The sequence below is a fragment of the Alteromonas salexigens genome (assembly GCF_025628895.1).
Lineage (GTDB): Bacteria > Pseudomonadota > Gammaproteobacteria > Enterobacterales > Alteromonadaceae > Alteromonas > Alteromonas salexigens.
On sequence record NZ_JAOTJC010000008.1, the window covers coordinates 115,343 to 346,028 of the forward strand.

At 51.2% G+C, this 230,686-nt stretch carries 200 protein-coding genes, 6 tRNA genes, 1 other RNA gene, 1 pseudogene and 1 riboswitch (2 of these 209 cut by a window edge); of the genes and pseudogenes, 160 read left to right on the forward strand and 48 right to left on the reverse strand.

The window, feature by feature from the left end:
- The 5 genes in view from lpxB to tilS are tightly spaced (at most 42 nt apart) and all read left to right on the forward strand, a layout consistent with a single transcriptional unit that may run on beyond the window.
- Nucleotides 1–80 carry the final stretch of a lipid-A-disaccharide synthase gene (lpxB, locus tag OCL06_RS10045; RefSeq protein WP_262994110.1) on the forward strand. Its footprint begins 1,075 nt before the window's first position, so the window shows 80 of its 1,155 coding nt (coding positions 1,076–1,155); its start codon lies off the left edge, out of view; the stop codon is at nucleotides 78–80.
- Nucleotides 73–645 (forward strand): ribonuclease HII, encoded by a 573-nt coding sequence (gene rnhB, locus OCL06_RS10050; protein ID WP_262994112.1) that lies wholly within the window; start codon nucleotides 73–75, stop codon nucleotides 643–645. Before lpxB ends, rnhB begins: the two co-directional genes overlap by 8 nt.
- A 25-nt stretch (nucleotides 646–670) precedes the next feature.
- Complete coding sequence (dnaE, locus tag OCL06_RS10055; protein WP_262994114.1) at nucleotides 671–4,135, forward strand: DNA polymerase III subunit alpha; 3,465 nt, start codon at nucleotides 671–673, stop codon at nucleotides 4,133–4,135.
- Between the two features lie 42 nt (nucleotides 4,136–4,177).
- Nucleotides 4,178–5,134, forward strand: a complete 957-nt coding sequence (accA, locus tag OCL06_RS10060; RefSeq protein WP_262994116.1) for an acetyl-CoA carboxylase carboxyl transferase subunit alpha — start codon at nucleotides 4,178–4,180, stop codon at nucleotides 5,132–5,134.
- Nucleotides 5,135–5,161: 27 nt separating this feature from the next.
- A complete protein-coding gene (gene tilS / locus OCL06_RS10065; RefSeq protein WP_262994118.1) occupies nucleotides 5,162–6,472 on the forward strand; it encodes a tRNA lysidine(34) synthetase TilS in 1,311 nt (436 codons plus the stop codon).
- Nucleotides 6,473–6,505: 33 nt separating this feature from the next.
- Here the strand turns inward: tilS and OCL06_RS10070 are convergent, their stop codons facing one another.
- On the reverse strand, nucleotides 6,506–7,411 hold the full coding sequence (locus OCL06_RS10070; protein ID WP_262994120.1) for a GGDEF domain-containing protein: 906 nt from the start codon (nucleotides 7,409–7,411) through the stop codon (nucleotides 6,506–6,508).
- Between the two features lie 168 nt (nucleotides 7,412–7,579).
- Between OCL06_RS10070 and OCL06_RS10075 the strand changes: the two genes are divergently transcribed.
- Entirely contained in the window at nucleotides 7,580–9,517 is a 1,938-nt protein-coding gene (locus tag OCL06_RS10075; RefSeq protein WP_373318481.1) for a monovalent cation:proton antiporter family protein, read from the forward strand.
- A 35-nt stretch (nucleotides 9,518–9,552) separates the two neighbouring features.
- Here the strand turns inward: OCL06_RS10075 and OCL06_RS10080 are convergent, their stop codons facing one another.
- Nucleotides 9,553–9,789, reverse strand: coding sequence for a hypothetical protein (locus OCL06_RS10080; RefSeq protein WP_308446010.1), 237 nt, complete (start codon nucleotides 9,787–9,789; stop codon nucleotides 9,553–9,555).
- A gap of 262 nt (nucleotides 9,790–10,051) precedes the next feature.
- On the opposite strand from OCL06_RS10080, the gene tadA reads away from it, so the two are divergent.
- A complete protein-coding gene (gene tadA, locus OCL06_RS10085) occupies nucleotides 10,052–10,579 on the forward strand; it encodes a tRNA adenosine(34) deaminase TadA (RefSeq protein ID WP_262994122.1) in 528 nt (175 codons plus the stop codon).
- A gap of 380 nt (nucleotides 10,580–10,959) precedes the next feature.
- Here tadA and mltF read toward each other — a convergent pair whose 3' ends face one another.
- Complete coding sequence (mltF, locus tag OCL06_RS10090; RefSeq protein WP_262994124.1) at nucleotides 10,960–12,315, reverse strand: membrane-bound lytic murein transglycosylase MltF; 1,356 nt, start codon at nucleotides 12,313–12,315, stop codon at nucleotides 10,960–10,962.
- A 188-nt stretch (nucleotides 12,316–12,503) separates the two neighbouring features.
- On the opposite strand from mltF, the gene purL reads away from it, so the two are divergent.
- Together purL and OCL06_RS10100 are read left to right on the forward strand one after the other, a co-directional pair.
- Nucleotides 12,504–16,400 carry a phosphoribosylformylglycinamidine synthase gene (gene purL / locus OCL06_RS10095; protein ID WP_262994126.1) on the forward strand — a complete coding sequence of 1,299 codons (3,897 nt, stop codon included), beginning with the start codon at nucleotides 12,504–12,506 and terminating at the stop codon, nucleotides 16,398–16,400.
- A gap of 177 nt (nucleotides 16,401–16,577) precedes the next feature.
- Nucleotides 16,578–16,718 carry a hypothetical protein gene (locus OCL06_RS10100; RefSeq protein ID WP_262994129.1) on the forward strand — a complete coding sequence of 47 codons (141 nt, stop codon included), beginning with the start codon at nucleotides 16,578–16,580 and terminating at the stop codon, nucleotides 16,716–16,718.
- Between the two features lie 82 nt (nucleotides 16,719–16,800).
- On the opposite strand, the gene smrA is transcribed toward OCL06_RS10100, so the two are convergent.
- Nucleotides 16,801–17,391, reverse strand: coding sequence for a DNA endonuclease SmrA (smrA, locus tag OCL06_RS10105; protein ID WP_262994131.1), 591 nt, complete (start codon nucleotides 17,389–17,391; stop codon nucleotides 16,801–16,803).
- Between the two features lie 178 nt (nucleotides 17,392–17,569).
- Here smrA and OCL06_RS10110 point away from each other — a divergent pair, with 178 nt between their 5' ends.
- Nucleotides 17,570–18,649, forward strand: coding sequence for a transporter substrate-binding domain-containing protein (locus OCL06_RS10110; protein ID WP_262994133.1), 1,080 nt, complete (start codon nucleotides 17,570–17,572; stop codon nucleotides 18,647–18,649).
- Nucleotide 18,650: 1 nt separating this feature from the next.
- On the opposite strand, the gene OCL06_RS10115 is transcribed toward OCL06_RS10110, so the two are convergent.
- The gene (locus OCL06_RS10115; RefSeq protein WP_262994135.1) at nucleotides 18,651–19,511 is read right to left on the reverse strand and encodes a polyphosphate kinase 2 family protein; all 861 of its coding nucleotides are present in this window, start codon (nucleotides 19,509–19,511) and stop codon (nucleotides 18,651–18,653) included.
- Nucleotides 19,512–19,736: 225 nt separating this feature from the next.
- Between OCL06_RS10115 and OCL06_RS10120 the strand changes: the two genes are divergently transcribed.
- Nucleotides 19,737–20,354 (forward strand): trimeric intracellular cation channel family protein, encoded by a 618-nt coding sequence (locus OCL06_RS10120; RefSeq protein WP_262994137.1) that lies wholly within the window; start codon nucleotides 19,737–19,739, stop codon nucleotides 20,352–20,354.
- Between the two features lie 33 nt (nucleotides 20,355–20,387).
- On the opposite strand, the gene OCL06_RS10125 is transcribed toward OCL06_RS10120, so the two are convergent.
- Nucleotides 20,388–20,463, reverse strand: a tRNA-Arg gene (locus OCL06_RS10125).
- Between the two features lie 40 nt (nucleotides 20,464–20,503).
- Nucleotides 20,504–21,682 carry a flagella assembly protein FlgT gene (locus tag OCL06_RS10130; RefSeq protein WP_262994139.1) on the reverse strand — a complete coding sequence of 393 codons (1,179 nt, stop codon included), beginning with the start codon at nucleotides 21,680–21,682 and terminating at the stop codon, nucleotides 20,504–20,506.
- A gap of 170 nt (nucleotides 21,683–21,852) precedes the next feature.
- Between OCL06_RS10130 and OCL06_RS10135 the strand changes: the two genes are divergently transcribed.
- Nucleotides 21,853–22,344: an LPP20 family lipoprotein gene (locus OCL06_RS10135; RefSeq protein WP_373318472.1), complete on the forward strand. Its 492-nt coding sequence runs from the start codon at nucleotides 21,853–21,855 to the stop codon at nucleotides 22,342–22,344.
- 73 nt (nucleotides 22,345–22,417) lie between these two features.
- Here OCL06_RS10135 and flgN read toward each other — a convergent pair whose 3' ends face one another.
- From flgN to flgA, 3 genes are all read right to left on the reverse strand, one after another.
- Nucleotides 22,418–22,849, reverse strand: a complete 432-nt coding sequence (gene flgN, locus OCL06_RS10140; protein ID WP_262994141.1) for a flagellar export chaperone FlgN — start codon at nucleotides 22,847–22,849, stop codon at nucleotides 22,418–22,420.
- Nucleotides 22,850–22,857: 8 nt separating this feature from the next.
- Nucleotides 22,858–23,190: a flagellar biosynthesis anti-sigma factor FlgM gene (gene flgM / locus OCL06_RS10145; protein WP_262994143.1), complete on the reverse strand. Its 333-nt coding sequence runs from the start codon at nucleotides 23,188–23,190 to the stop codon at nucleotides 22,858–22,860.
- A 114-nt stretch (nucleotides 23,191–23,304) separates the two neighbouring features.
- Nucleotides 23,305–24,018 (reverse strand): flagellar basal body P-ring formation chaperone FlgA, encoded by a 714-nt coding sequence (gene flgA / locus OCL06_RS10150; RefSeq protein WP_262994146.1) that lies wholly within the window; start codon nucleotides 24,016–24,018, stop codon nucleotides 23,305–23,307.
- Between the two features lie 217 nt (nucleotides 24,019–24,235).
- Between flgA and OCL06_RS10155 the strand changes: the two genes are divergently transcribed.
- The 13 genes from OCL06_RS10155 to flgL all read left to right on the forward strand — a co-directional run bounded on the left by OCL06_RS10155 (nucleotide 24,236) and on the right by flgL (nucleotide 36,945).
- A complete protein-coding gene (locus tag OCL06_RS10155; protein WP_262994148.1) occupies nucleotides 24,236–25,165 on the forward strand; it encodes a chemotaxis protein CheV in 930 nt (309 codons plus the stop codon).
- Nucleotides 25,166–25,180: 15 nt separating this feature from the next.
- Nucleotides 25,181–26,014 carry a CheR family methyltransferase gene (locus tag OCL06_RS10160; protein WP_262994150.1) on the forward strand — a complete coding sequence of 278 codons (834 nt, stop codon included), beginning with the start codon at nucleotides 25,181–25,183 and terminating at the stop codon, nucleotides 26,012–26,014.
- Nucleotides 26,015–26,095: 81 nt separating this feature from the next.
- Nucleotides 26,096–26,500 carry a flagellar basal body rod protein FlgB gene (gene flgB, locus OCL06_RS10165; protein WP_262994152.1) on the forward strand — a complete coding sequence of 135 codons (405 nt, stop codon included), beginning with the start codon at nucleotides 26,096–26,098 and terminating at the stop codon, nucleotides 26,498–26,500.
- Between the two features lie 2 nt (nucleotides 26,501–26,502).
- Nucleotides 26,503–26,925, forward strand: a complete 423-nt coding sequence (gene flgC / locus OCL06_RS10170) for a flagellar basal body rod protein FlgC (protein WP_262994154.1) — start codon at nucleotides 26,503–26,505, stop codon at nucleotides 26,923–26,925.
- Between the two features lie 31 nt (nucleotides 26,926–26,956).
- On the forward strand, nucleotides 26,957–27,640 hold the full coding sequence (flgD, locus tag OCL06_RS10175; RefSeq protein ID WP_262994156.1) for a flagellar hook assembly protein FlgD: 684 nt from the start codon (nucleotides 26,957–26,959) through the stop codon (nucleotides 27,638–27,640).
- 14 nt (nucleotides 27,641–27,654) lie between these two features.
- Nucleotides 27,655–29,040 (forward strand): flagellar hook protein FlgE, encoded by a 1,386-nt coding sequence (gene flgE, locus OCL06_RS10180; RefSeq protein WP_262994158.1) that lies wholly within the window; start codon nucleotides 27,655–27,657, stop codon nucleotides 29,038–29,040.
- Between the two features lie 201 nt (nucleotides 29,041–29,241).
- Nucleotides 29,242–29,985, forward strand: a complete 744-nt coding sequence (flgF, locus tag OCL06_RS10185; RefSeq protein ID WP_262994160.1) for a flagellar basal-body rod protein FlgF — start codon at nucleotides 29,242–29,244, stop codon at nucleotides 29,983–29,985.
- Between the two features lie 46 nt (nucleotides 29,986–30,031).
- Complete coding sequence (gene flgG, locus OCL06_RS10190) at nucleotides 30,032–30,820, forward strand: flagellar basal-body rod protein FlgG (RefSeq protein WP_262994163.1); 789 nt, start codon at nucleotides 30,032–30,034, stop codon at nucleotides 30,818–30,820.
- Between the two features lie 11 nt (nucleotides 30,821–30,831).
- Nucleotides 30,832–31,512, forward strand: a complete 681-nt coding sequence (flgH, locus tag OCL06_RS10195; RefSeq protein WP_262994165.1) for a flagellar basal body L-ring protein FlgH — start codon at nucleotides 30,832–30,834, stop codon at nucleotides 31,510–31,512.
- Between the two features lie 9 nt (nucleotides 31,513–31,521).
- On the forward strand, nucleotides 31,522–32,634 hold the full coding sequence (locus tag OCL06_RS10200) for a flagellar basal body P-ring protein FlgI (protein ID WP_262994167.1): 1,113 nt from the start codon (nucleotides 31,522–31,524) through the stop codon (nucleotides 32,632–32,634).
- Complete coding sequence (gene flgJ / locus OCL06_RS10205; protein WP_262994169.1) at nucleotides 32,634–33,584, forward strand: flagellar assembly peptidoglycan hydrolase FlgJ; 951 nt, start codon at nucleotides 32,634–32,636, stop codon at nucleotides 33,582–33,584. Before OCL06_RS10200 ends, flgJ begins: the two co-directional genes overlap by 1 nt.
- Complete coding sequence (gene flgK / locus OCL06_RS10210) at nucleotides 33,584–35,716, forward strand: flagellar hook-associated protein FlgK (protein WP_262994861.1); 2,133 nt, start codon at nucleotides 33,584–33,586, stop codon at nucleotides 35,714–35,716. The genes flgJ and flgK overlap by 1 nt, the downstream gene beginning before the upstream one ends.
- 5 nt (nucleotides 35,717–35,721) lie before the next feature.
- Complete coding sequence (gene flgL, locus OCL06_RS10215) at nucleotides 35,722–36,945, forward strand: flagellar hook-associated protein FlgL (protein WP_262994171.1); 1,224 nt, start codon at nucleotides 35,722–35,724, stop codon at nucleotides 36,943–36,945.
- Here the strand turns inward: flgL and OCL06_RS10220 are convergent.
- Nucleotides 36,919–37,899: a hypothetical protein gene (locus OCL06_RS10220; RefSeq protein ID WP_262994173.1), complete on the reverse strand. Its 981-nt coding sequence runs from the start codon at nucleotides 37,897–37,899 to the stop codon at nucleotides 36,919–36,921. The two genes, flgL and OCL06_RS10220, sit on opposite strands and share 27 nt — an antisense overlap.
- 226 nt (nucleotides 37,900–38,125) lie before the next feature.
- Here OCL06_RS10220 and OCL06_RS10225 point away from each other — a divergent pair, with 226 nt between their 5' ends.
- The 3 genes from OCL06_RS10225 to OCL06_RS10235 all read left to right on the forward strand — a co-directional run bounded on the left by OCL06_RS10225 (nucleotide 38,126) and on the right by OCL06_RS10235 (nucleotide 41,481).
- Complete coding sequence (locus tag OCL06_RS10225) at nucleotides 38,126–38,956, forward strand: flagellin N-terminal helical domain-containing protein (RefSeq protein WP_262994175.1); 831 nt, start codon at nucleotides 38,126–38,128, stop codon at nucleotides 38,954–38,956.
- Nucleotides 38,957–39,348: 392 nt separating this feature from the next.
- On the forward strand, nucleotides 39,349–40,179 hold the full coding sequence (locus tag OCL06_RS10230) for a flagellin N-terminal helical domain-containing protein (protein WP_262994177.1): 831 nt from the start codon (nucleotides 39,349–39,351) through the stop codon (nucleotides 40,177–40,179).
- Between the two features lie 468 nt (nucleotides 40,180–40,647).
- The gene (locus OCL06_RS10235; RefSeq protein ID WP_262994179.1) at nucleotides 40,648–41,481 is read left to right on the forward strand and encodes a flagellin domain-containing protein; all 834 of its coding nucleotides are present in this window, start codon (nucleotides 40,648–40,650) and stop codon (nucleotides 41,479–41,481) included.
- Nucleotides 41,482–41,712: 231 nt separating this feature from the next.
- Here OCL06_RS10235 and OCL06_RS10240 read toward each other — a convergent pair whose 3' ends face one another.
- Complete coding sequence (locus OCL06_RS10240; protein WP_262994181.1) at nucleotides 41,713–41,838, reverse strand: hypothetical protein; 126 nt, start codon at nucleotides 41,836–41,838, stop codon at nucleotides 41,713–41,715.
- A 337-nt stretch (nucleotides 41,839–42,175) separates the two neighbouring features.
- Here OCL06_RS10240 and OCL06_RS10245 point away from each other — a divergent pair, with 337 nt between their 5' ends.
- From OCL06_RS10245 to OCL06_RS10395, 31 genes are all read left to right on the forward strand, one after another.
- Nucleotides 42,176–43,006, forward strand: coding sequence for a flagellin N-terminal helical domain-containing protein (locus OCL06_RS10245; RefSeq protein ID WP_262994183.1), 831 nt, complete (start codon nucleotides 42,176–42,178; stop codon nucleotides 43,004–43,006).
- A gap of 62 nt (nucleotides 43,007–43,068) precedes the next feature.
- Entirely contained in the window at nucleotides 43,069–43,533 is a 465-nt protein-coding gene (locus tag OCL06_RS10250) for a flagellar protein FlaG (protein WP_262994185.1), read from the forward strand.
- A 12-nt stretch (nucleotides 43,534–43,545) separates the two neighbouring features.
- Complete coding sequence (gene fliD / locus OCL06_RS10255) at nucleotides 43,546–44,979, forward strand: flagellar filament capping protein FliD (RefSeq protein ID WP_262994188.1); 1,434 nt, start codon at nucleotides 43,546–43,548, stop codon at nucleotides 44,977–44,979.
- 19 nt (nucleotides 44,980–44,998) lie between these two features.
- The gene (gene fliS / locus OCL06_RS10260) at nucleotides 44,999–45,427 is read left to right on the forward strand and encodes a flagellar export chaperone FliS (RefSeq protein ID WP_262994190.1); all 429 of its coding nucleotides are present in this window, start codon (nucleotides 44,999–45,001) and stop codon (nucleotides 45,425–45,427) included.
- Complete coding sequence (locus OCL06_RS10265; protein ID WP_262994192.1) at nucleotides 45,424–45,735, forward strand: hypothetical protein; 312 nt, start codon at nucleotides 45,424–45,426, stop codon at nucleotides 45,733–45,735. Before fliS ends, OCL06_RS10265 begins: the two co-directional genes overlap by 4 nt.
- A gap of 123 nt (nucleotides 45,736–45,858) precedes the next feature.
- Entirely contained in the window at nucleotides 45,859–46,863 is a 1,005-nt protein-coding gene (gene pseB / locus OCL06_RS10270) for a UDP-N-acetylglucosamine 4,6-dehydratase (inverting) (protein WP_262994195.1), read from the forward strand.
- Complete coding sequence (gene pseC / locus OCL06_RS10275) at nucleotides 46,860–48,005, forward strand: UDP-4-amino-4,6-dideoxy-N-acetyl-beta-L-altrosamine transaminase (RefSeq protein ID WP_262994198.1); 1,146 nt, start codon at nucleotides 46,860–46,862, stop codon at nucleotides 48,003–48,005. The genes pseB and pseC overlap by 4 nt, the downstream gene beginning before the upstream one ends.
- Nucleotides 48,002–48,706 (forward strand): pseudaminic acid cytidylyltransferase, encoded by a 705-nt coding sequence (gene pseF, locus OCL06_RS10280; protein ID WP_262994200.1) that lies wholly within the window; start codon nucleotides 48,002–48,004, stop codon nucleotides 48,704–48,706. The genes pseC and pseF overlap by 4 nt, the downstream gene beginning before the upstream one ends.
- A complete protein-coding gene (locus tag OCL06_RS10285; protein WP_262994202.1) occupies nucleotides 48,696–49,637 on the forward strand; it encodes a glycosyltransferase family 9 protein in 942 nt (313 codons plus the stop codon). The genes pseF and OCL06_RS10285 overlap by 11 nt, the downstream gene beginning before the upstream one ends.
- Entirely contained in the window at nucleotides 49,634–50,692 is a 1,059-nt protein-coding gene (pseI, locus tag OCL06_RS10290) for a pseudaminic acid synthase (RefSeq protein ID WP_262994204.1), read from the forward strand. The genes OCL06_RS10285 and pseI overlap by 4 nt, the downstream gene beginning before the upstream one ends.
- Nucleotides 50,671–51,702, forward strand: coding sequence for a UDP-2,4-diacetamido-2,4,6-trideoxy-beta-L-altropyranose hydrolase (pseG, locus tag OCL06_RS10295; RefSeq protein ID WP_262994206.1), 1,032 nt, complete (start codon nucleotides 50,671–50,673; stop codon nucleotides 51,700–51,702). Before pseI ends, pseG begins: the two co-directional genes overlap by 22 nt.
- A complete protein-coding gene (locus tag OCL06_RS10300; RefSeq protein WP_262994208.1) occupies nucleotides 51,689–52,285 on the forward strand; it encodes a GNAT family N-acetyltransferase in 597 nt (198 codons plus the stop codon). The genes pseG and OCL06_RS10300 overlap by 14 nt, the downstream gene beginning before the upstream one ends.
- Nucleotides 52,282–52,527 carry an acyl carrier protein gene (locus OCL06_RS10305; RefSeq protein WP_262994211.1) on the forward strand — a complete coding sequence of 82 codons (246 nt, stop codon included), beginning with the start codon at nucleotides 52,282–52,284 and terminating at the stop codon, nucleotides 52,525–52,527. The genes OCL06_RS10300 and OCL06_RS10305 overlap by 4 nt, the downstream gene beginning before the upstream one ends.
- Entirely contained in the window at nucleotides 52,505–53,272 is a 768-nt protein-coding gene (locus OCL06_RS10310) for an SDR family NAD(P)-dependent oxidoreductase (RefSeq protein ID WP_262994213.1), read from the forward strand. Before OCL06_RS10305 ends, OCL06_RS10310 begins: the two co-directional genes overlap by 23 nt.
- A gap of 152 nt (nucleotides 53,273–53,424) precedes the next feature.
- Nucleotides 53,425–54,627: an AMP-binding protein gene (locus OCL06_RS10315; RefSeq protein ID WP_262994216.1), complete on the forward strand. Its 1,203-nt coding sequence runs from the start codon at nucleotides 53,425–53,427 to the stop codon at nucleotides 54,625–54,627.
- Nucleotides 54,628–54,757: 130 nt separating this feature from the next.
- Entirely contained in the window at nucleotides 54,758–58,282 is a 3,525-nt protein-coding gene (locus tag OCL06_RS10320; RefSeq protein ID WP_262994218.1) for a motility associated factor glycosyltransferase family protein, read from the forward strand.
- Between the two features lie 37 nt (nucleotides 58,283–58,319).
- The gene (locus OCL06_RS10325) at nucleotides 58,320–59,420 is read left to right on the forward strand and encodes a LuxE/PaaK family acyltransferase (RefSeq protein WP_262994863.1); all 1,101 of its coding nucleotides are present in this window, start codon (nucleotides 58,320–58,322) and stop codon (nucleotides 59,418–59,420) included.
- A complete protein-coding gene (locus tag OCL06_RS10330) occupies nucleotides 59,383–60,642 on the forward strand; it encodes an acyl-CoA reductase (RefSeq protein ID WP_262994220.1) in 1,260 nt (419 codons plus the stop codon). Before OCL06_RS10325 ends, OCL06_RS10330 begins: the two co-directional genes overlap by 38 nt.
- 5 nt (nucleotides 60,643–60,647) lie before the next feature.
- Nucleotides 60,648–62,546 (forward strand): sulfatase-like hydrolase/transferase, encoded by a 1,899-nt coding sequence (locus OCL06_RS10335; protein ID WP_262994222.1) that lies wholly within the window; start codon nucleotides 60,648–60,650, stop codon nucleotides 62,544–62,546.
- Nucleotides 62,543–64,867 (forward strand): HAD family hydrolase, encoded by a 2,325-nt coding sequence (locus tag OCL06_RS10340; protein WP_262994224.1) that lies wholly within the window; start codon nucleotides 62,543–62,545, stop codon nucleotides 64,865–64,867. The genes OCL06_RS10335 and OCL06_RS10340 overlap by 4 nt, the downstream gene beginning before the upstream one ends.
- 34 nt (nucleotides 64,868–64,901) lie before the next feature.
- Nucleotides 64,902–67,148: a class I SAM-dependent methyltransferase gene (locus OCL06_RS10345; protein WP_262994226.1), complete on the forward strand. Its 2,247-nt coding sequence runs from the start codon at nucleotides 64,902–64,904 to the stop codon at nucleotides 67,146–67,148.
- Nucleotides 67,149–67,165: 17 nt separating this feature from the next.
- Nucleotides 67,166–68,437 (forward strand): hypothetical protein, encoded by a 1,272-nt coding sequence (locus OCL06_RS10350; RefSeq protein ID WP_262994228.1) that lies wholly within the window; start codon nucleotides 67,166–67,168, stop codon nucleotides 68,435–68,437.
- Entirely contained in the window at nucleotides 68,434–69,372 is a 939-nt protein-coding gene (locus tag OCL06_RS10355; RefSeq protein WP_262994230.1) for an NAD-dependent epimerase/dehydratase family protein, read from the forward strand. Before OCL06_RS10350 ends, OCL06_RS10355 begins: the two co-directional genes overlap by 4 nt.
- Nucleotides 69,369–69,932 carry an SIS domain-containing protein gene (locus OCL06_RS10360; protein WP_262994232.1) on the forward strand — a complete coding sequence of 188 codons (564 nt, stop codon included), beginning with the start codon at nucleotides 69,369–69,371 and terminating at the stop codon, nucleotides 69,930–69,932. Before OCL06_RS10355 ends, OCL06_RS10360 begins: the two co-directional genes overlap by 4 nt.
- Nucleotides 69,929–70,918 carry a GDP-mannose 4,6-dehydratase gene (locus OCL06_RS10365; protein ID WP_262994234.1) on the forward strand — a complete coding sequence of 330 codons (990 nt, stop codon included), beginning with the start codon at nucleotides 69,929–69,931 and terminating at the stop codon, nucleotides 70,916–70,918. The genes OCL06_RS10360 and OCL06_RS10365 overlap by 4 nt, the downstream gene beginning before the upstream one ends.
- A 15-nt stretch (nucleotides 70,919–70,933) precedes the next feature.
- Nucleotides 70,934–71,587: a class I SAM-dependent methyltransferase gene (locus OCL06_RS10370; protein WP_262994236.1), complete on the forward strand. Its 654-nt coding sequence runs from the start codon at nucleotides 70,934–70,936 to the stop codon at nucleotides 71,585–71,587.
- A complete protein-coding gene (locus OCL06_RS10375; RefSeq protein WP_262994238.1) occupies nucleotides 71,584–72,540 on the forward strand; it encodes a thiamine pyrophosphate-dependent dehydrogenase E1 component subunit alpha in 957 nt (318 codons plus the stop codon). The genes OCL06_RS10370 and OCL06_RS10375 overlap by 4 nt, the downstream gene beginning before the upstream one ends.
- Entirely contained in the window at nucleotides 72,518–73,600 is a 1,083-nt protein-coding gene (locus OCL06_RS10380; RefSeq protein WP_262994240.1) for an alpha-ketoacid dehydrogenase subunit beta, read from the forward strand. Before OCL06_RS10375 ends, OCL06_RS10380 begins: the two co-directional genes overlap by 23 nt.
- 2 nt (nucleotides 73,601–73,602) lie before the next feature.
- A complete protein-coding gene (locus tag OCL06_RS10385) occupies nucleotides 73,603–74,376 on the forward strand; it encodes a hypothetical protein (RefSeq protein WP_262994242.1) in 774 nt (257 codons plus the stop codon).
- Nucleotides 74,339–75,601, forward strand: coding sequence for a DegT/DnrJ/EryC1/StrS family aminotransferase (locus OCL06_RS10390; RefSeq protein ID WP_262994243.1), 1,263 nt, complete (start codon nucleotides 74,339–74,341; stop codon nucleotides 75,599–75,601). The genes OCL06_RS10385 and OCL06_RS10390 overlap by 38 nt, the downstream gene beginning before the upstream one ends.
- A 49-nt stretch (nucleotides 75,602–75,650) precedes the next feature.
- Complete coding sequence (locus OCL06_RS10395; protein WP_262994245.1) at nucleotides 75,651–76,334, forward strand: class I SAM-dependent methyltransferase; 684 nt, start codon at nucleotides 75,651–75,653, stop codon at nucleotides 76,332–76,334.
- Nucleotides 76,335–76,511: 177 nt separating this feature from the next.
- Here the strand turns inward: OCL06_RS10395 and OCL06_RS10400 are convergent, their stop codons facing one another.
- The 3 genes from OCL06_RS10400 to OCL06_RS10410 are packed head-to-tail and all read right to left on the reverse strand — an operon-like array spanning nucleotide 76,512 to nucleotide 79,742.
- Nucleotides 76,512–77,213, reverse strand: coding sequence for a nucleotidyltransferase family protein (locus OCL06_RS10400; protein WP_262994248.1), 702 nt, complete (start codon nucleotides 77,211–77,213; stop codon nucleotides 76,512–76,514).
- Nucleotides 77,213–78,697: a PfkB family carbohydrate kinase gene (locus OCL06_RS10405; protein WP_262994250.1), complete on the reverse strand. Its 1,485-nt coding sequence runs from the start codon at nucleotides 78,695–78,697 to the stop codon at nucleotides 77,213–77,215. The genes OCL06_RS10400 and OCL06_RS10405 overlap by 1 nt, the downstream gene beginning before the upstream one ends.
- 1 nt (nucleotide 78,698) lies before the next feature.
- Nucleotides 78,699–79,742, reverse strand: a complete 1,044-nt coding sequence (locus tag OCL06_RS10410) for a zinc-binding dehydrogenase (RefSeq protein WP_262994252.1) — start codon at nucleotides 79,740–79,742, stop codon at nucleotides 78,699–78,701.
- A 298-nt stretch (nucleotides 79,743–80,040) separates the two neighbouring features.
- On the opposite strand from OCL06_RS10410, the gene OCL06_RS10415 reads away from it, so the two are divergent.
- The 36 genes from OCL06_RS10415 (at nucleotide 80,041) to OCL06_RS10590 (ending at nucleotide 118,986) form a co-directional block, all read left to right on the forward strand.
- Nucleotides 80,041–80,841 (forward strand): flagellin N-terminal helical domain-containing protein, encoded by an 801-nt coding sequence (locus OCL06_RS10415; RefSeq protein ID WP_262994254.1) that lies wholly within the window; start codon nucleotides 80,041–80,043, stop codon nucleotides 80,839–80,841.
- A gap of 145 nt (nucleotides 80,842–80,986) precedes the next feature.
- Nucleotides 80,987–82,450 carry a sigma-54 dependent transcriptional regulator gene (locus OCL06_RS10420; protein ID WP_262994256.1) on the forward strand — a complete coding sequence of 488 codons (1,464 nt, stop codon included), beginning with the start codon at nucleotides 80,987–80,989 and terminating at the stop codon, nucleotides 82,448–82,450.
- Nucleotides 82,451–82,589: 139 nt separating this feature from the next.
- A complete protein-coding gene (locus OCL06_RS10425; protein ID WP_262994258.1) occupies nucleotides 82,590–83,729 on the forward strand; it encodes a sensor histidine kinase in 1,140 nt (379 codons plus the stop codon).
- Nucleotides 83,726–85,069 carry a sigma-54-dependent transcriptional regulator gene (locus tag OCL06_RS10430; protein ID WP_262994260.1) on the forward strand — a complete coding sequence of 448 codons (1,344 nt, stop codon included), beginning with the start codon at nucleotides 83,726–83,728 and terminating at the stop codon, nucleotides 85,067–85,069. Before OCL06_RS10425 ends, OCL06_RS10430 begins: the two co-directional genes overlap by 4 nt.
- A 351-nt stretch (nucleotides 85,070–85,420) precedes the next feature.
- Nucleotides 85,421–85,750, forward strand: a complete 330-nt coding sequence (fliE, locus tag OCL06_RS10435; protein WP_262994262.1) for a flagellar hook-basal body complex protein FliE — start codon at nucleotides 85,421–85,423, stop codon at nucleotides 85,748–85,750.
- 12 nt (nucleotides 85,751–85,762) lie between these two features.
- A complete protein-coding gene (gene fliF, locus OCL06_RS10440; RefSeq protein WP_262994263.1) occupies nucleotides 85,763–87,460 on the forward strand; it encodes a flagellar basal-body MS-ring/collar protein FliF in 1,698 nt (565 codons plus the stop codon).
- An 11-nt stretch (nucleotides 87,461–87,471) separates the two neighbouring features.
- Nucleotides 87,472–88,515 (forward strand): flagellar motor switch protein FliG, encoded by a 1,044-nt coding sequence (gene fliG / locus OCL06_RS10445; protein ID WP_262994265.1) that lies wholly within the window; start codon nucleotides 87,472–87,474, stop codon nucleotides 88,513–88,515.
- 14 nt (nucleotides 88,516–88,529) lie between these two features.
- Entirely contained in the window at nucleotides 88,530–89,312 is a 783-nt protein-coding gene (fliH, locus tag OCL06_RS10450) for a flagellar assembly protein FliH (RefSeq protein WP_262994267.1), read from the forward strand.
- Nucleotides 89,305–90,639: a flagellar protein export ATPase FliI gene (gene fliI, locus OCL06_RS10455; RefSeq protein ID WP_262994269.1), complete on the forward strand. Its 1,335-nt coding sequence runs from the start codon at nucleotides 89,305–89,307 to the stop codon at nucleotides 90,637–90,639. The genes fliH and fliI overlap by 8 nt, the downstream gene beginning before the upstream one ends.
- Before the next feature lie 5 nt (nucleotides 90,640–90,644).
- A complete protein-coding gene (fliJ, locus tag OCL06_RS10460; protein WP_262994270.1) occupies nucleotides 90,645–91,088 on the forward strand; it encodes a flagellar export protein FliJ in 444 nt (147 codons plus the stop codon).
- A 136-nt stretch (nucleotides 91,089–91,224) separates the two neighbouring features.
- A complete protein-coding gene (locus OCL06_RS10465) occupies nucleotides 91,225–93,186 on the forward strand; it encodes a flagellar hook-length control protein FliK (protein WP_262994271.1) in 1,962 nt (653 codons plus the stop codon).
- An 85-nt stretch (nucleotides 93,187–93,271) separates the two neighbouring features.
- Nucleotides 93,272–93,796 carry a flagellar basal body-associated protein FliL gene (fliL, locus tag OCL06_RS10470; RefSeq protein WP_262994273.1) on the forward strand — a complete coding sequence of 175 codons (525 nt, stop codon included), beginning with the start codon at nucleotides 93,272–93,274 and terminating at the stop codon, nucleotides 93,794–93,796.
- A 12-nt stretch (nucleotides 93,797–93,808) separates the two neighbouring features.
- Nucleotides 93,809–94,867 (forward strand): flagellar motor switch protein FliM, encoded by a 1,059-nt coding sequence (gene fliM, locus OCL06_RS10475; RefSeq protein ID WP_262994274.1) that lies wholly within the window; start codon nucleotides 93,809–93,811, stop codon nucleotides 94,865–94,867.
- 27 nt (nucleotides 94,868–94,894) lie between these two features.
- A complete protein-coding gene (gene fliN, locus OCL06_RS10480) occupies nucleotides 94,895–95,314 on the forward strand; it encodes a flagellar motor switch protein FliN (protein ID WP_262994277.1) in 420 nt (139 codons plus the stop codon).
- 28 nt (nucleotides 95,315–95,342) lie between these two features.
- The gene (gene fliO, locus OCL06_RS10485) at nucleotides 95,343–95,759 is read left to right on the forward strand and encodes a flagellar biosynthetic protein FliO (RefSeq protein WP_262994865.1); all 417 of its coding nucleotides are present in this window, start codon (nucleotides 95,343–95,345) and stop codon (nucleotides 95,757–95,759) included.
- A gap of 61 nt (nucleotides 95,760–95,820) precedes the next feature.
- Nucleotides 95,821–96,516 (forward strand): flagellar type III secretion system pore protein FliP, encoded by a 696-nt coding sequence (fliP, locus tag OCL06_RS10490; protein WP_262994867.1) that lies wholly within the window; start codon nucleotides 95,821–95,823, stop codon nucleotides 96,514–96,516.
- 9 nt (nucleotides 96,517–96,525) lie between these two features.
- On the forward strand, nucleotides 96,526–96,795 hold the full coding sequence (fliQ, locus tag OCL06_RS10495; RefSeq protein ID WP_262994279.1) for a flagellar biosynthesis protein FliQ: 270 nt from the start codon (nucleotides 96,526–96,528) through the stop codon (nucleotides 96,793–96,795).
- Nucleotides 96,796–96,797: 2 nt separating this feature from the next.
- Nucleotides 96,798–97,580, forward strand: coding sequence for a flagellar biosynthetic protein FliR (gene fliR / locus OCL06_RS10500; protein WP_262994282.1), 783 nt, complete (start codon nucleotides 96,798–96,800; stop codon nucleotides 97,578–97,580).
- 11 nt (nucleotides 97,581–97,591) lie between these two features.
- A complete protein-coding gene (gene flhB, locus OCL06_RS10505) occupies nucleotides 97,592–98,716 on the forward strand; it encodes a flagellar biosynthesis protein FlhB (RefSeq protein ID WP_262994284.1) in 1,125 nt (374 codons plus the stop codon).
- Between the two features lie 156 nt (nucleotides 98,717–98,872).
- Complete coding sequence (flhA, locus tag OCL06_RS10510) at nucleotides 98,873–100,972, forward strand: flagellar biosynthesis protein FlhA (RefSeq protein WP_262994286.1); 2,100 nt, start codon at nucleotides 98,873–98,875, stop codon at nucleotides 100,970–100,972.
- 30 nt (nucleotides 100,973–101,002) lie between these two features.
- Entirely contained in the window at nucleotides 101,003–102,409 is a 1,407-nt protein-coding gene (gene flhF, locus OCL06_RS10515; protein WP_262994288.1) for a flagellar biosynthesis GTPase FlhF, read from the forward strand.
- Nucleotides 102,406–103,272, forward strand: coding sequence for a MinD/ParA family protein (locus OCL06_RS10520; RefSeq protein WP_262994290.1), 867 nt, complete (start codon nucleotides 102,406–102,408; stop codon nucleotides 103,270–103,272). The genes flhF and OCL06_RS10520 overlap by 4 nt, the downstream gene beginning before the upstream one ends.
- Nucleotides 103,269–103,997: an RNA polymerase sigma factor FliA gene (locus OCL06_RS10525; protein WP_262994293.1), complete on the forward strand. Its 729-nt coding sequence runs from the start codon at nucleotides 103,269–103,271 to the stop codon at nucleotides 103,995–103,997. The genes OCL06_RS10520 and OCL06_RS10525 overlap by 4 nt, the downstream gene beginning before the upstream one ends.
- Before the next feature lie 39 nt (nucleotides 103,998–104,036).
- The gene (gene cheY / locus OCL06_RS10530; RefSeq protein ID WP_262994295.1) at nucleotides 104,037–104,420 is read left to right on the forward strand and encodes a chemotaxis response regulator CheY; all 384 of its coding nucleotides are present in this window, start codon (nucleotides 104,037–104,039) and stop codon (nucleotides 104,418–104,420) included.
- 33 nt (nucleotides 104,421–104,453) lie between these two features.
- A complete protein-coding gene (locus OCL06_RS10535; protein WP_262994297.1) occupies nucleotides 104,454–105,200 on the forward strand; it encodes a protein phosphatase CheZ in 747 nt (248 codons plus the stop codon).
- Between the two features lie 12 nt (nucleotides 105,201–105,212).
- Nucleotides 105,213–107,498, forward strand: coding sequence for a chemotaxis protein CheA (locus OCL06_RS10540; protein WP_262994299.1), 2,286 nt, complete (start codon nucleotides 105,213–105,215; stop codon nucleotides 107,496–107,498).
- A 27-nt stretch (nucleotides 107,499–107,525) separates the two neighbouring features.
- The gene (locus OCL06_RS10545) at nucleotides 107,526–108,659 is read left to right on the forward strand and encodes a protein-glutamate methylesterase/protein-glutamine glutaminase (protein ID WP_262994301.1); all 1,134 of its coding nucleotides are present in this window, start codon (nucleotides 107,526–107,528) and stop codon (nucleotides 108,657–108,659) included.
- 39 nt (nucleotides 108,660–108,698) lie between these two features.
- On the forward strand, nucleotides 108,699–109,463 hold the full coding sequence (locus OCL06_RS10550; RefSeq protein ID WP_262994303.1) for a ParA family protein: 765 nt from the start codon (nucleotides 108,699–108,701) through the stop codon (nucleotides 109,461–109,463).
- A 7-nt stretch (nucleotides 109,464–109,470) separates the two neighbouring features.
- Entirely contained in the window at nucleotides 109,471–110,229 is a 759-nt protein-coding gene (locus OCL06_RS10555) for a chemotaxis protein CheW (protein WP_262994306.1), read from the forward strand.
- Between the two features lie 16 nt (nucleotides 110,230–110,245).
- The gene (locus OCL06_RS10560; RefSeq protein ID WP_262994308.1) at nucleotides 110,246–110,737 is read left to right on the forward strand and encodes a chemotaxis protein CheW; all 492 of its coding nucleotides are present in this window, start codon (nucleotides 110,246–110,248) and stop codon (nucleotides 110,735–110,737) included.
- Nucleotides 110,738–110,963: 226 nt separating this feature from the next.
- A complete protein-coding gene (locus OCL06_RS10565) occupies nucleotides 110,964–111,386 on the forward strand; it encodes a DUF2802 domain-containing protein (RefSeq protein ID WP_262994310.1) in 423 nt (140 codons plus the stop codon).
- Between the two features lie 194 nt (nucleotides 111,387–111,580).
- Nucleotides 111,581–112,519 carry a homoserine O-acetyltransferase MetA gene (gene metA, locus OCL06_RS10570; RefSeq protein WP_262994313.1) on the forward strand — a complete coding sequence of 313 codons (939 nt, stop codon included), beginning with the start codon at nucleotides 111,581–111,583 and terminating at the stop codon, nucleotides 112,517–112,519.
- Between the two features lie 3 nt (nucleotides 112,520–112,522).
- Nucleotides 112,523–113,572 carry a homocysteine S-methyltransferase family protein gene (locus OCL06_RS10575; protein ID WP_262994315.1) on the forward strand — a complete coding sequence of 350 codons (1,050 nt, stop codon included), beginning with the start codon at nucleotides 112,523–112,525 and terminating at the stop codon, nucleotides 113,570–113,572.
- 9 nt (nucleotides 113,573–113,581) lie between these two features.
- On the forward strand, nucleotides 113,582–116,206 hold the full coding sequence (metH, locus tag OCL06_RS10580; RefSeq protein WP_262994317.1) for a methionine synthase: 2,625 nt from the start codon (nucleotides 113,582–113,584) through the stop codon (nucleotides 116,204–116,206).
- Complete coding sequence (locus OCL06_RS10585; RefSeq protein WP_262994319.1) at nucleotides 116,199–116,789, forward strand: DUF938 domain-containing protein; 591 nt, start codon at nucleotides 116,199–116,201, stop codon at nucleotides 116,787–116,789. Before metH ends, OCL06_RS10585 begins: the two co-directional genes overlap by 8 nt.
- A 175-nt stretch (nucleotides 116,790–116,964) precedes the next feature.
- On the forward strand, nucleotides 116,965–118,986 hold the full coding sequence (locus OCL06_RS10590) for a methyl-accepting chemotaxis protein (RefSeq protein WP_262994321.1): 2,022 nt from the start codon (nucleotides 116,965–116,967) through the stop codon (nucleotides 118,984–118,986).
- Between the two features lie 44 nt (nucleotides 118,987–119,030).
- On the opposite strand, the gene OCL06_RS10595 is transcribed toward OCL06_RS10590, so the two are convergent.
- Nucleotides 119,031–119,984: a hydrogen peroxide-inducible genes activator gene (locus OCL06_RS10595; protein ID WP_262994323.1), complete on the reverse strand. Its 954-nt coding sequence runs from the start codon at nucleotides 119,982–119,984 to the stop codon at nucleotides 119,031–119,033.
- A 138-nt stretch (nucleotides 119,985–120,122) separates the two neighbouring features.
- On the opposite strand from OCL06_RS10595, the gene OCL06_RS10600 reads away from it, so the two are divergent.
- Both OCL06_RS10600 and OCL06_RS10605 read left to right on the forward strand, forming a co-directional pair.
- Nucleotides 120,123–120,752 carry a carbonic anhydrase gene (locus OCL06_RS10600; protein ID WP_262994326.1) on the forward strand — a complete coding sequence of 210 codons (630 nt, stop codon included), beginning with the start codon at nucleotides 120,123–120,125 and terminating at the stop codon, nucleotides 120,750–120,752.
- 37 nt (nucleotides 120,753–120,789) lie between these two features.
- On the forward strand, nucleotides 120,790–122,424 hold the full coding sequence (locus OCL06_RS10605) for a SulP family inorganic anion transporter (protein ID WP_262994329.1): 1,635 nt from the start codon (nucleotides 120,790–120,792) through the stop codon (nucleotides 122,422–122,424).
- Nucleotides 122,425–122,512: 88 nt separating this feature from the next.
- On the opposite strand, the gene OCL06_RS10610 is transcribed toward OCL06_RS10605, so the two are convergent.
- Nucleotides 122,513–124,603, reverse strand: a complete 2,091-nt coding sequence (locus tag OCL06_RS10610; protein ID WP_262994331.1) for a M13 family metallopeptidase — start codon at nucleotides 124,601–124,603, stop codon at nucleotides 122,513–122,515.
- 6 nt (nucleotides 124,604–124,609) lie between these two features.
- Nucleotides 124,610–125,815 (reverse strand): GNAT family N-acetyltransferase, encoded by a 1,206-nt coding sequence (locus tag OCL06_RS10615; protein WP_262994333.1) that lies wholly within the window; start codon nucleotides 125,813–125,815, stop codon nucleotides 124,610–124,612.
- Between the two features lie 103 nt (nucleotides 125,816–125,918).
- Here OCL06_RS10615 and OCL06_RS10620 point away from each other — a divergent pair, with 103 nt between their 5' ends.
- The 10 genes from OCL06_RS10620 to OCL06_RS10665 all read left to right on the forward strand — a co-directional run bounded on the left by OCL06_RS10620 (nucleotide 125,919) and on the right by OCL06_RS10665 (nucleotide 134,114).
- Nucleotides 125,919–126,404, forward strand: coding sequence for a regulatory protein RecX (locus OCL06_RS10620; protein ID WP_262994336.1), 486 nt, complete (start codon nucleotides 125,919–125,921; stop codon nucleotides 126,402–126,404).
- A 136-nt stretch (nucleotides 126,405–126,540) separates the two neighbouring features.
- Complete coding sequence (gene alaS, locus OCL06_RS10625) at nucleotides 126,541–129,138, forward strand: alanine--tRNA ligase (RefSeq protein ID WP_262994339.1); 2,598 nt, start codon at nucleotides 126,541–126,543, stop codon at nucleotides 129,136–129,138.
- A 135-nt stretch (nucleotides 129,139–129,273) separates the two neighbouring features.
- The gene (gene csrA / locus OCL06_RS10630) at nucleotides 129,274–129,471 is read left to right on the forward strand and encodes a carbon storage regulator CsrA (protein ID WP_262994342.1); all 198 of its coding nucleotides are present in this window, start codon (nucleotides 129,274–129,276) and stop codon (nucleotides 129,469–129,471) included.
- Between the two features lie 160 nt (nucleotides 129,472–129,631).
- Nucleotides 129,632–129,722 (forward strand) — tRNA-Ser (locus OCL06_RS10635).
- A gap of 37 nt (nucleotides 129,723–129,759) precedes the next feature.
- Nucleotides 129,760–129,836 (forward strand) — tRNA-Arg (locus OCL06_RS10640).
- Between the two features lie 53 nt (nucleotides 129,837–129,889).
- Nucleotides 129,890–129,966 (forward strand) — tRNA-Arg (locus OCL06_RS10645).
- A 10-nt stretch (nucleotides 129,967–129,976) separates the two neighbouring features.
- Nucleotides 129,977–130,053 (forward strand) — tRNA-Arg (locus tag OCL06_RS10650).
- Between the two features lie 821 nt (nucleotides 130,054–130,874).
- A complete protein-coding gene (locus OCL06_RS10655; RefSeq protein WP_262994344.1) occupies nucleotides 130,875–131,156 on the forward strand; it encodes an OadG family protein in 282 nt (93 codons plus the stop codon).
- 14 nt (nucleotides 131,157–131,170) lie between these two features.
- The gene (gene oadA / locus OCL06_RS10660; protein WP_262994347.1) at nucleotides 131,171–132,979 is read left to right on the forward strand and encodes a sodium-extruding oxaloacetate decarboxylase subunit alpha; all 1,809 of its coding nucleotides are present in this window, start codon (nucleotides 131,171–131,173) and stop codon (nucleotides 132,977–132,979) included.
- 4 nt (nucleotides 132,980–132,983) lie between these two features.
- A complete protein-coding gene (locus OCL06_RS10665; protein ID WP_262994350.1) occupies nucleotides 132,984–134,114 on the forward strand; it encodes a sodium ion-translocating decarboxylase subunit beta in 1,131 nt (376 codons plus the stop codon).
- Here OCL06_RS10665 and OCL06_RS10670 read toward each other — a convergent pair.
- The 6 genes from OCL06_RS10670 to pspF all read right to left on the reverse strand — a co-directional run bounded on the left by OCL06_RS10670 (nucleotide 134,111) and on the right by pspF (nucleotide 140,708).
- Nucleotides 134,111–134,917 (reverse strand): ATP-binding cassette domain-containing protein, encoded by an 807-nt coding sequence (locus OCL06_RS10670; protein WP_262994352.1) that lies wholly within the window; start codon nucleotides 134,915–134,917, stop codon nucleotides 134,111–134,113. The genes OCL06_RS10665 and OCL06_RS10670 overlap by 4 nt on opposite strands.
- On the reverse strand, nucleotides 134,914–135,909 hold the full coding sequence (locus tag OCL06_RS10675; RefSeq protein ID WP_262994355.1) for a peptide ABC transporter ATP-binding protein: 996 nt from the start codon (nucleotides 135,907–135,909) through the stop codon (nucleotides 134,914–134,916). The genes OCL06_RS10670 and OCL06_RS10675 overlap by 4 nt, the downstream gene beginning before the upstream one ends.
- 171 nt (nucleotides 135,910–136,080) lie before the next feature.
- Entirely contained in the window at nucleotides 136,081–136,974 is an 894-nt protein-coding gene (locus OCL06_RS10680; protein ID WP_262994357.1) for an ABC transporter permease subunit, read from the reverse strand.
- Nucleotides 136,961–137,992 (reverse strand): ABC transporter permease, encoded by a 1,032-nt coding sequence (locus tag OCL06_RS10685; RefSeq protein WP_262994359.1) that lies wholly within the window; start codon nucleotides 137,990–137,992, stop codon nucleotides 136,961–136,963. Before OCL06_RS10685 ends, OCL06_RS10680 begins: the two co-directional genes overlap by 14 nt.
- Entirely contained in the window at nucleotides 137,989–139,611 is a 1,623-nt protein-coding gene (locus OCL06_RS10690) for an ABC transporter substrate-binding protein (RefSeq protein WP_262994361.1), read from the reverse strand. Before OCL06_RS10690 ends, OCL06_RS10685 begins: the two co-directional genes overlap by 4 nt.
- 2 nt (nucleotides 139,612–139,613) lie before the next feature.
- A complete protein-coding gene (pspF, locus tag OCL06_RS10695) occupies nucleotides 139,614–140,708 on the reverse strand; it encodes a phage shock protein operon transcriptional activator (RefSeq protein ID WP_262994364.1) in 1,095 nt (364 codons plus the stop codon).
- Nucleotides 140,709–140,904: 196 nt separating this feature from the next.
- Between pspF and pspA the strand changes: the two genes are divergently transcribed.
- The 9 genes from pspA to maiA all read left to right on the forward strand — a co-directional run bounded on the left by pspA (nucleotide 140,905) and on the right by maiA (nucleotide 149,188).
- On the forward strand, nucleotides 140,905–141,597 hold the full coding sequence (pspA, locus tag OCL06_RS10700; protein WP_262994367.1) for a phage shock protein PspA: 693 nt from the start codon (nucleotides 140,905–140,907) through the stop codon (nucleotides 141,595–141,597).
- A gap of 64 nt (nucleotides 141,598–141,661) precedes the next feature.
- Entirely contained in the window at nucleotides 141,662–141,901 is a 240-nt protein-coding gene (gene pspB, locus OCL06_RS10705; RefSeq protein WP_262994369.1) for an envelope stress response membrane protein PspB, read from the forward strand.
- Nucleotides 141,898–142,353 (forward strand): envelope stress response membrane protein PspC, encoded by a 456-nt coding sequence (pspC, locus tag OCL06_RS10710; RefSeq protein WP_262994371.1) that lies wholly within the window; start codon nucleotides 141,898–141,900, stop codon nucleotides 142,351–142,353. The genes pspB and pspC overlap by 4 nt, the downstream gene beginning before the upstream one ends.
- 165 nt (nucleotides 142,354–142,518) lie before the next feature.
- Nucleotides 142,519–143,343 (forward strand): phenylalanine 4-monooxygenase, encoded by an 825-nt coding sequence (gene phhA, locus OCL06_RS10715; protein WP_262994869.1) that lies wholly within the window; start codon nucleotides 142,519–142,521, stop codon nucleotides 143,341–143,343.
- Between the two features lie 139 nt (nucleotides 143,344–143,482).
- Nucleotides 143,483–145,039, forward strand: coding sequence for a transcriptional regulator TyrR (gene tyrR, locus OCL06_RS10720; protein WP_262994373.1), 1,557 nt, complete (start codon nucleotides 143,483–143,485; stop codon nucleotides 145,037–145,039).
- 203 nt (nucleotides 145,040–145,242) lie between these two features.
- Nucleotides 145,243–146,334, forward strand: a complete 1,092-nt coding sequence (hppD, locus tag OCL06_RS10725; RefSeq protein WP_262994375.1) for a 4-hydroxyphenylpyruvate dioxygenase — start codon at nucleotides 145,243–145,245, stop codon at nucleotides 146,332–146,334.
- A complete protein-coding gene (locus tag OCL06_RS10730; RefSeq protein ID WP_262994376.1) occupies nucleotides 146,327–147,484 on the forward strand; it encodes a homogentisate 1,2-dioxygenase in 1,158 nt (385 codons plus the stop codon). The genes hppD and OCL06_RS10730 overlap by 8 nt, the downstream gene beginning before the upstream one ends.
- A 3-nt stretch (nucleotides 147,485–147,487) precedes the next feature.
- Entirely contained in the window at nucleotides 147,488–148,498 is a 1,011-nt protein-coding gene (locus tag OCL06_RS10735) for a fumarylacetoacetate hydrolase family protein (protein WP_262994377.1), read from the forward strand.
- Nucleotides 148,499–148,534: 36 nt separating this feature from the next.
- Entirely contained in the window at nucleotides 148,535–149,188 is a 654-nt protein-coding gene (gene maiA / locus OCL06_RS10740) for a maleylacetoacetate isomerase (protein ID WP_262994378.1), read from the forward strand.
- Between the two features lie 59 nt (nucleotides 149,189–149,247).
- Here the strand turns inward: maiA and OCL06_RS10745 are convergent, their stop codons facing one another.
- Nucleotides 149,248–149,715, reverse strand: a complete 468-nt coding sequence (locus OCL06_RS10745) for an Lrp/AsnC family transcriptional regulator (protein WP_262994381.1) — start codon at nucleotides 149,713–149,715, stop codon at nucleotides 149,248–149,250.
- Nucleotides 149,716–149,903: 188 nt separating this feature from the next.
- Between OCL06_RS10745 and OCL06_RS10750 the strand changes: the two genes are divergently transcribed.
- Complete coding sequence (locus OCL06_RS10750; RefSeq protein WP_262994382.1) at nucleotides 149,904–150,962, forward strand: Glu/Leu/Phe/Val dehydrogenase dimerization domain-containing protein; 1,059 nt, start codon at nucleotides 149,904–149,906, stop codon at nucleotides 150,960–150,962.
- Nucleotides 150,963–151,046: 84 nt separating this feature from the next.
- Nucleotides 151,047–151,143, forward strand: an RNA gene (gene ffs, locus OCL06_RS10755) — signal recognition particle sRNA small type.
- 25 nt (nucleotides 151,144–151,168) lie between these two features.
- Here ffs and OCL06_RS10760 read toward each other — a convergent pair.
- Nucleotides 151,169–151,450, reverse strand: a complete 282-nt coding sequence (locus OCL06_RS10760) for a late competence development ComFB family protein (protein ID WP_262994384.1) — start codon at nucleotides 151,448–151,450, stop codon at nucleotides 151,169–151,171.
- 185 nt (nucleotides 151,451–151,635) lie between these two features.
- On the opposite strand from OCL06_RS10760, the gene OCL06_RS10765 reads away from it, so the two are divergent.
- From OCL06_RS10765 to OCL06_RS10775, 3 genes are all read left to right on the forward strand, one after another.
- Nucleotides 151,636–152,739, forward strand: a complete 1,104-nt coding sequence (locus tag OCL06_RS10765; RefSeq protein ID WP_262994386.1) for a tryptophan 2,3-dioxygenase family protein — start codon at nucleotides 151,636–151,638, stop codon at nucleotides 152,737–152,739.
- A 471-nt stretch (nucleotides 152,740–153,210) separates the two neighbouring features.
- Entirely contained in the window at nucleotides 153,211–156,147 is a 2,937-nt protein-coding gene (locus tag OCL06_RS10770; RefSeq protein WP_262994388.1) for a TonB-dependent receptor, read from the forward strand.
- Between the two features lie 336 nt (nucleotides 156,148–156,483).
- On the forward strand, nucleotides 156,484–159,207 hold the full coding sequence (locus OCL06_RS10775) for a TonB-dependent receptor domain-containing protein (protein ID WP_262994390.1): 2,724 nt from the start codon (nucleotides 156,484–156,486) through the stop codon (nucleotides 159,205–159,207).
- Between the two features lie 434 nt (nucleotides 159,208–159,641).
- On the opposite strand, the gene OCL06_RS10780 is transcribed toward OCL06_RS10775, so the two are convergent.
- Complete coding sequence (locus OCL06_RS10780; protein WP_262994392.1) at nucleotides 159,642–161,285, reverse strand: tetratricopeptide repeat-containing sulfotransferase family protein; 1,644 nt, start codon at nucleotides 161,283–161,285, stop codon at nucleotides 159,642–159,644.
- 254 nt (nucleotides 161,286–161,539) lie between these two features.
- On the opposite strand from OCL06_RS10780, the gene OCL06_RS10785 reads away from it, so the two are divergent.
- Nucleotides 161,540–161,800, forward strand: coding sequence for a hypothetical protein (locus tag OCL06_RS10785; RefSeq protein WP_262994394.1), 261 nt, complete (start codon nucleotides 161,540–161,542; stop codon nucleotides 161,798–161,800).
- A 69-nt stretch (nucleotides 161,801–161,869) separates the two neighbouring features.
- On the opposite strand, the gene OCL06_RS10790 is transcribed toward OCL06_RS10785, so the two are convergent.
- The 3 genes from OCL06_RS10790 to OCL06_RS10800 are packed head-to-tail and all read right to left on the reverse strand — an operon-like array spanning nucleotide 161,870 to nucleotide 165,442.
- Nucleotides 161,870–162,628, reverse strand: coding sequence for an O-methyltransferase (locus tag OCL06_RS10790; RefSeq protein ID WP_262994395.1), 759 nt, complete (start codon nucleotides 162,626–162,628; stop codon nucleotides 161,870–161,872).
- A gap of 27 nt (nucleotides 162,629–162,655) precedes the next feature.
- Entirely contained in the window at nucleotides 162,656–164,464 is a 1,809-nt protein-coding gene (locus OCL06_RS10795) for a tetratricopeptide repeat protein (RefSeq protein ID WP_262994397.1), read from the reverse strand.
- Nucleotides 164,465–164,476: 12 nt separating this feature from the next.
- On the reverse strand, nucleotides 164,477–165,442 hold the full coding sequence (locus tag OCL06_RS10800; protein ID WP_262994399.1) for a class I SAM-dependent methyltransferase: 966 nt from the start codon (nucleotides 165,440–165,442) through the stop codon (nucleotides 164,477–164,479).
- A gap of 884 nt (nucleotides 165,443–166,326) precedes the next feature.
- On the opposite strand from OCL06_RS10800, the gene OCL06_RS10805 reads away from it, so the two are divergent.
- The 6 genes from OCL06_RS10805 to OCL06_RS10830 are packed head-to-tail and all read left to right on the forward strand — an operon-like array spanning nucleotide 166,327 to nucleotide 171,273.
- Entirely contained in the window at nucleotides 166,327–167,088 is a 762-nt protein-coding gene (locus tag OCL06_RS10805; protein WP_262994401.1) for a DUF3450 domain-containing protein, read from the forward strand.
- Nucleotides 167,089–167,094: 6 nt separating this feature from the next.
- A complete protein-coding gene (locus OCL06_RS10810) occupies nucleotides 167,095–168,453 on the forward strand; it encodes a MotA/TolQ/ExbB proton channel family protein (RefSeq protein WP_262994403.1) in 1,359 nt (452 codons plus the stop codon).
- A 1-nt stretch (nucleotide 168,454) separates the two neighbouring features.
- Nucleotides 168,455–168,979 carry a MotA/TolQ/ExbB proton channel family protein gene (locus OCL06_RS10815; RefSeq protein WP_262994405.1) on the forward strand — a complete coding sequence of 175 codons (525 nt, stop codon included), beginning with the start codon at nucleotides 168,455–168,457 and terminating at the stop codon, nucleotides 168,977–168,979.
- Between the two features lie 11 nt (nucleotides 168,980–168,990).
- Nucleotides 168,991–169,389 (forward strand): ExbD/TolR family protein, encoded by a 399-nt coding sequence (locus OCL06_RS10820; protein WP_163085941.1) that lies wholly within the window; start codon nucleotides 168,991–168,993, stop codon nucleotides 169,387–169,389.
- Between the two features lies 1 nt (nucleotide 169,390).
- Nucleotides 169,391–170,002 carry an energy transducer TonB gene (locus tag OCL06_RS10825; RefSeq protein WP_262994409.1) on the forward strand — a complete coding sequence of 204 codons (612 nt, stop codon included), beginning with the start codon at nucleotides 169,391–169,393 and terminating at the stop codon, nucleotides 170,000–170,002.
- Nucleotides 170,003–170,004: 2 nt separating this feature from the next.
- Nucleotides 170,005–171,273: a tetratricopeptide repeat protein gene (locus OCL06_RS10830; RefSeq protein ID WP_262994411.1), complete on the forward strand. Its 1,269-nt coding sequence runs from the start codon at nucleotides 170,005–170,007 to the stop codon at nucleotides 171,271–171,273.
- Nucleotides 171,274–171,505: 232 nt separating this feature from the next.
- Here the strand turns inward: OCL06_RS10830 and OCL06_RS10835 are convergent, their stop codons facing one another.
- Nucleotides 171,506–173,590 (reverse strand): tRNA(Met) cytidine acetyltransferase TmcA domain-containing protein, encoded by a 2,085-nt coding sequence (locus OCL06_RS10835; RefSeq protein WP_505606709.1) that lies wholly within the window; start codon nucleotides 173,588–173,590, stop codon nucleotides 171,506–171,508.
- Nucleotides 173,591–173,650: 60 nt separating this feature from the next.
- On the opposite strand from OCL06_RS10835, the gene OCL06_RS10840 reads away from it, so the two are divergent.
- Entirely contained in the window at nucleotides 173,651–174,082 is a 432-nt protein-coding gene (locus OCL06_RS10840; protein WP_262994415.1) for an acyl-CoA thioesterase, read from the forward strand.
- 21 nt (nucleotides 174,083–174,103) lie between these two features.
- On the opposite strand, the gene OCL06_RS10845 is transcribed toward OCL06_RS10840, so the two are convergent.
- Nucleotides 174,104–175,867, reverse strand: a complete 1,764-nt coding sequence (locus OCL06_RS10845; protein ID WP_262994417.1) for a helix-turn-helix domain-containing protein — start codon at nucleotides 175,865–175,867, stop codon at nucleotides 174,104–174,106.
- A 360-nt stretch (nucleotides 175,868–176,227) separates the two neighbouring features.
- A riboswitch (TPP riboswitch) is annotated at nucleotides 176,228–176,331 on the forward strand.
- A 55-nt stretch (nucleotides 176,332–176,386) separates the two neighbouring features.
- Between OCL06_RS10845 and OCL06_RS10850 the strand changes: the two genes are divergently transcribed.
- The 7 genes from OCL06_RS10850 (at nucleotide 176,387) to rimI (ending at nucleotide 181,282) form a co-directional block, all read left to right on the forward strand.
- On the forward strand, nucleotides 176,387–178,444 hold the full coding sequence (locus tag OCL06_RS10850) for a TonB-dependent receptor (protein ID WP_262994419.1): 2,058 nt from the start codon (nucleotides 176,387–176,389) through the stop codon (nucleotides 178,442–178,444).
- A 10-nt stretch (nucleotides 178,445–178,454) separates the two neighbouring features.
- The gene (locus OCL06_RS10855) at nucleotides 178,455–178,718 is read left to right on the forward strand and encodes a hypothetical protein (protein WP_262994421.1); all 264 of its coding nucleotides are present in this window, start codon (nucleotides 178,455–178,457) and stop codon (nucleotides 178,716–178,718) included.
- Entirely contained in the window at nucleotides 178,718–179,335 is a 618-nt protein-coding gene (locus OCL06_RS10860; protein ID WP_262994423.1) for a nicotinamide mononucleotide transporter family protein, read from the forward strand. The genes OCL06_RS10855 and OCL06_RS10860 overlap by 1 nt, the downstream gene beginning before the upstream one ends.
- Nucleotides 179,313–180,116, forward strand: a complete 804-nt coding sequence (locus OCL06_RS10865; RefSeq protein ID WP_262994425.1) for a choline/ethanolamine kinase family protein — start codon at nucleotides 179,313–179,315, stop codon at nucleotides 180,114–180,116. Before OCL06_RS10860 ends, OCL06_RS10865 begins: the two co-directional genes overlap by 23 nt.
- Nucleotides 180,117–180,222: 106 nt before the next feature.
- Nucleotides 180,223–180,299: transfer RNA gene (locus OCL06_RS10870), tRNA-Trp, on the forward strand.
- 62 nt (nucleotides 180,300–180,361) lie between these two features.
- Nucleotides 180,362–180,835, forward strand: coding sequence for a hypothetical protein (locus tag OCL06_RS10875; RefSeq protein WP_262994427.1), 474 nt, complete (start codon nucleotides 180,362–180,364; stop codon nucleotides 180,833–180,835).
- 3 nt (nucleotides 180,836–180,838) lie between these two features.
- Nucleotides 180,839–181,282: a ribosomal protein S18-alanine N-acetyltransferase gene (rimI, locus tag OCL06_RS10880; protein WP_262994429.1), complete on the forward strand. Its 444-nt coding sequence runs from the start codon at nucleotides 180,839–180,841 to the stop codon at nucleotides 181,280–181,282.
- Between the two features lie 114 nt (nucleotides 181,283–181,396).
- Here the strand turns inward: rimI and OCL06_RS10885 are convergent, their stop codons facing one another.
- Entirely contained in the window at nucleotides 181,397–182,503 is a 1,107-nt protein-coding gene (locus OCL06_RS10885; protein WP_262994431.1) for a Gfo/Idh/MocA family protein, read from the reverse strand.
- Nucleotides 182,504–182,766: 263 nt separating this feature from the next.
- On the opposite strand from OCL06_RS10885, the gene OCL06_RS10890 reads away from it, so the two are divergent.
- The 6 genes from OCL06_RS10890 (at nucleotide 182,767) to lysS (ending at nucleotide 190,169) form a co-directional block, all read left to right on the forward strand.
- Nucleotides 182,767–183,069, forward strand: a complete 303-nt coding sequence (locus tag OCL06_RS10890; RefSeq protein ID WP_262994432.1) for a 2OG-Fe(II) oxygenase — start codon at nucleotides 182,767–182,769, stop codon at nucleotides 183,067–183,069.
- Nucleotides 183,070–183,242: 173 nt separating this feature from the next.
- The gene (prfC, locus tag OCL06_RS10895; protein ID WP_262994434.1) at nucleotides 183,243–184,823 is read left to right on the forward strand and encodes a peptide chain release factor 3; all 1,581 of its coding nucleotides are present in this window, start codon (nucleotides 183,243–183,245) and stop codon (nucleotides 184,821–184,823) included.
- Between the two features lie 13 nt (nucleotides 184,824–184,836).
- The gene (argS, locus tag OCL06_RS10900; protein ID WP_262994436.1) at nucleotides 184,837–186,567 is read left to right on the forward strand and encodes an arginine--tRNA ligase; all 1,731 of its coding nucleotides are present in this window, start codon (nucleotides 184,837–184,839) and stop codon (nucleotides 186,565–186,567) included.
- A gap of 168 nt (nucleotides 186,568–186,735) precedes the next feature.
- The gene (locus OCL06_RS10905) at nucleotides 186,736–187,314 is read left to right on the forward strand and encodes an NADPH-dependent FMN reductase (RefSeq protein WP_262994438.1); all 579 of its coding nucleotides are present in this window, start codon (nucleotides 186,736–186,738) and stop codon (nucleotides 187,312–187,314) included.
- 180 nt (nucleotides 187,315–187,494) lie between these two features.
- A protein-coding gene (gene prfB / locus OCL06_RS10910; RefSeq protein WP_262994440.1) for a peptide chain release factor 2 occupies nucleotides 187,495–188,593 on the forward strand; the annotation gives its coding sequence in 2 pieces (ribosomal slippage) (nucleotides 187,495–187,569 and nucleotides 187,571–188,593; 1,098 coding nt in all).
- A 25-nt stretch (nucleotides 188,594–188,618) separates the two neighbouring features.
- On the forward strand, nucleotides 188,619–190,169 hold the full coding sequence (lysS, locus tag OCL06_RS10915; protein ID WP_262994442.1) for a lysine--tRNA ligase: 1,551 nt from the start codon (nucleotides 188,619–188,621) through the stop codon (nucleotides 190,167–190,169).
- Here the strand turns inward: lysS and OCL06_RS10920 are convergent.
- The 3 genes from OCL06_RS10920 to OCL06_RS10930 are packed head-to-tail and all read right to left on the reverse strand — an operon-like array spanning nucleotide 190,156 to nucleotide 192,310.
- Nucleotides 190,156–191,049, reverse strand: coding sequence for a ketopantoate reductase family protein (locus OCL06_RS10920; protein ID WP_262994444.1), 894 nt, complete (start codon nucleotides 191,047–191,049; stop codon nucleotides 190,156–190,158). The two genes, lysS and OCL06_RS10920, sit on opposite strands and share 14 nt — an antisense overlap.
- The gene (locus OCL06_RS10925) at nucleotides 191,039–191,755 is read right to left on the reverse strand and encodes a TIGR01621 family pseudouridine synthase (RefSeq protein ID WP_262994446.1); all 717 of its coding nucleotides are present in this window, start codon (nucleotides 191,753–191,755) and stop codon (nucleotides 191,039–191,041) included. Before OCL06_RS10925 ends, OCL06_RS10920 begins: the two co-directional genes overlap by 11 nt.
- Nucleotides 191,756–191,758: 3 nt before the next feature.
- A complete protein-coding gene (locus tag OCL06_RS10930; protein WP_262994448.1) occupies nucleotides 191,759–192,310 on the reverse strand; it encodes an Hpt domain-containing protein in 552 nt (183 codons plus the stop codon).
- Between the two features lie 207 nt (nucleotides 192,311–192,517).
- Between OCL06_RS10930 and OCL06_RS10935 the strand changes: the two genes are divergently transcribed.
- From OCL06_RS10935 to OCL06_RS10945, 3 genes are all read left to right on the forward strand, one after another.
- A complete protein-coding gene (locus OCL06_RS10935; RefSeq protein ID WP_262994450.1) occupies nucleotides 192,518–195,370 on the forward strand; it encodes a M16 family metallopeptidase in 2,853 nt (950 codons plus the stop codon).
- A 113-nt stretch (nucleotides 195,371–195,483) separates the two neighbouring features.
- The gene (gene gshA, locus OCL06_RS10940; RefSeq protein ID WP_262994452.1) at nucleotides 195,484–197,082 is read left to right on the forward strand and encodes a glutamate--cysteine ligase; all 1,599 of its coding nucleotides are present in this window, start codon (nucleotides 195,484–195,486) and stop codon (nucleotides 197,080–197,082) included.
- 67 nt (nucleotides 197,083–197,149) lie between these two features.
- Nucleotides 197,150–197,788, forward strand: coding sequence for a transglycosylase SLT domain-containing protein (locus OCL06_RS10945; RefSeq protein ID WP_262994454.1), 639 nt, complete (start codon nucleotides 197,150–197,152; stop codon nucleotides 197,786–197,788).
- Nucleotides 197,789–198,090: 302 nt separating this feature from the next.
- Here the strand turns inward: OCL06_RS10945 and smrB are convergent, their stop codons facing one another.
- Nucleotides 198,091–198,696, reverse strand: coding sequence for an endonuclease SmrB (gene smrB / locus OCL06_RS10950; protein ID WP_262994456.1), 606 nt, complete (start codon nucleotides 198,694–198,696; stop codon nucleotides 198,091–198,093).
- 90 nt (nucleotides 198,697–198,786) lie between these two features.
- On the opposite strand from smrB, the gene prmB reads away from it, so the two are divergent.
- The 5 genes from prmB to OCL06_RS10975 all read left to right on the forward strand — a co-directional run bounded on the left by prmB (nucleotide 198,787) and on the right by OCL06_RS10975 (nucleotide 203,655).
- Nucleotides 198,787–199,722, forward strand: a complete 936-nt coding sequence (prmB, locus tag OCL06_RS10955; RefSeq protein WP_262994458.1) for a 50S ribosomal protein L3 N(5)-glutamine methyltransferase — start codon at nucleotides 198,787–198,789, stop codon at nucleotides 199,720–199,722.
- Nucleotides 199,723–199,731: 9 nt separating this feature from the next.
- Nucleotides 199,732–200,832 (forward strand): chorismate synthase, encoded by a 1,101-nt coding sequence (gene aroC / locus OCL06_RS10960; RefSeq protein WP_262994461.1) that lies wholly within the window; start codon nucleotides 199,732–199,734, stop codon nucleotides 200,830–200,832.
- 38 nt (nucleotides 200,833–200,870) lie between these two features.
- A complete protein-coding gene (locus OCL06_RS10965; protein ID WP_262994462.1) occupies nucleotides 200,871–202,034 on the forward strand; it encodes an MFS transporter in 1,164 nt (387 codons plus the stop codon).
- Nucleotides 202,035–202,104: 70 nt separating this feature from the next.
- Complete coding sequence (locus OCL06_RS10970) at nucleotides 202,105–202,572, forward strand: hypothetical protein (RefSeq protein ID WP_262994464.1); 468 nt, start codon at nucleotides 202,105–202,107, stop codon at nucleotides 202,570–202,572.
- Between the two features lie 126 nt (nucleotides 202,573–202,698).
- Nucleotides 202,699–203,655, forward strand: a complete 957-nt coding sequence (locus tag OCL06_RS10975) for a TolB-like translocation protein (protein WP_262994466.1) — start codon at nucleotides 202,699–202,701, stop codon at nucleotides 203,653–203,655.
- On the opposite strand, the gene OCL06_RS10980 is transcribed toward OCL06_RS10975, so the two are convergent.
- The 4 genes from OCL06_RS10980 to sodB all read right to left on the reverse strand — a co-directional run bounded on the left by OCL06_RS10980 (nucleotide 203,656) and on the right by sodB (nucleotide 209,329).
- Complete coding sequence (locus OCL06_RS10980; protein ID WP_373318475.1) at nucleotides 203,656–205,179, reverse strand: SpoVR family protein; 1,524 nt, start codon at nucleotides 205,177–205,179, stop codon at nucleotides 203,656–203,658. It lies immediately after the preceding gene.
- The gene (locus OCL06_RS10985; protein WP_262994470.1) at nucleotides 205,169–206,467 is read right to left on the reverse strand and encodes a YeaH/YhbH family protein; all 1,299 of its coding nucleotides are present in this window, start codon (nucleotides 206,465–206,467) and stop codon (nucleotides 205,169–205,171) included. The genes OCL06_RS10980 and OCL06_RS10985 overlap by 11 nt, the downstream gene beginning before the upstream one ends.
- Before the next feature lie 28 nt (nucleotides 206,468–206,495).
- Complete coding sequence (locus OCL06_RS10990; RefSeq protein ID WP_262994472.1) at nucleotides 206,496–208,418, reverse strand: PrkA family serine protein kinase; 1,923 nt, start codon at nucleotides 208,416–208,418, stop codon at nucleotides 206,496–206,498.
- Nucleotides 208,419–208,744: 326 nt separating this feature from the next.
- Entirely contained in the window at nucleotides 208,745–209,329 is a 585-nt protein-coding gene (sodB, locus tag OCL06_RS10995) for a superoxide dismutase [Fe] (RefSeq protein ID WP_262994474.1), read from the reverse strand.
- Between the two features lie 373 nt (nucleotides 209,330–209,702).
- Here sodB and OCL06_RS11000 point away from each other — a divergent pair, with 373 nt between their 5' ends.
- From OCL06_RS11000 to OCL06_RS11020, 5 genes are all read left to right on the forward strand, one after another.
- Nucleotides 209,703–210,053, forward strand: a complete 351-nt coding sequence (locus OCL06_RS11000) for a Grx4 family monothiol glutaredoxin (RefSeq protein WP_262994476.1) — start codon at nucleotides 209,703–209,705, stop codon at nucleotides 210,051–210,053.
- A 343-nt stretch (nucleotides 210,054–210,396) separates the two neighbouring features.
- Nucleotides 210,397–212,985, forward strand: a complete 2,589-nt coding sequence (locus OCL06_RS11005; RefSeq protein WP_262994478.1) for a TonB-dependent receptor plug domain-containing protein — start codon at nucleotides 210,397–210,399, stop codon at nucleotides 212,983–212,985.
- 143 nt (nucleotides 212,986–213,128) lie between these two features.
- The gene (locus OCL06_RS11010; protein ID WP_262994480.1) at nucleotides 213,129–213,698 is read left to right on the forward strand and encodes an RNA polymerase sigma factor; all 570 of its coding nucleotides are present in this window, start codon (nucleotides 213,129–213,131) and stop codon (nucleotides 213,696–213,698) included.
- Nucleotides 213,691–214,749 carry a FecR family protein gene (locus tag OCL06_RS11015; protein WP_262994482.1) on the forward strand — a complete coding sequence of 353 codons (1,059 nt, stop codon included), beginning with the start codon at nucleotides 213,691–213,693 and terminating at the stop codon, nucleotides 214,747–214,749. Before OCL06_RS11010 ends, OCL06_RS11015 begins: the two co-directional genes overlap by 8 nt.
- 186 nt (nucleotides 214,750–214,935) lie before the next feature.
- The gene (locus OCL06_RS11020) at nucleotides 214,936–217,794 is read left to right on the forward strand and encodes a TonB-dependent receptor domain-containing protein (RefSeq protein WP_373318482.1); all 2,859 of its coding nucleotides are present in this window, start codon (nucleotides 214,936–214,938) and stop codon (nucleotides 217,792–217,794) included.
- Nucleotides 217,795–217,845: 51 nt separating this feature from the next.
- Here OCL06_RS11020 and OCL06_RS11025 read toward each other — a convergent pair whose 3' ends face one another.
- Complete coding sequence (locus OCL06_RS11025; RefSeq protein ID WP_262994486.1) at nucleotides 217,846–218,040, reverse strand: bacterioferritin-associated ferredoxin; 195 nt, start codon at nucleotides 218,038–218,040, stop codon at nucleotides 217,846–217,848.
- Nucleotides 218,041–218,762: 722 nt separating this feature from the next.
- On the opposite strand from OCL06_RS11025, the gene OCL06_RS11030 reads away from it, so the two are divergent.
- A complete protein-coding gene (locus tag OCL06_RS11030; protein WP_262994488.1) occupies nucleotides 218,763–219,368 on the forward strand; it encodes a peroxiredoxin in 606 nt (201 codons plus the stop codon).
- 65 nt (nucleotides 219,369–219,433) lie between these two features.
- On the opposite strand, the gene rnt is transcribed toward OCL06_RS11030, so the two are convergent.
- Nucleotides 219,434–220,129 (reverse strand): ribonuclease T, encoded by a 696-nt coding sequence (gene rnt / locus OCL06_RS11035; RefSeq protein ID WP_262994490.1) that lies wholly within the window; start codon nucleotides 220,127–220,129, stop codon nucleotides 219,434–219,436.
- A 275-nt stretch (nucleotides 220,130–220,404) separates the two neighbouring features.
- Between rnt and OCL06_RS11040 the strand changes: the two genes are divergently transcribed.
- Nucleotides 220,405–221,268 (forward strand): flagellar protein MotY, encoded by an 864-nt coding sequence (locus OCL06_RS11040; RefSeq protein ID WP_262994492.1) that lies wholly within the window; start codon nucleotides 220,405–220,407, stop codon nucleotides 221,266–221,268.
- Nucleotides 221,269–221,339: 71 nt separating this feature from the next.
- Here the strand turns inward: OCL06_RS11040 and glpQ are convergent, their stop codons facing one another.
- Both glpQ and gloA read right to left on the reverse strand, forming a co-directional pair.
- Nucleotides 221,340–222,341, reverse strand: a complete 1,002-nt coding sequence (gene glpQ / locus OCL06_RS11045) for a glycerophosphodiester phosphodiesterase (protein ID WP_262994494.1) — start codon at nucleotides 222,339–222,341, stop codon at nucleotides 221,340–221,342.
- A 3-nt stretch (nucleotides 222,342–222,344) separates the two neighbouring features.
- Nucleotides 222,345–222,731, reverse strand: coding sequence for a lactoylglutathione lyase (gene gloA, locus OCL06_RS11050; protein ID WP_262994496.1), 387 nt, complete (start codon nucleotides 222,729–222,731; stop codon nucleotides 222,345–222,347).
- Nucleotides 222,732–222,972: 241 nt separating this feature from the next.
- Here gloA and OCL06_RS11055 point away from each other — a divergent pair, with 241 nt between their 5' ends.
- A complete protein-coding gene (locus tag OCL06_RS11055; RefSeq protein WP_262994498.1) occupies nucleotides 222,973–224,229 on the forward strand; it encodes an aspartyl protease family protein in 1,257 nt (418 codons plus the stop codon).
- Here OCL06_RS11055 and OCL06_RS16215 read toward each other — a convergent pair whose 3' ends face one another.
- Nucleotides 224,230–224,400: an iron-sulfur binding domain-containing protein gene (locus OCL06_RS16215; protein WP_373318483.1), complete on the reverse strand. Its 171-nt coding sequence runs from the start codon at nucleotides 224,398–224,400 to the stop codon at nucleotides 224,230–224,232.
- Between the two features lie 765 nt (nucleotides 224,401–225,165).
- Between OCL06_RS16215 and OCL06_RS11060 the strand changes: the two genes are divergently transcribed.
- Nucleotides 225,166–228,309, forward strand: coding sequence for a PAS domain S-box protein (locus OCL06_RS11060; protein ID WP_262994500.1), 3,144 nt, complete (start codon nucleotides 225,166–225,168; stop codon nucleotides 228,307–228,309).
- A gap of 52 nt (nucleotides 228,310–228,361) precedes the next feature.
- Here the strand turns inward: OCL06_RS11060 and OCL06_RS11065 are convergent.
- Nucleotides 228,362–228,622 (reverse strand): annotated as a pseudogene (locus OCL06_RS11065) (iron-sulfur binding domain-containing protein); the annotation flags it as partial.
- Between the two features lie 109 nt (nucleotides 228,623–228,731).
- Here OCL06_RS11065 and OCL06_RS11070 point away from each other — a divergent pair.
- Nucleotides 228,732–230,105 carry a serine hydrolase domain-containing protein gene (locus tag OCL06_RS11070; protein WP_262994502.1) on the forward strand — a complete coding sequence of 458 codons (1,374 nt, stop codon included), beginning with the start codon at nucleotides 228,732–228,734 and terminating at the stop codon, nucleotides 230,103–230,105.
- Nucleotides 230,106–230,176: 71 nt separating this feature from the next.
- On the opposite strand, the gene nth is transcribed toward OCL06_RS11070, so the two are convergent.
- Nucleotides 230,177–230,686, reverse strand: the 3' portion of a protein-coding gene (nth, locus tag OCL06_RS11075; protein ID WP_262994504.1) for an endonuclease III. 126 nt of this gene lie beyond the right edge of the window; only the last 510 of its 636 coding nucleotides appear in the window; the start codon falls outside the window, past its right edge — the gene reads right to left on this strand; the stop codon is at nucleotides 230,177–230,179.

Below are 230,686 nucleotides of genomic sequence, written 5' to 3' on the forward strand. Positions count from 1 at the left end.
TTACCGAAATACACAGCACATTAAAGTGTGATGCTGACAAAATGTCTGCCCAGGCAGTATTGGGAGAAATTCATGACTAATCATATCGCCGGTGTGGATGAAGTCGGCAGAGGACCGCTGGTAGGTGATGTGGTCACTGCGGCCGTGATCCTCGACCCGGCCCGGCCCATCGAAGGGTTGACCGATTCAAAAAAGTTGTCGGAAAAAAAGCGTCAGCAATTTGCCGAAATTATTAAACGTGATGCGCTGTGCTGGGCGATTGGGCGAGCCACGCCGCAGGAAATAGACCAGCTGAATATCTTGCATGCCACCATGTTGGCCATGACCCGCGCGGTCGCGGGACTGGCTATCCAGCCTGACTTTGTCAGAGTTGATGGGAACCGGCTCCCGGACTGGCCGTATGCGGCAGAGGCTGTTGTGAAAGGGGATAACCTGCACGCGGAAATTTCAGCGGCGTCAATCCTGGCAAAAGTCGAACGTGACACCGATATGCTGGAGTTGCATACCCAATACCCGGATTACGGCTTTGCGGCCCACAAAGGCTATCCGACAAAAGCACATTTCGCTGCGTTGGAAACCTATGGTGTGTTACCGTGTTATCGACAAAGTTTCAAACCCGTACAGGCTGCACTGGCAGCGAAATAACCTGATTAAAAGAGTGCTATAAGACATGACGTCGCCGTTTATTCACTTACGTGTGCACAGTGACTACTCCATGATGGACGGGCTGAATAAAACCAAGCCCATTCTGTCAAAAGTGGAAGAGCTGGGTATGCCCGCCGTGGCTATTACCGACCAGATGAATATGTGCGGGTTGGTGAAGTTCTACTCCGAAGCACAGGCGCGGGGTATCAAACCCATTATCGGTACTGACTTCTGGGTAATTAACGAAGCCTTTGCCGACGAGCCGTTCCGGCTGACTCTGCTGGCCATGAATAATGATGGCTATAAGAACATCACACTGCTGATCTCTAAAGCGTATTTACGCGGGCACGTTTGCCACCGTCCGGCCATCGATCAGGCCTGGCTGGCAGAACACGCGGAAGGCGTGATTGTGATATCAGGCGGTATGCATGGTGATGTAGGCGTTGCGCTGGTTAAAAACAATGCCCGTTTGCTGGAAGACTCGCTGGCCTTTTATCAGGCACACTTTCCTGAACGTTTTTACCTTGAATTGCAGCGCACTGGGCGGCCTGGCGAAGAAGACTATTTACACCATGCTGTTGAGCTGGCCGAGCAACGTGAATTGCCGGTAGTGGCTACCAACGAAGTGTGCTTCCTGGAGCCGGAAGGATACGATGCCCACGAAATTCGGGTATGTATTCACGATGGCTATACCATGGACGATCCCCGCCGTCCGAAACGTTACAGCGATCAGCAGTACTTGCGTAGCGCTGACGAGATGCTGGAGCTGTTTAGTGACATTCCGGAAGCCATCGAGAACACCGTCGAAATTGCCAAGCGCTGCAACGTGACGGTCAGACTGGGCGAGTATTTTCTACCTCAGTTTCCCACCGGCGGCATGACCACTGAAGACTTTCTGGTGAAGGTCTCAGAAGAAGGTTTGGAAGAGCGTCTGGCCTTCTTATTCCCCGATGAGCAGGAACGCGCAGCTAAACGGCCGGGTTATGATGAGCGGCTTAAAATTGAACTGGAAGTGATTAACCAGATGGGGTTCCCCGGTTACTTCCTGATCGTCATGGAATTTATTCAGTGGAGTAAAGACAACGGGATCCCCGTAGGACCGGGACGGGGCTCCGGTGCGGGTTCACTGGTGGCCTATGCACTCAAAATTACCGATCTGGATCCCCTTGAATTTGATCTGCTTTTCGAACGTTTCCTGAATCCGGAGCGGGTATCTATGCCCGACTTCGACGTAGACTTCTGTATGGATCGCCGGGACGAGGTGATTGATCACGTCGCCGAGTTATACGGACGGCAAGCGGTCTCGCAAATAATTACCTTTGGCACCATGGCGGCGAAAGCCGTGGTGCGTGACGTGGGACGGGTGCTGGGTCACCCCTACGGCTTTGTGGATCGTATTTCCAAACTGATCCCGCCGGATCCGGGTATGACGCTGGGCAAAGCTTTTGAAGCCGAGCCCCGTCTGCCAGAACTGTATAACGACGATGAGGAAGTCAAAGATCTCATCGACATGGCGCGCATTCTTGAAGGCGTTACCCGCAACGCCGGTAAGCACGCCGGGGGCGTGGTCATTGCGCCTACTACCATTACCGATTTCGCCCCGTTGTATTGTGACGACGAAGGTAATAACCCGGTTACCCAGTTTGATAAAAACGATGTGGAAACGGCCGGGCTGGTTAAATTCGACTTTCTTGGCTTGCGTACCCTGACCATCATTCAGTGGGCACTGGATATGGTCAAGGAAGGGCAGGGCAAAGAAATTGATATCACCGCTATTCCGTTAGAAGATAAGCGCAGTTTCCGCTCCTTACAGGCAGCAGAAACCACCGCCGTATTCCAGCTGGAATCACGGGGTATGAAAGAGCTGATCAAACGCCTTAAACCAGACTGTTTCGAAGATATCATCGCACTGGTGGCTTTGTTCCGTCCGGGGCCGTTGCAATCGGGCATGGTGGATAACTTCATCGATCGTAAGCACGGCCGCGAGGAAATCTCGTATCCCGACGCCAATTATCAGCACGAATGCCTGAAAGAAATCCTGGAACCTACCTACGGTATTATTTTGTACCAGGAACAGGTCATGCAGATTGCTCAGGAAATGGCCGGGTACTCGCTGGGTGGCGCTGACTTGCTGCGCCGCGCAATGGGTAAGAAGAAACCCGAAGAGATGGAAAAGCAGCGGGCGGTGTTCGCTGAAGGGTCGAAAGAAAATAACATTGACCCTGATTTGGCGATGAAAATCTTTGATCTGGTAGAAAAATTTGCCGGCTACGGGTTTAACAAATCGCACTCGGCCGCGTACGCGTTGGTGTCTTACCAGACCTTGTGGCTGAAGGTGCATTATCCGGCAGAATTCATGGCGGCGGTTATGTCCGCTGATATGGATAACACCGATAAAATTGTTACGCTGGTGGATGAAGTCGGGCGCATGGGCCTGGAAATACTGCCACCGGACCTGAACACCGGTAAGCATAAGTTTACCGTGGATGAACAGGGACGAATCGTCTATGGGATCGGTGCGATTAAAGGCGTGGGTGAAGGTCCGATAGAAGCCATTATTGAGGCCAGAGAGACCCATGGAACCTTTTCGGACTTGTTTGATTTTTGTGCTAAAGTGGATGTCAAACGGGTAAATAAACGGGTTCTGGAAAAGCTGGTGCTGGCCGGGGCGATGGATAACCTGGGACCCCATCGGGCAGCGCTAATGGCAACCTTGCCAGAAGCGATTGCCGCCGCCGGACAACATGCCAAAGCAGAGTCATTTGGTCAGTCGGATATGTTCGGCTTATTGACCACCGAGCCGGAAGAAGTACAGCAAGCCTTTGCCGACGTGCCGCCATGGCCGGAAAAAGTATGGCTGGAAGGGGAGAAAGATACCCTGGGGCTCTATCTGACCGGCCACCCGATTAATCAGTACGCAGACGAAATACGCCATTACTCTGATGGCCGTCTGGTCGATCTGAAGCCGACGGGTCGCGAGCAGACAGCTACGGCAGTCGGTCTGGTACTGGGCGTTCGCGTAATGACGAATAAACGGGGCCGACGTTGGGCAATCGTGACATTAGACGATAAAAGCGCCAGAATGGATGTACGCTTTTTCCCGGATATGTATGAACAATTCGAGAGTATTCTCGAATCTGACCGAATTTTGCTCATTAGAGGACAGGTCAGCTTTGATGAATTCTCAGGGGGCAATACAATCACCGCCCGAGATGTCATGGATATTATTCAGGCGCGGGAGAAAAACGCGAAAGCGCTGTCATTACAGGTTAACACCGCGCAATGGAATGAAAAGTCGATGACATCACTACAGTCTATACTGCAGTCATTCAATGGCGGAAGTTGCCCGGTACAAATTGAAGTCACTCACCCGGATGCTGAGGTGACACTGGCGTGCGGCGCACAGTGGTATGTAACACCGGAAGATCAGCTATTGCACGATCTTAAGCAGTGTTTGGGCGAGGATGCAGTCAGAATTCACTATCACTAGGTCGCAATTCTGCCGACGAGGGTAGGTATAATAGGACACAGAATGAGTATACAGTTTTTGGATTTCGAACAGCCGATTGCCGAATTAGAAGCAAAAATTGAAGAGCTACGGCTGGTAAACCAGGGCGGTGAATTTGATGTAGGGATTGAAGAAGAAATCAATCGCCTGCGCAGCAAAAGCGGGGATCTGACCCGTAAGATTTTCTCCGACCTGGGCGCCTGGCAGGTTTCACAACTGGCCCGCCATCCTATGCGGCCCTATACACTGGATTATGTAGGCCGGATCTTTACGGATTTTGATGAGCTGGCCGGTGATCGTGCCTATGCCGATGACAAAGCTATTGTCGGCGGCCTGGCCATGCTGGACGATCAGCCTATTATGCTGATTGGCCACCAGAAAGGCCGGGATACTCACGAAAAAATCAAACGTAATTTCGGCATGCCTAAGCCTGAGGGCTACCGCAAAGCATTACGCCTGATGAAGATGGCGGAACGCTTTAACCTGCCTATCGTCACCCTGATTGACACGCCGGGAGCTTATCCGGGTGTAGGTGCGGAAGAACGTGGTCAGAGTGAAGCCATTGCCCGCAACTTATTCGAAATGGCTGAAATCCGCGTCCCTATCGTGTGCACGGTAATAGGTGAAGGCGGCTCAGGCGGCGCGCTGGCCATTGGTGTGGGTGATCGGGTGAACATGCTGCAATACTCCACCTATTCGGTTATTTCACCGGAAGGCTGTGCGTCAATTCTGTGGAAGAGCGCCGAAAAGGCACCACAGGCAGCCGAAGCGATGGGTGTAAGTGCGCCTAAAATCAAAGAGCTGGGGCTGATTAATGCCATTGTTGAAGAGCCTCTCGGCGGCGCGCATCGCGATCACGATGGTATGGCGGCAAATCTGAAAGCCACTATTAAACAACAGTTAAGCCAGCTGCAAAGCCTCGATATCGACACCCTGATGGAAGAACGATACGAGCGCATTATGTCGTTCGGTTACTGCTGATTGTGCACTTCCAGGTAACGACGCATCATGACCCACGCTGTTGTTAATACAGTTGGTGCGTCGTTAGCCGAGCTGCTTGCTGAAGCCAACATAAACGCCTCCCAGACCCTGGTCGTTGGCTTCTCGGGCGGGATAGACTCTACTGTCCTGCTTTATGCGGCACACCAGTTTGCTCAGCAAACCGGCTACCCGCTCACAGCCTGCTATGTGAACCACGGACTCAGCCCCAACGCCGGCCAGTGGCAACAGCATTGTCTTAAGCTTTGCCAACAATTAGCCATACCTTTCACACCCCTCACCGTACAAGTTGCCACCGGCAAGCAAGTAAGCACCGAAGCTGCTGCCAGAGAGGCCCGTTATGCGGCGCTTACCGCTTTCTGCCGTGACCACGATGGCGTGTTGCTGTTGGGTCAGCATCAGGATGATCAACTGGAAACCGTATTACTGCAGCTTAAGCGCGGGGCTGGGCCGCAGGGGTTATCGGGAATGCCTGCCTGTTATGTGCGGGGCACAACTACTATTCTCAGGCCCATGCTGAGCGTCAGTCGGCGTGAGGTGGAACAGTGTGCCAGTGATTTGTCACTGCCATATATACACGATGAATCGAATTTTGATGAGCAGTATGATCGCAACTTCTTGCGTCACCGTGTTTTACCGCTGCTCACTGCCCGCTGGCCTGCGCTGGCAAGTACCGTTTCCCGCAGCGCATCGCTGTGTGCAGAACAAACGGCACTGTTAGAGAAAGAAGCCAGTCAGCGTCTGAATGCCGTCATGCTGGACACCCACCGCTTATCAGTGACTAAGCTCAGCGAATTCAGTGCGCCCTGGCAGCGCGCTATTGTGCGGCAATGGTTTATGCTGCATAGCCACAATATGCCGTCTCAGCGCCAGCTGCAGGAAATTCTCGATATGCTAAATGCGCAGCAGGATGCAGCGCCTAAGGTGACATTGGGTAACGTTTCCCTGCGTCGCTTCCGTGAGGCCTTGTACTGGGTGCCGGGTGAGGAGCGTGTGGCCACATTAGAAGAACAAACACTTCCAATTAATCAGCCGGTTTGGTTAGCCGCACTGGACCTCACTATCACGGTGACCGATAACTTTGCTAAACCCGGCAACTGGACGTTGCAGCCGGTGACGTTAAGCTACCGTATAACGCCAGCCCATACCGGGCATAGTAAGCCGCTCAAACAGTGGTTTAAACAATGGGGCGTGCCGCCGTGGGGGCGTAATCCTGTGGCAATAGTGTATCGGGAGGAGCAGGCCATGGCCTGTGTTTATCCGAATAATTTGCTTGTACTTGCGGGAATTCCAGATGAAGTCGTAATAAAGCGGGTATAACTGGCAACGTCTTGCCGCCCCGGCAAGCAGATATTAAGCAGCCTGGTAAGCGTTTTTGCCGCCGGCTTTGGCTTTATAAAGTGCTTTATCGGCGCGATCAAACAACGCATTCATATCATCGTTATCACGGTAATTCGCCCCACCCACACTTACCGTCACATTGTGACGACTTAGTAAGGCTGATGTGCGGATCCGCTCCCGCAGACGAATGGCCGCCGCTTTTAAGTGCTCGCCGCTCTGGCAATCCAGTAAACAGCAAAATTCATCGCCACCGAAGCGGAATGCTTCATCTTCGCCCCGCAGCGACTGTGAGATCTGGCTGGCCACGTCAATCAGCACACTGTCTCCTTCACGATGACCCCGGGAGTCGTTAATGGCTTTAAAGTTATCCAAATCAATGACCAGCAAACCAAATGATTGCATGTGACGCTGAGCGCGGCATATAAGACGGGAATAAGCATCGTTAAAGCCATTACGGTTACCGAGCCCGGTCAGTGAGTCCTTGGTGGCCAGTGTTCTCAGCCTGGCATACTCCACTGCGTGGCGCAGCTGGGGGGTAAACAACTGATGCAGCTGTGCCAGCCTGGCTCTGACAGAGGAGCCAGGCTCTTTATTAAAGGTGTAATACACACTTTTTGGCTGGTCTGGCAGTCCGGAGAGTCTGCCCACCAAAGGCAATTCTATGCCGACGCTGCGACTATGGGTATGTTCACCAAACACCAGTTGTCTTGCATAATCGGTTATACACAAGCTGGCCACGCCGGTAATCTGACTGAGCTGCCGGAAATACACGGCGCCAAGGGTATCGAGGTCGATGGTAGACAATAACTGGTTGATAAATGCGTTGAGCTGAGTAGCCGGTATGGGGGAGCCGGCATCGGCTGGCGCATAATAATTGTCATGGACTGTGCTATCGTAGATAGTAGTAGTGAAATCCATGGTCGTACCCTTAGTGTTAGCTCAAAATCAACATGGTGGTCGGTGTTGGCGCGAGGCGGTAAATAATTGACACATCGCGCGTAAACAACTGACTTAAAGCAATATGTATGCCTGTAATGGAAAGGAGAGCGTGTGATAGGCAGTGGTTTCGTTCAAATAGTCGTACTCATGCTGCTGGCAGTGATTTGTGTGGGGCTGTTCAAGCGCTTTCATCTACCACCTATTCTGGCTTATCTGTTCGCTGGTGTACTGGCTGGGCCGCAATTACTCTCATTGTTTACGCACCCGGAAGAAATGCATCTGCTGGCGGAAATCGGCATTGTGTTTCTGTTGTTCTCACTAGGCCTGGAGTTCTCGTTACCCAAACTTATGGCGATGCGCAGCCTGGTATTCGGGGTGGGGCTGGGGCAAATGGTGCTGACCACGCTGGTCTTTTCACTGTTGCCCTATTGGCTGTTAGATTTATCAATGGCAGCCTCCATCGTGATAGGAGGCGCAATTGCGCTGAGTTCCACCGCCATCGTGATCAAACAGGTCACGGAAAGCGGCATTATTAACAACCGTCGAACACAACTGGCTATCAGTATTCTGCTATTTCAGGATCTGGCCGTGGTGCCGTTTTTGATCGCAATTCCTTTGTTGTCCGGTTCTGAAGACGTCAGTGTGGTCAGTCTGCTGGCAGGCGCGTTACTAAAGGGTGTGCTGGTTATTGCGTTATTGCTGTCCATTGGTAAGTGGATACTGCCATGGGTATTCCGCGAAGTGGCCCGGACCCGCACCGACGAACTGTTTGTGCTTACCACCATATTAGTGTCGCTGTTGGCCGCCGGGCTGACCTATGTGTCTGGCCTGTCTATGGCACTGGGGGCATTTCTGGCCGGGATGATGCTTGGGGAAAGTCAGTATCGCTATCAGCTTGAAGCCGATATCCGGCCTTTCCGGGATATTCTCATGGGCTTGTTCTTTGTTACTGTGGGGATGCAGCTCGACTTACAGGTGCTGTGGCAAAGCGGCCACTGGATCATCGGTGGTGTACTGTTGTTAATGGCGGCAAAAGTGGTGTTGGTGCGTCTGGCTGCCATGTTCTTCAAGTGCGACCCGGTAGATGCCTGGTCTGCGGGGTTTAAACTCTGTCAGATTGGCGAGTTCAGCTTTGTTATTGCGTCGCTGGCCACTACCCATGGTGTGATCACCTCTCAGCAGTCGTCAGTGCTGGTCAGTATGGGGGTCATTAGTATGGCGCTCACTCCCTGGCTGATAGATAAAAGTCTGACGGCTGCCCAGTTGTTGGTTCGCCAACCCCACATTGAGGAGGACGAGCCGGGCAGTTATTCAAAAGAGCTGCTGTCTGACCATGTGGTGATTGCCGGGTTTGGACGGGTAGGGCAGTCGGTAGCAAAAATGCTGAAAATGGAGGGGATCCCGTTTATCGCCATTGATGGCGACCCGGTGCGGGTTTTTGAAAGCCGCAATGCCGGCGAGCCCATTTTGTTCGGCGATGCCAGTCAAAAAGACATTCTGCTCAATGCCGGTCTGAGTCGCGCGAAACTGATGCTGGTGACGTTTGATCAACCCTACAAAGCCGAGCAGGTCATCGACGCCTCCCGGCAGATACGTGACAACATTGAAGTGATGGTGCGCACCAAGCGGGATTATCAACTGGAAGCCTTATACAAGGCCGGGGCCTCTCAGGTGGTGCCGGAATTGCAGGAGGGAAGCCTGATGCTGATTTCCCAGGTACTGCACTATGCCGGTGTACCTATGTCGCGAATTCTTAAGCGGGTACGGGCAGAGCGAAAAGGACGGTATGATCATCTGCACGGCTTTTATCCAGGTGAGACCACACAAATAAGCTATGGTACCGAAGATAAACTGGAATTCATTCACGCGGTGGTGCTTAACAACCGGGCTTACTGCCTGGGTAAAACTCTGGAAGAACTGGATTTGCAAAGCATGCGGGTGAAAATAAAAGGGCTGCGCCGAGCCGGTACCGAAGTGGCGGAACCTGACGGTAGCGCCAGCCTGCAAAGTGGCGACGTGCTGGTGATTGCAGGAAAACCCCGGCGGGTGGAGCGGGCCGAACGCTTTTTACTGGAAGGTGGCTGAATCCGGCAACTAGGCGACTGCCTTATGCAGATAAATTAAGCCACGCGGTCTTTTTCTAAATCTTTAAATTTCTTTTTCAGCTCGTAACTGTCATCAGTGACAATTTTTTCGAGTGTTGCTACCCGTTCTTTCAGCTGTTCAATTTGCTGCTCCAGTTCTGCTTTTTCGGCTTTGCCCATTCCGCTTGGCTTGCTTTTGGCCGCCTGGATAATCTGGACGATGACCCAGCCACAAATCGCGATAATAGCAACGGCAGTCAGGTTGATAGGCATAACGAATTCCTTCTTGGCAATGAATAACAATAAGTGTAATGGTTAAATGCAGGGTTAGCCTTATTTTTTACATGGCTAACACCACACTGGCCATTCGGGTATACTTACGCTTGTGTACGACAGTAACGCCGCATTGCACTATACTAAGCAAATCCATAGCCAATAATAAATTGTTTTGTATTTCAAAATGTTGCAGATATCACCGCGAGACACTGTCAGTGCATTTAGTTAAACTGACCACCTTAGTAGCCGTTTTCGCCATATGAATTTAGCCCCCTCTGATACTGACCTCCGCTGGATGCAGCATGCGCTTACCCTGGCAGACAATGCCGAAGCCCTGAACGAGGTGCCGGTTGGTGCCGTGGTCGTTAGCGGTGACACTGTGATCGGCGAAGGCTGGAACACGCCAATCACTGAACACGATCCGTCTGCCCATGCCGAAATGAATGCACTGCGCGCGGCGGCGCGTCACGTTCAGAACTACCGGGTAGTGGATGCAACGTTATATGTGACCCTTGAGCCGTGCCCAATGTGTGCCGGTTTACTGGTTCATGCCAGAATAAAGCGGGTGGTATTCGGGGCGTACGATGAAAAGACCGGGGCAGCTGGCTCAGTCATGAACCTTACGCAGCATCCCTCGTTAAATCATCAGGTGGAAGTGCAGGGTGGCGTGCTGGCGCAGCCGTGCGGAGAGAAATTATCGCGTTTTTTTCAGCGTCGTCGGGCGGAAATTAAAGCAGCCAAAAAGGCCAGGCGGGCGCAGACTATGACACCCGGGCCAGATCAGTAAACATCTCATAATTGCTGTACATCTTGCGACGTTTCAGTACTTTTTGGTGTGCCCGTTTAAGCATCAGGCGTCTGCGATTATTGTTTTTCAAGGTTCTTCCTTTTCTCAAAAATCGGTTCTTTTTCATTGTTACCCTCCTGTCTTAGTAAAGAAAAAGAAAGTCAGGGAGCAGGGTAGGGATGATCCAGGCTACCTTCGTAAGACAACGCCTGATTGCGTTTGTTCTACGCGGCCATCCATCCCATACGGTATGTTGCTAAGATGACGCTAATATGACAGTTTTCAAGTGTGCAGGCGACAAAACAGACAAAAAAATCCGCCAGGTGGTCAGGTTTCTAAACTGATTGTTTCTGACCACGCTGATTAGGCGGTCATGGCCATTAGAGCGGGGTTGGCTGTCGTTCATCTAGCCATACCAGAGTATCGTAGTACCGCCGGATATTTTCTACATATTGCAGGGCCTCATCGCCACGGGCGTAACCATATTTGGTGGTGCGATAATACTTCTTCTGGCGTAATAACGGCAGGCGTTGCTTCACGTCCACCCACAGGTCCGGATCGCCGCCTTGACGCTCGGTGAGTACCCGGGCATCTTCCAGATGACCCATACCGATGTTGTAGGCTGCCAGCGCCATCCAGGTTTTGTCCGGATTCGGGATCCGGGCCGGAATGCGACTGAGTAAACTGGCGAAGTAACGGGCACCGCCGCGAATACTGGCTTCGGCATCCACCCGTGACATAACATCCATATCTTTGGCAGTATCCAGCGTCAGCATCATCAGGCCGCGCACGCCGGTAGGCGATACCGCCTCCGGTTTCCAGTGACTTTCCTGGTAGCTCATTGCCGCCAGTAAACGCCAGTCATGCTCACCGGCATACTCCTGAAACCAGCTTTTGTACTCGGGTAGTTTGGCTTTGGCGGCCTCAATAAAGGCCCGGGTGTCCACGTAATCGAACTGACGGACGTGGCCAAAATATTTATCTTCCAGCACTTTAAAGGTGCCGTTCTGATGGATACTGCCAAAATATTCAATCAGGGCCGCCCGCAGTGAGTCATCCAGTGCTCCCTGAACTGCCCAGGCGATTGGCTGCAGGGTTTCCACGGTGAAGCCCACACTTAACTGGGGAAAACGCCGGCGCTGCATAGCCAGCCGGTTGGTATCTGCCAGCGTATAGGGCAGCTCCCCCTCGGCCACCATTTGCAGCAGTTCTTCGGCATCACGGTCGGCAGTTTCCTGCCAGCTGAGCTGCGGATGCGCGTCAGCTGCTGAGGAGAGCAGCCGTGCATGACTGCTGCCTTCCACTACCAGTAACGGATCGACAATATCTTCAAGTCCTCTCGGACGTTCATTGCCCTGACGGAAAACCAGTTTCTGACTTACCTGCTGGTAGGCTGGACCGAATGCAAAATTATCTTCAAGCGACGAGGTCACCGCGTCCCCGCTGGCCACGATATCCAACGTTCCGTCCTGCAATTGCGTAAGCATGGTGTCGTACGAGTAAAAGGGATAGACCTGTAACTCCACACCCAGGTAGTCGGCAAACCCTTTCGCCAACTCATACTCAAACCCTTTGGGACCATCGGGTCCATGATAATAGGTGGTGCGGCCATACAGCGTACCTACCCGTAAGACTTGCCGGTCGATGAGTTGTGAGAGGGCATTGGGGACGGGCGCCGGGCTACAGCTTAACAACAACAAGCACAGAAAAAGGGTCAGACTACGGCGAAAATACACGATGATGTTGGTTCCTGGAACGTTTATGGGTTGGCGACACTCTGTCTGAAAGAAAAACTGTTACAACAGGGTGATACCGGTTATCAATTCAACGGATTTCCTCTATAATCCGCGCCGAAATACTCGTCAATCTCCGAGGCGGTGCAATCTGATGCATTCACTGCTTCAAAACAACCAGGTAAAGCACTATGTTGGTCTTACGAGGCGCTCCCGCACTGTCAGAGTTTAATCAAACTAAACTGATCTCCAAGCTGGGTCAATCCGGCATCCCCGTTAAACAAATATACGCAGAATACGTTCATTTGGTCGAGACCCGCAAAAACCTTTCTGAACACCATCAGTCAGTATTAGACCAGCTGCTTACTTACGGACCCAGCCGCACGCCCCAGCCGGCACAAGGCCACCTGTACTTTATCACGCCCCGCCCCGGTACAATTTCACCCTGGTCATCCAAAGCCACCGACATTGCACACAATTGCGGACTGGATGACATTATACGCATTGAGCGCGGTTGTGCTTACTATGTGGAAACCGACGGCGAGCTTAATGAGGCACAAACTGAGCAGGTGCGTGAAGCGTTGCATGATCGTATGACCGAACGCGTGTTTACGGACATTGACCAAGCGGCAGTGTTGTTTGAGCATGCTGAGCCCAAAACATTTACGTCGGTAAACATCCTTGATGAGGGCCGCGAGGCGCTGGTGAAAGCCAATATCAGCCTGGGGCTGGCCCTGGCAGAGGACGAGATTGACTACCTGTTCGACAGTTTCACTAAGTTGGGGCGTAACCCTAACGATGTTGAACTGTATATGTTTGCGCAAGCCAATTCTGAGCACTGCCGGCATAAAATTTTCAATGCCAGCTGGACCATTGATGGGGTAGAGCAGGACAAGTCACTGTTCAAAATGATCAAAAACACCTATGAGCTTTGCCCGGATCATGTGCATTCTGCCTATAAAGACAATGCCGCGGTCATGGAAGGGTGGGCTGCTGGCCGTTTTTTCCCTGATCCACAAACCCACCGTTACGAATACCATCACGAAGACATTGCCATTCTGATGAAGGTGGAAACCCATAACCACCCGACAGCTATTTCGCCGTTCGCAGGCGCGGCCACCGGTTCGGGTGGTGAAATACGCGATGAAGGGGCGACCGGGCGTGGCTCTAAGCCGAAAGCCGGACTGGTAGGGTTCAGCGTGTCTAACCTGCAGTTACCCGACGGTCTCCAGCCCTGGGAAACACCCTATGGCAAACCTGAGCGTATCGTCAGTGCGCTGGATATTATGCTGGACGGTCCGCTGGGTGGCGCTGCGTTCAATAATGAATTCGGCCGGCCAAACTTGCTGGGCTACTTCCGTACCTACGAACAGGAAGTCAGTAGCTTCAACGGCGTGGAAGTGCGTGGATACCATAAACCCATCATGCTGGCGGGTGGCCTGGGGAATATTCGTCAGTCTCACGTGGAAAAAGGCGAGATCACCGAAAACGCCAATCTTATCGTATTGGGTGGCCCGGCTATGAACATTGGCCTGGGCGGTGGCGCGGCATCCTCGATGACCACGGGGCAGTCAAATGAAGATCTGGATTTCGCGTCGGTTCAGCGGGATAACCCGGAGATGGAGCGTCGCTGTCAGGAAGTGATAGATGCGTGCTGGCAACTGGGTGACGACAACCCCATTCAGTTTATTCACGATGTGGGCGCGGGTGGCCTGTCTAACGCCTTGCCTGAGCTGGTGAATGACGGCGGCCGGGGCGGACGTTTTGAATTGCGTAAGGTACTTTCTGATGAGCCGGGTATGACACCGCTTGAGCTATGGTGTAACGAGTCGCAGGAGCGTTACGTCATGTCGGTAGCAGATAAAGATTTGCCGGTATTTGAAGCCATTTGCCACCGTGAACGGGCACCATTCGCTGTAGTGGGTAAAGCCACCATTGAGCAGGATCTGGTACTTAACGATGAAAACTTCGATAACCAGCCCATTGATATGCCGCTGGACGTCCTGCTAGGTAAGCCACCGAAAATGCACCGGAATATTACTTCGGGTGAGGTTACACCGGTGGAGCTGGACCGGGATGGAGTATCCCTCCAGGAAGCGGCAAAGCGCATCCTGGCGTTGCCTACCGTGGCAGAGAAAACCTTTTTAATTACCATTGGCGATCGCTCGGTCACCGGTCTGGTTGCCCGCGACCAAATGGTTGGCCCGTGGCAGGTGCCGGTGGCTGATGTGGCAGTGACCGCCAGTGCCTTCGATACGTATCATGGTGAAGCAATGGCCATGGGCGAACGCACACCGGTCGCCTTGCTTTCACATGCGGCCTCTGCACGGCTTGCGGTAGGCGAAGCTCTGACCAACATTGCCGCCGCCCCCATCGGCGATCTGAAACGCATCAAGTTATCAGCAAACTGGATGGCGGCTGCCGGTCACCCCGGTGAAGACGCAGGCTTGTATGAAGCTGTTAAAGCGGTCGGGGAAGAGCTGTGCCCGGCACTGGGTCTGACGATCCCGGTGGGTAAAGACTCCATGTCTATGAAAACCGCCTGGCAGGATGAAAACAACACCAACAAATCCGTAACCGCTCCGCTGTCACTGGTAATCTCAGCGTTTGGTGCAGTGACTGATATTCGCAAAACCGTCACCCCACAGTTGCGCACCGACCGCGGTGACACCCGGCTATTGCTTATTGATTTAGGCCAGGGCAAAAATCGCTTAGGCGGGAGTTGTGTGGCACAGGTCTTTAGGCAACTGGGCAGCCAGCCTGCCGACGTCGACGCACCGGAACTGCTGGCCGGCTACTTTAACGCCGTGCAGGCGCTGGTGGCTCAAGGTTTGGTTCAGGCATACCATGACCGTTCCGACGGTGGCCTGTTTACCACGGTGGCCGAAATGGCATTCGCCGGTAATACCGGCGTCAGCATTGCCCTTGATAAGTTGGGTGAGGATGATCTGGCGGTGTTATTCAGTGAGGAACTGGGTGGCGTATTACAGGTACGCAATGACGACCTTGATACAGTGAACAAGATCCTAACCGAGCATGGCGTGGCAGCACTGACCCACGATATTGGTACGCTGAATACCACCGGTGACGTCGAATTCACCCGTGCTGGTACCACCGTGCTGGCCGATAGCCGGATGAGCCTGCGTATGCAGTGGGCATCTACGACTCACCACATGCAGCGTTTGCGTGATAACCCGGCCTGCGCCGATGCCGAACATGAGGCAAAGAAAGATGTGGCCAACCCGGGGCTGCATGCGAAGCTGACTTATGATATCAATGAAGATGTGGCCGCGCCCTATATTGCCAAAGGTCATAAACCGGCGGTGGCTATTTTGCGGGAGCAGGGTGTTAACTCGCATCTGGAGATGGCGGCAGCCTTTAGCCGCGCAGGTTTCACAGCCACTGATGTGCATATGAGCGATGTATTAGCTGGTCGGGTCGATCTGGCCGACTTCCAGGGGCTGGCAGCCTGTGGTGGTTTCTCGTATGGCGACGTGCTGGGCGCCGGTGAAGGCTGGGCGAAATCGATTTTGTTTAACGCTCGCGCGCGGGATGCCTTTGCGGCCTTCTTTACCCGTCAGGATACGTTCAGCCTGGGGGTTTGTAATGGCTGCCAGATGCTGTCAAACCTGAAGTCACTGATCCCCGGCACAGACCATTGGCCACACTTTGTGGCTAATCAGTCAGCCCGGTTTGAAGCCCGTGCCGCCATGGTAGAAGTGCAGGAGTCAAACTCTGTGCTGCTACAGGGGATGGCCGGCTCCCGCATGCCTATCGCAGTGTCTCACGGTGAAGGTCAGGCAGAATTCGCTTCGTCAGATGCCTTATCAGCAGTGAATGCCCAGCGGCAGGTAGCGTTGCGTTACGTGGACAATTACGGCCAGGTAACCACCCAGTATCCCGCCAACCCAAATGGTTCGCCAGAAGGGATCACGGGTCTTACGTCTGAGGACGGCCGCTGCACCATCATGATGCCTCACCCTGAGCGGGTCTTCCGCACAGTGGCAAACTCCTGGCACCCGGATGACTGGCAGGAAGATGGCGCGTGGATGCGAATGTTCAGAAATGCGCGTATTTTTGTAGAATAATAATGAACTTATCGTCAATGTCAGGGTCGTAAACATCAATTGCGCGACCTTGTCATTGGCGAATTAGTGAGCTAAGGTACGCAACGCAAGGAATGCACTCAGGTTACATGGAAAGTAGGTTTTGAGGTAATGCATCTGATCCAAAGAGATCAGGCAGGTAAATAATAAGAGACGACTATGAATCGTTCATCAAAGGGGTTTGGCCTAACCGGTGTCGCTGTAGCAGTACTGTTTATGATAGTCACTGCGGTATTCAGCTCATCTGCGCAATCCGCAGAGCATACGTCTCAGCCAGCCAGTTTGACGTCGATAAGCTAATCTGCGCTTAAGCTGATTCTACAAATTTACACCGCACAGTTTCCGGTGGGGCTGCGCTTTGCGCGCTGAAAACAGCCCCTGTCTAGCCGCGTTTGTTTTTTTCTCTGTTAATCAGCTTTTGATCCGGATGTTTCTTTAGTAGCGCATAAGTGGCACCAGTCCCGCCATGCACAGGTTGCGCAGTGTGATAGGCAATCACTTCCTCAAGCTCCGACAGCCAGTGGTTAACATAGCTTTTCTTCAGTGCCGGGAACGGCTTGCTGTGCTCCCCGCGGCCATGCTGGATAAGTACGGCGCGCGCCCCTTTCTCATGACAACGACACAAGGTGGTATACAGCCGCTCAGCGGAGTCTTTTACCGTCAGCCCTTTCAGTGATATCCGCTGCTCGATGTCATATTTGCCCAGCCGCAGATTTTTAAATACGCCGTCCTGAATGCCTGGCTGCTGGTAACACAGAAAGTCATCTGGCTTCACCGGGGACACGTTTTCCAGGGTGAGTGGCATGTGCTTACCCGGACTGGCCGTAAGGTGCAATTGTGCACGTTTTTGTTTTTCAACTATCCGTGCACGGGGATCATGAAGATCTACGGTGTCATCTGAGTTCAGAGGCTTCACATCGCCCATTTCTTCCAGGAAGGACAGATGATCAGATTGGGAATTGGTGTGGGACATAAACTACCTCTGAATGTGCGCAGGGGATTGTGAAAAAGTCCGGGGGCGTTGTCAACGCGGCTGCGTCGGTTTTATACGCGCAAACCGGCCGTTCGTTCAGCTGGTGATCTTTTCTTTCTATAAAACCGAATATACAGACTAAACAAGTGCTTAAAAATTGTTTAGGAAAAATGCTTCCATGAAAAAGTATACCTCACTGCTATGTGCCCTCGTTTGCTGCCTGCTTCTCGCCCCAGTTCAAGCCCAATCCACTTCACAGCCCGAACCTGATACCTGGGTAGTCGGTACCAAGATTGCGCCACCGTTTGTGGTGAAGAATGACGCCGGTGAATTGGAGGGGATCAGCATTGCCTTGTGGAAACAGATAGCAGCTGAGGAAGGAATAAACTATCGATTCGAAGAAACCAGCCTGGAAGGGCTGTTAACCGGGCTCAATAACGGCCGGTTTGACGCCTCGGTGGCAGCGCTGACGGTGAATGCTCAGCGAGAGCAAAGTATAGATTTCACTCATCCTTTTTATACCACGGGGTTAGCGATTGCCGTCCCCCACGAACAGGGACGGTTAATGACCGCTATTTCTGGGTTCTTTTCGTGGGAGTTTTTTGCCGCATTGTCCGGGCTGTGTTTGCTGTTGCTGGCCGTAGGGGCGCTGCTTTGGCTATTCGAGCGTAAGCGTAATGCAGAAATGTTCGGCGGCAGCACTGCCCAGGGCCTGGGTGCCAGCTTCTGGTGGGCGGCCGTTACCATGACGACGGTAGGCTATGGGGATAAAGCACCCACCACACTGGGCGGCCGTATTATTGGTTTTTTCTGGATGTTTGCCGCCATCATTATTATCAGTAGCTTCACGGCTGCCATCGCCACCAGCCTGACAGTCAGTCAGCTGGACTCCTCAGTACAGGGGGTGGAAGATTTACCTGATGTAAGAGTGGGAACGTTAGAAAACTCGGCCAGCGCGGACTTTCTGACTGCTCACGACATTCGCTATCGCAAAGTAGCCAGTTTGGAAAAAGGCCTGACCGCTCTGGAAAACGGCTCGCTGGATGCGTTGGTGTACGACAAACCAATTCTGCAATACCTTGTGAGTAACGATGACGCTTCGGGTGTGCGTATACTGCCTGAAGTTATTGAAAGACAGGATTATGCGATTGCACTGCCAGAAGACAGCACGCAGCGGGAGCGCCTGAACACCACGCTGCTTAAAGCAATTGAAAGTAGTGAATGGGAAGACACGCTGGAAACCTATCTGGGGAAATAAGTTAATCGTCGGCATCCATCGCAGGCGTAGTGGGAGGCGGGATCCCCAGCTGTTCGCTGGCCCGCTTCACTAAGGTTTTATCTAACGGCGGCGGCCGGATGTCCGTATTGTGGCTAAGCGCAGCCACAATAACACTGAGCACCTGAATCCGGGCATACCACTTGTGTTCGGCTGAAACCAGATGCCAGGGGGCCTGCACTGTGTCGGTGTGGTCAAACATTTGGTCAATGGCAGTACAATAGTGCTGCCGATTTTCCCGGTTTCGCAGGTCTTCCTCAGTGAGTTTCCAACGCTTCACCGGATTGTGCAGGCGCTCAGCAAAGCGTTTCAGTTGCTCGTCGGCAGAAATATGCAAAAACAGCTTAATGATACGCACGCCATCGTCGCTAAGCAGGCGTTCAAATTCATTAATTTCCTGATAAGCACGTTGCCACTGAGCTGCTGAAGCCAGCCCTTCCACGCGCTCAACCAGCACTCTGCCATAGTACGAGCGGTCAAACACCGCCAGCGTTCCGGGTGCCGGCAACCGGGTTTGGAACCGGTAGAGGTAATGTTTTCCTTGTTCATCGTCCCTTGGTTTGCCAATGGGGTATACCGTGAATCCCCGGGGGTCGAGCTTTTCGGTAAGCCGGCGAATTGCGCCGCCTTTGCCGGCCGCATCCCACCCTTCAAATACGATAATGGCACGCTGTTGCTGATGATAATACGACTGCTGAACCTGTAATAACCGTTTTTGCCAGTAAGAAAGCTGCTGGTGGTAGATTTTCTTGGAAGCAATGTGACCATGGTCCAGCGGTTGCGTAACCCGCAATCTGCGTTTTTTCAGCTTGATGGGTGAAACGGAGTGGGATAACTCTGGCATAGAATGTCTGGTTTATCGTTTGCGGGTACAAACCCGAATCTGAATGGCGATTCTTTTAACCTAGGTGGCATTCGCAAAATCTGCAACCCGGAAGACAGTTACCGGCACCAAACTAAAAATAAACGGCTATTTTTCCCCGACGCTAAACTTTTTAGGCGCTCGTGGTCGTAGAGATAGTATGACTAGTTAACGGTCGGAACGACTTTACGCAGAGGAAGACAAAAATTGAGTTCAGACTGGTTTCACCTACTGAATGTGCTGGGTGTGGCATTTTTTGCAATTTCCGGCACGCTGGCCGGCTATGATAAGGAAGTGGATGGTATTGGCGTAACCGTACTGGCGTCAGTCACGGCACTGGGCGGTGGTACGCTACGGGACATACTGCTTAATCAGCCGGTATTCTGGATAGAAGATCCTGACTACCTGTATTCTACCTACCTGGCAATTCTCATTACGGTACTACTCATCCGGCATTTCTCCCGGATATCGGCCCAGTATTTTTTAATAGTCGATGCTGTGGGATTAGGGCTGTTCAATATTGTAGGTATAGAGAAGGCGCTTATAGAAGGCACCAGCATGGTAGTGGCGGTGACGATGGGGGTAACAACAGGCGTGTTCGGCAGCCTTATTCGGGATGTGATTTGTCGCGAAATCCCGCTGGTGATGCGGGGCGAACTATATGCTACTGCATGTATTGCCGGTGGGGTAGCTTACGCAGTGTTCTTATATCTAAGTGTGCCGTATCTGTGGTGTATCTTAGGTTCACTGGCCACCACGGGGGGGATTCGTCTGGCAGCTGTGTATTTTGACTGGAAACCCAAGCTGTATAAAACGCCTGATTAAGCCAGTTGAACTGGGCATCTTAGACAGACTGTATGGCGTCCCCACCGCGACTCGAACGCAGATCTAAAGCTTAGGAGGCTCTTGTTTTATCCGGTTAAACTATGGGGACGTCCTGGCCATTATAACCTGATGAAAGTCAGGGAAAAGGCTTATCTTTTTGCCACGAAATCATTTGGCTGGATATTGGCCAGGATGACGCCGTCTACCGGCTCCACGGTGGCAGTATCGGCATAGGCGTTGGTGACTTTCACTTTGCCTGGATACACGTTGTACTGTACGTAGGTCTCGCCAAAAACATCGTTAATTTGCCGGGTTTGATACAGGTATAATTCATCCCCCACCTGCAGACCATGGTCACGGCCCAGCGACACTTCCACGCGCTGCCCGGCAACCTGCAGGACCCGGCCGGTAAGCGGCTGACAGGCAACGGCATCACTAATATCCCGCACTACGTTTTCCAATGCATCGTCAATGGCCATGCCGTAATGAGACTGCCAGAATTGCGCTGAAGCCACATCAATTTCTGCAAAGCGGTCGAAATCCCAGGCGGCATCCACGGTATACTCTTTTTCCAGCAACGCGCCGCCGTTCATGCCATCCAGCAAACGCAGAGAAAAGCCGAAGTGACGGTAAGCGCTCCCGTCTTTCCAAAACGCCAGTGACGAGTGCGTAGGCCGGTCGACGCTTAAGTCAGTTATCATACCGGCAAGCACATACTGACTCTTACTTTGCCGGGCGAGCACCGGAGCCTGATTGACCACACTGGACTGGTTCCATTGGGCACTGTAGGGAGCAATATACTTCAGTGTCACATTTTCAGTGAAGTGTCTGAAGTGACGCTGGAGGCGGGTGGCCAGCATCTCGCCAATGGGGTGCAACTGGCCATCTTGTGCCTGTTCCCGATGTACAATGGGATAATGTGTCGTGGCAAGGGTTTTCAGATGATCAGCAGAAGTACACTGGTTTGCCTGAGGAAAAATGTCAGCTCGTACACGCACCGACACATACTCGTCGTGCCAGGTTTCATGAACTAACTCTACCTGGGCAACCTCACCGGTAGCACTTATCTGCAGACGGTCATCACTGAGCAGGCCATTCGTCAGGGTCTGCACACTGCTTACCGACGCGCCGGCAAACAACACGGCCTGCTGCAATGCCTCTTCAGTGGCTTGCTGGCGGGCCTGTTCTTTATTGTCATTCACAATAACGGCTTGTCCGGTCGCTTCAAACCAAGCGGCACTGGATTGCCAGGCTGGCAATGTCAGCAGGCAAAAAAGGGCAGCGTGCCAGTTGATGTGGCGGCGAAGTCGGCGTGTTTGTTTGTTCATAAGCGTACTGCTTCCAGAGTTGCTGGCTGCACGAACCCGCGTGAATACAATACACGGGTGCAACACCTTGCTATCTATTTACAGGTACAGTAAAGCACAAAGTGTTCCTGAATTTTCATAGGCACAGAAATTGCTGTGATGGATACAGTTAGCAAACCAAGAGTACATCAATGATGAGCAGGTACATGGCATCGGTAGTGCGCCTTTCGCTTTTTGGACTGGCGACAGTGATCGGCAGCACGTTAAGTGGTTGCAGTAGCCTGGTAGACAAGCATGTGGAGTGGGAAACCGTCGAGCCTGAATCTTACCCCGTGCTAACCGCCATAGGTTATGCGCCAATTGGCAACCAGCACGGGGAAACCGACAGCGCCCGTTCGTTGATGGCCATGCGCGCTTCTAAGCTGGATGCTTACCGGGAACTGGCAGAGCAGGTGTACGGTCAAAGAATTGCCGGCCGCGAGACGCTGGCGAATCTGGTGGTGGACAATACCCAGCTTCAGGCATCAGTGGAAGGTGTGATTCGGGGGGCGAAAGTTATTAAGTCTTATCCGGTGGGCGAGGATACGTATGCGACGGAACTGGAACTGGACATGCAGCGGGTGTACGACATTTATTTGACGACTGCCAAACCGCAGCGCATTAAGCAGGTGAAATATTACTAAGCCGGCTCTTTTACCTGGCTGCACGCATAAAAAAAGCGCCTGAGGCGCTTTTTTTATGCGTAAATTACAAGTGTCAGGCTTTGACCCCTCGGCCCATGCCGGTACCTTTGGGCTTACCGCTTTTATCGTAAGTCAGCGATTCTTTAGCACGTACTTCTAACATCAGGTTTCTGAGGTGTGTCAGACGGAGCTGGCCTTGCTCCACAGCGGTCTGGTTAACCTGTGTTCGGTACTGGCACTCTTCCAACAGGGATTTCGCTTTGGCGATGCCGGCTTCAATCTCGCTGGTAAGCGCGCCAGAGTCCTGGGCAGCCCGATAGGGACCGTCGATAGCAGCGTCTGTTTGAGCGATGGCTTCCAGCACATCTTCTTTTTGCTTAAGCAACGTCATCAGTGCTTCAGCGTCACGCGTCCCAATCAGGTGTAATTCCTGTTCGAGCAATGTCGACAACGCGCTTAAATTTTCAAGCTGCTGATCAACATGGGCGTGAAGAGATTGTGTCATTTACCAGCCTACGATTTTACGCCGAAAATTTCAGATTCCAGACGGGCAATTTTATTTGCCAATACTTCCGGGTTCACCTTGTATTCGCCACTTTGAATGGCTTTTTTCAGCTTGTCTACTTTTTCCTGATTCACAGGCGCTTCAGTGCCTTTCTTCTGAACCTGGTTAAGTTGCTGCGCTGATTGGGTGAGCGATACAGAGTCCTGACGGGGCGCGGGTGCCGCGGCGGTTTTAGACGCAGCCTGCTGTTGCGCGGCCTGGTTCTGACCCTGCTGGTTTATTTTTGAATTGTCTAACGGCGTTTTTGGTACGCCATTATTGTTCACGTTGTTAATAGCCATAAAGAAATTCCACTACCTTATTACACCTTAATATTTGTATCGGCAGGCAGGTGAGTTTCTTTAGCGATATTTTCGCTTTTAATTCGCTCACTAGCGATAGGGTTCGCCCCCTCTCTAAAGGCTTACCACCACTTCCTGCGCATTGGCGACCTGGGCCACAATTGTCTTTTGCGAACTGGCGTTGATCACCTGGATGGTGTCACCTACCACGCCGTCCTGCTGGGCTATGCCGGCCGTTTTAACCTGCATCCCCGCCATGTTGGCACTAATTGTAATACGGTCACCCTTGCAAACAAAGCATAGCATATTTGACTGTACAGGTTGACTGTCGCGTACCCGGCGTTTCATTCGGGCGCCCACAAGTTGCTCGAGGTCGGTATACGCAGTATGCCTTAACCGATTCACATCGATATCGGCGGTTTTAAGATTTTCCGAAGTCAGTAGGGTGCCCGGGCTCAACATGCCGGCAGTGACTACCACTTTCCGGGTGCGGTTAATATGTGCACTGGTGAACAGGTACCAGTCATTGGCACGGCAACTGGCCCGCACCGAAATATATGACTGTCCCAGCGACGCACCATCCGCATGATACTGGAAGCCCTGTGGACATTCCGGAATGGCGATGCGCTCATCTATGCTCACCATTTCAACCTGTATATCGGTGCCATCGTCCTCATGTGCCAGCACAGACAGCAGGTAATCTTTGGCACCTTGTTCTATCACGGCGTGCTGAGATTTAGTGGCGGGCGTTGGACCCGCCTGAGCCATGGCGGTCATTAACACGCCTGCCAGCAGACCACTCAGGCGGGTGGCAAATTGTCGTGTCATAATGTTGGTATCCATTTTTTCATGTTCAGTTGCCGTCAATTTGTCTATGCTTATGCATGCACAGAACGGCAACGAGGCTTTGCGCTGTGTTTCCGAGGCTGATACATTGCCTTATAAATCTGAACGTCCGGGCGTCAGTTTTTTGGCGATTTGTCGGTATAGCCGGCGTTATAAACCTAAAACGCAATGATCGTGCCCATATTACTAGAGGTGACGCATGTCAGGAATTCTTGATTCCGTAAACCAACGAACGCAACTGGTCGGCCAAAACCGCCTTGAACTCTTACTTTTTCGTTTAAACGGTCGTCAACGCTTCGGCATTAATGTGTTCAAAGTGCGGGAAGTGTTGCAATGCCCGTCGCTGACGTCGATGCCAAAACTGAATTCGCTGGTGCGCGGCGTGGCCCACATTCGTGGGCAAACTATTTCCGTTATTGACCTGAGTATGGCCACCGGTGGCAAAAAAATTGAAGACCTGTCCACCGCGTTTATCGTTATTGCTGAATACAACCGCTCGGTGCAGGGCTTTCTGGTGGGCGCCGTGGAGCGCATTATTAACACCAACTGGGACGCTATCATGCCCCCGCCGCAAGGAACAGGCCGGGCCAGCTATCTGACGGCAGTGACCGAAGTAGAAAACGAGTTGGTGGAAATTCTCGACGTTGAGAAAATCCTTAATGAGATCTCACCACTCAACGCAGAGGTGAGTGAGGGTGTGGCAGCGGGACTGACCACCGAAGGCAATGAAGATAAAATTATCTTTATTGCTGACGACTCGGCAGTGGCCCGCAATCAGGTGAAAAAAGCCCTGACTTCACTGGGCCTGGAAATTGAATTGGCGAAAAACGGCAAAGAAGCGCTTAACCGCCTCAAAGCCATCGCTGAAGAGTACGGGGATGTCACCAAACGCGTGGGCGTGCTGGTGTCTGACATCGAAATGCCCGAAATGGATGGTTATACCCTCACTGCGGAAATCAAAAATACGCCCGAGTTGCAGAATCTGCACGTGGTGCTACATACCTCACTGAGTGGTGTGTTCAATCAGGCCATGGTGCAAAAGGTGGGGGCCGACGACTTTATTGCTAAATTTCATCCTGATGAACTGGCCACTGCGGTTCAGAAATGGCTGGTGAAGAAAAGTGACTAGTGGAGTGTCACTGGATTGAAAAATAAAGAAGTGTCTGCCGAGAGCTATCAGGCTTTCGGTCGTTTTCTGGAGCAGCAATGCGGAATCGTATTAGGTGAAAATAAACAGTACCTGGTGCGCAGCCGGTTAGCTACACTGCTGTATAAGTTCGACTTTGATTCGCTTGATGCACTCATAGACGCGACTATCCATAGTCATCGCCGCGATTTACTGCAATGCGTCATTGATGCCATGACCACTAATGAGACCTTATGGTTTCGTGACGGTTATCCTTATGACTTATTACTCAGAGAACTGTTACCCCGGCATGTGGCAAAAAACCGGCGCTTACGGATTTGGAGCGCCGCCTGTTCTTCTGGTCAGGAGCCGTACTCTATTGCCATGTCCTGCCTGGAATACCAGCGTAAGAATCCCGGTAAGCTGCGCAGTGGGATAGAGATAGTCGCCACCGATCTGTCATCGGCAATGCTCAGTAAGAGTGAGCAGGGGTTGTATGACGAACTCTCATTGGCCAGAGGCCTGTCAGCTGAACGTCGCCGTCAGTATTTCGACACCCACACCAGCGGCATGATGCAAATAAAACCGGAAGTGCGTCGCATGGTGTCATTTCGCAGCCTCAACTTATTACACAGCTATGCCGGGTTGGGGCGCTTCGATATTGTTTTTTGTCGTAACGTACTGATTTACTTCGCGCCTCACGTAAAACAAAAGATACTGCAACAAATTGCCGCCCTCCTGCAACCAGGCGGCATCCTTTTCCTCGGTGCCTCAGAATCTATCAGTAGCGCCAGCGAATTGTTTAGCATGGTGAAATGCCATCCAGGCCTTTACTACCAACGTAAAGACTAAAAAAACTCCCTGGAAACCCCTCGTTTGTCGGCGTTGGCATTGCACTTGCAAAGCTTCTCGGCAACTGAGGAGTTTTTCATTATGGCTATCAATCTTGACAAGCTGACAGGTTTTCACAATAAGGCAATGACACTGCGCACCCAGCGTATGGAAGTGATTGCCGGTAATCTGGCCAATGCGAATACGCCAGGCTATAAGGCCCGAGACATCGACTTTAACCAGGCAATGAAATCAGCCCGGGCGAGTCAGCGTCAGGACCTGGTGAAAACCCACGACAATCATCTGTCGGGCGGCATGACTTCCAGTTCACTATTACAGTATCGCGTCCCTACCCAGCCGGACACCGGTGACGGCAACAGCGTTGAAGTTCAGGCCGAGCGAAACCGCTTCCTGGATAACGGTTTACGCTATCAGGCCAGCCTGGAGTTTCTGAACGGAAAAATTAAAGGGATGAAGAAGGCGATAAGCTCAGGCGGAGGTCAGTAACTATGAGTTTGTTTAATGTTATGGCCATTTCCAGTACGGGAATGGAAGCGGAAAACGTTCGGCTAAACACCACAGCCAGTAATATTGCCAATGCAAACAGCGTTAGCAGTAGCTACGAGGACACGTACCGTGCCCGCCACCCGGTATTTGCTGAAGCACTACAGCAGGCCACGAACAGCCAGAACCAAGGCTCCGGTGTACAGGTGAAAGGCATCGTGGAAAGTAAGGCACCCTTGCAGGTGGAGTATGCGCCGAACAACCCGATGGCAGACGAGAACGGCTACATCTATAAACCCAATGTGAACGTGGTTGAAGAAATGGCCAACATGATGTCGGCCTCGAAAGCTTACGAAACCAATGTACAGGTAGCTGATACCACCAAGCGGATCTTCCGTCGTGTGCTACAGCTTGGCCGGGGGCAATAATACGCATTAGCGTAATTGTGAGGAATTTAGCGTGGACATAATTAACAATGGTCTTAAAACCGACCTTTACTGGCAGGAAGAAAAGGTAAAGGTTGCCGATGGTTCGGAGCAAAAACTTTCGCAGGAAGATTTCTTTTCCATGCTTACCGAGCAGTTGGCTAATCAGGACCCCACCAAGCCGGTAGATAACGACCAGATGGTTGCCCAGATGACCTCGTTTACCATGGCGGACGGAATTTCAGAACTGAATACAAAGTTTGAGTCGTTTGCTGCATCAATGACATCAAACCAGGCATTGCAAGCGTCTAGCCTGATTGGCCAGAACGTACTGGTAGAAGGGAATGTGGGCCACATGGCTTCGCCGGGCGCCGGATTGTCTGGCGTAGTGGTGAATGAAGAAACCGCACAGAATATGACCATTACCATTCAGAATCAGTTTGGTGAAGTGGTTAAAACCATTGACGCAGGTACCCAACCCGCCGGCAACGTTCAGTTTAACTGGGACGGCACAGATGCCCGCGGCAATATTATGCCGCCCGGTGACTATGTAATTAGCGCCACCGGCGAGGTGAACGGGGAAGGCACGCAAATTTCCACCGCAGTCAATCGTCATGTAGGCAGTGTAAGCCTGGCCGGCAGTGGTCAGGGCGTAATTTTGAATTTGGATGGTGATGTCAGTATCAATCTCGATGACGTCATCCAGATCGGCAGTTAGCAGGAGAGAAAGTTATGTCTTTTAATATTGCATTAAGTGGGGTTTCCGCCGCACAAAAAGATTTGGATGTCACCGCCAATAATATCGCCAACGTGAATACGGTGGGCTTTAAAGAGTCACGGGCTGAGTTTGGCGATGTGTACGCTGCGTCACTGTTAGCCGGTGGTAAAACCAAAGTGGGTGACGGTGTACTTACCCAGGAAGTTGCCCAACAGTTTTCTCAGGGTAGTTTGCAATTCACCAATACCGCATTGGATTTAGCGATTACCGGTAACGGCTTCTTTGCCACCGTGCCGGAAATTACGTCTCGTGACTTTTCGTTTACCCGGGCTGGCCAGTTCAAACTGGACAGTGATAACTTCGTGGTTAACAGCAACGGTGATAACTTGCTGGGATTCCCGGTAAACAGTGACGGCACCAGTGCCTCCGTGGCGTTGAGTACCACCGTGCCGGTGCGTGTGCCTGACTCATCTGGCTCACCTCAGCAAACCTCGGAAGTAGATATCCGGATGAACCTGCCGGCAGGCGATCAGGGTAAGGACCCAGCGGCATTCGATCCTGATGATCCGCTGACATACAACGCTGCCACGTCGGTCACCGTGTATGACTCACTGGGTGACAGCCATATCATGACTTACTACTTCGTAAAGGATAACTCTGCGACAGTGGATAATGAATGGTATGTGGCCACCGCGATTGATGACCAGTTAGTAGACATGGTTAACTCCGATGGTACTGACTCCGATCCCACTACTGCCACCCATTCTATGGGTACCAACACCGGTAACGGCGTGAGTGCCGCTAAGTTGCAGTTTAGCCAGGGCGGTGATTTTATTGGTATTGAGTCACCCGATGGTGTTAGCACGACCGATTTTAAAATAACCACCGAGGCGCTGGGTCAGAATATACTGGCGAACGGTTCTGATCCTGCTCAGCAAATCAGTGTGGACTTTAACCTGGAGCCTAACGGCGCAACCCCGAACGAACCCACTCAGTTCGCGTCTGCTTTTGAGGTGACCTCGTTAGAACAAGACGGCTTACCTGTTGGCCGGTTAACCGGTATCGATATTGGTCCTGACGGTTTGGTACGGGCGACGTTCTCGAACGGTACCTCCGAGCCCATCGTTCGGGTGGCGCTGGTACGCTTCTCCAATGAGCAGGGCTTAACACAGGAAAGCAGCACCCAGTGGAAAGAAAGTATTCTGTCAGGCGAGGCGCTGGCAGGTGAAGCCACTACCGGTACCTTTGGTGAAATAAATTCATCAGCACTGGAGCAGGCTAACGTTAACCTGACCACTGAGTTGATTGATATGATTATCGCTCAGCGAAACTTCCAGGCGAACTCACGGGCGCTGGAAGTAAACAACCAGCTTAATCAGACTATTCTGAATATTCGATAAGCTCTCTGTTTACAAAGGCCGCATAATGCGGCCTTTTTTGTGCCTCAATACGCCGTTCTGCGTGGGCATTTTCAAAAGCACGCTGTTGTTGTTTTTCTCCGCTGTTTGTCTCCCATCTTCATTTAATCTTTGTCTTTCTCACCTTGGCACTGCCCTTGCAGTATTCCCTGTATTCAGTCACCAAACCGTCAAAAGTCAGTCATGGATAAGTTTCTCTATATCGCGGCAAGCGGCGCGAAACAAGACCTGTTGGGCACCGGAGTGCGCGCCAACAACCTGGCGAATGCGCAAACCACCGGGTTTAAAGCTCAGCTGGAACAGGCAAGAGCAATGCCGGCTTACGGCGAAGGTTTGCCGTCCCGGGTGTTTTCCATGACGGAAAGCCCGACCAATAACTACGAATCCGGGCCGATGATCCAGACCGGACGGGAATTGGATGTAGCAATACAGGGGAACGGCTGGTTTACCGTGCAGGATGCCCAGGGCAATGAGGCCTATTCCCGCGACGGAAGCCTGCAGCTGGGACCTGACGGAATGTTGACAGACATGCATGGCAACATGGTGATGGGGGATAACGGCCCGATCTTCTTGCCGGTGCCGCTGGATAACCTGAACTTTGCGTCGGACGGTACCGTGTCGGTACGACCGTTTGGGGCGCCTGAAAACGTCTCCGAAGAAGTGGGGCGACTGGGACTAGTGAATCCTGAATACAGTGATCTTGAGCGTGGCAGGGATGGTCTTTTCAGAATGAAAGACGGCAGCCAGGCCGCTCAGGATGGCACCGTGCAGATCCGCTCCGGCATGCTGGAAGGGTCTAACGTGAACGCGGTAGATGAAATGGTAAATATGATGAACCTGCAGCGTCATTATGAGTTACAGGTGAAAATGATGAAGCAGGCAGAAGAGCTTGATACTCGCGGCAATATGCTGCTTCGCATAATTTAATGGGTAACACATAAGGCACCGCCTCAGGTAGCCTTAGGAGGTAACTATGCATCCTGCATTGTGGATAAGTAAAACCGGTCTGGACGCAGCACAAACTGATGTGTCTGTGGTATCGAATAACCTGGCCAATGCATCAACTGTGGGCTTTAAAAAAGACCGCGCGGTGTTCGAAGACCTGCTGTATCAAAACATCAATCAGCCAGGCGGACGTTCCTCTGCCGACACCGAACTGCCATCAGGGTTAATGCTGGGGTCGGGTTCGAAGGTGGTGGCTACCCAGAAGTCGCATACCCAGGGCAACATGCTCACCACGGATAACGCGCTGGACATGTCAATTCAGGGGCGTGGATTTTTCGAGATCCAGCAGCCGGACGGAACCATCGCCTACACCCGCAACGGTCAGTTCACATTGAACGATCAGGGCCAAATTGTCACACCGGGCGCGGGCTTTTTGTTACAGCCTGAAATCGCGATTCCGGAAGATGCGCAACAAATTACCATTTCACAGGACGGTGAAGTGTCTGCCACTGTGCGGGGCCAGGCGGAGCCGCAGGTACTGGGCCAGATTAATACAGCCGACTTTATCAACCCCACGGGTTTGCAACCCATTGGTCAGAACCTGTTTGTAGAAACCGCGGTTAGCGGCGCGCCTATCCAGGGGATCCCGGGACTGCAAGGCTTAGGCACTATTGCCCAGGGCACACTGGAAACTTCAAACGTCAATGTGACCGAAGAACTGGTTAACCTGATTGAAAGCCAACGCTTGTATGAAATGAACTCCAAAGTGATTTCGTCAGTGGACCAGATGCTGGGTCAGGTTATCCAACAACTTTAGTAGGTAACATCATGCGTTTTTTCACCTTACTGACGGCGGTAGTCCTGGTAACCGGCTGTGCCAGTACCTCAGAGCCACCGGTGCAGGCAAACGATCCCACTTTCGCCCCCGTGGTACCGGATTATCCGCGCGACCAGATTGTCGAGGACGGGGCGCTGTTCCGGCCGTATATGGCGAACAGCCTTTATTCTGATGTCACTGCCCGGCGGGTGGGGGACATTATTACCGTCACGTTAAGTGAAAACACCAATGCGTCGAAATCGGCAGGCACTGCCACATCCAGAGACACAGAGGTCGATTTGCAGCCCATCACTGGTCTGGCGGGCAACGCCTTGCGCATCGGTGGTCAGTCAGTGCAGCTAGGGGTGAGCGCCGGCAACGACTTTACCGGTGACGCCCAGGCGAGTCAGAGTAACAGCCTGACCGGCAGCATTTCAGTCACCGTAGTGGATGTGTTACCTAATCAGAACCTGGTTATTCGCGGTGAAAAATGGCTGACGCTGAACCATGGCGATGAATATATCCGTCTGACCGGCATCATCCGGTCGGCTGACATTTCGCCTGATAACGAAATTACCTCTACCAAGATTGCCAATGCCCGGATCCAGTACAGTGGCACCGGTTCGTTTGCCCGGTCACAGGAAAAAGGCTGGCTGGCAAAATTCTTCTCATCCGAATGGTGGCCGTTGTAAGGGGTACCTATGAAACTGATTTCACTAACAATACTGGCTTTAGTACTGTTGTCAGCACCGCTGGCAAATGCCCAACGCATCAAAGATGTGGCCAGTATCCAGGGCGTGCGAAGTAACCAGCTGGTGGGCTATGGCCTGGTGGTTGGTTTGCCGGGAACCGGCGAGCAAAGCCCGTTTACCGAACAAAGCTTCCGCACCATGCTGAGTAATTTTGGTATCAGCCTGGATTCAAACGTTAAGCCGAAGATTAAAAACGTGGCGGCGGTCGCCGTGCACGCAGAGCTGCCCCCGTTTATCAAACCCGGCCAAACTATTGATGTGACTGTGTCGTCCGTGGGTGAAGCAAGCAGCCTGCAAGGTGGCACCTTACTGCAAACCTTTCTGAAAGGGGTCGATGGCAAGGTGTACGCGGTAGCGCAGGGCTCGCTGATTGTCAGTGGGTTTGGTGCCCAGGGCGGGGATGGTTCCCGCATTGTGGTGAATACGCCCACCGTTGGCCGGATCCCGAACGGGGCGCTGGTGGAGCAAACGGTGCCCAGTGGTTTTGCGAATGGCGATACGCTGACACTGAACTTGCACTATCCTGACTTTTCTACGGCCAAGCGTCTGGCTGATACCATCAATGAGCGTTTAGGTGCCCAGCCGGAGCAAGGCTATGCCATTGCCACCCCGCTGGATGCGGCCTCCGTACGAGTCACCGCCCCCCGCGATATCGGCCAGCGTGTTGGCTTTCTGGCGACGCTGGAAAACTTTCAGTTTGAACCTGCCGATGCGCCAGCCCGGGTGGTGATAAACAGCCGCACCGGCACCATTGTAATTGGCCAGGATGTTCGGCTATTGCCTGCCGCTATCACGCACGGTGGTCTCACTGTGACCATTGCTGAAAATCAGCAGGTATCTCAGCCTAATGCGCTGGCTGACGGCGAAACCGTGGTCACGACGCAATCTATTATTGATGTGGATTTGGCCGACAGCCGGATGTTTAAGTTTGAGCCAGGCGTTACCCTGGATCAGCTGGTGCGGGCTGTTAACGAGGTGGGTGCCGCGCCTGGCGACCTGATGGCAATTCTAGAAGCATTGCGACAGGCAGGTGCGCTGCGCGGTGAACTGGTAATCATCTGATGGACGCATTAAACAGCAAATCTCAAATGGAAATGGCGCGAAATGTCCACGATATGGGCAGTATCAACGCAATGCGTGAAGCGATTGCGTCAGGCGATGACAAAGTGCTGGCCGAAGCGGCTCAGCAGTTTGAAGCTATTTTTGTACAAATGATGCTGAAGTCTATGCGTAAAGCGCAGGACGCGCTGGCTGATGAAAACAGCCCGTTTAATTCGCAGCAGGTAAAGTTTTACCGGGATATGCATGACCAGCAATTGGCAACGGATCTGTCCTCTGGTGGCGGCATGGGGCTGGCTGACCTGATTGTGAAGCAGCTGGGCCAGCAGGATGAGAATTACACGCCGGCCAGTGTAATTCGCAGTGACGGTAATTTGTCATCGCTGAACCGCACCCGAACTCAGGCGGTGCAGGAAGCCGAAAATAATGTGGTGCAGTCGGCAAGTAAAGGCACAGTGAGCGCCTACAAAGCGCCCTTGTTTGACTCACCGGAAGCGTTTATCAGTGCAGTGAGACCCCATGCAGGACGGGCAGCAGCCGCGCTGGGGGTAGATGCCAAAGCTATCATTTCGCAGGCCGCCATAGAAACAGGCTGGGGCAAATACGTGATTCACGACGGTAGCGGCGAGGCCACCCATAACCTGTTCGGCATTAAAGCTAACCGCCACTGGGATGGTAAGCAAGCGGTAGTGGATACCATCGAGTTTGAATCAGGCATGCCCGCTAAACAAAAAGCGGCGTTTCGAGCGTACCCTTCAATAGCCGATGCGCTGGATGATTACGTTAAATTTATTTCAGAGCAGCCCAGGTATAAAGAGGCCGTTGCTCAGGGCAGCGATCCCAAGCGCTATGCAGAATCGCTGCAACAGGCCGGCTATGCCACCGACCCTGCTTACGCCGATAAAATCATGGCCGTGTATAACAGCGACCGGATGCAAGGAATGATGCCATGATGCGGAATATCGATCTGTTTACCATTGCCAGCAGTGGCGTCAACGCCAGTAACAAACTGCTGCAAACCACCGGTAATAACATTGCTAACGTGAATACCGAAGGGTATGTCCGTGAGCGCACTGTGCTGGAAAACAACAATGTTTTCGGCGTAGGGCGGGGCACCACCGAGCGGGTTATAAACGTTTTTGCACAAAATCAGTTACGCCGCGATATTACTCAGGTCGGTGAGTTAGAAACCTTTACCAATAAAACGCTGGCGCTGGATAATATGCTGGCCAATCAAGGCAATTCGCTATCGGAAGGGTTGAGTAAGTTTTTTGCCGCCGTGCAAACTGCAGCGGACGACCCGACTAACCTGGCGTCCCGGGAGCAAGTATTGGGCGAGGGGCGGTCCATGTTGCGCCGCATGGAAACCTTATCTGGTTTTATGCAGGATAAGGAAGAAGAGCTAAACCTGGAGTTTACCAGCGAGGTGAACCGGGCCAACAGTCTGATTAAAACCATTGGCGAATTGAATGAAGCGGTAGCCGTAGCGAAAGGCAATAACGGCGGCGACGAACCCACTGCACTGTTAAATGAACGCGACAATGCCATTAATGAGCTGGCCGGCATCATGGCAATTGATGTGCGAGACAGTAGTTCACTGAGTGGCGGTGTCACAGTCACTCTGCGCTCCGGCGAGTCGCTGGTGCTGGAAGATGGGGCATTTAATATCTTTGAGTTAAGCAGCGATGCAGATTTAAGTTTCAAAGAGCTCCAGCTTGCTACCACATTTTCCGGCGCTAAAGCGAATACCACTATCAATATCGCCGAGACTGATTTAGGCGGCAGCATGGGCGGCTTATTTCGTTACCGGGATGAAATTCTGGGGCCGGCGCAACGTGATGTTGGTCAGTTAGGCCTAGCGTTCGCTGACGCGATGAATCAGCAGAACCAGCTGGGTATGGATATGGATGGCCAGTTAGGTGGCAACTTATTCAACGTGCCTGCCTTCAGGGGGATGAGTTATGAAGGCACCCCCGATACATTGCCGCTGCAGGGGCGAATAACCCCAGGCAAAGGCAGTGAACTGACCGACGCAGACTATAAAATCACCGTAGACGCTGTCAGTGGCGGGGTGCCTAGCTCGGTTACGGTCGAGTTGTTAAATGGCGATGGTTCGCCAAAACTGGATGCGTCAGGCAGTCCGGTTGTGTATACCCCTGTGGCAATTACGTCGGGCTATACCGAGCTCCCCGGTGGCATCGAAATTGATTTTACAGCCAGTTCCGGTTACGCCGTGGACAATGAATTTCTATTGCAGCCTACCAAAACGGCCGCCTCCGATATCACCATGGCGACCAGCAGGCCGGAAGATCTGGCCTTTGCTTCGCCATTACGTGCAACACCTGACCCAGCCAATCTCGGTGATGCTAAAGTTTCCGCGATCAAAGTGACCAATACCGACGTAGATGCCACGCTCGGGGCTGATGCATCAGCTTTTAATGGTGCGGGCGGAATTCACGGTTTGGCCGGCTCCCCCAGCGCCAGTGTGGGGGCACCCGCAGAGATAGTCTTTACCTCTTCAAGCAGCTTTCAGGTGCTGGACGGGGAGTCGCCCGCCAATGTCATTACTAATGTAACGGGCGTGACAGACTACACAGATTTGTTAGCACAGGCGCAAGCCAATGGCTCGGGCCCTGCCTGGCCGGCGGCATTTTCGGCGCTGAATGATTATCCGGGTTATGATATTAGCCTGGATGGAGCGCCGCAGGCGGGCGACAGCTTCTCGCTGACCTACAATACCGATGGTTTTGGTGACAATGCTAATGCACTTGCCATGGCGTCACAGCAGAGCAGTAATCAGGTGCAACTGAGTTCCAATGCGAGCAGCCAGCCGCGCACCTTTCATGACGCTTATTCGTCGCTGGTAGGACGGATTGGAGAAGAAGCCTCTTCTGCCGATATATCATTACAGGCAGCGGAAACCATGAAAGTACAATCCGAAAACTGGTTTGACTCCGTTTCCGGCGTGAGTCTGGATGAGGAAGCCGCCAAACTGGTGCGCTACCAGCAATCCTATGCCGCTGCCGCGCGTATACTAAGTACAGCGCAAGATTTGTTTAACACCATATTACAGGCAGCCAGGTAAGCTAAATGCGGATATCCACGAACCAGATTTATGATCAGAACATCCGTGCGATCATGGATAATCAACGCGGACTTACAGACACCCAGGAATCATTAGCCACCGGTAAGAAACTTAACCGGCCATCGGATGATCCTGTGGGCGCGGCCAAAGTGATCCGGCTTACCGAAGAGCTGGATCAGCTGAATCAGTATCAACGTAACATAGATCTGGTCACCGGCTCCCTTGAACAGCAAGAGGCGGTGCTCAGTAATATTAACGATGCAGCGAACCGCGCCCGGACCTTAGCAATCCAGGCGGGGTCAGGCATATTGTCAGACTCTGACCGTCGCGCCATCGGGGCGGAAATGGAGCAGCTGCGTGACGAGGTGTTCGATCTGATGAACTCTCAGGACGCCGACGGCAACTATATTTTTGCCGGGCATCAGTCGCAAAATCAGGCTTTCACGCTGAATCCTGCAGCCACCACTAACCCGGTGACGTTTGCCGGCGATGCCGGTGAAAACTCGGTGCAGTTATCAGACAGTACTCAAGTGCAAAGCACCACCAGTGGCCAGGAAGTTTTTCAAAACGTTCTTGCCCGCCGTGACTTTGCGATTAGCGGCACACCCACAGCCAGTGTCCAGGAGTCTCTGATAACGGAGCAGGGCACGTTCGATACCTTTCATAAAAACAGTTACGATCCGGTCACAGCGGCTAATAATAATTTCCGCCTCACCTTGCAGGCCGGTAATCAGGCGCAACTGACTAATATAAATTCCGGTGCAGTAGTTGATACCGTCAGCTATGCCTCTGGCGAGCCATTCACAGTAAAAGGAATGCAATTTACCTTGTCCGGCTCGGTTGGCGACACCGTGGACATCACACTGGATCCCCCCGCTAAGAAAAATCTCGCCAATACGATTGACGATCTTTATCGTGTTCTCAGTAACAGTACCAGTGGCGTGGATTTACGCGAGGCGATCAGCGATGCCGTAGTAGGCATTGACAATGCCCAGGAAAAAATTGCATTAGAGCGCTCATCTATTGGTGGCCGGCTGAATGTAGCGGAATCAATTTATGAGACTAACCTGGATCTGGAAATTGCGGCCAAAGAAACCCGCTCGTCTATAGAAGATGTGGATTACGCAGAAGCGTCGGCGGAGTTTGCCAAACAGGAAACGGCACTTAATGCCGCCCTGGCGACGTTTCCGCGTATCTCCAATTTAAGTCTGTTCGACTACATCTCGTAACCGGTTAGCGCCCGTCACCCTCGCCAGATAGACCCGAACCTGATTATCCAGGTGCTGCGAGTAGTAGGATATATATATGTCGTCACCACTAATATGTAACCCCGGATAGCTGTTGTCGCCGTCGCTGGGCAGCGTCAGGCACTTTTGCATTGCGCCAGTCGGCAAGTGTAACGTCCACACGCTGGTAACCAGCGCCTTGCCGGTGTACTCCCGTCCTGCGACCAACATGGTATCCTCGGTGAGGGGGTGCCAGGCGGGACCCCCAATATACTGACCTAAATCCTGCCATTGCCAACGCCTGTATGGTGTCGCACTCATACCCAGTTGCGCTGTAAATGTATCTGCATCCCGACGAACGAGCGCCCACAGGTTTCCTTTACTATCGGTATGAAGATCACTCTCATTTGGGTACCCAAGCTGATGCTTCTGCAGCGAGAGGGTATGCGGGTTAACACAAAACATGCGCTTACCAGGGTGACCACGATATAAATCAACCCTGTCCTGGGCTCGGTTATAAGCCAGCCCCACCGCCTCATCCCCCTGCCAGTGAATACGCCATAACCACCATCCCGGCAACCCGAGAGTATGGGGACTAGACCAACTGCTGCCATCCTCCGAAAACCAGCTGACCATTTTCCTGCCTAACGTCTGGTTATCCTGATCTGCATGGCGAGCCTGTGCAATCAGCCATAGCTTTCCGCTGGCATCGCGACTCAGCTTCGGGTCTCGCAAGTCATGATCGGCAAGGGCGATACGCTGTCGGCTGTGAACATTCCCTGCCAGTGTCATTTTGCTTACTTCAATCACACCATCCCGGCTGACGTGATTGGTGGCCTGACGATAGCAGCACAGCAGGTGCTCACCACCGACAGGTAATAAATCGGTAAATGCGCTGTGCTCAGCGCGTGAGGAAATGCGCGCTATCTGATCAATTTTTAATACATTTTCAATCATAAAATGACCTTGAAAAACCGAGGCTTAGCTCATTATAGGCGGCAATTCTCTGCCGCTCTACGGCAATTTCTGTAAATTTTATTAAAGGGAAATTTACTTACGTCGATAACATTCTTGAGAGAGCCAGTTCATCAATTACCCCTCAGGTTTTGATGAGTACTATATATGTAATCGCCGGAAGCCCCGGCAGCCAGCTCGTGCTGGACTGAGAGTGTAGGAGAGACTTATGTCTATGTTCGTCAATACCAATGTGTCTGCATTGAATGCACAACGTCAATTATTTGATGTTAGCAATTCTTTGAGCACGTCTTTTGAGCGTCTGTCGTCAGGCTTCCGTATCAACAGCGCTGCTGATGATGCTGCAGGTCTGCAAATTTCTGACCGCATGACCTCACAAATCCAGGGTCTGAACCAGGCCGTTCGTAATGCTAATGATGCCATTTCACTGGCGCAAACCGCTGAAGGTGCGCTGGATGAAACCACCACTGGTCTGCAGCGTATCCGTCAGCTGGCTGTACAGTCACAAAACGGTATCAACAGCTCGTCTGACCGTGCCGCTTTGCAAAAAGAAGTGGCTGCACTGAAAACTGAATTAAGCCGTATCGGTAGCCAAACCCAGTTTAATGGCGTGGATGTGCTTAGTGGAAGCTTCTCTGCGGCTTTCCTGGTAGGCGCGAATGCCGGTCAGACAATCAGCATTAACTTGTCCAGTGCGAACGGTGCCAGCTTCGGCGCGTCTGGTCTGGGTGTAGGGTCGGTAGATATTTCTACTGCTAGTGGTGCAAGCTCCGCGTTAACCGCAATCGACTCTGCTATATCATCAATTGGTGGCACACGTGCCGACCTGGGTGCCCTGCAAAACCGCTTCCAATCTACTATCCGTAACCTGAGCAACATCTCTGAAAACGTTTCTGGTGCACGTTCACGTATCCGTGATACTGACTTTGCAACCGAAACGGCAGAACTGACACGTAACCAGATTATCCAGCAGGCAAGTACGACTGTATTGTCTCAGGCTAATCAGCGTCCTCAGGCTGCACTGTCGCTGTTGGGCTAAGCACCTAATTTCGCGCAGGAATGGGCCAGGAGGTAGTGATTCGGGTATCCACCCGTCGCGAGAATACGCTCATACTCTCCTAACGTAGAGCGGTTGGCCGGACAAATGTCCGGCTTTTTTCGTGCGCTAACATACTGAAAATCAAAGCTTATTAAAATTTAGCGAAAAATTGCTAAAGGATTTTTCGTGTCCGAACGATAACTAAATTGTAGGCACTGGGAATAACAATAATAAACCGGGCCTATTGAGTGAGACCGCAGCAAAAATAATAAATTGCGGATCATTCAAAACAGAGTGAAACCGCCGCTAATAATAACAATACGGTTCGCTCAAACCAGACACCAAAAATAATAAAAACACCGTCTGGTAATAAAAATCGTTAGGAGATTATTATGAGCTTGTACGTTAGCACGAATGTTTCGTCGCTGAATGCTCAGCGGCAGTTGTTCACTTCAAATATACAGTTGAGCACCGCTTTTGAGCGTTTATCATCCGGTTTCCGGATTAACAGCGCCAAAGATGACGCAGCCGGTTTGCAAATATCAAACCGCATCACATCACAAATTATGGGTCTGGATCAGGCTGTGCGTAATGCCAACGACGGTATTTCGCTGGCTCAGGTTGCCGAAGGTGCAATGCAGGAAATGACTACCGCATTGCAGCGAATCCGGGTACTGGCCATCCAGGCACAAAACGGTATCAATACCTCAGCCGACCGGGCTGCGCTTCAAAAAGAAGTGTCGGCGCTTAAGCTGGAAATCAGCCGGATAGCAGCAACTTCGCAATTTGCCGGCGGCGATATCTTAACCGGAACGTTTTCCACAGCGTTCCTGGTCGGCGCACAGGCCGGACAGTTTATTAGCTTTAACTTGTCACGCCAGGGCGGCTACGGCTTCTCCGGATTGACCAGTGGTGCCCAGATTTCAGTAGCAACAGCGGGCCTCGCGTCGGCAGCACTGCCACTGATTGATGCGGCTATCGAAACCATTGATGCTAAACGCGCCGATCTGGGGGCTATTCAGAACCGCTTTCAGTCAACAATTCGAAACCTCAGCAATATTTCTGAGAATGCCTCGGCAGCACGGTCACGGATTAGAGACACTGATTTTGCTACTGAAACAGCTGAGCTTACCCGCTGGCAAATCATCCAGCAGGCCAGCACTACGGTACTGGGCCAGGCGAATCAACGGCCACAAGCTGCACTGCAGCTGTTACAGGGGTAAGGGTGAAGAGCCCGTCGCTTGCAAAGATGCGGAAGCAGACTGCAGCCAGATAAATGAGTAACGATTAAGTAGATAGTAAAACGGTCGAATTGCAAGATGTGGGGACAGACTGCAACCGACCGACGAGTAGAGAATTTCGCAAGACAACGTGTAAAAGCACGCTGAGCGGCAACATGGTATTACTTTACTTCGCCGTGTTGAATGCTAAAGCTGCTGACTGGCAGGAATGAAGCCAGGAGGTAGTGAGAGGTATGAGGCCTGAACAACAGACCTGCCTGTCAGCAAAGTATGGGAGTGACCCATACTCGTTTAGCATTGCTTTACCAGGTACTACGCCCTGCAAAGCGTCAGTTTTTTATCACTGACAGTATAAGCTAAGCATAGGCTGTGCCAACACGTTGAAAGTTTATTAAAAACCACGCGCAAATAATAAAAAAAATAGCGCTTTTCAACTGTTAGGAGAGACCTATGAGTCTGTACGTAAATACCAATGTTTCATCACTGAATGCACAACGCCAACTGTTCACTACCAACGATAACCTGAGCACTGCCTTTGAGCGCTTATCGTCTGGTTTCCGTATTAACAGTGCAGCTGACGATGCTGCGGGCCTGCAAATCTCGGATCGCATGACCTCACAAATCCAGGGTTTGAACATGGCTGTGCGTAACGCCAACGACGGCATTTCACTGGCGCAAACGGCTGAAGGTGCTATGCAGGAAATCACCACTGCGCTGCAACGTATCCGGGTGCTGGCGGTACAATCCCAGAACGGTATCAACTCATCCTCTGACCGCGCTGCACTGCAAAAAGAAGTGGCGGCCCTGAAAAATGAGATTAGCCGTATTTCTACAGACACCCAGTTTGGTGGCGTGAATCTGCTGGACGGCACTTATTCTGCTACTTTCCTGGTAGGCTCGAACGCGGGGCAGACTATTAGTGTGAATATTTCACGCAGCGGTGGGTTCGGATTTTCCGGCCTTACGAATGGCGGCAGTGATCTGACTATCGCCACTGCGGGTGGCGCATCGGCAGCATTAACGACTATTGATGCGGCTATCTCTACCATTGATGCTAAGCGGGCTGACCTGGGTGCGATTCAAAACCGTTTCCAGTCGACCATTCGGAACCTGAGTAACATCTCAGAAAACGTATCAGCGGCAAGATCGCGCATCCGGGATACAGATTTTGCCACCGAGACGGCAGAACTGACCCGTAACCAGATTCTTCAACAGGCAAGCACAACGGTACTGTCGCAGGCGAACCAGCGTCCACAGGCAGCATTATCATTGCTTGGAGGTTAAATAAGACAGGCGTAGGTTTGGGAAGGAGTTGAGAGGCCATCCCCCGAAAGCCGCGGCCATGAGGCCGCGGCACCAAGAAAACGCCGACTAACAGAACTGAGAGTGTAGAAGTGTTGGTTGAGAGGCCAGTTTGTTCTACTATATATCCTGCCAGCCGACTGAAACTGAATTTTGCTCAATCTCCTAACGTGAGCAGATTGGCCGGGACATTTGTCTCGGCCTTTTTTCTTTTTATCGCCGAAACATCTCGTCAAACTGCTGACAAACATAAAGCATGTACCATGCCAGCTTTTTAAAGTCGCTGAGCGCCTCCGCCTCATAGCGCATTTCTTTCCATACCCAATTATTAGCGAACATACCTCGCCGCCTTAAGCCCCAATAACCTCCTTATAGGTGGCAATTCCTTGCCAGCTAGCCTCTTTGGGCAGATTTAAAACGCCTTCGATCAAAAAATGCAAATAAATACCTTATATATATCATGGGGTTACTAAAAGATTTAAAAGTTTTTATAAAAAAAGCTAAAGAACCTCAAGCTTGCGCCGATACCTTTAGTTGAGGGGTAATTTATTTACTTTTTGTGAAGCAAGGTTTGTTTCGCTTATGAGGGGGCCGAATGGGAGTAGTGACCCGGTTGGCCTGAACAGGAAGGGTTTGATGCTGGCAATGGCACATCGAATCCCCAGGAGGTATATCAATGTCTTTATACGTAAACACCAATGTGTCAGCGCTTAACGCGCAACGTCAATTGTTTGACGTGAACGAGAGATTAGGCACGTCATTCGAAAGACTGTCGTCAGGGTTTCGAATTAACAGTGCATCAGACGATGCCGCTGGCTTGCAGATTTCAGATAAACTGACATCTCAAATCCAAGGCCTGAATCAGGCTGTGCGTAACGCCAATGATGCCATTTCATTAACACAAACTGCCGAGGGTGCACTGTCAGAAGTGACCACCAGTTTACAGCGTATTCGTCAGTTGTCCGTTCAGTCTCAGAATGGGATCAACAGCTCTGCAGACCGTGCTGCGCTGCAAAAAGAAGTAGCTGCACTGAAAACAGAGATGTCACGGGTTGCCAGTGACACCCAGTTCGGTAACGTGAACATTCTGACTGGTGGATTCTCTGCTTCGTTCCTGGTTGGGGCAAATGCCGGTCAGACTATCAGCGTTAACCTGTCTTCATCAAACGGTGCCAGCTTCGGTGCATCAGGTCTGGGTGTTGGGTCAGTGGACATTTCTACCGCTTCCGGCGCGTCCTCTGCGTTGACCTCAATTGATGCTGCAATTTCATCAATTGGTGGTACACGTGCCGATCTGGGTGCGTTACAAAACCGCTTCCAGTCTACTATCAGAAATCTGAGCAATGTAGCTGAAAACCTGTCAGGAGCGCGTTCGCGGATCCGTGATACAGACTTTGCTGCGGAAACCGCCGAGCTGACACGTAATCAGATTGTTCAACAGGCATCTGTATCGGTATTAAGTCAGGCCAATCAGCGTCCGCAAACAGCACTATCATTGCTGGGATAAGCTAAACTGGTACATAACCTTACTTAGACAGGAACGGGTGTCTGTGTTGAGCAGGACCCGTTTTGTTGTTTAAAGAGAAGGGGGTTGAAGTGGAAATTGCAAATAATCAGATTGGCCAGAATTTTGCTGGTGAAATGGCGCGTAGTGCTGAACGTGCTGCGGTAAAACCTGCTGACCGCAAGGCTGAAACGCCAGAACAATCCGTCGCACAGAATGAGATTATTCGTGCGAATGATGTTCAAGTTGATCAGCAAAGTGCCGATAACCAGAATAGTGAGAAGCAAGATCAGAATATTGACCTTGCTGTTGAAGAGGTGCAGAGCTTTCTGCAAGCACAGAACCGCAATCTGTCCTTTTCCGTAGATGAAGGCTCGGAACGCGCCGTAGTAACAGTAAAAGACTCTGAATCCGGGGATGTGATACGCCAAATCCCGTCAGATGAAGTGCTGCGGTTAGCGGAACGAATCAAAGATCTTCAGGAAGATGTCGGAAGTAGCGTGGGAGTGCTGATTAACAGAGAAGTGTAACGAGGTAAAAACATGACTATTCAATCGTTAGGTGTTGGCTCAGGACTTGCGCTTGACGATCTTGTCTCGCAATTGCTGGAAGCAGAACGGAAGCCGAAACAAGACCGTTTAGACAAACGGGAAGAGAAGATAGAGGCGGAAATTTCGGGCCTCGGCAAAATAAAGTCTAAATTATCTGACTTTAAAGATACCGTAGACGAGCTTCGCCGCGACAGCGATATTAATGGTCGTGAACCTACTATTACCAATCCCTCTGAAGACAATGACGTGTTCAGCGCAGAAGCATCCAGCTCTGCGCTGCGCGGCAGTTATAAGGTTGCTGTCACGCAACTGGCCGAAGGCAGCCGCATCGAAACCGAGGACAGTGCGTTTACCGCGTCCAGTGATGCGGTTCTTACCTCGGGCTCCGGCTCGTTATCCTTTTCGGTTGGCGCAAGTAACAATTTTACGATTAACGTCAGTGCCGGCATGACGCTGGCGCAGTTGCGTGAAGCCATTAATGACAGTGCAGATAATTTCGGCGTAAATGCGAACATCATCGACACCGGGACGGCCGCTGGTCCTAAACTGGTGTTCACGTCTGATATCACTGGCGCCGGTAATGACCTGGTTATAAATAATGATGGTGGCAATGCCGAACTGGATCGTGTCTCGACAACGGGCGGGACAGCGAATATCAATCCGGCTAACATCGATCCGGCAAAAAATGCCAAAGCGACTATCGATGGTATTCTGGTAGAAAGTGAGAGTAATAAGTTCGAAAATACCATTCAGAATGTGACTTTCGAAGCCAAAGAATTGTCACCAGAGGACGCCGCCGGCAATCCCATCACATCAAAACTGGAAATTGGCTTCGACCGTGAAGGGCTGGAAAAGAAAGTTCGGGATTTTGTAGAAAACTACAATAAATTACAGACAGAAATCCAGAATCTGACTAAGTACGGTGAGTCAGAGTTAGAAGAAGACGGTGCGCTGGCCGGTGACTCGCTGTTACGGGGGATTCAGGGAGGACTAGCCTCGATTGTGGGTGGCAGTGTCTCATCATCGTCTCTGGGGGGATTATTCCAGCTGGGTATTGAGATTGATTCCGATGGCAAACTGGAAATAGGTGATACTGACTTTGGACTGGGCTCGGGTGAAGACCGCTTAAAAGATGCGCTGGAAGATAACTTTGATGAAATTGCCAAGTTATTTACCGACGAGCAGGAGGGTATCGCTACCCGAATGTACGAATTTGCCGACCAGTATACGTCCTACAGTGGTTTGATAAGTCTGCGTGAGCGTTCGGCGAAAGATGATCGGGATCAGCTGGGCGAAGACCGCGAAAAACTGGAATTACGCATGCTCAACTACGAGCAGATTTTACGAGACAAATATTTAAATCTTGACCAGACCGTCGCGCAACTGAACCAGACGGGTTCAGCACTATTGGCCGCGTTAGGGTAACGGGTAGCTAGGAGTATTTATGGCACTTACAGGAATCAACGCTTACCGCAAGGGTAATACAAAACAAGATGTGGCGTCAGCCGATCCTCATCGTCTTACTCTGATGCTCATGCAAGGCGCGCTAGACCGCACAGCCTATGCTAAGGGCGCCATGGAGCGCAAGGAGTACGCCGCCAAAGGGGAGTATATTTCCAAGGCGTCAGCAATTATTATTCATTTGCGGGACACGTTGGATTTGGATGTAGGAGGCGAGACGGCTCAGAATATGTACGCGCTGTATGACTACATGGTTGAGCGGTTAAACGATGCGCATGTAAAGAATGACTTGAAGATGCTGGATGAAGTCACTAGCCTGTTAACACCCATTCGTGACGCTTGGGTTCAGATCCCTGAAAGCGCTAAACAAGAAGCGTTTGAAGCCCAGCGTCAAAAACGACAAGCTGTGTGAACGCGAACGACCTAAACCATTCTTATACCCCGGCTGCGCTTAGAGAAATTAACGAAAGCCTCTCTGCGCAGCTAGAGGACCCCTCTGCTTCTGATGTAAAACGGATCAACGCCCTGTTGAAAATCCGTGATGAATTTATCGCTGGTCACCTGGAAGTTTTAGACGCTGAGAAAAAACAAGCATTTGCCAATGCAGAGCTAAGTGTCAATAATAGGCTCAAAGAGGTGGCGCAGACCTTGCTACAATCAGCAAAAGATGATGTATCTCAGTTCGTTCGCAGCAGAGCAGCTGCAAAAAAATACGAGTGAGAGTGTGCCCTCTCAAAGCTAACTCACAACTGAGTATGGCTTCATCTTTAAATTAATACGGTTGCGGTTTGAAATCACGAAAAGAATCGTCGCCTGAATAACAATAACAACCGAGTGCTCGCTATGACAGACTTCAATGACAAATCGATATTAATCACCGGGGGTACTGGCTCCTTTGGGCACAAGTTCGTCGATTTTCTTTTAAAGTCTGCCAGTCCCAGAAAAGTCATCATTTATTCCCGCGATGAACTTAAGCAGTTCGAAATGCAGCAAAAGTTTACCGACCCTTGCATGCGCTATTTTATCGGAGACGTCAGAGATAATGAGCGGTTGAAAACTGCCATGAAAGACGTTGATTATGTGGTACATGCTGCAGCGTTAAAGCAGGTTCCGGCGGCAGAATACAATCCTAATGAATGTATTAAAACCAATATAAACGGGGCGCAAAACGTCATTGACGCGGCTATTGCAACCAACGTGTCGCGTGTGATTGCATTGTCTACAGATAAAGCTGCCAACCCGGTAAACCTTTACGGTGCCACTAAACTGGCCTCAGATAAATTATTCGTCGCAGCTAACAACATATCGGGTGCGAAGGGGCCACGCTTTTCGGTAGTACGTTATGGCAACGTGGTAGGCTCCCGGGGGTCGGTGGTGCCATTCTATCGTCAACTTATTGCAGAAGGACGTGACCGTCTTCCTGTGACTCATCCCGAGATGACACGCTTCTGGATTACCCTTGATGAGGGCGTTGAGTTTGTTGTAAAAAGCTTCTCACGTATGCAGGGGGGGGAAATTTTTGTTCCTAAAATCCCTTCTATTCGCATCGTCGATCTTGCGGAGGCGATGAGCGGCTCGGGAGATTTCGAAGTGGTAGGTATCCGGCCAGGAGAAAAGTTGCACGAAATTATGGTGCCCGAAGAAATGGCGCACCATACGGTGGAATTTGAGGATCATTATGTGATTGCACCGGCAATCACTTTTTTCGACAAAAACCTCGACTACACGAAGAATAAACTTGGTGAGTCTGGACGGCCTGCCACCGATAAATTTGAGTATCACTCAGGGACTAATCCCCATTTTCTGACAATAGGTGAATTGCGGGAGCTGGATAAAGTAACGTTATGATTCCCTATGGCAGACACTCTGTAAATCGTGATGATATTGATGCGGTTGTCGATGTTTTAGAAAACGAATTTTTAACCCAGGGTAGTCAGGTTCCGGCATTTGAGCGGGTATTATGTGAGTACACGGGGGCCAGATATGCTATCGCTTGTAACAGCGGTACCTCCGGGTTGCATTTAGCGTGTATGGCAGCGCAGGTTGAACCGGGCGATTTGGTCTGGACCTCACCAAACTCCTTTGCAGCATCTGCAAATTGCGCCCGTTATTGTGGCGCGGATGTGGACTTTGTGGATATTGATCCGGCTACACGTAATCTCTGTCTGCAACAGCTGTCAGACAAACTTTCAGCAGCGCGTGCTGCAGGTCGGTTACCAAAGGTCATCATTGCGGTTCATTTCGCTGGTAGCAGTTGTGACATGAAGGCTATCAAAGAGCTGATAGCGCAAGACAATATTTTCCTTATTGAAGATGCCGCACACGGTTTGGGCGGGCGCGATGCGCAGGGCCGGCCCATCGGGAGTACTGCTCACTCAGACATGACCATCTTAAGCTTTCATCCGGTAAAGTCGATGACCACGGCTGAAGGCGGCGCTGTTCTCACTAATGATTCAGCACTGGCAGACAGGGTCCGCCTGCATGCAAGTCATGGTATAACCCGTGACCCGACGCAGTTCCCTGAAGACGAGCAGGCTCACAGCTGGTTTTACGCTCAGCAGTCACTGGGCTATAACTACCGGCTTAGCGATTTGCACGCAGCGTTGGGAAATAGTCAGATCCACCGTTTAGACGGGTTCATTAAAGCACGGCGAGAACTTGCCGGTAATTATCAACAGCAGTTGCGTGATTTACCCGTTAGACTGCCGGCATTCGACGCTAACAGTGCCTGGCACCTGTATGTGGTCGAATTAACCAAGCATAACCGGGCAAGCGTATTTAATGCGTTGCGTGAACGGGATATTGGCGTAAACGTTCACTATATCCCCATATATAAGCATCCTTATTACCAGCGCCTTGGGTTTCAGTCAAAACACTACCCGAATTGCGAAAAGTATTATCAATCCGCAATAACGTTGCCTCTATTTCCAGAGATGTCTGCCGATATGCAAAACAAGGTAGTGTCTACAATGCATGAGGTACTCGCATGAAGGTAGCGGTCATCCCGGCGCGGGGCGGCAGCAAACGTATTGTTGGAAAGAATATTCGCGACTTCGTGGGTAAACCCCTGATCGGTTATTCAATTGAGGCGGCTTTACGCAGTAATTTATTTGATGATGTGGTGGTGTCCACTGACTCAGCGCAGATCGCCGAAGTGGCATTGCAATATGGCGCAACACGGATCATCCAACGGCCGTCCGAGCTGGCGAACGATCATATTGGTACGTTTCCAGTGGTAAAGCATGCCGTGGGTGAATACGAAGAAACGGTCGGGAAGGCGGACTACGTCTGCTGTGTTTATGCCACGGCGCCGTTTTTATCAGCGGAGAAGCTAACCGAAGGATTACATAAACTCAAAGCCGATCAGCACAAACGCTTTGCGTTTTCTGTTACTACATTTCCTTTTCCTATCCAGCGGGCAATCAAGCTTGACCAGGGTGGCGTCACTCCTGTACAGCCCGATATGATTGGCATGCGCTCACAGGATTTAGAAGAGTGCTTTCACGATGCCGGCCAGTTCTATTGGGGCACCCGTGACGCCTGGATGGGCAATTTCCCTACGTTTGCGCCGCACAGTATTCCTATTATATTACCCCGCTATCTCGTACAGGACATTGATACGCCTGAAGACTGGCGCCGGGCTGAACTGATGTACCGCGCCTACTGCGAGACGGAGTCCCATGAAGGATAAGATTTTAATCATTCGCATGGCCGACCCCGGTGATGTACTGGCCATTGGCCTGCCGGCGCTGCGCTATTTTCAGCATCATTACCCGCAAGCAGATATTACGTTTCTGACTCACGGTAACAGTGCCACCTTTATTGAAATGGGTGCGCCCGGTGTGCCGGTTATCACCCTGCCTCAGGGGGAGTGGTCTGATAATATTGTTGAGGCCATGGAGCAGTTTCTTGGCCTAGCCGAAAAGATTGTTGCCGGAGGATTTACCCGAATCATCAATTTTGACACAGCATTTATGCCCTGCTTTCTGGCTCGCTTTCTGAAAGATGCCGGTGAGCCCATCGAAGGCAACGTATTGTCATATCCTATTGGTGAATTAATTACCGGACTGCAACAACAAACCCTTTCTCAGGAGCAGGTTAATAACCCCGAACACTATATCAGCAGCAGCTGGCTGACTTTCGGACAATGGTTTACCCCCTGGTGGGAGTCGCCTAACCCGCCGGAGCAGGGGTATCCCGGATTCTTTCTGAACCGGTGCTGTAACCTCACCAACCTGCAACTTGACATGCAGCTGCCGGTATCTGAGAAGGATAAAGGCGCCAGGCAGGTCAGTGTCTGTCTGGACAATGTGGCGCCTTCACTGCTGGATACCCAGGCATTTTTAGAGGGGCTGCAACGCAATGATATCCGTTATACCCTGATTGATTCCGGTGCAGAAATTGAGTCCTCACTCAGCCAAATCGCGGCATCGTCGCTGCTGATCACTCAGCCATCTGCCTATCAATGGTACGCCACTGCCACGCAAACACCGGTGTTGCTGGTATGTGGCGACTTTGACCCACGTCTTACCATGCCCGACTTTGCAACCAATCGGGGGCAAACAGTAGATGCAAATACCTTGGTCAACGACGTAATAGATTTATTAAAGGAGCAACCATGACCGGTTCCATCCAGTTGGGCGACGTTGCCATTGGGCAAGATTCACCGCCTTTTATCATCGCTGAATTAAGTGGTAACCACGGACAAGACCTGGCGTTAGCCGAGAGGATGGTGGATGCGGCTGCCGACGCCGGGGCTCATGCAATTAAACTACAAACTTACACTGCAGACTCGATGACGCTTGACGTCCAAAGCAGTGATTTTGTTATCGGCGAGTCTGACAGCCTGTGGGCAGGTGAGCGGTTACACGCGCTATACGAAAAAGCAGCTACGCCCTACGAATGGCACGAAGCACTTTTTGCCCGCGCCAGGCAGCGCGCCATGCTGGCATTCAGCTCCCCGTTTGATGCTGACGCGGTAGATTTTTTAGATGGTCTGGATGTGCCATGTTTTAAGATTGCCTCTTTTGAATTAACGGACCTGCCCCTGATTGCACATGCTGCCAGTAAGGGGAAACCGTTAATTATGTCTACCGGGATGGCGTCGTTAAGGGAGATTGAAGAAGCGGTGGCGTGCGCTAATGCCCATGGCTGTGAGGATATTATTCTGCTGAAATGTACAAGCACATACCCAGCAGAGCCGGATAATACAAACCTGCGCACTATTCCAAACATGCGCGATGCGTTTGGTTGCCAGGTAGGTTTGAGTGATCACTCTGGCGGTATCGGCGTTGCCGTGGCTTCTGTCGCTCTGGGCGCAACAGTAATAGAAAAGCATTTCGTGCTGGACCGCCGGGATGGCGGCGTCGACGCCGAATTCTCGCTGGAACCTGCAGAGCTGGCTTCCTTGGTTACGGAAACACACCGGGCCTGGCAGGGTCTTGGCCAGGTCAGGTATGGCGGTACGCAAGCAGAAGCGGCAGCGAAGCAGTACCGGCGTTCTATTTATGTCAGTCAACCCGTAAAAGCCGGTGACGTGCTGGATGCTTCCAATTTAAAAATTGTTCGCCCGGCCTTCGGAATGGCACCACGGCACTGGAATGAGGTGCTGGGTAAAGTGGCGGCCACCGACATGGCTAAAGGTACGGCGTTGAAATGGGAGCATATTCGCCAGTGACGCGCTTAGTTTTTTGGGTCGAGGCAAGCCAGGAATCGGGGGTTGGCCATCTGTTTCGCTGTATGGCTCTGGCACAAGCCGCAGAAGAACAGGGGCTGGAAAGTGTTTTTGTGCTTACACCTGAAGCAGCAGCGATTGCCCGGGCACAACATGAGTGGAACTTTGCCGTCAAAACTGTAAACGGGTCTGAGTCAGCCGACGCAGTGGCTGCGCTTCTGTCTGACTATATTTCGGCAGTGTTGATTGTCGATGGATATAGCTTGCCGATAAACGAGGTTAATGAGCTCTCCGGGCATGCAGCTGCGATGGTAGTGATGGATGATGGTGAGCAGCGCTTAATTGCCAATGCAGCTGTGATTGTAAACCCAGCCACGCAGGCGCTGGATGAAAATTATCGGCTGGCCGCACCGCATGCAATAGTGTGCAGCGGCGAAGACTATCGGCTGTTACGTCGTGATTTCCAGCATTGGCGGCCACTCCCTATGGACCAGCGAAACGGAATCGTTATTAATTTTGGCGGCAGTGATCCCTCGAGAATGACGGCGCCTTTGGTCGCAGCGTTGGAGTCTGCAGGGGCGACTATGCCAATACGGGTGATCACAGGTGCTGCTAACCCACATGTCGAAGAAGTCCGCGACGTATGTAAGCGCGTGAGCTATCCTGTCCAACATGTGCATGACTGCCAGGATATGCCTGCTGCCTGGGGCCACGCAAAGCTGGCTATAAGTGCAGCGGGAGGAAGCCAGTTTGAGCTTGGGGTGTGCCAGACTCCGGCGCTGCTCATAGCTATCGCTACAAATCAGTTGGCGGCAGCGAATCATGCCCAAAGCCAAGGATGGTGTGAGCTACTCCATGCAGACGTAGAGAAGATCGCGAAAAGGGCTATCGCACTTTATAGTGACCCCGACGGGTTGGAAAAGATGCATGGAAAAGCAACCGGCAGATACACCTCAACCGGTGCCCGTAAGGTATTGGAAAAAATTGCAAGAGCATTAGATGATCGTAGTTGAACCTTATGCCGACAGTGTAAAAATCACTGGCTATCAAATTGAGCTTAAGCCTGTCGGGAAAGAAGACCTGGACTTGTTGCTCACCTGGCGTAATAGCGTCCCGATTAGGCAACGAATGATAAATGATGCTGTAATAAGCCGTGAGGATCACTATGCCTGGTATCAGCGGTTGCAGCGTGATCTTAGCCAGCGCCATTGGCTGGTGAGTTATAAAGGTCGCCCAATCGGGTCGACGAATGTCAGAACACGCAAATCAGGGTTGGCAGTGACGGAGGCCGCTCAACTGGAGCCTGGCCTGTACATAGGCGAAGAACGTTTCCAGGGAAATCTTATTGCGTTTGCCCCGACTCTGGCCTTGTATGACTATTGTTTCGGGGAGCTTAATATTCAAAGTATGGTTGCTGTAATCAAAGCAGAAAATACGGCGGCATTGAAATATAACCTACAGCTTGGGTATCAAACCATCAGACAGCAAGACTGGGTTGAAATGTCCTTGCAAAGCTCTTGTTACCAACGGCACAATGAAAACATTAAAAAATTGCTGTCGCGCCCGCGACGGACGGCATCTAAGGGAACAGAGTGACAAACGAGAAAAAGTTAACCCAGGCATTTGTATCCGCTCTTAGCATTGATGAGGCGCAGGTTGTTGACTCGCTTCAATACAATACCATTAAAGAATGGGATTCGACCGCGCATATGGTGTTAATCGCAGAGCTTGAAGACGCCTTTGACGTGATGTTAGATACAGACGATATCATTGATATGAGCTCTGTCGCGAAAGCAAAGACAATCTTGCAGCGATATGATGTCGAATTCAGTGACTAACAATTTAAACGGTGTCTCTGTACTGATAACCGGTGCCACTGGGGCAATTGGTCAGGCATGTGTTGCTCAGTGTCTGAGTGAGGGAGCAACAGTATTCGCCAATGGCCGGGATGCAGAACGGCTTGGTGAATTAGCTGAGAAAACGGGTACTAAGTGTATTCCGTTATGCTACGACGTGACTGATGAAGAGAACGTCAAACAGGCCTTTATAAAAATAAAAAAAATGCAGTCGCAGTCGGAAATTGGCCCCTTTTATGGTCTGGTGAATAACGCAGGCATTATGGAAGAGCACTCTCTGGTAACGACCAGTATGGATTCCTTGCAAAGGCAGCTGCGCGTTAACTTATTAGCTCCCTTTCAGCACATGCAACTTGCTTGTCGACTGATGGCTCGCCATGGCCGGGGCAGTATTGTAAATATTGTGTCTCAAGTGGGAGAGCAGGGAAGTAGTGGCTTGAGCGCCTATGCCGCCAGTAAGTCGGGGCTGAGTGGCGCTACCCGGGCGATTGCGAAAGAATTCGCTGAAAAAGGAATTCGCGTTAATGGCGTGGCACCCGGTTTGGTTGATACACCGCTCACATCACACTACGAAGACCAATTGCGCGAAGAAATAATTCATCGTACAGCTATGAAGCGCGCAGGCGGCGCTGATGAGGTCGCGCATGCGGTTTTACATTTGTTATCACCGCAAGCGTCTTATACTACGGGTCAAATCTTGGCCGTGGACGGACTGTTTTCGCCATGACTCACTCAGGTGAATTTTGGTGTCGGCTTGACCGGTATGGCACCAAAACAGCGCTTTATACCCCGGAGGGGGAATTAACTTACGTCCAGTTGGAACACGCTGTTACAAGACAAGCAGCAGCCCTGAGAAGGCTATCGCCGGTTAAACAGGCTGTGGCATTACTGCAAGTGAGTCAAACCTCTGACAGTGTTATCAACTATCTGGCCTGTTTGCGTACGAATATTGTTCCTCTGTTACTTCCCGATAATCTTGATGAAAATGCCTTACACGTGTTTCAACGCAAGCTGGCGGCGAACTTACATGTGTCAGATTCAGCCTGTAAGGTGGTAGGTACCGAGCAACATACAATTGACTCAAAGCTAGCCCTGCTAATGACCACGTCCGGATCGACGGGGGCGGGTAAATGTGTAGCACTCTCAGCAAAAAATTTATGCGCTAATGCGAAATCTATTTTGGCTTATCTGCCGGCGAACAGTACTGACACCACGCTGTTATCAATGCCATTATCATACTCCTACGGCCTTTCTGTACTGAATACGCACTTAACCATAGGCGCTAGTATAGTATTGAGTGACCTCAGTCCGTTCGATAGGCAGTTCTGGACGCTGTTGGCTGACAGGTCGATAGCCAGTATTTCTGGCGTACCCCAGTGGTACCGGATGCTGCTACGTATGCGATTTACCCAACAACACCTGCCCGCGTTACGGTATATCACCCAGGCCGGAGGCAAACTGTCTGAAGCGGAAGTCGAAACACTGGCTAAGTATGCCCACGCCACTGACAAGCAGTTTTTCGTGATGTACGGTCAAACGGAAGCTACGGCCAGAATGGCATTTTTAAGTCCCGACAAAGTTTTAGCCAAGCCAGGGGCTGTGGGTCAACCGGTTCCCGGCGGAGAGTTTAAACTGGCACGAAGCGGAGAAGCGCAGGAACAGGCTGGGGAGCTATGTTATCGGGGCGACAATGTCATGCTTGGATATGTAGATAACTGTACCGAACTAGCTCACTTTGCGCCGCCTGAGTGGCTGAATACGGGCGATATCGCCAGCATAGATAGGGACGGCGACGTGACGATTGTTGGGCGCTTAAAGCGTTTTATCAAAGTTGCTGGCGAAAGGGTGAATTTAGATGCATTGGAAACTGTTTTAATCGACAACGGCCACGATGTTCGCTGCGCAGGAAAAGACGATAGATTAATTGTAGCGGTACTAAAGCACTCAAAGCCCGGGCAACTCACAGCACTTATCCCCATCCCCGCGCGAAACGTCCAGTATGTTGAGCTTGAACACTGGCCAATGCTGAGTAATGGTAAAGTAGACTATCAATTAATTAATCGGTTAGCAGAGAATAAGTAACAATAAATATAATAGCTTGCGCTGGCCTGAGCGTTATTTGGTCAGCGCTGAGAGCGCTATGACCTTTTATTTCAAATGATGCCCGGTCGAAATAATCGACTCAACAACCTTATACCCTCGCTGAGGAACTATGTTAAAAAACATAAAACTCCACGTGCACAATGATGAGAGCGTGCAATCCAGGCTAGAAGCCGAGCTGGCCTTAACAATGCAGCGTCATTTGAAGGAAAATATTCAGGCCTTCAAAGTAAGTATTCCCTCGTTAGTAAGCTACATAGAAACGGCCGGGTCACAGAATATCTCTCTGTTTTGTAATAAAAACGGCGAACCCAATATAGTTGATTACGGCCTTGGCCGTGTTCTGTATGGCCTCAACCCTAAACGTGAAATAGTAAAACAGCTGGACCATTTTTTGTCTAACAGCATGCGCGTTGACATGCACGGCGAGCAAGAACCGGTACCAAAAATATCAGTTAGCGGCCCGAACCTGGCTACTTACCAGCAATACCAAAGATATAACGTATGTCCGGCTCAGGTTGATGTATTGGTTGTTCTGGGAATAGGGCTGGCCGAGCACATAAAACTATTGCTGACTGAACGAAAAATAAAAAACCTGGTTATTTACGAGCCTGAAGTCCAATACTTTTCCTGCTCTGCAATGGTTGGGCCGTGGAAAGACATCCTCTCATTAGCAAGGGAGAATGGCACGGCTATTTTTGTCCAGTTAAATAAAGATGGGCGTGATCTGGTATCAGATATGAACGAATTAAACGGGCATGTCTCGTTTGATAACTTCTTTGTTTATCAGCATTATAATAATCCTGTTTTTACTTCCATATGCCACGATCTGCGGACTCGCTCGTGGCGGGCAATAAGCAAAGATGGTCTTAGAATTAAGACCACTTACACTAAAGCCGATTTCGAGCCACGCTGGCTACAGCCGGTGGATCTGTCGGAGGCAGCTCTCTCAGACCAGTCTGAGAATAAATTTCAGGCTAATCTCGCCGCATTTAAACGCTATTTTCCTGACATATATGAGCAGTTTTCCAGCTACACGCCGGACAATTGGCACGCAGTTAAAGTAGCCAGAGATGAATATAATCTGCTCAATGCCACGAGTTTGAATACCTGGTATGGCGAGTCGCCAAAGGCCGAGTCTGAGTTAGCTTTTACGGCTTATGCTTCACACCCTAACAGAGACGGACTGGTGTTGGGCTACAACGGCACAAAGCTAAGACATTATCTGCATTATAAATTTGTCCTGGAATGTGACAGTTTACTTGATGATATCAGCGAGCGTCAGGGCGCACTGCCGGATACTATTAAGTCCCTTATTATGTTTGGAATGGGTACGGGTTATCAGTTACAAACCCTGCTTGAGAGGCATGACGTAGAAAAACTATTTCTTTGTGAGCCAAACAAAGACTTCTTTTACGCATCTTTATTTGCAATTGATTGGGCAGGAATCTTAGCGAAGATAGATGATTCTGGCTTTCGTATTTATATCAACATTGGTGACGATGGCACCAATCTGTTTCGTGATCTGCTGAATCAGTTTTATGCAATTGGTCCCTACAATCTAGCCCATACTTATTTCTACCAAGCTTACTATAATGCCGAACTAAATAGCGCCATTTCCCAGTTGCGGGAGCAATTGCAAATTGTCATTTCAATGGGGGAGTATTTTGATCACGCGTACTACGGTATCAACCATACCGTAGAAGGAATCGCTCGAAACTATAGGCACCTGATTAGTAATCCCCACACCTTATTTACCGGTGAGCAAAAAGAATGTCCGGTCTTCATTGTGGGCAATGGACCTTCTCTGGACTATTCGCTAGAGACAATTAAGGCCCATCAACACGAAGCCATAGTGATCAGCTGTGGTACCGCGCTTCAAGTATTGCACCGAAATGGTATTGTGCCTGACTATCATGCTGAAATTGAGCAGAACCGCTCTACCTATGATTGGGCTATTCGACTGGGCGATGCGGAGTACTTAAAACAAGTCACGTTACTGTCGTGTAATGGGATCCACCCTGACACTTGCGATTTGTACAAGGCAGTGTTTATCGGTTTCAAGGATGGAGAGTCATCAACTGTATCAAACATGAACGTATTGGGAGAGGAACGTTTTTCGGTTTTGCGCAATGCTTTTCCTACGGTGAGTAACTTTGCATTAAACCTGGTGACCCTAATGGGGTTTAAGCAAATTTATTTGTTTGGCGTCGACCTGGGGTTTATTGATAAAAAGCATCACCACTCTAAAGCCTCTGGTTACTACGATAGCAATGGACAACCGCTATATGATTATGAGGAAAAGAATAATACCGGCTTAGTGGTGCCGGGAAATTTCGCGAAAGTGGTTAGCACCAAGCACGAATTTAAGATATCCCGGGTGTTTATGGAAGAGCTGCTGAACACATATAGCGGCGACTGCTACAACACCAGTAACGGGGCTAAAATCAAAGGCACACAGCCTCTGGCAATTGATAATATTTTAATATTATCGTCTGGTGAATTAAAACAGCAGGTGAAAGAGGCTATAGGTAAGCACGCCTTTATTAGTTGCGAGCAACCCAATTACAAAAAGACATTCGCAGAGCATTACCGGACTGAGGTAGTGCGTGAGCAGCTCCAGGTTATTGAGCAACAAATAGACGCCACTATTAAAGGCGATAAAAAAGTTGAATGGCTTATCGAATTTATAAAAAATGCGATGTTTACTGCATATAAGCAGCAACGCTCTCTGTTATTTTATTATCTTTACGGAACTATGAACTTTGCAAATGCGTTTTTGCTGAAAGTTACTGCCGCAGATAATAATGAAAACGCGTTAACGGATGCGTTATCTATTGTAAAAAAACGGTTTTCCCAGTTTGCTGTAAAAATAAACTCTGACGACTTCAGCTTCGATATTACTTCCTCATTTTGTGGCTTGCGGGAGCGCGAATTCCTCAGAAATTTATCGCTGAACTCTCCGCCGCTCATTAAGGTAGGCAGACATGTCAGGGGCCTAACTACTATTGTGAATATGGATTATGCGACATGGTTCGAATCAGAACCCGAGCCAACGCAATGTTCACTGGCTGACTGTGATATTATTTTAAGTGATGATCATCATGTATTAGAGAGAATTAATGTTGTTGACTCATCGGGCCCACGTTTGCTTTCACTGACAGATCAAAGCTGCGAATGGCAACCGCAGCAGCAACGTAACACCAGCTATGTCTGCACTGTTTCACTTCCTGACTTCGACACCGATGAAGAAGGGATTTTAGCGGGGCGGCTACCAGTAATGAACAATAAGATGTTTGAAATACTGGTGAAGAAATGCTTTTTGCTTATTGAAAACGCGGTGTGGTTTATCCCGCGGTATGGTTTCGTCGATGGTTCTCGTGAACACGCACTGGCATGGTTGAACAGCATGGTTCATCACTTCACGAGTGTAGATGAATTTCTTGTGTTTCCTGGTTACATCGCTATTCCGAGAGATAAAAGCTCAGTAGTGTTAACCGATGCTTTAGGCAATCGTGGGGAGTGGGTAAATGAAAAGCTTAATGCTGAATACTTAATTGCCGAAACAGTAACAAAGAAAGAATTTTTGCGTTTAAAGCAAACGTTTCATGTGCCCCTAACATCGCGCAGTGAATAGCAGCGTCAGTTTAGTACTCAGAGGACGTATACCAGTGATGCTCACCGATAGAGAACCGCATCTCCCCGAGATTATTGAAGAAGTGCTTGGGCTGCCGGTATATGAGTTGTTACAGGCTGATAAATCTGCTTATTTGCTACCTGTATTCAATCAGCTTCATGTGCATCATACCCAACAGTGTGCCTCATATTTTAACGCATTTTCATCGCATGGCAGCCAGTTTAAGACGATTTCGGAGCTTCCTTTTGTTGCAGTTAGGCTGTTTAAACTGCTGAATTTAAAAAGCGTTTCAGAGGATAAGGTAACAAAATGCCTTTTATCCTCTGGGACTACCGGTAGCACGCCTTCGAAGGTGTATCTAGATGCAGTGACCAGTCGTTGGCAATCGAAGGCCCTAGTAAAAATTATGCAGCAGTTTCTGGGTAAACAGCGCCTGCCTATGCTCATAATAGACAGCCCCCCACAAACCAGCGATGGCAGCCTGAATGCCCGCGCTGCAGGTATTCAGGGGTTAGGGCTTTTTGGTCGCCACCATACCTACGCGCTGAATTCAGACATGAGCATCAATTGGAAAGCAATTGAGCAGTTTAGTGCCAAATTTGCGAACGTTCCGACATTAATTTTCGGTTTTACCTTCATGGTTTGGCAGCACTTCATCTTAGAGTTGCAGCGCACTGGCAAACAAGTGAATCTGCCCCAGGGCCACCTTTTTCATAGTGGAGGGTGGAAAAAATTAGCAGCGCAAGAGGTAGACAATACTACGTTTAAGCAAGTAGTTAAGCGGACTGTGGGCATAAGCCAAGTAACCAATTTTTACGGAATGGCAGAGCAAGTCGGGTCTGTGTTTATGGAGTGTGAGAGGGGATTCTTACACGCACCGGTAACCGCCGATATCATTATAAGAAACCCCTACAACTTCAAAGTCTGTGCGCGAGGAGAGCGTGGGCTAGTGCAGGTCCTGTCAGTATTGCCTTACTCTTACCCTGGCTTCAGTATTCTTACAGAAGATCTAGGCACCCTGCGCGGCACTGATGACTGTCAGTGTGGACGAAAGGGTAATTACTTCACGTTACATGGCAGGCTTCCGAAGGTAGAAATACGTGGCTGCAGTGACACAAGCCAAAGCCCACTTTCGTAAAGGCACCGTTATGGAAACAACGAATAATATAGACTACCTGGTATCGGGTGCTCCTACGATTGAGTCATTAGTTGCGCATGCGCCTTTGCAAGCCGTTGCGCCGGAGACGCTGAACTTCATCACACAACTGTCTAGTCGGTTACTGCGGAGTAGTTACGCCCGTAAGTACCCGGAAATAGTCGCATTGGGCTTCTGGTTGCGTGAGAAGCACATAGTACAGCTAGTTAGCCGGTTCACTAACACGAATAATGAAGGCTGGCACAAACCGCTGGGGTGTGTGGTGCATTACACGCCCAATAATGTCGACACCATGTTTGTATACAGTTGGATTTGCTCACTGATAATGGGGAATGTAAATATTGTTCGGCTTGGCAGTACTGCCAGTGAAGTCCGAGATGTAATACTTCACGAACTCGATGAGCTTTTTAGTCTGCCCGCACATGAGCAGATAGCGATCCGCAACATGTTTTTGCAATTCGACAAAAGCTCTGACCTGAACTTCCGGCTTAGTGAACTCGCAGATGCCAGGGTAATCTGGGGGGGAGATGAGAGTATTTTGGCTATTAAAAAGCTGCCCGCTAAACCACGGTGCCGGGATATTAGTTTCGCAGACCGCTACTCTGTCGCACTTATTAATGGCGACGCTATTGAAAGTGAAAACGATATTAACCAACTAGCAGAGTTACTCTGGCAAGATACTAAGCCTTTCCTGCAACACGCCTGTTCTTCGCCCAAGGTTGTTTTATGGATGGGAAGCACCAGCGAGCAGTCAGCATTGGCTAATCGTATAAACGAGTTAGCAACTAGCACTAGAGAAGGCAATGCAGAAGGGTACGCCGAGCATCGTGCCAATGAGCATTTGGTTACCTGCCAGTTGTTACAAAGTCAGCAACTCGCGACCCCGCCTTTGTGCAATGAAAGTATCTGTATGCTTCCGGTTTCAGAAGTGAACGAGAAGATGCTGGCTGAACATCCGGGGGAAGGTATGTTCTTTTTATTATCAGTCAGTAGCATTGAAGACATTACTGAACTACTGGCTGACAGGTTGCAAACTCTGACTTATTGGGGCGTAGAAAAACCGGCGCTGTTAAAGTTACTGGCATCACCGTCGATAATAGGTGTAGACAGGTGTGTGCCAGTGGGGCAAGCCCTATCATTTTCGCCGGACTGGGACGGATACCGCCTGTTTTCTACTTTGTCACGATATGTTTATCTGGGTTAAGGTTAATGCCGTATCTCTATGCCTATTCTTTCTGCGCGTTTCTTGTTTGCGTACTGCTTGTAGCGGCAATCAAGTCGCTACGTGGTCGACGAGGAGCACTATCTAAGCGTTTGTGTTTAGATGACCTGCTTGTTCTGTTGGTACCCGCTTTATTGATTGCGATTACGCATATTGCAGACAACCGTGCGTTCTCCCTGTTAATTGCAATTGGTGTAGGAATATACGGATTACTCGTCTGGCTCGACGCAGTGTTATTTGTCCAGTATCGAATTGAAATTAACCGGCAGACTCTTGCCTGGTTTTTCACTGGCAGTAAAGGGATAGCGAAAGGTTTGCCCCATTTGCTGTCTTTTTTCCGGCGTTATCCCTCTGCATTGCTGATCCCGCCTGTCTGGTTTTATTCGCTCTCTGTGTTGGTTGTGGCGGACTACGGGGCAATCTTGCTTGTGCCGGTTTTGGTAAGTGCCCTGGCTGCTGTAGCCTGCAGTGCAAGACTGGCAGATTCTGCAGTGACAAGTATTGTTGCTGCTCTCTGTGCCGTTACCCTGATCACTATGGCTGATGTCAATGCGGCTGGGCTCCACACGTTCGCAGGGGGCGGCTTAGCACTGCTGGTATCCGCGTTGCTGGCGTTAGCGGTTTATCGACAATTACTAGCACCTCAGCACGAATTCTTTACCACCCCAACACTTCTGATTAATCTGCTGGCTGATGACTCATTCAAGCCTGAAGCCGCTTTTGAGCCCCGGGATGAACATGCTCGGCATGTTGATGCAGATTATTCAGCGAAACCGAAAAGCCGATACTTTGGTGCATGCCAAAACGCCAACATTATTCTCATCACGATGGAATCTCTTGGCTGTTACATTGACCCCTATATGCAAAGTGCGGCTAAATCCCGGCTTGCTGAGAGGATGCGCAAGCACGGATGGATGTCTGCGAATCATTTCAGCCTGTGTCCCAATACTACGGTAGCGACCAATCAGATTTATACAGGTGACTATTCCAATAATCCCTACAACAAGTCTGACTCCTTGTTTCCCGGACGAGCCCCTCGGCACGTTTCGCATTTGCAGGCGAATGGTTATAAGGCCCTGTTTTTAGATAGCGCAGATACGAACTTATACGATTATCACAAGCTGTTGTCGCGAATAGGTTTCGATCGCTATTGGGGCTCCGATGATATTCCGGCTAACGGTAGAAAAGCCGATTATCGTCTATGGAATATGGTGGATGCCATCGTCGATGAGGTAGCAGATTCGCCCTTTTTTCTTCACATTATCAATGATCAGACCCATATGCCTTACGAGGTCGTTGACGAGACGAAATTTAATCGCCACTCAGGTAAGACCGCACGAGCCAAATATTTGAATGCGGTGGAAGAAGTGGACTATATCCTGGACGAATTTCTCCGCCGACTTGGAGCAAAGCTGGATTTATCAAATACCCTGTTGGTGTTTACCGGCGATCATGGCGAATCTTTTGGAGAATACGGATATAGCTTCCATAGTAACTCCGTTATTATGCCCCAGATTCGGGTTCCTTTTCTCATGTCACACCCCAGACTGGAAAGCCGCGCGATAGCCCACTCATGTCATTTTGATTTGTTTCCAACTTTCTTCGACCTGCTGGGAATTGAGTTTGACTATCCTGCCTTAGGCACACCGATGGGTATAGACGACAGAGAGTTCGCGTACTTTGCTCACTCCGCAACACTGAAAGGTAACAGCCCTGCTAATTTTGGCTTCATCCGCGACGGGGAATTGTTGTGGATGGACAGATTATTCAATCAGGTTAATTTATTAAGCCACCAGCAAACACGAATCGCTATAGATTCAAGAGAACAGGCCTATGCCAAATCGTTGTTACATAAAATGTTGTCTTCGAGAGGGGTGATTGCATGAAAGATGTAAGTCATGAACGTGCAGGCAGTCTCACGCCTCTGTGTCAGCAGGTACTCAATACCGTCGCGCAACATAACATCAAGACGGTATCATTCGATATTTTTGACACCATTGTGTTCAGAAATCACGGCCACCCTCAGGACATATTCGTCACTGCGTGTGAAAGCGTTAAGCAAGAGCGCTTCTTAGCGTTAGAGCCGGCAGAGTACTCTGAGCTTCGGGCGAGCGTAGAGCAGCGTGTAAAGCGCCAGGTTGACAGCGCTGAGGTTACACTCGATGACATTATTAGTGCGCTGCCGTTTGATGTGGAATTGAGGCAAACACTACTCGAAGCAGAATTGCGTGCTGAATCAACGCATGGTTACATCAACCCCGCCATGCCCGCCTTAATAGAAAGCCTGCTGGCAAATGGTGTGCAGGTGATTCTGATTTCAGATATGTATTTAACCGGCAAGCAAATCTGCCGTTTATATTTTAATAACTATGCCGTATTGCGTGACCTTCCTTTGTATGTTTCCGGAGAGCAACAATGTAACAAGGCGAGCGGCGAGCTTTTCAAGCTGGTTCAGCAACAACACGCACTTGAACCAGACAGCTGGTTGCATGTAGGCGACCACCCCGTGTCTGACTATGAAGTTCCCCTGAAGCAGGGCCTGCATTGTGTATGGTTAAACAGCGAATTACCACAGGTCGATATTCTGCGGCAGGAACGTGCGTTGTTTGGCCAGAAGCAGGGGTATAACGCCTCCCGGTTAATCTCCGCAGCGCATTTCAAAGGAGCCCACGGAACAGCGGCATTTGCGCTTGGGACATTTGTCTGGGGGCCGGTATTGTACGCTTTCGCAGACTGGATTATCGATCAGTCACGTGCTGCCGGAAGTCGCTGTATACTGTGTCTGATGCGTGAGGCCGAGGTTTTTGCACCCATCGTAGAGTTGCGTCTTCAACAGCGAGAGATTCACGGCATCACCGTTAAAAAACTTTATGCTTCCAGGAAGTCTACTTTCTGGCCGGCTATTGATGTCAGTCAGTCATCCTGGTTCGAAGACCTGATTTACGTATTGATTCAACGGCGCGGTTATACCGTGAGCGACTTCTACCGCGATTTCTGTCTGGAGACTGACGATATCTCTGCAAAGTATTCTGTTACCGGAGTACGAGATACCGACGGCATTTTCCACGCCGGTACCAACCTGCTTAAGTTGCTTACGCATAAAGCCAGAGACAACAAGCACTTGGTTGAGGCGTATATTGTGCGTCAACGAGAGCTATTTAAACGCTACTATAAGTACGCTATCGGTGAAGATCTGAGCCATTGTAGTGTAGTCGACTTAGGTAATGGCGGCACGATATCGCACTCTGTCGAACGTATTTTAGATACCAGAAGTGCAGCTAACTTGCTGTTTTATTCTTCCGAGCGAATTTATCGTTATTCAGAGTATTCGTATTATACCAGTTTCATAAGCGCTGCCACCGATACCCGCAATATGAGACAACTTCTATCCCGGTCTCCCGAATGCATTGAGCCCTTCCTTGTCGGGACATGTGGGTCAGTTACAGGGTACCGGGACGATCACAGTGGCACGCCTGTCCAGGCCGACCACGTGGCTGCTAACAATGAGCTGGTTAGTGATTTTCTCGAAGGTGTAATGAGGTTTTTTCATACTCATCATACTAACGGCCAATCCGAAATCGCGGTTGACAGTGTATTACCGGTTCTTTACCGCTACCTGCAGTTGCCCTCAGCCTTTGAGGCACGTTTATTTACACAATTGCAGCACCAGGACAACTTTGGTTCTAATGACGCTTATCCAATTATTACTGACGCACAATGTAGTGAAGTAACGCAATGGCCACTGCCGACGTTTTATCAGGAGTTTTGTCAGCATCCTAAGGTTAAGGTGGGCAAGATACACTGGCCGCAAGCTGTAATGACTTTAATCGATGACAAGTTTTTGGCCAGACAGTATGGACTTTTATCGATGGATACAGACCATGACGTGCTAAATCTGGTCGACAGGATCCTGAGCCTGGGCTGGCAGCGTTTTTCCGTTTACGGCGCTGGCCTGTTTTTCGAGAAGCTATTGCCCCACTTACAGAGACATAATCTTTGTGTTGAGCAATTAATTGACCGTAAAGCAGAAATTTCAGGTCCCTATGTTGTAGCAGGGTATACCGTGAAATCGTTACAGCAAGCGCTCGACGAGGGCTGCCAAAAAGTGCTCATTTCCTCATTCGCTTTTAAAGAGGAAATTGCACGTAACATCTACGAGCAGACAGTCGACAAACAGTCTGCAGCACTTGAGATACTAAGCCTGTGAACTGGGTGAACGAAAAAACCGGAGAAAAGTCAGCATGAAGTTATCCCATGATCAAGGTTTACCCGCCGTCCCCTATACAGCCAGCATGACATTTTGGGTACTTAGTGACACTTCACTGGATCAAATGAGTCGTCATTATCCAGAGTCCGTCTTAACCCCTGTTGCGGCAGAAACTATACCCGCAAACGGACATTTCTTATGTACCCAGCGTGAACTTAACGCACTTTCGAAGTGGCTGGACTCGTACCCTTCTGATGCTCTCGGCTCAATTGAACTCTATGCGACAGTCGTGCGCACTGACAACGACGAATTAGGCCAAGCGGAAACTGAAAAGTATTTATACGATTTGGGCTTTCACCTTGATCCGCGAGAGTGGCAGCAGCGAGATTATGCCGCGTTGCATGATAGCCGTGGCTTCATCAGCACGACTTTCAGACTTATAAAGCAAACGGGACACCCGCTGTGTACCCTGCCAAACCTGCTTGAAGAGCGGGACCTCCATATGGACATGCTCAGGGAGTTTTCCTCTCGATCTGATGCACATGTTTACCGATATGCATTTGCTCAGGAGTTGATTCGGCCCGGCGACAGGGTCCTTGATTGTGCATGCGGACTTGGTTATGGCAGCTATTTATTGTCACTAAATGAAAATGCAAGCAACGTAACAGCAGTGGACATTTGTAAAGACAGCGTCGCTTACGCCAATCAAGTGTATGGGCATGCAGGCCTGAGATATCAAAGTCTCGATATTGATTGCTATGCTGATACCCAATTTGAACCATTTGACCTTATCACTTCGTTTGAGACAATTGAGCATGTCCGGGATTACCACTCGTTCTTCAAGTTGTGTCTACGGAGTTTAAAACCTGACGGAAGGATCATTGCAAGCGTACCCTACATGTGGGTAGATGAAACGGGGAAAGATCCAAATCCATACCACTTTCATGAGTTTGACTGGGATAAGTTTGCCGCATTGTTTGCCGAGTATGGGCTTATCATTGAGGCTCGCTATCAGCAAGCCGCTCCGGGCGGGTTTAAACTGCCCAATGCTCCCCGGCGTTTTGAACAGGTTGCAATTGAAGCTGGCGAAGTTGAAACCGAGTGGCTTATTGTCATTGCAACACCTGATCTGACCCATTCATTATGGCAGCCGCAACAAACGCTGCCTTACCAGAACCTTCAATACCCCGATGCTGGCAAAGTAAAATACCTCGATTTTGAAAATGGTTATGACAACCCCTGGTTACATCGTCAGCTTGTCCAGGTTGGACAGCGGATTGAAGACTCCGCAGTGCGTCAGGGTTACCTAAGAAAGCTCTTACGGCACACTGACGACGATAAACTGATGTTGCTTACCCTTCTGGGTTATACCATAAGCAGAAATGACCCGGAGCAACCCGCATGGCTGTCTGAAGCTGAGGGAGCGCTTAACGCATATAACGGCGAGATTGTTGAGAATCCCTTTACACTGAGATGGTTTGTGTCACTGGCCTCTCTGTGTGCCTCGCGGCACCAATCGTTAGGGCAGCATTCAGAGGCTGCAGAGCTGTTTACGCGAATCACTGCATTAGATTGTAATGATTTCTGCCCTGTCCTGAATATCAAAGCCATTGAAGCGCACTATGCCCTGGCGAAAGTTTATCTTTTGCAGAATAAGCAATCTCATGCGATACAGCACCTTGAATCCGGTAAATCCCTGATATTTAAGTCGACGGAAACGTTTGAAAAATGTGTGGCGACAGGTGAAGACCGGCAGGCCGACTTTTTATGGAGTGAGATGGCCGAGCTATATGATGCCGGGGCGTTACTTAACAAGATGTTAATTGCTATCAAGAATTGCGTCCCCCGGCAGGGCATTCTAAGGCAAGCACATACCTGGGAAGAAAATAAACGGTTCGGACTTTTCAATCTGATTGAAAAGTACCGACACACACCCGAGCGGGCTTATCAGGCGGATATGCAGTTAATCGCCAGGTCTTATATCAATAAGCTGGTAGATAAATTAGTGAATTTGCCGCATTACCAACGAATTCTGATTTGGGGCACAGGGGTAGTAGCGACGGAAGTTTGCACGGCGCTACAGAAGAAAAATATTGAGGTTATGGGGTTTTTAGACTCATCAGCCCGTGATAAGCAGATGCTGTGCTCCTTACCGGTCATGACGCCAGATAAAGTTCCTGGATTAGACCCTGACACAATAGTACTAACTTCTGTCGGCTCATCAGCGGCGATGGCAGAGTCCTTGAGCGACATCAAGGCTCACCTGGTATATTTGGCCTGAGCGGACGAAAAGCGAAAATGTTATCTGCAAAAAACATCGCCGTCATCGGTACTGGCAGCAGTGCAAAGAGCTTTGTTGAATCTTTCGGCGCCAATAAGAAACTGTGCTTTTATAATTCTCAGGGTGAGGGGGAATTCATCGGACAACAAGTGCGTCATTTGGCCACCTTGCAGAAAGATCACTACGACATCGTAGTCGTTGCAGTTTACGATTATGCCGAGCTGACTGAACAACTAGACAAGCTTACCGATGCGCCGCTGTACTGGTTTAATGCTGTGAGCCATGAACTCACCCAGCTGTCGGATCTATATGGTGACAATAATGATCATTTTATCGCCAAGGCTGATGTGTTAACGGTGGTCTACGACTTTAGGGTAGCCCCTCCCACCTATGACTTATTAAATTTCTTGGTTCGTTGCAAGCTGGAAGCTAACCAACAAAACGCTCAATCGCTCGAGGTCATTTTTTGCCCAGGGGACAAACAAGGATTTCGCAAAGATATAGACTTCTTTTCCGTGGAAGAAATGAATTTTCGAATAGTGAATTTACTGCTTCCTCTGGTTAAGTTAGTTGATCCAAACGCCTCGATTTTCCTGGCTCATTCAAGACGAGAGGCACGCGAACGTTTTGAATCAGCGCCCAAGCGCTTTCCTTCAAAACATGATTTTTTACGACCTCAGCCGAGACACTTTTTCTATGAGCTGTTTGAGTTTATGGGTGATAAGCAATCACACATGATCCTCAATGCTTCAGCATTTTACAGAGAAAAGGTTAATCAGTGGAGCAGTTCCCGTGGTCTGAATTTTACGCAGACGGTGGTGATTACGTTACGGGAAAGTAGCGCCCACAACGCGAGGAACAGCGATTTAAAGCTTTGGCGAAATATTGCCGATAGATTACTTACCAGTGGATTGGATGTGGTAATTGTTCGGGACACAGAAACTGCTTTATTACCTTTGAGCTGGGAGGGGATTTATGAATTCCCTGAAGCAGCATTGAACGTGCATATGCGATTGGCATTGTATGAACAGGTGCGTTTTAACGTGGCGGTAAGTAACGGTTCACAAGCGTTAATGTCATTGTCTAAATCATGCAAATATCTGCTGTTCGGGATGCACAACACTACCTGTACATCAAACACTGCTGAACATCTTAAAAAGATTGGTATGATCTACGGTAACAGCCAACGTCTCGGTGCAGTTGACGGACAGTATCTTTGTTGGGATGAAGTAACTGAAGTCAATGTATGGAATGCCATCACAAGACTTATGACAGAGAAGAAATTATGACTATTTTAGTAACCGGCGCCTGCGGCTATAAAGGGTCCGTTTTGGTACCAAAACTGTTAACGCAGGGATACCACGTCCATGCTATTGATACCCAATGGTTTGGAAATTTTTTAGCGCCGCACCCCAACCTGACGGTGACCAAGTTAGACGTGAGAATGCTTAACGATATTGATCTTAGTGCAGTTGAGTCGATAATTCATCTGGCATCAGTCGCCAATGATCCCTGCGGTGACTTAGACCCGAAACTGACTTGGGAAATAAGTGCATTGGCAACAATGCAGCTTGCAGATCGCGCCGCACGAGAAGGCGTAAAGCACTTTATTTACGCGTCATCGGGAAGCGTGTATGGCGTGAAGGGAGAAGAACAGGTAACCGAAGATCTGACCCTCGAACCATTGTCTGAATATAATAAAACTAAAATGGTCTCAGAGCGCGTCCTGTTAAGTTATTCTGATCAAATGGTAGTCCAGATTGTGCGCCCTGCCACCGTGTGTGGTCTTTCTCCCAGAATGCGTCTGGATGTATCGGTTAACATGTTGACCATGCAGGCCCTGATAAACAAGGAAATCACAGTTTTCGGCGGGCAACAGACCCGGCCCAATATTCATATCGATGATATTACCGATCTCTATTTGTTTTTACTCGAACACCCGGAAGTAACCGGCGTTTATAACGCAGGTTTCGAGAATATTTCAATTTTAGATATCGCGGAGCAGGTGTGTAACAGCATTGACGCGAAAATTACGGTAACGCCTTCCAACGATCCGCGGTCTTACCGCATCAATTCAGATAAGTTGCTGAAGTGTGGCTTCCGACCTAAAAAATCTGTGCAGCATGCCATCAATGAAATATCACAGGCATACCGTGAAGGCCAGTTAGTGAATGAAGATCGCTGGCATAATCTTAAATGGATGCAGCGGGAAGTGTTAGGGTGAAATCGTTAATTCAACAGTACCAGCAGCGCCTTTGTCGTGAAATTGAGAACCTGGATGAGAAGGCGATAGAGCAACTGGCTTTGTCCTTACTTGAATGTTGTCACGAGCGTCGGCAGGTATTCATATGTGGGAACGGCGGCAGTGCTGGCAATGCCATTCATATTGCAAACGACTTTTTGTATGGTATCGACCCGGAAGGTAAGAGAGCCATGCGTGTTGAAGCACTGCCGGCGAATACCAGTGTTCTGACCTGTCTTGGAAATGATATAGGCTATGCAAATATATTTGCTCATCAGCTTCAGGTTAAGGCCAGAGAGCGGGACGTACTGATAGTGCTTTCAGGGAGTGGTAATTCGAATAATATCGTGAATGCGCTGACAACGGCACGCAAGCTCGAGATGCAGACTTTTGCGATCCTTGGTTTTACAGGCGGCAAGGCGCGCGAGTTAGCCGACGTTGCAATTCACAATGATATTAACGATATGCAAATTGCTGAAGACCTGCAGTTAATCGTAGGACATATGCTAATGCAGTATCTCCATCGGGAGTTATCCTTATGAGTGAGTATGTAGCCATATTGGGAAGTAACTCTTTTTCTGGCGCAAGCTACGCCCGGCACTTGCTCGCTCAGGGTAAGCAAGTAATCGCTATTAGTCGCTCGCCGGAGCCGGTCACAGCACTGCTGCCATATGCATGGGATGACGCCAGTAACTTACGTTTCCATCAATTGGACCTCAACAATGACCTTGATGCTATAGACAACCTGTTAGATAAATACCAGGTACCTACGGTAGTTAATTTTGCTGCGCAAAGCATGGTAGGACAGTCTTGGGAGTGGCCGGAACACTGGTTTATGACTAACGCGGTGTCGACCATAAAGTTACATAACAGGCTACGTCACAAAGATTACCTGGATAAGTACGTACACATCTCCACCCCTGAAGTGTACGGCTCTTGCAGTGGGTTTGTGGCTGAACACGATCATTATAAACCAAGTACCCCCTATGCTGTTTCTCGCGCGGCAGCGGATATGAGTTTGCAAACATTCTTCGACGTGCACAAATTCCCGGTAGTATCTACGCGGGCTGCCAACGTGTATGGCCCCGGCCAACAGCTTTACCGCATCATACCCAAAACTATCATGAGTATACTGCTGGGACGTAAACTGCCGCTACACGGAGGCGGGCACTCTGAGCGCTCATTTATTCATATAGACGATGTTTCTTCTGCCACGCAAAAAATCAGTGAAAAGGGAGAACTGGGAAAGTGCTATCACATTTCTACTGAGCGTACTGTCACAATCAGGAATCTTGTAGAGCTGATCTGTCAGGAGATGCAAGTAGACTTCAATGAGGTATGCGAGGTCACCGACGATCGTCCCGGGAAAGATTCTGCTTATTTGTTAGATGCTTCGTTACTGCGCAATACATTAGGTTGGCAGGACAAAATTTCATTGGAAGACGGTATTGCGCAAACACTTGCCTGGGCGAAGGATTATTATTCCACGCTCAAGAACGAGTCTTTAGATTATCAGCACAAAGAATAAGGAGTAGAGTAACTTATGGAAATCGATCTGTTACGAAACTACCCCAAAACCAAACGAAATACTCAAGCCCGTAGTGAAGAAAAAACGCCGGAAGTAAGAGCGGTCGCCCGCCAGTTTGGTGAGGAATTTTTCGATGGTGACCGCCAGTATGGCTACGGCGGCTTCAGTTACCAGCCGAGATTCTGGCAACCGGTTATCCCTGATCTGCAAGATCACTATAAATTGAACAGTGAAAGTCGCGTATTAGATGTGGGATGTGCAAAGGGATTCTTTTTGTACGACTTGCAGCAACTTATTCCTGGGATTACCGCCAAAGGTGTTGATGTTTCAGAGTATGCGATTGAAAACGCTAAGCCCGAAGTCGCAGAACACATGGCCGTGGCTTGTGCCAGCGACTTGCCATTTGCTGACGATAGTTTCGATTTGGTGATGAGCGTAAATACAGTGCATAACCTTGAGAAAGAGGCCTGCGGGAAAGCGTTGCAGGAAATTATGCGCGTATCTCGCGGTAACGCATTTATCACTGTCGATGCGTATCGGGATGACGAGGAAAAAGCGCGCATGTACGAATGGAATCTCACTGCCAAAACTATTATGCACGTGGACGAATGGAAAGCGTTTTTTAAACAGGTAGGGTACACCGGCGACTATTACTGGTTCATTCCATGAATAAATTGTTAGCTTATTATCACGATGTTTTGCGGATCCGTTTGATTGAAGAAGCCATCGCCACTCGATATTCAGATCAACAAATGCGGTGTCCAACTCACTTATCTATCGGACAGGAAGCTGCAGCTGTGGGAGTGTCCAGAAGTTTGCGGGTGACTGATAATGTCTATAGTTCCCACCGTGCACATGCACATTACCTGGCTAAGGGCGGATCATTAAAGGCGCTAATTGCAGAGTTGTACGGTAAGCAAGATGGCTGTACCGGAGGACGAGGTGGTTCCATGCACCTGACTGATCTCGATGCCGGCTTTATTGCCAGCACCGCCATTGTGGGAAATAGCATACCTCTGGCCGTGGGAAACGCCTTACATCAGCAAGTTCAGAGGCTGGACCATATAACGGTCACTTATTTTGGGGATGGCGCTACAGAAGAAGGGAGCTTCTATGAAGCTGCAAATTTTGCCGCACTTAAACAGCTACCCGTATTATTCGTTTGCGAAAACAACCGGTTTTCAGTTTATAGTCCGATGACAGTGAGACAGCCAAGCGGGCGGTCCATTGTCGAGCTTTCTCGTGCAATTGGCCTTCGCGCAGAAGAAGTAGATGGCAACGACGTGGAAGCCGTACACAAAGCCAGCGAAACGTTGGTAGACAAAGTGCGGAAGGGGGAGGGGCCAGCCCTACTGGAGTGCCATACCTACCGCCACCGTGAACATTGTGGTCCCAACTTTGATGACCAGTTGGGTTACCGAGCTCCCGAAGAAGTGGAGCAGTGGATGCAACGGGATCCCGTTACTCAACTTCATAACAAGCTGGTGTCTGCTGGGGTCGACGAATCCCGCTTGGTGTTGCTGAAGCAACAAATTGAAGACGAAATCTACGAAGCATTTGCGTTCGCTAAGGCGAGTTCAACACCAAACCCTGACTATAATGACCGGTACCTATATGCCTGAATCGCCCAATAATACTACGTTTCGCGAGCAGCTAAATCTGGCTCAACATGCGGCTATGGAAGCAGATAAAAGCATGCTGAGTTTTGGTTTGGGAATTTCAGATCCTAAAGCAATTTTCGGCACTACTGCCAATCTTGCAGAGTCCTTCGGCTCACACCGTGTATTTGATATGCCGACTTCCGAAAATGCGATGACCGGCATTGGTATCGGGGCTGCAATAGCGGGCAGCAGAGTACTGATGACCCATCAGCGGATGGATTTTTTCCTCTTGGCAATGGATCAGTTAGTTAATAATGCAGCTAAATGGCATTACATGTTCAATGGTCAGATGAAAGTGCCTCTTACAATCAGGTTAATTGTCGGCCGGGGATGGGGGCAGGGGCCTACTCATGCACAAAATCTTCAGTCGTGGTTTGCGCATGTTCCCGGGTTAAAGGTCGTAGTACCTAGCAAAACTGACGCAGTTGCCAGCCAACTTTACAGCGCCATTATGGACGATAACCCGGTTATCTTCATTGAGCATCGTTGGCTGCATGAACAGCAGTGTGGAAGTACTTCCGTCTTACCTCTTCAGTCACCGCACGAATCTGTGCGCGTACACAGACAAGGCGCAGACTGCACTATAGTCGCTAACAGTTTTATGGTGTTGGAAGCGCTGATAGCTGCGGATTTTCTGCAGCATCGCGGCATCAACGTGGAAGTAGTAGAAACCGTAAGTCTGGAACAGTCTGAGTGGCAGAAGATTTATGACTCCGTAGAGAAAACGGGTCGTTTGCTGGTGTGTGACAGTGCCCACGGGCATTTTTCAGTAGCGTCGGAAGTAGTCAGCAGTGTGACCGAGCAATGTTTCAAGGCACTTACCGAGGCACCAAGGCGTCTCTGCCTCCCCCCGTATCCGGAGCCGACCAGTTATTATTTGACTAAACCGTTCTACAGAAACGCAAACGACATCGTTGCGGCGGTGGCTGAGATGATGGGAGTGAAGGTTGCAGGCGGAATAGAGCTAGATGTCAGCACGCCTCATGACGTACCGGGTAACTGGTTCAAGGGACCTTTTTAAATATGCCCATTCCTGTCCATGCCAAAAATAGGCTGGCTCACACGCATAAGAAAAAGTTTCTGATTGTTTCCACGCGTCGCGTGGGTTCTACAGCATTAGCCCTTACCTTGAGTGATACGCCCGGTGTTCGATGTGATAAGGAGATGCTTTTTGCTCGAAAACCACATCCGTCATTGCAGGACAAGCATGTAGGTATCACTAAAGTAAACGATATTCATCAGTTTTTAGAAACGAGCAGCGAAGCAACATCCGGCAGTAAATTGACTATACCTGAGTATCAGGCGCCGATGATTGATGAGATTTGTCGCCTGCTTATAGCTTCTGAGGTCTCAGTTGTACATTTAACTCGGCCATTACTGTTGCAATATGTATCTCTACGTCATGCCCAGAAAAATAAGGTGTGGCACTCTGCTAAAAGAAGCGTGCCGGACTGGGTTCAGCCTGACCATCCTGTCCCTACCAAAGCAGCAAACAACGCGAAAGAAGTCGGCGAAGAGGTTGAAAAATTTTGCCGGGAGGTGATGAGTGTCGACACAGCGATTGCCAGACTTGCTCACTCGTTACCTTATTTCCATGTTGCTCATGCCAAAATCAACGACAGGGATGCGCTTTTAAAGCTCGGAAATTTTTTAGGGATAAAAGACACTATTAAACCTAACCATGCTTTGTTGCGCACCACCACGGATCACACGCAGTTTTTCAGTGAACAACCAGAAGTTTTAGAGGTATTTTCAAATTATGAATCCATTCACCAGCAATCGCTTCTGGCAAACTAAAGAAAAGGAGCACGGCCTGCAAACAGTCCTTGAAGGTGCAGATCCCATCCGGACGACGCCATTTCCTTGTCGGGAGGTGATGGGAAAACAGGCGTTAGAATGTGTACAGCAGGTCTTTGAGTATTACTGGGAGAAGCAACAAGATGTGCCATATCAGGCGCACTTTGAAGAAAAGTACTGTAAAGAGTTTGCTGACTATTACGGCGGCGGGTTTGCGGACGCGGTGAATTCGGGGTCGGTAGCGGTTCATCTCGCAGTTCTGGCACTTGAACTGCCTCCCGCCTCGGAGATCCTGATTTCCCCCGTCACCGATCCCGGATCTGTGTCAGCAGTACTACTGGCCGGGCATAAAATTGTCGTTGCAGACGCAGCGCCAGGGTCGTTTAACGTTAATGAGGCGGCGGTTCGTGCTGCATTGCAGGCTCACCCTTCAATAAAAGCTGCGTTAATTACCCATGTGGGAGGAGTCCCTGTAGATATGGTAGCTGTTTCACAGGTTCTGGAAGAACACGCAGTGGAGCTGATAGAAGACTGCTCGCAGATTCATGGTGGAGCGCTGGGTGGGAAGAGGCTAGGTACCTTCGGCAGGTTTGCCGCATTCTCCACTATGTTTACAAAAAACCATACTACCGGGAGTACCGGGGGCGTGGTGCTGTGTGCTGATGAGAAAGACTACTGGATGATTCGCGGGTTAGCAGATAGACAAAAGCCCTTTGCCTCTTCAGCCTTTAACCCTAAAGATCCAGGTACGTTTCTCGGGCCGGGACTAAATTATAATGCGAACGAGATAGGGTGCGCACTAGGGTCCCAGTCGCTGCATTGTTTACCTGAGGTTATAACCAAGCGACAACAACTGGTAAACACTCTGGACAGCTTGTTGGAGCAGACCACCGCCTACTGCCCTCTGCGACTTTCTCCCAGCGCACAGGCCTCCTACTTTTTCTATAATGTGGCCATAAGTGAGCAGCTAACTGACCAGCAAGTTATGCGATTAAAGCAAGCTCTGGCTGCAGAGGGGACCTCTGTTAATGCAGATTATCGCTACGTAGTGTGTGAGTGGGACTGGTGTAAAGAAAAGTATTTGAATGGCGTGCAAACACCAAACGCGACTCGCCACCGTCAAAGAAGCATAAACATTTTATTTCATGAAAAATACAGCACTGCCGATATGGAAGATATTGTGTGGGCGCTCGTCAGAGCCGAGCATTACGCATTACACAACTAGCATTTTGACAATTGTGTGACGTAACTACTGGATTAAGTGAGGATTTATTTTGAAAGACGCGACTAACACTGCAGAGAAAGAAGAGTGGGTTGATCACATTATCGATACCCCAGGATTTACTTTGGGACCCAGAGCTTCATATGCCTATTTAAATGACCCTCGCCGCTTAGCCTTCATGCTCGCACGATATAAGTTTTGCGCAAAAATGCTAATTGGGAAAAAACATATTCTGGAAGTCGGTTGTGGTGATAGTTTTGGTTCGCCAGTCGTAGCACAAGAGTGCGAAACGATGACCGGTATTGATATTGAAGAGAGACTTATTGAAGAAAATAAGGTTCGACTAAAAGATATCGACAAGCTTCGTTATCAGACCTGCGACATAACTCAATCGGCGCCGGACGGTATGTTCGATGGCGCAATTTCGCTGGATGTCCTGGAACATATCCCATTTGAATTGGAAGGTCATTACTTTGAAAATGTAACCAGCGTATTGGATGATAATGCGATTTTCATCGTGGGCATGCCCAATATAACATCAGACATTTATGCCAGTAAGCCGGGCCACAGCCCCCATATAAATTTAAAGGACGAGAAAGGCATTCGTGAGTCAATGGGACAATACTTTAGTAATGTTCTGGTCTTTTCTATGAATGATGAAGTGGTCCATACCGGATTTACGCCGATGGCACATTATTTATTTGCAGTAGGAATAGGCAAGCGCCCACAGGGCTGAGTTTACTAAGCCCGGCTTTTGACAATAGTGCCGGGCTCAGCTTAATTCTGTGGTTAGGGTTTGCAAAGGTGCTTTTTTGGCAGAGCCGATATAATTACCGGACAGATTAATTAAAATAGCACCTGGGGCGGTTTGCTATGCCTTAGCTTACCTCTTTCCCAACAACTTACACACAGCTCATCTATCGTTTTGAAAATCACTCAGTGCCTGCTTATAGCTAGCAGGTGTGCCAATGTCTCTATGATATCGGTGATTAACCCAGCCATTAATTCTTCCTAGTAACATAGGTATTAATTGAGTACTTATATCACTGATGTTGCTGTTTCTGAGTAACGTAATTGCCTCTAGCGAAAGAATATAAACTGCCCCATTCGCCAGGTTACCCGGTGGATTGGCGACTTTCTCATGCATGTCGATAATCGTCGTTCCATCAAGCTCTACAATGCCGCAGGACGTTGGTGTATCAGACTTAAACAGCATCATCGTCATGACGCAATGAGCAGGTCTGTTCTGATGGGCCTCGATGAAGGCGGCTAAGTCAAAAACTGATAAGTTATCAGCGTGTACAACTAATACATCACCTTCTGACAATGCATCCATGTTATTTAGTAGTGTGCCTGCTGTGCCAAGCAGTTGTGGCTCATACCAGCATTTCAGATTGTCGAGATGTCGCCAGACCCGGTCTAAATGGCTTTCGACTTGTTCGTGAAGGTAGTGAGTATTGACAAAAATTTCGGTTATTGAAGAAAAGGAAGACAGCATTTCAAGCCAATAGTCGAGCAATGGCTTACCGTTTATCGGCACCAAACACTTTGGGGTGTGTAAAGTAAGCGGTCGTAGCCGGGTACCTTCTCCTGCTGCCAGTAACACAGCTTTCATTACAAAATCTCCGCAAGCCGATTATGTACAGCCTGTTTTGAAATCGGAATATTCCCGCGTACATCTACCTGAATTGCAGAGCTGATACTGCCCATGAAGGCCGCTTGCCAGATGCTCGCACCACTGGCGAGCATCAGCGCAGTGGTCACGTACATGGCATCACCGGCGCCAGCTGTATCAATGGCAGTATCAGAAAATGCAGGAAGATTATCTGTGTCCAGCACGCCGGAGACCGGATTGAGATGACGTATCAAAACGCCCTCTGCACCTAGCGTCACCATAACATTCTTTGCATTAAGCTTTTCCGCTACACCTTTAGAGACTTCAATTAACCCGCTACCATCATCCTGCATTAGCTGCCGGGCTTCTATTTCAGTGGGCGTAGTCAACAGCAGGTTTTTGAATTTCCCAAGATCACCGGCCTGTGATGATGTTTGACTATCGGCCACAACAGGTATGTTTTTGTCATGGCATATTTGGCTGATTTTTGAAATCAGCGGTGGGCATAACATGCCAAAATTAAAATCAGCGAATATTACAATATCAAATTCATCAGCGCGTTGCGCAAAGCTCTCAGCGAAGTCGTCTACCAGAGAGGCATCGATATCGTGGCGGCGATACTGGTTTACCCGCAGTAAAGTTTTGTCTTTTGCACGGTAGCGGAGTTTGTGGGTCGTGGGGCGTGAAGAATCTGTTTTGATTACCGACCTGATTCCGTACTCATCAAGTTTGTGGTTGGCAAAGTCGCTGTGTGTATCGTCTCCACATACACTGAAAAATGTAACGTCAGCACCCAGGCTGGCTCCATGTGCAGCGACAATGCCTGCGCCGCCCAAATAGCAGAAAGACTCTAACGGGCTAACCGCTATCGTTGGATCCTCCTGAGACATGCCAATAGCGAGACACTCCTGATATTCGTCCACGATGATATCACCTAGCACTGCAACTTTGAGGTGGCTGAAACGCTGAAGAAACTGTTGTAGTTTTTCACGGCTGATATCGTAGCGGTCATGATAGTGCTGCAATTTCTGGGACAGCTCGGAGTTTTCGCGCAATTGCCGCTGAATTAATTCACGACTCGAAAATAACTTCTCACCGGAGCTGAACACCAGTCGGCCGCCATAAGTCTCAATAATTTCCTGCTCTGGATTATGGGAGTTAGAAAACTCCTTCCCTTTCACGATAACGTCAGGCTTTATGGTAGCCAAAACATCCAACCGATCACCGTTCACAACGATGACCTCATCCACGCAGCTGAGAGCTTTGAGCGCCAGCAGCCTTTCTTCGTTTCCAAAATAAGCGCCTAGTGAGTCGTGCTGATCGTAAAGGCCGACTACCAGCACATCGGCTTGTTCCGCGGCAAATAGCAGAAAGCGAAGATGGCCGGGATGTAAAATGTTGAAATTCCCGGAAACGAAGCACAATGAATTACCTTGCTGCTTTAGTTCATTGAGCCTTGCTAGTGTTTGCTGCTTTGTTTCCATATTAATTACCATTCAGCGAGACAATTGCTCTCACAACCTTCTGATTTTTTAAATCAGTTAACGCTAGGTTGATGTTTTGCAATGAATACTCTTCTGACAAAAAATTATTGAGTGGTTTTATCGTGTCCGGCGACGTTGCTGCTTCTTCCAGCAATGCTTGTGGGCTGGCGCCACCTCCCCAGGATCCTTCAATCTTCTTCCCACATATCAATTCGAAGGGATCTAACTGGATCTTTTCACCTTGTTTGGGATGTGAGGCAAAAACGCATTTGCCATTTCTGGGATGGATAAGCGCAAACGCTAATTCAATAGTACGGCAGCTTCCAGCTGCTTCAACTGCGTGGTCCAGCATACTTCCCTGCGTTATCTCAGCGACTTCCTTCACTATACTTGCTGTATTGGGGTTAAGTACTACGTGGGCACCAAGGCGTTTAGCAAGCTGTAACTTACTTTCATTGGTATCAATGGCTACTATAAGCCCGGCGTTGCAATTTACTGCTGCCAGTAGTGCCGAGAGGCCAATGCCTCCCAACCCCACGATGCCAATCGATTCACCTTCTGCTAATGCAAGCTGGTGTTGGACCATCCCCATGCCGGTGGGCAGGGCGCAACCAAACAGTACCCCTTCTTTCAACCCAATTCCGGTGGGAAGCGGGTAACACCGGTTTTCCGATACCACGCTGTATTCACTAAAGGTGGTAACAGCGCCAGCGTTGATAGTTCCGATCGGCGATGAGTACTGAGTGCTGCCAGCATCGAGTCCTGTTCCTTTAATCCAGCCCAGCACAACCTTATCATCAGGGGCAACAGTAGTTACACTAGGTCCGGTATCGATAACTGTTGCGGTGGCCTCGTGACCAAGCATATGGGGGAGATACTTATCTTCACCGCGAGCCCCTGCTACTTCCATTAACTGGCTGTGGCATACACCGGAATAATGAATTTTAACCAGAACTTGCCCCTGGCCCAATGCGGGTACCTGAATGTCGTCAATAATCTCTAGTGGATTACCACATTGGGTAAGTACGGCTGAAGTGAATCTCATTGGTGGTATAAACCCGAATTATTACTGTTATTTGTTATCGGTGCATTTGGCGACGGCTTTAAAAAATTGCAAACTGGTAGCAGAGAGCCCAAGAGTTCATGTCCGCGCGCTACTGTTATCCCGTAGGAGCATTAAACGTCGCGTTGCTAGTGTAAACTCTGACATTTCAATACAAAAGCAGTAATCAGCCTTTAAGTGGTTAAGTTCATACCTATGTATGTTTGTATGTCTTTGTCAGTGATTCGTCAGCTTACTTTTTCACCATTGTTTTGCTATAGTTCAGTCATTAGGAGGGCGTATGATCAATTTCGATGCGGGCTCAGGCTCATCACTCTTGCAACAAGTGCAGGAAAAGCAAAACAACCTGATAGAAAAACTTGCCAGCGGCAAGAAGGTGAATAGTGCGGCTGATGGCGCGGCGGCGCAGCAAATTATCGATCGCCTTACTTCACAGGTCGAAGGTAATCGTCAGGCTATCAGTAATGCTTACGATGGAATTTCACTGGCGCAGGTAGCTGAAGGCGGGCTGGAGGGCATCAATAATGATGTCAGCCGTATCCGCGAACTAACTGTTCAGGCCGGTAACGGCATTCTCAGTGACAGTGATAAGCAGGCCATTCAGTCTGAAATCACCCAGTTACAAGACAACATTTCCCAGACCATTGAGCAAACTAATTTTGCCGGCAAGCCATTACTGTCGGAAGATGGTGCACTTAGCTTTCAGGTGGGGGCGAACAATGGCCAGCAAATTGATGTGGCCACTCAGGATATTGGTAGTCAGCTAGCCGGTGTACTAAGTATCGATCTGACCGGTGGTACCAGCGTAAACGATGCGCTCAGTGCCGCTGATGCCGCTATTGAAACTGTAGGCGGCGCCCGTGCCGACCTCGGGGCAACCCAAAGCCAGTTCGAAAGTACCGCCCGTAACCTGTCACAAAGTGATGTGAATGCGTCAGCCGCACGCAGCCGGATTGCCGATACCGATTACGCACAAACTGTATCTGCGAGTGTGGCCAATGATGTACAGGGCCAGGCGGCACTAACGGTCCAGGCTCAGGCGAATCAGCAACAGGGCCAGGTGCTTGCATTGCTGAATTAATCACCAGCCGTTTACAGAAAAGCAGGGGAACCTGCTTTTTTTATTGCCTGAATTCAGGAATCAGCAGTTGCGCCAGTATCTTTTACCGTTACAATCTGCAGATGCGCTAGACTGTTAATTATAAAAACGCGTAGTCGGGGACTGGATGAAGGATATTTTGCTCGTTAGTGATAACGGCGACCTAATACACAGCTTAGAAACTATCATTACTTTCTTAGGGGAGCCTAGTCAGCATTCGTCGTTCGACGCCTGCGCTGACTATCTGCGCTCTCATACGGTAGATGCTGTGCTTATTGACTTCGCAAACGCCCGCGCCGCACAAGCTCTCATCAATCAGTTTCCCCACGTACCTTTCGTAGGATTGCAGGACGGCGAGGGACGCGCCAAATCCGACTGCAATCTGGTCAGCGTGATCACGCTGCCGTTAACCTATGCGGTGCTTACTCAGTCTATCCACCGGTGTCAGGAATATGCCCGGCAGAAGCCCGGGGCCGTGCGCTCAGGTGGGGCTAAGACCCGGCTGTTCAGAAGCCTGGTGGGCAAAAGTGAACAAATTCAGTTCGTACGCAGAATGGTTGAGCAAGTGGCACCCACTGATGCCACCGTACTCATTCTGGGGGAGTCAGGGACGGGTAAAGAAGTGGTTGCCCGTAATGTGCATTTCCTTTCTGCCCGTAAGGACGGCCCGTTTATTCCGGTAAACTGTGGGGCTATTCCTGGCGAACTGTTGGAAAGTGAGCTGTTCGGTCACGAAAAAGGCGCGTTCACCGGCGCGATTAGTGCCAGAAAGGGGCGTTTTGAACTTGCCGAAGGCGGTACCTTATTTCTTGATGAAATAGGTGATATGCCTATGCAAATGCAGGTAAAACTGCTGCGCGTATTGCAGGAGCGTATGTTCGAACGGGTCGGCGGCAGTAAGCCCATGCAATGTAATGTACGTATTATTGCAGCTACCCACCGTAATCTGGAAACCATGATTCAGGAAGAAAAATTCCGTGAGGATCTTTTCTATCGCCTGAACGTGTTTCCCATTGACAGCCCGGCCCTGAGAGATCGCCGCGACGACATTCCCCTGCTGTTACAAGAACTGAACAGCCGTATCCAGGGCGATGGTGTAGACGGGGTGCGGTTCACTGAGCAGGCCATCGGCTCACTTATGGAACACGACTGGGCGGGTAACGTCCGGGAATTGTCCAACCTGGTAGAGCGTCTGAGCATTCTGTATCCCGGTCAGGTAGTGGATGTTCAGGATCTTCCGGCTAAATATCAGTATGGTGATGTGGAAGCTTATCAGCCTGACTATCCGGAAGAGCTGCTGGAGCGGGACGCCTTTAATGCTTTGTTCGCCGAAGCGGCAGCGTCGGAAGAGTCTGATGCTGATCAGTCTGAGCCGGAACCAGAGCCAGAACAAACGGCACCTTCACAGCTACCGGAAACGGGTGTCAATCTGAAAGAATATTTGTCTGAACTGGAAATCGATCTCATCCGTCAGGCACTCGAACAACAAGACTGGGTGGTCGCACGGGCCGCGGACAAGCTGGGTATGCGGCGAACCACGCTGGTGGAAAAAATGCGCAAATACGATATCCAGCGAGAGACCCAGTGCTAAACCCAGCGTCGGGTTATTGACGTTTACCCCATTCCATAATTCCTGCCTAACATGCTGAAAATACGCTAGTTAATTTTTGGCACAACAAATGCAATTCAATACGCCATAAGCAATCCGTCTGCTTTTTGACGAGGAACCTATGGCATACGATAGTAGCGTTAACGCCACCACTGAATTTGATACTCATACGTCCATGTACACGGCATTCGATAATGCCCATGTACCGGATGCCAGTGATGCTGAACTGGTGTCGCTGCGTCAGCAGGCCAGCCGTCTTGAACATCTGTTAAAAGTGATGCCCGCCGGTGTCATTGTACTGGATGGACGGGGCATTGTCCGCCAGGCGAACGATCAGGCCCGGGATCTGTTAGGTGAACCGCTGGAAGGGCAAATCTGGCGAACTATCATTCAACGTTCTTTCAAGCCTCGTGCCGACGATGGTCACGAGGTATCGTTGACAGACGGACGCCGGGTGAAGCTTTCTATTACGCCTTTAGAAGGAGAGCCTGGACAGCTTATCGTGCTGACCGACTTAACCGAAACACGGCAGTTGCAGGCTCGCGTCAGCCATATGCAGCGCTTGTCGTCACTGGGTAAGATGGTGGCCTCGCTGGCACATCAAATTCGCACACCGCTGTCTGCGGCTATGTTATATGCCTCTAACCTTACCCGGAAGGGGCTGGGCGAAGAGGCCAGCCACAACTTTGCCAACAAGCTTACCGCCAGACTGCAGGACCTGGAAAGTCAGGTCAATGACATGTTGTTGTTTGCCAAGTCTGGTGAAGAGCAGGTGGTAGCGGCATTGTCCTTATCTGATGTGGCGGCGGCGATCACGGCCAATGGCCAGGCCATTGCGCAGCAGGCCGGGCAGACTCTGCGCTTAGTAGGGTTTGACAGCGACGCCACATTTACCGGCAATCTCACTGCACTGCAGGGCGCATTGCTGAATCTCATCAATAACGCCAGCCAGGTGACGGCAAAAGGCGGGACGATTACTGTCCTGGCCGCCACCGCTGATAACCAGATTACCCTGTCGGTGTGCGACGAGGGTCCGGGCGTATCCACAGAGCTGGTGGATAAAATATTCGAGCCGTTTTTTACGACAAAAACCCATGGCACCGGCCTCGGCCTGGCGGTGGTGAAGTCAGTGGTTAATGCCCATAAAGGGACGCTGGCCGTAACGAACCTTGCTAATCAGGGCGCGTGTTTTACTTTGTCGCTGCCTGCTCATAATGAACCAAGCCGTCAACTGCAGTCGAATTCAGGAGTTCACGCATGAACAAAACCACTATTTTGATCGTTGAAGACGACGCCGGCCTGCGCGAGGCACTTATCGACACCCTGTTACTGGCAAACTATAACGTACTCGCTGTCGACAGTGGTGAGGAAGCGATTACCACGCTGGCAGCCAAGCCGGTGGACTTGGTGGTCAGTGATATTCAGATGGGAGGCATGAGTGGCCTGGCACTGTTGAAAACCATTAAAAGTAAGTACCCGAATATGCCGGTGCTGCTGATGACAGCGTTTGCCACTATTAATGATGCGGTGCAGGCCATGCGGGATGGCGCCACAGATTATCTGTCTAAACCGTTTGCGCCAGAAGTGCTGCTAAATCTGGTAGGGCGCTACGCACCTGCCCAGAAAGTGGAGAGTCGCACACCGGTAGTGGCCGATCCGTCCAGTATTGAGTTGCTCACACTGGCCCGCAAAGTGGCCCGGTCGGAGGCCACCGTGATGGTCCTGGGCCCCAGTGGCTCGGGTAAAGAAGTGCTGTCACGGTATATCCATGACCAATCGGCGCGCGCCGCGGAGCCATTCGTCGCAATCAACTGTGCCGCTATTCCCGAAAACATGCTTGAAGCAACGCTGTTTGGTTATGAGAAGGGGGCCTTTACCGGCGCGGTACAAGCCTGCCCGGGAAAATTTGAACAAGCCCAGAACGGTACCCTGTTACTGGATGAAATTACCGAGATGGATTTGAGCTTGCAGGCCAAGTTGCTGCGGGTATTACAGGAACGTGAGGTTGAGCGCCTGGGTGGCCGCAAGATGGTCCAGCTTAATGTGCGGGTGATTGCTACCAGTAACCGTGACTTGCGTCAGGCGGTTGACGCCGGTGAGTTCCGCGAAGATCTCTACTACCGGCTGAACGTATTTCCAATGGTATGGCGTCCGCTGTCACAGCGCCCCGGTGATATCGTGCCGCTGGCGGAACATCTGATAAGCCGCCACGCTCAGGCGCAGGGGCTGGGGACTATCCGGCTTAGCGCGGCAGCGCGGAATAAGCTTACCCAGTACGACTGGCCCGGCAACGTACGGGAACTGGAAAACGTGGTGCAACGGGCGCTCATCCTCTGCGAGGATCATTGCATTGACTCATCAGATCTGATGATTGATATGGCTGCCTCACTGGCCAGCCATGCGCCGGACAGCAATTCGTCGGAAGATGCCAGCCGGTTAGGCTCTGAACTACGCCAGCAGGAGCATCAGATTATTCTGGATACGCTGGAGATGTGCAACGGCAAGCGCAAAGATGTCGCCGAAAAGCTGGGGATCAGCCCACGCACGTTGCGCTATAAGCTGGCCAAAATGCGTGAGGACGGCATCAACGTTCCCGCCTGATCCGGCAGTTACTGAACCGGCAGTGCCTGAGCATTGCCGGATTTTTTGTTTCCTGTCACAACACCCGCAGGTGCAGCGCTTTCGGGCTTAGCGTATCCGCCAATTACCGACCCGGTGTTGCCAGGCCTAACGTGCCCTTACTTACCCTCATCTAATCCGGTACCTCAGGCATGACGTGTCGAGGTTCAGATACGGTCGCTTGCTTTTTAAACACACCTTCCTGTCATTTTTTTGGCATGACCCATAACTTTATGATCAATAACAACTTTTAAAGTTGGTGCGCTATTTGCTGTAACCCTTGCAAAGTTATCGGGTCAGCCAAGAATCTGACTGTATCCCCCAGGAGAGATTATGGACGTTAAAGCCAACAGTTTGTATCAGGAAATGCAAAGCATGATCGGGCAAACTCGTCTGCAGGCGAACGAACCCCAGGAACTGATCAAGCAAAACCCTTCTGCCAGCGAATTTTCAGACATGCTGAAAAATGCGGTTGAAGGCGTGAACAGCATGCAACTGCAGTCCAAAGACGCCCAACAACGTTTTGAGTTGGGCGACCCCTCGCTGAGTCTGGCTGAGGTCATGCTCACCAAAGAGAAAGCCGGCATTGCCTTTGAAGCCACTGTCCAGGTGCGCAACAAGGTGCTGGAAGCCTATAAGCAAATCATGAACATGCCGGTTTAAGTGGAGTAACGTATGGCTGAAACGACAGGTACTAACCTGGCCGTTGCCGACCAGGCAGGTGGCACAGACAACGAACCGGAGAATAAATCCGGCTTTATGGACACGCTCGGCAGTGCCGATATGATGCGTCAGATGGCGCTGGTCGTCGTGCTGGTTATCTGTGTGGCTATTGCCGTGTTTATCCTAATTTGGGCGCAGGAGCCTGACTACCGGCCACTGGCGAAAATGGAAACCCAGGAGCTTATTGAAACCCTGGATTACCTTGATGCTAATCAAATCGATTATCAGCTGGAAGGTAACACCGTACTGGTTCGGGTCGACGAATATCAGAATATCCGCATGGGTATGACCCGCCAGGGCCTCTCCCGGGAACCGACCTCCGGCACTGACATTATCATGCAGGACATGGGCTTTGGTGTCAGTCAACGGCTGGAAATGGTGCGTCTGAAGCACGCCCGTGAGCAACAGATTGCGTCGACTATTCAGGCGATGGACAGTATCCAAAAAGCCCGCGTGTTGCTGGCACTTCCCAAAGAAAACGTGTTTGCCCGCCGGGAGAAGAAAGCCTCTGCCACTGTAGTGCTGACCGCTAAGCGCGGAGTGGCGATTAAAGGGGAAGAGGTTGACTCGGTTATTGATATCGTGGCGTCTGCTGTACAAGGCATGGAGCCGTCGAAAGTGACGGTGACCGACAGCAACGGGCGATTACTGAACTCAGGCTCGCAAGACTCCATGAGCGCCCGGGCCCGCAAAGAATATGAAATTGAGCGCCAGCGGGAAGACGAGTACCTGAAGAAAATTGATTCAATTCTGATTCCGGTGTTGGGCATCGGTAATTATACCGCCCAGGCTGATGTATCCATGGACTTTACGTCGATGGAACAAACGCAGCGTAGTTATAACCCTGATCTCCCTGCCGTACGCAGTGAGATGATTGTCGAAGAAAACAGCGTGGGCGCTGGCGCGGGAGGCATTCCCGGTGCCCTGTCTAACCAGCCGCCACTGGACTCAAATATCCCGGAAAACGCCATCGGTGACGGCAGTCAACAGCCTGTGCCCGGCCGTACCAGTAAAGAGGCCACCCGTAACTACGAGCTGGATACCACCATCAGCCACACCAAAAAACAAACCGGCGTTATTCGCCGCCTGAGTGTGTCGGTAGCAGTGGATTATGTGCCAACCTCAGCCGGTGAAGGCGAGAGCACGATGGCACCCCGCAGTCAGGAAGAGCTACTGAATATCCGGCGTCTGCTACAGGGCGGCATTGGTTTTGACGTGACCCGGGGTGACTCGCTGGAAGTGGTGAGCGTCCCCTTCACCCGAGTTGATACCGGGGAAGTGGTAGAAGTGCCTTTGTGGGAGCAGCCTGAATTCCTGCCTATCCTGAAATTGCTGGTCGGCGGGCTGGTTATCATCGTACTTATCGTATTCGTAATTCGTCCGATGTTGCGTAAACTGATTAACCCGGACTCCACCAAAGACAACGAAGACTTTGATGCCGACGAAGGACTGGATTTGGGTGACGAGACCATTAGTATGTTGTCTCAGGACTTCGATGAAGGTCAGGTAGGGTTCGCAGCGGATGGCTCGCTGATGTTACCTGACCTGCATAAAGATGAAGATGTACTGAAAGCAGTACGGGCCCTGGTGGCCAACGAGCCTGAGCTGTCTGCGCAGGTCGTTAAAGGCTGGCTGATGCAAGATGAGTAGGAATTAATCCCATGGCGGAAGAGTTAGCAACCACTGAAGATGAAATCAGCTATGACGTCAGTAAGCTGGAAGGCGTAGAAAAAGCCGCGATATTGCTTTTGAGCCTGTCCGAAGAAGACGCCGCGCAGATACTGAAGCACCTGGAACCGAAACAGGTGCAGAAGCTGGGCAGTGAAATGGCCAAGGTCGATGATATGACCCAAACCAAGATCACTGCCGTGCATAAACATTTTATTGAAGAAATTCAGAACTACAGCACCATTGGTTTCCAGAGCCAGGACTTTGTGAAACGGGCGCTAACCGCAGCGCTGGGCGAAGACAAGGCCGCTAACCTGATTGATCAGATCATGATGGGCAGTGGGGCCAAGGGGCTCGACTCGCTCAAGTGGATGGACTCCAAACAGGTGGCCAGCATCATCCGCAACGAACACCCGCAGATACAAACCATTGTATTGTCCTATCTGGAACCGGAACAAAGCGCCGAGATCCTGGCGCAGTTCCCGGAAAAAGTGCGCCTGGATTTATTAATGCGTATCGCCAACCTGGAAGAAGTGCAGCCCGCAGCGCTGCAGGAGCTCAACGAAATTATGGAAAAACAGTTTGCCGGTCAGGCAGGTACACAGGCAGCCAAGATGGGCGGCCTGAAGTCTGCAGCCGATATTATGAACTACCTGGACACGGCTATCGAAGGCCAGTTGATGGACGCCATCCGCGAGCAGGACGAAGAGATGAGTCAGCAGATCCAGGATCTTATGTTTGTCTTCGACAATCTGGTGGACGTGGACGACCGTGGCATTCAGGCTATTTTGAGGGAAGTGCAACAGGATGCGCTGCTTAAAGCCATCAAAGGTGCCGATGACGAGCTGAAGAATAAGATCATGAAAAACATGTCGAAACGTGCCGCAGAAATGTTGGCCGACGACCTGGAAGCACTGGGGCCTGTGCGTATTTCTGAAGTGGAAACCGCACAGAAAGAAATTCTGTCAGTGGCCCGTCGACTGGCTGACTCTGGCGAGATCATGCTTGGCGGTGGTGGCGGCGAAGAGTTCCTGTAAGGACAGCCTGAATCATGAGCAAACCAAAGCCATTTTCGTCAGATGAAGCCGAAGTCGCCAAGTCCTGGGACTTACCGTATGTAGAGAAGCCTGCTTCGCAGGACGATCCTTCCCGCACCAACGCATTTAACCGACGCTCAGACTGGAAATATGAGCCGCCGGAAGAGGAAGAAGAAGTGCTTCCTCCAACGCTGGAAGAAATTGAGGCTATCCGGGAAGCGGCGCGGGAGGAAGGCTACGAAGAGGGTAAAGCCCAGGGGTTTGAAGAGGGGCGCACGGCCGGTTACGAAGAAGGCAAAGCCAGTGGTTATGAAGCTGGCCACGAAGAAGGTAAAAATCAGGGGCTCGAAGAGGGCCAACAACAAATTCAGGAGCAAACGGAACGTTTTGCCCTGTTGGCGGATGCGCTCAGTGCCCCGCTTAGCCAGGCCAACGACGAAACCCGCCAGCAACTGGTGAAACTGGCGGTGACGCTGGCCCGCGCGGTCATCAGAACCGAAACAACCACCAGTGATACCGTTATTCTGCAGGCGCTGTCAGAAGGGCTGAAGGCCCTGCCTATCAATGAAGCTCAGTATCAGATACGCATGCACCCCAACGACATCGCCCGGGTCACCGAACATTTCGGCCAGGCCACCCTGGATGAAAAGCACTGGCAGCTGGTAGAGTCGCCGGGAATGCAGGAAGGCGGATGCGACATTACCACCTCCCAAAACGCGGTGGATGTTTCTATTGAACGGCGCTGCAAAGATGTGCTCGACAAATTTCTGTTAAACCAGGGGCTCGATAATGACTAGTCCCTGGCATGATTACCTCGACCGTCTGCCTAAACAAGTGGCGGTTCCACCCGTAGTGGCCGCCGGAAAACTGGTGCGGGGTATTGGCCTGACACTGGAAGCCGTGGGGTGCCAGCTGCCAGTGGGAAGTCAGTGCCTGGTGCAAACGGTGGAAGGCGAGATAGAAGCCGAGGTTGTAGGCTTCGGTGAAGATATCACTTACCTGATGCCCACTGAAGCGGTCCGTGGCATTGTACCTGGCAGCCGGGTACTGCCCCTTAACCGCGAAGGCGGTCTGGCGGTGGGAATGGGGTTGCTCGGCAGGGTGGTGGATGGCAACGGTCAGCCACTGGACGGACTGGGCGCAATTAATGCCTCCACCCGGGTGCCCACCTCCCGGCCACCTATGAACCCGCTGTCCCGCCGACCTATCAGCAAACCCATGGATGTGGGCGTGCGCGCCATCAATGCCATGAACACGGTAGGTATAGGTCAGCGAATGGGACTGTTTGCCGGCAGTGGCGTGGGGAAAAGTGTCCTGCTTGGGATGATGACCCGGGGCAGTGAAGCCGATGTGGTCGTGGTTGGTCTGGTGGGCGAACGGGGCCGGGAGGTCAAAGAGTTTATTCACGACATACTTACCGAAGAAGAGCGTAAGCGTGCAGTGGTTGTGGCGGCGCCCGCTGATACCTCGCCGCTTATGCGTCTGAAAGGCTGTGAAACTGCCGTCACCATTGCCGAATATTTCCGTGATCAGGGTATGAATGTACTGTTGCTGATTGACTCGCTAACCCGTTACGCCATGGCGCAGCGGGAAATTGCGTTAGCAGTGGGCGAACCCCCGGCCACCAAGGGCTACCCGCCCTCGGTGTTTGCCCGGCTGCCGGCGCTGGTAGAGCGTGCCGGTAATGGCAGCGACAAACAGGGCTCAATTACCGCGTTCTATACGGTGTTAACAGAAGGGGATGACCTGCAGGACCCTATTGCCGATGCGGCAAGGGCAATCCTCGATGGGCACGTAGTGCTTTCGCGCTCGCTTGCTGACAGCGGGCATTATCCGGCTATTGATATCGAAGCGTCCATTAGCCGTGTGATGCCTATGGTGGTCAGCGATGAACATCTTATGCAGGCCCGCCGGATCCGACAGGTGTACTCCAACTACAAACAAAATCAGGATCTCATTGCCATTGGGGCCTATGCAAAAGGCTCTGATCCGCGTATCGATCTTGCTATCCGGGCCGAGCCGGCCATCAATGCGTTCCTGCAACAGGGCATGAAACAGGTATTGCCCTATGACGAAAGCCTGGAAGGCATGACCGCACTGGCCACCGGGTTAGGTCAGGGGTAGCCTGAATGTCATCACAACTCGCCCGGGTGGCAGAATTCGAACGAGAACGGGAGCAACAGGCAGCCCAGCTGTTTCAGCAAGCTCAGACCATGGTGAACCAACAGCGTCAGAAGCTGGCCAGTCTCGAACAGTACCGCACCGATTATCTTAAGAACATTCAGCAAACGGGCAAGTCGGGTGTCGAGGCCCGCCAGTACCATCAACACTTGTCCTTCGTGGGTAAACTCGACAAAGCTTGTGAGCAACAAACCCAGTACGTGTCGCAGGCAGCGCTGGCTGCAGATCAGCGCAAACGGCAATGGCTTGCCCAGCAGCAACGCTGCAAGGCGGTAGAGCTGCTACTGGAGAAAAAACGGCAGGCCGCTCAGCATCTTGAAGCCCGTCGCGAACAAAACATGCTGGACGAATACGCTAACCGGGCTTACTTCCGGCGCTTCCACGCGAAATAATTCCCCTCGCTACCATCCCCTGTCTCGCCTATTGGAACGATAATTGCTCAATGAGTATAACGATTGATTCGTTCTCTTGGATGAAGCCAGATAACCCGGTAGCTGGCAAAGAGACAGGGTGTACAGGAACCTCATTATGATGCAACAAGTTGCCGCTTCGCGTTCAGACATTGCCGCTTTAGGCAAATCATCCGCTCAGACTGAGACGGACGCCCAGCAGACCGAGAGCGAATTCGGCGCCCTGTTTCAGCAGGCGGCCGAGGCAGACAAGGGGGCAAACCCTGCTACCAGCGGAGCTGCATCAACATCAGAGCAAGGTCGCCAGACCAGTGACCGTCAGTCACATCAAGAGTTGAACCGCTCCCGCCAGGCCGCAGACAAGGCCAGCGTTAACAGCTCCGGCGAGGACGCTGAGTACGTTACAGATGCACCGGAGCGAACCGATGGGGTGAGTGCCGCCGAACCTGCGGAAAGTAAGGCCGACCGGATGACCTCCATTCCGGTAGAGCCGGTCACCGACGAACCGAATGACGGTAACCTGGTGGACATGAAAGCGCTGCCGGAGAAAGCCTCGCTTCAGGATTTATTAAACGATCAGCAAGGCGAGGTGGACTGGCTGGCCTACGTAGATGCAGTGCGTAAAGCAAGCGGGGAGGCGGTCGCTCCGGAAAAGCCCGGGGACAGGTATGAAACCCTGCCTGTCATGCCTGCACCGGCAGCCTCTGATGAGGCCGCAACCGATCCTCTGACTGCATTACTGGCAGCGCTGCACGGCGAAGATCCGGCTGCAGAGGCTGCACAGTTCAGCGCGATAGAAGCAACCGGAATTACAGCGGGCAAGGTCACTGAACACAGGGCAGACAAAGGCGACGGGAAGCAGGAAATTTTGCCGATCATGCCTATCATGACCCGTATCGCTGAGCTATTAGGTGAGCAGACTAGTGAAGGCACAGGAGCACCTGCATCGGGCAGCAACAAAGAGGCATTGAGTGCTCTGCGCGGGGAGTTAATGGCGGCACTGCGTCAGAATACCGGCAGTAACGAAACTGTGAATAACGCGCCGCTGGCAAATCTGACTGAAGGCGATGCTGATTTATTGTTACAGGTATTGCAGTCGGAAGTAGTGCAAGCGGCAAAAGACGGGGGCGAAAAGCTCAAAACGCTACCGGTTGGACCCGGCCCCGAAGTGGGCGCGAATAATCAAACCGGACAACTTGCTGGCATGGCCACCGCCGATGCGGCAAAAAGTTTAATGCAGAGTATGCAGGCAGGCAGTGAAGCCAGTCAGCAGCAAATGACCGAAGCCCTGGCTGAAAAAGTTGTGGCATTGTTACCGCCAACGGCATCCGATCAGCAACACCAGCAGGTGAAGCAGTCTATTATAGGTGGTATTCAGGAAATACAGTCGCAGCTGGCGCAGGGGCGAGAACCGGGAATTGATTTGAAAGCGTTAGTCACCGATGCCCTTCGTGATGCCAATATACCGGTTACACCGCACATGCTGTCCCAGGCTGAACAGCAGGTCTCTCAGCTGCATATGATGTTGAGTAGCGCGCAAAGTACTGCTGCCCAGGTAGTCAGTTCACAGCTGGTTTCAACCGATGCGGTTATTCAGGAGAATAGTCAGGTTCGCAGTGAGTCTACTAAAGCGCAGGCCCAGGCCGACGGGCTGGATAAACCGGTAAATATTACTAAAGCTGAGGGGCAACAGCAGCTTCACGAAAAAATCCGCTGGATGGTGAACGCCCGTAACCCGATGGCCGAAATTCGTCTGGATCCGCCCGAACTGGGCAGTATGCAGGTCCGGGTTAATGTGAACGGCGATACCGCCAGCGTTAACTTTGTGGTGCAGTCGCAGCAGGCAAAAGACGCGCTGGCTGATGCAGCGCCCCGTCTACGGGATATGCTGGCTGAGCAGGGTATTGAGCTGGGAGAGTCATTCGTACAGCAACAGGGTAGTGGCGAGGAGGGTACCGGCGACGAGACTGACGGTCAGTTTGCTGGCCGGGGTCAGCGCAGCGACGATGAAGAGGAACATACGGTGATAGAACAGCCAATCACCCGTGAAAGCCGGGGCGGAATTGATTACTATGCGTAAAAAAGCGTGCACTTTGACTTTAGCAGCATTGCCATTTAGCGCTGAAGCCCGATAATACGCCCTAGCAAACACAGAAGGGTTACCCATGGCAGAAGAAGAATTACAAATCGAGGAAGATGGCAAGAAGAAAGGCAAAATGATGATGATCATCATGATTGCCGTCGTGCTGATTGTGGGCGGCGGGGCCGCATATTTCTTCCTGTTTACCGGCGATGACACGCCAGCAGCCGCGCAGCTGGCTGCTACTGATGGCGCAGCAGCGCAGGCACCGGCAGCAAACGCCCAGGTAGGCACCGCGTTATATGTGGCGATGCCACGGCCGTTTGTCTTTAATGTCCCCGGCAGCGGTCGTGACCGGCTGGTGCAGATAAAAGTACAGTTATTGGTTCGCGGGTCCGATAACGAAGAAATAGCCAAGTCTCATATCCCGTTAATTGAAGGCAAGTTGCTCCAGGTATTCAGTTCCGCTAATGCGGATGACCTGGTGACCGAAGCGGGAAAAGTTGAACTGCGCGACAAGGCAGCTCAGGAAGTACAGACTGCGATGCAGGATATCGCGGGTGCCAAAGTTGTTGAGCGGGTGTTGTTCACCGGCTTTGTCATGCAATAACAGGAATGCCATGTGAGTGATTTATTATCCCAAGACGAAATCGATGCCCTGTTACATGGTGTCGATGACGTAGAAGAAGAAGAGGTCAGCGATTCGCCCTCGGATTCGTCTGCGCTGGAGTATGATTTCTCCTCACAGGACAGAATTGTCCGAGGACGCATGCCCACCCTGGAAATCGTTAATGAGCGATTCGCCCGGCATATGCGGGTGAGCCTGTTTAACATGATGCGTCGCTCCGCCGAAGTCTCCATTAATGGCATTCAGATGATCAAGTTTGGTGAGTACATACATACCCTGTTTGTACCTACCAGTCTGAATATGGTGCGTTTCCGCCCGCTTAAGGGCACCGGACTCATTACCATGGAAGCGCGGCTGGTGTTTATTCTGGTAGACAACTTTTTTGGTGGTGACGGACGCTATCACGCCAAAATTGAAGGCCGGGAGTTCACACCTACCGAGCGCCGGATTATCCAAATGCTTCTTAAAATCATCTTTGAAGATTATAAAGAAGCCTGGGCGCCGGTAATGGACGTGTCTTTTGAATACCTCGATTCAGAAGTAAACCCGGCCATGGCCAACATTGTGAGCCCCACCGAAGTGGTGGTGATCAGTTCTTTTCATATTGAGCTGGATGGCGGCGGGGGGGACTTTCACGTATCGCTGCCGTATTCCATGCTGGAGCCCATCCGCGAACTGCTGGATGCCGGCGTTCAGAGTGATAAAGAAGACACTGATTTGCGCTGGAGCAAGGCGCTGCGCGATGAAATTATGGATGTGAAAGTGGCACTTACCACCCATATGCTGGATGTGGATGTACCATTGAAAGATGTCATGGAATTTAAAGAGGGTGACATTATTCCGGTGGAAATGCCGGAGCATATCACTGTGCTGATTGAGGATCTGCCCACCTTCCGCGCGAAGCTTGGGCGTTCCCGTGACCATTTGGCACTGAAGATTACAGAAAAGATCCCGCGGCCAACGTCGGTGAAATCTGAACTACAGTTATTAACACGCGGCGGTCGTATCATCGATAACGATGCGGAGCTGCAAGTACTCGAAGAAGACCTGTAACAGGTCGTTGCGACAAGAGGCAATCCTATGAGTGAAGAAGACGGCATGGACGATTGGGCTGCTGCCATGGCAGAGCAGGCCGATTCAGAAGCTGATGAGCAGGGCGAGGGCGGCAACGACGGCGATGACGTTAGGGTTGCTGAGCTCGATGAACTGTCTGACGACGCGCCTATCTCCCAGGAAGAAAAGAAAAAGCTAGATACTATCCTGGATATCCCGGTTACCATTTCTATGGAAGTGGGGCGCAGCCAAATCAGTATCCGAAATTTATTGCAGCTGAACCAGGGCTCGGTGGTGGAACTGGACCGGGTGGCGGGCGAGCCATTAGATGTTTTGGTTAATGGCACGTTGATTGCTCATGGAGAGGTAGTAGTAGTCAACGATAAGTTCGGGATTCGGTTAACGGATGTTATTAGTCAAATCGAGAGAATTAAAAAACTCAGGTAAAACTCTTTTGAAAGCAGGAGGTTGCGCAATGCTCCCTCTTGCTGCTTCCCCTTCTGCTGTCGCTCAAAGCACGCAATCAATCACTAATCCCACGTCGGTACTGTCAATTTTTCTATCACTTTTGCTGGTGGTCGGGATTATCTTTGCGCTTGCCTGGGTAATGCGTCGATTTAATGTCACTCACAGTGGTAACGCCCAAATGACCGTGGTTTCCAGTATGATGGCCGGAGCAAAAGAAAAAATTATGGTTATTCAGGTAGGCGACGAGCAGCATTTAGTGGGCGTCACCGCGAATAACATTAACCATCTGAGCAAGCTCGACAAACCTCTGGAAGTAAGTAAGCCCGCCTCATCTCCCTCCGCCGATCAGTTTAAACAAAAGCTGGTCGCCGCGATGGCAGGTAAGTTAAATCCGGCGGTAAAGGAGCCTGGCCATGAACGTTAGTCGTTGCTTTGGGCTAATAGCCGCAGCTGTAATTGTGTGGGCGCTCGGCGCCGAACCGGTAATGGCCCAACAGGGAATTTCTGCGGTTACGGTGAGCACTAATCCGGATGGTACGCAGGATTACACTATGACGCTGCAGGCGCTGTTTATTATGACAGCGCTGAGTCTCATTCCTGCCTTCATCATGATGATGACCTCATTTACCCGCATCATCGTGGTACTGTCAATTTTGCGCCAGGCCATTGGTTTGCAGCAATCGCCGTCTAACCAAATTCTCATCGGTGTGACCCTGTTTCTGACCATGTTCATTATGAAGCCGGTGTTCGACGAGATTAACGAGCGTGCCTTACAGCCTTACCTGGAAGAAGAGATGAGCTCCAAAGAAGCACTCGAGCAGGCGAAGGGGCCCATGCGCGCATTTATGCTGTCGCAAACCCGGGTGAAAGATCTGGAAACCTTTGTGCGCATCGCCGGTGAAGAAGATAAGTATCAGGAGCCCGCCGACGTACCGCTGACAATCCTTATACCGGCATTTGTCACCAGTGAGCTGAAAACCGCCTTTCAAATTGGCTTTATGTTGTTCATTCCGTTTCTGATCATCGACTTGGTGGTGGCCTCCATTCTAATGGCCATGGGTATGATGATGCTGTCACCCATGATCGTATCGCTGCCGTTCAAACTGATGTTGTTTGTGCTGGTGGATGGCTGGAATCTGATTTTCGGTACCCTGGCAACCAGCTTCGGTATGGGTGTATAGGAGAGCAGCATGTCACCAGAGGTATTTGTCGAAATTCTCCGCGAAGCCATGTTCATGGTAATCATGCTGGTGTCCGCTGTTATCGTGCCCAGCTTGATCGTGGGACTGATTGTGGCGGTGTTTCAGGCCGCCACGTCCATAAACGAGCAAACCATGAGCTTCTTGCCAAGACTGCTGGTGACCCTGCTGGCCCTGAGTTGGGGCGGCAACTGGCTGGTACAGCAACTGATGGATTATTTCTTTCACATGGTCGACCTTATTCCGCAGGTGGTGGGCTAACCATGGAATACGATTTGAGCACCATCAATCAGTTTCTGGCTGATATGTTGCTGCCGTTTATGCGTATATCCGGGTTATTCGCAGCCATGATTGGATTGAGTGCCAAGTCTATTCCGCCGCCGGTCAGAGCATTACTGGCAGTCATGCTTACCCTGGTCATTATGCCCGTGGTGCCGCCGTCACCGGTGACTGATATGGTCAATGTGGGAACCTTTGTGCTGGCTATTCAGCAGCTGTTGATCGGGATTGCGATAGGCTTTGTTTCTATGATGGTACTGAATACCTTCGTACTGGCAGGGCAGGTAGTTGCAATGCAGACCGGCCTGGGCTTTGCCTCTATCGTTGACCCGGTGAACGGCATCAACGTACCCGCGGTGGGTCAGTTCTATCTAATCCTGGCCACATTGCTGTTCTGGGCGATGGACGGGCACCTGTCGATGATTCATATGATTGTTATCAGTTTTGAGGCCTTTCCCATTGGCGCGGAATGGTTCAGTGGTGATCAACTCAGATCGATTGCACACTGGGGCGGATGGATGTTTGTGTCAGCCCTCACGCTGTCGTTAGCGCCGATTGTGTCATTGCTTATTGTTAACCTGGCATTTGGGGTGATGACCAAGGCGGCGCCACAGCTGAATATTTTCAGTATCGGTTTTCCCATTGCGCAGGTCACCGGGCTTATTATCATTTGGATCACCATGGAAAACTTCATTACTCACTTTGAGCTGCAGTGGACCCGGGCACAGCAGTTTATGTGTGAACTGTTGCGGATATGTCCGCCCTAGGAGTATAGCGCATGGCCGATACGCACGAAAAAACAGAAGACCCCACGGGGAAAAAACTCGACGACGCCAAAAAGAAAGGCCAGCTGGCCCGATCCCGCGAGTTGTCTACCACGCTGGTGCTGATTGGCAGTGCCATCATGTTTCTGGTGCTGGGCGGCCAAATCGCCCAAGCGTTGTATATTGTTACCCGCCGGTCGTTCTCGCTCTCCCGGGATGAAACCTACGACGTCACGCATATGTTTTCGGCGTGGGGCGAAGCGTTTATGAATATCAGTTCGCCCGTGCTTATTTACATGACAGTGACGATGGTGGCAGGTATCTACGGCTCGATTGCGCTGGGTGGGTTTAATTTCACCTGGGAGGGGGCGAAGTTTAAGGGCAACAAAATGAGCCCCATTGCCGGCTTCAAACGCATGTTCGGTATGAACGGTCTGGTGGAGCTGATTAAAGCCATTGCCAAGTTCTTTGTTATTGCTGCCATGGCGCTGCTGGCGCTCACAATTTTTCGCGATGAAGCCCTGCATCTGGATGTAGAGCTGTACCCGGGGAATATTTTCCACGCGCTGGACATGCTGGAGTGGGCGTTTCTTATCCTGGTACTGGGCATGCTGCCGATTGCCGCCATCGATGTGCCTTATCAAATATATAAACACAACAAAGAAATGAAAATGACCAAGCAGGAGGTCAAAGATGAGCGTAAGAACGCAGACGGCGACCCTCAGGTCAAAGGCCGGATAAGACGCCTGCAGTATCAGGCTGCCGCAAAACGGATGATGCAGGAAGTGCCGAATGCCGATGTGGTAGTGACCAACCCCACCCACTTTTCGGTGGCGATTAAATATGATGATAACGGTGGGCGGGCGCCAGTTCTGGTGGCGAAGGGGGCCGATGAGCTGGCCATGCATATCCGGAAAATTGCCACCGCCAACGATGTGCCATTGATCCCGTCGCCAATGCTGGCACGGGCCATTTACTATTCCACCGAAATTGAGCAGGAAATACCCCATAAGCTGTTTATGGCGGTGGCACAGGTACTGGCGTATGTGTATCAGTTAAAAGCCTACCGCAAAGGCAAAGCGCAGCGACCGAAACCACTGAAAAAGGATTTGCCCATTCCGCCGGAATTAAGGCGCTAATCACACCTTCTTTTGCCAATGTATGTAACACTAAGTGTTTGTCACACATAGCTTTAAATGCTTTTGTTGAGGAGCCCTTCAAGCTGGCATGGTAGTTGTACTAACTTCATCAGAGAGACACGAGTGTCAAATTTCTGATAGTGAGTACAATTCGCCATGGTGTTATCAGGCTACCTGCAACGGTTTGACAAAAGTCAGCTGCAAAAGCTAACCACCGGCCTCGGCGCCCCTGTGGTGCTGCTGGCCATTATGGGCATGGTTATACTGCCCATGCCGCCTTTTCTGCTGGATATTCTGTTCAGTTTCAATATTGCCTTATCGTTGGTCATTATCCTGGTGGCCGTCTTCACCGAACGGCCGGTGGACTTCGGTATTTTCCCGCTGGTGCTGTTGATAGCCACCGTATTGCGGCTGGCTCTGAATGTGGCTTCTACCCGGGTGGTGTTGCTGTACGGCCATGAAGGCGGTGACGCCGCCGGAAAAGTCATTGAGGCTTTCGGCGAAGTGGTTATCGGCGGCAACTACGCGGTAGGTGTGGTGGTATTCGCCATCTTGCTGATCATTAACTTTAAAGTAGTGACCGCAGGTGCAGGCCGTATCTCAGAAGTGAGCGCTCGCTTTACGTTGGATGCTATGCCGGGTAAGCAGATGGCGATTGATGCCGACCTTAACGCTGGCTATATCGATCAGGACCAGGCCCGTGAGCGTCGCGAGGAAATTACCGCCGAGGCGGACTTCTACGGTTCAATGGACGGTGCCTCAAAATTTGTAAAAGGTGATGCCGTAGCCGGCCTGTTTATCATGCTGATCAATATCGTCGGCGGACTGTTTATCGGCATGATCCAGCATGACCTGAGCTTCGGCAACGCCATTGAAGTTTATACGATCCTGACTATCGGTGACGGCCTGGTGGCGCAAATTCCTTCGCTGTTACTGTCGGTCGCCACGGCTATCATTGTTACCCGGGAAAACGAAACCCAGGAAATGGGCAAGGAAATCCAGACTCAGCTGGGCAATCAGCAGGCTCTGTACATTGCGGCCGGGGTATTGTTTGTGATGGGGATTATCCCTGGGATGCCACACTTTGCTTTCCTGGGGTTCTCTGCCCTGGCCGCAGGGTATGCGTACTTTCGCGGTAAGCAGGCCAAACAGGACGCTGAGGCGCCAGCGCCGGCAACCGGGCTGCAAGCTGAAGAAGGCGGGGCACCGGAAGTTAAAGAGCTTGGCTGGGACGATGTGCAGCAGGTCGATACCATTGGCCTGGAAGTCGGATACCGGTTGATCCCGCTGGTGGACAAATCCCAGGGAGGCGAGCTGCTTACCCGTATTAAAGGCGTGCGTAAGAAGTTATCGCAGGAGCTGGGTTTTCTTATTCCCCCAGTGCATATCCGGGACAATCTGGACCTGGATCCAAACGCGTATCATATCGCTATGCTCGGGGTCACGATCGGCGACGCACAAATCAGCCATGATGAGGAGCTGGCCATCAACCCCGGCCAGGTGTTCGGTAATCTGGAAGGCACCGCCACCAAAGACCCGGCGTTTGGTCTCGACGCGGTGTGGATTAAACCCGCGAAACGTGAGCATGCCCAAACCCTTGGCTACACCGTAGTGGATGCAGCCACCGTCGTTGCCACCCACCTGAGTCAGTTGTTAACCAATAATGCGTATCAGCTGTTAGGTCATGAAGAAGTACAGCAACTGCTGGATATGCTGGCGAAAACCAGTCCTAAGCTGGTAGAAGGGCTGGTGCCGGATATTTTGCAACTGAGTACGGTAGTGAAGGTACTGCAAACCCTGTTGTTTGAAGGGGTTCCCATCCGCGATATGCGCACGATTGTGCAGACCTTAAGTGAATACGGGCCGAAGAGTCAGGATCCGGATGTGCTGGTGTCGGCAGTTCGTATTGCGCTCAAACGCCTCATCGTGCAGGAGATTACCTCAGGCAGCCGGGAAATCCCCGTCATAACCTTGGCGCCAGAGTTGGAACAGATGTTGCACCAGTCTCTTCAGGCAGGCGGTGAAGATGGCGCAGGTATCGAGCCAGGGTTGGCAGACAAACTGCAACAATCACTGCAACAGGCCAGTCAGCAACAAGAGCTGGCAGGCGAGCCGGCGGTGTTATTGACCTCCGGCATGTTGCGCCCGGTCTTGTCACGGTTCTTAAAATATTCAGTCGCTGGATTACATGTCCTGTCTTATCAGGAAGTACCAGACGACAAACAAATAAAAATTGTCAGCTCTGTGGGTCAATAATCTGACGCCCGTTGCGTAGTGAGGTTGGGAATGAAAATCAGACGTTTTTTTGGCAAAGACATGCGCGAAGCGCTGAATCAGGTTAAAGCCGAACTGGGCAGCGAAGCCGTAATTATGTCCAACCGCAAGGTTGCTGATGGCATCGAGCTGGTGGCAGCCTATGATAAAGAGCCCGACGCCAAGTTATCGCTGAACAGGCAGCCGGCAGCCGGCAACACGAGCGGCCAGGCAGCTAAACAGCCGCGCAAAGGCACCCCCAGTCTAAGCGAAATCATTGGTGACGACGGTCCTGACTCGTTACGGGCACTGCTGGAAAAGCAACAGCAGGCAAAGGTGCAGGCGCAGGAAAACGTGCAGGCCGCACCCACGCCGCCACCCGCTCCTGGACGTCCGGCGCAGACTCCTTCCGCTCCTGTCAGCCAGGCCCAGGGCGCATCAGACTTTGCCGATATGTTTGCCGATGTCCTGCCGGAAGCACCTCAGGTTAACAATGCGTCCAACCCCGCTAACAGCGATGAGTTACAAAGCATTAAAGAAGAGCTGGCATCGTTGCGTAATGTCCTGCAGTTTCAGGTGGCCGATCTGATGGAAAACCAGCAACGCCGCCAACGCCCGGTACACCATTACCTCACTCAGCGACTCGTTGAAATGGGGATCAGTCAGGGGCTGGCGCAGCAACTTATTCATTACACCCCGGCGCAGAGCAACGAACGGGATGCGTGGCTATATTCCCTGAACCTGCTGGCTAACCGTATTAATGTCAGCGGCAACGATATTCTCACTCAATCCGGAGTAGTGGCTCTGGTAGGCCCCACCGGTACAGGCAAAACCACGACTGTGGCAAAACTGGCTGCCCGTTATGCGCAAAAATACGGCGCCGACCAGGTCGGCCTGATCACTATTGATACCTACCGGATTGCCGCGTTTGAGCAACTGGCTACTTATGGCAAAATCATTGGCTGTACTGTCCGAAAGGCACAGAGCAGCGAAGAACTGGCCGATAATCTGTTCCAGTTGCGCCACAAGCGACTCATCCTCATCGACACGGCAGGTTTCAGTCAGCGTGACAGCCGGTTAATTAAGCAGCTGAGTCAGTTTGATAATGGCCAGATGCAACCAGTGCGTAAATACCTGGTGGCACAGGCGAATACCCAATACCCCGCCTTACAGCGTATTATCAGCGCTTACAGTGAAGTTAATCTGGATGGCTGCATCTTCACCAAGCTGGATGAATGTTACAGCCTCGGAGAGGTCATCAGTGCGGCAGTTGAGTACCAGTTGCCGGTGAGTTATGTCACTGACGGACAACAGGTTCCTGAAGATATTAAGGTAGCTGAAGCGAAATCTCTGGTATCGGCTGCTGCAAAGCTTTATAAAAAGTACGGATTGAATCATACTAGTGGCAATCAAGAAGTTAATGCAGCACGAGCAGTATGATCGAAGATCAAGCGAGTAGCTTACGGAAGATGAATCAGTCACGATTAATCAAAGTCATTGCCGTTACCGGAGGTAAAGGTGGTGTCGGGAAAACAAACATTACCCTGAACACGGCCATAGCCATGGCCAAGCAGGGTAAGCGCGTCATGGTGCTGGATGCCGACCTTGGTCTTGCCAATGTGGACGTGATGCTGGGTCTGCGGGTAGAGAAAAACCTCTCCCACGTCCTGTCGGGGGAATGCACCTTAGACGAGGTGTTGGTCACCGGCCCCCATGGCATTAAAATAGCACCGGCATCCTCTGGCACTCAGTCAATGACAGAGTTATCGCCTACTGAGCATGCCGGGCTTATCCGCGCGTTCAGTGAGCTGCGCTCGCAGATAGACGTATTAATAGTCGATACCGCTGCCGGCATATCAGACATGGTGTTGAGCTTTTCAAAAGCCTCGCAGGACATCATGGTGGTAGTCTGCGACGAACCTACCTCCCTCACGGATGCTTACGCACTGATTAAAATCCTGAACCGCGAACACGGGGTATTCAGATTTAAAATTATTGCTAATATGGTCCGCGATGTCCGGGAAGGGCAGGAGCTGTTCAGTAAGCTGTCTAAAGTCACCGGCCGGTTCCTCGATGTGGCACTGGAATTAGTGGCTACCGTACCCTTCGACGAAAATATCCGTCGCGCTGTACGTAAGCAGACCGCGATTGTCGATGCGTTTCCCTCTTCACCGGCGGCGATGGCCATTACTCAGCTGGCCACTAAAGCCATCTCATGGCCCATACCCAATCAGCCCGGTGGACATCTGGAATTTTTCATCGAACAATTAATCTCTGACAAAGTTGCGGGAAATCAACGTTGAATAGTAAGGCCGCTGCTTATCAACAGCAAACGGACAAGTCACAACTCGTCGAAAGACACGCACCGCTGGTAAAACGTATCGCCCACCACTTGATGGCCCGATTACCGGCGAGTGTTATTGTGGACGACCTTATCCAGTCCGGTATGATCGGGTTGCTGGAAGCGGCACGTAACTTTGATGGCACGAAAGGCGCCAGTTTCGAAACCTTTGCGGGGATCCGCATCCGCGGTGCCATGCTCGATGAAATTCGCAAGGGCGACTGGACACCTCGTTCGGTACACAAAAACGGGCGAGCTATTACCGAAGCCATTTCCCAGGTGGAAGGTGAAACTGGCCGTGATGCCCGGGATGTGGACGTAGCGGCAAAAATGAATGTAAGCCTGCAGGATTACCATCAGATGCTGAATGAAGTCAGTGCTGGTAAAATTGTGGGTATTGAAGACTTGGGCGTTTCCGAAGACGTGATTGCCACCGAACAAAACCGGGGCAATGACACACCGTTGGAAGATTTGATGCAAGGCGCTTTCCAAAAAGCACTTGCTCATGCTATTACTACACTGCCCGAGCGCGAAGCGATAGTATTGTCTCTGTACTACGACGAAGAACTGAACCTGCGAGAAATCGGGGAAGTGCTTGACGTCAGTGAGTCCAGAGTCAGCCAGATACACAGCCAGGCCATGTTAAAACTCAAATCACGAATGAAGTCGTGGCGAGCTGACGAATAACAACACACTATAACGAATACACCCTCACTGGAGGCCATTTTGGACAAAAATATGAAAATTCTCGTGGTTGATGACTTTTCTACCATGAGACGAATCATAAAAAACCTGCTTAAAGATTTGGGGTTCTCCAACATCCAGGAAGCGGACGACGGAAACACCGCATTGCCTATGCTGCAGCAAGGCGATTTTGATTTTGTAGTGACCGACTGGAACATGCCGGGAATGCAGGGTATCGACCTGTTACGTGCGATCCGCGGTGATGACAAACTCAAGCACTTACCGGTGCTGATGGTAACTGCGGAAGCCAAAAAAGAGCAGATCGTTGCCGCGGCGCAAGCCGGTGTTAACGGTTACGTGGTGAAACCCTTTACTGCAGCCACTCTGAAAGAAAAACTCGACAAAATCTTCGAACGTTTAGGTTGATCCAGACGCTCCCCAGCTAAATGAGGTTACTGGATGTCAACGAATGTTAATGTCCCTATTACACTGGACGAGGCCAAACAGCTAGTTGCCTGTCTGGAGGCAGGAGACAACGAATCGGCGAATGCTATTCTGGAAGCTGTTTCGATGAAAGAGTCTATTGAGCTTTTCGCCGAGGTGGGCAAACTTACCCGCCAACTCCACGATTCTCTCAACAACTTCCAACTGGATGAGCGCATTGCCGGACTGGCTAATGAAGACATTCCGGATGCACAGTCAAGACTGACCTATGTGATGGAAGAAACGGAAAAGGCCGCCAATACCACTATGGACGCGGTTGAAGCCAGTATGCCCATTGCTGAGAACCTGGCCGAGCGTATCGACAAGATCATGCCTGAATGGAAAAAGCTCATGAGCCGGGAAATCGAGCTGGGTGAGTTTAAAGCGCTGTGCACTGATCTGGATCGGTTACTGGAAGACGCCTCTGACGAGTCCGCCAAACTTACCGGACTGCTTACCGAAGTTCTTATGGCCCAGGGTTATCAGGACTTAACCGGGCAGGTAATCCGCCGGGTTATCGAGCTGGTGAAAGAAGTGGAAGACAGCCTGGTTAACATGTTAACCATGTTCGGCGAGCCAGAAGCAAAAGTTAGTGCTAAACAATCTGAAAAAGAAACCGATAAGATTGGTGCAGAAGGACCAATAATCGATGCCGAACAACGTGATGACGTAGTTCAGGGCCAGGATGATGTTGATGATCTCCTGTCTAGCCTGGGTTTTTAAGGGAGCCGACGCATGTCGTTTGATGTAGACGAGGATATATTACAGGACTTTCTGGTTGAGGCTGGCGAGATCCTGGAACAATTACAAGAACAACTCGTTGATCTGGAAAACAACCCTGAGGACGCAGATTTACTCAATGCGATTTTTCGGGGCTATCACACGGTCAAAGGGGGCGCAGGTTTTCTGTCGCTCACCGAACTGGTAGAGATATGCCACGGTGCCGAAAACGTCTTTGATGTCATGCGCAATGGCCAGCGCACCCTCACACCTGAGCTAATGGATGTGATTCTACAAGCCACGGATGTGGTAGTAGACATGTTCGAAAAGGTGAAGGCCCGGGAACCTCTGGAAGCGGCCGATGCCACACTGGTGGATGTACTGCATAAGCTCAGTAAACCAGAAACCCCGGACGAAAACATTTTCGGTCCGGCCACCACCACCGGCCATCAAACATCAGCCCCATCTGCCGAAGAGCAGGAATTTGCCATTGAGGAAACGCCCGCACCTGCAGAAGTCGGCGCCATGCATAAAACCTCGGGCGACGGCGGCATAGAAGATATTTCTGAAGATGAATTCGAAGCGCTGTTAGACGAACTTCACGGCGGCGGTGCACCGGGCCGCCCGGCGAAACCTGAAACCGCTGCTGCAAAGTCAGAGTCTATGAATGTCGCGCCTGAGCAAGCCGCTGCGTCTGACTCAGACGATATTACCGATGACGAATTTGAAGCTTTGCTGGATGAATTACACGGCAAAGGCCAGTTTGGGGAAGATACTGTCGCTGCTGCACCGGTTGCGCCTGCCAGTAAGCCGACTCCATCTGCCCAGAGCACTGGAAGCAGTGATGACGAGATAACCGATGACGAGTTTGAAGCCTTACTCGATCAGCTACATGGCAGCGGACAGGGGCCTTCTAAGAAAGAGCCTGCTGCGGCCACCGCGCCACGGGAACCGGAAAAGCCACGGGTTAAAGTAGACTCGCAGGCAACCGATGCCATTAACGAAGCGAAGGCCAAACAGCAGTCAGTTGCCCCGCCTGCAGAGCCGGCTAAGCCAGCAGGCAAACCCGCAGCAGTGGCACCGGCACCGAAAAAAGACGACAAAAAAGCGAGCCCGGCCCCGCCTGCGGCGGAGACCACCGTGCGGGTAGATACCAAACGCCTGGACCAGATTATGAATATGGTTGGCGAGCTGGTATTGGTGCGTAATCGCCTGCTGAGTCTGGGCATCAGTACCAACGACGAAAGCATGACCAAAGCCATTGCCAACCTGGACGTAGTGACTGGGGATTTGCAGGGTGCGGTGATGAAAACCCGTATGCAGCCAATTAAAAAGGTATTCGGCCGATTCCCCCGGGTGGTACGGGACTTAGCGCGTTCGCTGAAAAAAGAAATTACCCTTGAACTGGAAGGTGAAGACACCGATCTGGATAAAAATCTGGTAGAGGCATTGGCCGATCCATTGGTGCATCTGGTTCGCAACTCGGTGGATCATGGCATTGAAATGCCGGATGACCGCCAGGCCGCGGGCAAACCGCGCATGGGCACGGTCAAGTTGTCTGCGTCACAGGAAGGCGATCACATTCTGCTTACCATTGAAGATGATGGTAAAGGGATGGACCCGGAAAAGCTCAAAGACATTGCCATTAGCCGTGGCGTGTTGGATGCCGATGCGGCAGCCCGCATGTCAGACGTGGAAGCGTTCAACCTGATATTCGCGCCGGGCTTCTCCACCAAGACGGAAATCAGTGATATTTCCGGTCGGGGTGTGGGCATGGACGTCGTGAAAACCAAAATTAATCAGCTTAACGGTACTGTGAACATCGATTCGCAACTAGGCAAAGGAACCCGCTTAGATATCAAAGTGCCTCTGACACTGGCTATTTTGCCCACGCTGATGATTATTGTTGGCAAGCAAACGTTTGCCTTACCGTTAGGGGCAGTGAGCGAAATCATCAACATGGACATTAAGAAAACCAATACGGTTGATGGCCAGTTGACAATGATCGTACGCTCCAAAGCAATTCCGTTGTTTTTCCTGGGCGAATGGCTGATCCGTGGACCGAAGAATATCGACCGCGAGAAAGGGCATGTCGTAGTGGTACAAATTGGTACCCAGCAAGTGGGCTTCGTAGTCGACGCTCTGATTGGCCAGGAAGAAGTGGTGATAAAGCCTCTCGATGCCCTGTTACAGGGAACGCCTGGTATGGCTGGGGCAACGATTACGTCCGACGGCGGCATTGCATTGATCCTTGATATTCCCAGTCTGTTAAAGCGGTATGCTCGCAAAGCATTGAAGTAGCCTTAACGAAATAGGAAACCTTAATCCATGGCCTTTAAAGTCCTGGTTGTTGACGACTCTACGTTTTATCGTCGACGAGTACGTGAGATTCTGGATGCTGATCGCGAATTAGAAGTAGTAGGCGAGGCCCGGGATGGCCAGGATGCGTTGGAAAAAATTGCCAGCCTGTCACCTGATGTGGTTACCATGGATGTGGAAATGCCGGTAATGGACGGTATTTCCGCCGTCAAAGCCATCATGGACAAACGGCCACTGCCAATCTTAATGTTTTCCTCGCTGACCCACCACGGCGCCCAGGCCACCCTTGATGCGCTGGAAGCGGGTGCACTCGATTTTTTACCTAAGAAGTTCGAGGACATTGCGCAGGACAGAAAGGAAGCGGCTAGCTTATTACGCACCAAGGTGCGTTTACTGGCACGCCGTGGGGTGGGAATACGCCGTCCGGCTATGTCACAGGGCCGCGTTTCCCCAACCTTGCCCTCGAATGCGCCCAAACCTAAGTTTTTCCGTTCATCCAGTGCGTTAACCGGGCGTTCAGATGCTGTGATGCAGCCCACTGTCAGCTCGGTTACCCGCTCGGGTAAGCGTTATCAGTGTCTGGCCATTGGCGCGTCCACCGGCGGGCCCGTGGCCCTGCAAAAGGTATTAAGTACGCTGCCCCCTGACTTTCCTCACCCGATACTGCTGGTGCAGCACATGCCAGGCACCTTTACCAAAGCCTTTGCGCAGCGGCTTGATAACCATTGTGCCATTTCAGTAAAAGAAGCCGAGTCCGGGGATATTCTTAAACCCGGCCACGCATATCTTGCGCCGGGCGGTATGCAAATGCTGGTAGAAACGCAAGGTCGTGAACACCGTCTGCAGATTACAGAAACGCGGGCCGCAGATAAAATCAGTTACAAGCCCAGTGTCGACATCACGTTTGGCTCATTGGCTAAAGTATTTGGCGGAGATGTACTGGGAATTATTCTCACCGGTATGGGCGCGGATGGTCGCGAAGGTAGCCGGCTACTGAAAGATCGTGGTGCCACCATATGGGCACAGGACCAGGAGTCCTGTGTGGTGTATGGCATGCCCCAGGCAGTCACTGCGGCAAATATTTCAGAAAAAAGCATCGGCATTGACTCGATGGGGCAGTGTATACAATCGGAAATGGAGTAGCACGGATATGCACATCCAGGTACGACAGGCAGCAGTGCAGTGAAAATCTGGACGATTGCAAACCAGAAAGGGGGCGTGGGTAAAACCACTACCACCGTCACGCTTGGTGGATTGCTGGCACAGCAAGGCAACCGGGTGTTACTGGTAGATACCGACCCCCATGCCTCGCTGAGCTATTATTTCGGCATCGATTCGGAAGAACTGTCCACGTCTGTGTATGATATTTTCATTAATAACGAACCAGTCACTGCCGATACAGTGTTGGATTGTTTATGTCCCACTAAGCAGGACAGTTTATTTGTGCTGCCCGCCACCATGGCACTGGCCACACTGGACAGACAAATGGGCAGTCAGCAGGGGATGGGGCTGGTATTAAAAAAAGCGCTGTCAAAAGTAGCCGATGAGTTTGATTACGTGCTGCTGGACTGTCCGCCGGTGCTGGGTGTATTAATGGTCAACGCGCTAGCCGCCTGTGACAAAGTCATTGTGCCGACACAGACCGAATATCTGGCACTGAAGGGATTGGACAGAATGATCCACACGTTGGAAATTATGAGCCGTTCGCTGCACAAGTCCTTCGATACTATTATTATCCCCACCATGTTCGACCGGCGAACCAATGCCGCCAATGAAGCACAGCGACGTCTGATGACCGATTATGGCGACAAAGTATGGCAGGGAATGATTCCTGTGGACACCCGGCTGCGGGACGCCAGTCAGGCGCAAGTACCTGCGTCGGTGGTTTTTCCACGTACCCGGGGCGTGATTGCCTACGATCAGTTACTTAAAGAATTGGAGCAGTAGTAAGCCGATGAGCAAGGGCACGCCGTTTGCGCGGGAAGATGTGATGGAGGACTACCTCAATGATCTGCTGCGGGCGCCAGAGGATCCCGCAGACGTGGTCGCGCGCACCGCAAAGTTGCTTGAACAGGCCGCAGTGACGAGTATTCCCGATGTCGTTGCCGATGAAGAACCAGCCGTGGCCGAATCGGTGGAACCTGAATCAGTTACTGAGCCTGCCGCTAACGTTCAGCCTCCCCCGGTTGCGGATGAGGCATCGGATAATACCGCAGCGCAGGCACCGACAGCCAGCCAGCTAGCGTTACGTGATAGCCTTGATGAGCAGTTTCAGGCGCTGTTTTTCGAAGTGGCCGGGCTGACACTGGCGGTACCGCTGACCACGCTTGGCGGCATTCACCGGCTGGAAAAAATTGGCCCGCTGTTTGGAAAACCGAAGTGGTTTAAAGGGGTTATGCTGCACCGTGACGAAAAGCTAAATGTTGTCGATACGGCGCAGTGGGTCATGCCCGAAAAATATGACGAAAAATTAGCGCAGACGCTAAACTATCAATATCTTATTATGCTGGGTGACAGCGCATGGGGGCTAGCCAGCGATAAACTGGTCAATACTGTCACACTTACAAAAACAGAAGTGCAATGGCGGGCGGCCCAGGGTAAGCGTCCCTGGCTGGCTGGCATGGTAAAAGAAAAAATGTGTGCGTTAGTCGACGTACATCAGTTAATATCAATGCTTAACAACGGCTTAGGCAGTAACGACCAGACGCCTTAGCGAGGGAGCCAGGTTCATGAATGACGAAAGATCAAACAATAATGCCGCAGACAAAAACGATGAAGTCCTCCAGTGGGTAACCTATCGCCTGGGTGATGAAACCTATGGCATTAATGTTATGCAGGTACAGGAAGTGCTTCGTCACACCGAGATTGCTCCGGTACCAGGCGCACCCGATTATGTTCTGGGTATCATCAATTTACGCGGTAACGTGGTCACGGTTATTGATACCCGTGCCCGTTTCGGTCTGCCGCCTACCGATATCACTGACAACACCCGCATCGTAATCATAGAGTCTGACGAGCAGGTAGTGGGGATTCTGGTAGACAGCGTGGCGGAAGTGGTTTATCTGAAGTCTTCCGATATTGACAGCGCACCCAACGTAGGTACGGAAGAAAGTGCTAAGTTTATTCAGGGCGTAAGCAACCGGGATGGCGAACTACTGATTCTGGTCGACCTGAACAAGTTACTCAGTGATGAAGAGTGGGATGAAATTAGCAGTATTTAAGACAGTTGATTCGGCCCGGGGAGCCTATCGTGCGCGCCGGGTTGCCCTTGTTGCCAGACGAAATCATGCTGACTGGCGTTAATGTCGGCAGAATGCTGAAATACCCGGAGCTGACTAATTCTCATCAGCCAATACGCCCGGACTATCGTGGCGTTACTATCAGGCAAACGCCCGCAAAATGTCATCATGACACACTGCACCAGCGCCACAGGGATGGGGTAATACTATGTTAGCGTTTTCCACTGAAAATTTAATTATCACTGCGCTGGTTATCGTCCCGTTTGTGGTGCTGTTCATTCTGGTGCTACTCCAGCGCCGACAACTGGCACAGCTGCGCGCGGCCCTTGCTCAGCAGCAGACAGAGTTAAGTCAGCTTACCACTGATATAAAACAGGTGGTAAACCAGCAACACGAAGATCAGGCCCGCACGGTGGTAGTGACTCGCCATATTCAGGGCTTGCAAGAACAGCACACCCAACTTGAAAACCAGCTTCGGGATGTGAAGCTTCAAGACCCATCTATGCGGTTATATCAGCGCGCCGCCGATATGGCCAGGCAGGGCGCCTCGCTGGAAGAAATTATGCAGGCTTGCGACATCCCTCCTGCAGAAGCCGAACTACTTATAAGCATGCACACCAAACATGCCTGAACAGGGTTCAGGTTTCCTTTCTGTAACGTCCCCAGCCCCGGTAAATATTTTCCTTACTTTCTGACCCGAGTACCTGGCCAAATCATTTCCTTCCAAAGTGCTCAAATTGATTTAGACGTCTAGACGTAAAGATGTTGACAAATAAACTGCTTTCGCCACAATGAAGACATCATCTGTTAACGGGGAATTCCACCATGCCCATTCGCATACCTGAACAACTGCCGGCGCAGGATGTTTTGCTGGGAGAGAATATCTTCACGATGGACAGTGACCGGGCAGCCCATCAGGATATTCGTCCACTGGAAGTGGGCATTTTAAATCTGATGCCGAATAAAATAGAAACCGAGGTGCAGATCCTCAGGTTGCTGTCGAATACCCCACTGCAAATCAATGTGGACCTGATCCGCATTGATAACCAGGCTCCTAAAAATACCCCGCAGTCGCATATGGATGCGTTTTATCATGACTTTTCACAGGTGGCGGAGAAGAAGTATGATGGTCTGATAGTGACCGGCGCCCCCCTGGCCCATTTGCAGTACACCAAGGTTAAGTACTGGGATACCATGGTCACCATACTTGAGTGGGCGCAGCGCCACGTGCAATCAACCCTGTACTTATGCTGGGCAGCGCACGCCGCCATGTATCATTTCCACGGTGTGCAGCGAAAGCTTCGGGAAGACAAACTGTCCGGGGTCTACGAGCATCAGGTACTGGATCCCAACAATGAATTGTTGCGGGGCTTTGACCCGGTGTTCTATGCACCCCATTCCCGCTACGGTCATATTCGCAGTGACGTGTACGAATCGGTGCCCGGACTACGGGTGGTGGCAGCGTCGGCGGAAGCAGGGGCGTATGTTATCGCCTCTGAAGACAAACGCAGAGTATTTGTTACCGGTCATCCGGAGTATGATGCGCTCACCTTACATGATGAATATCAACGGGATACAGCTGCCGGCCAGCAACCCGCCGTGCCAGTGAATTATTATCCGAACGACGATCCCAGCCTGCCACCGCTTGTCAGGTGGCGCTCACATGGTAGCCTGCTGGTAACAAACTGGCTGAACTACTATGTATACCAGACTACTCCTTACGATTTAGAACAGCTGGCCAGTAAGGCTCAGCCAACGAGGTAACCCGTGGTAGCAACAACAGAACATCCTTTATACCGCGCCGCTCAGTCACGCATTTTATTGCTGGATGGGGCGATGGGCACCATGATCCAACAGCACAAGCTGCAGGAAGCTGATTACCGGGGCACACGCTTTGCCGACTGGCACTGTGATGTACAGGGTAACAATGACTTACTGGTACTTACTCAGCCCGATCTTATTCACAACATTCATTGCGAATACCTGGCAGCTGGTGCCGACATTATTGAAACCAACACCTTTAACGCCACCAGTATTGCCATGGCTGACTACGACATGTCGTCTTTGTCTGATGAAATTAACCGCGAGGCGGCCAGACTGGCCAAGTCAGCGGCCCGGGAGTATAGCACTCCGGACAGGCCCCGCTTTGTTGCCGGCGTATTAGGGCCAACCAACCGCACCGCCTCTATTTCTCCGGATGTGAACGATCCGGGCAAGCGTAATGTTACCTTTGACGCGCTGGTTGAGGCTTATTCGGCATCTTGTCGTGCGCTTATTGAAGGCGGAAGTGACCTCATTATGCTGGAGACAATTTTTGATACGTTGAATGCCAAGGCAGCGGTGTTCGCGGTCGAGACGGTGTTTGATGAACTGAATCAGCGCTTACCGGTGATGGTGTCTGGCACCATTACGGATGCATCAGGACGCACCTTGTCGGGTCAGACAGCAGAGGCGTTTTATTATTCAATGAGGCATGTTACGCCCATTTCATTCGGCCTTAACTGCGCACTGGGTCCCGACTTGCTGCGTCAGTATGTTGACGAAGTTGCCGCCGTGGCAGAGTGTCTGGTTTCGGCGCATCCCAATGCGGGCCTGCCCAATGAATTCGGCGAGTATGATATGGAAGGGCCTGAAATGGCGACGCACATTGGCGAATGGGCCCGGGCCGGACTGGTCAATATTGTCGGGGGCTGTTGTGGCAGCACACCGGAGCATATCCGTGAAATCGCCAGTGCAGTAGAAGGCGTGCCTCCCCGCCAGGTGCCCAGCTTTGAACCCAGAATGCGGCTGTCGGGTCTGGAACCCTTCGTTCACTAAGAGAGTATTATGTCAGCAGAATTTTCTAGTTTTATTAATATCGGTGAACGCACCAACGTGACCGGATCGGCGGTTTTTAAACGCCTGATCCTGAATGATGACTATGAAAAAGCCCTGGATGTGGCTCGCCAGCAGGTGGAAAACGGCGCGCAGATAATTGATGTGAATATGGATGAGGCCATGCTCGATTCTGTGCAGGCCATGCAAACCTTTCTTAATTTAATTGCCTCAGAGCCCGACATCAGCCGGGTGCCTATCATGATTGACTCGTCAAAATGGGAAGTCATCGAAGCCGGGCTGAAGTGTGTACAGGGCAAGGCCATCGTAAACTCCATCAGTCTGAAAGAAGGTGAAGCCCAGTTTATTGAGCAGGCAACGCTTATCAAGCGCTACGGGGCTGCCGCCGTGGTTATGGCGTTCGATGAATCCGGTCAGGCGGATACCCAGGCCCGTAAAGTGGAAATTTGTCAGCGCAGCTACCGGGTACTGACAGAACAGGTAGGCTTCCCGCCGGAAGACATCATTTTTGACCCCAATATTTTTGCCGTGGCTACCGGTATAGAAGATCACGACAATTATGCCGTCGATTTTATTCAGGCCACCCGGGAGATTCGCCGTACCTGTCCCCATGTGCATGTGTCCGGTGGGCTGTCTAATATTTCATTCTCGTTTCGGGGTAATAACCCGGTACGTGAGGCCATGCACTCGGTTTTCCTGTACCACGCTATCCGCGCGGGCATGGATATGGCCATTGTTAATGCCGGTCAGCTGGAAGTCTACGACGAAATTCCTGAGGTGTTACGCAATGCGGTAGAAGATGTGATCCTTAATCGCCATGCCGAGGCCACCGAGCGCTTGCTCGAACTGGCTCCCCAGTTTCAGGGTGACGGCAAAGCTGCAGCGAAAGAAGATTTAAGCTGGCGCGAACAACCAGTGAATAAGCGACTGGAGCATGCGCTGGTAAAAGGGATCACCGATTACATCATTGATGATACCGAAGAAGCCCGCCAAGCGGCCGAGCGTCCCCTGCACGTCATCGAAGGGCCGTTGATGGACGGCATGAATGTGGTAGGAGACTTGTTTGGTGAAGGCAAAATGTTTCTTCCCCAGGTGGTTAAATCTGCGCGGGTAATGAAAAAGGCCGTGGCCCATCTGCAGCCCTATATAGAGGCGGAGAAAACCGAAGACAGTCAGAGCAACGGTAAGATCCTGCTGGCCACAGTCAAAGGGGACGTGCATGACATTGGTAAAAACATTGTCGGCGTGGTACTGCAATGTAATAACTTTGAGGTGATCGACCTTGGCGTGATGGTGCCCTGCGCCACCATTTTGCAAACCGCGAAAGACGAAAAAGTGGACATGATTGGCCTGTCCGGTCTGATTACGCCGTCGCTGGATGAAATGGTGCACGTCGCCAAAGAGATGCAACGCCAGGAGTTTTCCTTGCCGCTGCTGATAGGTGGCGCCACCACGTCTAAAGCGCACACTGCAGTGAAAATAGAACAGAATTATGATGCGCCGGTGGTGTATGTGCCTAATGCCAGTCGCGCCGTGGGTGTATGTCAGAAATTGCTCGGTAAAGTCTCCCGGGTGGAGTTCGCCGAGGCGCTGAAAAAGGATTACGACAAAGTGCGTGATCAGCACGCCCGTAAACAGCCACGCTCCCGTCCGGTGAGTCTGCAGGATGCCAGGGATAATGGCTTTAAGCCTGACTTTACGACGTTACCGGTAGCACCTAACCAGCCTGGCGTCACCCCGGTTACGGCCTCGCTTGCTACGTTGCGAGACTATATCGACTGGACGCCGTTCTTTCTTACCTGGTCACTAGCCGGTAAGTTTCCCCGCATTCTTGATGATGAGGTGGTCGGGGAGCAGGCGCGCGAGCTGTATGCCGACGCTAATGCCATGCTTGATGACATTATTGCCGGTAACCAGCTGGAAGCAAAAGGCGTGATTGGTCTATTTCCGGCCAACCGGGTGGGTGATGATATTGAAATTTTTCATGACGAACAACGCGACGCGGTGCGGGCCACGGCCCACCACCTGCGGCAGCAGACCCTGAAGTCCGGATACGCAAATTACTGTTTGTCCGACTTTGTGGCATCCAAAGAAACCGGCATTGCTGACTATGTGGGCGCGTTTGCTGTCACCGGTGGGATTGGTGAGGACGAGTTGGCCGCACAGTTTAAAGCGAACGGCGATGATTATAACGCCATCATGGCGCAGGCGTTGGCTGACCGTCTTGCCGAAGCGTTTGCCGAATATTTACATGAACAGGTACGCAAGCACTATTGGGGCTATGCCCCGGATGAAGCGCTGGACAACGATGCGCTGATCCGGGAGAAGTATCAGGGGATCCGTCCTGCACCGGGTTACGCTGCCTGCCCTGAACACACGGAAAAACAAACCATTTGGGATTTGCTGTCGGTGGAAGAGCATACCGGTATGAAGCTCACCGAAAGCTATGCCATGTGGCCCGGCGCGTCAGTTTCTGGCTGGTATTTTGCGCATCCGCAAGCGAAGTACTTTGCCGTAGCGAAAATTCAACGTGATCAGCTTACCGATTACGCGACCCGTAAAAACTGGTCGGTAGAAGAAGCAGAGCGGTGGCTGGGGCCCAATTTACATGACTGATAAGCCATTTAGTCAGGCCTGTGAAAATAACAAGCGGCCAATTCTGGAGATCCTGAGGGAGGCGTTTGCCACATGTACCCGGGTGTTGGAAGTGGGCAGTGGCACAGGGCAGCATGCAGTGTATATGGCTGCGCAGTTGCCACATGTGCAATGGCAGACCAGTGATCAGCCAGCCTATCACGAAGGGATCCGTGCCTGGCAACAGGAACTGGGTACCGATAACTGTCTGCCGCCACGGGCACTGACGATTGGTCAGGACGTCATTCCCGCTGCCGAGTTCGACGGGATCTTTACGGCGAACACTGCGCATATCATGCAAAAACACGAAGCAAAACTGTTAATGCAGCAGGTGAGTGCAGCGCTCCCCGCCGGTGGGGTCTTTTGCCAGTATGGACCGTTTACCCGGCAGGGTGAGTTCAACTCCACCAGTAACCGCGAGTTTCATGCATCGCTCATCGCGCGCGGCTACGGTGGTTACCGCGACCTCGACGAGTTACAACAGTGGGCGCCAGCGCTTACCCTTACGCAGCTGCACACCATGCCCGCCAATAACCTGATGCTGGTGTGGCACAAACACAGTTAACCTATGTTTTCGCAGGAAATTGTCGTGGGTGGGGCCGGGGAAAATCACCAACCAGTTCGATGACAGTGTAATTTGTGTGCAGGTCTGATATAACCAATAGTTACAAAGAAGAGCACGGACATATCTGGATGTCTAAGCTGCCAACAAATAATAATGACAAACAATGAGTGGTTATATGAAATCGATGTCTCTCCAGAAGAAATTTATGCTGATCGTGGGCGGCAGTATTGCCGTGATGCTGTTTATCACCGCCGTCTTTGTAGTTAACTTTATCGCTGATAAGACTGAACAAAATATCAAACAGGAAGTGACCAACCTGGTCAGGCTGGAATCCCAGGCGGTGGAGAGTTTCTTTTCCCACTACGGCGGGGTCGCCAGCACTTTCTTAAGCAGTCCGTATGTGCAGGACTTTTTTGCCCGGCACCAAACCCGTGGTGCGCCCAAACGGTCACTGCCACAAGCTGATACCATGTATCAGTTGTTTCGTAGTATCAGTGAAGACGAACCCAATATTAAGTCAGCATTCTTTGGCTCAGCCAGCACCGGTGAATACTTTTACGAAGAAGGCCGGGTAGGGGTTGAGGCAGAAGGCCCGGATGCCGGAGACCCAGCCAAGGGTTACTTCGCCACCCAGCGACCATGGTTTAATACTGCGGTAAAAAACGGCGAGTTATACGTTACGCCGCCGGCTGTTGACTCTCAGGACGGTACTGTGTCAGCAGTCATTCAGCAGCCTGTTTACCAGGGCGATACGCTGCTTGGCGTGGGCGGAATCGATATTCTGATTAGCACAGTGGGTGACGTGATTGACGGCATTCGTTTCCAGGATCAGGGCACGGCCTTCCTGCTCGACGAAAATCAACGCATTGTGTATTTCCCTAAACAGGAAAAAGACCTGTCACTGAGTTCTCCCATTGCCAGTTTTGATGACACCTTTGCAGACACCGCTGGTTTTGAGGCGCTGGCTGGCGCTATCAGAAGCCAGTCGATGGGGATGGTGCCGGTTACCTGGCGCGGCCAGGACTTTTATGCGGTGTACGAGCATGCCAAGCTGGACTCACCCACCATGGACTGGAGCCTGGGGATCCTTATCCCGGCATCGCTGATTACCGATCCTATCAACGAAGCGATTACCTCGGCCGCAATCCTGTCATTGGTTATCATTCTGATTATTGCCGCGATCACCTATACCGTGGGTGCGCGCATTACCCGGCCTATTCTCAAGATGCGTGACGCAATGGCGGAAATCGCCAGCGGTGATGGCGATCTGACCAAACGGCTGGAAATTACCAGCAATGACGAGGTAGGTGCGCTGGCGGCAGAGTTTAACCGTTTTACCGATACGCTCCGTGACCTGTTGCGACAGACCGCCTCGCATACCGAAGCGGTAGCCGATGCCGCAGCGCACCTGCGGGATGTATCCCACTCTTCCAGCCATGAAATTCAGCAGGAACGCCATCAGGTAGACAGTGTGACCAGTGCCGTTACCGAAATGGCCGCCACCGTGGTAGAAATTTCCAACAATGCCGCGCAGTCGAGTCAGGCTGCTGATGATGCCGATAATCTGGTGGCAACCGGCACCCAGCAGGCCACAGACGCCATGCACGAGATACAGTCACTGGCGAACGCCATTAACGAAGGCGTCGATGTGGTAAGTGGCCTGAGCAAAGAGTCAGACAATATTGGCGCCGTTATCGATGTGATTAACAGCATAGCGGAGCAGACCAACCTGCTGGCCCTTAATGCAGCCATTGAGGCCGCCCGGGCTGGCGAACAGGGGCGTGGTTTCGCCGTGGTAGCAGACGAAGTCCGTTCACTGGCCAGCCGCACTCAGGACTCCACAGACGATATCCGCCGGATGGTAGAACGTCTGCAAAATATGGCAGAACGCACTGACGCTGTAATGCAGGAAGGAAAGCAGCAATCGCAACGGGGAGTAGAAAAAACCGAGCGGGTAGTGACCTCTCTTGAGCAAATCAGCAATGCTATTGGCACCGTTCAGGCGCAGAGTAGCCAGATAGCCCAGGCAACTGAGCAGCAAACGCAGGCAGCAGAAGAGATTAACCAGTCACTGGTGCGCATCTCTGGCTCAGGTGACCGTACCAGCCAGCATGCGGAAGAACTGGCTGCAGAGGCAACTCAGTTGAGTCAGGTGTCGGCCGAACTTCGTGATCTGGTGAATCAGTTCAAGGTGTAAGGCAAAGCAACCACACATAATAAGGCGCTCTGGCGCCTTTTTGATTATTCGCCCAGTGCATCACTGACAGCGACCGCGTCGGATAAGCGGGTCTGAATAATCTCCCGCATGTCTGCCGCCAGTGCGCGAAAGGTCTGACGCCCAGGCGCTGTATTCCGCCAGGCCAGCGAGTGCTGACGGGCAATGGGCATGCCGTCAATTTCACACACATGCAGCGCGTCCGGTTTATGTAATTCTGAGTGAATATACAAGCCGGGCAAAAATGCGACGCCCATGCCCATTACTACCATCTGTCTGAGAGTATCCAGACTGGTGCCTTCGTAATCGCGCTGCAAACTTGCCCCTATACGCATACACACGTCCTGAACCTGATGATGAAAATGGTGACGATCTTCCAGCGTCAGTACTTTTTCGCCTTGTAACTGGTCTGGTGAAACCATTGGAACGCCAGCTAGATGGTGGTCAGATGGGATTACAAATTTCAGTGGCTCGGTAAACAGGGGCTGGACCACCACCTGCGAATTTTTCTCGAATACCGGAGATAGTATCAGGTCATATTCACCGCTGAGCAGGCCGTCGTGCAGTGCATGAGGGGCGCCTTCCCGCACATAAAATTTCAGGTGAGGGTGCTGGGCGTGGAGACCCGGCAGCACGTGGGGCAGCAGGTACGGACCCAGTGTGGGTGGGATCCCCAGCCGGAACGTCGCCCCTTCGCCTTCCGACAAGCCCCGGGAGATTTCAGCAAACCGTTGACCCGCCTGCAAAATATCCTCAGCGGCGTCCAGCAACGCTTTGCCCTGCGGCGACAGTAAGGTTCCCGATCGCGAACGTTCAAACAAAGGCACGCCCACGGCGTTCTCCAGCGCGTTGATTTGTGTGGTCAGAGTGGGCTGACTGATCCCCAACACCGAGGCTGCCCGGCGGTAACTCAATTGCTTAGCCACTGTGACGAAATAGCGGATCTGGTTTAGTGACGGAATCTTGCCTTGGAAATGCATAAGAGAACCCAGGGTAAAACATCTTAAAATATGCTGATAGGTAAAGGTTATCACGACAAGGTATATTATTCTATAAAGCTATCAGGGGACACTCGTCGTTTTCATTTTCATAACAATACGATACTAATGGGAGCAAAAATGAAGCACGTAATTTCAGGTGTTAAAAAGTTCCAACAGGACGTTTACCCAGAAAAGAAGGACATTTTTCAGAAGCTGGCAAAAGGTCAGAGTCCAGAAGTGCTGTTCGTCACCTGCGCGGATTCGCGCATCGATCCTGCTATGATCACGCAGACCGACCCCGGTGATCTGTTTGTATGCCGCAATGCCGGTAACGTCGTTCCACCGCATGGTGCACAGGACGGTGGCATGATCGGCTCAATTGAATTTGGTGTGGCGGCACTGGGTGTGAGCCATATTGTAGTGTGTGGTCACAGCGACTGCGGCGCCATGAAAGGTGCCATTAACCCTGATGCGCTGGATGCACTTCCAAACGTAAAAGAGTGGCTGTGCCACTGCCGAGGTGCTAACGAGGCAGTCAAAGCCCGCCACGGAAAAGACAGCCTGTCGCTGGACAACCTGGATGAAATCACCCAGGAAAACGTGGTTCAACAACTTCAGCACTTGCGTACCCATCCTGCTGTGGCAGCAAAAATCGCTGCCGGCGAAATTCAGTTGCACGGCTGGGTGTATGACATTGAGTCAGGCGATATCCAGTGCTACTCGGATGACTCCGGTACATTTCTACCTCTTGAGGAAGCGTACGCATAATTGCGGGTCGCAACGCACTCATTGAACGGAGTTATACATGAAGTTTGAATTAAGCAACTTGCGTGGCGATATAACCGGTGGTATTACCGCCGGTATCGTGGCGCTGCCGCTCGCACTGGCTCTGGGTGTCGCCTCTGGCGTTGGTCCCATGGCCGGTATGTACGGTGCTATTGCAGTAGGGTTCTTCGCGGCCCTCTTCGGTGGCACCCCGTCGCAAATCTCCGGGCCTACCGGGCCAATGGTGGTGGTACTGGCAGGCTTGTTTGCCAGCTTATCCGGCGACGTCGCGCTTATCTTTACCGCCGTCATGCTGGCGGGTATCTTCCAGATAGTGCTGGGCTTCCTGGGGGTCGGCCAGTACATTCGGCTGGTGCCCTATCCGGTTATTTCCGGGTTTATGTCCGGCATTGGTGCCATCATTATCATTCTGCAAATTGGCCGGCTACTGGGGCATGAGCCTCCGGGTGGAACGATTGGGGCACTGAGCTACATCCCCACGGCCCTGGCCGATATTAACTTCAGTACACTGGCGCTTGGGCTGGGGACACTGGTCATTGCCTATAAGTGGCCACCGTCGCTGGGCAAATATGTGCCGGGCGCGCTCGCCGCACTGATTATTGGCACCCTGGTGAGCCTGTTTTTACCCGTACCTATCCTGGGCGATATTCCTACTGGCCTGCCTAGCCTGCACATGCCTGTTTTTGACCAGAGCAAAGCGCTGTTAATTATTGAAGCGGCATTTATTCTGGCCATCCTGGGGGCAATTGACAGCCTGTTGACCTCGCTGGTAGCCGATAACATGACCCGTACCCGCCACGACAGCAGCCGTGAGCTCATTGGTCAGGGGATTGGTAATACCGTAGCGGGTTTAATCGGTGGTATTGCCGGTGCCGGTGCAACCATGCGTACCGTGGTCAATATCCGCAGCGGTGGTTTATACCGTCTGTCGGGCATGACTCACGCGCTGGTTCTGCTGGCCGTGGTATTGGGCCTGAGCCCGCTGGCGGCGAAAATTCCGCATGCGGTACTGGCGGGTATCCTGGTGAAAGTAGGTTTGGATATTATTGACTGGAGCTACCTGAAGCGCGCACACAAAGGTCCTCGCTGGGACTTTATATTAATGCTTCTGGTGCTGGGTCTGACGGTGTTCGTTGACCTGATCACGGCGGTAGGAGTAGGTGTGGTCTTCGCGTCTCTGGCTTATGTACGTCAGATTGCGCAGCTACAGCTGGTGGAGTTGAACAAGATTCCTGAGTCTTTTGGTAGCGAGGAAGAAAACAGCTATTACAAGAGTATTAAGGAGCATGTATCAATATTCAGCTTTGGTGGGCCGCTAAGCTTCGGGGCCGCAGCCGATTTAGGTCACCATGTGCGTGAAAAAGTGAAGCCGAAGAGTAAATTCCTTATTCTCGACTTTACCCGCGTGCCCAACCTGGATGTCTCGGCAGCCATGGCCGTTGAAACGGTCACGTCAGATGCCACGGCGGCTGGCCGACGCTTGCTATTGTGCGGAACTAATCCCGAAGTAGAGGGTGTGTTGGCAGACTTCTATCAACATCATCCAGACATTCCGGTATTTAAAACCCGCCTGGAAGCGTTTAAGTATGCCGAACAGGAAATTAAAGGTGGTACACCTGGCTCCCAAACCGGCGCGGTAACAGCGGCGACCTGAGTTTGCGAGTAACCGGCAATAAAAAAGACCAGCATTTGCTGGTCTTTTTTTTACTTATGGACGCCGGCCTCATGGCCGGCACCAATCATTACCAGATACGTACACGCTCTTCCGGCGCCAGATACAGCTCATCGTCAGGCTGTACATCGAACGCTTTGTACCAGGCATCATGGTTACGGGGTGCCAGAGCGCGATAACGACCAGGTGCATGGGTGCCGGCACGAAGCTGGTTCAGCATACTCTGTTCGGTACGTTTTTCTTTCCACACCTGAGCCCAGGCCAGGAAGAAGCGTTGATCGCCTGTCAGGCCATCGATAACCGGCGCTTCCTTGCCATTCAGGCTTAACTGGTAGGCTTCATATGCCATGGCCAGCCCGCCAACATCACCAATGTTCTCACCCAGGCTGTTGCGGCCATTCACGAAGTTGCCTTCAATAGGTTCGTACTCATTGTACTGCGCCGCCAGTTTGTCAGCTTTAGCTTCAAAGGCTGCACGGTCTTCGTCAGTCCACCAGTTGCGCTGGATCCCCTGGGCATCCGATTTAGAACCCTGATCATCAAAGCCGTGGCCCATTTCATGACCAATCACGGCACCAATTGCGCCATAGTTCACGGCGGGATCGGCATTCGGATCGAAGAACGGAGGCTGCAGAATCGCCGCCGGGAAGACAATTTCATTAAATGAACTGTTGTAATAGGCGTTCACGCGCTGCGGTGTCATTCCCCAACGTTCACGGTCGGTCGGTTTAAGCTCGCGCTCGACATCCTGCGCCTGGAAGAACTTGCGCAGATTGCGCACGTTTTTCACCAGCTGGTCGTCGGAAATCTCAAGGCCCGAGAAATCCTGCCACTTGTCGGGGTAACCAATTTTAGGGCGGAATGCTGCCAGTTTCGCCCGGGCATTTTCTTTGGTTTTTTCGCTCATCCAGTCCAGGTTGTCTATACGCTTGCCCAGGGCAGTACGCAGGTTTTCAACCAGTTCTGACATTTTTTGTTTAGAGCTTTCCGGGAAGTATTCGTCCACATAAATTTTGCCAATGGCAAAGCCCAACGACTCCGTACCTGACATCTGGCTAATGGCACGCTTCCAGCGTGGGCGAGGCTCCTGCTGGCCATTCAGAGTGCGGCCATAGAAGTCAAAATGTTCCTGATAGACATTCTCTGCCAGCAAGGTGGCGTTATTGCTTACCGTATGGAAGGTCAGGTAGGCTTTCCAGTCACTCAGGTCGCGGTCATTAATGATACTAATCACGTCACGAACCGGCTCAGGCTGGCTGATATTCAGGGCGGGCACTTTCAGGCCAGTTTGTGCAAAGAAAGTGTCCCAGTCAAAGCCCGGGTAGGCATCTGCCAGTTCGTTACGCTCGATTTGGTTCAGTGTCAGGTCGCGGTCACGACGCTTCTCACGGGGCCATTGTACGCGTGCAATGGCGGTTTCCAGTTCAAGAATCGTCTCGGCTTTCTGCGCCGGCTGCTCTTCTTCTGCCAGGGTCAGCATATTTTCGATGTGAGCCAGGTACGCTTTACGGATCTTAACGAAACGTTCGTCATCGCTCAGATAATAGTCGCGATCTGGCAGGCCCAGCCCACCGACGCCGACACTTAGCTGATACTCATTCGGATCCAGGCGGTTATACCATAAGCCGGCCCAGATGGGCGTGCCTGCACCGGTAAGCCAGGCATTACCGAACACTTCTGCCAGGGCCTGACGATTGTCAATGTTGTCGATGGTAGACAGCGTATCAGCGATAGGCGATAAGCCTTTGTTATTGACTGTCTCGGTGTCCATGTAGGCTTTATAGAAATCATGCACCAGCTGCTCTTCGGCATTCAGCTCGTCTTTTTGCATGATGTCATCAATAATGGTTTTGACCTGTTCTTCGCTGCGATCAGCCAGGGCGGTAAAAGCCCCATAACGGGTTTTATCTGCTGGCAGCTCAAAGTTTTCGTACCAGTTGCCACTGGCATACATGAAGAAGTCATCACCTGGGTCTACCGACTCATCCCGGGCCGACAAATCGACACCAAAGGAGCCCAGCTCCGGGGCCTGACTGGCGTTATCAGTCATCGCCGTCTGGCTGTCTCCAGCGGAGGTTTGTTCCTTCGATTGCTCGGGCTGACTGCAACCAGCCGTCCCTAGTGTGGCTGCAATAACCGCAGCAAGAAGTTTAAGTTTCATCGTTAGTTACTCATTGTTGTTATAATTGCCATCGGCTACTAGCTCGATAGGCACAGCGTTAAGCGCATTTTTAAAATCGGCATTAAAAGGTAAAACATCTAGCGCCTGATTGAAATAGTGAAACACCGCAGGCGTTTCACGGTGTAAGTAATCTGCCACGGCATGGTGATATTCTGCAGCGAACAAATGGTGAAAAGAGCGACATAAAACCGGCTCAAACCCCCGTAATATTTTGTGTTCGCCTTGGGTGCCCGGATTAAAGAGGGGAAGTTGATGCTTGATGGCAAACCATATCCCTTCAAAGTAACAGCATACAAAGTGCAACCCGTCTATGTCTTTAAGGCTGCCCCAGTAGCGCCCATACAGACCCGAACTGTCATGGAGGAACAGGGCACTGGCCACTGGCTCACCATGCTGCCTTGCAGTGACGAGCATGAGCGACGAGCGACACTGTCGATACAGTAAATCAAAGAATGTTTTTGTCAGATAGCCAGTATGGCCACTGCGCTTGAGATATGTGCGCTGATAACACTGGTAGAAAAACGCCATGTCTTCGTCGTTGATATCATCACCGGCCAGGGTTGTGAGCTCCACATCCTGCTGCTGAATTTGCGCATAGGCTTTTCTGACCGATTTGCGTTTACGGGAGGTGAGCGCAGCCAGAAAGTCATCATTGTGACGGTACTGATAGTTATGCCACTGGAATTGCACACTGTAACGGGTGGCGAAGTGTTGCGGCAGTACGGATGAAGTCGCAGATGGGGCAAACAGCACATGCGCAGACGAGCAACCCTCGGCGGCAAGTGTGGCCATCGCCTCTTCAATACTTGCCTGTAGTGCCTCAGGCGGGTAGCCGTCAGCGTGCAGTAATCTGGGACCAGTGACCGGGGTAAAAGGCACGGCACTGATCCATTTCGGGTAATAGGCCCTGCCATGCTGGTGATAGGCATCGGCCCAGGCATGATCGAAGACATATTCTCCATAACTATGACTTTTGAGATAACCCGGCATGGCGGCCACCAGCTCAGCCGCCTCATTTTCTATCAGTAAGTGATAAGGCTGCCAGCCGGTCTTACCGCCCACACTGTGACTGTCTTCCAGTGCCCGCAAAAACTGATAGGTCAGAAAGGGCCCACATCCATTACTAAGCCGCTGCCAGTGCTCTTCAGTAACTTCACCAATGTGGTTGATAAAACGAACGCGCAGACCCATTTTAGTTCAGCGGCCTGAGAGTGGTAATTGACTGATATGCCAGGTTCGCTCTATGGTGCGAGCCTAAGACAGGTTTTTCTATTTTCAAAAGCAGGTACTGTGTATGCATGAAGAATTAACCCAGGATGATGAGGCCACTATTGCCGCTACAGACCGAAAAGTCATTATTGAGTCGATTACTCGCATGCTGGCACGACGAGAGCACTCCCGCAACGAGATCCTGCGCAAGCTGGCGCAAAAAGGAATGAGTGAATCGGATGTGACCCCCGTACTGGATGAATTTAGCGAAGCGGGTATTCAAAGTGACAGCCGCTATGCAGAAAGCCGCGCGCGGGCCCTGGCGCTGAAAGGCTCCGGCCCCCGCAAGATCGCCGGGGATCTGGCTCAGCATGGGGTGTGTGAACTGCTGATAGAAGAGGCGATTGCAGCCATAGAAACGGACTGGTTCACGCTGGCCCGGGAAGTCAAAGAAAAGAAGTTCGGGCCTGAACTGGCCGAGGACTATCGGGCCCGAATGAAGCAAATGCAATTTCTACAGTACCGGGGCTTTGCACAAAGCCATATCAATTACGCGGTTTCGGGCGACTAAAAGCTGTTCAACTGCTTAACATGAAGGCGCGTTCCGTGGTATCGTTGCGCCCTTCAGAGGCGCGTGTGTGGGCGCCTGCAGCGCAGGTCTTGGCCCGCGGGTTTCGTTTTATTAGGAATAGGAAGTTAGGATCTCAATGACATTATCTACAGCTGATATTCGCCAAACATTTTTTGATTATTTCAAACGCCACGGTCATCAGACAGTGTCGAGTTCGTCTCTGGTGCCAGCGGATGATCCAACCCTTCTATTTACCAACGCGGGCATGAACCAGTTCAAGAACCTGTTTCTTGGCACAGAGAAGCGTAGCTACACCCGCGCCGTGTCTTCTCAGCGTTGTGTGCGTGCCGGTGGCAAACATAACGATTTAGAAAACGTGGGCTACACCGCCCGCCACCATACGTTTTTCGAAATGCTGGGAAATTTCAGTTTCGGCGACTATTTCAAACAGCAGGCAATTGAATTTGCGTGGAAGTTTCTGACTGAAGAACTGAAACTCCCCAAAGAGAAGCTGTTGGTGACGGTTTATACCGAAGATGACGAAGCCTTTGATATCTGGGAAAACCATATCGGTGTACCCAAGGAAAAAATAATTCGAATCAGCACCTCTGACAACTTCTGGTCGATGGGAGACACCGGCCCCTGCGGACCCTGCTCGGAAATCTTTTACGATCACGGTGAGCACATCTGGGGTGGCCCGCCAGGAACTCCGGAAGAAGATGGCGACCGCTTCATTGAAATCTGGAACCTGGTTTTCATGCAGTATAACAAGCAGGCTGACGGTACTATGGAGCCGCTGCCTAAGCCGTCTATCGATACCGGCATGGGGCTAGAGCGGATTTCCGCTATCCTGCAGGACGTGCACAGCAACTATGAAATTGACCTGTTCCAGAGCCTGATTAAAGCGGCCGCTGAAATTGTGGGCAGCAATGACTTAAAAGACAAATCACTGCGGGTTATCGCCGATCACATCCGCTCATGCAGCTTTCTTATTTGTGATGGGGTGATGCCCAGCAACGAAGGCCGCGGCTATGTGCTGCGCCGGGTTATCCGCCGTGCGGTTCGCCATGGTTATAAGCTGGGCGCCGATGGCATTTTCTTCTATAAACTGGTCGCAGCGCTGGCTAAAGAGATGGGCGACGCCTATCCGGAACTGGTCGATCAGCAGCCGGTAATTGAGAAAGTCTTGCGGGTAGAGGAAGAGCAGTTCAGCAAAACACTGGCCCGGGGCATGGCCATGCTGAACGATACACTGGCGAATCTGGACGGCGATACGGTACCCGGTGAAGTGGTATTCAAACTTTATGATACTTACGGGTTCCCGGTTGATCTGACCAATGACGTTGCCCGTGAGCACCATATGCAAATTGATGAAGCGGGCTTCGAAGAAGCCATGCAGGCACAGCGCGCCCGTGCGCAGCAAGCCAGTCAGTTCGGGGCTGATTACAACGCCCAGTTGAAAGTGGAACATGAAACCGAATTTACCGGCTACACCGACATTGACGGCGAAGCCAATATTGTCGAACTAATTACCGATAATGCATTTACTGACACGCTCACTGACGGCCAGGAAGGTGTGGTTGTTTTAGATAGCACCCCCTTCTACGCAGAAGCTGGCGGGCAGAGTGGCGACAGCGGCGTGTTAAAAGTGGCTGGCGGCGAATTTGTGGTCGCCGATACCCAGAAAATGGGCAATGCGTTTGCGCACCGGGGAATTGCGAGAGGTACCATCCGCAAGGGCGAGCGAGCCGAAGCGATCATCGACAACACAAACCGTGAAGCTATCAAGAAAAATCACAGTGCCACCCATTTGCTGCACGCCGCACTGCGTGAAGTGCTCGGCGATCACGTCACGCAAAAAGGCTCGCTGGTGGAAGCAGAGCGTATGCGTTTTGACTTCTCCCACTTTGAATCTGTTACGCAAACCCAGCTGAATCAGATAGAAGCGCGGGTCAATGAAGAAATTCGGGCCAATCATGCCTTGCAAACGGAACTCATGGACCTGGATCAGGCCAAAGAGTCAGGTGCCATGGCGCTGTTCGGTGAAAAGTACGATGAAAAAGTGCGGGTAGTCACCATGGGGCCGTTCTCAGTAGAGCTGTGCGGTGGCACTCATGTGAACCGCACCGGTGACATTGGCCTGTTCAAGATTACCAGTGAAGGCGGAATAGCTTCAGGCGTACGCCGTATTGAAGCAATTACTGGTGAAGCAGCATTGAGTTATGTGCAAGACCAACAACAGCTGGTGGATCACGTGGCTGGCATGCTTAAAACTGACAGCAGTGGCGTCATTGACCGGGTAACAGCACTGCAGGAACAGGCGCGCAGTCTTGAAAAAGCACTGAGTGCGGCGAAGCAGAAGCTGGCAAGTCAGCAGGGCGCCGACATGCTGGCCAATAAAATCCAGATTAACGGCGTAAATGTGTTGGTGTCTAAGCTTGAAGGCGTTGAAGCAAAGGCGCTGCGGGGCATGATGGACGATATAAAAAACCGAATTGGCGATGGCGTCGTATTATTAGGTGTTGCTAATGAAGGCAAGGTTAATTTAATTGCCGGAGTGACAAAATCGTTAACCTCAAAAGTGAAAGCCGGAGAGCTGGTTAACTTCGTCGCAGCGCAAGTAGGTGGTAAAGGTGGCGGACGTCCTGACATGGCTCAGGCAGGTGGTGATAATCCAGCGCAACTGGAAGCCGCACTGAACTCGGTTAACGCGTGGCTTGAAGATAAGCTATAATCGCAAAATACATTTTATTTTCAGTGAGTTTTTGAAGTGACACAAGAACACGGAATCACTGTACCGTTGCTGGGTCGTGCCAGACAGTGGTTTTTTGTAGGGATATGTTCGTAAATAAGGAACAGGAGCAAACGAATGCTTATTTTGACTCGTCGTGTAGGTGAAACCCTGATGGTTGGTGATGACGTCACCGTAACCGTCTTGGGCGTTAAAGGGAATCAGGTACGAATTGGTGTGAATGCACCGAAAGAAGTATCGGTGCACCGTGAAGAAATTTATATGCGGATCCAGGCTGAAAAGAATGGTCAGCCCGGTAGTCCGGATAAAGAGTAATCAGTAACAGAAAGGCCGGTGTAAACCGGCTTTTTTGTATAAAAACGGTATATTTACTGGTTTTTTGCACAATTCGTTTAAAATCCAGTCATGCAGTAGATTTTCTGGAAAAATGGTTTGACTAAGCGCAGTGGATCCGTAAAATGCACCCCGCAGTCACGGAGAGGTGGGTGAGTGGCTGAAACCAGTTCCCTGCTAAGGAACCATACGCATTACGCGTATCGAGGGTTCGAATCCCTCCCTCTCCGCCATTATTCGTTGATAGTGGCAGTCAACAACAAGTTTTGCGCGTGTGTAGCTCAGCTGGATAGAGTACCTGGCTACGAACCAGGCGGTCGGAGGTTCGAATCCTTCCACACGCGCCACTACTTTTAAAAGTGCCACCTTTTGTAGTAACATACAAAAGTAAACAGTTTACGCGTGTGTAGCTCAGCTGGATAGAGTACCTGGCTACGAACCAGGCGGTCGGAGGTTCGAATCCTTCCACACGCGCCATATNNNTTACGCGTGTGTAGCTCAGCTGGATAGAGTACCTGGCTACGAACCAGGCGGTCGGAGGTTCGAATCCTTCCACACGCGCCATATAGAAAAACCCACCCTTGCGGTGGGTTTTTTTATATGTGTATGGTGGATGAGAACCGGTAAGAGGTTCGACAATGTTGCCGGGAGCAACATTGAACGCGCGAACGCGCGGCCCCGCAGGGGCGAGGGCAGGATGCCCGAGTAATCCTTCCACACGCGCCACATCAAAAGCCCACCTAACCAGGTGGGCTTTTTTCGTTTACAGCGTGTGTCGGATTTCCAGCCCCTCGCAGAGCTCGGGTCGCTCAGCCGGCGCAAGCCAAACTGTTGGCTTGCTGGTATCCGCCTACGCCCTGCCACACGCGCCATATAGAAAAACCCACCTAGCGGTAGTTTTTTTCGTTTACCCCCACAGGCCTTATAGAAAAAGTTCCGGTTCCCCCAGTCGTGAATTATGCCCGGTAACTGGCAATGCCTGTCCCGAGGCTGCCCAACCGTGACTTGCCGCTCTTTGTGCGCACTGCTAAGTCCAGACGCCAAGCTGGGATTGTGCTGGCTTGGGGTCAACTTCATGCTGAGACGCTATTCAGAAGCAATTATCCGTTTTTGAACCAGACTATAGGAAAGCCGGTAAACAGATTACGCCTGAATGCCCCTAGAGTTTTGTTGGTACTCACCTACACTTGATCTGGCGACAAGCTGGAGGTGGTCCCATGCATGAGCGTGCAATGCGAGGATATTTATTATCAATGCATAAAAATGTTAAAAATAAGCTTTTGTCATGATTTTTGTGACTAAATATTCAAAAGTGGCTTGTGTGCATGTTGTTTTTTGGCAGGCGCCATGATACTTATCTACAACACTAAATTGGGAGGAATGGTATGGGAGCCGAGTCAGTCAGTAGTCAGCTAATGGAAGCCGCAACGTTAATGCTTACCGGAATGGTGTTTGTGTTTGCGTTTCTCACTATGCTGATTGGAGCAATTACGCTTATTGCAAAGTTCTGCCAGGCGTTTCCCGGTGAACCAGAGCCGGTTGCTACTCCCAAGTCAAATTCCAAACGCACTGCATCTTCCCCGGACAGCCAGCCACAAGACCGCAATGTTATTGCGGCTATCAGTGCCGCCATCCATATGCACCGCAAGTCTAATCACGACAAATAAGCACAGGAGTGACCATGTCTAAGCCATTGGCAATTACCGAACTGGTATTACGTGATGCACATCAGTCATTGCTCGCCACCCGTATGCGTATTGAAGATATGCTGCCTATTGCAGAAAAACTCGATAAGGCCGGGTTCTGGTCTGTTGAATCATGGGGCGGTGCAACGTTTGACAGTTGTATACGCTATCTGGGCGAAGATCCCTGGGAGCGGATCCGCAAACTTAAAGCAGCGATGCCGAATACGCGCCAGCAAATGCTTCTGCGTGGTCAGAACCTGCTGGGTTACCGTCACTATGCTGATGATGTGGTAACCCGATTTGTAGAACGGGCACACGAGAACGGCGTAGACGTTTTCCGTATATTTGATGCCATGAACGATGTGCGCAACCTGCAAACCGCGGTGAAGGCGGCGGTGGACTGTGGCGCGCATGCCCAGGGCACCATTGCTTATACTGTCAGTCCGGTGCATACACTTTCATTGTGGCTGGATATGGCTAAACAGCTGGAAGACATGGGCGTTGATTCCATTTGTATTAAAGATATGGCGGGCCTGCTGAAACCCTATGAGTGTGAAGAGTTAATTTCTGGACTTAAAGAAACCGTATCGGTGCCCATTGCCATGCAGTGTCATGCGACTACCGGCTTGTCGACGGCGACGTATCAGAAGGCCATTGATGCGGGTATCGACATGCTGGACACCGCCATTTCTTCTATGAGTATGACCTATGGGCATACCGCCACAGAAACTATTGCGGCCATTGTCGAAGGGACAGAGCGGGATACCGGTCTTTCGTTGCCGGAACTGGAAGAAATTGCCAGCTACTTCCGCACGGTGCGTAAAAAGTACGCCCAGTTTGAAGGCAGCCTGAAAGGGGTGGATGCGCGGATCCTGTTGGCGCAGGTGCCCGGCGGCATGCTTACTAACATGGAAAGTCAGCTCAAAGAGCAAAACGCTCAGGACAAATTCGACGAAGTATTAAAAGAAATTCCCCGGGTGCGTGAAGATCTGGGCTTTATACCGCTGGTTACGCCGACATCACAGATCGTAGGCACCCAGGCAGTACTCAATGTGCTGACCGGTGAGCGTTACAAGAGCATTACCAAAGAAACAGCAGGGGTACTAAAAGGGGAGTACGGAGCCACGGCCGCGCCGGTGAACGAATCGTTGCAGGCACGGGTTCTGGATGGCGGCGAGCCGATCACCTGTCGTCCTGCTGATAATATTGAACCTGAAATGGATAAACTGTCTGACGAACTCGACGGACTGGCCAAAGAAAAGACATTGTCGCTGGCAGACAATAAAATTGACGATGTGCTTACCTATGCGCTGTTCCCACAGATTGGTCTGAAGTTTCTTGAAAACCGCGGCAATCCCGATGCGTTCGAACCGGCGCCCGATGCTGAAAGCGCCGCTAGTACCCAACCCGCTGAGCAAAATGTTGCAAAAACAAGTTCTGCGGGCTGCAGCCGTTACGACGTGAGTGTCGACGGTAAGGTATACCAGGTGGAAGTCGGCGAGTCAGGCACCCTTACCAGTGTGACTCCGGCGGCTAATAATCAGCCTCAACAGACCGCTGACAGCGCGCCTGCACCGACGGCCGAAGGCGAGGGTGAACAAATTGACGCACCTTTATCCGGCAATGTGTTTAAGGTATTGGTGAGCGAAGGCGATAGCGTAGCGGATGGCGATGTAGTGATGATCCTGGAAGCGATGAAAATGGAAACCGAAATTCGTAGTGCCCACGCGGGTACCGTTGCCAGCGTGATGGTCAGCGAGGGTGACTCGGTAGCCAGTGGCCAGCCCCTGATCGCATTGAGGTAAACCGATGGAAAAGCTGAGTATTTTGTGGGACAGCACCGCCCTGGCGCATTTTCAGCTAGGGCAGATAGTGATGATGGCAGTAGGGTGTTTGTTGCTTTATCTGGCCATTGTAAAGAAGTTTGAGCCCCTGTTGCTGTTACCCATAGGCTTTGGTGCGCTGCTTACCAACATTCCGCTGGCTGGCTTCTCAGAGGCCGGTGGGCTGCTGCATTACGTATACACGGTAGGCATTGATACCGGCGTGTTCCCGCTGCTCATATTTATGGGGGTAGGGGCAATGACCGACTTTGGTGCTTTAATTGCCAACCCTAAAATGTTATTGCTGGGAGCGGCCGCCCAGTTTGGCATTTTCGCTACCTTGTTTGGCGCGATTGCGCTCAATGCGGTACCGGGGTTTGAATTTTCGCTTCAGGACGCCAGTGCCATTGCCATAATTGGTGGGGCTGACGGGCCAACCGCTATATTCCTGGCTTCACGGCTGGCACCTGACTTACTCGGCGCTATCGCGGTTGCCGCCTATTCTTATATGGCGCTGGTGCCGATTATCCAGCCGCCGATTATGAAGGCGCTGACCACTCCAGAAGAGCGTCAGATAAAAATGGCCCAGTTGCGCCCGGTATCGCGCCGCGAAAAGGTCATATTTCCGTTAGCGGTGTTATTACTTACTATCCTGTTCTTACCCGCTGCCACCCCCCTGGTAGGGATGTTCTGCCTGGGCAACTTAATGCGTGAGTGTGGTGTAGTAGAGCGGCTGAATAAGACGGCACAGAATGAACTGATCAACATCGTGACCATTTTTTTGGGACTTGCGGTGGGGTCAAAATTGTCAGCAGATAAATTCCTGACAGTGGAAACGCTGGGGATTCTGGCATTAGGCGCCGTTGCATTTGGTATTGGTACCGCAACCGGCGTGTTGATGGCCAAGCTGATGAGCCGGCTTACCGGCGGGGCAGTGAATCCGCTCATTGGTGCAGCCGGGGTATCGGCAGTGCCTATGGCCGCCCGGGTCGTGAATAAAGTGGGTTTAGAGGCTAACCCCCATAACTTTCTGCTGATGCATGCTATGGGGCCTAACGTCGCCGGAGTACTGGGCTCTGCGGTGGCTGCCGGTATCCTACTGGCGTTGGTAGGCTAGCGCAGTGTTTGCTGCGGTACCAACGACTGGTAAGCCATAATAAGCTTTTTAGTCAGTTCATGCTGAGGCCATCGGAAGATGGTCTCAGTTTTCCCCGTTTCGACAATCTCACCGTTTTCCATCACCACAATTTTGTCGGCAATATGCCGGACAATGCCCAGGTTGTGGGAAATAAACACGAAGGCCAGCCCCATTTCTTTCTGCAGTTTCAGGATCAGATTCACGGTCTGTGAACGTATGGAGGGATCCAGCGCAGCAAACGGCTCGTCAGCGACCAGCACTTTCGGTTGCAACATGATAGACCGGGCCAGCGCCACCCGTTGCTGCTGACCGTCAGACAGCATGTGCCGGTAATAGTAATAGTGTTCACGCAACAACCCGACCTTGGCAAGGGTCTCTTCGATAATGGCCTTACGTTTGCTCTCTGGCAGTCGCGTGTTAAGCCGCAAGGGTTCGTCGAGAATGCGGCCCACCGGTATAGCCGGGTTCATCGCTTCACTGCTGTGCTGAAATATCATCCGGATATCGTGGGTACGGGACTGAGTTTTGGCCGATGACTTGTAGCGCGCATTGTACTTTTCGTTATTCAGAAAAATCTCGCCTTCGTCTGCCGCCAGCGCCCCAACCAGTAGCTTGGCCAGTAACGACTTCCCGGCGCGGTTTTCGCCGATGATGGCAATGGTTTCGCCGCGCTGTACGTTGAGGTCTATGGGCCCCAGCCTGAACAACTCAGGGCGTTTCAGCCAGCGCTTTTCGTCGCTGTGCCGGAACAGTAAGCCTTTTACCTGCATTACATCTGTCATAACTTCTCCATATGCAGCGGGAAGTGGCAGTTATACGTGTGATCATGGATCCGGCGCTGGACGGGGGTGACCACGCAGTCCCGTTGGGCACGGGGACAGCGGGGACCAAGACGACAGCCAATGGGCATGTGCTGCAAAGGCGGAATAGTGCCTTCAAGGGTGGGTAACGTTGATTTCGGTGGCAAGTTGTTGCGAAAACTCGGCGCACTGTCCAGCAAGGCTTTGGTGTAAGGATGTAATGGTCGCTTGCGAATATGCTTCATCTTGCCTGATTCAACGGTTTGACCGGCGTACAGTACCGTCATGGTGTGGGACATGCTGGCAATGGCCAGCAGATCATGACTGACAAACAAAATGGACAGCGACTTGGTCTGATTGAGGCGCGTAAACAGCTTGAGCACCTGAGTTTTGGTGGTGGTTTCCATTCCTCTGGTTGGGTCGTCTGCTATCAGCAATTTTGGCTGCGAGACCAGCGCCATGGCAATCATAAACTTCTGGCATATATCGGTGGGAACCTGATGTGGATACGCACTTAAATAATGCCGGTGGTGCTTAATGCCCACTTTGTGCACAGCCCCAATAGCAATTTTGCGTCTGTTCTGACCGCGCTGCCAGAACCAGTTTCCCCTGACGAGTTCATCAGGAATACTCTCTTCCAGCTGTTGTCCCAGCGTGGCGGAAGGATCCAACGCTGACACAGGGTTCTGAAACACCACCGCAATATCGCGGCGCATGACCTGGCGACGTTGTTCCGTGGACATACTCAGTAAGCTCTCGCCCCGCCAGCTCAATCGGTCTGCGGTCATACGCCATTGCGGGGGCAGCGCGCCCGAGATGGCAGAAACAATCAGGCTTTTGCCGGATCCTGATTCTCCCACCAGGGCCCGGATTTCACCGCTGCTCACTGTCAGGTTCACTTTATCAAGTGCTTTTACCCGGGTCTGACCGGTATCTATTTCCAGCGTGAGATTTTTGATGTCCAGCAGTGCCATTGGTGAGCTATACCCTTATCGATGTCGGCGGATGGTGCCCCGAGCGGCAAAATGAATTTACCTGTATCAGGCAGTAACGCCTCTTGTAGTGCGCTTACCGAGTCAAGTAACCGCAGTTTGCCCTAGTTTCGGGGAGGCCGCAATTGTGCGCCTCCTGCAGACCATCCGGCATTAACGCACCAGCCGTTTACGTAACGCTGAACGCAAGCCATCACCCACAATATTAATTGCCAGCACCATCACGAAAATCGTCAGCCCGGGCAGTGCCACGTTCCAGGGAGCCAGATAGGCCACGTCCAGCCCATCAGCCAGAATTGCGCCTAATTCGGGCAGCGGAGGTTGCGCCCCCAGGTTCAGAAACCCCAGTGCTGAAATATCAATCACCGCAATAGACAACGCCAGCGTGCCCTGAACTACCAGCATTTCAATCATGTTTGGCAGGATAGAGTTGAAAAACAGCTGGCGGTTTGTGGCGCCATCGAGCCGGGATGCCAGAATATATTCTTTCTTCATTTCCGCACGCACAAAGGAGCGGGTGTGATGAATAAACTGGGGAATAAGCGCAAGGGTAATAGCCCACATGCTGTTAACCAGGCCGGTGCCGACAATAGCCACAATGATAATGGCAATTAATAGCGTGGGAATGGCCATCAGGGCATCAAGCAGGTGGTTAATGACGCTGGAGCGCACCCCCTGCATGACACCAGCCACAGTGCCTATGGTCACCCCTATAAGCATGGCCAGCAGCACCAGCAGGATACTGCTACCCAGCGTGACCCGGCAGCCATAAATTATCCGCGAGAACACATCACGACCCAGCGCGTCGGTACCAAACAGGTGGCTGATGCTGCCATTGACCGTCCAGCTTGGCGGAATAAGCAGCCCGTCAATGTTCTGCGCCAACGGATCGTAAGGCGCCAGAAACGGGGCAAACAGGGAAAACAATAATAACCCGGCAAGCACCACCAGTCCCACCACGGCAATGTGGCTATTACGGAATTCAATCCACGTCCGCTTAAGCGGCGACGGATGGTACTCTTCCTCGTATAAACTAAACTGTGGCACGTTCGTACTTTTCTCTGCTGGGGTCGATTAACCGGTTAAATAAATCCACCAGGATGGTCAGGGTAATTACCAGCGTAGATACCGCCAGCATTCCTACCCGCAGGGCAGGGTAGTCCCGCTGGTAGATAGCCTGGATAAGCCAGTTGCCAATGCCGGGCCAGGAAAACAGGGTCTCAACAATCATCGCGTTGGTGATAAGCGTGGTGATTTGAATAGCCATGAGCGGCAAAATGGGCAGCAGTGCATTACGCACGATGTGCCGGGAGAAAATCTGCCAACGGGATAAGCCCCGGGAACGCGCGGCAGTGATATACGGCCGTCCCAGCACGTCAATGACCGAACGGCGGGTCATGCGTATCATTGCGGCGGTGGTAATAATGGCAATAGCCAGCGTTGGCAGGGCCATATGATGCAAGGCATCCGACAACGCCAGGCCTTTATCAATGTCCTCGGCCAACAAGATATCAAGCAGAATAAATCCGGTGGCATCGGGTATATCAAACAGCAGGCTCACCCGGCCAGACAACGGCGCGATCCCCAGTTCCAGACTGAACACCAGGATAAATAACAATGCCAGCCAGAACACCGGAAACGAGTAGCTGAACAGGCTTACCGAATTGATTGTGTGATCGATGGGGGTGTAACTGCGCATACCTGCGTAATACCCGACCGGTACGCCCACGATCAGGGCGATAAGCATGGCGTAGGTTGCCAGTTCGATAGTTGCCGGCATCGCAATGCCAATTTCTTCACGCAACGGCAGCCCGGAGATAAAGCTGTGCCCCCAGTTACCGCTCAGTAGCTGGCCCAGGTAGTGATAAAACTGCACCACATAAGGCTGATCCAGTTTATATTGGCGTGCTAGCGCTTCACGCTGCATGTCGTTCTGCGGTGTCAGCCCGGTCAGGTTGGTCAGTACATCACCGGGAAACAGATAGGCCAGCGAAAAAGACAGCGCCGCCAACACCAGCAGCGTAAGTACAAACAGGGTTAAGTAGCGGGTAAGTACATTAATCACAGTGCTTTGGTCACCCCGCCGAATCTTACTCCCCCATAGGGGTTTATGAGCATGCCATCCAGTTCATCCCGGTAGGCGCGGTAACGGTACGCGTGCGCCAGCGGCACCAGCGGCAGGCGCTCGTAAAGTAAACGGTTAACCTGCTGGTAGATAGCCTTGCGCCGCACGATATCTTCAGTTTGCAGGGCCTCGTTGAGCAATTCATCATAATCTTCATTGCACCACATGGCCCGGTTAGTACCCGATGGAATGGCGCCGCAGCTAAGCAGCGGGCGATAGAAGTTATCCGGATCGCCATTATCGGCCGACCAGCCTATCAGCACGGAATCGTGCAGTCCTTCACGCAAATGCCGACGAAAGGTGGTCCAGTCGTAGGAGACGATAGTGGCACGAATACCAACATCGGCCAGGTAGCGCTGGATAAGCTCGGCCATTTTAGCTGCGTTAGGGTTATAGGCACGCTCAACCGGCATGGCCCAGATGGTCATGGTAAAGCCCGGCTCTATACCCGCATCATCCAATAACTTACGTGCCAGTACCGGGTTATAGGCAGTGTCGTCGGCATCGCCCTGATAGGCCCAGCTGGCCGCCGGGAGTAAGGTTTTCGCACGGCTGGCACTGCCGAAATACACCGCTTCCAGCAGGGTGTTTTTATCGATAGCAAAGGCCAGGGCCCGACGAACATCGGGGTTATCAAAGGGCGGCCGCTGGGTGTTAAATGCCCAGAAGCCAATATTCAGGCCCGGTTTTTCCGCTAATAACAGATTCTCCCGTTCGCGAATAATGTCCAGCTCGGTCTGAGCAGGAAAAGCGATGGCATCGCACTCACCAGTAATGAGCTTTGCCAGTCGCAGGGAGCTTTTTGGCGTGATGTCATAAATCAGGCGGGCCGCCGAGGGCTGGTTCTGCCAGTGCTCATCGTGGCGCTGATAGCGGATAAAATGATCTTTGCGATAGCTGTTAAACTTGTAAGGCCCGGTGCCAATGGGGTAATGATCAATACGTTCCGGTGTGCCCATATTCTGCAGGTGTTGCGCGTATTCGGCAGACAAAATTATGGAGAAATCTGTGGCCAGGTTAGCCAGAAACGAGCTGTCCCGCCGGTTCAGAATGATTTCGATGCGGTAACCGTTCACCCGGTTCACAGCCGCGATGTTTTCGGCCAGACCTAAACTCTCAAAATAGGGGTAGCGGCCGCCAGAGACACCATGGTAAGGATGGGTAGGCAATCGCCAGCGATTAATGCTGAAAAGTACATCGTCGGCATTAAAGGGCCTGCTGGGCGTAAAGTAATCAGTGGTATGGAAGCTGACGCCTTTACGCAACTGAAACGTATAGGTGAGACCATCGGCGGACACTTTCCAGCTACTGGCCAGACTAGGAACAATGCGGCCACTGTCGGCTGCGAAATCCAGTAACCGGCCATACACCTGATGGGAGGTGGCATCAGCGGTGGTGCCAGACGTGTCCAGCTGGGGGTTAAAATTCACCGGGTTACTTTCCGAGCAATAAATAATGCCAGATTCGTAAAAAGGGTCCTGAGGACGTTCGGAACAGGCAACAACACACAGCGCAGTGGTTAACATCACCACCCAGCGTCTGACTATACCTGGTTGCATGTTCAGGATCCCATTGATTCTGCAGAAGACTCTAACAGGTTATATTTCTTTAGGTAGCCTCGCAACTGATGATAGGTCAGACAGAGCTTTTCAGCGGTTTTTTTCTGGTTGTACTGACTGTCTTTCAGCGCTTGCTTGAGGATATCTATTTCAAACTCCTGAGACCTTTCTTTTAAATCCAGCGGATAGCTTAACGGGGCGGGTGCGGGCGCAATCACCGGCTCATTTGCCGGCGGCGTATCGGTGGCCGGCGTGATAGTGCTGGTGCTGGGCGCGGTAATCCGGTCCTGGGTCTTGATGCGGCCGGTAGGGCGGTACGGTGACTCAAACGGGTCGAGCAAAATCTCGTGTACCGGTAGGTGCGGGTTATTCGTACGGTACACCGCCCGTTCCACGACATTCTTTAATTCGCGGATATTGCCTGGCCAGTCATATTCCATCAACGTGCGCTTAGCGCGTTCGGTAAAGCCGCTGAACAGCTCCATTTCCAGCTCCCGGGCCATATTAATAGCAAAGTGCTCCGCCATCAGCATGATGTCTTCCCGGCGTTCCCGTAACGGCGGGATGGTAATGACGTCAAACGCCAGTCTGTCCAGCAAGTCGGCCCTGAACTCCCCGGCATCGGCCAGCGCGGGTAAATCTTCGTTGGTGGCAGCAATCAGGCGAACGTCGACTTTCAGGGATTTATTACCCCCCACACGTTCAAATTCACCGTACTCAATCACCCGCAACAACTTCTCCTGAATAAGCCCGGAGGTATTCGCCAGCTCGTCAAGAAACAAGGTACCGTTGTGTGCCACTTCGAAGCGGCCTTCCCGGCGCTTCGCGGCTCCAGTGAACGCTCCGGCTTCGTAACCGAACAATTCACTTTCTAGCAGACTCTCGTTCAGGGCGGCGCAATTCAGCTTCAGGTAATTCTGATCCCAGCGCTTAGACAGGTAATGCAGACGGGCAGCAATCAACTCCTTACCCGTGCCCCGTTCTCCGATAACCAGCACGGGCTTATCCAGCGGCGCAATTTGTGAAATTTGCTCCAGCACTTCCAGAAAGCTGTTGGCTTGCCCCAGCAAGTTATCCTGTTGGCGATAGCGACTCATTAGATCCCTCAAAAGTTAGTCATTTCGACCAAATTATAGTGTAGTTTAAAACTTCGATTGGTACGACTGTTATTTATACACAAAAAAACTCATGGATAACAGCAAGATAACGATTTTCACTAATTGGCAAGCAAATTGAATAGCATAAGCAGGTTATGTATTTTGCATACTATTCTTAAAGCTAGAGGTAAAGATTATGGGTATCTTCTCGCGTTTCACCGATATCGTGAACTCCAACATAAACTCCTTGCTGGATAAGGCCGAAGATCCTGAAAAAATGGTACGCCTAATTATTCAGGAAATGGAGGATACACTGGTAGAGGTGCGTTCTGCATCCGCTAAAACGTTAGCCAACAAAAAAGAAATTACTGCGCAAATCAGTAAGCACGAGTCTGACGCCAGTGACTGGGCGGCCAAAGCTGAGCTGGCTCTGAGTAAAGATCGTGACGATCTGGCGCGGGCTGCCCTGCAAGAGAAAAAGAAATGTGCCGAGGCGGCTGAAACGCTGACCCGGGAACTGACCATTGTCGACGAGCAAATCGCCAAGCTGCAAGATGAAATTGGTCAGTTGCAAGAAAAACTGGCGGATGCCAAAGCGCGTCAGAAAACCATTATTATGCGTCAGAAGACCGCCAGCTCTCGTCTGGAAGTAAAACGCACGCTGGATAGCACCAAGGTAGACAATGCCATGGGGCGTTTCGAGCAGTACGAACGCAAGATAGACGATTTAGAGTCGCAGGTGGATGCGTATGACCTCGGTAAAAAATCGTTACACGATGAATTTGCCGAATTAGAAGCCGGTGATAAAATTGATGAAGAGCTTGCTGCTTTAAAGGCCAAGGTAAAAGGCGGCGATAACAAGCCAGCGAAGGCAAAATCAGAAGAATAAGTTCAAATTTCACGCATCAGGATGATGCGGAACATCACATTACCGTCTTAGAGGAGGTATGGTTATGGAAGAGGGAATTGTAGCCTTAGTCACAGCACCACTGATTATATTCTTAATTTTTGTGGCGCCCATCTGGTTAATTCTGCATTACCGCAGTAAGAAGCAGGTAAACCAGGGGCTGACGACAGAAGAATATGCATCGTTGCAGGAACTGGCCGATAAAGCAGAAAAAATGTCTGACCGTATTAAAACACTGGAAGCCATTTTGGATAGTGAGGCGCCCGAATGGAGGAATCGCGCATGAGACCCCGCCGTCAACTATACCGGGACGCAGAGCACGCCCGTATTGCCGGGGTCTGTGCGGGCATTGCCAACTATTTTGGAATTGAACGCTGGCTGGTACGCATACTTGCGGTGACGGGGTTCTTTTTACTGGCCGGGCCTTTCATGTTCGTAGCATACATTGCGGGCTGGTTCATTCTGGATAAGAAGCCCAAAGGCAGTGAGCCTGTTGTTAGCGTGGCGCCAAACGTGGTGCACCATAGCGGTAAAGGATGGCGCAATAACACGGGTGAAGGCGACAGTTCTGAGAAGGTGTCGGTCAAGACCAAGGTATGGCAGGCAGGCGAGCCGCCGAAAAAAGCCTTTATCGATATCAGTAAACGCTTTACCGAGGCCGAGCACCGTCTTCGTCATATGGAACGGTATGTTACCTCCCGCGAATTTCAGCTTAACCGTGAGATAAGCAAGCTGTAACGAAACTGATACATCTCTCGCAAAGGCAGCTCTGGGCTGCCTTTTCTGTTTGTCGGGGTGCGGTGGTGTTGGTGAGATGTAAATATAGTGTTACGCAACTTTTCCACATGGAAAGTGTCAGGTATCTTTAGCACCCGCAGATTTTCATTAGACTAGCAGACACGCATTAAGCAACGCCGAAGGTTTTTCATGAGTAAAACGACGCAGTACAAGTCCCGTGCCTCTGACGAAAATGGCATTATTCACTGGAGTGATGAAGAGAACCAGATTTGGTCAGAATTATACGCACGCCAGATCGACCTGATACAGGGGCGCGCCTGTCAGCAATATCTGGACGGGCTGGAGTTGATCGGCTTGTCTGAAAATGCCATCCCCCAGCTACCGGATATCAATAAGGTACTGGCAGAGACCACCGGGTGGCAAACGGCTGAGGTGCCTGCACTGATCAACTTTACCGAGTTCTTCCGGTTACTGGCGAACAAACAATTCCCGGTTGCGACCTTTATTCGTACCCGCGAAGAGTTTGATTACCTGCAAGAGCCAGATATTTTCCACGAAGTGTTCGGACACTGTCCGTTACTTACCAATCCGGCGTTTGCTCACTTTACGCATACATACGGCAAGCTGGGACTGGCGGCCAATAAGGAAGATCGGGTTTATCTGGCCCGTCTGTATTGGTTCACCGTCGAGTTCGGGCTGGTCAAAACCCAGGAAGGCTTACGCATTTATGGTGGCGGTATTCTTTCCTCACCGGGTGAAACCGTATATGCCCTTGAGTCAGACACTCCGGTACGTAAACCGCTGACTCCCATTGACGCGCTGCGTACACCCTACCGTATTGATATTATGCAGCCGCTATATTACATTCTGGACGAATTCGATGATCTGTTCTCGCTCGCCGAAATGGACATTATGGCGCTGGTGGAAAAAGCCAAAAAGCTGGGCTTGTTTGAGCCTCTGTTCCCACCGAAAGAGAAAAAAGCCAGTTAATCACTACCCGGCAGGGCGCATTCGCGCCCTGTCTGATTGAACCGCCATAGCCGCTACACGTAACTATTCCAATAAATTCTTATTTCGCTGTTACAATCTTGTGATAAGATGTAAAAATAACTTTACATAAGAAACGGCTATGCGCTTAGAAATTACCTGCCAGGATCGCCTGGGCATCACACAGGACGTGTTAGATATTCTGGTTACCCATGAAATTGATTTACGTGGGATTGAAATTGACCCTACCGGAAAAATTTTTCTTAATTTCCCTAATATTGAATTTGCTGATTTTCAGCATCTGATGCCACAAATCCGCCGGATAGACGGCATTGATGATGTGAAGACCACGCCTTTCATGCCTGGTGAGCGTGAGAAAAATCAGCTCTCGGCCATCCTACGTACCTTGCCGGATCCTGTGTTTTCCATTGATATCCGTGGCTCGGTACTGATGTGTAATGAAGCGGTAACCAGTGGGCTGGAAATGGCGTTTACCGAAGTTACCGGACTCGATATTGCCGACCTGGTGAAAGGCTTTAACTTTGTACGCTGGATGGAGTCTAAAAACACCACCCATCAAACCGCAAAAGTGAAGTTTATTCAGCAGGACTACCTGGCTGATGTATTGCCGATTACGGTGCCGGATGGTGACAACAATCCGATCTTGGCCGGAGCGGTGGTCATTCTTAAATCAGAACTGCGTCTGGGTCAGCAATTTAGTGCGTTTCACCAGCAGGATACTGACAGCTTCGACCGCTTCGTTACCTCGTCGACCGCTATGCGCAAAACTGTTAAAGAAGCCAAGCAAGTGGCGGATTTGGATGCCCCGATTCTGATCTTCGGTGAAACCGGCACCGGTAAAGAGATGATTGCCCGTGCGTGTCATCAGGCCAGTCGCAGAAGCAGCGGCGAGTTCCTGGCGTTAAACTGTGCGTCTTTGCCCGACAGCGTAGCCGAAACCGAGTTATTTGGTTACGGCACTGGCGCGTTTAATCAGCCGGAAGGTAAAGCCGGGCTGCTGGAGCTGGCCAAAGGTGGCACCCTGCTGTTGGACGAGATCGCCGACATGTCTACTCAGTTACAGGCCAAACTTTTGCGCGTGCTCGAAGATGGGGAATTCCGTCGCGTGGGCGATAACCAGCCGGTAGAAGTGGATGTGCGGGTAATCTGTACTACCTGCCGGGATTTAGGGCAGATGGTGGAAGAGGGACGATTCCGTAAGGAGCTGTATTACCGGCTGAATGTTCTGAGTCTGGTCATGCCGTCCCTTAAAGAACGTCGCGCGGACATTGTGCTGTTAGCCGAAACGTTTATTTTACAACACAGCGGCAAACTGGGCCGCCGGCCTGCTAAGCTCAGCAAGTCATGTGTGGAATATCTGCAGCAATATCCGTGGCCGGGTAATGTCCGCCAACTGCAAAACGCGTTGTATCGGGCGTTGTCTTTGCTGGATGGCAATGAAATTACCAAGGAAGATATCCAGCTGCCCAGTTGCGCCCCCAGCGTGACCTACATTGACGAGAACTTCGAAGGCACCTTAGATGAGGAAGTGAAGAAGTTCGAGAAGGATCTGTTACGACGCTTGTACCCCTCTTACCCAAGTACCCGTCAGCTGGCGAAAAAGCTGGGATTGAGCCACACCGCCATTGCCAACAAATTGCGCGAATATGGCATCAACAAAGGAACTGTAAAGCTATAATTACGCGTTGTAACTGAGCGTTTACGCCTCGTGGCTCCACGGGGCGTAATTTACGTACCTTCCAATTCTCCCTTGCCGCTGTTCACTTTTCTATACATAACCTGAAGTCCTGAGGCTGACTGATAACTTCCCGCTGGCTCTTCTCTCTGTGTGAAATTTGTTGTCTATTATGCAAATAAATTGTTAACCAACAGGTGCAGAACATGACAACAACTGATTTTTCTTATAACCCACTGGGTACTGATGGCTTCGAATTCGTTGAATATACAGCGGCGGACGAGAAAGGGATTAATGCACTCAAAGAGCTGTTCTCAGCGCTGGGCTTTGCCGAAGTAGCGAAGCACAAATCAAAGCGTGTATGGCTGTATCGCCAGGGTGATATCAACTTTATTGTAAATGCTGAACCAGCTTCCCAGGCAGAAGAGTTCGCCCGTCTGCGTGGTCCGAGTGTATGTGGTATGGCTTTTCGTGTTAAAGACGCGGGTAAGGCGTTGGAGCATGCGCTGGAAAACGGCGCGAAGCAATTCGTTGGCAACCTGGGGCCGATGGAACTGAACATCCCGGCGGTGTACGGCATTGGTGAAAGCACCCTGTATTTTGTTGACCGTTATCAGGATGGCGGTATTTACGATATCGACTTCAAGTTCTATGACAACTGGGAAGATAAAGTAGCCCAGAGCAATGCCGGCCTCGAAGTACTTGACCACCTGACTCACAACGTACGTCGCGGAAATATGGCGGTATGGGCTGATTTTTATGAGCGTATCGGTAACTTCCGTGAAATCCGTTATTTTGACATCGAAGGTAAACTGACCGGGCTGGTAAGTAAGGCCATGACGTCACCGTGCGGCAAAATCCGTATCCCCATTAACGAGTCGTCTGATGATAAGTCGCAGATAGAAGAGTTTATCAAAGAATACAATGGTGAAGGGATCCAGCACATCGCGCTGTCTACCAGTGATATCTACCAGACTGTACGTGACCTGAAAGCCCGTGGTATGAATTTCATGCATACGCCTGATACGTACTACGAGCAAGTAAATAATCGGGTAGAAGGACATGGTGAAAACCTGGATGAGCTTCAGGAACTGAAGATCCTGATTGACGGTGCGCCAATGAAAGACGGCATTCTGCTGCAAATCTTTACCGACACAGTAATTGGGCCGGTATTCTTCGAAATTATCCAGCGTAAAGGTAACGAAGGCTTCGGTGAAGGCAACTTCAAAGCCCTGTTCGAGTCAATCGAAGAAGACCAAATCCGTCGTGGCGTAATTGACGAGAAACAAGATGCGTAACTGGATTAAATTCCCGGCCGCTCAGGGTACCCATTCCCGTCAGGCGCACGCGGATTTTCCCGAGGAAGGCATTTACGAACGTGAGCTGGGCCGAAGCGGATTCTTCGGTCCGGCCACCCACATGCACCACAAGCATGCGCCAACAGGCTGGGTTGAGTGGGAAGGCGATTTGCGTCCGCGGGCGTTTGACTTAAACCAGCTGGAAAGCCAGGGCACGGCCGTGGCCACTGCCTGCCCCTTCGATGCGCCGGTGATTCTGCACAATGCGCATTGTCAGTACCGGTTATGGCAATGTAATGACGCTATGACCACGCTGGCGCGCAATGCCGACGGCGACGATTTGTTGTTCATTCACGAAGGCGAGGGTGAGCTGTTTTGTGACTATGGTCATTTGAGTCTGGTGCAGGGCGACTATGTGGTAATTCCACGGTCTACCCTGTGGCGGCTTGAGCCTTCACAGCCAATGCAGATCCTGATGATCGAGGCTACCAACGACAGCTATCAGTTACCCGATAAGGGCATGCTGGGTGGTCACGCCATCTTCGATCCGGCGGTATTGGATACGCCGCAGATAAACGACACCTTCCTGGCACAGCAAGATGAGAATACCTGGCAGGTAGAAGTGAAGCGTCATCAGGCCCGCTCGCGGATCACCTATCCGTTTAACCCGCTGGACGCCATTGGCTGGCACGGCGATCTGAGTGTGGTACGGCTGAACTGGCGGGATATCCGCCCGTTGATGAGCCACCGCTATCACCTGCCGCCCTCGGCACATACCACCTTTGTGGCTGCGCGGTTCGTCGTGTGTACTTTTGTGCCCCGTCCCATTGAGAGTGATCCCGGCGCCCTGAAAGTGCCTTTCTATCACAACAATGACGACTACGATGAAGTGCTGTTTTACCACGAAGGGGATTTCTTCAGCCGCGACAATATTGAAAAAGGGATGGTGACTTTCCACCCGGCCGGGTTTACTCACGGCCCGCATCCCAAAGCCTTTGCTACCGGCCGCGCGCACAAGAAAACCTTCACCGATGAGGTGGCGGTTATGCTGGATACCCGCGACGCTCTGACATTTACAGAGGCAGCCGGACGGGTTGAAAACCCCGATTATGTGTATAGCTGGCGCCCCGAAGACAACGATAAGGACTGATTTATGAAGTTTGCAACGTATAAAAACGACACCCGTGACGGCCAGTTAATGCTGGTTTCCAGGGATCTGACCCGGGCCTGCAAAGTAGCAGACATTGCACCTACTATGCAGTTCGCACTGGACAACTGGAAAGCCGTGGCGCCGCAGTTAGAAGCCCGTTATCAGGATTTGAATGACAATGTGGGTGACAGTGAGCCGTTTCAGGAGACCCGCTGCGAATCTCCGTTACCCCGTGCCTATCAGTGGGCCGACGGCAGTGCCTATGTAAACCACGTGGAATTAGTGCGTAAAGCCCGTGGCGCTGAAATGCCGGAAAGCTTCTGGACCGATCCGTTAATGTACCAGGGCGGTTCCGACGACTTTATAGGTCCGAAGGACGATGTGATCCTGCCCAGCGATGAATGGGGCATTGATTTTGAAGGTGAAGTGGCGGTGGTTACTGACGACGTACCGATGGCGTGTACGCCAGAGCAGGCTGCTGAGCGCATTCGCCTGATCATGCTGGTAAATGATGTATCGCTGCGCGGACTAATTCCCGGCGAGCTGGCAAAAGGATTTGGCTTTTTCCAGTCTAAACCTGCTTCCAGCTTTTCACCGGTAGCGGTCACGCCGGATGAGCTGGGCGAAGCGTGGCGCGATAACAAGGTACATTTACCATTGCGTTCTACCTACAACGGTGAATTGTTTGGTAAGCCTGAAGCTGGCGAAGACATGACCTTTGATTTCGGTCAGTTGGTTGCCCATGCCGCCAAATCCCGTAATCTGGGGGCAGGCGCTATCGTGGGTTCCGGCACAGTATCGAATAAGCAGGGCACAGAACACGGCTCAGCGATCAGTGAAGGTGGGGTAGGTTACTCGTGTATCGCCGAAGTACGCATGATCGAAACCATCCGTGACGGCAAACCGACGACTCCGTTCATGCAGTTTGGGGATCGTATCCGCATTGAAATGAATGACGCTCAGGGCAATTCTATTTTCGGCACCATCGACCAACAGATAAAGCCGCTTAATTAAACGATATCGCTGGCTGAGTTTAGAAGGTAGTTAATTATGAGCCTTAAATTATACAGTTACTGGCGTTCGACGGCATCTTACCGGGTGCGGATAGCCCTGAATCTGAAGCAGCTGGACTACGACATTGTGCCGGTCCACCTGGTTAAAGAAGGGGGGGAGCAACACCTGCCTGATTACCAGCAGCTGAATCCGGCGCGGTTACTGCCCACTCTGGTGGATGACGATGAGGATATTATTCTCAACCAGTCGTTAAGTATTATTACGTATCTGGATGAGCGTTATCCTCAGCCGGCTCCTTTGTTGCCTGCCCATGCCGTTGAAAAAGCCCGAGTGACTGCACTGGCGCAGGACATTGCCTGCGATATTCAACCGTTAGGGAACTTACGGGTGTTAAATGCCCTCAAGTCTCGCTTTTCGGCTTCGCAGGATGACGTGGCCCAGTGGGCGGCGTGCTGGATTGAGCGAGGTTTTGAAGGTATAGAGCAGCGCTTGCAAACGCAGGCAGGGAAATACTGTTTCGACTTCGACGTTACACTGGCCGACATTTGTCTGGTGCCGCAGGTCTACAATGCGAAGCGGTTTGGAGTGGAAATGAGTAAATTTCCGCTGATCAGTAAAATTGTCGATAACTGTAACCAGCTGCCTGCGTTTGAGCAGGCACTGCCAGAAAATCAGCCCGACGCACAGTAACACTAAGGCCGCTCTCAGAGCGGCCTTTTTATTATTAAGCTATCCCACCGAGGCAGACCTTACTGACTTTTTATGGGCAGTTCCGTGGTGTTTTTAACCTGCTTGAGTGCAAAGGTAGAACTTAGGTGATCGACCAATGGCAAGTGGGTCAGTTTGTGCTTCAGTAAATACTCATACTCTTCAATGCTTTCAACAATCACTTTCAGCAGATAGTCTTTTTCGCCGCTGGTGGTGTGGCACTCAACAATCTCATCAATAGACTGTACGGCATTTTCAAAGTCGGTAAGCGAGTCACCGTCGTGATTCTTCAATGTCACGTAAATAAATACCGACACCCCCAGATTCAGTTTCTTGCTATTGAGCAGCGTCACTTTCCGGAGAATAATTCCGTCAGCTTCCATACGTTTAACTCGTCGCCAACAGGGCGTATGCGACAGGCCTACCTGCTGGCTGAGGTCGGCCATAGAGACGGTGGCGTCCTGCTGCAAAACGCGGAGTATCTCGCGATCAAATTTATCCAGTTTCATTAACGACAATCCCACAGTGGTTATGATAGCTATTATATAATGAAAATGATTCTAGGATACACATCCTAGCTTAATGTGGTTCATAAAAACCGCATTTCAGTTTGTAAAAACCATTAACAAAGTTCGCAACGCATGTCCTCCGGCGGATCGAGTATCATAATGCAAAATTGACCAACCATTGAGTGACTATGTCTGTATTCGACCATCCTGAATTTGATAACCACGAACACGTGGCGTTTTATCACGATGATGAGGCCGGCTTGAGTGCCATTATCGCGGTACACAATACCAACCTGGGACCAGCTCTGGGCGGGTGTCGCATGTGGCCATATATCAACAGTTCAGAAGCCCTTACGGACGTGCTGCGTTTATCGAAAGGCATGACCTACAAAGCGGCAATGGCGAACCTCGAGCTGGGCGGCGGCAAGTCTGTAATAATCGGCGACCCGCGTAAAGCCAAAACGCCGGAAATGATGCGCGCCATGGGACGCTTTGTTGATTCTTTGGGCGGCAAATACTTTACAGCTGAAGACTCAGGGATTGCGGTCAGTGACCTGGCTACCATGGCCGAAGAATCAGATTACATTGCCGGTGTAAAAGCGCATTATCACTACAATGGCGAAGAAGCCGACGGAAACCCGGCGCCATCTACCGCTTACGGTGTGTTTGTCGGCGTGCGTGCCAGTGTAGAATACGGCCTGAAATCGGATTTGAAAGGCGTAAAAGTGGCCATTCAGGGCATGGGGCACGTGGGGTATCGTCTGGCGAAACACCTTCATGAAGCCGGTGCTCAATTGTTTGTGACTGACATCTACCCGGAAGGCGTAGACAAGGCCGTGGCTGAGCTTGGTGCTACGGCAGTCGCGCCGGAAGAGATCTACGGCTTAGACGTCGATGTGATTGCCCCGTGCGCCATGGGCGCGTCAATCAATGATGAAACGCTGCCCGCCATCAAAGCCAAGGTCATTGCCGGCGCTGCCAATAACCAGCTGGCGCGTGAAGAAATGGGCGAGCTGCTGCGCGAGCGGGGGATCTTATATGCCCCAGACTATGTGATTAACGCCGGCGGTGTGATTGATATTTTCCATCAGCGTAAAGAGAGCTCCTCTAATGAAGCTATGCGGGAACATATCGAGCAAATCGGGACAACCCTGAAAGCAATTTACTCGCGCGCCGAGGAAGAAGCCACGGCGACAAACCGTATCGCTAATACGATGGCCGAAGAACGATTTACCGCAAAGGGTTGATTGTTGTCAGTCAAATCGTCATAATGCGCCGCTCAGTTCGACGAGGCATTCGCCCCACGAACTGAGTAAAGTTCTATGGTGGGCTCTTGGTCCTCCCGCAATGATACTTTGTGAATCCGGTCAGGCCTGGAAGGGAGCAGCCGCAGCAAACGACTCATGTGCCGGGATGTGGCTGGGAGCCTGCCACCCAAATTCCCTCTTTTTTACTACGCTTCCTGGCGCTTTCTGTCCTCAGCCTGATCCAAAAACCTGATGGCTTTGTCTACCGCGTAATCAACATTCATCTTCATTTGCTGACGCTCACTTTGTGGCAAATAGAAAGCCATATCGACCTCATAGCGAATATAACGGGGTGGCACCTGATTGAGCGCGAGACAACATAAGTCTGCCAGATAATCTGCATTTTTGGATTTATCCAGACCGAGCTCGGTCAATCGCTGTAATACCAGATGTTCGTAATAGTTATGGATATCATCGTCCAGCTTCATACTTCATTCCTTTACAGAGTTTCTTTATACCTTATAGCTGGTTCTCTGTTGATGTCGAGGCGTGAGTGTTAAGATTTCACACATAATTGACAATCAGACAAGGCACCCCTGCCGGGACAGGCGAATCACCCGTACCACGCGGATCAAGGTTGCTATTAGTCTGGATATACACACAAGAGAACAGCATGAAACGTAATACTACCCCTGTTTATTATGGCGATTATTTACAACTGGATAAGTTGCTCGGCGCCCAGTCGCTGGAAAGCGCTAAATACGGTGAGCCAGCTCATGACGAAATGCTATTTATCATTGTTCACCAGGTATATGAACTGTGGTTCAAGCAGGTGTTGCATGAACTCAACGCCGTTATTGATACCTTTATTCCGGATCAGGTCAAAGATCAGCAACTGATAGGTGTGGTGCACCGGCTCAACCGTATTATCCAAATCCAGCAACTGATGAATGATCAGATAAGCGTGATGGAAACCATGACACCGCAGCAGTTTTTATCATTTCGCGACCTGCTGGTACCGGCGTCTGGCTTCCAGAGTATTCAGTTTAAGCGCCTCGAAATTTCGTTGGGTCTGAAGCGTGAATACCGCATTGATTTTGACAAACAGAGCTTCTACAACCGCTTAACGGATGATGACAGAAGTCTGCTGGAGGCGCTGGAAGAAAAGCCTAGCTTGTTTGAATTGATAGAACGCTGGCTGGAGCGGTTACCGCTATTAAAAATGGATAACTTCGATTTCTGGCAGCATTACCAGAATGCTACCGACGAGCTGTTGAATCAGGATAAACAGACAATCGAGACAAACGCCACCCTCAGTGAAAAAGAAAAGCAGCAGGAACTGAAAGACTGGCAGTCCACCCGGGAGAACTTCGATGCGTTGTTTAATGCCAAGCGCTATGACGCACTTCAGTCAGAAGGTAAGTTTCGTCTGAACCAGAAAGCAATGTTGTCGGCATTATTTATCAAACAGTACTCAGAAGAGCCCATTTTTAACCTGCCATTCCAGGTTATTACAGCCTTAACGGAGATTGATGAAAAGCTAACTATCTGGCGTTATCGCCACGCGATGATGGTACAACGTATGCTGGGCACTAAGATTGGCACAGGAGGCTCTTCAGGCCACCAGTACCTTAAGAAAACCACGGAATCTAACCGGATATTCTCGGATTTTTTCAATATGGCTACGTTCTTGTTACCGAAAGATATGTTACCGCCGTTACCCGATGAGATTTCACGCTATCTGGGATTTTATCTCAGTGCGGATAAAACAAAATAACTTCTTTCCAGACAGGAAAATAAAAAGCGGCGATTGCCGCTTTTTTTATGTCTGTTTGCCGGTGAATTAATATTCCTTTAAGTGTTTTTAAAATCACATTTAAGTACTGGTTTGTAGCAAAAAGTTTTTAAAAACCTGTAATGTATAATAATTGTACAATGCGACGAGCGGCTGAAAAATTTAATAAAAGCAGATTGTTACCAGTTAAGATTTCTCGAATATAGACTTTAGTCTAACCGAAGGCCTCGCCCTTATTAAGCTGGCAATATATTAAGTGTTTCAAATATTTCAAAGATGTTTCATTTTATTTACATGGGGAACGGTTATTTTCATAAAAAAGAGGAATTTTGCTGTTTGACGAAAGGATTTTATTTTGATTAGTCTGAATTTGAGATAACTATCTCGTGATAATAATAAATCCTTTCTTAAGGAATTTTGTCGCTAAGCAAATTAGCGAACCATGGAGAAAAAATGATCAATTTCAAAAAGCGCACAGCCGTGCTCGCTGTTGCTTTGGGTTTAGGTATGGCGACGCCGGCACTTGCCGACGGCACCACCGGTTATATCCAGGGTAACGCTATCGAAGCAGACGGCGATAAAATTGCCGGCGCCACCATCACTATTGAAAACGTTGACACCGGCCTGACCCGTACCGTAGAAACCAACGATAACGGTCTGTTCCGTTTCCCACTGCTACCGCCAGGTACCTATAATATTGTGGCTGAAAAGGACGGTTACCGCCGCAACCTGCAAGAAAATATTCGGGTAGGGATTAGCGGAAAAACCAATATCAATCTGGCCCTCTCCAGTATGGACGTGGAACGCATTGAGGTGACCGGCAGCTCAATAGCCATGGTAGATGTAACCAGTTCAAGTACCGGCATTGTGGTTGATCAGGTGACCCTTGAGAAGGTGCCGGTGCCCAGAAACCTGACCTCGGTGGCACTGCTGGCACCGGGCACCACGAAAGGTGACTCAGCGTTCGGCGATCTGCCTTCGATTGGCGGCGCATCGGTAGGTGAAAACGCCTACTTTGTAAACGGTCTGAACCTGACTAACTTCCGAACCGGTGTAGGCTCCTCGCAACCGCCTTTCGAAATGTATGAGACGTTTGAAGTTAAAACCGGTGGGTATTCTGCCGAATTCGGGCGTGTCACCGGTGGGGTGATAAACGCTAAGACGAAAAGCGGTACCAACGAATTTAAGTGGGGCGTCAATTATTACATTGAGCCCGATGCGCTACGGGACGATCCCCCTAACAACAAAGTTGATGGTCTGTACCGTATAGACAACCGCAAAGACGAAGAAACCTTGTGGGATGCGAACTTGTGGGCCAGCGGCGCGCTCATTGAAGACGAGCTGTTTTATTATGTGCTGTTTAATCCCCGTGATCGGGAAGAGACCGACGCACTTCGCCAGACCCGTTCGGGCGACCAGCTAAGTCAGTTTATGGAAGTTCAGAATGACGACGATGCATTCTGGGGCGCTAAAATTGACTGGTACATGACCGAAGATAATATTCTGGAAATCACCGCATTTTCTGATGAGCAGTCCACTACCATTACCCGTTACAGAACCCTCGATGGTGAGCGCGCCAGCGAACCTACTTACGGGTCTGAAGATAAAGGTGGTCTGAACTACACGGTTAAATACACCAGTATTATCAATGCTGACTTTTCGATTTCAGCACAGTACGGCGTGAACGAACAGGACCGCACCACGCAAAGTGCGCTGGACGCGAATCCCGCCGTTTATTTCCGGTATGACAGTTCGGGCGCGTTTGTGCCTTCTACCACCTTTGCGAACTTCTCTGTCGATCAAGGCAAGGATGAGCGTAAAGTGTTCCGGGTTGACGCGGACTGGTATGTAGGCGACCACTCCATCCGTTTTGGTGTTGATTACGAAGAGCTCACCGCTGAGTCGCTGACAACGAATTCTGGTGGCGCTTATTACCTGTACTACGTCGATGACAGCGATCCGGCTAACGAAGATATTTATCAGGTTCGTCACAGAACCTATGAAGTAGGTGGGACCTTTGAATCTGAAAATTTTGCGTTTTATGTTCAGGATCAGTGGCAGGCCACGGATAATCTGGTGATAAACGCCGGTATTCGTAATGATTCGTTCGAAAACTTTAATGCTAACGGCGATACCTTCGTAGACCTGTCGAACCAGTGGGGCCTGCGTTTAGGGGCTGTCTGGGACGTAATGGGTGATGGCGAGTCCAAGGCCTGGGTAAACTACGGCCGTTACTATCTGCCGGTGGCTGCGAATACCAATATTCGCCTTGCCGGTGCCGAAACCTATATTCAGGAATATTACGAGTTTGAAGGGTATGCCGACCCAGACCTGTTCATTCCTAATCTGACCGGTGATAAAACCCGTGAAGATGAAGTGTTTGCCAATGGCTCCGCCGCCACTCCAGCGGAAATTGTCGACCAGAATCTGGACTCTATGTACTCCGACGAGTTTATTGCCGGCTACCAGTTCCAGCTGAGCGAAGAGTGGAGCATGGCGGTTCAGGGCACGTATCGTGAGTTGTCCACCACTATTGAAGATGTGGCCATTGACGCCGCGGTAATCGAGTGGGCGGCAGACAACGGTTATGGTGATGTGTCTGATATCTGGACCGGCTTCCATTCATATGTACTGACGAATCCGGGTTCAGATATGCGTATCGCCACCACTGAACTGCCTGGTGCAGAGGGCGAACAGGTATTCATGGATTTGTCTGCTGAAGACCTGGGCTACCCGGATTCAGTGCGTAAATACGCCGCCGTTGATGTCACCTTTGAAAAAGCCTGGGACGGCGTATGGCTGCTAAATGCGGCTTACACCTGGTCTCACAGCTGGGGTAACAACGAAGGTTATGTGCGCTCAGACAATGGTCAGGACGATGCCGGTTTGACAACCCTGTTCGACCAGCCCGGATTGCTGGATGGCGCGTATGGCGACCTGCCTAACGACCGTCGTCATCAGGTCAAGGTATTTGGTTCCTATGCCATTACTGAGCAACTGAATGTAGGCGCAAATGTGCAGTGGCAGTCAGGCCGTCCTATCAACTCGTTTGGCTATCACCCCACTGATGTATTTGCACAGGCCTATGGCTCTGAGTCGTTCTACGCAAATGGTGAACTGATGCCCCGTGGCTCAGGCGGCAGAACCTCCAGCTACATGAACGTAGATTTGTCAGCGTCTTACACTATGGACGTGTTTGATGATGCGACATTGCAGTTGCGTGCTGATGTGTTCAACGTACTGGGTGGCGACGAAGTAACCGAAGTATATGAAATCTTCGATGATGAAGCTTCGTCTCCGGACGCACCGACCATGGATCCAAATTACGGTCGTCCTACCGCGTGGCAAACACCACGTTACGTAAGATTAAGTGCATCTTTACGCTTTTAATACGTAACTGAAAAAATATGCAGTGAAGCGAGCCTTCACTGCATATTTATCCACGAATCGCGCAAAAAAAAGTATTTTTGAAAAGGAGAATAAAGTTAAAGGAGTTAATAATAGGTAAAAAAGGTGATATTTGTAAGTTAATTTTTACAGGTCATGGTGGATTCAGGCAAAAAAAATTGAACTTTTGAAACTCCCTCGTCTGATCCCAGTTGACCCCCATCGTTCGATGTGGTTATTATCAATATCGAGGCTAAGACCTTACAAATAATAAGTCGTTCAATAAAGCGATTTAAAAAAACACACACTAAAGAGTTTAGTGGTCCAGGGAGACATTACATGTTTACAAACTCGAAACTGGCTAAGTCAGTCAAGCTGGCTTGCGCCTTCGGTGCTGCGTCTGCAGCCCTGACGACAACTCAGGTAGTCGCGCAAGAAGCAGGTGCTGACGAACCAGTAGAAAAAATCCAGGTTACTGGTTCACGTATCAAACGTACTGATATGGAATCTGCTAGCCCCATCAGCGTATTCACTTCAGCAGACATCGAAGCATCAGGTGTAACCACACTGGAAGATTTCGTACAGAACGTACCGGCAATCAACGGTGCGAAACTGGGTAGCACAGTAAACAACGGTAACCGTGGTTTCGCTACTGCATCACTACGTGGTCTGGGTTCTGGTCGTACGCTGGTACTGATCAATGGCCGCCGCTGGAGCTCTGGTGATCTGAATGCCATTCCGGTATCAATCATCGAGCGTGTTGAAATCGTACGTGACGGTGCATCTACCGTTTATGGTTCTGACGCCATCGCTGGTGTAATCAACTTCATTACAAAGAAAGATTTCGAAGGTGTTGAGCTTACTGCGCAGTACGATGTGACTGACGAAGATGACGGCGAAACGACTAAGATTGCTTTCACAACAGGTACTTCTTCTGACAAGGGCAACGTTGTTCTGTCAATGGAATACACCAACCGTAACGCTATCTGGCAGGGCGACCGTGACTTCTCAGCATGTCCTCTGTTTGATAATGGCCCTGGTTCAGAGCCGTTCTGTGGTGGTTCAGGTACTATTCCACAAGGTCACGCATTCCCAGTATCTGGCGGAAGCTTTGTAGTTGAGAACGGCGAAATCGTTCCTTTCTCTAACGCGCAGCACGGCTATAACTATGCTGCTGCCAGCTACATGGTAACACCTCAGGAAGTATTCAGTGCTAACGGTAGCGCGAACTATGAAATTGCTGACAGCCTGTCAGTATTCACAGAGTTCGGTATGGCTAACCGTCAGTCAGAGCAGTTAATGGCCCCAGTTGGTACTTTCTGGTTCCCGTTGGTACCTGAGTCAAACCCAGGTGCACAACAATTCGGTGAAGACGTATACGTAGCACGTCGTCTGGCTGAAACCGGTGGTCGTCGCTTTACCCAGGACGTTGCTGACTACCGTATGGTTGTTGGTTTCGAAGGTTACCTGTCAAACGACTGGACGTGGGACGTGTCTTACAACTATTCACGTTTCGTAGATACGCGTATGGTTTATGGTCAGGCTAACGAACCACGTTTCGATATCCTGCTGGATCCAGAGCTGTGTGCAGACACTGCAGACTGCCCGGGAGTTTGGAACCCGTTTGAAGCCGGTACGCTGACAGACGAGATGATCGACTACGCAACCGTTACACATTCACCAGTACTGCGTACAACTACCAAGCAATTCATGGCGAACCTGCAGGGCGACCTGGGTGACCTGGAACTGCCAGGTGGCCGCATCATGTGGGCTGCGGGTGTTGAAAAACGCTGGGAAAGCCTGCTGAGTGAGCCTGATGGTGCTGCATCACTGGGTCAAATCTTCGGTGTAGCTTCAGACCGGACAGAAGGTCAGTACGAAGTAGAAGAATTCTACTTAGAAGCTAACTTCCCAATTCTTGATGGCGCGCCAATGGCTGAGTCTCTGAACGTTACCGCTGCGGTACGTCGTTCAGACTTCGACTTCCTTGACGATGCGACTACTAACACTAAGTTCGGTGTTGAGTGGGTACCGGTAACTGATTTACTGGTTCGTGCAACATGGGCAGAAGGTTTCCGTGCACCGAGCATCTCTGAACTGTTCCTGCCAGAGCAAGACACTAACCCATCTTACGCTGATCCTTGTGTAAACTGGGGTACTGCGCAGGATAACGCGACTATCCGTGCAAACTGTCAGGCTGACGGCCTGCCAGAAGACTTCTCACTGTCTTCTAACCAGGCAAGTGCAAAATTCGGTGGTAACGAAAACCTGAGCCCAGAAGAGTCAGAAAGCTTCACAGCGGGTGTTGTTTGGTCTCATGAGTCAAGCTTCACAATGGCGTTTGACTACTTTGACATCGAAATCGAAAACGGTATCGGTACAGCTGGTGTGAACAACATTGTAACAGGCTGTTATGCAAGTGAAGGCTTCTCAAGCCCTCTGTGTGACCTGATCAAAGGTCCTGCGTACCAGGGCGATGCGCCTCACCCAACGTCACCTCGTCGTAACGTTATCGGTAACCCGTCTGGCGTACTGCTGACTAACGCTAACCTGGCCGTGTTCAAGACCTCTGGTGTTGACTTCGACTTTGGTTACGGAATGGAAGCTGCTGGCGGTGAGTTCAAGTTCAAGGTTAACGGTACCTGGCTGAACGAATACAAGTACACGCCGTTCGCTGGTGCGGATGAGATTGATATTGCTGGTACATTTGCAACTGACCAATGGGAAGGTGCGCTGGCAACATTCAACGAGTGGAAAGTTAACGTAGGTGTTAACTTCATGGCTGACGACTACTCAGTGGCATGGGAATCTCGCTGGATGTCTGAAACAGACGAGTTTGGCGGTAACCCAGAGCAGAACCTGTCTACGACAGCAGATGCTATCTGGTACCACGACCTGAGCGGTTCATACTACATGGACAACTACACGTTCACAGCCGGTGTGCGTAACCTGTTGGATGAAGATCCACCGTACACTACTAACAACGGTGACATGAATACTATCAACTATTCATATGACACTGCTGGTCGCTACTTCTTCGCTCGAGTAACTGCTAAGTTCTAATCGACGCTAAGAAATAAGCTACACATAAATCCCTCACCTCGGTGAGGGATTTTTTTTGCTTAAAATAGCCCGGTAAGTGGTGGATGTTCGCAACAGGGCGGTGAAGCGTGGGTTCACGCCGGAAAGGGAGTTAATAGACAGCCACGTGTCAGGTTTATATTACTGACAGGCAGCATTTCCGGCTTTCCTGAATCTGAAGTTTGAAGCAATTCCGCAACTCATACGTAGCGATAACGAAATTACGGTATGCGGTGATTAGCGGATACTAAGAATGAATTACCGGTCTGAGACGGCACCAATAACAAAGTGGGGGCCACAGGCTAAGACCAAACAGTGTAATGTAAGCGCCTGACAGTGCCTGTAAACGCTGTTCACAACCATAGGGTGTGTATGGACCATAGGATTAAAGGTTGGTTGTCGTAGCTCCTGCTACCCTACAGTAAGCCACGCGCTGACAAGTAATCTGCTGCCGGCTTTAGCTGGTTCGCATAATGCTTCCACCGACCAACGCTACTGGTATACATCTTATTTCTCACCTGCCAGACACTCGCCGTCGCTACCGCATTTGAAGATTGATTAAATTCAAGACAACGGTGGTCCCAGGGAAGATCGATATACGACAGTATTGCGCGGGTTTCCGACTCCTGCTGATGGACCAGCGATTCATAACTGACTACATGAATATCGTTGCCGAACACCTTACACCAATGAGTGACAAGCTTTTCAGTATCGGCGATGTACGCGGCGATATCTTCCAGTCCGTTCGCATATTGTTGATTTCCACCCAAATGCTGACTGTATATTGATAACAACGTATCTAAGGGGTGGCGCCGGGTGAGTAAAATTCGCGCGTTGGGAAACAGGGCTTTTATCAGCCCAATATACAATAGGTTATCCGGACGCTTATCCGTGACATAGGACGCCTGACCAAACTGTTCACGCAGCTGGTTTTCATAATTATTTTTAATTTCACACAGCCACTGTGGGTCTTGAGATAACTTCAGCCAGTTTCCACCGGTATCGTTCGCCAGATTTACAAAGAAAGGAAGTTCTCCCGCGCAAGCTACGGCGGGGTGTCGGCTGAGAATTTGCTCTACCAGCGTGGTACCAGAACGAAACATCCCGCAGATAAAGATGGGCTCTGCAGTACTTTCAGACTCACTGAGACCGTGCACGTTTCGAGGGAAAGCAGCCACAATATCATTAACAGACTGGTTAAATGCTTGTCTATCGAAGGGGCCCATGCGTTGCCTGGCGAATCTGTTGGCTTTGCTCAGATAGTCAAATGCTGCAGTATAGTGACCCTGGCTGTCGTGAAACTTTCCTAACCCGTAGTAAATACTTTCAGCCTGCTTTGGTGAACAGCGGCCAGATTCTGCCAATGTAGTGACTGTGTCGACGAGAGCGTGGTCATCGTTACTGATTGCGTCAGCGTTAGCTAAGCGCTCAAATACGTGCTCCGTGGCAGGCTGGCGATGTAAAATGTCGCGATATACTGCCATCGCAGCAGGCTTATCAGCCACCTCCTCAAGCAGCGTAGCCAGATTGAACTTCAGAAGAATATCTTCAGGATATAATTCACAGGCTTCTGTAAGGGTGGCAATAGCCTCCTCCTTACGACGGCCTTTTGCGAGGACCGACGACTGGTTCAGCCACACCTCTTCAGGCTTATCAATGCCTAGTTCAATCGCCTGTTTGTAATGATGCACCGATTCATCTACCTGTGGGATCTGGGCCAGCGCATACGCAAGATTAAAATGAGCCAACGGATGTTCAGGTAAACGGGCAAGCAGCAGACGGTAAACTTCCACTACCAGATGGGGCGCGTTGTGGGCTGTCAGCATGTCGGCTACTCGCTCAAACACCGGTACGCGAGTTTCAGTTTGTTGAAGTAAAGCCTCTGCCGGTGACCACATCGCCTGTATATCGTGCTGTGCATAGTAGCATTGCACCTGCAGCCACAATGCCTGCGGATTGCCAGGATGGTCGCTTAAAAAATGCGTTAATAAATGGTTAGCCTGCCCGTAATCAGCTTTCTGTAGCAGCGTAGAAATATTGTTTAAGTTGATAGCGGGCATACATACCTATTTACATTTAAATTCATACACTGGCCAGTGCTTGAGAGTATGATAATTCCGAAACACTGCCGGGACTTACGTCAGCAATACAAGTTGGGGGGTATCTTGCCACAATTTGTTGTCAAAATGCAGTGCATGTGCGGTGGTCACTTATCGCATATTAGTGGAGTGTGAACAAAAGTTGTGCTATTTCTGTGCAGCGGTTTGTTAACCCATTAACAGGATTTTAAATACACAATAAAGGATTGTATGAAATGAAAAAACTAATCGGAATTGCGGCCCTTGCGAGCTTAACTGCCCTCACCGGCTGTGCTACCTCTGACGATCATATTGCCAAGGCGGGCAAGGATCGTGATGATCTGGTATGTGAGTATACCCGGGTAACCGGCTCGAACCTTAAAAAGAAAGTGTGCATGACACCGCGTCAGCGTGAAATTGCACGGGAAGCGGCACGTCAGGAGATGGAAAACGTCCAGCGTCGCATGGCCCACGAGAGCTCAGTTACAGGTCAGTAACGCCGAAGCGGGTATCAAGGCTGATAAAGCTGCGAAAAAAGCCTGCACATTTGCAGGCTTTTTTCATGGTCACGGTTTTTTCGCGTAAGGTTTATCCCAGTCACTGGAATGCAAATGTTTGGCGCCCATGCCAAACGCTGGCTGTCGGTCACCTGCGACCGGGAAGTCAAATTCGCGGTGCAGAAATAACGATGTCGTGGAAGTATGGGATTCACAAGGTTTAAACCCGGTCATATCCACCTGTAATAATCCTTGCTGCTTTAAGAATGCGGCCGTCTGGTGATGCCAGTCAGCGTTGTCGAGAATGATCACGCCACCTTTAGCCAGCTTGCTCACCGCCTGCGCGGCACAGTCATACCGGTATCCGCCGCCATCCACAACGATGACATCAAACTCGCCATCCTGATCAGACAACGTAAACGGGAAGCTGTCTCCCTGCGCTAACAAGACTGATGCATTGTCATTATCGGCGGTCTGCTGACTGACAAATTGATGCCACTGTGGGTTGTTCTCAATACTCACCACTTGTTTCGCGCGGGCCATCCAGAACAGGGTGGAGGCGCCTGAACCGAATTCAAATACCCGTTTTTCACGGTAATCGAACTGTTGCAGGTATTCTATTGCAGGGTAGGTGTATAGGGGCAAGGGATTACCCTGACTGTCTTTGGCCAGGCCTTCATTGGTGGCTTCCACAAACCCGTAGGCGTTACGGAATACCTGCATACAGGCAGCCAGAAACATTTCACCTTTGGACATTTCAAGCACATCAGGGTGGCGTCGGGTGACGTCCTCTTTGCCTTTTTCAGGCGTCATTTTTCCCCAGAACATAAAAATCTCCTTATTATTGTTGTTGATTTATGTCGGTACAATATCGAAAGCGACAGTCAGCCTGTTTTCATCTGATTCAAAAGGCACAGTCCCGTGCCACATATACGATGGGAAGAGCACTACGTGACCGGCTTGAGGTTTAAGCACAAAGTCAGGCTCAAAGATCAACTGGCTACTGATATCAGGCTGGCCAAACTTAATCCAGCCCTGGCCATCGTGTGTCAGGGCTTCAGGTAAGCTGACGTAATAGCAGGCGCTGATCCAGCCCTCATGGTGATAATGATTACGGTGATACCCGGTTCCCGCCAGTCTTACTGACCACGACCCCGAGTAATCAAACTGGTTTGTCTTTTCACCACACAGCGGGTGCCCGGGGATCCTGGGTAGCTGCCCGATATACCGGCTGACTTGTTCGGAAATCGCTTGCTTGAGTGCCTGCACGGTAGCAATGTTTTGATCAAACAGGTTGCCAAAAGTTTGCGTACCCGTACGCAACGACTGTTCAACAGGCGGTGCGTGAAGACGTTGATGCAGCTGATTTAAATCCGCTGCCAGCGCAGCATTGAATGCCGCGTTGTTTTTAAAGCCTGCGGGCGTAGTAATAGGGTTAGCGAACACAAATTCATGGTAGTCATGCAGCCTGGCATAGCTGGTTACATTCTTTTGAAGTTTATCTAATGCGCTTTGGTGCGCAATCCATCCCTTGTTCCAAGGCTCTTTGCGCATCAGGCCTTTAATGATTTTGCCAGCGTCATTGGGCTGGTTGTTGCACATTAAAGTAATGGCTAGTTCCTTTTGCAGTTCATTCACATCCGGATGTGATTTAACAGCACGCTTCAAACGCTGGCATGACCCGGCGATGTCTCCGCGTTCCCGTTCCAGTAGCCCAAGCATGGCCGACAAAGGAGGGTGGGAGAGAATTGTATCGGCAAGCGGGCATAGTAACTGGTACGCCTCATCCAGCTGTTCTGCTTTAATCAGATGCAGCCCATACACAGTGAGAATAGCGCGATCGTCTGGCGCTGTAGCCAGGGCTGATTCGTATACGGCTTTCCAGTTGCTGTCACACAACATCCAACGTGTCTGCGCAAGTCCCTGTACTGCCTTGCTATTAAGCGGGTTTACTGTAAGTAAGTGCTTATACTGGTGTTCCGCCGTGTGATAGTCACCGGCCTCAAAGGCCACGTCGGCCAATAACTGGCTCACTCTGAGATCGGAAGGATCGGCAGCATGTAGCTTTGTCAGTAGCGCCTGCGCACTGGCAAAGTCAGAACACGTTTTATAGGCAGTGGCCAGAGTAACGTTAACGGTATAATTGGCAGGCTGCTCTTGTTGCAGAGCAAGTAACTGGGATACTGCCTTTTTATGCTCTCGACACTGAAGCCAGCACTGCGCCTGAGCAACCAGCGCCGCAACAGGTTGTTGGGTTAGATTTGCCGCGCGACCGTAATACTCGGCAGCCTGACTGGCCTCACCATCCGCGTTGAGGAGCCGGGCGAAGTTAAAATTCGTATCGTAGTGTTTGGGATTGACACGCAGTGCGCGGGTATAGCACTGCCTGGCTTTGGATGTGTCACCCTTGTCTGCGTATGCACCAGCCTGACCACACAGCACATCCGGGTTATTCGGGGCAGATTTCAAAAGTTGCTGGTAAACACGCAGTGCTTGCTGAGTTTGACCGGTTTTGCGATAACACTGCGCCAATAACAGTCGCACCTGCGGGGCGTGCTGTGCCGTCGCCAGTTGCTTACACAGCGATAAAGCGGCGTCATATTGTTTATGCTGATAAAGAGACACGGCCTGCGACCATGCCTGTTGTAATTGCGCTGTTGTCATTCCCTGCTACCTTTACTGCCTGGTAAATTCCAGTGCACTGGCTAAAAGCGATCCGTCATCGTCTTTGATAGCGCGTTGGCTCACCAACTGCAAGCCATTATTACCCGCCAGAGAAATGAGCGTAGCCAGCCCGTCATCATCTACCGCTGCTTCCTGACACATTGCCAGCCGCAACCGGTGTGCTTCTACTGCTTCAGCCACCGCGCCGATGTGCTCAAGGGCATGATCAATTGTCAGCGAGCCATGATGAGATAAAACATGCCGGGTCACGTTTATCAGGTCACGGACCAGAGGAGCCGCTTCTGACTGATGTGCATAGGCACTGAGCTTATTTTTTGCTGTCACCAGCTCATCATTGCAATTACGGAGCGTTTGACTGGGCGCTTCTCCTTGCCTTTCTTTATAAAACTGAACGGTGAAAGCACGCAATGCATCCAGATACCGAATATCTTCAAACAGCTTTCGAATGAACTGAAGGCCCTGCCGGGCTGCAAGTGTGGTCTTGCCATTTTCCCTATGCACTACAAAAGCGGCATTACCACCTACCCGCAGCACCCTGCCTATTTCTTTAAGGCTGTGCAGGAGGTGTGTGTACTCGACGCCAAACTGGCAGATAATGGAGTGAAAGCAATGCCTCGCATAAGGCAGGTTTTCCAGGGTGCCATTTGAGGCAAAGTGCACCTGCTGTAGTAGCGGCGAGTTCTTGATGACCTCTGCATTAACCGGCACCTGATCGAAACCATGTACTTCAAAAGAGCAGTGGTTATCGCGGCTAAACTTTGTCGCTAAGGCTGCTATAGCACCATTGCCGGTGCAGACATCCAGCAAAGTACAATCGGATGAAAGGCGGGCGAAATAAGCCTGCCAGTATTCTTCATATGGGCGGCCGTAAGCGTGATGTCCCTGGCTCTGAATACAACCGGAGGCGTTCCCCTGCTGCCAGAACTGTGCCCAGGCTTGTTGTTTGGATATTGTCATACTAAGACCACATTACTTCGGCGGTATCCCGCGTGGTGATTGTTATTGTGGCTAAAAGATTCGGAAAATCTTATTAACTTACCTGCATACTACTGATTTTTACTTCAATTGGTAGACCGATTTTTAGACTAATTAAAGAGATACTTAATTGAGTTTGAAATTCAGTTTATCTGTTTGTCGGTGAAGTGCAGATTTATTGCGGTCATTAGGACTGGTTGGAGGTGTGCTTTTTGTGCCGCATTGCGAAAGGTGTATTAGCCTAAAGTATAAGGTATGTGCCACTGGACTCTCTCCTCGTTCACGGCGTTATACAACGAATAGCACCGATTCTCTGCTCAGATTTTCGGCGCGGGCGTGCGTGGCGGGGGCAAAACTGATACCTGTCGAAAGCGTGCTGGTCAGACCGCAACTCAACGTCATGACAGACTTTTTTACCGAAACTACAGGCAAAATTGAGCACCAGGGTCTAATCTAGGATAAAGGGAAAAGGCGCGTAAAACGCTGAAATTCGTCGGCCATGGCAGTGATGCAGGCGGGTAACGTGTTGCGTAATGGCAACATCGTTGATGGATTTTCCCGTGATGACGCGCCATTCAGCGATTGTGAAATTAATTTACAGTTTAAAAAGTAATGGTAGGTAGCTGTTTACATAATTGTTTACATTATGTTCAAAAGTGTGGGCGGAACCGGTGGTAAAAGGTTCGGTTGCTTGACTATGCGGGTGTATCCGTGTGAGTATTAGGAGTTCGTAGTATTACCTTTTTACCGGTAATCACTACCTTCCTGAAACAAAATTGTAAAAGTTTATACGCCCCTTGCCAGAAAGATGCTTTCAATAGTGGCGAGGATTCAAATAAGAAATTTGGTTGGGAACTATGTCCAAAATGAGCAAGAGAACTCTTATTGCTTCTACTGTGATGGGTGCATTCGCACTAACAAGTAGCGCAGTCTCTGCAGATACGCTTGATAAGCTTCAGACAGAACAAGCTAAGATCCACGCAGCTGCAGCGAAATCTCAAGAAAAAATCAACACCTTGTTCGAGCAGTCTCAAGAGCTGTTGGTTGAGTATCGTCAAACAGTCGATGAAACTGAAAACCTGAAAGTTTACAACGATTACATTGCTAGTCTGGTTGCGGATCAACAGCGCAGCATCGACTCTTTGCAACGTCAGATAGACAGCATTGAAGAGACTAAGCAAGGTATCGTTCCTTTGATGTTCCGTATGATCGACAGCTTGGAAAAGTTCATCAAGCTTGATCGTCCAATTCACTTAGAAGAGCGTTTAGAGCGCGTTGAACGTCTGCGCGACGTAATGGCAAACTCTAACGTGACTGTTTCTGAGCAATTCCGTCAGGTTATCGAAGCATACCTGGTAGAAGTAGAGTACGGCACGAAGATCAATTCTTATCAGGGCACTATTGATAGCGACGGCACCGAAGTGACTGTTGACTTCTTTAACCTTGGCCGTACCGCACTGCTGGCTCTTTCATTAGACCAAAGTGCAGCTTGGGTATGGAATAACGAAACCCGCGCATGGGAACAACTGGGTGATGAGTACCTGGCTTCAGTTGTAGACGCAGTGAAAATGGCAAATAACGTCATACCTGCAGACCTAATCAAACTACCAATCAGTGCAGCGGAGTAAGTGTTAATGAAAACTGTATTCAAATCTCTTGTAGCCGCTGCAACGATGGCGGTTATCGCAACCGGCGCCCAGGCTCAGGAAGCAAAGAGTCTGCAGGAGCTGCTAGACCAGGTTCAGAAGAACCGTGTTTCTGAAGCGCGCATTAACGAACAGCGTGAAGCTGAATTCCGTTCTGCCCGTGCTGACAAACAGGCGCTGTTGCGTAAAGCACAATCAGAACTGCAAGCTGAGCAGGATCGTGGCGATCGTCTGCAACAGCAATTTTCTGATAACGAAGTAACTCTTAACGAGAAAGCTGCAGAGCTGGACCAGGCAACAGGTACACTGGGCGAAATGTTCGGTGTGGTTCGTCAGGCGGCATCTGAGGCGTATGGTCGTGTTTCGACTTCAATTGTAAGTGCTCAGTTCCCGGGCCGTGCGGAATTCCTGGCAGAAATGTCTGAGGAATCTAAAGGTCTGCCTAACATCCAGGAACTGGAAGACCTGTGGTTTGCACTGCAAAAAGAAATGACTGAAGGCGGCGACGTTGAGCGTTTCACTACCCAGGTTGTTAACCTGGACGGTGGTACGTCTGAACAGGAAATCGTTCGTGTTGGTACATTCAACCTGGTTGGCCGGGACGGTTACCTGACTTACGACGTTGAAAACGAAGTTGTTCAGCCACTGGGCCGTCAACCTGACAGCCACCTGGTAAACTCTGCAGAAGAGCTGCTGGAAGCTGAATCAGGCCTGACACCTTTCTACGCTGACCCTTCTCAGGGTGCAATTCTTGGTCTGCTGAAACAAAAAGCGACTATGGAAGAGCGTTATCATGCAGGTGGTGCAGTTGGTTACACCATCACTGTAATGCTGGTTATCGGTCTGCTTATCGGTATCTACAAACTGATTACACTGACTATCGCTGGCAGCAAAATCCGTTCACAGCTGAAAAACCCGGGTAACCCTTCAGAAGGCAACCCTCTGGGCCGCATCCTGAAAGTTTATCAGGAAAACAAACATGCGGATGCTGAGAACCTGGAACTGAAACTGGACGAAGCTATCCTGCGTGAACTGCCTTCAATTGAAAGTGGTATCAACGTTATTAAGATCTTCGCAGCTATCGCACCGCTGCTGGGTCTGCTGGGTACCGTACTGGGTATGATTGCAACGTTCCAGACTATTACGCTGTTCGGTACAGGTGACCCTCGTATGATGGCGGGTAGTATCTCTATGGCACTGGTAACAACCGCACAAGGTATTATTGCCGCACTGCCGCTGATTCTGACTCACAGCATCGTAGCGTCGCGCAGCAAATCTATTGTGCACATTCTGGATGAGCAAACTGCGGGTATCGTAGCGGCTCATACAGAGGCGGAGAAAGCGTAATATGGTATACCTGATTGGATTAATGGAATCGGTCAGGGACTTTATCGCTACCGGCGGTGACGTGTTGTACTTCGTTGCTGCCGCGCTCTTTCTCATGTGGGCATTAATGATTGAGCGTTACTGGTATTTAACTTCGGTTTTCCCAAAGGTGAAAAAAGACATCATCCAAAAATGGGATAGCCGGAGTGATACCACTTCATGGTATGCGCATAGAATCCGTGACGCGTGGATTTCTCAAGCGTCAGACGATCTGAACGCTAGAATGCTGATCATTCGCACGTTAATTGCAATGTGTCCGCTAATTGGCCTGCTGGGAACAGTAACCGGTATGATTAGCGTGTTCGAGACAATGGCAACGCAAGGCACCAGTAACGCCCGTTTGATGGCATCTGGTATCTCTATGGCAACTATCCCGACAATGGCGGGAATGGTCGCTGCGCTGTCTGGACTGTTCATCAGTTCACGTCTTGAAGCGAAAGTGAAGATGGCAAGAGAAGGCCTGGTTGACAGCCTGCCACATCATTAGAGAGAGAGATTATGGCTCGAAAAGTCAGAACCGAGGAAGAAGACGCGCAAATTGACATGACGCCCATGTTGGACATCGTGTTTATCATGCTCATCTTCTTTATCGTTACCACCGTTTTCGTAAAAGAAGCGGGTATCGAAGTAAATAAGCCCGATGCGAGCCAGGCGGTACTTCATAAAAATGCCAATATCTTCATTGCAGTAACAGAAGATGGCAGCGTTTGGTTAGACAAACGCGAAGTATCACCGGACAGCGTTAGAGCGAATATAGAGCGTTTGTTGACGGAACAGCCTACTGACTATGTCATTATTCAGGCTGACGTTAAGGCCAAGCATGGTCTGGTGGTGGAAATCATGGACCAGGTTAAAGCTGCAGGCGTTAATCGCGTTTCGGTAGCAGCAAGGGGATAAAATGGCACGATTTATCGTATCTATATTATTAGGTGCTGGTGTTGCATTTGCCTTGTTTGTCTTAATGGCGAAGTTGATTGAGAACTCGTCAAGACCGGCAGATGAAGTACCGGAAGCGCCCGTAATTGACATTGTAATGCAGGCACCTGAAGACGATACGCAAACGCGTACTCGTGTTCCGCCTCCACCGCCTCCGCCGCCTAAGCAGCCGCCTAAAGTGCAGCCTGTTGAGCCGGAAGCGTCAGAGCCGGATGCCAGTGGCTTCAGCATGAACGTACCGTCTATCGACACCGGTGGTGTTGGGGTTAACATTGGTGCCGTTGGTGCCATGCAACGAGATGGTGAAGCAACACCTATCGTTCGTATCGACCCTAAATATCCACCAGAAGCTGCACGTGATGGCAAAGAAGGTTGGGTAAGACTGTCTTTCACCATTAACGAGGTAGGTGGCGTTGAAGATATCGAAGTTATCGATTCTGAACCACGCCGTATTTTCGACCGCGAAGCACGTCGTGCCTTGCGTAAATGGAAATACAAGCCAAAAATCGTTGAAGGTAAAGCGGTTAAGCAAACCGACATGTTCGTTCAGCTAGACTTTAAACTGGAGCAATGATCATGATGAAAAAATCATTCAAAATGTCAGCTGTTGCTTTGGTTATGGGTTTCGGCGCTGCTATTGCTGCTCCTGCAGCAATGGCTCAGTCGACAGCAGCGGTAGTTTGTCCTGGCTATGAAAAGGGCAAGACTACGCTGGTGGGCGAACGTACAGGTAAGAAAGTGCAGCGCGCCTTTGAAGCCTATAATGAAGACAAAGTAGACGAAGCGCTTGAGATTTTGTTCGACATTGATACGTCGGACGAGTTTGACAGTGCTTATGTCGGTCGCTTTATCGGTAATTTGCTGGCCGCCCGGGAAGGTGAAGGTGCTCGTGCACTTAACTACCTGACCAGTGCCGTAGAGACCAAAGTGCTAAACGACACAGAACATGCCCAGACGCTGAAGTTAGTAGGCGACCTGAGCATGCAGGAAGAGAAGTATAACGATGCCATTAAGTGGTATAAGAAATGGATGGACTTTACCTGTAAAGAAAACCCAGACGTTTATACCCGTATGGCGCAGGCTTACTATGAGTCTAAACAACTCGACAAAATAGTAGAGCCGGCGGATAAAGCCATTGCGTTATACGAAGAACCCAACAAGAATCCTTATGTGCTTAAGCTTACATCGTTCTATGAACGTAAGATGTACCCGGAAACGGTAGCGGTAGCAGAGCAACTTGTTGAGAACTTCCCTGAAACCGGTCGTTGGTGGACACAGCTTGGCTTCTTCTACCTGTTGGTTGAAGACTTCAAGAAAGGTTTGGCTACATTTGACCTGGCCTATGAGCAAGGTTTTCTGAAAAAAGAAAACGAAATTAAAACCCTGGCTCAGCTTTACGCAACCAACGGCATTCCTTTCAAGTCTGCCCAGTTGATGGAAAAGTACATTGAGACGGGTTTGATCGCCGACGATGCCGAGATTCTGGCAAGTGTGGCGAACTCATATCACCAGGCCAAAAACTACGATACTGCGGCTGAGTATTACGGCAAAGCGGCACAGAAGAGCTCCGATCCTGAGCACTTCCAGAAACAAGGTACCTTGTTGCTGGTTGCTGAGGATTACAACGGTGCGATTCGTGCTCTGAACAAGGCGTTAGAGCGTGGCGCGGAAGAGCCTGCGAAGATTCACTTCTCGTTAATGGAAGCGAACTTCTATAAAGGCGATTTCAAAGCTGCTTACCGTCATGTACAGGAAGCCAAAAAAGACCGTGCAATGCGTCGTAACGCGTCTGCATGGGAACCTTATATCAAGGAAAAAGCGAAAAACCGCGGCATTGATATTTAAGCCCGGTCGCTCGTTATAGAAAGCCCCTTTCAGGGGCTTTTTTTTATGGGTGTGACCCGTCACGCACAACGCCCATGCTTTGCTGTTTAATATTTGCAGTTCGTTATACGCTGAACGTAGCAGCATTTGTTGCAGTCATCGCGCGTCGCGACGCGCAGGCTCAGCGATGTCGCGTACCCTCGCTTGTACAGACATCTATCCCCGAAAAATCTTTCAGAGATACAACGAAGAATTATTGCTGCGCAATAATGGCTATCGCGTTGGCCACTTCTTGTTGCAATGCAGACTTGGTCGCCGCTTTGCTGGCAAGGCCCGCCCGTTGCTGCAGAGCCGCAGCCGGTAAGGGCAGGTGATGAAGTATTGCCAGTAAAGGAAAAGTGTCCTCGTTAGCGTGAATTGGCGGATGGGAGGCGAGCCACGCCAAGCTTGCAATGCATTGGCTGCTATCACGGGTACCGTCAGCAAGCTGGCAGAGTTTACGCAGGTGCAGTGAAGCTAAGGACGTCTCGATGTGCTCGTCTGTCAGCGGCAGGCGTCCGTCTAGCACAGCGGCTTCCAATGCGCAGTGAGTCTGCAATTGCTCTGTGTAGCTGGAAAAGGTTGCGCTGAGTGGTTTCACCACCAGCGCGCTCTGCCGGCCACTGGCTTTATCTGTTTTTACCCCATGATGCACCTGTATAAATGCATTGCTTGCCCAGAACGCCATCAACGGCGATGTAAAACCGAAGGAGCTGGTGATTGCGTCGATATGCTGATGGCGAGCCTCTTCACTCACAAAGGCCAGCAATTTACTGCCCACTTTCTGCTGACGGTATTCAGTTCGCACGGCTATACGGTTAACCCGCCAGTAACGGAGTCTGGCGAGCTGAGGGTCAGCCATCAGTAATGTTAAGCGCTGTGCACCCAGGTGCCCTTTAACCCGACGCTGGCCTGTGGCGATGTGAGCAGCGAGATCCTGAAGGCGTCGTCCTCCTTCCCGGTTAATGATTAGTGCGCCGATGATGTGCTTTTCATCTGCGCTGCAGACAATCGCTACGAGGACATCCGGGGCGTCAATCAGGCGCATAAGGTCGTCAGGCGTGGTCTGGTAATGTGCCACCATTAACAGCTGCATGACTTGCGCTAACGACGAGGGGGCTAACTGATCAAACCGGCACCAACGGTAGGTCAGTTCATCGGCAGGACACGTTGGGGCGGGGGAATGCTGATCGAATAGCAGCGTGCAATTAAGAAAGCGCTCAACCGGGTCGTTGTCGGCCCAGCGTACCGGCTGCGTTAAGGTGTAGTGGCGGGCATCGGCACGGTCGCTCAGAAAAGCCGGGACAAACCGCTGTACAAAGCCCTGCCCGCTACCTTCATAGCCGTCCAGCGTGGTCGTCAGTACACAGCGAGTGGCATGCTCTGTAATAGCTCGCAGCTGCGGAAGGGGCAGGGCGGCAGCTTCGTCAACAAATACCCAGTTAGGGTTGCGGGTAAGCAATTCGGGGTTATCCGGCGCTACCCAGCGCAAGCAGGCACCAGTCTCTTCATGTCGGCATATAAGTGGAGCGGTAAGATGCACATTCTTCGCCCGCGCCAGATGACGAAACACCGGTGTTACGGCCTCCTTTGCTGCACTGGTCAGCAAGACGGACGCTCCCTCGGCCATCAGGCGCGCAGCCAGCTGGCCAAGCAGCGCACTTTTTCCCCGCCCTCTGGGTGCAGTAATGATAGCGCTGTGCGCACCCTCCTTATCAGCGAAGAACTGCGCATATGCACGAGCCTGATCGGACGTGGCAAACGGCGGGTCAGCAGAAATCAGTGCTGGCGCTTCAAGCGAGCCGGGCAGCGTCAATTTGTGTGAGTAAATACCGAGGTCGGGATCCTGTTGCGCCTGGGCGATCACATACTGCAGGTATTTACTGTTGGTGAGTGTCCAGCCGTGGGAAAGAAAGTGGGTGTCCAGCACTGCCGGGTCGGTGGGCCAGGCGTCCAGCGGGGGAGCCAGGATAAGTAGCCGACCACTCCGCTTTATGGTGCCTGCCAGTGCCAGCAGGGCTGACGGCCGAAACGGGCCTGTAGCATCGAACACGGCAATATTATATTCACTGCCCAGCAGCTTCTTGTGCTGAGACAGTGGCACGGCGTACGTTGTCGACGCAGGCGGCGCTTCGCCGAGCCAGCAACTCACTGTGTCGGGTGGCGCCTGGTCAAGTAAGGTTCGGGCGCTACATCGAGCATCGTGCCTCGCAATCAACAGACACTGGCGGTGAATCTGTGTCTTGCTGTCCTGCCTTTTGTAGCTATAAAGCCAGTTATTTAGCTTTGCTAACGCCATAATCGCTGAAATTCGGTATACTAAAGCAAAGATTCTAACGACTAACTACAAGGAATACGAATGCGATTTCTGTCCCGCCGCCTGGTAATGCCCAGTGATCTTAACTATGCCAATTCACTGTTTGGCGGCCGAGCTCTGGAGTGGATTGATGAAGAGTCGGCGATTTACGCCATCTGCCAGCTAGAAACGAACTGTCTGGTAACCAAGCACATTGGTGAAATTAACTTTGAGTCCCCGGCAATGCAGGGCGATATTGTTGAGTTCGGTCTTGAAACCACTGCGGTGGGGCGTACTTCGATTAAAGTCAGTTGTCTGGTACGCAACAAAGCCACTAAGAAAACGATCTGCCTGGCAGATGATATCGTGTTTGTTAAGGTCGATCCGGTCACCCGCCAGCCCGTGCCCCATGGCAAAACGCTGGAAGGCCTGGTGACTCAAACAGAAGAGGAAGTACGCAGCCTCAATTTGCTGCCGAAGCGCGACGAAAAGTAAGCGGGCTTCAGCGCTGGCCGCTTAGCTGGCCAGCCAGTGAGTTAAGCGAGTGCGCTCATCATCGGACAGCTGCGTATAGGTGTTCAGTGACTCACGGGCAGCCTCTTTTCCATACAAGGTTGCGGTGACGGCAATATCGTGACAGGCGCGTACCCGGTAGGCCGGGGCCGCGTCGGCTTCCTCCGTGTCACCATGGCATAATGCCCACAATGACTGGTTAATACTTCCGGTCACTCCCCAGCGCAACAGCATCAGTGACGTCGAGCCATAGACACACAGGCCATAGTCTGCGCGTAGCGCCTGCACAAACTCCCCGAACGAAGCACTGTGTTGCCAGTGATTAATCGCACCGCTGACAAATAAACAATCGGCGTGGAATATCAGCAATAAAGATAACAGCCCGAACAACAGTAACTGTTTGGTTTGTTCTGAATTCTGATAATTGCTATCCATACACTGGCGAAACAACGTGTGACTTATCACCATACTGTCGATAAGCAGCGCGAGATCGCTGAACCGACTTTGTGTGGTCAGCAACTGTTGCGCAGAAAACAATACTGCCAGCTGTTTTATATTGGCCAGTCCCAGGTTACGACTGATTGCTTCATCCAGTGTCGCCGGTGGTTTACCGTAGGTGGCTCGACTGGCTTTGCCCATCAGGTGAGCCTGGAAAATAGGGTCGGAGTCTACGATGCTGCGTACCTGCGCCAGTGTCATGGTGTGGTCGTCAAGTTGCAACAAGCGGGTGACGGTATCCGGCAACGGGGGTAAATGCTCTACCACGTCAAGCAGATGGGAATTACCTTTTTGAAACTGTAACCGGTGGCCGAGTTTACGCAGCTGGCCTGCATTAATGCCACTGTATTCTTTCAGGCTGCGATCAAAAGAACGCCGATCGGCAAAGCCTAATTGCGTTGCCACGTCCTCCGTTTTGCCCCCTGCCAGCAAGTGTTGGCAGGCTCTGTCATGAATAAACTGACGTAACAGCTTACTGAATGTCAGCTCTTCCTGTTTAAGTTTGCGCCGAAATGCGGCTTCGCTCATGCCCAGTGCACCGGCCACGCTCTCCAGCCGCAGACGAGCCGGGTTAGCCACCTGCTCGAAGATTTCTTCCACCCGGGCTTTTAATGAAACCAGTGGCTCGTTCGCCAGTGCCCCGGCCAGGGCGTGCTTAATCTGGGCATTGTAGTAATAAGAAGGCGTGGTGAGCCAGTGGGTAGCGAAGGTCATGGCGATTTGATTATCTTCATGAATAGGGGAGTCGGAGAGTTCCCCTAACAAGTGACGTGCCAGCGCCGGCTGCGGAGCATGCATAGACTCAAAACAAAAATGACGGCCTGCGAGATGGCGACACATGCCCAATAATACATAGGCGTGCAGTATATCTGTCAGCGCGCAGTTACCTGCGGCCCAGGATAAATGCACTACGTCACCTTCCATTCTGAAATCAAGCCCACAGCGGGTATGGAACCAGCGCAATTGATGCTGACGAAGGGTAATCAGCATCTCATCAATGTTTTTTGCTGCGCTCAGGTAGACTGCCAGGGTGCCCATTTTATTGAAATCAAGATAGCCAATGAGTGAGCGACTGATCGTGTTGTACAGGCTGGCAGGGCAGAGGCTGGTTAACAATGCTGAAAGCTCTGCATCGGTGATACCGCCCTGTTCCAGCGCTTCGAGCATGAGCAGCGCACGCTCATCAGCCTGATCCTGATGTGCTGCATCCCGGCGCAATGACAATAACGATCTGACTATGGCTGACCAATATATTCCGTTTATCTTCACCCTTCCTCCTCTCTGGCTAAGTCTGCTTACAGAAGGTAGCCCGGTGCACAAAAGTGTCCTATTTGTACCTCCAGCTGTCCTATCGTGTTCAAACCGTTCACAGTAAACTTGTACTATCAGTGAGCAGTGATAGCAAGAAGGGACGCAAATTGTTTACTGGCAGTCTGCGGTGTAACGGGCATACCGCCAACCTTGTCCTGACTTCTCGCAGCAAAAATAACGTAACGGCGCCCGAAGATGCCGACACGTAAAGTCGTACTGACTTCCTCGACGCCCGCCCTGTCTCATAGCGGGCGTTTTCTTTTTTTGTACCTTGACCCCAGACTGAATACTGTTAGACTCGCCGCTGGCTGCTCAATGCAGCGCACCAAGGGGTGCCGATATAGGCTGAGATCCACACCGTTGTGGGAACCCTGTTACCTGATCCGGATAATACCGGCGTAGGGATGGTTTACCTATCATAGCCTTATCACCTGCCGACATGCCGGATCTTTTTTTCATGATGAACAAGAGATCCAAATGAATAAACCCGTTTTACTGTTTTCCCTGTTTTCACTCCCGGTCTTAGCTCAGACAGACGTAGCCGATATTGAACGGATTAACGTTACCGGTGATTACCGTAAGGTGTCGCTGGACCAACTCGCCAGCAGCGCGACCATACTGGATGCCACGCGCCTCGCCAGTCGTCAGACGTCACACATAGACGGACTGCTCAATGCCGCGCCAAACGTTAATTTTGCCTCAGGCGCATCCCGGGGACGCTTTATTCAAATACGGGGCATCGGTGAGCGAAGTCAGTTTTCTGAGCCGGTAAACCCGTCGGTCAGCTTTCTGGTTGATGAATTTGATTTTTCCGGGCTGGCTGCGTCTGGATTGCTGTTCGACACGCAGCAGGTTGAGGTTTTCCGCGGTCCCCAGGCCACCTTGTTTGGCACTGGTGCGCTGGCCGGCGCGGTGAAATTGCAGAGCCACCAGCCGGGCAGCGATGCGCCTTCGCTGATGGAGGTGCGGGTGGCCAACAAAGACAGCTACCGGCTTCAACTGGCTCACGGAGATGAGCTTACCCCCGACACTGCGTATCGGGCAGCGGTGGTGCATAACAGCAGCGACGGATTTGTTGAGAATACCTTCCTGAATAAAGATAACACCAACAACCTGAATGAGTCTGCTGCCCGCCTCGGGCTGGTCAGCCAGCTCGACGACATCACCCGGATATCGCTGAACTACCGGTTTTATGACATTGATAACGGCTACGATACCTTCTCACTGGACAATGACCGTTTTTCACGAGCCGATGACCCCGGTTTCGATGAACACCAGACCCATGCTTTCAGTGCGCGCAGTACCATGACCTTTGCCGCTGGCGACCTGGACTTCATTGCTACCCACGCCTCGCACAATATTGCCTATGGCTATGACGAAGACTGGACCTTTATGGGCTTTCACCCGTGGGGTTACACCTCGTTTGACGCCTATTTTCGCGAAATTGATACCCAGACTGCGGAGCTGCGGTTTACGTCATCGCCAGCCAGTGCCCTGTTAGGTGGTGCTATGAGTTGGGTAGTAGGTGCTCACTATAAAGGCAGTGAAGAGGACTTGCTACGGGAATATACCTATGCAGATGCTGACTTTATCAGTGAGTACAAGCCCGTCACTACCTCGGTATACACACAAACCGAAACAGTACTGAGCGATGCGCTGAGCCTGACTTTGGGTCTGCGGGTTGAAAACTTTGACTTTTCTTATGCTGACAGTGATGGCAGCGTGGGTAGCGAGACGACCACTATGGTCGGCGGCAAAGTTGCACTTCAATACATTGCTGGCGAACACTTCTGGTACGGCAGTATTTCCCGGGGCTACAAAGGCGCGGGCATTAACCCTGACCAACGGGTAAGCGAAGAAAAACGCTTCTTCGACGCTGAATATAACTGGAATTACGAAGTTGGGGTGAAAGGACCGTTACTGAACACGGATATCATGATGCGTGCAGCCGTGTTCCATATGCGGCGGGATAATACCCAGGTAAATGATTTCGACGTACGCATACGCGAAGACGGGACCCCGGAGTTTATTGATATTATTGATAACGCCGACCTGGGCACCAACCAGGGCGCTGAACTGGAATTAAGCTGGCAGGTCACGCCAAGCTGGCAGTTGCAAACCAGCATGGGGTACCTTGATGCCACTTTTGAAGGTTATACCACGGCAGACGGCACGCAGGTTGATAAGCAGCGTCAGGCCCAGGCACCGGAGTTCACGGCGAACATCTTCAGTGAAGTGGCTATCTTCAGTGATACCCTGTGGCGGTTAGATATCGACTTTAAAGATGAATACCGGTTTTCCGATGGCCACGACGTGACTGCGCCAGCTACCACGCTGGTGAATACCGAACTGGTGCTGTTGAGGGATGACTGGACAACGACTTTCTGGGTACAGAACCTGTTCAAAAAGACCTATTACGTGCGTGGCTTTGGCGGCTTCAGCAACGATCCCCGGGATCTATATGCGTTTGACGAGCCTTACTATCAGCTAGGCGACGGTCGGCAATACGGGATCACGGTACAATACACATTTTAAGGAGCGGACTATGCAAGTTATGGTTGAATTATCGCTTTACCCGTTGCAGGACGACTGTATTGCGACGATATCTGCGTTTATTAAACGCCTGCACCACTACGATGGGCTGTCATTAACGACAACCTCTACCAGTACCCAAATTACCGGGGAGTATGCACGGGTGATGGAGGTGCTGGGTGATGAAATGCAGCGTACCCACGAGGAAGTGGGGCAGGCTGTGTTCGTGGCGAAGTTTCTGAACTTTGATGCCATGCAAAGCCGGAAAAACGACTGATGGAACAGGCGGTAACGCAATTTGTGCAGCAGATCCTGGCCACTTCAGCGGCCGAATGGATCGCCGTGACGCTGGCCCTCGCCTATGTGTGGCTGGCGGCCCGGCAAAACAGCTGGTGCTGGGCGTGCGCATTTGCCAGTACCGCCATCTATACCTGGCTGTTCTGGCAGGTCACCCTGCCTTTTCAGTCAGCGCTGAACTTCTATTACATGATCATGGCAGGTTATGGCTATTACCAGTGGAACCGGGGCGGCAGCGATACAGCACCGGTCCGTTCCTTGTCGTGGTGGTGGCATGCGCTACTCATCCCCGGCATGCTGGGGCTGGCCTGGGTGCTGGCGGGGCTCGCCGAATCTCAGTTTCAGAGTGAACATTTGTATCTTGATGCCAGTATTCACTTGCTAAGTGTCGTGACCACCTTTATGGTTGCACATAAGATCTTACAAAACTGGCTGTACTGGTTTGTTATAAACCTCGCATCTGCCTACCTGTTCGCGCAATCCGGACTGATGCTGTCGGCCTGTTTATTCCTGGGGTACGTGGGGTTTTCGGTGTACGGCTACCGGGAGTGGTGGAAGCAATGGAAAGTGCAGCATGCAGCAAGCGAGTATCATTAATACCCTCAGCGTTCCGCTGGGGCTGAGTGACGAGGCCGCGTTACAGCCCTTAAATGGCGGGGCGGTCAATCACGTCTATCTGCTTACCGATGGTGAGCAGCAACTGGTCGTAAAATGGACCGGTGCCGATACATTCAGTGGTATCGACCGCTTTCATCAATATGTATTGCAGGAACAGCTCGCCCAGCGCGAACTGGCCCCGCAACCCATTTGGCTGAGCGACGACGAAAGCCTGTGGGTGGAAAAATACATTCCCCCGGGCACCACGCACAATACCAATAATGTGGTGTTGCTGGGAGAGGTTCTGGCCGCCATTCATGCCCAGCCCATTACCGCCCGGCCGTTACAGTTAACCAAACGCTGGCAGCACTATATCCAGTCTGCCCAGCTGTCACCTTCAAGCCCTCTTGTACGTCAGGCCAATGTGCTGAATGAAACCCTGCACTTGGATTATGATGATGACAATGTGTTGGCGTTTTGCCATAACGACCTGTCTTTCGGGCACGTGTTATCGGCCCAGCCGCCCGTGGTGGTAGACTGGGAGTATGCCGGTATGGGGAACCGCTTTTTTGATTTGGCAGGCTGCGCCGCAATAAACAACATGAACGACACCGATTGCGCCACGTTATGCGAAGCCTATGCTGAAGCGGCCATGTTGAGTGTGCCGGAAGTTTCGCGTCAGTTTGCCGAGCAACAAGCTGTGGTAGAGGTGACATACGCGTTATGGCAGGCCGCCTTAGACAGCCAGCGTGAGCGTCGCTGCGAGGCGACCCCGGAATAAATCGTCTGTTAATTGTTCGAATTGGTTAATGCTTCAGCGACCGTCCCGCAACGGGTAGAAAAGTACTTTACCTTTTACATTTCGTACGTATAATTCACAGCGCGCTAGGGGTGTAGTTCGAATTGGTAGAACAGCGGTCTCCAAAACCGATGGTTGGGGGTTCGAGTCCCTCCACCCCTGCCATTTTCCCTTGTACTGCGCTACACTCTCTGCACTTTCATCTAACTGAATTTCCCTCAAATATAATGCTGTCTGACTATCAACGTGCTGTATTACAGGTAATGGGTATTCCGGTATGGGAAGCTCAGGTGTTGCCCCAGGAAAAAACATCTGGTGATAGCACTGGTCAGCCTGAAACCGCACAGACTCGCCCAGCGGGAAGTGGACGCCCGGTGGCTGACGGAGCCGCCAGACTGGCCGCGCTTCGCGCTCAGGTTACCACCAGTGATGACAAAGTTGCTAAGCCTGCGGCATCACCGAAGTCAGATACCCGCACCACGCGGTCGCTGACAGCAGAAGAGAGTCAGCATGCCGCCGCGTTGCTGAAAGATATTCAGCTGGCTGCCGAGAGTATCAATAGCGAACACACGCCGCTTGAGTTTGAAATAGGCGATGCCATGGCGAAAAGCGCTGGCCGCATTACCTTCCCGCAATCGCCCGTCACGTTGAGTGCCGCCCAGAAACGTCAGCTATGGCAACTGCTTTGGCAGCCCGGCTAAACCATGGGTAACGTAAGAACAATGCAGGCAGCGGATATTCCCGCCGCCTATGCTATTCACCAGCAGGCTCAGCCTCGCCCCTGGTCGCCAGCCACCTTTGAAGATTGCACCCATACTCCCTACCACGGCCTGGTGGCTGAAAATGATTCGGTCGCAGGTTATGCACTTATTTTATGTGTTGCCGATGAAGCCACGCTGATGGATATTGCAGTGGCCGAATCTGCGCGCCGCAGCGGCACCGGCAGTGCACTGCTCAGTCGCGTTATTCAGTATTGCCAGCAGTGCGGAATGCGCAGCTTGTTCCTGGAAGTCCGCGCTAATAATCCCGCCGCCATCGGTTTATATCGCAAGTATGGCTTTGAGCAAATCGACACCCGAAAAGGCTATTACAACACGCCCGAAGGTAAAATCGATGGCGTGATCATGCGCCGGGCACTTACAGCCTAGCTGACGCTCACCGGTACTGCGCTTTATTAACAGCCCTGGCAAACCCGTTATACAAAGCGTGTCGCCAGACGTAAGTGTCAGTGGCGCTGCGCAGCATCAATACCGCGCAGAACGCTACTTCAGCTGCACTGTTTTCCCTGTCTTTGCACTCTTTCTTGCTGCATCCAGAATTTCCACCACTATCATGTTGTTTTGAAGGGCTGATAAGTCGTGTGGAGCCACTGAAATGTCGCCATTAATAACGGCTTTAAAGTAGTGGAAGGGATCATGATAAGGGGCTTTCCGTTCGGGCAGCGTTTGCTTAGTCTCTGTAAAGTCATCATAACCTTCTGCGTGGCGCAGGCGATAGTCATACCGGTTGTCAGCGTACACCGCCCCGGTTTCACCATATATCTCCATGTCTTTGCGCCCAATCGGCCAGTTCCATGAACCTTGTACAATCGCGTTAGCGTTGTCGTACCCTAAAATGATGATCGCTTCGTCATCAACTTTGGGGTTGTTCTCACGCTGTAACTGCTGCGTGAACGCTGTGACACTGCCAGGCTTTTTGCCTTCCATCAGCCAGGTCATTAAGTTTGCTCCATAACAGCCGAAGTCGACGATAGCACCGCCGCCGTTTTGTTCAGGATCCACTAACCAGTCTAAAAACTCGCTGTTTATCCCTAATTTCGCCGGCCCTTTATGACCATCACGCACAATGACCTTGCGAATATCGCCGATTTCGCCGCTTTTTACAGCCTCATACGCGCTGTGATTGGACGGGTACCAGGTCGTTTCGTAGTTTGTGAGCAGGTGTATGTTGTGCTGCTCCGCAAGTTCTTGCATTTGCAGTGCATGCTCCATATTGATAGCCAGCGGCTTTTCAACCATCACATGCACACCTTTTGGTGCCGCTTTCTGCACCACCTCAAGATGCTCATAAATGGTGCCAAATGCGGTGATGGCCTCAATGTCTTCGGCGGCAAACATGGCGTCCATGGAGTCATACACTTTATCCATCGAATAGTTGTGTTGTCTGGCGTACCGCTGCGCGAGATCTTTGTTTTCCTCTACAATGGCAACGATCTCGAATTCACCTTGCTTCTCACTGTCAAAAATCCAGTGAACATGGGTATGCGTGAGGCCCACAACTCCTATTTTCAGTTTTTCTGCGGCATGCACAGGGGCTACGGACAAGGCCATTAGCACCGTGCCTATCACTTTTCCGAATGATACTCTCATTGTTTCTCCTGTAAGTGGGTTGAGCACTTCACCATACTATTGCCGGTCAGCAACGAATGAGTATTTACTGATTCTGTCTGACTTTGTTACCTCATTGGCCGGGACTTTTGATAGCCCTGTGTACCGCTCCCGCGTTAAAAACCACTTTAAATAGACTCAGCATCGCTTGCATATAACGAGGAAGTATAGACTGACAATAGGCGGCGGATTAATGGTATGTCAGACTTGAACAAGTGTTCAGCAAACGAGGCCTGAAAGCCAGTATGACAAAAGTAACCAACCAGACGTTGTTTTCCGCCAGGCGACTATCGGTCAATCTTGTGACGTATCCTCAGGGGCACAAAGTGTTGCGCCACAACGACCCGATGGGCAGTGGCCGCTACTATAAACTCAATGTAGTGCTGCAGAAGCCTGAAAAGGGGGGCGTATTTCATGCCGATAAACTGATATTCAGTTTATTTAACAGGGTGTTTCTGTTTCGGCCTGATCTGCATAGTCACAGCGTGACCAAAATTGAACAGGGGCAGAGAAAGTTACTTTCTGTAGCGCTTAACTTACCTGGGTAATCACAGGTTACCGGTCATTAAACAAGGCTAAAACTGCATTACACCAGACAAACACGAAAGTAATACTAAGCGGCGAAAGGTAACCGGCTGTCCTGGCCATCCATCAGGCATTCAAATTCAGGCCATAAGCGGGTACAATTCGCGCCCTTAATATCAACAACCCAGAATGCTGCATGTCATTAGCTCAAGAAATTGCCAAACGGCGCACGTTTGCGATCATTTCGCACCCCGACGCCGGTAAAACGACCATTACCGAAAAAGTTCTGCTGTTCGGCCGTGCGCTGCAGACCGCAGGAACGGTAAAGGGGAAGAAGTCTGGTCAACACGCTAAGTCTGACTGGATGGAAATGGAAAAAGAGCGGGGGATCTCTGTGACTACCTCCGTGATGCAGTTTCCCTATAGCGATCATCTGGTAAATCTGCTGGATACCCCGGGGCACGAAGACTTCTCGGAAGATACTTACCGGACACTGACTGCGGTCGATTCCTGTCTGATGGTGATTGATGCAGCGAAAGGGGTCGAGGCACGTACCCGTAAACTCATGGAAGTCACCCGGTTGCGGGACACCCCCATTCTGACGTTCATGAACAAGCTTGACCGCGATATCCGTGATCCTATGGAATTGCTGGACGAAGTAGAAACCGAGCTGGATATTTTGTGTGCGCCGATCACCTGGCCGATTGGCAGTGGCAAAGGGTTCAAAGGTGTTTACCACCTGTACCGCGATGAAGTTATTTTGTATCAGAGCGGGCAGGGCCACACGATCCAGGACGTGCGTATTATTAACGGGTTAGATAACCCGGACGTCGAGGCGGCGGTAGGCAGTGACTTAGCAGAGACGTTACGCGATGAGCTGGAACTGGTGCGCGGCGCCTCCAATGAGTTCGATAAAGAGCTGTTTCTGGATGGGCAGTTGACCCCGGTTTTCTTCGGTACTGCACTCGGTAACTTTGGCGTGGATCATATGCTTGACGGGCTGGTGGAATGGGCGCCTGCGCCACAGGGTCGGGAAACCGAAGACGGCAGTATTGAGGCCAGCAGTGACACTTTCAGTGGCTTCGTGTTTAAAATACAGGCCAATATGGATCCCCGTCACCGTGACCGTATTGCGTTTTGTCGCATTGTGTCAGGCAAATACCAGAAAGGCATGAAGATGCGTCACTCACGCATCAATAAAGATATCCGTATATCCGATGCACTGACGTTCCTGGCGGGCGACCGAGAGCTACTTGAAGAAGCCTACGCTGGTGACATCATTGGCTTGCATAACCACGGCACCATCCGGATTGGTGATACCTTCACTGCGGGCGAAAATTTCCGGTTTACCGGTATCCCTAACTTTGCGCCTGAGTTGTTCAAGCGCATCCGTCTGCGCGATCCGCTCAAGCAAAAGCAACTGCTGAAGGGGCTTATTCAGTTATCAGAAGAAGGGGCGGTGCAGGTGTTCCGGCCCATGGCAAATAACGATCTGATTGTCGGGGCGGTGGGCGTGCTGCAGTTTGACGTGGTGGTTGCCCGCCTGAAAGCGGAATACAATGTAGATGCGCTGTATGAACACGTAAACGTGAGTACGGCCCGCTGGGTATACAGCAACGACGAGAAAAAGCTGGATGAGTTCCGCCGTAAGGCCGAGCAGAACCTGGCGCTGGATGGCGGCGATAACCTGACGTACATTGCGCCGACCATGGTGAACCTGCAGCTATCGCAGGAACGCTACCCGGATATTGAATTTAAGCATACGCGCGAACATTAAGATTAAGACAACTATGAATATACATGCATTATTGGTAAACCGGTTTGCCGAAGCGCTGGAAAAACTCGACGTTACTGACGCGCCGGTTCCGGTATCGCGCAGCGCGCGTCCCGAGTTTGGTGAGTACCAGTTTAATGGCGCCATGGCGCTGGCCAAAAAGCTTAAACAGAAGCCCCGCGATATTGCTGAGCGTATCCTTGAGGCCGTAACCCTGGATGATGTGGCAGAAAAGCTGGAAATTGCCGGTCCGGGTTTTATCAATATTCACCTCAAAGACGCCTGGCTGGCCAATCAGTGTGAGCTGGCGCTGCACGATCCCCGCCTGGGCATAGCGAAAGCGCCGCAGCAGAATGTGGTGGTAGACTACTCGTCACCGAATCTGGCGAAAGAAATGCACGTGGGTCACCTGCGTACCACTATCATCGGTGATGCCGTGGTGAAGGTACTGGAATTTTTAGGCCACAATGTTATTCGTCAGAATCACATGGGTGACTGGGGTACCCAGTTTGGCATGCTGCTGGCGCATCTGTCAGACAAGCTTCAGGAAGAAGTTGCCGAAACGGCATTGTCAGATCTGGAAGATTTCTACCGTGAAGCCAAGATCCGCTTCGACGAGGAAGAAGGTTTTGCTGATCGCGCCCGTGAGTACGTCGTTAAGCTGCAAGGCGGTGATGAACGATGCATCGCGTTGTGGGAGCGTTTCATTGACATCTCTATCAAACATTCTGAAGAGGTGTATGAAAAGCTGAATGTCAGCCTGACCCGTGACGACATCATGGGCGAGTCGGCGTATAACCACGACCTGGCCAATGTGGTCGCTGAGCTTAAAGCTCAGGGCATCGCGGTAGAAGACCAGGGCGCACAGGTGGTATTTTTACCCGAGCTTGCAGACAAAGAAGGCAACCCGGCGGTGTATATTGTACAAAAGTCGGGTGGCGGTTACCTGTATGCCACTACCGATCTGGCAGCCATGCGTTATCGCAGCGGCAAACTTAATGCCGATCGTACCCTCATTCTAACCGATGCCCGCCAGGCGCTACACTTTAAGCAAACCGAGCTGGTAGGGCGCAAAGCCGGCTTTATGCAACCAGAGCAGACCTACGAGCACTGCCCGTTCGGTATGATGCTGGGAAGTGACGGCAAGCCGTTTAAAACCCGCAGTGGCGGCACGGTGAAACTGGCGGCGTTACTGGATGAAGCCATTGAGCGGGCCGGCAATCTGATTGCCCAGCGTGACAGTGACCTTAGTGAGGTAGAGCTGAGTGACGTGGCGCGCAAAGTGGGTATTGGCGCAGTGAAGTATGCGGATCTCAGTAAAAACCGTACCACTGATTACATGTTTAACTGGGACAGCATGCTTAGCTTCGAGGGCAACACGGCCCCGTACCTGCAATATGCCTATACCCGGGTGAAAAGTATCTTCCGTAAGGCTGGCGTGTCACTGGCTACACTACCCGGTGAAATCACTCTTACTGAACCCCAGGAGCACCACCTTGCCGTGCTGTTAATGCAGTTCGAAGAAGTGATTAATGTGGTTTCACGGGATGCCACACCACACGTACTGTGTACGTATCTGTATGATGTGGCCAGCGCCTTTATGTCGTTTTATGAGGCCTGTCCAATCCTGAAAGACGACACCGCCCAGCCGGTGCGCGAGAGTCGTCTGGCGCTGGCAGCGCTGGTTTCCAGAACCCTGGAACGGGGTCTGGCGCTACTGGGTATCGATACGCTCGAAAAAATGTAACAGTCGGCGTAGACTGGCGAAATAAAGGCAGTGTGATTACACTGCCTTTTTTATTGCTGGTAGTAAACGTGGACACCCAGTTGGGGTGCCTGACGTATTATGCTAGCCGGCCTGCGCAAACAAACAGGTCGCCTGACAATAACAATGACAGTAACACTGGAGCATACTATGGCGAAATTACTGGCCTTTGCCGGCAGTACCCGCAAGCAATCATTTAATCAGTCTGTGCTGGATGTGGCCGTCGCTGGCGCCCGGGAAGCGGGTGCAGAGGTGACTGAAATATCTTTGGCCGACTTCGACATGCCACTGTTCAATGAAGATGAGGAAGCCGAACACGGCATTCCAGCCTCTGCACAGGCATTCAAAGAACTGATGATGTCTCACGACGGCTTTCTGATTGCCTCACCGGAATACAATTCCGCATACCCGGCGATACTGAAAAATGCCATCGACTGGGCTTCCCGCCCCGCCGGAGATGAAAAAATTCTGGCAGCATTTCGCGGCAAGGTAGCCGGGATCATGGCGGCCTCGGCCGGCGGTCTGGGTGGCTTGCGGGTGCTGGTGGTACTACGCATGCTGTTGGAAAACCTCGGCACCATGGTAATGCCCACTCAGCGCGCAGTCGCCAAGGTCGATACCCTGAGAAACGATGACGGCACCATTAGCGACGAAAAAACCATCAAACAACTTAAAGCGCTGGGTAAACAAACCGCTGAACTTGCCCGCAAAATGCGCGCAGACAGTTAAACAGTCAAAAAAACGGTGTGCTCGCAGCTGGCGACGCACCGGCAATTTCTTTGCGCTTTCTCGCGCCCACGCTATCAAAATTGTCGTAAATTCGTTACTATCCGCGGTCTTGTACGAAATGCGTAACGCAAGATAGCGGTCTGCTGTCTGCGTGTTTGATCAAAGGTAAATGCACAGACTATGTTTGAAACCAATCCTGTCTATCAATCGCTAAAAGACATCCGTGAGCGTACCGAAGCGCTTAGGGGGTATCTTTGACTTCGATGCCAAGTCAGAGCGATTAGAAGAAGTTAACCGAGAGCTGGAAAACCCGGATGTTTGGAACGACCCTGAGCGGGCGCAGGCGCTGGGTAAAGAGAAGGTCGCCCTGGAGCAGGTGGTCGAAACCATTCAACACCTGGAGCAGGGCTCGGAAGATGTAGAAGGGCTGGTGGATCTGGCCGTAGAAGCAGAAGACGAAGAAACCTTCGAGGAAGCCCAGACCGAAATGCAGGGCCTGATCGAACAGCTGGAAAAGCTGGAATTCCGCCGGATGTTCTCCGGACCGAACGACAGCTGCTTTGCTTATATCGACTTACAAGCCGGTTCCGGTGGGACAGAAGCCCAGGATTGGGCAAACATGTTACTGCGTATGTACTTGCGCTGGGGCGAAGCCCATGGCTTTAAAACCGAGCTGATTGAAGTCTCCGATGGGGATGTGGCCGGTATTAAGAGTGCCACAATTCGCGTGGAAGGTGAGTATGCCTTTGGCTGGTTGCGTACCGAAACCGGGGTCCACCGGTTAGTGCGTAAATCGCCGTTCGATTCGGGCAATCGCCGTCATACCTCGTTCTCTTCGGCGTTTGTGTACCCGGAAATTGATGATGATATTGAAATTGATATCAATCCCTCAGACTTGCGGATAGACACCTACCGGGCATCCGGTGCGGGTGGTCAGCACGTTAACCGGACTGATTCTGCTGTACGGATCACTCACGAACCCACGGGGATAGTGGTGCAGTGTCAGAACGACCGTTCCCAGCACAAGAATAAAGATCAGGCGATGAAGCAGTTAAAAGCCAAGCTGTATGAGTTTGAGCTGCAAAAGCAAACCGCTGAAAAACAAGCCATGGAAGACAACAAGTCAGACATCGGGTGGGGCAGTCAGATACGCTCTTACGTGCTGGATGACTCACGCATTAAAGATCTGCGTACCGGGGTAGAAACCCGTAATACCCAGGCCGTGCTGGACGGCGACCTGGATAAATTTATCGAAGCGAGCCTGAAATCAGGTCTGTAAACGAACATGAGCAAGTGAACAGGTTATGACCGACCAACAAACAGACGAAAATAAATTGATTGCTGAGCGCCGGGCAAAACTGAGCGCAATTCGGGAACAATGCCGTGCCAACGGTTTCCCTAACGCTTTCCGTCGCGAAAATTATGCCGAAGAGTTGCAGGCAGAATTCGGTGAGCTGGACAAAGAAACGCTGGAAGCGAAAGGGCACCATGTAAGTATTGCCGGCAGGATCATGGCAAAACGCGGGCCGTTTTTACTGTTGCAGGATATGACTGGCCGGATCCAGGCCTACGCAGCGAAAGACGTGCAGAAAGACATTAAAGCCACCTATGGCGCGCTGGATATCGGCGACATTATCGGTGTGTCTGGCGCTCTGCATAAGTCGGGCAAAGGCGATTTGTACGTAAATATGGAAAAGTACCAGCTGCTGACCAAAGCTCTGCGTCCGCTGCCTGAAAAGTTTCATGGTCTGAGCGATCAGGAAACCAAGTACCGTCAGCGTTATGTTGACCTGATCACCAGTGAGCAAACCCGTCAGACGTTTATGGTGCGTAGCCGTATTATCAGCGGTATTCGGCAGTATCTGACAACCCGCAATTACCTGGAAGTGGAAACGCCGATGCTACAGGTCATTCCGGGTGGTGCCACGGCCAAGCCGTTTACTACTCACCACAATGCCATGGATATCGATATGTACCTGCGTATTGCGCCGGAACTGTATCTGAAACGCCTGGTAGTGGGTGGCTTCGAGCGTGTCTTCGAAATTAACCGTAACTTCCGTAACGAAGGCCTGTCTACCCGACACAACCCTGAGTTCACCATGCTTGAGTTTTATCAGGCGTATGCGGATTACCATGATCTGATGAACCTCACCGAAGATATGCTGCGTACCCTGGCGGAGGATATTCTGGGCACCACCACACTGGTTAACACTGTGCGGGATGCTGAGGGCAATGTGACTGAAGAGAAACAGTATGACTTCGGTCAGCCTTTCGAGCGTCTGAGCATGGGAGACGCCATCCTGAAATACTGGCCAGAGGCGAACGAGGCCGCTATCCGCGACCCGGAAGCCCATCTGGATGAGCTGAAAGCCATGGCCAAGCAGCTGCATATTAAAGAACCTGAAGTGGACGGGATCTGGGGTGCAGGTAAATACCTGTGCGAGATTTTCGAAGCCACGGCTGAAGAGAAGCTGGAGCAACCCACATTCATTACAGAATACCCGTGGGAAGTGTCACCGCTGGCTCGTCGTAATGACAATAACCCGTTTATTACTGACCGCTTTGAATTCTTTGTGGGTGGCCGGGAAATTGCCAACGGCTTCTCGGAGCTGAACGATCCTGAAGATCAGGCCGAACGGTTCCGCAAGCAGGTTGAAGAAAAAGATGCCGGTGATGACGAAGCGATGCACTTCGATGAAGACTATATCCGTGCGCTGGAGTATGGCTTACCGCCGACCGCCGGTGAAGGAATTGGTATTGATCGTCTGGCCATGCTGTTTACTGACAGCCCAACCATTAAAGACGTGATCCTGTTCCCGCACATGAAGCCGCAGGATAAACCTACTGCTGAGTAAGTGCGTGAATTTGTGAGACCAGAAGGGCATTGGCGGGAACGTCAATGCCCTTTTTCTTTGCCTGCGCTATCAGGTAGCCGTTGATCCCGGCTATTTCGGTGGGGCGCTGGTGGGCCACGTCCTGGTGCATGCTGGAATAGTTGTCAGCGGTGGCCCTGGCTACCTGATAAATTTGCGCCTGAAGCTCACTGGCAGATAACGGGTGGCTGCACGCACTGATCACCTGGGCAATTTCCCCGCTTAAACGGGCAATCAGCTGTTGGTATGCGGGCGACAGTAAGCCACCGTTCTGAATATCATTGAGCGCAGTGAGTGGATTAATCACGGCATTAATGGCCAGCTTATTCCAGAAAGCCTGAGCAACTTGAGGGTGCCAGTGTAACTCTGGCAGACAGGCTGACAGTAATTTCAGTACGCTCTTATCGTGGGCGTCTGGCTCGCCTGGACGCGCCCAGCGGCCGATGAGTGACTCGCCCATACCTGTTTGTCGAGTCTCCCGGGACGACACTTTCATGGCTGCCTGGCGGGTAGTGACTGAGTATATTGGCTGAACTATGCCTAGTTCCTGGGCTGCCTCATAACCGCCCATGCCATTATGCAGCAGTACCACCGGTGAGTCAGGGTGCAAAAACGGCTGCCATTGCTTCAGGGCAGCGTGAAGCTGATGCACCTTGAGTGGCAATAACAGGCAGTCGTTCTGAGTTAGTTTGGCAGACTCTGCGAATGCCTCTGGCAGGGTAATACTGATTCCCTGAAACAGGCTGACCTTTATGCGTGGACCGTTAGCCCGGGTAAAGACCCGGCAGGGCACTGAGGTATGATATGCCTGCGCCGCAATCAGTGAGCCTATCGCGCCCTGACCAACAATATTAAGGCGCATGACCACGCCCGGCAGCGGCTGAAGGTAACGGTGCAACGTGGGGCCAGGGCAGGTTATCCGGGGGCGGTTGATCGGCCAGCCAGGTAGTGAACTCCGGCGACAAGAAGTGCTGACCTTGCTGCGGGGCACTTACACACTGTATTTGTTCATCATTGTGGCAAAATGCCAGTGCCCAGGCGTGCAAATAAGTCCGATCAGCGCTGCCGCCACCGTAAAGTGAATCGCCTAATACAGCTGCGCCCAGGCTCTTTAAGGCCACCCGTATCTGGTGAGTTTTGCCGGTGTGGGGTTTAATCAGAAATCCTCGCAACCCGGGGGCCACACTGCTACTAAAAAACTGAGTAATGGCCGGGTTTTCCACCGTTTTAAGCAGGATGTGCTGACCGCCACGGCGGTTGCGCATATCGCCTTTGACGGTGCCCTGTTTCTTCTTCGGTTTTTGAGCGGACAGCGCAAGATAATACTTTTGAACCTGGCGGGTGGCGAACTGTTCTCCGATACTGGCAGCCGCGTCAGGGTGACGGGCCAGACACATCACTCCGGAGGTCACGGTATCCAGGCGGTGGCACAGATGAAGACCGGTGTAACCCGTGAGCGCACTGACCTGGCTCACTATGCCGTGGGTAGCATCATGCATTTCCACGCCCGGCGGTTTATGCACGATAAGAAAATCCGGGTGCTCTCGCAGGATGCGGACAGCCGCCATTAGTTATCCTTCAATGCGGTCAATTGCTGACTGATAATCCAGTTCGTCAATGAATTCACTGATGATGTTGCGTTCTGCCTCGTCACTGAAAATGCTGGTAAGCCACTCTTGCAGTTGCGCCTCTGGCACAAATTCATTGGCTTTAAGGGCGCTAAGCAGCGCCGCTTTGGCTACCGCGGTATCCGCATCGCCGGACGGCGCCGTCGCGTCAGGGTTATCGTCAAGCAACGAAATAGCCCCCAGCGTGTCATTCAGCACCGCGATGAAGGTGTCGTAGTTCTCCGGAAGCGTATTTTCTGCTTTCAGCGCATCTTCCTGTTCTTTACACGCCACATGCAGTGCCCGCAGCCCCAGGTTACCGGCAACGCCCTTCAGTGTATGGATGTGCGCCCGCGCGGCATCAAAATCATCACTGGCACATAACTGTTGCAGTTTGTCGTCTGTCTGACGGTATTCGTCGGAAAACTTATTGAGCAGTGTTAATAACAGCGCGCGATTTCCGCTAAGCTGGGAGATGCCGAATTCGAGATCGATAAGGGTGAGTGTTTGCGTCATGCAGATACATTCCTTAATTTCTTATTCGCTCAGTTTATGTCAGAAAAACATAAAATGATACATCATCGGGGCCATTGCAAGCGGCATTGTGGAGGGAAATCTGCTACGCTGCCACGATTGCAGGCATACGTGCCCGTTGCCTGATTTTTCCACGCAGTTCCGTCTCTGTCGTGACTCGTTTAGTACTTATTTGAAAAAGGACGCGCAATGTCGTTGAAGTTGACCGCCAGGGTCGTATTTGCTGCCGGAGTATTGGCACTGGCCAGTGCCTGTCAGTACGCTAAATCGCCTGAAGAAGAAGTCTCTGTCAGCGCCGACAGCAGTTATATTCCTTATCAGAAGTATACACTCGACAACGGCCTGACGGTGATCCTCCACCAGGACGACTCTGACCCTCTGGTGCATGTGGATATGACATACCATGTAGGGTCTGCCCGCGAAGAAGTCGGTAAGTCAGGCTTCGCCCACTTTTTTGAGCACATGATGTTCCAGGGCTCTCAGCACGTGGCAGACGAGCAACACTTCAAAGTGATCACCGAGTCTGGCGGTAACCTGAATGGGTCTACCAATACCGACCGGACCAATTACTACCAGACTGTCCCGGCCAACCAGCTGGAAAAAGTATTGTGGCTGGAGTCTGATCGCATGGGCTTTTTACTGCCGGCGGTGACCCAGGATAAGTTTGAGAACCAGCGTGAAACGGTCAAAAATGAACGGGCACAACGGGTGGACAACCAGCCGTACGGGCAGCGCTTCGAGAAAACCAGTGAGGCACTTTACCCGCCAAGTCATCCTTACTCGTGGATTACCATTGGCTATACCGAAGATCTTGACCGCGTTAACGTCAACGACCTGAAAGCATTTTTTGCCCGTTGGTACGGGCCCAATAATGCCACCTTGACCATTGGTGGTGATATCGATATTCAACAAACCAAAAAGTGGGTACAGAAGTATTTTGGTGAGATCCCAGCGGGGCCGGCGGTGGCTGAACCTGAACCAAAGCCAGTTACCCTGGATGAAACCCGTTATGTCACCCTGGAAGACAACGTGCATTTGCCATTGCTGCAAATCACCTTGCCTACTGTGTATGCCCGGCATCCGGACGAGGCACCGCTGGATGTGTTGTCCGACATTCTGGGCGGCGGTAAAGCGTCTCTGTTTTATAAACACCTGGTGAAAGCCGGAATCGCGGTGCAGGCGGGTGTCTCGCACCCGTGCCGGGAACTGGCCTGCGAGTTTCAGATGATTGCGCTGGCGAACCCGGCAAAAACACAGGATTTGGCTGCGTTACACAAGGCAATTGAAGCTACCCTGAAAGATTTCGAGCAACGTGGCGTAACCGCCGACGATCTTGCCCGTACCAAAGCAGGCATTGAAGCCTCAACCGTATTTGGTCTGCAAAGTGTGGCAGGCAAAGTGTCATTACTGGCCAGCAATGAAACCTTTGAGGGCGAGCCGGACCTGGTGGCGGAAGACATTCGCCGTTACAACGCGGTAACAGCCGAAGACGTAATGCGGGTTTACCGCAAATACATCAAAGACGCCAATGCCGTGGTACTGAGTGTAGTTCCTGACGGACAATCGGGGCTGGCCGCCGCACCGCAAAACTTTACCTTCGATGAGCGGGATCTGCCCCCGGCCGATCCCATGCAGGCCTCGGTACAGGAAGCTGATCTGGCCACATCTTTCGACCGCAGCGTGATGCCCGAGGCAGGCCCGGTCCCCGTGGTAGAAGTGCCTGAATACTGGCAGTCTGCGTTGGCACCGGGGATTACCGCACTGGGCATTACCAGCCAGGAAACCCCAACGGTAACCTTGTCCCTTAGCATGGAGGGGGGGATCTTACTGGATCCTCCGGGTAAAGCAGGCACTGCTTACCTGACTGCGCTGATGATGAATGAGTCTACCCAGAATTACAGTAACGAAGCGCTGGCGAACGAACTGGCCAAACTGGGAAGCTCAATCAGCTTCAGTGCCGCCGGCCGTTATACCCAGGTGTATGTGCAGTCGTTAACAAAAAATATTACTCCTACGCTGGCATTGCTGGAAGAAAAGCTGTTCCGGCCGGCATTCCGGAAAGAAGACTTTGACCGCTTAAAAGAGCGGGTGATGCAGGGCCTGCAACAGCAGCAGAAAACCCCCTCGGTGCTGGCGAAACGCGCCCGAGATTTAGTTTTATTCGGCGATGAAAACCGGGTGAGTTTTCCTGATAGCGGCACGCTGGACAGTGTGCAGGCTATCACGCTGGAGGATATCAAAGCATTTTATCATCGCTACTATAACCCGTCACAGGCCAGTGTGGTGGCAGTGAGCGACCTGTCTCAGGCGGACGTGGCGCGTGGATTAGCATTCCTGTCTGACTGGCAGGGTGAGGAATACACCATTCCTGACTATCAGCCTTTCCCGGAATACAACGACCAGCACGTGTTTTTGGTAGATAAGCCGGGTGCCGTGCAGTCAGTGGTGTATATGGTTAAACGCAGCCTGAGTTACGACGCCACCGGTGACTACTTTCGTGCCCGGTTGATGAACTTTCCGTTAGGTGGCGCGTTTAATAGTCGTATCAACCTGAATTTACGGGAAGATAAAGGCTATACATACGGCGCGTCGAGCAGCTTTCTTGGCGGTAAAACCCTGGGCTGGTTTGAGGTAAGTACCGACCTGACCCGGGCCAATACTGCCGACGGTATTCAGGAAATTTTTAACGAAATTAACCAATACCGAAAGCAAGGCATGACAGCGGAAGAGCTGCTGTTCTTGCGTAACGCGTTTACGCTGAGTGATGCACTGGACTATGAGACACCAGGCAGCAAAGCGCGCTTTTTAAGAAAGCTGCAGAGTTTTAATCTGCCAGATGATTATCGCCGGCAACAGGTCGATATCCTGCGCAATATTGGCCTGGATGAGCTACGGGATGTTGCCCGTGAACAGCTCTCCCCCGGACAGATGCAGATCATCGTCGTAGGGGACAAAGCCACACTGGCAGAGCAGTTATCAGCCCTGGAGTTGCCAATTATTGAGTTCTCGGTAGTGACTAATACGCGTGAATCGTTAAACTAAGCCAGTCAGACGCCGCACATGCCAGTGGGTTGATAGTAGATTTTCGACCACTGGCTTGAAATACACAGTGATTTCCCCATAACACGGGAACAACGACAAGACGGACAGATCCATTGACCACATCTGCAATTTCTCTCAGTGAACGCCTGCAGGCGCTTTCTTCAGATTCTTTTCAGCAGGCCCTGACCGGGATCCGGCGCGGTGTAGAGCGGGAAGCGCTGCGTATCAATCCCAACGGCAGCCTGGCCAGCACTCCTCATCCGCAGGCGCTGGGCTCCGCGTTGACGCACGACTCCATTACCACCGATTTTTCAGAATCGCTGCTGGAATTCATTACGCCTCCTGAAACGGACGTAGACGTGACGTTCGCGCAGCTGAACGACATTCATAAGTATGTGCTTAGCAATATCGGCAGTGAGAAGTTGTGGCCGTTAAGTATGCCGTGTTTTGTTGAGAATGAAGATGAAATTCCACTGGCTTACTTTGGCGAGTCAAATGTCGGCAAAATGAAGCGGGTATACCGGCTAGGCCTGAAGAACCGTTACGGCAGTATGATGCAGGCTATATCCGGCGTACATTTTAATTTCTCGCTACCCGATTCTTTCTGGGAAGCCTGGGCATCTTTGCACGGTACCCAGTGTTCGCAGGATCAGATTTCAGCCGACTACTTCTCCATGATCCGTAATTATCGGCGCTTGTGCTGGCTTATTCCGTATTTGTATGGCGCGTCACCGGCGTTGTGTGGGTCTTTCCTGAATGGCAAATCCCATCAGCTGCCGTTTGAAACGCTGGGCAAAGGCACCTACTACCTGCCTTATGCCACGTCCCTGCGCATGAGTGACCTGGGTTATACCAACGCCGAGCAGTCTGCGCTGCAAATTTGTTATAACCAGCTCGACAACTACGTGCGGTTACTGCGCAGTGCCATGGAAACCAAATCTACCCGATTTGAGAAGTTTTCGGCCGGTGAAGAAGGGCACTGGCAGCAGCTCAGCCACAATATTCTGCAAATTGAAAATGAGCTGTATTCGCCAATTCGTCCTAAGCAGCCTACCCAGTCGATGGAAAAACCGACCGACGCATTAGTGCGCCGGGGTATTAACTACATTGAGGTGCGCGCGCTGGATGTGAATCCGTTCGCCGCGGTGGGCATTGATAAAAGCCAGTTCGCGTTTCTGGATGTTTTCCTGTTGAGCTGCCTGCTGTTGCCCAGCGATGAAATGACCCCGGAAGGGCTGGAGGAGGCCGGCGAGAACATGAATATCATGGTGCTGGAAGGGCGTAAGCCGGACGTGAAGTTGCAACGTGACGGACAGTCTGTAACTATGCAGAGTTGGGCCGGGGAGTTGTTTGAGACCTTCACCGAAGTCGCAGCGTTGCTTGACAGTGCGCATAAAACCGAACGCTATTCAGCTGCCGTTAAGCTTGAGTGGGAAAGAATAGAAAATCCGGCGCTGACATTATCCGGCCAGATAATGGACCGTTTGAAGAAAAATAATGAAGACAACGGCGCGATGGGTATGCAGCTTGCCAGTCAGTATCAGTCTGACTTTGCAGACTGGCAGTATACTTATCAGGATGAGGACGCTTTTCGCACGCTGGCAGCAGCATCGTTAGACGCGCAGAAAGCCGTTGAAGAAGCAGATGATAAAGACTTTGATACCTTTATCAGAGACTACTTCAGCGAGCCCCCAGCTAAAAAAAATGCCTGACAGAGTCAGGCATTAAAAAGGTTCCAGGGAAACACACACTTTACTAGAACAATTAGTTGGACAGGGTATGCTCGAAAAGTTCAAAAATCTGTGCATTTTTTTCTCAGGTTTGATAGTCCTCGTACCAGTTATTCTGGCCGGATGCGCCACCACACCGCCAAAAAACAGCAGCAATATCTGTGAAATCTTTTACGAAAAAGACGACTGGTATGACGCTGCGGCCGACGCCCGGGACAAATGGGGCGCTCCCATTCATGTGCCGATGGCAATGATGTATCAGGAAAGTTCGTTCCGGCACGATGCGCTGCCGCCCCGGGATTATGTATTTTTTGGTTTGATCCCCTGGGGACGGGTGAGCTCAGCGTATGGCTATTCACAGGCGAAAACCCCCACCTGGGCCGACTACGTCCGAGAAACGGGCAATACCTGGGCTGATAGGGAAGACTTCGAGGACGCCATCGACTTTATGGGCTGGTTCATCTATAAGTCACAAAAGGTGAACGGCGTGTCAAAATGGGATGCCTACGCGCAATACCTGAATTACCACGAGGGCTGGGGCGGCTACCGAAGTAAAAGTTATAATCGTAAGCCCTGGCTTAAAAAAGTAGCCGCGAAGGTGAAAGCCCGCTCGTTACGCTATGCCACGCAACTTAAAACGTGCGAAGAAGACCTGCAGAAAAACTGGTTTATGAAACTGTTTACCTAAGCCTGTGGTCAATGACTGATGCGGGCAGAGGGGGGCAACGCCCCACTGAAAACACCCGTGGGCATTATAGGGTTAAGGTTCAATAGCGGCAGCTCACTGACCCACGCAACTACCGTTTATGCTGAGCATTCCCCAACCCTGAAAAAAATAAGAGGGCAGGTGTGAGAGCCTGCCCTCTTGCGACGCTAAGCTAAGACCGTTAAAAAACCCAACGTCGAACAGGCAGGATCTACATTATTGCAAATGAGAATGATTAGCAATAACTTTTAGTGAGGTTTCTTGCTTTTTCTCTTTGTATAGATTTAACGCTTCATATCGCCGGGCTCGCCAGTATCCACCAATACCAGTAATGCGGCGTTGCCACCATATTCGAGGGGCGCCTGATGAAACGCCCGCACATGGGGGTGCTGAATAAGGTAGTGGGGCAGGGCACGCTTGAGGATCCCCTGGCCAATTCCGTGCATCACGCTGACACAATCTATATTTTCTTTACGGGCGGCATGCAACAGTGCCCCCAACTCTGCCTTTGCCAGCTCTTTGGTAAGCCCGTGCAAATCCAGCACTAATTCCGGGTAAAAGTCGCCCCGTCGCAGACGTTTAAGAGTGTGGGTGGCTTCACCATCGCGGCAGTATCGCACTGGTCCTTCATCGGGCAGGCGGGCTTCAAACATATCGGAAAAGTGGAAGTCGGCCGCCACCTGTTTTGAACGCGCGGAATACCCATCGGCCTGTTTCTTCTGCGCCCGTTGTACCTTGCGGCGCCGTTCCGGATTGATTTTATCCTGTGGCAGTTTTTTTACCTCACGCATGGCCTCAGCGAACAGCACCTCGTCAGATTTCTCGGCGGGCGCGGGCGTTTCGCTTGGGGACGGCTTGTGAGCTTTAAATTTACGTAACTGATCTTTCATTTCAGCAGGATATCAACAATTAGGCATGGGCGAGCAAAGTATCTTTGGGTATGATAGCAGCTTTAATAATGCGGATGTAGCTGAGCGCCAATGACCGACAAATTTTACCTCGAAGAAGCCATTGATGATTTACACACGCTGCTGGACATGGTGCGGTGGGCAACCAGTCGCTTTAATGATGCCGCGTTGTATTTTGGGCACGGAACCGACAATGCCTGGGACGAAGCGGTTAGCCTGGTGTTGCAGGCTGTGCATTTACCCCACACCATTACCCTGCAAACCGGTGATGCCTTGTTTCAGTCCAGGCTGACCAAAAGTGAGCGGGAGAAAGTCGCCGAGCTGGTATTAAAGCGTGTGCAAACCCGCATGCCACTGCCTTATATGACCAATGAAGCCTGGTTCTGCGATTTGCCGTTTTATGTTGATGAGCGGGTGCTCATTCCCCGTTCGCCCTTCGCCGAGCTGATTAAGAAGCAATTCCAGCCCTATCTGAATTCACCACCGGCTAGCATCCTGGATATGTGTACCGGGGGCGGCTGTATTGCCATTGCCCTGGCTTACGCGTTTGAAGACGCGACTGTAGACGCAGTGGATATCAGCAGTGAAGCACTGGAAGTGGCTGACATCAATATTCAGGAACACCAGCTGAGTGAGCGGGTATTTCCCATTCAGTCCGATTTGTTCAGTCAGCTGGAAGGGCAACGCTACGACATGATTGTGACCAATCCCCCGTATGTGGATGCCGAAGACATGGCTGACTTACCTGAGGAATACCATCATGAACCCGAGCTGGCACTGGCAGCGGGTAATGACGGGCTGGATCTGGTGGCGGATATGCTCGCTGCCGGCCCGCGTTTTCTGAATGATGGCGGCTGGATGTTTGTTGAAGTGGGCAACAGTGAAGTCCATATGGCAAACCGCTTCCCCGAGCTGGATATTGAGTGGATAGAATTTGAATTTGGCGGCCACGGTATTTTCGCAGTGTCGAAAACCGCGTTAACCCAATATTTTGCAGGCAAGGAGTAACCATTCGTCATGGCGGGAAATAGCTTCGGTAAGATTTTTTCAGTGACTACCTTCGGGGAAAGTCATGGGGTTGCCATTGGCGGCGTGGTTGACGGCTGTCCTCCCGGCCTGGCGCTGTCAGAAGAAGATTTGCAGGGCGATCTGGATCGTCGCAAACCAGGCACCTCACGGTATACCACCGCCCGGCGTGAAGACGACGAGGTGCAAATATTATCTGGTGTGTTTGAAGGTAAAACCACTGGCACCAGTATTGGCCTGCTAATCAAAAACAAAGATCAGCGTAGTCAGGATTACTCGACGATTGCCGATCGTTTCCGGCCTGGTCATGCAGATTATACTTATGAGCAAAAGTATGGCGTGCGCGATTATCGTGGCGGTGGCCGCTCATCGGCCCGGGAAACCGCTATCCGCGTGGCAGCCGGCGGCATTGCCAAAAAATTTCTGAAAACCGAATTTGGTATCGAAATTCATGGTTATCTGTCTCAATTGGGCCCCATCAAAGCAGAAACAATAGATCATTCGGTGACCAACACCAATCCGTTTTTCTGCCCGGACGCCGATAAGCTGCCGTTACTCGATGAGTACATGCGCGATTTGAAAAAATCCGGTGATAGTATCGGGGCAAAAGTCTCGGTGGTGGCCACCAACATGCCGGTAGGCTGGGGTGAACCCGTGTTTGATCGCCTCGATGCAGACATTGCCAGTGCCATGATGGGCATTAATGCCGTGAAGGGCGTTGAAGTCGGCGATGGGTTTGCCGTAGTCGAACAAAAGGGCAGTGAGCATCGTGATGCGCTGACGCCTGACGGCTTTGCCAGTAACCATGCGGGCGGCGTATTGGGAGGGATATCCAGTGGCCAGGATCTGCTGGTGCATATGGCCCTGAAACCCACCTCCAGTATTTCCGTACCGGGCAAAACCATCGATAAGCAAGGTCAGGAAATAGATATTGTCACCAAAGGTCGCCATGACCCTTGCGTAGGGATCCGCGCTGTTCCCATTGCCGAAGCTATGCTGGCAATTGTACTGATGGATCATTGCCTGCGTCACCGGGCGCAAAACGCCAACGCGCATTCGAGTACGCCAGTGATTGCCGGCAGCACCGACTAGTTCTCTTCGGCGGTGTGCTCACAGCACGGGGATAACCGATGAAGGTGTCCTCGACCACCCAGTTAATTGCACTGGCACTTACCTACTGGCTGTACTTCGGCCAACTGGGTGTGTTGGTGCCCTACCTCGGTATTTTTCTGGATGGCCGGGGGTTTTCGTCAGCAGAAATTGGCGAGTTATTCGCGGTGATTACCCTGGCCCGCATTGTCGGTCCTGCCTTGTGGGCACACATTGCTGACAAAACTGGTAATAGTCTGCAGGTTTTGCGGCTCGGGTGCCTGCTTACTGTAGTCTGCTTTGCCAGTGTCTTCTTTATGTCCGGGTTCTGGGGGCTGACGCTGGCCTTCGGCCTCATGATGATGTTCTGGACGGCGGTGCTTCCGCAGCTGGAAGTGATCACAATGCAATCGGTGGCCGGCACCCGGGCCAGTTACGGCCAGATCCGCCTGTGGGGAAGCATCGGCTTTATTGTACTGACCGTGGCGCTGGGCAAAGCGCTGGACCACTTTTCTACTGATGTGCCAGTGTATGCCAGTATCGTGGTACTGACCTGTTTGCTGCTGGCGTCACTGCTTCTCAGGCAGCCTCCTCTTCCCGACACACATAAACCGGATGGGGGAAATCTGTGGCAATGGGTCAGGCGCAGACCCTTTATTATATTCCTCCTCTCCGCCACACTGTTGCAGGTAAGTTTTGGCGCGTATTATGGTTTTTTCGCGTTATATATGCTGGATCTCGACTACTCCGGTCAGCAAACGGGATTGCTCATTGCCTTAGGCGTGGTGGCCGAAATTGGTATCTTCCTCATCGCCGGACGCTTAATTGCCCGGGTTGGTGTATGGCATTTGCTCATGCTGTGTATGGTCCTTACCGCACTGCGCTGGTACGCGCTGGCGGATTATGCCCATCTTGGCTGGGTGGTAGTAGCAAGTCAGTTGATTCATGCATTAAGCTTTGGATTGACCCATGCCGCGTCAGTGCATTTTATTCATCACTTTTTCCCTCAGACTTTTCATAGCCGGGGACAGGCTGTGTACATCAGTGTCGCCTTTGGGCTCGGCGGGGCGGTGGGTAACTATCTGGCAGGCCAGTTCTGGCAACAGGGCGCACAGGCATATGAAACCTTCGCATTTGCGGCGGCCACCGCCTTTGCGGGCGCCCTGGTGCTGCTGGGGTGCAGCAAGTCCCGGCTGAATGTGTAATCTGCAGTCGCACACACCGCGAAGCTGACCTATACTCAATTTATCATTGAGTTGAGGGTGAAGGATCGTGATGTCCCAACCGAATGTGTCATCAAACCTGCATGCAAGCGGTAAGTTTGCCCATGCGTCCTATTCTGTGAGCGTGATACAGCACACGCTATTCAGCCGTATCTCCGGTACCTGGAGCCGCGAACATAACGTCCACTTTATTCGTGATGTAAAACGCCTCGCTACGCACTTTGCGGGTGTACGCTGGGGCTTTTTACTTATGCTCGATGAGTGGGAACTGTCTACCGCAGACTCTGTAGACCCGGTGAGGGAACTGGGGCAGTGGTGTTACGAACATGGTATCGCCGGCACCGCGCTGGTTTATCGTCATAGTGCTATAAAGCAGTACCAGTTGCAAAAAATGGTGCCCGGTCATTCTGCCGGTTATCAAACCCAGCACTTTGAAACACTTGAACTCGCGTGTAGCTGGCTGGCAGAAGGTGGGTTTATCGACTCACACCATCTGTGTAAGGCAATGGGTGCGCGCTAGCATTTCAGTACGGTCGGCAAGCGTGCGTTACTGTACCTGTATTTCTCTCCGGCAAACCGGACGTTTACTATGACATAGTGGCAGGGTATGGTATCGGCAGGAATGTCACAGACAGCAGGGAATAAGATGAGATCGGTATGGCGCACAATATTTCTGACGGGCCTGATAGCTGTATCAGGAAAGCTCGCAGCGCAGAGCCAGTCATCTGATTTGTGGTTATTTACACTGAGCCAGATGCAAGGGGAAACCCAGATTACTGACGCCCGTCAGCTCACCGACAATGCAGCCTACACAAACCAGCCGCACTTCAGCCAGTCTGGTGATGCCCTGTACTACACACAAATGGTCACAGCAAACGAGCAGTCGCAAACCGATGTATTCCGCTACGACATGTTCCGTCACTTCCATGAGAATCTGACCCGGTCAGCAACGTCTGAGTATTCCCCCACGCCCCGGTTTGACGGCACCGGTCTGTCCGTTATTCTGGTAGATGAAGCAGGAAAGCAATGGTTATGGGCGCTGGATGAGCAGGGCGCGCGACAGGAGCGTCTGCTGGACGTTGAGCCTATCGGTTACCATGTGTGGCTGGACAGCCACTCAGTATTAGCGTTCGTGCTCGGAGAGCCGCATATCTTACAGCGACTACCGCTCAACAGTGAAGGGGACACGGTGGATGAACACATTGGCGCCAGCCTGTGGCCTGTTCCCGATACCGGTTTGTTCGCCTATACCAAAAATCCGGCGCCTGACAAGCAGCCCGATACCCTGATGGGGTACGATCCGGCGACGGGGATCAGCAATGTGCTAACCCGCATGCCGGTGAATGTGAATTATCATGCCTGGACTCCGAAAGGGGAGGCTATCGTGGTGAAAGGCGCGGCAATATGGCGGTGGATCCCGGAAGAAATTTATAATACAGAGACGACGCCGGCGGCGGCCTCTGTCAGCGAAAGCGGGCTACCGGCCGAGCTTGGCTGGCAGCCCTGGCTGGATATCAGCCAGTACTGCCCGAATGGCGGCTCACGACTACATATGAGTAACGATAGTCGCTACCTGGCAGTGGTTTGTCATATCGACAACTGATTAGGCCGCATTAGGCGGTCGTTTACAGTGACAAAGCACCTCGATTTCGCCATCGTCAGTTTCTTGCTCCAGTTTTACATCAAACTTCCAGAGCCTGTGTAAATGGCGCATTACCTCGTCTTTCGAGTCTGCCAGCGGGATCCCGTGTTGCGGTATGTAGCGCAGGGTAAGTGACCGATCGCCACGCACATCCACATCATAAATCTGAATATTCGGCTCCAAATTACTCAGGTTGTACTGCGCTGACAGCTTCTCGCGTATTTTCAGGTAGCCCTGTTCATCATGAATTGCGCTCACACTGACATAGGATTTGGCGCTGTCATCTTCCACCGCAAACAGCTTGAAGTCACGAATAAGTTTGGGGGAGAGAAACTGACTGATAAAACTCTCGTCCTTAAAGTTATGCATAGCAAAGTGAACAGTCTCCAGCCAGTCCTTGCCAGCGATATCGGGCAGGTAGTAGCGGTCTTCTTCAGTAGGCGACTGGCATACCCGTTTAATGTCCATAAACATGTTGAAGCCGAGTGCATACGGGTTGATCCCTGAATAGTAGGGACTGTTATATTCGGACTGCATGACCACACTGGTGTGGCTGTGCAAGAACTCCATGATAAAACGGTCGCTCACCAGCCCTTCGTCGTACATCTGGTTAAGAATATGGTAGTGCCAGAAACAGGCCCAGCCTTCGTTCATGACCTGGGTTTGTTTTTGCGGGTAAAAATATTGCGATACTTTACGCACAATACGCACCAGTTCCCGCTGCCAGGATTCCAGAAGGGGTGCATTTTTCTCAATAAAATACAGCAGATTTTCCTGCGGCTCGGCCGGGAAGCGGCGCTGCATGGGTTTGTCGGCTTCCTTGGCATTGGGCAGGGTGCGCCATAGTTCATTAACCTGCGACTGCAGATACTTTTCACGCTGTTTCTGGCGCGACTTCTCTTCCTGTAACGACAGCTTTTGCGGCCGCTTGTAGCGGTCTACGCCATAGTTCATAAGCGCATGGCAGGAGTCGAGTACGTTCTCTACTTCCTCGGTGCCGTATTTATGTTCACAGCGGGAAATGTAGTTTTTGGCAAAGACCAGGTAGTCGATAATGGAGTCTGCATCTGTCCAGGTCTGGAACAGGTAATTCCCTTTGAAAAACGAATTGTGCCCATAGCAGGCATGCGCCATTACCAGGGCTTGCATAGTGATGGTATTTTCTTCCATCAGGTAGGCAATACACGGGTTAGAGTTAATCACAATTTCGTAGGCCAGCCCCATTTGGCCACGCCGGTACTGCTGCTCGGTCTGAATGAACTTTTTGCCAAACGACCAGTGCGTATAATTAATTGGCATACCGATACTGGCGTAAGCATCCATCATTTGCTCAGCAGTGATCACTTCAATCTGATTAGGGTAAATATCCAGCCGGAAATTTTTCGCAATGCGGTCGATTTCCGTTTCATACTGGGTAAGCATGTCAAAGGTCCAGTCCGGGCCATCATCAAGTTGATGTGTCTTGCGTTCTGGTTTAGCTACCATAGTGGCCTCCCGCCGCTGCATTCTGTTCAGATTGCCGGAACAACTCTCTGAACACGGGGTAAATATCACTGACTTGCTGGATGTGCTTACACACAAAGTTATCCATCACGTCTTCCACCTTCTGGTATTCCCGCCACAAGCTCTGGTGCTGACGCTCGGTAATTTCGATGTAAGCGAAGTAGCGGGTGACGGGCAGCAGGTGATTCATCAATAGGTCACGACACTGCGGGGAGTCATCGGCCCAGTTATCGCCGTCGGACGCCTGGGCGGCATAAATATTCCAGTCACTGCTGTCGTAGCGTGCTTTAACAATTTCGTCCATTAATTTCAGCGCGCTGGAGACGATAGTGCCGCCGGTTTCCTGAGAATAGAAAAACTCGTGCTCGTCCACTTCCTTGGCCTGGGTATGGTGACGAATATAGACCACCTCCACGTTTTCATAGGTGCGGGTAAGAAACAGGTAAAGCAAAATGTAGAAGCGTTTGGCCATTTCCTTGGTGGCCTGATCCATTGAACCGGATACGTCCATCAGGCAAAACATAACAGCTTTGCTGGTGGGTACCGGCTTCCGGTCATAGTTTTTAAAGCGCAGATCAAAGGTGTCAATGAATGGCACCTTGGCGATCTTAGCTTTCAGGGCCTCTACTTCTTTTTCCAGCTCGATGATTTTAAGAGTATTGTCGTGTTTATCCTCCTTTAGCGCCTGCAGTTCAGCTTCCAGCTCACGTAGTTTCTTACGATCGCTGCCGGTAAGAGCGATACGCCGGGCTACTGATCCTTTCAGTGAGCGCACAATATCCAGGTTACTGGGCACGCCATCGGTCTGGAAACCTGCCCGGTAGGTTTCGTATTGCACCACTTTGTCGAACTGATTCTTCTTCAGATTGGGTAGGGCGAGGTCTTCGAACAGCAAGTCCAGATACTCGTCTTTTGAAATGGAAAAGACGAATTCATCCTCGCCCTCACCACTGTCACTGGCATCGCCTTCACCGGCGCCCTGACCGCGACCAGAAGGCGGACGATTAATTTTATCTCCGGCTGTAAATTGATCGTTGCCCGGGTGCACTACATCCCGTTTGCCCCCTTTACCGGTATGAAAGACAGGCTCAGAGATATCCCGGGTAGGAATACTAATTTCCTCACCTGTTTCCAAATCGGTCACTGAACGTTTTCCTACGGCATCCGACACCGCACGCTTGATCTGACTTTTGTATCGCTTCAGAAAGCGTTGTCGGTTAACGGTGCTTTTTCCCTTACTGTTTAAACGTCTGTCTATAAAATGCGCCATAAGCACCTTCTTCTTCGCTACAGCCTCCTTACGATGCTTTACGCACGCGTAAGTACCACTCGCACAGCAACCGCACTTGTTTCTGGGTATACCCTTTTTCGGTCATCCGATTGACAAAATCGTCGTGCTTTTTCTTGTCTTCGGTAGAGCCTTTGGTATTGAAAGAAATAACAGGCAGAAGGTCTTCGGTGTTGGAGAACATTTTCTTCTCAATCACGGTGCGCAGTTTTTCGTAACTGGTCCAGGCCGGATTCTTACCACCGTGGTTGGCCCGGGCCCGCAGGACAAAATTCACGATTTCATTGCGGAAATCTTTAGGATTACTGATACCTGCCGGTTTCTCGGTTTTTTCCAGCTCTGCATTCAGAGACTCCCGGTCAAACAGCTGGCCGGTTTCCGGATCCCGGTACTCCTGATCCTGGATCCAGAAGTCCGCATAGGTCACATAGCGGTCAAACAGGTTCTGACCATATTCGGAGTACGACTCCAGATACGCCGTTTGAATTTCCTTACCAATAAACTCCACATAGCGGGGGATCAGGTACCCTTTCAGATATTCAAGATAGCTGTCGGCGACTTCCTGAGGAAACTGCTCACGTTCTATCTGCCGTTCCAGGACATAAAACAGGTGGACCGGGTTGGCGGCCACTTCCTGATGATCGAAGTTAAACACCCGCGATAAAATTTTAAATGCGAAACGGGTAGATAAACCTTCCATGCCTTCATCGACACCGGCGTAATCCCGGTACTCCTGATACGACTTGGCTTTCGGGTCCGTATCTTTCAGGCTTTCACCGTCGTAGACCCGCATCTTAGAATAGATGCTGGAATTTTCAGGCTCTTTGAGGCGTGAAAGCACGGTAAATTGCGCAAGACACTCCAGTGTATCAGGGGCGCAGGGCGCGCCTGCCAGTTCACTGTTATCAATCAGCTTGCGGTATATACTGATTTCCTCGCTAACCCGTAAACAGTAGGGCACCTTGACGATATACACCCGATCCAGGAACGCCTCATTGTTCTTATTATTACGGAACGTTTGCCATTCTGACTCATTTGAGTGGGCCAGAATGAGACCGTCGAAGGGCAGCGCCGAAAACCCTTCCGTGGGGTTATAGTTGCCTTCCTGTGTGGCAGTAAGTAATGGGTGCAGAACTTTAATCGGGGCTTTAAACATTTCCACAAATTCCATCATGCCCTGATTAGACTTACACAATGAGCCTGAATAACTGTATGCATCGGGATCGTTTTGCGCGTATTGCTCAAGGCGACGGATATCCACTTTGCCAACCAGAGAGGAGATGTCCTGATTGTTTTCATCACCAGGCTCGGTCTTCGCTATACCAATCTGATCAAGTACTGAGGGATAAACTTTGACGACCCGGAACCGGGTAATATCGCCGTTGAACTCGTGCAGGCGCTTGCGGGCCCAGGGCGACATAATCGTTTTCAGGTAGCGCTTAGGGATACCGTACTCTTTTTCCAGTAGGTGACCGTCTTCCCCTGCATCAAACAAACAGAAAGGATGATCATTAACCGGTGAGTCTTTAAGAATATAAATGGGCACTTTCTGCATCAGCTCTTTAAGGCGTTCAGCCAGCGACGACTTACCACCGCCTACCGGGCCAAGCAGATATAATATTTGCTTCTTCTCTTCCAGCCCCTGTGCCGCATGGCGCAGGTAAGCAACAATTTGTTCGATGGACTCTTCCATGCCGTAAAACTCATGGAAGGCGGGATACCGTGCAATCACACGGTTAGAAAAAATTCGGCTTAGCGCTGGGTTGGTAGACGTGTCTATCATCTCTGGCTCACCGATGGCTTTCAGTAGCCGTTCCGCAGAATTCGCGTAAGCAAGGGGATCTGTTTTACAGATATCCAAGAATTCCTCAATGGTGAATTCTTCCTGCTTTCGTTCTTCATAACGGTTTTGATAATGTTCGAAAATTCCCATGAATACCCCTAGAAAAAAACGGATGCCCGTATTTTTAGCTTAGTCGGTATTTGGAAAAACGAGAGATATTTATAATGTTTTTGGGAATAATGCGCGCGCAAAATGTATAAGCAAAAATGGAACTTTTCTTTAGGAATTACGAAGGGTTAGCCTTTGGTCTATTGCACCAAAGTGGAACGGGGGAAGACGGGCTGTGGAAAAACAGGCCGGCCCGGAGGGATACGAGAAAGTGCATGCTGAGTGAGGGCGTTGGATACCTGATGCACACGTTGCCGACAAAGAAAAATGCCCGCGGTTGCGGGCATTTTTTAGCGTGTAAACCTGCCTTATTTGGCGAAGTTTTCTGACGCAAATTCCCAGTTAACCAGCGCCCAGAAGCCTTCCAGGTACTTAGGACGGGCATTACGGTAGTCAATGTAGTACGCGTGTTCCCACAGATCGACAGTCAGCACTGGCGTCACGTCGTCTTGTGAAACGGGCGTGTGCGCGTTGCTGGTATTCACGATGTCCAGTGAACCGTCAGCGGTTTTCACCAGCCACGTCCAGCTTGAGCCGAAGTTGTTTACCGCTTTGTCGTTAAACGCAGCCTGGAAGTCCGCGAAAGAGCCCCATTTTGCATTAATTGCATCAGCCAGCTCACCGGTTGGTTCGCCGCCGCCATTCGGGCTCAGGCAGTGCCAGTAGAAGGTGTGATTCCAGACTTGCGCCGCGTTATTGAACACTCCGCCTTCTGAAGATTTGATGATCTCCTCAAGGCTTTTGTTCTCCATATCAGTACCTTCAACCAGGCCGTTAAGCTTAGTTACGTAGGTCGCGTGGTGCTTACCATAGTGGTAGTCCAGGGTCTCTGAAGAAATATGTGGTTCCAGAGCGTTCTTTTCATAAGGTAATGCTGGTAATTCAAAAGCCATACGAGTCTCCATGTTGGTTTAATCTAGCTGTCGGGCCTACAAAAAGCCTGCTTACATGCCCGACAATTGGTCTCAGCTACGTTGAATATTGGGATGATTTTCTCTAACCCAATGACAAAGTTATGAATTTTTATGAGCCGCTCCGCTGAGGAAGGCGGATTAGCGGGTTTTTACCTGTTTCGATTCAGGATCATAGCCTGAAAACGCTAAAACAGATCACCGCCGCGGGTCAAACCTTGTGTGTGGCTGATGCAGGATTGCCCCCCCCGGCCAGCATTCCCGCCAACGGGTTGTGTGTGATATACTGGCCAGCCTTGAAAAACCGCAATTCATGCCCACATTCAGGGTACATTTACGTTGCCGAGAGGACAGAATGGAAAATACTGAGACTCAAGATACAGTCGAAAAAATTAAACAGCAAATTGCTGAAAACCCGATCCTGCTATATATGAAGGGATCGCCGAAACTTCCCAGTTGTGGTTTCTCTGCACAGGCGGTTCAGGCCCTGATGTCATGTGGCGAGCAGTTCGCTTACGTAGATATTCTGCAAAATCCGGATATCCGCGCGGAATTACCCAAATATGCCAACTGGCCAACCTTCCCACAATTATGGGTAGACGGTGAGCTGGTAGGTGGTTGTGACATCATCATTGAGATGTTCCAGCAAAATGAGCTGCAACCACTGATAAAAGAATCAGCTGCGAAAACCAAGTCAGCAGAATAAAATATAAATAGCCGGCGCCTGCCGGCTTTTTATTAGCATGTGGTGACGCCTGAAGTGGTAATCATCACACCGGCGGATATTGCCCCTGAAACGCCTTTTATTACGCTATTTCCCCCCCCCCGAACTCTTATTAGACAGCTCAGAAAAGCGAATCCTCTACGTCCTAAAAATATATTTTAGTTTTACTAAAAAGTGTTTGTTTTCCGGATTCTAACGCTCTATAACTCCCTTGTCTGGCTGAAATTCAGCCAGTGTTGAAGGTTTATAAAAATGACAATTATCGGGCTGATCGTTCATCTGCCGAACAGTAAATCAGACCCGCGTCCACATCCGGGAAATCACTATGAAAACATCATTATCTCTGCTTACGAGGAATGTTCGCACCATACTTGCTGCATCTGCAGCATTGTCCGTTATGGCAGTCAGTCCTGCCCTTGCTCAGGAAGAGCAGAAAGCGGAAGCTCCAGAAGACGTCGAGCAAATTGCGGTAGTAGGTACACGGGCAGCACCACGTTCAGTGGGCGAATCAGCCGTGCCTATCGACATTATTTCTGACGAAGCATTTAAGAATCAGGGTTCCACCGACATGGTGTCGATGATGCAAACGGTAGTGCCCTCATTTAACGTAAACGACCAGCCCATTAACGATGCATCTACGCTGGTGCGCCCAGCCAACTTGCGGGGCATGGCCTCTGACCATACCCTGGTGCTGGTAAACGGTAAGCGCCGTCACCGTTCGGCAGTCATCACCTTCTTAGGTGGCGGTCTGTCAGATGGCGCTCAGGGGCCTGATATATCGGTTATCCCGGCATTCGCACTGAAGCAGGTAGAAGTACTGCGTGACGGCGCTGCAGCACAATATGGTTCCGATGCCATTGCCGGTGTGGTCAACTTTGTACTGAAAGAAGATGATAGCGGCGGCGTAGTGGAAGCCCGGTATGGCTCCTACTATGAGGGCGACGGCGACATGGTGCAGGTATCAGGCAACGTAGGCATGCCGCTCACCGAAGACGGTTTTATTAACCTGACCGCTGAATATCGTACCGCCGATCCCACATCCCGTAGTGTCCAGCGCGATGACGCGGCTGGGTTGGTTGCAGCCGGCAACTCGTTTGTGGCAGATCCTGCGCAAATTTGGGGTAACCCGGAAATTAAAGATGACATTAAGCTGTTTGCTAACCTGGGTTTGCAGCTGACCGACCACTCCGAGGCTTACCTGTTTGGTAACTATGCAGAACGGGAAGTTGAGGGTGGCTTTTATTTTCGTAACCCGCACACCCGCGGTGGCGTTTACGACGGTGGCACCGACGATGACGGTACGCCCTTACTGCTGGTGGGCGATCTCGACGGCCTGGACAACGGTGTAGAGTGTCCGACTGTACGCATCACCGATGGCAACGTGCTGGACGATGCTGATTATGGCCTGATTGCCGACAACAGTACTGCGGTTGGGGCTAACTGTTTCGCGTTTAATGAAATCCTGCCTGGTGGTTTCACACCAAAATTTGGCGGCACGGTAACCGATATGTCACTGGTATTCGGTACCCGGGGTGAGCTGGCTAATGAAGTCTCATACGACATCAGTGCAAACCTGGGCCAGAACGAAGTTGATTTTGCCATCAATAACACGGTGAACCCTTCGCTCGGTCCGGACACGCCGTTTTCATTCAAACCCGGCAAATATATCCAGTCAGAACAAACGTTCGATTTCGGACTGACTAAACCGTTTGATGTGGGCCTGTATGAGCCGCTGTTTGTTGCTACCGGTTATCAGTACCGCCATGAAACATATGAAAGCATTGCAGGGGATCCGGCGTCCTACGAAATCGGACCTTTGGCACTGCAAGGTTTCGGTATAGGGTCTAACGGCTTCCCGGGCCTGGCGGCAAACAGCCAGGGTGAGGTGTCGCGTCATAATCATGCGCTGTATCTGGATGTTGAAGCCTATGTCACCGAGTCGTTAATGCTGGCCGGTGCGCTGCGTTATGAAGACTTCTCCGACTTTGGCGATACCACCAAAGGCAAAATCGCCTTCCGCTGGCAGGCTATGGAGAGTATTGCCTTCCGTGGTGCTTACTCTACCGGCTTCAAGGCGCCCACACTGGGTCAAAGTAATGTCCGTAACGTAACTACGGCCTTTGGTACCGACGGTAAACTGATTGACCGTGCAACATTGCCACCGACTGATCCTGTGTCACAGTTAAAAGGTGGTGAGCAGTTAACACCAGAAGAGTCAGAAAGCTTGTCGTTCGGTATGGTTGCCGACTTTGACAACGGGCTGTTCCTGACCGTGGATTACTACCACATCGAAGTAACTGACCGTCTGAGCACGGCGTCTGGTATCAAGCTGACCGAGGAAGACATTGAAACGCTGGTTGAGCAGGGCGTCAGAGACGCGTCCAGCTTCTCAGAAATCAGCTTCTTTACTAACGACTTCGATACCACAACGGAAGGTGTTGACGTAGTAGCGAACTACGCCATGGACATGCTGGGCGGGAACACCAAATTCTCACTGGCGTATAACTGGACATCCACCACCGTCGATGAAGCGTCAGACAACATTTCTGCTGAGCGCATCCGCATGCTGGAAGATAACCTGCCAGCCGTACGCTACAGTGCCACTGCGAATCACACCAATGGCGATTGGCGTTTCCTGGCCCGGGTAAACTACTTCGGTAGTATTTACGAGGACCACCTGGATTCCGGCCTGCCCATCAATAACGTAGGGTCTGAACTGACGCTGGACTTAGAAGTGGGTTACGACTTTACTGATGAGTTCACCTTCATCGTGGGCGCGAAGAACGCACTGGATGAATATCCGGACCGCAACGTGGACTGGGATAATGAAATAGCCGGGTCGGCATACCCAACTACTTCACCTATTGGTATTAACGGTGGCTTCTACTACCTGCGGGGAATTTACACCTTCTAAGGTAGCTAAGTCTGGTACAGAGGGGCGCTAGCCCCTCTGCTATATTGCCAGTGGTCTGCGCAGCCTTTGATGGTATCGCACGCGGGTTACTGGCAATATAGCAAAAAGTGTAAAGCGCGACGGACATTACAAAGACAATAACTATGACCAATAAGTCGACACTGGCTGCTACATATTTAAAATACCGTACCCGTTTGCGGCGGGTGGTAGGCGCTATCGTAAACCAGGACGATATCGAGGATATTGTACAGGAAGCGTTTATCAAAAGTTACGAGGCGCAGCTCAAACAGGAAATCAGTTACGAGCGCACCTACATGCTGAGAACAGCAAGGAATCTTGCGCTCAACCATGTAGCTAAGGCCGCTAACCAGCTAAATCAATCGATGGAAAGTATGGACCATCTGCCTCAGGAGCTGGTGGGCTACAGTCTTGAGAAAAATGTAGAAAGTAAGGAACGTTTTATCCATTTCTGCCGCGCGACAGATACCCTGTCGCCAGAGGTAAAGCGGGTTTTCTTATTAAAAAAGGTCTACGACATGCGTCAACGGGACATTGCTGACCTAATCGGGATCAGCGAAAGCACAGTAGAAAAGCATGTTGCCAAAGGCTTGCTGTTATGTTCGAGATATCTGGCTGATAACCCTCAGCAGAAAAGTGAGGGCGGGCTTACTTCAACCCGCAAACAGGACACACGTAGTAATCATTATGACTAATATTCGACGTTTCTCCAGTAAGGAGGATATTCAGGAGCAGGCCTGCTTGTGGGTGAGTAAACTGGATCGCGGTCTTAGCGACACCGAGCGTGCTGAGCTTGAAGCATGGCTTGGTGAAAGCAGTGCGCATCGCAATGCGCTGCTGGAGTTCGCCGGTTTATGGGATGATATGAGCGTACTCAATGAGCTGAGCGGCCTGTTCCCCCGCAAACAAGTCAAGCAAGAGTCAGGGAAAGTAAAACGGGTTGTAAAGCAGGCGCGCTGGAGCATTGCTGCCGGATTTTTATTGATGGCAGTGGCGACTGGTCTAATTGTCGACCGTACCTGGTTGTCCACTTCCACTGAAATTGTCAACGCCACTCAGAAAGTGACCACCGGTATTGGCGAGCAGAAAAACCTGACGCTGGCGGATGGGTCCATCGTTCATCTAAACACTAACAGCGTAGTGACGGTCAGTCTGACAGACTCTCAGCGCGACATTGTGCTGCTTAAAGGGGAAGCTCACTTTACCGTGGCTCATGACTCCTCACGTCCGTTTACCGTAACGGCAGGCAATAACACCGTTACCGCTGTAGGTACCGCATTCAATATGCAGTTCGTCGACGACAACGCCTTTGAGCTGGTAGTGACAGAAGGGCGGGTGATGGTAAAAGACCGCTTTGCTGCTCCTGCTAAAGCCTCCTTATTTTCAAGTAAGCCGGTCACAGGCGAAGGCTTACTGATGTTCTCTGGCGAAAAAGCCACCATCAAAGGTGACGTAGACAAGAAACAAAACTTAACCGCCGATGCCATCGAAGATGATCTTGCCTGGCAGAAAGGCATGATTGTGTTTAAAGGCGAATCACTGGAAAGGGTGTTAGCTGAGATTGGCCGTTATACACCATTACGGTTTTCTATCGCTGACGAGACACTCAAACAGCGGCGCGTAGCTGGCTATTTCAAAGTGGGCGATATTGAAGGCTTATTGAGTGCGCTGGAAAACAGTTTTGGTATCTCCCATGAAAAAGTCAGCGAAACCACCATCACCTTAAGTAAGGCAGCTAACAGTTAACTGTGGTCTGAGCTCCTGACCACATCAGGAGCTATTCCTGTCTGCATCTGGCAGAGATTAAAATAGTGTGACACTATGGAAGAATCAATAAAAACAACTAACTAACCATTGTCAGTAACTGTGTTGATACCTTCCGTTCTTTCTCGCTATTGCTTGCGTCGAGCTGGTCACCGGGCACGTGGTCGCCTGCTATTGGCATTGATTCTGGTCTTTGCAGAACGGGTTGAGGCCAGCGACAACACGCTCACTTTTGATATTGCCGCGCAGTCGGCAGACGACGCCCTGACTGAATTTGCCCGCCAGGCAAACACCACGTTACTGTTCCCGCCAGAACTGGCTGAAAAAATCACAACTAATCCGTTGAACGGTACCTACACCGTGGCCGAGGCACTCGCTATTCTGCTGCAAGGAACAGAACTGGCGATGGTCGTGGACGAGCAGGGAAAGGTGAGTGTACGCTCCCGGGCCACCGTGGAGACTCAGCTGGCAGAAGAAACCGACACGCACGAAAACGACGATGAGGATTATCCGCTGGAGCGTATTGCGGTGGTAGGTACACGCAGTTCCGCCCGTTCCGTGGTGGAGTCCCCGGTGCCGCTGGATGTGATTGGGCATGACAGCCTGTCCAGCCAGGGGAGTAGCGATGTGTTATCTATGCTCAGCGTACTGGTACCCTCGCTTAACGTGAATGACCAGCCGATTAACGATGCTACCAGCCTGGTCCGCCCTGCAAATTTACGGGGTATGGCCTCAGATCATACGCTCATACTGCTCAACGGAAAGCGCCGTCACCGTTCAGCCGTAATTACCTTCCTCGGTGGCGGGCTTTCTGACGGCGCCCAGGGCCCGGACGTCTCAGTGATCCCCGCCTACGCCTTGCAACAAGTGGAAGTGCTGAGAGACGGCGCCGCGGCGCAATACGGCTCAGATGCCATTGCTGGCGTAATAAATTTCGCACTAAAAAATGATGCTAAGGGCGGCAGCCTGGCAGTGAAAGGCGGTCAGTACAGTCAGGGCGATGGCGAAATGGTACAGGTTCAGGGCAATGTAGGGTTACCACTTGGCGATGAAGGGTTCATCAACCTGACTGCCGAGTATCGCCAACAGCAAGCCACGTCGCGTTCCGTTCAGCGGGATGATGCAACTACGCTGATTGAAGCAGGCAATAGTTTCGTGGCTGATCCCGCTCAGATATGGGGGACGCTGGATGTGGATCGCGACATAAAGTTTGCCGCCAACCTGGGCTGGCCAATTAATTCGCAGACCGAAGGCTATGCGTTTGGCACGGCGGCCTACCGGGATATCGCCGGCGGTTTCTATTTTCGCAATCCGCAAGGCAGGGTGGGGGTGTTCCTCCACCCGGATCGGTCTTCTCAACGTGAACTGCTGGTTGCCGATCTTGATGGGGTCGATGTGGGTGTTGCCTGTCCCCGGGTGCTTATTAATGAGGGTAATCTGTTGGATGACCCCAATTATCAGCAAATAGCTGCACCTGATACCGCTGTGGGTCAAAACTGTTTTGCCTTTAACGAATGGTTCCCGGGGGGCTTTACTCCCAGTTTCGGCGGTACCATTACGGATGGCTCGTTGTTTGCCGGTGTCCGCCATGACTTCAATTCCGGCTGGTCGATGGATATGAGTGCCAGCCTGGGTTATTCGGATATCAGTTATACACTGGACGGAACGGTCAACCCATCAATGGGACCGGAATCGCCGTTCTCATTCTCCCCGGGATCAGTCAGTCAGGTTGAACGAACCCTCAATATTGACCTTGTAAAGCTTATCGACACCGGCCTGGAAGAACCGGCCAGTATAGCCTCCGGAGCCGAGTGGCGGCGAGAGAGCTATCATCAGCGAGCAGGAGATACTGCCTCATGGCAGGCCGGGCCTTACGCATTCAACCCGGTGACGGGGATCGCACAGGGGTTTAGTATTGGATCTAACGGATTCCCGGGCTATCAGCCCCAGTCAGCCGGACACTGGAGTCGCAGTAACTGGGCACTGTACTCTGACTTAGAGCTATATTTGCAACCCGAGTGGCAAATGGGGCTGGCGGTCCGTGTTGAGCGCTTTTCTGATTTTGGCTCCACCTTCGATGGCAAGCTAACCAGCCGCTACGCCATAAATGATTTACTGGCACTGCGAGGGTCTGTCAGTACCGGTTTCAAAGCCCCCACAGTGGGGCAAAGTAATGTGATAAATGTGACTACCGCTTATAGCGCTAACGGCTTAGAAGATCAGGCCACCTTGCCGCCTACCGATCTCATTTCTGTGCAGCTTGGTGCCACCCCGCTGGAGCCAGAAGAGTCGATAAATCTCAGCCTGGGCATTGTGGCGTACTGGGATGAGTCACTGTATTTCACGCTGGATTATTTTAATATCAGACTTCAGGATCGCATCAGTACCACCACAGCCATCCCCCTGACTGATGAAGATAAAGCCATACTGGCAAGTCAGGGCCGCCCCGATGCCAGCAAATATAACGCCGCCAAATATTTTACCAATGACTTCGATACCCAGACTCAGGGGATCGACATGGTACTGCATTATGCCTTCGACATCGGATCGGTAGCCCATACCTTTATAGGTGCCTACAACTGGACTGATACGCAGGTCGAGCGCGTGACGCTGTATCCTACCCGGCTGGAGAGCGGCGAGACGGCTATGCTGCCAAACTTATCGGCGCAGCGTATTCGCATGCTGGAAGATAATCTGCCAGCACACCGGGCCACGTTGTCACTGGAGCAGAAATGGCAGTCTGTGGCTCTTAACTGGCGGATAAATTACTATGGCAAGTTTTACGAAGACCACCTGGATGCATCTGCGGGTATGGATATAGAGGGGCGCGCGGTGACTACCGTCGATGCAGAAGCGGCCTGGCAAGTTACCGATAAATTGACATTCTCGGTGGGGGCACAGAATTTGTTTAATGAACTGCCCGAGGAGAATCCTCATCAGGGGGTGGTCGGTGCGCTTTATCCGCCCACTTCGCCAAGCGGGATCAATGGGCGTTTTTACTATGCCTCAGCAATCTGGGCGTGGTGACTATATTGCGAAAGTGGTGGAAACAGGGGAGCGTGGGGACGGGATAAATATCTAGCCAACGTCTCTGAACAGGGTTTCGTCGATGATCGTGGTGTCGATGATTTGCTGTGCCATCTGGATACACTTACCACACTGGCTACCTACGTCGAGCTGCTGGCGCAGTTCACGCATATTTCCCACACCGCCTTCTTCGACCGCGCTGCGGATAGCTTTGTCTGTTATCCCGTAACACATACATACGTACATCGGTAAACCCTCTTGTCTCGTTGCAAATGATAATAGTTGTTATTCAAGATCAGATCAACTGAATTTTACCGCCAATGTTGTTTTTTAACCTTTACCACCTCATAAAAAGTGGACACCCACACTTTGCAGTTGGCCTTTAATGGACAACCACATTTTGCAGTTGGTCTTTAATGGACACCCACATGGTCTTTAAAGGACACTCACAAGATCTAAAAGTGGACATCCACTCGTGCCACGTCACCAGTTGGAAAGAGCTCCCACCCCCTGGTGTATTGGTAAGAGAGGCTGACGATTGTCGAAGAAGTGTGAGTGTCCAGATTTAACTGAACCGGACAGGAAGCGAACCAGCAAAGGTGTACCTGGTTGTGCCGTGGTTTGATAGTCGATAGAAAGTAGGTATTCAAACATGGTGGGCGAGCTCTATAAGGTGGGTGTCCAGTTTTACCGGCAACGGAGGCTGACGGTTGACTGAAAAAGGTGGGTGTCCACATTTAGCTGACCCAGACAGGGATCGAATAAAAATGTGGGGGTCCGGCTTTTATGAAGCCGGCGGGGAAGAAACTGACGTCACTTTACCCAATACCACACGCGCTCACCGATAAATCTGAAACTGTGCCTTGTAATTTTCGCATTCGCACCAATATATGCGGCGAGGTGGCGTTGTCACCAAAGCTGCTCATAGCAGGCAGCACTATAATAACCAGTAAACTATGAGGTGAATCATGAGCGTACTAGTCGGGCGCAAAGCCCCGGATTTCACAGCTGCAGCCGTCCTGGGCAGCGGAGAAATTGTAGACACTTTCACATTAAGCGAAGCCATTAAAGGTAAAAAAGCGGTTCTGTTTTTCTACCCTCTGGACTTCACATTTGTATGTCCTTCTGAACTGATCGCGTTCGACAAGCGTTTTGAAGAGTTCCAGAAGCGCGGTGTGGAAGTGATTGGCGTATCAATCGATTCCCAGTTCTCGCACAACGCGTGGCGTAACACGCCGGTAAACGAAGGCGGTATTGGTCAGGTTAAATACACCTTGGTTGCCGACACCAAGCATGAAATTTGTCAGGCCTATGACGTTGAACACCCAGAAGCGGGTGTTGCATTCCGTGGTTCATTCCTGATTGACGCCGAAGGTGATGTACGTCACCAGGTCGTTAATGACCTGCCACTGGGCCGTAACATCGATGAAATGCTGCGTATGGTAGATGCGCTTAGCTTCCATGAAGAGCACGGAGAAGTATGTCCGGCTGGCTGGACAGAAGGTAAAGCAGGTATGGATGCGTCGCCTGAAGGCGTGGCGAAGTATCTGTCAGAAGAATCTGACTCGCTGTAACCATTTGGTTCTGAGCTAGTCAAAAGCCCCGCTTTAGCGGGGCTTTTTTGTGGCTGCCTGTTTAGTTAGTCAGGTGCGTCGGAATTATCTGTGTCTGCGGAGGTGCTCTCGTCTTCATTCTTTGTGTCCGGGGCAGGAGGCAGAGGCCAGCCACCCAGCGCGTGATAGCGATTCACAATATAGCAAAACAGCTCCGCAGTACGGTTAGTATCATACAGCGCACTGTGAGCTTCTTTTTGGTCAAACGAAATTCCGGCGGCTTCACAGGCTTTTACCAGTACCGTCTGACCGACAGCCAGGCCGGCCAGACTGGTAGTATCAAATGACACAAACGGATGAAACGGCGTGCGCTTAATGCCACTGCGGGTAATGGCCGCATTGACAAACCCCTGATCAAACGCCGCATTATGAGCCACGATCACTGAGCGTTGGCAGCCCGCGGCTTTCTGTGCTTTGCGGATAAACTTACACAGCTCTTTCATGGCTTCAGTTTCGTCCACCGCCCCACGCAGCGCGCAGTCAGGGTTAATACCGTTGAATTCGAGTGCTGCCGGTTCCAGGTTTGCCCCTTCAAACGGTGTTATATGCCGGTGAAAGGTCTGGTCCGGATGCAGTACGCCGTCATCGTCCATGCGTAGGGTGACCGCTGCCAGCTCCAGCAGCGCATCGGTACTGGCATTGAAGCCGGCTGTTTCCACATCAATAACCACCGGGAAATAGCCGCGAAACCGCGAAGACAATTGAGGACGTTGTTCAGACATACACTCTCATTTTATTACTGCGAAAAAGATAACCCACCCCGAGGGTCACCGGAGTAAGACTGTCAGCCGCTGGGCGCGGGCTGAAACGGAATTATCGCAGCAAAGGGGGCAGCTATCTACCCTTGTGGTGCCGACGATAAGATTGTCGCTATTCTGTGCTAAACTTTTCGCCACAACAGGCGATACTAAACATATCGGATTGTAAGTCTGTCTTTGTGGTATTGATACCCGTTATCCGGTGTTTTCTGATCAGAATGCGATGTAGGTAAAACAACATGAAGCCTTTGTTTGTTCTCGGACTGCTATTGGTAAGCACAGTAAGTAATGCTGCAATGCGACAGTATGCTGCGTCTGTTGAGTCGTCCGACTGGCGCGTAATAGAAGCTTCCCGTCTTCAGTGTACGCTTAACCATGATCTTCCGGGTTACGGCGATGCGCAGTTTACCAGTGTGGCCTCGAAGCAACTGAATATGGAATTTGAGCTGGATATGCACCTGCTGCCAAAAAAGTTTGAGGTAGCGGGCGTTTACTCCGTGCCGCCTAAATGGATGCCGGGCAGGGCACCCAGGCCCATTGCCGACATGACGCTGCGTACCCAGTACCCGGGCGATCTGCCGGAACAAGCCGCCTGGACCATGTTATCGGAACTCGAAAAGGGTTACTGGCCCACTATTTACTATAAAGACTGGTACAACCCTTACGATAAGGTCAGCATTGCGCTAAACGCCAGTAACTTTACGCCTCGCTATCGCGAATTTGTGAACTGTGTATCAAACTTGTTGCCGTTTGCGTTTGAAGATATTGCCTATACGGTATTGTCTTACGAAAAAAACAGCACTGAACTCACTAAGTACGCAGAAAAGCGGCTCACTATGATTGGCGAATACCTGAAAGAAGATAGTCAACTGGAACTGGTGCTGCTGGACGGTTACACCGACAGTTACGGCGGTCGCTGGAATAACGAGCAGCTGTCAATCCGCCGGGCTAATCAGGTGAAACAGTATCTCAGTGCGCTTGGGGTGCCTGAAGATCGCATTGAAGTTACCGGGCACGGCGAACGTCGACACGTAGCGCCGAATACTCATGCCGATACCCGCGCGCAAAACCGCCGGGTAGTGGTGCGGCTTTCAAAGTCCTGACGTTACACCCTAAGTCACATCTAAACCTGTTAAACCTGAACCGCCTTCTAATGAGCCGGTGCGGCTAAGACCTACTGCTGTAAAAACTGCCTGACCGGCGGCACCTGGTCGGTAAACACCCCATCAGCTTCAATAACATCTATCAGCGCCGGGAGCACCTGGTCGGCTGTCATTCCCACGGGCGGTGCGTCAGCCCGAAAAGTATAAGGGTGAATAAGTAACTTCGCCTGGCGGGCGTCTTTCACCCAGGGACGCGCCTTAAGTTCACCCGCGCGTAATGCCTGCTGGTCAAACAGCTGAGGTATCCACGGACCAAGACCATCGGCCACTGCCGCTACCGCTTTCAGACCGTCGGGCGATAATAGCCAGTTCACATCGTTCCGGACGTCCGGCCAGTCATTGTCACCCACCAGCAAAATCAGCGTCCCGCTATAGGCGAGCTCGTTACGGATACGCTTAATTTCCGCAAAGTCGAAACACTGGATATATACACTGGCGTTATCCGCACCGGGTTTGTGCTTGCGAAAGGTATCGAGCACAATTTGGCTGATATCCACACCTTCCTTACGATGCCAGGCTGGCGCCTTGATCTCAGTATAAAATCCGATATTGGTATTTAATTGCCGGTTAAGCTCGCTAATCAGCTCCATATGTTCAACCAAAGTCGCAATACGGTAATTCGCGACGTGGCCAGTGTAGCGTTCAGGGAATACCTGTTGGCCGTTTTGCCTGGTACGTTCATGCACCTGCAGCTGCCGCAACTCAGATAAAGAAAAATCGCGTACGTAGAAGCGACCGTCCTCACGTGCCCGCTGTGGAAATACGGTTTCCACATTGGTCACAGTTTCCAAGTGAATATCGTGCAAGACAATGGGCACATTGTCTTTGCTTATGACCACATCCTGCTCGATAAAGTCCGGACGCTGAGCATGTGCCAGAGCGGCGGCAGGCAGAGTATGCTCCGGCAGATAGCCTGAAGCGCCGCGGTGGGCAATAATATCAAACGCTGCCACTGAGACTGAATGCAGCCCCAGCAGGATGATGCAAACGGCAGTTCGCAAGGTGGTTGGCATGGTTTACTCCGCGCGTTCAATTAATTCAATGGCGTAGCCGTCCGGGTCACGGACAAACGCAATCAGGGTATTGCCACCTTTTACCGGTCCGGGTTTGCGGTACACATCTGCGCCGTTGGATTCGAGCGTGTGACAAAAGCTGTATATATCGTTTACTGCAAATGCAATGTGGCCAAACGCCGTCCCCATGTCGTAATCGTGGTCGCCCCAGTTGTAAGTCAGCTCAAGTACGGCCTGATCTGTTTCTTCTCCGTAGCCGACAAACGCCAGCGTATATTCATACGCCTCATTTTCAGACTGACGGAGCAGTTTCATGCCCATAATATTGGTATAAAAGTGCAGTGATGCATCGAGATCTTTCACCCGTAGCATGGTGTGTAACATGCGCATAGCGTCATCCTGGTAGTCCGTTATCTGGGTCTAGCATAGCCCAGGCTGGGGTGTGAGAAAATGACCGTTTTACTTTTAACGTCCGGTAACCTTAATACGGGGTGCAATTTAAATTACCGTTGTAAAGGTAAGGCTGAGTCAGGTATGACGTAAATGGTTACACTTTTCGTGATGATTGATACACCTGGGCACTTAAACAGCGCTACGCTAAAGCCTGAACGCCTTTAATGGAGAACAGGCAATGGTTTTTCGGGTATTACTTCTCACCGCAGTAGTTGTTTCTATAACCGCATGCAATGTCGCCAGTCACGTCAGGATGCGCTACGCCAATGACAACCTGACGGTCAATTGGCCCGCAGACGTGGAGCACCTTCCACTGAAGACGCACTATATCGGTGAAAAGCCGCACGTGTATGTTGAGGTAAACGGGCAGTCAGGTTTTCTTTTTCTGATTGATAGCGGCGCGTCGCTGACTTATTTCATGGACACCCCCCAGGTACGCGCGCTGAACCTGCCGCAAGGCTATGATTTACAGGTAGGCGGGTGGGGCAGTCAGGAGGACTCAAAGGTGTATCAGTCACAGGTGGCCACACTCGCGCTTGAGGAGGCCTTCTTTGAGGACGTGAATGTTGCCTACTTGCCTGTTTCTCACTCCCGATACTATGCCAGTCCCAATGAAGCCATCATCGACGGTGTGCTGGGCCATGACATACTCCGTCACTTTGCCTGGCGGTTTGACAAAAAGCACAACCGCATTGATGTAAGTCCGCAATCTTTTTCAGCAGACGAGAACGATATCGCCATCCCCTTCGATATAAGTTTTAGTAAGTTGTCTGTGCCGGCCAAGGTGACACTTAACCCCCGCCATACAGTCGAGCGCGATATTCTAATAGACACCGGTAGTCGTCATTTTTTCAAACTCAATCAAACGTATCTGGATGAAGAGGATATTTCTTTATCGCAGCGTAGTGTTACCGGCGCAGATTTTGGCCTGAGCGGTCGAGCGGTGCATCAGCGGGTCACATTGCCGCAAGTACAGGTGGGGGACTGGGCCCTAAATAATGTGAAAACCAACTTAATCAAAACAGAAGACCCCGATGACTTCTGGGTAATAGGGAGCGCTGCTTTAAGCCAGTTTATTACCATCCTCGACTACCATACCGGTCACCTTATTGTGCGAAATTACCCGAAGCATAGTTTTAAGAGCCGGTACAATTTGCTCGGGCTCGAGTTGCGTAAAAACCGACAAGATAATTTTGTAGTGCGATATGTCATGCCAGACATGGCTGGCGCAACAACCGATTTTCAGGAAGGTGACATCATTACGCGCATAAATGGGCGTCAGTCACCGACCATTTCACAGGAAGACTGGCTGAAGCTAACAGACACCCCGGGCCGGTATGAAATATGTCGTCGGCGGGAGCAAGCCCGCACTGAGCGCTGTCTTGAGGTTGCCTCAGACCATATTGCGGGTTATTCGAATGAGCTAGGTAATTAACTACCGTATTGTATTCTTTTTCCGCGACGCCCGGCGAGCCTTGTAAGTAATGCCCTGTGGATGCCCGAGCACAGGGTAAGTCGCGCAGTTATTCGTCGGTTTTGCTTTAAACTCACACAAGTCTTCAATAATACAAGAGTCACAGCGGGGTTTACGGGCAATAGCGGCTATAGGTTAAAACACCGCGAAGTTTCAAATAACAAACTGATGCAGACATTTAACGTCAAATTCCCATGCAAAAAGATATTTGAGCGGTTTAAACCTATCAAATTCCAAGTCGTATATTACTGAGCCTTCTCAGGAATACCCTCTGGGGAAGATAATTTACTTTTCAAGGTGCTTTCGACCTTATTGTTTACATGGTAGATTGCGTAAATTAAAAGTTAATAGACGCGCGCAGGTTAGCGAGCCTTCCATATTATTTGCGTGCAGAAGGTTTTTAATGCTGCATCCTACATAGATGATGTTGGTTATCGAGTAGGAGTTGGTAATCAATCACTTCATGCCAGGGCGTAGAGTGAATCATTTATTTCATTGCGCTTAGTTAAATTGAGTGGAAATGGTTTATACATACGAGATGAACCAAGGCTGCACTTTTATCAACACGCCGCCTGGCAGTTCTTGCTGCAATTCATGAGCTTGTTAATGATAAGGCGCAGTTCCTCATTAATACGCATCCACCAACTCCCTTTCCTAGCCAAATGCTAAGATTTATAGATTAGTGAATCTGGTACATTAAAAATCACATATGAGGAAATCGAGCACTACAACATAGTGACAAGAGGTTTCTTTAATAATTATCATTTCTGAGAAATGAGCAGCGGTTGAGTGATGAATAATTCGACCAAAAAGTGTATTGAACACGTTCGCTGCGCTCACTGGACTGTCTCGCCATTGCGCGTCAGTCGTTCTCACTGGCGTTATGGGTAGGATCAATTGAATAAAGAAACACCACACTTTTTGGCTGGCGGCGGTGCACTAGGTGCCCGGATGCGGATTTTTGCCTGGGAACAAACGCCCCTGGGCGCAGCGACGACTTGGCCCTCGTCTCTGAAGACATTGGTGGGAATCATGTTGGCGTCAAACCAGCCAATGTTTGTAGCATGGGGTGCCACGCGTACTCTTATCTATAATGACTCCTATGCAGAAATTCTCGGAAACAAGCATCCAGATGCGCTTGGCCGGGACTTCTTAGACGTCTGGTACGAGATCCGGGAGGAACTCCAGCCGATAGTATCTTCTGCTCTTAGGGGCGAGCCAGTGCAGATGCAGGACATCCCGTTGGTGGTACACCGGCACGGCTATCCGGAGCAGACTCATTTTTCCTTTTTCTATTCTCCAGTGCGAGGGGAAGGTTCGGAAATCGAGGGATTGTTCTGCGCATGTACCGAGATCACCGGCCAGGTTCTGGCCGAGCAACGGTTGGCCGAAAGCGAGGCCCGGCATCGCGGTGTGCTAACCAACATGGACGAGGCATTCCTGTTGCTGGGACCAGATTTCCGCGTATTGGAAGCCAATGATGCCGCTTCGCGCCTGATTAAGACGAAAGACGATCTGATCGGGGAGGAGTTTGAGGTCCTATTCTCGGAAGGCGGACTGGCTTCAGTCCACGCTATGTGCCAACGCGTCAGTGCCAGTGGTACGCCGGAGCGGATTGATTATTCCCACGACTCAACTGAACAAGGATTTTGCTGGTACGAAGCTCGCGCCTATATGGTCGATGCGGGTCTGGCCGTGTTCGTACGCGATATCACTGAGCATAAGAAAATGGCTGCAGATGCAGCAGACGCGGCCGAACGCGTGCAACTGGCGCTGGATGCGGGCGCCATTGTTGGGACCTGGGTATGGACGATACCGGACAATCGTTTTATTGCGGACGCCCGCTTCGCCACCACCTTCGGACTCGACGAGACGCTCTGTAAGTCAGGCCTCCCTTTGGAAATCGCCATGGAATCCATTTGCGTCGAGGATCGCGACCGAGTCGCGGCGGCGATCGAGGAGGTAATGGGGCGGGGTGGTGCATACCGGTGCGAATATAGGGTCCGGCACAGGGACGGTACCTTCCGTTGGGTCGAAGCTAACGGCCGAGTAGAGTTTGACTCCAACGGTGAGGCGGTCCGTTTCCCGGGAGTACTGCTGGACATCGAGGACCGCCAACGGATGGAAGCCGAACGCGACCAGGCTGGCATGCTACTGCGTATGTTTACCGATGCGGTACCCGGGGTGGTGTACGCCAAGGATCGTGCCGGCCGCTTCATGGTTGCCAACCGCGGCGTCTCAGAACTGCTGGGACTGCCCCCAGAGGCGTTCTTAGGTCGAACGGATGAGGACGTACTCGCAGACAGCGCCCAGAGCGCTGCGATCATGGCGACGGACCGCCGCATCATGGACTCCGGTGTTGGTGAGCAAATCGAGGAAGAGGTTATGCTATCCGATGGGACCCCGGCCATCTGGTTATCGACCAAGGAAGCCTGGCGTGATGAACAGGGAAACATTCTGGGGTTGATTGGCTCGTCCGTCGATATTACAGATCGTAAACGCATGGAGAACGCATTACGTCTGTCTGAACAGCGCTTTGCTTTGGCCATGGACGTGGCACAATTTGGAACCTGGGTTTGGGAAGTGCAAACCGGCGACATTCGCATGGACCCGCGGTGCAGGCAGATTGTCGGTGTTGGACCTGATGATGCGGTGGTGACGTTTGACGTCTTATCTCAGCGCGTCCACCCCGATGACTGGCCCCGGATTGAGGCTGCCCTGAACCACGCACTTCAGTCCGATAGCGGTGGTAGCTATTCTGAGGAGTTTCGATGGATCCACGCCGAGGGTCAGATTGTGTGGACGATGGCGCGCGGGCAGGTATTGTTCGACGGCGAGGTGCCGGATGCCAGACCGTTGTCGATGATCGGGACAGTACTCGATATCACTGAGCGCCGGCGGATGGTCGAGAGTCTAGAGCAGGCGGATCGCCGCAAAGACGAATTTCTCGCCATGCTGGCACACGAACTGCGCAACCCACTCGCACCCATTGGGACAGCGGCCAGCTTACTGGAGATGGCTCCTGTAGATGATGAAGCGCGCGTAAGGGAGATTGGGGGCGTCATCACGCGCCAGGTCGCGCATATGACCGAGCTTGTGGACGACCTGTTGGACGTCTCGCGGGTGACGCGGGGTCTCGTGGAATTTGCGCGTGAGCCAGTGGACATCCGCTCGGTAATGAACGCTGCAGTTGAGCAGGCCCAGCCCCTGATCGGCGCGCGTGGGCATGTCCTGACCACGGAATTCCCTGATACGGCTGTGGTCATCGGCGACCACCACAGGTTGGTTCAAGTGGTGACGAATCTGCTCAACAACGCTGCGAAGTACACATCAGCTAACGGTCGGCTGCAAATGTCGACACAGGTCAAAAATGAAAAAGTGCAGCTGAGTGTTACAGACAGCGGCATTGGTATGGATGACGCACTGTTGTCAACGGTGTTCGAGCTATTCGCGCAGGGTAAGCGCACCCCGGACCGTTCCCAAGGGGGCCTGGGAATCGGCTTGGCTCTGGTACGCAGTATAGTGGAGCAGCATGGAGGTAGTGTTACAGCCACTAGCCCTGGCCTGAACTTGGGTAGCACCTTCACCATAACGTTGCCGTTGGCGGCAACCGATGAGGTGCTGGTAGAAGCACCAACTGTCACCGCTGGTGGGAGTACCGCTTTAAAAATACTGGTGGTTGACGACAATAGGGATGCGGCGGAAACGCTCGCGATTCTGCTGAACGCTCTGGGCCATGAAACGGAAGTCGCCTTCGATGGCGCTGGCGCGCTGGCTGTAGTGCGAGCAGAACCACGCTGGGACGCGTTCATCCTGGACATCGGCCTACCCGACATCACGGGGTATGATCTCGCAAGGCAACTCAAGGTGGCTGCGGATTGTTCAACGTACATCACGCTGACAGGCTATGACCAAGCCAGCGATCGCCAGAAATCAAAGGCCGCAGGTTTTGATCACCACCTGGCGAAGCCCGTTGACTTCGGTCGGTTGCAGCAAATCCTGAATGGAATCGACTCAGTACAGCTTGAACACAGTGAATAGATCCTGGGGAGTTGGTGCGAGATATGAGTAAAGAGCCAAAGCCGCCTTATACTTACTCAGTTTTATCTTTGAACTCGCACAAGTCTTCAATAATACAAGAACCACAGCGGGGTTTACGAGCAATGCAGGTGTAGCGCCCGTGCAGAATTAGCCAATGGTGTACATCCACTTTAAACTCCTTCGGCACCACTTTCAGCAGCTTTTGTTCGACCTGGTCGACGTTTTTGCCCATGGCCAGTTTAGTGCGGTTGCTTACCCGGAAAATGTGGGTGTCCACAGCGATGGTGGGCCAGCCAAATAATATTGATAGTAGACGTAAACGATTGCGTGCCTTTGATGCCTTTACAGTCTCTGATCATGTCCAAATTATTCTATAACATCAATGTGCTATGATGATTATGGGCACCAGATAAGGAGATGATATGTCTACTAAAAATTACGCGTTGCTGCTAATAACTATATTGTGTTGGCCGGTAATGGCTAATGATAATAGCCAAGATACGAAAAATAAGCTGAATACGATTTTTCAACAGCAGTTTTCTTCTAATTCGCCTGGCGCGACAGTTCTGGTTGCTAAAAAAGGTCAAATCATTCTACATAAAGCATATGGCCTGGCTAATGTTGAGCACAACATTCCATTGAAAGTTGATATGCATTTTAGAATTGCGTCATTGACCAAGCAATTTACGACTACAGCGATTTTGAAGCTGCATCAAGACGGTAAGTTGAATATCCATGAGCTGTTGAGCAAGCATCTTCCGAACTATCAACACGCAGATAGAGTTACTATCGCACACTTGGCAAGTAATCGCTCAGGTATTCCGGATTACACGAATTTTGAGGGATTTAAAGAAGTTGAAGAAAAGCGTGAAAAGTCACTTGATGAACTTATCGAATACTTTAGTGACCAAGAGTTAGCGTTTTCTCCAAATCACCGCCAGCAATACTCAAGTTCAAATTTTATTCTTCTGGGAAAACTCATAGAGCATGTATCAGGACACTCTTATGAAGAGTATTTGCAAAACACCTTTTTTGCTCCTCTACAAATGGACAGTACACAAATGGGGGCCCACAGAAAAATTATGCCGGGGCGTGTCGATGGCTATGAATTTGAAAAAGGTAAATTGATTAATGCCCCATATTTGTCGATGACAGCTCCCCATGCGGCTGGTGCTTTGCGCTCGACAACCATGGATCTGTACAAATGGCAACGTGGTTTATTAAGTGGCAAAGTGATTAATCAAGATTTGTTGGACAAAGCCTGGTCCGCTGAAAATTTGGCAGATGGTTTTTCATCTACTTATGGGTTTGGTTGGTTTGTCGGACATCTAGATGGGGCTAAAACAGTATCTCATGAGGGGGGGATACAAGGCTTTAGTACTTTTGCAGCAATACTCCCAGAACATGATGTGCACCTCATAATCTTAAGCAATAATCCTCACGCCATACAGGATAGCCTTTACTATCTAGCCGCTAGAGTTTTGCAAGTTGTAAGGGAAAAACCAGTTGATCCTCCATACTTTGCCGTGCCGCGAAAATTACGCGCAAAGATGGTAGGAGAATATGTATTTGAAGATATATGGAGTGCCAAAATTTTCGAAGAAGAAGGAAAGCTGTTTATGAAACTTCAATGGGAAGACGCCCCCAGAGAGTTGATATTTGACGGCATTGACGCGGTCTATTATTCGGGAACATGGTCTAAGTTTCAGACATTATCGCCAGCAAACTCAAGAGGGGATATAATGATGCAACGATGGGACGGCACGCGTTATTTTGGTGAGCTGAAGAAATTATAAACATCGATGCATCAAACAAGATTTATATGATTTGCTAATCAGTTCGCACCAAAACTACTGGAACGAACTGATTAATCACTGGTCTTATCTTTATATTCACATAAGTCTTCAATAATACAGGAACCACAGCGCGGCTTACGGGCGATGCAGGTGTATCGCCCGTGAAGTATTAGCCAATGATGTACATCGACCTTGAACTCAGCAGGAACGACTTTTAACAGCTTTTGTTCTACTTGATCGACGTTCTTACCCATGGCCAGTTTAGTGCGATTAGACACCCTGAAAATGTGGGTGTCTACGGCAATGGTAGGCCAGCCAAACGCAGTGTTCAGCACCACATTGGCGGTTTTGCGACCTACACCAGGTAAGGCTTCTAATGCCTCACGGCTTTCCGGCACCTCACCACCATGTTTATCGAGCAGAATTTCCGCCATTTTGTGGACATTCACCGCTTTGCTGTTGTACAGGCCGATGGTCTTTATATAGTCCTTGAGACCGTCTACGCCCAAATCGTAAATGGCCTGCGGGGTATTGGCCACCGGAAACAACTTGGCGGTGGCTTTATTTACACCCACGTCAGT

Bases quoted from the DNA above. Each gene is read 5' to 3' on its own strand.
- rnhB (WP_262994112.1), top strand. From the start codon at position 73: ATGACTAATCATATCGCCGGTGTGGATGAAGTCGGCAGAGGACCGCTG.
- dnaE (WP_262994114.1), top strand. From the start codon at position 671: ATGACGTCGCCGTTTATTCACTTACGTGTGCACAGTGACTACTCCATG.
- accA (WP_262994116.1), top strand. From the start codon at position 4,178: ATGAGTATACAGTTTTTGGATTTCGAACAGCCGATTGCCGAATTAGAA.
- tilS (WP_262994118.1), top strand. From the start codon at position 5,162: ATGACCCACGCTGTTGTTAATACAGTTGGTGCGTCGTTAGCCGAGCTG.
- OCL06_RS10070 (WP_262994120.1), bottom strand. From the start codon at position 7,411: ATGGATTTCACTACTACTATCTACGATAGCACAGTCCATGACAATTAT.
- OCL06_RS10075 (WP_373318481.1), top strand. From the start codon at position 7,580: ATGCTGCTGGCAGTGATTTGTGTGGGGCTGTTCAAGCGCTTTCATCTA.
- OCL06_RS10080 (WP_308446010.1), bottom strand. From the start codon at position 9,789: ATGCCTATCAACCTGACTGCCGTTGCTATTATCGCGATTTGTGGCTGG.
- tadA (WP_262994122.1), top strand. From the start codon at position 10,052: ATGAATTTAGCCCCCTCTGATACTGACCTCCGCTGGATGCAGCATGCG.
- purL (WP_262994126.1), top strand. From the start codon at position 12,504: ATGTTGGTCTTACGAGGCGCTCCCGCACTGTCAGAGTTTAATCAAACT.
- OCL06_RS10100 (WP_262994129.1), top strand. From the start codon at position 16,578: ATGAATCGTTCATCAAAGGGGTTTGGCCTAACCGGTGTCGCTGTAGCA.
- smrA (WP_262994131.1), bottom strand. From the start codon at position 17,391: ATGTCCCACACCAATTCCCAATCTGATCATCTGTCCTTCCTGGAAGAA.
- OCL06_RS10110 (WP_262994133.1), top strand. From the start codon at position 17,570: ATGAAAAAGTATACCTCACTGCTATGTGCCCTCGTTTGCTGCCTGCTT.
- OCL06_RS10115 (WP_262994135.1), bottom strand. From the start codon at position 19,511: ATGCCAGAGTTATCCCACTCCGTTTCACCCATCAAGCTGAAAAAACGC.
- OCL06_RS10130 (WP_262994139.1), bottom strand. From the start codon at position 21,682: ATGAACAAACAAACACGCCGACTTCGCCGCCACATCAACTGGCACGCT.
- OCL06_RS10135 (WP_373318472.1), top strand. From the start codon at position 21,853: ATGATGAGCAGGTACATGGCATCGGTAGTGCGCCTTTCGCTTTTTGGA.
- flgN (WP_262994141.1), bottom strand. From the start codon at position 22,849: ATGACACAATCTCTTCACGCCCATGTTGATCAGCAGCTTGAAAATTTA.
- flgM (WP_262994143.1), bottom strand. From the start codon at position 23,190: ATGGCTATTAACAACGTGAACAATAATGGCGTACCAAAAACGCCGTTA.
- flgA (WP_262994146.1), bottom strand. From the start codon at position 24,018: ATGACACGACAATTTGCCACCCGCCTGAGTGGTCTGCTGGCAGGCGTG.
- OCL06_RS10155 (WP_262994148.1), top strand. From the start codon at position 24,236: ATGTCAGGAATTCTTGATTCCGTAAACCAACGAACGCAACTGGTCGGC.
- flgB (WP_262994152.1), top strand. From the start codon at position 26,096: ATGGCTATCAATCTTGACAAGCTGACAGGTTTTCACAATAAGGCAATG.
- flgC (WP_262994154.1), top strand. From the start codon at position 26,503: ATGAGTTTGTTTAATGTTATGGCCATTTCCAGTACGGGAATGGAAGCG.
- flgE (WP_262994158.1), top strand. From the start codon at position 27,655: ATGTCTTTTAATATTGCATTAAGTGGGGTTTCCGCCGCACAAAAAGAT.
- flgF (WP_262994160.1), top strand. From the start codon at position 29,242: ATGGATAAGTTTCTCTATATCGCGGCAAGCGGCGCGAAACAAGACCTG.
- flgG (WP_262994163.1), top strand. From the start codon at position 30,032: ATGCATCCTGCATTGTGGATAAGTAAAACCGGTCTGGACGCAGCACAA.
- flgH (WP_262994165.1), top strand. From the start codon at position 30,832: ATGCGTTTTTTCACCTTACTGACGGCGGTAGTCCTGGTAACCGGCTGT.
- OCL06_RS10200 (WP_262994167.1), top strand. From the start codon at position 31,522: ATGAAACTGATTTCACTAACAATACTGGCTTTAGTACTGTTGTCAGCA.
- flgJ (WP_262994169.1), top strand. From the start codon at position 32,634: ATGGACGCATTAAACAGCAAATCTCAAATGGAAATGGCGCGAAATGTC.
- flgK (WP_262994861.1), top strand. From the start codon at position 33,584: ATGCGGAATATCGATCTGTTTACCATTGCCAGCAGTGGCGTCAACGCC.
- flgL (WP_262994171.1), top strand. From the start codon at position 35,722: ATGCGGATATCCACGAACCAGATTTATGATCAGAACATCCGTGCGATC.
- OCL06_RS10220 (WP_262994173.1), bottom strand. From the start codon at position 37,899: ATGATTGAAAATGTATTAAAAATTGATCAGATAGCGCGCATTTCCTCA.
- OCL06_RS10225 (WP_262994175.1), top strand. From the start codon at position 38,126: ATGTCTATGTTCGTCAATACCAATGTGTCTGCATTGAATGCACAACGT.
- OCL06_RS10230 (WP_262994177.1), top strand. From the start codon at position 39,349: ATGAGCTTGTACGTTAGCACGAATGTTTCGTCGCTGAATGCTCAGCGG.
- OCL06_RS10235 (WP_262994179.1), top strand. From the start codon at position 40,648: ATGAGTCTGTACGTAAATACCAATGTTTCATCACTGAATGCACAACGC.
- OCL06_RS10240 (WP_262994181.1), bottom strand. From the start codon at position 41,838: ATGTTCGCTAATAATTGGGTATGGAAAGAAATGCGCTATGAGGCGGAG.
- OCL06_RS10245 (WP_262994183.1), top strand. From the start codon at position 42,176: ATGTCTTTATACGTAAACACCAATGTGTCAGCGCTTAACGCGCAACGT.
- fliD (WP_262994188.1), top strand. From the start codon at position 43,546: ATGACTATTCAATCGTTAGGTGTTGGCTCAGGACTTGCGCTTGACGAT.
- fliS (WP_262994190.1), top strand. From the start codon at position 44,999: ATGGCACTTACAGGAATCAACGCTTACCGCAAGGGTAATACAAAACAA.
- pseB (WP_262994195.1), top strand. From the start codon at position 45,859: ATGACAGACTTCAATGACAAATCGATATTAATCACCGGGGGTACTGGC.
- pseC (WP_262994198.1), top strand. From the start codon at position 46,860: ATGATTCCCTATGGCAGACACTCTGTAAATCGTGATGATATTGATGCG.
- pseF (WP_262994200.1), top strand. From the start codon at position 48,002: ATGAAGGTAGCGGTCATCCCGGCGCGGGGCGGCAGCAAACGTATTGTT.
- OCL06_RS10285 (WP_262994202.1), top strand. From the start codon at position 48,696: ATGAAGGATAAGATTTTAATCATTCGCATGGCCGACCCCGGTGATGTA.
- pseI (WP_262994204.1), top strand. From the start codon at position 49,634: ATGACCGGTTCCATCCAGTTGGGCGACGTTGCCATTGGGCAAGATTCA.
- pseG (WP_262994206.1), top strand. From the start codon at position 50,671: ATGGGAGCATATTCGCCAGTGACGCGCTTAGTTTTTTGGGTCGAGGCA.
- OCL06_RS10300 (WP_262994208.1), top strand. From the start codon at position 51,689: ATGATCGTAGTTGAACCTTATGCCGACAGTGTAAAAATCACTGGCTAT.
- OCL06_RS10310 (WP_262994213.1), top strand. From the start codon at position 52,505: ATGATGTCGAATTCAGTGACTAACAATTTAAACGGTGTCTCTGTACTG.
- OCL06_RS10320 (WP_262994218.1), top strand. From the start codon at position 54,758: ATGTTAAAAAACATAAAACTCCACGTGCACAATGATGAGAGCGTGCAA.
- OCL06_RS10325 (WP_262994863.1), top strand. From the start codon at position 58,320: ATGCTCACCGATAGAGAACCGCATCTCCCCGAGATTATTGAAGAAGTG.
- OCL06_RS10335 (WP_262994222.1), top strand. From the start codon at position 60,648: ATGCCGTATCTCTATGCCTATTCTTTCTGCGCGTTTCTTGTTTGCGTA.
- OCL06_RS10340 (WP_262994224.1), top strand. From the start codon at position 62,543: ATGAAAGATGTAAGTCATGAACGTGCAGGCAGTCTCACGCCTCTGTGT.
- OCL06_RS10345 (WP_262994226.1), top strand. From the start codon at position 64,902: ATGAAGTTATCCCATGATCAAGGTTTACCCGCCGTCCCCTATACAGCC.
- OCL06_RS10350 (WP_262994228.1), top strand. From the start codon at position 67,166: ATGTTATCTGCAAAAAACATCGCCGTCATCGGTACTGGCAGCAGTGCA.
- OCL06_RS10355 (WP_262994230.1), top strand. From the start codon at position 68,434: ATGACTATTTTAGTAACCGGCGCCTGCGGCTATAAAGGGTCCGTTTTG.
- OCL06_RS10365 (WP_262994234.1), top strand. From the start codon at position 69,929: ATGAGTGAGTATGTAGCCATATTGGGAAGTAACTCTTTTTCTGGCGCA.
- OCL06_RS10370 (WP_262994236.1), top strand. From the start codon at position 70,934: ATGGAAATCGATCTGTTACGAAACTACCCCAAAACCAAACGAAATACT.
- OCL06_RS10375 (WP_262994238.1), top strand. From the start codon at position 71,584: ATGAATAAATTGTTAGCTTATTATCACGATGTTTTGCGGATCCGTTTG.
- OCL06_RS10380 (WP_262994240.1), top strand. From the start codon at position 72,518: ATGACCGGTACCTATATGCCTGAATCGCCCAATAATACTACGTTTCGC.
- OCL06_RS10385 (WP_262994242.1), top strand. From the start codon at position 73,603: ATGCCCATTCCTGTCCATGCCAAAAATAGGCTGGCTCACACGCATAAG.
- OCL06_RS10390 (WP_262994243.1), top strand. From the start codon at position 74,339: ATGAATCCATTCACCAGCAATCGCTTCTGGCAAACTAAAGAAAAGGAG.
- OCL06_RS10400 (WP_262994248.1), bottom strand. From the start codon at position 77,213: ATGAAAGCTGTGTTACTGGCAGCAGGAGAAGGTACCCGGCTACGACCG.
- OCL06_RS10405 (WP_262994250.1), bottom strand. From the start codon at position 78,697: ATGGAAACAAAGCAGCAAACACTAGCAAGGCTCAATGAACTAAAGCAG.
- OCL06_RS10410 (WP_262994252.1), bottom strand. From the start codon at position 79,742: ATGAGATTCACTTCAGCCGTACTTACCCAATGTGGTAATCCACTAGAG.
- OCL06_RS10415 (WP_262994254.1), top strand. From the start codon at position 80,041: ATGATCAATTTCGATGCGGGCTCAGGCTCATCACTCTTGCAACAAGTG.
- OCL06_RS10420 (WP_262994256.1), top strand. From the start codon at position 80,987: ATGAAGGATATTTTGCTCGTTAGTGATAACGGCGACCTAATACACAGC.
- OCL06_RS10425 (WP_262994258.1), top strand. From the start codon at position 82,590: ATGGCATACGATAGTAGCGTTAACGCCACCACTGAATTTGATACTCAT.
- OCL06_RS10430 (WP_262994260.1), top strand. From the start codon at position 83,726: ATGAACAAAACCACTATTTTGATCGTTGAAGACGACGCCGGCCTGCGC.
- fliE (WP_262994262.1), top strand. From the start codon at position 85,421: ATGGACGTTAAAGCCAACAGTTTGTATCAGGAAATGCAAAGCATGATC.
- fliF (WP_262994263.1), top strand. From the start codon at position 85,763: ATGGCTGAAACGACAGGTACTAACCTGGCCGTTGCCGACCAGGCAGGT.
- fliG (WP_262994265.1), top strand. From the start codon at position 87,472: ATGGCGGAAGAGTTAGCAACCACTGAAGATGAAATCAGCTATGACGTC.
- fliH (WP_262994267.1), top strand. From the start codon at position 88,530: ATGAGCAAACCAAAGCCATTTTCGTCAGATGAAGCCGAAGTCGCCAAG.
- fliI (WP_262994269.1), top strand. From the start codon at position 89,305: ATGACTAGTCCCTGGCATGATTACCTCGACCGTCTGCCTAAACAAGTG.
- fliJ (WP_262994270.1), top strand. From the start codon at position 90,645: ATGTCATCACAACTCGCCCGGGTGGCAGAATTCGAACGAGAACGGGAG.
- OCL06_RS10465 (WP_262994271.1), top strand. From the start codon at position 91,225: ATGATGCAACAAGTTGCCGCTTCGCGTTCAGACATTGCCGCTTTAGGC.
- fliL (WP_262994273.1), top strand. From the start codon at position 93,272: ATGGCAGAAGAAGAATTACAAATCGAGGAAGATGGCAAGAAGAAAGGC.
- fliN (WP_262994277.1), top strand. From the start codon at position 94,895: ATGAGTGAAGAAGACGGCATGGACGATTGGGCTGCTGCCATGGCAGAG.
- fliO (WP_262994865.1), top strand. From the start codon at position 95,343: ATGCTCCCTCTTGCTGCTTCCCCTTCTGCTGTCGCTCAAAGCACGCAA.
- fliP (WP_262994867.1), top strand. From the start codon at position 95,821: ATGGCCCAACAGGGAATTTCTGCGGTTACGGTGAGCACTAATCCGGAT.
- fliQ (WP_262994279.1), top strand. From the start codon at position 96,526: ATGTCACCAGAGGTATTTGTCGAAATTCTCCGCGAAGCCATGTTCATG.
- fliR (WP_262994282.1), top strand. From the start codon at position 96,798: ATGGAATACGATTTGAGCACCATCAATCAGTTTCTGGCTGATATGTTG.
- flhB (WP_262994284.1), top strand. From the start codon at position 97,592: ATGGCCGATACGCACGAAAAAACAGAAGACCCCACGGGGAAAAAACTC.
- flhA (WP_262994286.1), top strand. From the start codon at position 98,873: ATGGTGTTATCAGGCTACCTGCAACGGTTTGACAAAAGTCAGCTGCAA.
- flhF (WP_262994288.1), top strand. From the start codon at position 101,003: ATGAAAATCAGACGTTTTTTTGGCAAAGACATGCGCGAAGCGCTGAAT.
- OCL06_RS10520 (WP_262994290.1), top strand. From the start codon at position 102,406: ATGATCGAAGATCAAGCGAGTAGCTTACGGAAGATGAATCAGTCACGA.
- OCL06_RS10535 (WP_262994297.1), top strand. From the start codon at position 104,454: ATGTCAACGAATGTTAATGTCCCTATTACACTGGACGAGGCCAAACAG.
- OCL06_RS10540 (WP_262994299.1), top strand. From the start codon at position 105,213: ATGTCGTTTGATGTAGACGAGGATATATTACAGGACTTTCTGGTTGAG.
- OCL06_RS10545 (WP_262994301.1), top strand. From the start codon at position 107,526: ATGGCCTTTAAAGTCCTGGTTGTTGACGACTCTACGTTTTATCGTCGA.
- OCL06_RS10555 (WP_262994306.1), top strand. From the start codon at position 109,471: ATGAGCAAGGGCACGCCGTTTGCGCGGGAAGATGTGATGGAGGACTAC.
- OCL06_RS10560 (WP_262994308.1), top strand. From the start codon at position 110,246: ATGAATGACGAAAGATCAAACAATAATGCCGCAGACAAAAACGATGAA.
- OCL06_RS10565 (WP_262994310.1), top strand. From the start codon at position 110,964: ATGTTAGCGTTTTCCACTGAAAATTTAATTATCACTGCGCTGGTTATC.
- metA (WP_262994313.1), top strand. From the start codon at position 111,581: ATGCCCATTCGCATACCTGAACAACTGCCGGCGCAGGATGTTTTGCTG.
- metH (WP_262994317.1), top strand. From the start codon at position 113,582: ATGTCAGCAGAATTTTCTAGTTTTATTAATATCGGTGAACGCACCAAC.
- OCL06_RS10585 (WP_262994319.1), top strand. From the start codon at position 116,199: ATGACTGATAAGCCATTTAGTCAGGCCTGTGAAAATAACAAGCGGCCA.
- OCL06_RS10590 (WP_262994321.1), top strand. From the start codon at position 116,965: ATGAAATCGATGTCTCTCCAGAAGAAATTTATGCTGATCGTGGGCGGC.
- OCL06_RS10595 (WP_262994323.1), bottom strand. From the start codon at position 119,984: ATGCATTTCCAAGGCAAGATTCCGTCACTAAACCAGATCCGCTATTTC.
- OCL06_RS10600 (WP_262994326.1), top strand. From the start codon at position 120,123: ATGAAGCACGTAATTTCAGGTGTTAAAAAGTTCCAACAGGACGTTTAC.
- OCL06_RS10605 (WP_262994329.1), top strand. From the start codon at position 120,790: ATGAAGTTTGAATTAAGCAACTTGCGTGGCGATATAACCGGTGGTATT.
- OCL06_RS10610 (WP_262994331.1), bottom strand. From the start codon at position 124,603: ATGAAACTTAAACTTCTTGCTGCGGTTATTGCAGCCACACTAGGGACG.
- OCL06_RS10615 (WP_262994333.1), bottom strand. From the start codon at position 125,815: ATGGGTCTGCGCGTTCGTTTTATCAACCACATTGGTGAAGTTACTGAA.
- OCL06_RS10620 (WP_262994336.1), top strand. From the start codon at position 125,919: ATGCATGAAGAATTAACCCAGGATGATGAGGCCACTATTGCCGCTACA.
- alaS (WP_262994339.1), top strand. From the start codon at position 126,541: ATGACATTATCTACAGCTGATATTCGCCAAACATTTTTTGATTATTTC.
- csrA (WP_262994342.1), top strand. From the start codon at position 129,274: ATGCTTATTTTGACTCGTCGTGTAGGTGAAACCCTGATGGTTGGTGAT.
- OCL06_RS10655 (WP_262994344.1), top strand. From the start codon at position 130,875: ATGGGAGCCGAGTCAGTCAGTAGTCAGCTAATGGAAGCCGCAACGTTA.
- oadA (WP_262994347.1), top strand. From the start codon at position 131,171: ATGTCTAAGCCATTGGCAATTACCGAACTGGTATTACGTGATGCACAT.
- OCL06_RS10665 (WP_262994350.1), top strand. From the start codon at position 132,984: ATGGAAAAGCTGAGTATTTTGTGGGACAGCACCGCCCTGGCGCATTTT.
- OCL06_RS10670 (WP_262994352.1), bottom strand. From the start codon at position 134,917: ATGACAGATGTAATGCAGGTAAAAGGCTTACTGTTCCGGCACAGCGAC.
- OCL06_RS10675 (WP_262994355.1), bottom strand. From the start codon at position 135,909: ATGGCACTGCTGGACATCAAAAATCTCACGCTGGAAATAGATACCGGT.
- OCL06_RS10690 (WP_262994361.1), bottom strand. From the start codon at position 139,611: ATGCAACCAGGTATAGTCAGACGCTGGGTGGTGATGTTAACCACTGCG.
- pspF (WP_262994364.1), bottom strand. From the start codon at position 140,708: ATGAGTCGCTATCGCCAACAGGATAACTTGCTGGGGCAAGCCAACAGC.
- pspA (WP_262994367.1), top strand. From the start codon at position 140,905: ATGGGTATCTTCTCGCGTTTCACCGATATCGTGAACTCCAACATAAAC.
- pspB (WP_262994369.1), top strand. From the start codon at position 141,662: ATGGAAGAGGGAATTGTAGCCTTAGTCACAGCACCACTGATTATATTC.
- pspC (WP_262994371.1), top strand. From the start codon at position 141,898: ATGAGACCCCGCCGTCAACTATACCGGGACGCAGAGCACGCCCGTATT.
- tyrR (WP_262994373.1), top strand. From the start codon at position 143,483: ATGCGCTTAGAAATTACCTGCCAGGATCGCCTGGGCATCACACAGGAC.
- hppD (WP_262994375.1), top strand. From the start codon at position 145,243: ATGACAACAACTGATTTTTCTTATAACCCACTGGGTACTGATGGCTTC.
- OCL06_RS10730 (WP_262994376.1), top strand. From the start codon at position 146,327: ATGCGTAACTGGATTAAATTCCCGGCCGCTCAGGGTACCCATTCCCGT.
- OCL06_RS10735 (WP_262994377.1), top strand. From the start codon at position 147,488: ATGAAGTTTGCAACGTATAAAAACGACACCCGTGACGGCCAGTTAATG.
- maiA (WP_262994378.1), top strand. From the start codon at position 148,535: ATGAGCCTTAAATTATACAGTTACTGGCGTTCGACGGCATCTTACCGG.
- OCL06_RS10745 (WP_262994381.1), bottom strand. From the start codon at position 149,715: ATGAAACTGGATAAATTTGATCGCGAGATACTCCGCGTTTTGCAGCAG.
- OCL06_RS10750 (WP_262994382.1), top strand. From the start codon at position 149,904: ATGTCTGTATTCGACCATCCTGAATTTGATAACCACGAACACGTGGCG.
- OCL06_RS10760 (WP_262994384.1), bottom strand. From the start codon at position 151,450: ATGAAGCTGGACGATGATATCCATAACTATTACGAACATCTGGTATTA.
- OCL06_RS10765 (WP_262994386.1), top strand. From the start codon at position 151,636: ATGAAACGTAATACTACCCCTGTTTATTATGGCGATTATTTACAACTG.
- OCL06_RS10770 (WP_262994388.1), top strand. From the start codon at position 153,211: ATGATCAATTTCAAAAAGCGCACAGCCGTGCTCGCTGTTGCTTTGGGT.
- OCL06_RS10775 (WP_262994390.1), top strand. From the start codon at position 156,484: ATGTTTACAAACTCGAAACTGGCTAAGTCAGTCAAGCTGGCTTGCGCC.
- OCL06_RS10780 (WP_262994392.1), bottom strand. From the start codon at position 161,285: ATGCCCGCTATCAACTTAAACAATATTTCTACGCTGCTACAGAAAGCT.
- OCL06_RS10785 (WP_262994394.1), top strand. From the start codon at position 161,540: ATGAAAAAACTAATCGGAATTGCGGCCCTTGCGAGCTTAACTGCCCTC.
- OCL06_RS10790 (WP_262994395.1), bottom strand. From the start codon at position 162,628: ATGTTCTGGGGAAAAATGACGCCTGAAAAAGGCAAAGAGGACGTCACC.
- OCL06_RS10795 (WP_262994397.1), bottom strand. From the start codon at position 164,464: ATGACAACAGCGCAATTACAACAGGCATGGTCGCAGGCCGTGTCTCTT.
- OCL06_RS10800 (WP_262994399.1), bottom strand. From the start codon at position 165,442: ATGACAATATCCAAACAACAAGCCTGGGCACAGTTCTGGCAGCAGGGG.
- OCL06_RS10805 (WP_262994401.1), top strand. From the start codon at position 166,327: ATGAGCAAGAGAACTCTTATTGCTTCTACTGTGATGGGTGCATTCGCA.
- OCL06_RS10810 (WP_262994403.1), top strand. From the start codon at position 167,095: ATGAAAACTGTATTCAAATCTCTTGTAGCCGCTGCAACGATGGCGGTT.
- OCL06_RS10815 (WP_262994405.1), top strand. From the start codon at position 168,455: ATGGTATACCTGATTGGATTAATGGAATCGGTCAGGGACTTTATCGCT.
- OCL06_RS10820 (WP_163085941.1), top strand. From the start codon at position 168,991: ATGGCTCGAAAAGTCAGAACCGAGGAAGAAGACGCGCAAATTGACATG.
- OCL06_RS10825 (WP_262994409.1), top strand. From the start codon at position 169,391: ATGGCACGATTTATCGTATCTATATTATTAGGTGCTGGTGTTGCATTT.
- OCL06_RS10830 (WP_262994411.1), top strand. From the start codon at position 170,005: ATGATGAAAAAATCATTCAAAATGTCAGCTGTTGCTTTGGTTATGGGT.
- OCL06_RS10835 (WP_505606709.1), bottom strand. From the start codon at position 173,590: ATGGCGTTAGCAAAGCTAAATAACTGGCTTTATAGCTACAAAAGGCAG.
- OCL06_RS10840 (WP_262994415.1), top strand. From the start codon at position 173,651: ATGCGATTTCTGTCCCGCCGCCTGGTAATGCCCAGTGATCTTAACTAT.
- OCL06_RS10850 (WP_262994419.1), top strand. From the start codon at position 176,387: ATGAATAAACCCGTTTTACTGTTTTCCCTGTTTTCACTCCCGGTCTTA.
- OCL06_RS10855 (WP_262994421.1), top strand. From the start codon at position 178,455: ATGCAAGTTATGGTTGAATTATCGCTTTACCCGTTGCAGGACGACTGT.
- OCL06_RS10860 (WP_262994423.1), top strand. From the start codon at position 178,718: ATGGAACAGGCGGTAACGCAATTTGTGCAGCAGATCCTGGCCACTTCA.
- OCL06_RS10865 (WP_262994425.1), top strand. From the start codon at position 179,313: ATGCAGCAAGCGAGTATCATTAATACCCTCAGCGTTCCGCTGGGGCTG.
- OCL06_RS10875 (WP_262994427.1), top strand. From the start codon at position 180,362: ATGCTGTCTGACTATCAACGTGCTGTATTACAGGTAATGGGTATTCCG.
- rimI (WP_262994429.1), top strand. From the start codon at position 180,839: ATGGGTAACGTAAGAACAATGCAGGCAGCGGATATTCCCGCCGCCTAT.
- OCL06_RS10885 (WP_262994431.1), bottom strand. From the start codon at position 182,503: ATGAGAGTATCATTCGGAAAAGTGATAGGCACGGTGCTAATGGCCTTG.
- OCL06_RS10890 (WP_262994432.1), top strand. From the start codon at position 182,767: ATGACAAAAGTAACCAACCAGACGTTGTTTTCCGCCAGGCGACTATCG.
- prfC (WP_262994434.1), top strand. From the start codon at position 183,243: ATGTCATTAGCTCAAGAAATTGCCAAACGGCGCACGTTTGCGATCATT.
- argS (WP_262994436.1), top strand. From the start codon at position 184,837: ATGAATATACATGCATTATTGGTAAACCGGTTTGCCGAAGCGCTGGAA.
- OCL06_RS10905 (WP_262994438.1), top strand. From the start codon at position 186,736: ATGGCGAAATTACTGGCCTTTGCCGGCAGTACCCGCAAGCAATCATTT.
- lysS (WP_262994442.1), top strand. From the start codon at position 188,619: ATGACCGACCAACAAACAGACGAAAATAAATTGATTGCTGAGCGCCGG.
- OCL06_RS10920 (WP_262994444.1), bottom strand. From the start codon at position 191,049: ATGCGCCTTAATATTGTTGGTCAGGGCGCGATAGGCTCACTGATTGCG.
- OCL06_RS10925 (WP_262994446.1), bottom strand. From the start codon at position 191,755: ATGGCGGCTGTCCGCATCCTGCGAGAGCACCCGGATTTTCTTATCGTG.
- OCL06_RS10930 (WP_262994448.1), bottom strand. From the start codon at position 192,310: ATGACGCAAACACTCACCCTTATCGATCTCGAATTCGGCATCTCCCAG.
- OCL06_RS10935 (WP_262994450.1), top strand. From the start codon at position 192,518: ATGTCGTTGAAGTTGACCGCCAGGGTCGTATTTGCTGCCGGAGTATTG.
- OCL06_RS10945 (WP_262994454.1), top strand. From the start codon at position 197,150: ATGCTCGAAAAGTTCAAAAATCTGTGCATTTTTTTCTCAGGTTTGATA.
- smrB (WP_262994456.1), bottom strand. From the start codon at position 198,696: ATGAAAGATCAGTTACGTAAATTTAAAGCTCACAAGCCGTCCCCAAGC.
- prmB (WP_262994458.1), top strand. From the start codon at position 198,787: ATGACCGACAAATTTTACCTCGAAGAAGCCATTGATGATTTACACACG.
- aroC (WP_262994461.1), top strand. From the start codon at position 199,732: ATGGCGGGAAATAGCTTCGGTAAGATTTTTTCAGTGACTACCTTCGGG.
- OCL06_RS10965 (WP_262994462.1), top strand. From the start codon at position 200,871: ATGAAGGTGTCCTCGACCACCCAGTTAATTGCACTGGCACTTACCTAC.
- OCL06_RS10970 (WP_262994464.1), top strand. From the start codon at position 202,105: ATGTCCCAACCGAATGTGTCATCAAACCTGCATGCAAGCGGTAAGTTT.
- OCL06_RS10975 (WP_262994466.1), top strand. From the start codon at position 202,699: ATGAGATCGGTATGGCGCACAATATTTCTGACGGGCCTGATAGCTGTA.
- OCL06_RS10980 (WP_373318475.1), bottom strand. From the start codon at position 205,179: ATGGTAGCTAAACCAGAACGCAAGACACATCAACTTGATGATGGCCCG.
- OCL06_RS10985 (WP_262994470.1), bottom strand. From the start codon at position 206,467: ATGGCGCATTTTATAGACAGACGTTTAAACAGTAAGGGAAAAAGCACC.
- OCL06_RS10990 (WP_262994472.1), bottom strand. From the start codon at position 208,418: ATGGGAATTTTCGAACATTATCAAAACCGTTATGAAGAACGAAAGCAG.
- sodB (WP_262994474.1), bottom strand. From the start codon at position 209,329: ATGGCTTTTGAATTACCAGCATTACCTTATGAAAAGAACGCTCTGGAA.
- OCL06_RS11000 (WP_262994476.1), top strand. From the start codon at position 209,703: ATGGAAAATACTGAGACTCAAGATACAGTCGAAAAAATTAAACAGCAA.
- OCL06_RS11005 (WP_262994478.1), top strand. From the start codon at position 210,397: ATGAAAACATCATTATCTCTGCTTACGAGGAATGTTCGCACCATACTT.
- OCL06_RS11010 (WP_262994480.1), top strand. From the start codon at position 213,129: ATGACCAATAAGTCGACACTGGCTGCTACATATTTAAAATACCGTACC.
- OCL06_RS11015 (WP_262994482.1), top strand. From the start codon at position 213,691: ATGACTAATATTCGACGTTTCTCCAGTAAGGAGGATATTCAGGAGCAG.
- OCL06_RS11025 (WP_262994486.1), bottom strand. From the start codon at position 218,040: ATGTACGTATGTATGTGTTACGGGATAACAGACAAAGCTATCCGCAGC.
- OCL06_RS11030 (WP_262994488.1), top strand. From the start codon at position 218,763: ATGAGCGTACTAGTCGGGCGCAAAGCCCCGGATTTCACAGCTGCAGCC.
- rnt (WP_262994490.1), bottom strand. From the start codon at position 220,129: ATGTCTGAACAACGTCCTCAATTGTCTTCGCGGTTTCGCGGCTATTTC.
- OCL06_RS11040 (WP_262994492.1), top strand. From the start codon at position 220,405: ATGAAGCCTTTGTTTGTTCTCGGACTGCTATTGGTAAGCACAGTAAGT.
- glpQ (WP_262994494.1), bottom strand. From the start codon at position 222,341: ATGCCAACCACCTTGCGAACTGCCGTTTGCATCATCCTGCTGGGGCTG.
- gloA (WP_262994496.1), bottom strand. From the start codon at position 222,731: ATGCGCATGTTACACACCATGCTACGGGTGAAAGATCTCGATGCATCA.
- OCL06_RS11055 (WP_262994498.1), top strand. From the start codon at position 222,973: ATGGTTTTTCGGGTATTACTTCTCACCGCAGTAGTTGTTTCTATAACC.
- OCL06_RS11070 (WP_262994502.1), top strand. From the start codon at position 228,732: ATGTCTACTAAAAATTACGCGTTGCTGCTAATAACTATATTGTGTTGG.